The 230,686-nt window shown below is 36.0% G+C and carries 184 protein-coding genes, 8 tRNA genes and 1 pseudogene (2 of these 193 only partly in view); 102 read left to right on the forward strand and 91 right to left on the reverse strand.

Going from position 1 to position 230,686, the window contains the following annotated elements; genetic code table 11:
• The 6 genes from ACF3OB_RS09250 to uvrA all read left to right on the forward strand — a co-directional run.
• Nucleotides 1-949, forward strand: partial view of a hypothetical protein gene (locus ACF3OB_RS09250; RefSeq protein ID WP_392447524.1) — the 3' portion only. Its footprint begins 5 nt before the window's first position; the window shows 949 of its 954 coding nt (coding positions 6-954); its start codon lies beyond the left edge, outside the window; it ends in the stop codon at nucleotides 947-949.
• Nucleotides 950-1,113: 164 nt separating this feature from the next.
• A tRNA-Arg gene (locus tag ACF3OB_RS09255) sits at nucleotides 1,114-1,206 on the forward strand.
• Nucleotides 1,207-1,259: 53 nt separating this feature from the next.
• Nucleotides 1,260-2,258, forward strand: coding sequence for a hypothetical protein (locus tag ACF3OB_RS09260; RefSeq protein ID WP_013996238.1), 999 nt, complete (start codon nucleotides 1,260-1,262; stop codon nucleotides 2,256-2,258).
• Nucleotides 2,259-2,358: 100 nt separating this feature from the next.
• Nucleotides 2,359-2,715: a DUF6787 family protein gene (locus ACF3OB_RS09265; protein WP_042348603.1), complete on the forward strand. Its 357-nt coding sequence runs from the start codon at nucleotides 2,359-2,361 to the stop codon at nucleotides 2,713-2,715.
• 155 nt (nucleotides 2,716-2,870) lie between these two features.
• The gene (locus ACF3OB_RS09270; protein WP_392447526.1) at nucleotides 2,871-5,051 is read left to right on the forward strand and encodes a DPP IV N-terminal domain-containing protein; all 2,181 of its coding nucleotides are present in this window, start codon (nucleotides 2,871-2,873) and stop codon (nucleotides 5,049-5,051) included.
• 119 nt (nucleotides 5,052-5,170) lie between these two features.
• Complete coding sequence (gene uvrA / locus ACF3OB_RS09275) at nucleotides 5,171-7,930, forward strand: excinuclease ABC subunit UvrA (RefSeq protein WP_172920022.1); 2,760 nt, start codon at nucleotides 5,171-5,173, stop codon at nucleotides 7,928-7,930.
• Between the two features lie 72 nt (nucleotides 7,931-8,002).
• Here uvrA and ACF3OB_RS09280 read toward each other — a convergent pair whose 3' ends face one another.
• Nucleotides 8,003-8,611, reverse strand: coding sequence for a DUF417 family protein (locus ACF3OB_RS09280; protein ID WP_042348597.1), 609 nt, complete (start codon nucleotides 8,609-8,611; stop codon nucleotides 8,003-8,005).
• 91 nt (nucleotides 8,612-8,702) lie between these two features.
• On the reverse strand, nucleotides 8,703-9,518 hold the full coding sequence (locus tag ACF3OB_RS09285) for a helix-turn-helix domain-containing protein (RefSeq protein WP_042344151.1): 816 nt from the start codon (nucleotides 9,516-9,518) through the stop codon (nucleotides 8,703-8,705).
• 314 nt (nucleotides 9,519-9,832) lie between these two features.
• On the opposite strand from ACF3OB_RS09285, the gene ACF3OB_RS09290 reads away from it, so the two are divergent.
• On the forward strand, nucleotides 9,833-11,449 hold the full coding sequence (locus tag ACF3OB_RS09290; protein WP_392447530.1) for a S8 family peptidase: 1,617 nt from the start codon (nucleotides 9,833-9,835) through the stop codon (nucleotides 11,447-11,449).
• A 67-nt stretch (nucleotides 11,450-11,516) separates the two neighbouring features.
• Here ACF3OB_RS09290 and ACF3OB_RS09295 read toward each other — a convergent pair whose 3' ends face one another.
• Complete coding sequence (locus ACF3OB_RS09295; protein WP_042005426.1) at nucleotides 11,517-12,176, reverse strand: DUF4294 domain-containing protein; 660 nt, start codon at nucleotides 12,174-12,176, stop codon at nucleotides 11,517-11,519.
• A 195-nt stretch (nucleotides 12,177-12,371) separates the two neighbouring features.
• On the opposite strand from ACF3OB_RS09295, the gene ACF3OB_RS09300 reads away from it, so the two are divergent.
• The 4 genes from ACF3OB_RS09300 to infB all read left to right on the forward strand — a co-directional run bounded on the left by ACF3OB_RS09300 (nucleotide 12,372) and on the right by infB (nucleotide 19,130).
• Nucleotides 12,372-14,201 (forward strand): SLC13 family permease, encoded by a 1,830-nt coding sequence (locus tag ACF3OB_RS09300; protein ID WP_042344130.1) that lies wholly within the window; start codon nucleotides 12,372-12,374, stop codon nucleotides 14,199-14,201.
• Between the two features lie 196 nt (nucleotides 14,202-14,397).
• Nucleotides 14,398-14,865, forward strand: a complete 468-nt coding sequence (rimP, locus tag ACF3OB_RS09305) for a ribosome assembly cofactor RimP (RefSeq protein WP_042005424.1) — start codon at nucleotides 14,398-14,400, stop codon at nucleotides 14,863-14,865.
• An 11-nt stretch (nucleotides 14,866-14,876) separates the two neighbouring features.
• Nucleotides 14,877-16,112, forward strand: coding sequence for a transcription termination factor NusA (gene nusA, locus ACF3OB_RS09310; protein WP_042344132.1), 1,236 nt, complete (start codon nucleotides 14,877-14,879; stop codon nucleotides 16,110-16,112).
• Between the two features lie 123 nt (nucleotides 16,113-16,235).
• Nucleotides 16,236-19,130, forward strand: coding sequence for a translation initiation factor IF-2 (gene infB, locus ACF3OB_RS09315; RefSeq protein WP_095893386.1), 2,895 nt, complete (start codon nucleotides 16,236-16,238; stop codon nucleotides 19,128-19,130).
• Nucleotides 19,131-19,433: 303 nt separating this feature from the next.
• Here the strand turns inward: infB and rsmA are convergent, their stop codons facing one another.
• From rsmA to ACF3OB_RS09330, 3 genes are read right to left on the reverse strand one after another with little or no spacing between them, the layout of a single operon-like run.
• Nucleotides 19,434-20,201, reverse strand: a complete 768-nt coding sequence (rsmA, locus tag ACF3OB_RS09320; protein WP_172918393.1) for a 16S rRNA (adenine(1518)-N(6)/adenine(1519)-N(6))-dimethyltransferase RsmA — start codon at nucleotides 20,199-20,201, stop codon at nucleotides 19,434-19,436.
• 45 nt (nucleotides 20,202-20,246) lie between these two features.
• Entirely contained in the window at nucleotides 20,247-20,945 is a 699-nt protein-coding gene (locus ACF3OB_RS09325; protein WP_042007328.1) for an ABC transporter ATP-binding protein, read from the reverse strand.
• A 6-nt stretch (nucleotides 20,946-20,951) separates the two neighbouring features.
• Entirely contained in the window at nucleotides 20,952-22,433 is a 1,482-nt protein-coding gene (locus tag ACF3OB_RS09330; protein WP_392447533.1) for a DUF5687 family protein, read from the reverse strand.
• Between the two features lie 217 nt (nucleotides 22,434-22,650).
• Between ACF3OB_RS09330 and ACF3OB_RS09335 the strand changes: the two genes are divergently transcribed.
• Nucleotides 22,651-23,673 carry an endonuclease/exonuclease/phosphatase family protein gene (locus ACF3OB_RS09335; RefSeq protein ID WP_392447534.1) on the forward strand — a complete coding sequence of 341 codons (1,023 nt, stop codon included), beginning with the start codon at nucleotides 22,651-22,653 and terminating at the stop codon, nucleotides 23,671-23,673.
• A gap of 45 nt (nucleotides 23,674-23,718) precedes the next feature.
• Here the strand turns inward: ACF3OB_RS09335 and lipB are convergent, their stop codons facing one another.
• Nucleotides 23,719-24,417 carry a lipoyl(octanoyl) transferase LipB gene (lipB, locus tag ACF3OB_RS09340; RefSeq protein WP_095893382.1) on the reverse strand — a complete coding sequence of 233 codons (699 nt, stop codon included), beginning with the start codon at nucleotides 24,415-24,417 and terminating at the stop codon, nucleotides 23,719-23,721.
• Between the two features lie 106 nt (nucleotides 24,418-24,523).
• Nucleotides 24,524-27,664, reverse strand: coding sequence for a cytochrome c biogenesis protein CcsA (gene ccsA, locus ACF3OB_RS09345; RefSeq protein WP_392447537.1), 3,141 nt, complete (start codon nucleotides 27,662-27,664; stop codon nucleotides 24,524-24,526).
• A 130-nt stretch (nucleotides 27,665-27,794) separates the two neighbouring features.
• Here ccsA and ACF3OB_RS09350 point away from each other — a divergent pair, with 130 nt between their 5' ends.
• Entirely contained in the window at nucleotides 27,795-28,343 is a 549-nt protein-coding gene (locus ACF3OB_RS09350; RefSeq protein WP_042007332.1) for a hypothetical protein, read from the forward strand.
• 79 nt (nucleotides 28,344-28,422) lie between these two features.
• Here ACF3OB_RS09350 and gyrB read toward each other — a convergent pair whose 3' ends face one another.
• The 10 genes from gyrB to ACF3OB_RS09400 all read right to left on the reverse strand — a co-directional run bounded on the left by gyrB (nucleotide 28,423) and on the right by ACF3OB_RS09400 (nucleotide 39,982).
• Nucleotides 28,423-30,381: a DNA topoisomerase (ATP-hydrolyzing) subunit B gene (gyrB, locus tag ACF3OB_RS09355; RefSeq protein WP_042007316.1), complete on the reverse strand. Its 1,959-nt coding sequence runs from the start codon at nucleotides 30,379-30,381 to the stop codon at nucleotides 28,423-28,425.
• Between the two features lie 181 nt (nucleotides 30,382-30,562).
• Nucleotides 30,563-31,660: an OmpA family protein gene (locus tag ACF3OB_RS09360; protein WP_042007312.1), complete on the reverse strand. Its 1,098-nt coding sequence runs from the start codon at nucleotides 31,658-31,660 to the stop codon at nucleotides 30,563-30,565.
• Nucleotides 31,661-31,957: 297 nt separating this feature from the next.
• Nucleotides 31,958-33,310 carry a UDP-N-acetylmuramate--L-alanine ligase gene (murC, locus tag ACF3OB_RS09365; protein ID WP_392447539.1) on the reverse strand — a complete coding sequence of 451 codons (1,353 nt, stop codon included), beginning with the start codon at nucleotides 33,308-33,310 and terminating at the stop codon, nucleotides 31,958-31,960.
• A 68-nt stretch (nucleotides 33,311-33,378) separates the two neighbouring features.
• Nucleotides 33,379-33,696: a nucleotidyltransferase domain-containing protein gene (locus ACF3OB_RS09370; RefSeq protein ID WP_095893379.1), complete on the reverse strand. Its 318-nt coding sequence runs from the start codon at nucleotides 33,694-33,696 to the stop codon at nucleotides 33,379-33,381.
• Entirely contained in the window at nucleotides 33,693-34,127 is a 435-nt protein-coding gene (locus ACF3OB_RS09375; RefSeq protein ID WP_095893378.1) for an HI0074 family nucleotidyltransferase substrate-binding subunit, read from the reverse strand. The genes ACF3OB_RS09370 and ACF3OB_RS09375 overlap by 4 nt, the downstream gene beginning before the upstream one ends.
• Nucleotides 34,128-34,181: 54 nt before the next feature.
• Entirely contained in the window at nucleotides 34,182-34,634 is a 453-nt protein-coding gene (locus ACF3OB_RS09380) for a GNAT family N-acetyltransferase (RefSeq protein WP_095893377.1), read from the reverse strand.
• Between the two features lie 59 nt (nucleotides 34,635-34,693).
• Nucleotides 34,694-35,782, reverse strand: a complete 1,089-nt coding sequence (gene murG, locus ACF3OB_RS09385; RefSeq protein WP_392447544.1) for an undecaprenyldiphospho-muramoylpentapeptide beta-N-acetylglucosaminyltransferase — start codon at nucleotides 35,780-35,782, stop codon at nucleotides 34,694-34,696.
• Nucleotides 35,782-37,653, reverse strand: a complete 1,872-nt coding sequence (locus ACF3OB_RS09390; protein ID WP_042348582.1) for a sodium:solute symporter family protein — start codon at nucleotides 37,651-37,653, stop codon at nucleotides 35,782-35,784. The genes murG and ACF3OB_RS09390 overlap by 1 nt, the downstream gene beginning before the upstream one ends.
• Before the next feature lie 64 nt (nucleotides 37,654-37,717).
• Complete coding sequence (locus ACF3OB_RS09395; protein WP_172914379.1) at nucleotides 37,718-38,788, reverse strand: trypsin-like peptidase domain-containing protein; 1,071 nt, start codon at nucleotides 38,786-38,788, stop codon at nucleotides 37,718-37,720.
• Nucleotides 38,789-38,803: 15 nt separating this feature from the next.
• Nucleotides 38,804-39,982 carry a hypothetical protein gene (locus tag ACF3OB_RS09400; protein ID WP_157908985.1) on the reverse strand — a complete coding sequence of 393 codons (1,179 nt, stop codon included), beginning with the start codon at nucleotides 39,980-39,982 and terminating at the stop codon, nucleotides 38,804-38,806.
• A 507-nt stretch (nucleotides 39,983-40,489) separates the two neighbouring features.
• Here ACF3OB_RS09400 and ACF3OB_RS09405 point away from each other — a divergent pair.
• From ACF3OB_RS09405 to ACF3OB_RS09415, 3 genes are all read left to right on the forward strand, one after another.
• Nucleotides 40,490-41,230, forward strand: coding sequence for a hypothetical protein (locus ACF3OB_RS09405; RefSeq protein ID WP_172919376.1), 741 nt, complete (start codon nucleotides 40,490-40,492; stop codon nucleotides 41,228-41,230).
• Between the two features lie 132 nt (nucleotides 41,231-41,362).
• The gene (locus ACF3OB_RS09410; RefSeq protein ID WP_095894317.1) at nucleotides 41,363-42,613 is read left to right on the forward strand and encodes an IS4 family transposase; all 1,251 of its coding nucleotides are present in this window, start codon (nucleotides 41,363-41,365) and stop codon (nucleotides 42,611-42,613) included.
• Nucleotides 42,614-42,740: 127 nt separating this feature from the next.
• Nucleotides 42,741-43,418, forward strand: coding sequence for a hypothetical protein (locus ACF3OB_RS09415; RefSeq protein ID WP_095893371.1), 678 nt, complete (start codon nucleotides 42,741-42,743; stop codon nucleotides 43,416-43,418).
• Nucleotides 43,419-43,426: 8 nt separating this feature from the next.
• On the opposite strand, the gene ACF3OB_RS09420 is transcribed toward ACF3OB_RS09415, so the two are convergent.
• From ACF3OB_RS09420 to ACF3OB_RS09430, 3 genes are all read right to left on the reverse strand, one after another.
• Nucleotides 43,427-44,017 (reverse strand): DUF502 domain-containing protein, encoded by a 591-nt coding sequence (locus ACF3OB_RS09420; protein WP_392447546.1) that lies wholly within the window; start codon nucleotides 44,015-44,017, stop codon nucleotides 43,427-43,429.
• 136 nt (nucleotides 44,018-44,153) lie between these two features.
• Complete coding sequence (locus ACF3OB_RS09425; RefSeq protein WP_392447548.1) at nucleotides 44,154-48,764, reverse strand: DUF5689 domain-containing protein; 4,611 nt, start codon at nucleotides 48,762-48,764, stop codon at nucleotides 44,154-44,156.
• A 13-nt stretch (nucleotides 48,765-48,777) separates the two neighbouring features.
• Nucleotides 48,778-51,492, reverse strand: a complete 2,715-nt coding sequence (locus tag ACF3OB_RS09430) for a carboxypeptidase-like regulatory domain-containing protein (protein WP_392447551.1) — start codon at nucleotides 51,490-51,492, stop codon at nucleotides 48,778-48,780.
• Between the two features lie 299 nt (nucleotides 51,493-51,791).
• Between ACF3OB_RS09430 and ACF3OB_RS09435 the strand changes: the two genes are divergently transcribed.
• On the forward strand, nucleotides 51,792-52,556 hold the full coding sequence (locus ACF3OB_RS09435) for a superoxide dismutase (protein WP_095911799.1): 765 nt from the start codon (nucleotides 51,792-51,794) through the stop codon (nucleotides 52,554-52,556).
• Between the two features lie 384 nt (nucleotides 52,557-52,940).
• Nucleotides 52,941-53,105 (forward strand): annotated as a pseudogene (locus ACF3OB_RS11455) (IS1 family transposase); the annotation flags it as partial.
• A 296-nt stretch (nucleotides 53,106-53,401) separates the two neighbouring features.
• Here ACF3OB_RS11455 and ACF3OB_RS09445 read toward each other — a convergent pair.
• Nucleotides 53,402-53,475 (reverse strand) — tRNA-Met (locus ACF3OB_RS09445).
• Between the two features lie 135 nt (nucleotides 53,476-53,610).
• Here ACF3OB_RS09445 and ACF3OB_RS09450 point away from each other — a divergent pair.
• On the forward strand, nucleotides 53,611-54,852 hold the full coding sequence (locus ACF3OB_RS09450) for a sulfate adenylyltransferase subunit 1 (protein WP_392447553.1): 1,242 nt from the start codon (nucleotides 53,611-53,613) through the stop codon (nucleotides 54,850-54,852).
• A 276-nt stretch (nucleotides 54,853-55,128) separates the two neighbouring features.
• On the opposite strand, the gene ACF3OB_RS09455 is transcribed toward ACF3OB_RS09450, so the two are convergent.
• The 4 genes from ACF3OB_RS09455 to ACF3OB_RS09470 all read right to left on the reverse strand — a co-directional run bounded on the left by ACF3OB_RS09455 (nucleotide 55,129) and on the right by ACF3OB_RS09470 (nucleotide 58,995).
• Nucleotides 55,129-56,103, reverse strand: coding sequence for a transposase (locus ACF3OB_RS09455; protein WP_002664213.1), 975 nt, complete (start codon nucleotides 56,101-56,103; stop codon nucleotides 55,129-55,131).
• A 118-nt stretch (nucleotides 56,104-56,221) separates the two neighbouring features.
• Nucleotides 56,222-56,830, reverse strand: a complete 609-nt coding sequence (locus tag ACF3OB_RS09460; RefSeq protein WP_392447554.1) for a superoxide dismutase — start codon at nucleotides 56,828-56,830, stop codon at nucleotides 56,222-56,224.
• A gap of 84 nt (nucleotides 56,831-56,914) precedes the next feature.
• Nucleotides 56,915-57,505: a peptidylprolyl isomerase gene (locus ACF3OB_RS09465; protein WP_042344884.1), complete on the reverse strand. Its 591-nt coding sequence runs from the start codon at nucleotides 57,503-57,505 to the stop codon at nucleotides 56,915-56,917.
• A 2-nt stretch (nucleotides 57,506-57,507) separates the two neighbouring features.
• Entirely contained in the window at nucleotides 57,508-58,995 is a 1,488-nt protein-coding gene (locus ACF3OB_RS09470) for a sulfatase (RefSeq protein WP_232745192.1), read from the reverse strand.
• A 211-nt stretch (nucleotides 58,996-59,206) separates the two neighbouring features.
• On the opposite strand from ACF3OB_RS09470, the gene ACF3OB_RS09475 reads away from it, so the two are divergent.
• From ACF3OB_RS09475 to ACF3OB_RS09560, 18 genes are all read left to right on the forward strand, one after another.
• Entirely contained in the window at nucleotides 59,207-59,767 is a 561-nt protein-coding gene (locus tag ACF3OB_RS09475) for a LemA family protein (protein ID WP_042005293.1), read from the forward strand.
• A gap of 10 nt (nucleotides 59,768-59,777) precedes the next feature.
• On the forward strand, nucleotides 59,778-60,698 hold the full coding sequence (locus ACF3OB_RS09480) for a M48 family metallopeptidase (RefSeq protein ID WP_042005294.1): 921 nt from the start codon (nucleotides 59,778-59,780) through the stop codon (nucleotides 60,696-60,698).
• A 271-nt stretch (nucleotides 60,699-60,969) separates the two neighbouring features.
• Nucleotides 60,970-61,043, forward strand: a tRNA-Thr gene (locus tag ACF3OB_RS09485).
• A 32-nt stretch (nucleotides 61,044-61,075) separates the two neighbouring features.
• Nucleotides 61,076-61,160 (forward strand) — tRNA-Tyr (locus tag ACF3OB_RS09490).
• A gap of 8 nt (nucleotides 61,161-61,168) precedes the next feature.
• Nucleotides 61,169-61,241 (forward strand) — tRNA-Gly (locus ACF3OB_RS09495).
• Between the two features lie 15 nt (nucleotides 61,242-61,256).
• Nucleotides 61,257-61,328: transfer RNA gene (locus ACF3OB_RS09500), tRNA-Thr, on the forward strand.
• Between the two features lie 62 nt (nucleotides 61,329-61,390).
• Complete coding sequence (gene tuf, locus ACF3OB_RS09505) at nucleotides 61,391-62,578, forward strand: elongation factor Tu (RefSeq protein ID WP_042344887.1); 1,188 nt, start codon at nucleotides 61,391-61,393, stop codon at nucleotides 62,576-62,578.
• A gap of 73 nt (nucleotides 62,579-62,651) precedes the next feature.
• Nucleotides 62,652-62,722: transfer RNA gene (locus tag ACF3OB_RS09510), tRNA-Trp, on the forward strand.
• A gap of 16 nt (nucleotides 62,723-62,738) precedes the next feature.
• Nucleotides 62,739-62,924, forward strand: coding sequence for a preprotein translocase subunit SecE (secE, locus tag ACF3OB_RS09515; RefSeq protein WP_042005296.1), 186 nt, complete (start codon nucleotides 62,739-62,741; stop codon nucleotides 62,922-62,924).
• Between the two features lie 12 nt (nucleotides 62,925-62,936).
• Nucleotides 62,937-63,488: a transcription termination/antitermination protein NusG gene (gene nusG, locus ACF3OB_RS09520; RefSeq protein WP_042005297.1), complete on the forward strand. Its 552-nt coding sequence runs from the start codon at nucleotides 62,937-62,939 to the stop codon at nucleotides 63,486-63,488.
• A 54-nt stretch (nucleotides 63,489-63,542) separates the two neighbouring features.
• Entirely contained in the window at nucleotides 63,543-63,980 is a 438-nt protein-coding gene (rplK, locus tag ACF3OB_RS09525; protein WP_042005298.1) for a 50S ribosomal protein L11, read from the forward strand.
• An 11-nt stretch (nucleotides 63,981-63,991) separates the two neighbouring features.
• Complete coding sequence (rplA, locus tag ACF3OB_RS09530) at nucleotides 63,992-64,681, forward strand: 50S ribosomal protein L1 (protein ID WP_042005299.1); 690 nt, start codon at nucleotides 63,992-63,994, stop codon at nucleotides 64,679-64,681.
• Nucleotides 64,682-64,703: 22 nt separating this feature from the next.
• Complete coding sequence (gene rplJ / locus ACF3OB_RS09535) at nucleotides 64,704-65,219, forward strand: 50S ribosomal protein L10 (protein WP_042005300.1); 516 nt, start codon at nucleotides 64,704-64,706, stop codon at nucleotides 65,217-65,219.
• Between the two features lie 53 nt (nucleotides 65,220-65,272).
• On the forward strand, nucleotides 65,273-65,647 hold the full coding sequence (rplL, locus tag ACF3OB_RS09540; protein ID WP_095893361.1) for a 50S ribosomal protein L7/L12: 375 nt from the start codon (nucleotides 65,273-65,275) through the stop codon (nucleotides 65,645-65,647).
• 265 nt (nucleotides 65,648-65,912) lie between these two features.
• Complete coding sequence (gene rpoB, locus ACF3OB_RS09545; RefSeq protein WP_042009083.1) at nucleotides 65,913-69,722, forward strand: DNA-directed RNA polymerase subunit beta; 3,810 nt, start codon at nucleotides 65,913-65,915, stop codon at nucleotides 69,720-69,722.
• Between the two features lie 87 nt (nucleotides 69,723-69,809).
• A complete protein-coding gene (locus ACF3OB_RS09550; protein WP_392420180.1) occupies nucleotides 69,810-70,157 on the forward strand; it encodes an MmcQ/YjbR family DNA-binding protein in 348 nt (115 codons plus the stop codon).
• 106 nt (nucleotides 70,158-70,263) lie between these two features.
• Nucleotides 70,264-74,556, forward strand: coding sequence for a DNA-directed RNA polymerase subunit beta' (gene rpoC / locus ACF3OB_RS09555; protein ID WP_095911784.1), 4,293 nt, complete (start codon nucleotides 70,264-70,266; stop codon nucleotides 74,554-74,556).
• 4 nt (nucleotides 74,557-74,560) lie between these two features.
• A complete protein-coding gene (locus ACF3OB_RS09560; RefSeq protein WP_042009077.1) occupies nucleotides 74,561-74,872 on the forward strand; it encodes a DUF3467 domain-containing protein in 312 nt (103 codons plus the stop codon).
• A 154-nt stretch (nucleotides 74,873-75,026) separates the two neighbouring features.
• On the opposite strand, the gene ACF3OB_RS09565 is transcribed toward ACF3OB_RS09560, so the two are convergent.
• Genes ACF3OB_RS09565 through ACF3OB_RS09585 form a run of 5 tightly spaced genes read right to left on the reverse strand, consistent with a single transcriptional unit; the run spans nucleotide 75,027 to nucleotide 79,942 of the window.
• Nucleotides 75,027-76,211: a PNGase F N-terminal domain-containing protein gene (locus ACF3OB_RS09565; RefSeq protein WP_042009074.1), complete on the reverse strand. Its 1,185-nt coding sequence runs from the start codon at nucleotides 76,209-76,211 to the stop codon at nucleotides 75,027-75,029.
• A gap of 53 nt (nucleotides 76,212-76,264) precedes the next feature.
• Nucleotides 76,265-77,572, reverse strand: a complete 1,308-nt coding sequence (locus ACF3OB_RS09570) for an NAD-dependent succinate-semialdehyde dehydrogenase (protein ID WP_392447557.1) — start codon at nucleotides 77,570-77,572, stop codon at nucleotides 76,265-76,267.
• A gap of 31 nt (nucleotides 77,573-77,603) precedes the next feature.
• A complete protein-coding gene (locus ACF3OB_RS09575; RefSeq protein ID WP_095893357.1) occupies nucleotides 77,604-78,941 on the reverse strand; it encodes an alpha-L-fucosidase in 1,338 nt (445 codons plus the stop codon).
• Between the two features lie 30 nt (nucleotides 78,942-78,971).
• On the reverse strand, nucleotides 78,972-79,175 hold the full coding sequence (locus ACF3OB_RS09580) for a hypothetical protein (RefSeq protein WP_095911781.1): 204 nt from the start codon (nucleotides 79,173-79,175) through the stop codon (nucleotides 78,972-78,974).
• Nucleotides 79,172-79,942 carry an enoyl-CoA hydratase/isomerase family protein gene (locus ACF3OB_RS09585; RefSeq protein WP_172914864.1) on the reverse strand — a complete coding sequence of 257 codons (771 nt, stop codon included), beginning with the start codon at nucleotides 79,940-79,942 and terminating at the stop codon, nucleotides 79,172-79,174. The genes ACF3OB_RS09580 and ACF3OB_RS09585 overlap by 4 nt, the downstream gene beginning before the upstream one ends.
• Before the next feature lie 81 nt (nucleotides 79,943-80,023).
• Here ACF3OB_RS09585 and ACF3OB_RS09590 point away from each other — a divergent pair.
• From ACF3OB_RS09590 to ACF3OB_RS09620, 7 genes are all read left to right on the forward strand, one after another.
• Nucleotides 80,024-80,097: transfer RNA gene (locus ACF3OB_RS09590), tRNA-Ala, on the forward strand.
• A 160-nt stretch (nucleotides 80,098-80,257) separates the two neighbouring features.
• Nucleotides 80,258-81,679 (forward strand): lipopolysaccharide biosynthesis protein, encoded by a 1,422-nt coding sequence (locus tag ACF3OB_RS09595; RefSeq protein ID WP_392447559.1) that lies wholly within the window; start codon nucleotides 80,258-80,260, stop codon nucleotides 81,677-81,679.
• Nucleotides 81,680-81,750: 71 nt separating this feature from the next.
• Nucleotides 81,751-82,512, forward strand: coding sequence for a pyruvate formate-lyase-activating protein (pflA, locus tag ACF3OB_RS09600; RefSeq protein WP_042010352.1), 762 nt, complete (start codon nucleotides 81,751-81,753; stop codon nucleotides 82,510-82,512).
• 353 nt (nucleotides 82,513-82,865) lie between these two features.
• Nucleotides 82,866-85,967 carry a SusC/RagA family TonB-linked outer membrane protein gene (locus ACF3OB_RS09605; protein WP_392447561.1) on the forward strand — a complete coding sequence of 1,034 codons (3,102 nt, stop codon included), beginning with the start codon at nucleotides 82,866-82,868 and terminating at the stop codon, nucleotides 85,965-85,967.
• Between the two features lie 13 nt (nucleotides 85,968-85,980).
• On the forward strand, nucleotides 85,981-87,933 hold the full coding sequence (locus ACF3OB_RS09610; RefSeq protein ID WP_392447563.1) for a SusD/RagB family nutrient-binding outer membrane lipoprotein: 1,953 nt from the start codon (nucleotides 85,981-85,983) through the stop codon (nucleotides 87,931-87,933).
• Nucleotides 87,934-88,162: 229 nt separating this feature from the next.
• Nucleotides 88,163-89,857 (forward strand): putative transporter, encoded by a 1,695-nt coding sequence (locus tag ACF3OB_RS09615; protein WP_042342843.1) that lies wholly within the window; start codon nucleotides 88,163-88,165, stop codon nucleotides 89,855-89,857.
• Nucleotides 89,858-90,039: 182 nt separating this feature from the next.
• Nucleotides 90,040-91,512 (forward strand): lipopolysaccharide biosynthesis protein, encoded by a 1,473-nt coding sequence (locus tag ACF3OB_RS09620; RefSeq protein WP_172919389.1) that lies wholly within the window; start codon nucleotides 90,040-90,042, stop codon nucleotides 91,510-91,512.
• A gap of 5 nt (nucleotides 91,513-91,517) precedes the next feature.
• Here ACF3OB_RS09620 and ACF3OB_RS09625 read toward each other — a convergent pair whose 3' ends face one another.
• Together ACF3OB_RS09625 and speB are read right to left on the reverse strand one after the other, a co-directional pair.
• Complete coding sequence (locus ACF3OB_RS09625) at nucleotides 91,518-92,660, reverse strand: cysteine desulfurase family protein (RefSeq protein ID WP_392447565.1); 1,143 nt, start codon at nucleotides 92,658-92,660, stop codon at nucleotides 91,518-91,520.
• Nucleotides 92,661-92,917: 257 nt separating this feature from the next.
• Nucleotides 92,918-93,781: an agmatinase gene (gene speB, locus ACF3OB_RS09630; protein WP_042008689.1), complete on the reverse strand. Its 864-nt coding sequence runs from the start codon at nucleotides 93,779-93,781 to the stop codon at nucleotides 92,918-92,920.
• A gap of 187 nt (nucleotides 93,782-93,968) precedes the next feature.
• On the opposite strand from speB, the gene ACF3OB_RS09635 reads away from it, so the two are divergent.
• Entirely contained in the window at nucleotides 93,969-94,379 is a 411-nt protein-coding gene (locus ACF3OB_RS09635) for a PaaI family thioesterase (RefSeq protein WP_042008692.1), read from the forward strand.
• Nucleotides 94,376-95,419, forward strand: a complete 1,044-nt coding sequence (locus tag ACF3OB_RS09640) for an isochorismate synthase (protein WP_392447566.1) — start codon at nucleotides 94,376-94,378, stop codon at nucleotides 95,417-95,419. The genes ACF3OB_RS09635 and ACF3OB_RS09640 overlap by 4 nt, the downstream gene beginning before the upstream one ends.
• A 182-nt stretch (nucleotides 95,420-95,601) precedes the next feature.
• Here the strand turns inward: ACF3OB_RS09640 and ACF3OB_RS09645 are convergent, their stop codons facing one another.
• The 7 genes from ACF3OB_RS09645 to pyrH form a co-directional block, all read right to left on the reverse strand.
• Nucleotides 95,602-96,204 carry a thioredoxin family protein gene (locus ACF3OB_RS09645; protein WP_392447568.1) on the reverse strand — a complete coding sequence of 201 codons (603 nt, stop codon included), beginning with the start codon at nucleotides 96,202-96,204 and terminating at the stop codon, nucleotides 95,602-95,604.
• 157 nt (nucleotides 96,205-96,361) lie between these two features.
• Nucleotides 96,362-97,606, reverse strand: coding sequence for a DUF445 domain-containing protein (locus tag ACF3OB_RS09650; RefSeq protein WP_392447570.1), 1,245 nt, complete (start codon nucleotides 97,604-97,606; stop codon nucleotides 96,362-96,364).
• 80 nt (nucleotides 97,607-97,686) lie between these two features.
• Nucleotides 97,687-98,973, reverse strand: a complete 1,287-nt coding sequence (locus ACF3OB_RS09655; protein WP_042008698.1) for a dicarboxylate/amino acid:cation symporter — start codon at nucleotides 98,971-98,973, stop codon at nucleotides 97,687-97,689.
• Between the two features lie 178 nt (nucleotides 98,974-99,151).
• Entirely contained in the window at nucleotides 99,152-100,252 is a 1,101-nt protein-coding gene (gene dprA, locus ACF3OB_RS09660; RefSeq protein ID WP_392447572.1) for a DNA-processing protein DprA, read from the reverse strand.
• A gap of 80 nt (nucleotides 100,253-100,332) precedes the next feature.
• Nucleotides 100,333-102,255 carry a DUF294 nucleotidyltransferase-like domain-containing protein gene (locus ACF3OB_RS09665; RefSeq protein WP_172914739.1) on the reverse strand — a complete coding sequence of 641 codons (1,923 nt, stop codon included), beginning with the start codon at nucleotides 102,253-102,255 and terminating at the stop codon, nucleotides 100,333-100,335.
• A 222-nt stretch (nucleotides 102,256-102,477) separates the two neighbouring features.
• Nucleotides 102,478-103,032, reverse strand: a complete 555-nt coding sequence (gene frr / locus ACF3OB_RS09670) for a ribosome recycling factor (RefSeq protein WP_042008706.1) — start codon at nucleotides 103,030-103,032, stop codon at nucleotides 102,478-102,480.
• A gap of 83 nt (nucleotides 103,033-103,115) precedes the next feature.
• The gene (gene pyrH, locus ACF3OB_RS09675; RefSeq protein ID WP_042008709.1) at nucleotides 103,116-103,826 is read right to left on the reverse strand and encodes a UMP kinase; all 711 of its coding nucleotides are present in this window, start codon (nucleotides 103,824-103,826) and stop codon (nucleotides 103,116-103,118) included.
• A 343-nt stretch (nucleotides 103,827-104,169) separates the two neighbouring features.
• Between pyrH and ACF3OB_RS09680 the strand changes: the two genes are divergently transcribed.
• From ACF3OB_RS09680 to ACF3OB_RS09695, 4 genes are all read left to right on the forward strand, one after another.
• Complete coding sequence (locus tag ACF3OB_RS09680; RefSeq protein ID WP_042008711.1) at nucleotides 104,170-104,694, forward strand: hypothetical protein; 525 nt, start codon at nucleotides 104,170-104,172, stop codon at nucleotides 104,692-104,694.
• A 149-nt stretch (nucleotides 104,695-104,843) separates the two neighbouring features.
• The gene (ruvC, locus tag ACF3OB_RS09685) at nucleotides 104,844-105,389 is read left to right on the forward strand and encodes a crossover junction endodeoxyribonuclease RuvC (RefSeq protein WP_082021472.1); all 546 of its coding nucleotides are present in this window, start codon (nucleotides 104,844-104,846) and stop codon (nucleotides 105,387-105,389) included.
• Nucleotides 105,390-105,400: 11 nt separating this feature from the next.
• Nucleotides 105,401-106,546 (forward strand): radical SAM family heme chaperone HemW, encoded by a 1,146-nt coding sequence (gene hemW, locus ACF3OB_RS09690; protein ID WP_172919393.1) that lies wholly within the window; start codon nucleotides 105,401-105,403, stop codon nucleotides 106,544-106,546.
• A 355-nt stretch (nucleotides 106,547-106,901) separates the two neighbouring features.
• The gene (locus tag ACF3OB_RS09695; protein ID WP_172919394.1) at nucleotides 106,902-107,927 is read left to right on the forward strand and encodes a cytochrome-c peroxidase; all 1,026 of its coding nucleotides are present in this window, start codon (nucleotides 106,902-106,904) and stop codon (nucleotides 107,925-107,927) included.
• 416 nt (nucleotides 107,928-108,343) lie between these two features.
• Here the strand turns inward: ACF3OB_RS09695 and ACF3OB_RS09700 are convergent, their stop codons facing one another.
• Nucleotides 108,344-109,546 (reverse strand): IS256 family transposase, encoded by a 1,203-nt coding sequence (locus ACF3OB_RS09700; RefSeq protein WP_095893597.1) that lies wholly within the window; start codon nucleotides 109,544-109,546, stop codon nucleotides 108,344-108,346.
• Between the two features lie 137 nt (nucleotides 109,547-109,683).
• Nucleotides 109,684-111,375, reverse strand: coding sequence for an energy-dependent translational throttle protein EttA (ettA, locus tag ACF3OB_RS09705; RefSeq protein WP_042008721.1), 1,692 nt, complete (start codon nucleotides 111,373-111,375; stop codon nucleotides 109,684-109,686).
• Between the two features lie 178 nt (nucleotides 111,376-111,553).
• On the opposite strand from ettA, the gene ACF3OB_RS09710 reads away from it, so the two are divergent.
• The 8 genes from ACF3OB_RS09710 (at nucleotide 111,554) to ACF3OB_RS09745 (ending at nucleotide 125,487) form a co-directional block, all read left to right on the forward strand.
• On the forward strand, nucleotides 111,554-112,414 hold the full coding sequence (locus tag ACF3OB_RS09710; RefSeq protein WP_042008726.1) for a neutral zinc metallopeptidase: 861 nt from the start codon (nucleotides 111,554-111,556) through the stop codon (nucleotides 112,412-112,414).
• 121 nt (nucleotides 112,415-112,535) lie between these two features.
• Nucleotides 112,536-114,161, forward strand: a complete 1,626-nt coding sequence (gene pruA / locus ACF3OB_RS09715; protein ID WP_392447574.1) for an L-glutamate gamma-semialdehyde dehydrogenase — start codon at nucleotides 112,536-112,538, stop codon at nucleotides 114,159-114,161.
• Nucleotides 114,162-114,368: 207 nt separating this feature from the next.
• Nucleotides 114,369-116,468 carry a M3 family metallopeptidase gene (locus ACF3OB_RS09720; protein WP_392447576.1) on the forward strand — a complete coding sequence of 700 codons (2,100 nt, stop codon included), beginning with the start codon at nucleotides 114,369-114,371 and terminating at the stop codon, nucleotides 116,466-116,468.
• Between the two features lie 145 nt (nucleotides 116,469-116,613).
• A complete protein-coding gene (locus ACF3OB_RS09725) occupies nucleotides 116,614-116,964 on the forward strand; it encodes a CidA/LrgA family protein (protein WP_042008733.1) in 351 nt (116 codons plus the stop codon).
• Nucleotides 116,961-117,662: an LrgB family protein gene (locus ACF3OB_RS09730; protein WP_172919065.1), complete on the forward strand. Its 702-nt coding sequence runs from the start codon at nucleotides 116,961-116,963 to the stop codon at nucleotides 117,660-117,662. Before ACF3OB_RS09725 ends, ACF3OB_RS09730 begins: the two co-directional genes overlap by 4 nt.
• A 312-nt stretch (nucleotides 117,663-117,974) precedes the next feature.
• A complete protein-coding gene (locus ACF3OB_RS09735; protein WP_392447578.1) occupies nucleotides 117,975-121,091 on the forward strand; it encodes a SusC/RagA family TonB-linked outer membrane protein in 3,117 nt (1,038 codons plus the stop codon).
• Nucleotides 121,092-121,102: 11 nt separating this feature from the next.
• Entirely contained in the window at nucleotides 121,103-122,734 is a 1,632-nt protein-coding gene (locus tag ACF3OB_RS09740; protein WP_172919067.1) for a RagB/SusD family nutrient uptake outer membrane protein, read from the forward strand.
• Nucleotides 122,735-122,853: 119 nt separating this feature from the next.
• On the forward strand, nucleotides 122,854-125,487 hold the full coding sequence (locus ACF3OB_RS09745; RefSeq protein WP_392447580.1) for a sodium:solute symporter family transporter: 2,634 nt from the start codon (nucleotides 122,854-122,856) through the stop codon (nucleotides 125,485-125,487).
• 88 nt (nucleotides 125,488-125,575) lie between these two features.
• Here the strand turns inward: ACF3OB_RS09745 and ACF3OB_RS09750 are convergent, their stop codons facing one another.
• Nucleotides 125,576-126,358 carry a DUF4476 domain-containing protein gene (locus ACF3OB_RS09750; RefSeq protein ID WP_392447581.1) on the reverse strand — a complete coding sequence of 261 codons (783 nt, stop codon included), beginning with the start codon at nucleotides 126,356-126,358 and terminating at the stop codon, nucleotides 125,576-125,578.
• Nucleotides 126,359-126,404: 46 nt separating this feature from the next.
• Nucleotides 126,405-127,049: a ribulose-phosphate 3-epimerase gene (gene rpe, locus ACF3OB_RS09755; RefSeq protein WP_392447583.1), complete on the reverse strand. Its 645-nt coding sequence runs from the start codon at nucleotides 127,047-127,049 to the stop codon at nucleotides 126,405-126,407.
• A 378-nt stretch (nucleotides 127,050-127,427) separates the two neighbouring features.
• Between rpe and ACF3OB_RS09760 the strand changes: the two genes are divergently transcribed.
• The 8 genes from ACF3OB_RS09760 to lpdA all read left to right on the forward strand — a co-directional run bounded on the left by ACF3OB_RS09760 (nucleotide 127,428) and on the right by lpdA (nucleotide 136,929).
• The gene (locus tag ACF3OB_RS09760; RefSeq protein ID WP_042008747.1) at nucleotides 127,428-128,123 is read left to right on the forward strand and encodes a DUF6089 family protein; all 696 of its coding nucleotides are present in this window, start codon (nucleotides 127,428-127,430) and stop codon (nucleotides 128,121-128,123) included.
• Between the two features lie 4 nt (nucleotides 128,124-128,127).
• The gene (locus tag ACF3OB_RS09765; RefSeq protein ID WP_042008751.1) at nucleotides 128,128-128,856 is read left to right on the forward strand and encodes an isoprenyl transferase; all 729 of its coding nucleotides are present in this window, start codon (nucleotides 128,128-128,130) and stop codon (nucleotides 128,854-128,856) included.
• Between the two features lies 1 nt (nucleotide 128,857).
• Complete coding sequence (locus ACF3OB_RS09770) at nucleotides 128,858-131,401, forward strand: outer membrane protein assembly factor (RefSeq protein WP_095912668.1); 2,544 nt, start codon at nucleotides 128,858-128,860, stop codon at nucleotides 131,399-131,401.
• Between the two features lie 96 nt (nucleotides 131,402-131,497).
• Nucleotides 131,498-132,316, forward strand: a complete 819-nt coding sequence (locus tag ACF3OB_RS09775) for an OmpH family outer membrane protein (RefSeq protein WP_172917416.1) — start codon at nucleotides 131,498-131,500, stop codon at nucleotides 132,314-132,316.
• A 57-nt stretch (nucleotides 132,317-132,373) separates the two neighbouring features.
• The gene (locus tag ACF3OB_RS09780) at nucleotides 132,374-132,907 is read left to right on the forward strand and encodes an OmpH family outer membrane protein (RefSeq protein WP_095893339.1); all 534 of its coding nucleotides are present in this window, start codon (nucleotides 132,374-132,376) and stop codon (nucleotides 132,905-132,907) included.
• A 115-nt stretch (nucleotides 132,908-133,022) separates the two neighbouring features.
• Complete coding sequence (locus tag ACF3OB_RS09785) at nucleotides 133,023-133,271, forward strand: ferrous iron transport protein A (protein ID WP_042345664.1); 249 nt, start codon at nucleotides 133,023-133,025, stop codon at nucleotides 133,269-133,271.
• Nucleotides 133,268-135,388, forward strand: coding sequence for a ferrous iron transport protein B (gene feoB / locus ACF3OB_RS09790; RefSeq protein ID WP_042008764.1), 2,121 nt, complete (start codon nucleotides 133,268-133,270; stop codon nucleotides 135,386-135,388). Before ACF3OB_RS09785 ends, feoB begins: the two co-directional genes overlap by 4 nt.
• A 137-nt stretch (nucleotides 135,389-135,525) precedes the next feature.
• Nucleotides 135,526-136,929: a dihydrolipoyl dehydrogenase gene (lpdA, locus tag ACF3OB_RS09795; protein WP_095893338.1), complete on the forward strand. Its 1,404-nt coding sequence runs from the start codon at nucleotides 135,526-135,528 to the stop codon at nucleotides 136,927-136,929.
• Between the two features lie 90 nt (nucleotides 136,930-137,019).
• Here the strand turns inward: lpdA and ACF3OB_RS09800 are convergent, their stop codons facing one another.
• From ACF3OB_RS09800 to pdxH, 4 genes are all read right to left on the reverse strand, one after another.
• Nucleotides 137,020-137,544, reverse strand: coding sequence for a methylated-DNA--[protein]-cysteine S-methyltransferase (locus tag ACF3OB_RS09800; RefSeq protein WP_172914158.1), 525 nt, complete (start codon nucleotides 137,542-137,544; stop codon nucleotides 137,020-137,022).
• Nucleotides 137,544-138,113 (reverse strand): hypothetical protein, encoded by a 570-nt coding sequence (locus tag ACF3OB_RS09805; RefSeq protein WP_172914159.1) that lies wholly within the window; start codon nucleotides 138,111-138,113, stop codon nucleotides 137,544-137,546. The genes ACF3OB_RS09800 and ACF3OB_RS09805 overlap by 1 nt, the downstream gene beginning before the upstream one ends.
• Entirely contained in the window at nucleotides 138,113-139,261 is a 1,149-nt protein-coding gene (locus ACF3OB_RS09810; protein ID WP_172914160.1) for a hypothetical protein, read from the reverse strand. The genes ACF3OB_RS09805 and ACF3OB_RS09810 overlap by 1 nt, the downstream gene beginning before the upstream one ends.
• A gap of 82 nt (nucleotides 139,262-139,343) precedes the next feature.
• Nucleotides 139,344-139,991 (reverse strand): pyridoxamine 5'-phosphate oxidase, encoded by a 648-nt coding sequence (gene pdxH / locus ACF3OB_RS09815; protein WP_095893335.1) that lies wholly within the window; start codon nucleotides 139,989-139,991, stop codon nucleotides 139,344-139,346.
• 97 nt (nucleotides 139,992-140,088) lie between these two features.
• On the opposite strand from pdxH, the gene purB reads away from it, so the two are divergent.
• The gene (gene purB, locus ACF3OB_RS09820) at nucleotides 140,089-141,423 is read left to right on the forward strand and encodes an adenylosuccinate lyase (RefSeq protein ID WP_042008781.1); all 1,335 of its coding nucleotides are present in this window, start codon (nucleotides 140,089-140,091) and stop codon (nucleotides 141,421-141,423) included.
• Between the two features lie 66 nt (nucleotides 141,424-141,489).
• Here the strand turns inward: purB and rmuC are convergent, their stop codons facing one another.
• The 10 genes from rmuC to ACF3OB_RS09870 form a co-directional block, all read right to left on the reverse strand.
• Nucleotides 141,490-142,818, reverse strand: coding sequence for a DNA recombination protein RmuC (rmuC, locus tag ACF3OB_RS09825; RefSeq protein ID WP_172914161.1), 1,329 nt, complete (start codon nucleotides 142,816-142,818; stop codon nucleotides 141,490-141,492).
• Between the two features lie 197 nt (nucleotides 142,819-143,015).
• Nucleotides 143,016-144,380 carry an oxygen-independent coproporphyrinogen III oxidase gene (gene hemN, locus ACF3OB_RS09830; protein WP_042008786.1) on the reverse strand — a complete coding sequence of 455 codons (1,365 nt, stop codon included), beginning with the start codon at nucleotides 144,378-144,380 and terminating at the stop codon, nucleotides 143,016-143,018.
• Nucleotides 144,381-145,096: 716 nt separating this feature from the next.
• Complete coding sequence (gene accC, locus ACF3OB_RS09835; RefSeq protein WP_042008789.1) at nucleotides 145,097-146,446, reverse strand: acetyl-CoA carboxylase biotin carboxylase subunit; 1,350 nt, start codon at nucleotides 146,444-146,446, stop codon at nucleotides 145,097-145,099.
• 93 nt (nucleotides 146,447-146,539) lie between these two features.
• Complete coding sequence (gene accB / locus ACF3OB_RS09840) at nucleotides 146,540-147,034, reverse strand: acetyl-CoA carboxylase biotin carboxyl carrier protein (protein ID WP_095893332.1); 495 nt, start codon at nucleotides 147,032-147,034, stop codon at nucleotides 146,540-146,542.
• 50 nt (nucleotides 147,035-147,084) lie between these two features.
• Nucleotides 147,085-148,074 (reverse strand): beta-ketoacyl-ACP synthase III, encoded by a 990-nt coding sequence (locus tag ACF3OB_RS09845; RefSeq protein ID WP_172919075.1) that lies wholly within the window; start codon nucleotides 148,072-148,074, stop codon nucleotides 147,085-147,087.
• A 191-nt stretch (nucleotides 148,075-148,265) separates the two neighbouring features.
• Complete coding sequence (locus ACF3OB_RS09850) at nucleotides 148,266-148,880, reverse strand: deoxynucleoside kinase (protein ID WP_095893330.1); 615 nt, start codon at nucleotides 148,878-148,880, stop codon at nucleotides 148,266-148,268.
• A 2-nt stretch (nucleotides 148,881-148,882) separates the two neighbouring features.
• Entirely contained in the window at nucleotides 148,883-149,380 is a 498-nt protein-coding gene (locus ACF3OB_RS09855; RefSeq protein ID WP_095911762.1) for an Lrp/AsnC family transcriptional regulator, read from the reverse strand.
• A gap of 90 nt (nucleotides 149,381-149,470) precedes the next feature.
• On the reverse strand, nucleotides 149,471-150,550 hold the full coding sequence (locus ACF3OB_RS09860; protein WP_172914164.1) for a mannose-1-phosphate guanylyltransferase: 1,080 nt from the start codon (nucleotides 150,548-150,550) through the stop codon (nucleotides 149,471-149,473).
• 155 nt (nucleotides 150,551-150,705) lie between these two features.
• Complete coding sequence (locus tag ACF3OB_RS09865) at nucleotides 150,706-151,227, reverse strand: porin family protein (RefSeq protein ID WP_172914165.1); 522 nt, start codon at nucleotides 151,225-151,227, stop codon at nucleotides 150,706-150,708.
• 429 nt (nucleotides 151,228-151,656) lie between these two features.
• The gene (locus tag ACF3OB_RS09870; protein ID WP_369800737.1) at nucleotides 151,657-152,586 is read right to left on the reverse strand and encodes an SPFH domain-containing protein; all 930 of its coding nucleotides are present in this window, start codon (nucleotides 152,584-152,586) and stop codon (nucleotides 151,657-151,659) included.
• Nucleotides 152,587-152,940: 354 nt separating this feature from the next.
• Between ACF3OB_RS09870 and fabG the strand changes: the two genes are divergently transcribed.
• From fabG to coaBC, 4 genes are all read left to right on the forward strand, one after another.
• Nucleotides 152,941-153,687 carry a 3-oxoacyl-[acyl-carrier-protein] reductase gene (gene fabG / locus ACF3OB_RS09875; protein ID WP_095893328.1) on the forward strand — a complete coding sequence of 249 codons (747 nt, stop codon included), beginning with the start codon at nucleotides 152,941-152,943 and terminating at the stop codon, nucleotides 153,685-153,687.
• Between the two features lie 28 nt (nucleotides 153,688-153,715).
• Nucleotides 153,716-154,513 carry an outer membrane protein assembly factor BamD gene (locus ACF3OB_RS09880; RefSeq protein WP_095893327.1) on the forward strand — a complete coding sequence of 266 codons (798 nt, stop codon included), beginning with the start codon at nucleotides 153,716-153,718 and terminating at the stop codon, nucleotides 154,511-154,513.
• 25 nt (nucleotides 154,514-154,538) lie between these two features.
• A complete protein-coding gene (locus ACF3OB_RS09885; protein WP_042008807.1) occupies nucleotides 154,539-154,853 on the forward strand; it encodes a DNA-directed RNA polymerase subunit omega in 315 nt (104 codons plus the stop codon).
• A 305-nt stretch (nucleotides 154,854-155,158) separates the two neighbouring features.
• Nucleotides 155,159-156,385 carry a bifunctional phosphopantothenoylcysteine decarboxylase/phosphopantothenate--cysteine ligase CoaBC gene (coaBC, locus tag ACF3OB_RS09890; protein ID WP_369800736.1) on the forward strand — a complete coding sequence of 409 codons (1,227 nt, stop codon included), beginning with the start codon at nucleotides 155,159-155,161 and terminating at the stop codon, nucleotides 156,383-156,385.
• Between the two features lie 85 nt (nucleotides 156,386-156,470).
• Here coaBC and sucC read toward each other — a convergent pair whose 3' ends face one another.
• From sucC to ACF3OB_RS09905, 3 genes are all read right to left on the reverse strand, one after another.
• The gene (sucC, locus tag ACF3OB_RS09895; RefSeq protein WP_042008084.1) at nucleotides 156,471-157,664 is read right to left on the reverse strand and encodes an ADP-forming succinate--CoA ligase subunit beta; all 1,194 of its coding nucleotides are present in this window, start codon (nucleotides 157,662-157,664) and stop codon (nucleotides 156,471-156,473) included.
• Nucleotides 157,665-157,783: 119 nt separating this feature from the next.
• Nucleotides 157,784-158,494, reverse strand: coding sequence for a phosphatidylcholine/phosphatidylserine synthase (locus tag ACF3OB_RS09900; protein WP_095893325.1), 711 nt, complete (start codon nucleotides 158,492-158,494; stop codon nucleotides 157,784-157,786).
• Between the two features lie 106 nt (nucleotides 158,495-158,600).
• Nucleotides 158,601-159,416: an FKBP-type peptidyl-prolyl cis-trans isomerase gene (locus tag ACF3OB_RS09905; protein WP_042008080.1), complete on the reverse strand. Its 816-nt coding sequence runs from the start codon at nucleotides 159,414-159,416 to the stop codon at nucleotides 158,601-158,603.
• Between the two features lie 84 nt (nucleotides 159,417-159,500).
• Between ACF3OB_RS09905 and ACF3OB_RS09910 the strand changes: the two genes are divergently transcribed.
• Nucleotides 159,501-159,890: an RNA-binding S4 domain-containing protein gene (locus tag ACF3OB_RS09910; RefSeq protein WP_042008077.1), complete on the forward strand. Its 390-nt coding sequence runs from the start codon at nucleotides 159,501-159,503 to the stop codon at nucleotides 159,888-159,890.
• Between the two features lie 151 nt (nucleotides 159,891-160,041).
• Here ACF3OB_RS09910 and ACF3OB_RS09915 read toward each other — a convergent pair whose 3' ends face one another.
• The 15 genes from ACF3OB_RS09915 to ACF3OB_RS09985 all read right to left on the reverse strand — a co-directional run bounded on the left by ACF3OB_RS09915 (nucleotide 160,042) and on the right by ACF3OB_RS09985 (nucleotide 177,039).
• Nucleotides 160,042-160,641, reverse strand: coding sequence for a DUF4254 domain-containing protein (locus ACF3OB_RS09915; RefSeq protein WP_392447588.1), 600 nt, complete (start codon nucleotides 160,639-160,641; stop codon nucleotides 160,042-160,044).
• A 78-nt stretch (nucleotides 160,642-160,719) separates the two neighbouring features.
• Nucleotides 160,720-161,499, reverse strand: coding sequence for an ABC transporter ATP-binding protein (locus tag ACF3OB_RS09920; protein ID WP_392447589.1), 780 nt, complete (start codon nucleotides 161,497-161,499; stop codon nucleotides 160,720-160,722).
• A gap of 39 nt (nucleotides 161,500-161,538) precedes the next feature.
• The gene (locus ACF3OB_RS09925) at nucleotides 161,539-162,276 is read right to left on the reverse strand and encodes an MlaE family ABC transporter permease (protein ID WP_392447591.1); all 738 of its coding nucleotides are present in this window, start codon (nucleotides 162,274-162,276) and stop codon (nucleotides 161,539-161,541) included.
• Nucleotides 162,277-162,387: 111 nt separating this feature from the next.
• On the reverse strand, nucleotides 162,388-163,950 hold the full coding sequence (locus ACF3OB_RS09930) for an OmpP1/FadL family transporter (RefSeq protein WP_172919079.1): 1,563 nt from the start codon (nucleotides 163,948-163,950) through the stop codon (nucleotides 162,388-162,390).
• A gap of 36 nt (nucleotides 163,951-163,986) precedes the next feature.
• Nucleotides 163,987-165,096: a hypothetical protein gene (locus ACF3OB_RS09935; RefSeq protein ID WP_392447594.1), complete on the reverse strand. Its 1,110-nt coding sequence runs from the start codon at nucleotides 165,094-165,096 to the stop codon at nucleotides 163,987-163,989.
• 261 nt (nucleotides 165,097-165,357) lie between these two features.
• Nucleotides 165,358-166,581 (reverse strand): peptidase T, encoded by a 1,224-nt coding sequence (pepT, locus tag ACF3OB_RS09940; protein WP_392447596.1) that lies wholly within the window; start codon nucleotides 166,579-166,581, stop codon nucleotides 165,358-165,360.
• Nucleotides 166,582-166,590: 9 nt separating this feature from the next.
• A complete protein-coding gene (locus tag ACF3OB_RS09945) occupies nucleotides 166,591-169,020 on the reverse strand; it encodes a glycosyl hydrolase family 95 catalytic domain-containing protein (RefSeq protein ID WP_392447598.1) in 2,430 nt (809 codons plus the stop codon).
• Between the two features lie 110 nt (nucleotides 169,021-169,130).
• A complete protein-coding gene (locus ACF3OB_RS09950) occupies nucleotides 169,131-170,318 on the reverse strand; it encodes an OmpA family protein (protein ID WP_172914172.1) in 1,188 nt (395 codons plus the stop codon).
• Between the two features lie 94 nt (nucleotides 170,319-170,412).
• Nucleotides 170,413-170,703, reverse strand: a complete 291-nt coding sequence (gene hpf, locus ACF3OB_RS09955; protein ID WP_042008057.1) for a ribosome hibernation-promoting factor, HPF/YfiA family — start codon at nucleotides 170,701-170,703, stop codon at nucleotides 170,413-170,415.
• 37 nt (nucleotides 170,704-170,740) lie between these two features.
• Nucleotides 170,741-171,646 (reverse strand): tyrosine-type recombinase/integrase, encoded by a 906-nt coding sequence (locus ACF3OB_RS09960; RefSeq protein WP_042008055.1) that lies wholly within the window; start codon nucleotides 171,644-171,646, stop codon nucleotides 170,741-170,743.
• 67 nt (nucleotides 171,647-171,713) lie between these two features.
• The gene (gene ggt / locus ACF3OB_RS09965; RefSeq protein ID WP_392447600.1) at nucleotides 171,714-173,414 is read right to left on the reverse strand and encodes a gamma-glutamyltransferase; all 1,701 of its coding nucleotides are present in this window, start codon (nucleotides 173,412-173,414) and stop codon (nucleotides 171,714-171,716) included.
• Nucleotides 173,415-173,419: 5 nt separating this feature from the next.
• Nucleotides 173,420-174,424 carry a M28 family metallopeptidase gene (locus ACF3OB_RS09970; RefSeq protein ID WP_095893319.1) on the reverse strand — a complete coding sequence of 335 codons (1,005 nt, stop codon included), beginning with the start codon at nucleotides 174,422-174,424 and terminating at the stop codon, nucleotides 173,420-173,422.
• A gap of 111 nt (nucleotides 174,425-174,535) precedes the next feature.
• Nucleotides 174,536-175,483 (reverse strand): methionyl-tRNA formyltransferase, encoded by a 948-nt coding sequence (gene fmt, locus ACF3OB_RS09975; RefSeq protein WP_172919081.1) that lies wholly within the window; start codon nucleotides 175,481-175,483, stop codon nucleotides 174,536-174,538.
• A 164-nt stretch (nucleotides 175,484-175,647) separates the two neighbouring features.
• Nucleotides 175,648-176,517, reverse strand: coding sequence for a 4-hydroxy-tetrahydrodipicolinate synthase (gene dapA / locus ACF3OB_RS09980; protein WP_042345694.1), 870 nt, complete (start codon nucleotides 176,515-176,517; stop codon nucleotides 175,648-175,650).
• 6 nt (nucleotides 176,518-176,523) lie between these two features.
• Entirely contained in the window at nucleotides 176,524-177,039 is a 516-nt protein-coding gene (locus ACF3OB_RS09985; protein WP_231549978.1) for a DUF6913 domain-containing protein, read from the reverse strand.
• Nucleotides 177,040-177,088: 49 nt separating this feature from the next.
• Between ACF3OB_RS09985 and ACF3OB_RS09990 the strand changes: the two genes are divergently transcribed.
• Nucleotides 177,089-177,892, forward strand: coding sequence for a 5'-nucleotidase C-terminal domain-containing protein (locus ACF3OB_RS09990; RefSeq protein WP_231559940.1), 804 nt, complete (start codon nucleotides 177,089-177,091; stop codon nucleotides 177,890-177,892).
• A 36-nt stretch (nucleotides 177,893-177,928) separates the two neighbouring features.
• Here ACF3OB_RS09990 and ACF3OB_RS09995 read toward each other — a convergent pair whose 3' ends face one another.
• From ACF3OB_RS09995 to ACF3OB_RS10015, 5 genes are read right to left on the reverse strand one after another with little or no spacing between them, the layout of a single operon-like run.
• On the reverse strand, nucleotides 177,929-178,543 hold the full coding sequence (locus ACF3OB_RS09995) for an IMPACT family protein (protein ID WP_392447602.1): 615 nt from the start codon (nucleotides 178,541-178,543) through the stop codon (nucleotides 177,929-177,931).
• Nucleotides 178,540-179,589 carry a bifunctional diaminohydroxyphosphoribosylaminopyrimidine deaminase/5-amino-6-(5-phosphoribosylamino)uracil reductase RibD gene (gene ribD / locus ACF3OB_RS10000; protein WP_042008111.1) on the reverse strand — a complete coding sequence of 350 codons (1,050 nt, stop codon included), beginning with the start codon at nucleotides 179,587-179,589 and terminating at the stop codon, nucleotides 178,540-178,542. The genes ACF3OB_RS09995 and ribD overlap by 4 nt, the downstream gene beginning before the upstream one ends.
• A gap of 16 nt (nucleotides 179,590-179,605) precedes the next feature.
• Nucleotides 179,606-180,964, reverse strand: coding sequence for a DNA repair protein RadA (gene radA / locus ACF3OB_RS10005; RefSeq protein WP_392447604.1), 1,359 nt, complete (start codon nucleotides 180,962-180,964; stop codon nucleotides 179,606-179,608).
• Nucleotides 180,961-182,085: an alpha/beta hydrolase gene (locus ACF3OB_RS10010; RefSeq protein ID WP_042008037.1), complete on the reverse strand. Its 1,125-nt coding sequence runs from the start codon at nucleotides 182,083-182,085 to the stop codon at nucleotides 180,961-180,963. The genes radA and ACF3OB_RS10010 overlap by 4 nt, the downstream gene beginning before the upstream one ends.
• 22 nt (nucleotides 182,086-182,107) lie before the next feature.
• Nucleotides 182,108-183,406, reverse strand: coding sequence for a hydroxymethylglutaryl-CoA reductase, degradative (locus ACF3OB_RS10015; RefSeq protein ID WP_392447605.1), 1,299 nt, complete (start codon nucleotides 183,404-183,406; stop codon nucleotides 182,108-182,110).
• Nucleotides 183,407-183,578: 172 nt separating this feature from the next.
• Between ACF3OB_RS10015 and ACF3OB_RS10020 the strand changes: the two genes are divergently transcribed.
• From ACF3OB_RS10020 to ACF3OB_RS10160, 29 genes are all read left to right on the forward strand, one after another.
• Nucleotides 183,579-184,283, forward strand: coding sequence for a phosphoadenylyl-sulfate reductase (locus ACF3OB_RS10020; RefSeq protein WP_119652220.1), 705 nt, complete (start codon nucleotides 183,579-183,581; stop codon nucleotides 184,281-184,283).
• A gap of 224 nt (nucleotides 184,284-184,507) precedes the next feature.
• Complete coding sequence (cysD, locus tag ACF3OB_RS10025; protein ID WP_338121104.1) at nucleotides 184,508-185,416, forward strand: sulfate adenylyltransferase subunit CysD; 909 nt, start codon at nucleotides 184,508-184,510, stop codon at nucleotides 185,414-185,416.
• Between the two features lie 206 nt (nucleotides 185,417-185,622).
• The gene (locus tag ACF3OB_RS10030; protein WP_392447606.1) at nucleotides 185,623-186,678 is read left to right on the forward strand and encodes an acyl-CoA reductase; all 1,056 of its coding nucleotides are present in this window, start codon (nucleotides 185,623-185,625) and stop codon (nucleotides 186,676-186,678) included.
• Nucleotides 186,679-186,684: 6 nt separating this feature from the next.
• Nucleotides 186,685-187,746 (forward strand): 3-phosphoserine/phosphohydroxythreonine transaminase, encoded by a 1,062-nt coding sequence (gene serC, locus ACF3OB_RS10035; protein ID WP_172914181.1) that lies wholly within the window; start codon nucleotides 186,685-186,687, stop codon nucleotides 187,744-187,746.
• 158 nt (nucleotides 187,747-187,904) lie between these two features.
• Nucleotides 187,905-188,285, forward strand: a complete 381-nt coding sequence (locus ACF3OB_RS10040; protein WP_042008106.1) for a helix-turn-helix domain-containing protein — start codon at nucleotides 187,905-187,907, stop codon at nucleotides 188,283-188,285.
• 80 nt (nucleotides 188,286-188,365) lie between these two features.
• The gene (locus tag ACF3OB_RS10045) at nucleotides 188,366-190,660 is read left to right on the forward strand and encodes a GH92 family glycosyl hydrolase (protein ID WP_392447608.1); all 2,295 of its coding nucleotides are present in this window, start codon (nucleotides 188,366-188,368) and stop codon (nucleotides 190,658-190,660) included.
• A 104-nt stretch (nucleotides 190,661-190,764) separates the two neighbouring features.
• A complete protein-coding gene (locus ACF3OB_RS10050; RefSeq protein ID WP_392447610.1) occupies nucleotides 190,765-191,454 on the forward strand; it encodes a GLPGLI family protein in 690 nt (229 codons plus the stop codon).
• Between the two features lie 14 nt (nucleotides 191,455-191,468).
• Complete coding sequence (locus ACF3OB_RS10055; protein ID WP_392447612.1) at nucleotides 191,469-194,126, forward strand: carboxypeptidase-like regulatory domain-containing protein; 2,658 nt, start codon at nucleotides 191,469-191,471, stop codon at nucleotides 194,124-194,126.
• A gap of 366 nt (nucleotides 194,127-194,492) precedes the next feature.
• Complete coding sequence (locus ACF3OB_RS10060) at nucleotides 194,493-196,865, forward strand: TonB-dependent receptor (RefSeq protein ID WP_392447614.1); 2,373 nt, start codon at nucleotides 194,493-194,495, stop codon at nucleotides 196,863-196,865.
• 1 nt (nucleotide 196,866) lies between these two features.
• On the forward strand, nucleotides 196,867-197,769 hold the full coding sequence (locus tag ACF3OB_RS10065; RefSeq protein WP_042342941.1) for a DUF4249 family protein: 903 nt from the start codon (nucleotides 196,867-196,869) through the stop codon (nucleotides 197,767-197,769).
• A 123-nt stretch (nucleotides 197,770-197,892) separates the two neighbouring features.
• Entirely contained in the window at nucleotides 197,893-198,882 is a 990-nt protein-coding gene (locus ACF3OB_RS10070) for a glycosyltransferase family 2 protein (protein ID WP_042342947.1), read from the forward strand.
• Nucleotides 198,883-198,920: 38 nt separating this feature from the next.
• Nucleotides 198,921-199,787, forward strand: a complete 867-nt coding sequence (locus tag ACF3OB_RS10075; protein WP_042008015.1) for an OmpA family protein — start codon at nucleotides 198,921-198,923, stop codon at nucleotides 199,785-199,787.
• Nucleotides 199,788-200,051: 264 nt separating this feature from the next.
• Nucleotides 200,052-200,993: an energy transducer TonB gene (locus tag ACF3OB_RS10080; protein WP_392447616.1), complete on the forward strand. Its 942-nt coding sequence runs from the start codon at nucleotides 200,052-200,054 to the stop codon at nucleotides 200,991-200,993.
• 6 nt (nucleotides 200,994-200,999) lie between these two features.
• Nucleotides 201,000-202,043: a glutaminyl-peptide cyclotransferase gene (locus tag ACF3OB_RS10085; protein ID WP_392447617.1), complete on the forward strand. Its 1,044-nt coding sequence runs from the start codon at nucleotides 201,000-201,002 to the stop codon at nucleotides 202,041-202,043.
• 245 nt (nucleotides 202,044-202,288) lie between these two features.
• Nucleotides 202,289-204,376, forward strand: a complete 2,088-nt coding sequence (locus tag ACF3OB_RS10090) for a carboxy terminal-processing peptidase (protein WP_392447619.1) — start codon at nucleotides 202,289-202,291, stop codon at nucleotides 204,374-204,376.
• A 226-nt stretch (nucleotides 204,377-204,602) separates the two neighbouring features.
• The gene (cmk, locus tag ACF3OB_RS10095; RefSeq protein WP_095894424.1) at nucleotides 204,603-205,343 is read left to right on the forward strand and encodes a (d)CMP kinase; all 741 of its coding nucleotides are present in this window, start codon (nucleotides 204,603-204,605) and stop codon (nucleotides 205,341-205,343) included.
• A gap of 141 nt (nucleotides 205,344-205,484) precedes the next feature.
• Nucleotides 205,485-206,144, forward strand: a complete 660-nt coding sequence (locus ACF3OB_RS10100) for an ABC transporter ATP-binding protein (protein WP_042008007.1) — start codon at nucleotides 205,485-205,487, stop codon at nucleotides 206,142-206,144.
• Nucleotides 206,141-206,908: a TIGR02757 family protein gene (locus ACF3OB_RS10105; protein WP_392447621.1), complete on the forward strand. Its 768-nt coding sequence runs from the start codon at nucleotides 206,141-206,143 to the stop codon at nucleotides 206,906-206,908. The genes ACF3OB_RS10100 and ACF3OB_RS10105 overlap by 4 nt, the downstream gene beginning before the upstream one ends.
• A gap of 85 nt (nucleotides 206,909-206,993) precedes the next feature.
• Entirely contained in the window at nucleotides 206,994-207,542 is a 549-nt protein-coding gene (locus ACF3OB_RS10110; protein WP_392447623.1) for a glutathione peroxidase, read from the forward strand.
• A gap of 12 nt (nucleotides 207,543-207,554) precedes the next feature.
• Nucleotides 207,555-208,271 carry a bacillithiol biosynthesis deacetylase BshB1 gene (gene bshB1 / locus ACF3OB_RS10115; RefSeq protein ID WP_042008001.1) on the forward strand — a complete coding sequence of 239 codons (717 nt, stop codon included), beginning with the start codon at nucleotides 207,555-207,557 and terminating at the stop codon, nucleotides 208,269-208,271.
• 14 nt (nucleotides 208,272-208,285) lie between these two features.
• Complete coding sequence (locus tag ACF3OB_RS10120) at nucleotides 208,286-208,477, forward strand: hypothetical protein (RefSeq protein WP_042007999.1); 192 nt, start codon at nucleotides 208,286-208,288, stop codon at nucleotides 208,475-208,477.
• Between the two features lie 27 nt (nucleotides 208,478-208,504).
• Entirely contained in the window at nucleotides 208,505-209,038 is a 534-nt protein-coding gene (locus ACF3OB_RS10125; RefSeq protein ID WP_042007997.1) for an RNA methyltransferase, read from the forward strand.
• A 232-nt stretch (nucleotides 209,039-209,270) separates the two neighbouring features.
• Entirely contained in the window at nucleotides 209,271-211,010 is a 1,740-nt protein-coding gene (locus ACF3OB_RS10130) for an ABC transporter ATP-binding protein (protein ID WP_392447625.1), read from the forward strand.
• Between the two features lie 57 nt (nucleotides 211,011-211,067).
• Nucleotides 211,068-211,787, forward strand: coding sequence for a dipeptidase PepE (pepE, locus tag ACF3OB_RS10135; protein WP_392447627.1), 720 nt, complete (start codon nucleotides 211,068-211,070; stop codon nucleotides 211,785-211,787).
• Between the two features lie 254 nt (nucleotides 211,788-212,041).
• Nucleotides 212,042-212,533 carry a phosphoribosyltransferase family protein gene (locus ACF3OB_RS10140; RefSeq protein ID WP_172917444.1) on the forward strand — a complete coding sequence of 164 codons (492 nt, stop codon included), beginning with the start codon at nucleotides 212,042-212,044 and terminating at the stop codon, nucleotides 212,531-212,533.
• 222 nt (nucleotides 212,534-212,755) lie between these two features.
• The gene (locus ACF3OB_RS10145) at nucleotides 212,756-213,295 is read left to right on the forward strand and encodes a nucleotide exchange factor GrpE (protein ID WP_172914192.1); all 540 of its coding nucleotides are present in this window, start codon (nucleotides 212,756-212,758) and stop codon (nucleotides 213,293-213,295) included.
• A gap of 11 nt (nucleotides 213,296-213,306) precedes the next feature.
• Entirely contained in the window at nucleotides 213,307-214,419 is a 1,113-nt protein-coding gene (gene dnaJ / locus ACF3OB_RS10150; RefSeq protein ID WP_095893301.1) for a molecular chaperone DnaJ, read from the forward strand.
• A 312-nt stretch (nucleotides 214,420-214,731) separates the two neighbouring features.
• Complete coding sequence (locus tag ACF3OB_RS10155) at nucleotides 214,732-215,490, forward strand: carboxypeptidase-like regulatory domain-containing protein (protein ID WP_042008098.1); 759 nt, start codon at nucleotides 214,732-214,734, stop codon at nucleotides 215,488-215,490.
• Between the two features lie 471 nt (nucleotides 215,491-215,961).
• Nucleotides 215,962-218,667 (forward strand): TonB-dependent receptor, encoded by a 2,706-nt coding sequence (locus ACF3OB_RS10160; RefSeq protein WP_392447629.1) that lies wholly within the window; start codon nucleotides 215,962-215,964, stop codon nucleotides 218,665-218,667.
• Between the two features lie 621 nt (nucleotides 218,668-219,288).
• On the opposite strand, the gene ACF3OB_RS10165 is transcribed toward ACF3OB_RS10160, so the two are convergent.
• The 10 genes from ACF3OB_RS10165 to fucP form a co-directional block, all read right to left on the reverse strand.
• The gene (locus ACF3OB_RS10165) at nucleotides 219,289-220,023 is read right to left on the reverse strand and encodes a carboxypeptidase-like regulatory domain-containing protein (RefSeq protein WP_392447631.1); all 735 of its coding nucleotides are present in this window, start codon (nucleotides 220,021-220,023) and stop codon (nucleotides 219,289-219,291) included.
• A complete protein-coding gene (locus tag ACF3OB_RS10170) occupies nucleotides 220,016-220,735 on the reverse strand; it encodes a carboxypeptidase-like regulatory domain-containing protein (protein WP_119652204.1) in 720 nt (239 codons plus the stop codon). Before ACF3OB_RS10170 ends, ACF3OB_RS10165 begins: the two co-directional genes overlap by 8 nt.
• Nucleotides 220,736-220,821: 86 nt before the next feature.
• Nucleotides 220,822-222,036, reverse strand: coding sequence for a metallophosphoesterase (locus ACF3OB_RS10175; RefSeq protein WP_392447633.1), 1,215 nt, complete (start codon nucleotides 222,034-222,036; stop codon nucleotides 220,822-220,824).
• Nucleotides 222,037-222,117: 81 nt separating this feature from the next.
• A complete protein-coding gene (locus tag ACF3OB_RS10180; RefSeq protein WP_095893295.1) occupies nucleotides 222,118-222,900 on the reverse strand; it encodes a glycoside hydrolase family 16 protein in 783 nt (260 codons plus the stop codon).
• Nucleotides 222,901-223,026: 126 nt separating this feature from the next.
• Nucleotides 223,027-223,749 carry a copper homeostasis protein CutC gene (locus ACF3OB_RS10185; RefSeq protein WP_095911735.1) on the reverse strand — a complete coding sequence of 241 codons (723 nt, stop codon included), beginning with the start codon at nucleotides 223,747-223,749 and terminating at the stop codon, nucleotides 223,027-223,029.
• A gap of 5 nt (nucleotides 223,750-223,754) precedes the next feature.
• Nucleotides 223,755-226,115: a 3-hydroxyacyl-CoA dehydrogenase/enoyl-CoA hydratase family protein gene (locus tag ACF3OB_RS10190; protein WP_392447636.1), complete on the reverse strand. Its 2,361-nt coding sequence runs from the start codon at nucleotides 226,113-226,115 to the stop codon at nucleotides 223,755-223,757.
• 259 nt (nucleotides 226,116-226,374) lie between these two features.
• Entirely contained in the window at nucleotides 226,375-226,998 is a 624-nt protein-coding gene (locus tag ACF3OB_RS10195) for a PolC-type DNA polymerase III (protein WP_392420245.1), read from the reverse strand.
• A gap of 205 nt (nucleotides 226,999-227,203) precedes the next feature.
• Nucleotides 227,204-227,794 carry a non-canonical purine NTP diphosphatase gene (locus tag ACF3OB_RS10200; protein WP_392447637.1) on the reverse strand — a complete coding sequence of 197 codons (591 nt, stop codon included), beginning with the start codon at nucleotides 227,792-227,794 and terminating at the stop codon, nucleotides 227,204-227,206.
• A gap of 114 nt (nucleotides 227,795-227,908) precedes the next feature.
• Complete coding sequence (locus ACF3OB_RS10205) at nucleotides 227,909-229,660, reverse strand: DUF349 domain-containing protein (RefSeq protein WP_392448781.1); 1,752 nt, start codon at nucleotides 229,658-229,660, stop codon at nucleotides 227,909-227,911.
• Nucleotides 229,661-230,002: 342 nt separating this feature from the next.
• On the reverse strand, nucleotides 230,003-230,686 hold the 3' portion of the coding sequence (gene fucP / locus ACF3OB_RS10210) for an L-fucose:H+ symporter permease (RefSeq protein WP_392447639.1). 606 nt of this gene lie beyond the right edge of the window; the window shows 684 of its 1,290 coding nt (coding positions 607-1,290); its start codon lies off the right edge, out of view; its stop codon occupies nucleotides 230,003-230,005.

The following is a 230,686-nucleotide window of genomic DNA, read 5'->3' on the forward strand; positions in this document are numbered from 1 at the left end:
AGTTCAAGGTACAAAACTCTTAAATGCGATTTTGTTCTTTGTGATGGTAGCCATTTCTTTACCTGCTAGTGCTCAGTCCAGAGACAAAGCTAATACACTCACTGAGCAGAGAGACAACGAAAAAGAAATGGACAACTACCTCAAAGAGACCCAATCCCTCCAACAACAATACTATCCAAACCATAACAACTATTTTATTCCAATTTTTGAGAGAGCAAAATCCGCAGGACCAGAAATAGTCGCTATAGTAAAGCAAAAAATTCAAGAAGCCTTAGACAAATATGCAGAAGTCATCACCACTCCAAAAGACCAACTCACCGTGCACCTTATGGCAATGGAACTTATGATGCCAGCTACCGAATTTACCAATCATAAGGAGGTCGTAGTCATCGATCCAGAGCGAGATCTCGACATGAGACAACTGGCAGCCAATGAAGCAGTACAGGGAGTAACTAAACATTTCAAAGACGCTAAAGAAAGAGCAACGAAAGAAAACGAAAGAGCAACGAAAGAAAACGAAAGAGCAACGAAAGAACGAGAAAAATCAGTCCAAGAACGTGAAAGAGCAACGAAAGAAAACGAAAGAGCAACGAAAGAAAACGAAAGAGCAACGAAAGAACGAGAAAAATCAGTCCAAGAACGTGAAAGAGCAACGAAAGAAAACGAAATAGCAACGAAAGAAAACGAAGCTATGCAAAAGCGTGTTGCCGAAGCAAAAGCAAATCTGGCAAAAATTGAGGCAAGGGGAAAAGAGGTACACAAACAGGTCAATACCACCATTGATGGTATTGAAGAATATATGATTCAACTTGATATCACTCTCCTACCCAAAATTCCCCAAATGCAAGATTTCGTTAAACAATATATGCTCCTTTGCAAAGAAATAGAAAGAAAACCCAATGCTGTAGGTCAAAAATTTATAGATGCTTATCAAAAATTGCAAAAATAGTTGCTTGTGGTTTGTTTTGTTTATTTTTCGGGAATTGTGATTCTTTTTTTTTTGCTTTAAAAAACGCAACGTTGGTGTAAGGGTAGCACACAAGCCTTCAAAGCTTGGTAGCGTATCTCCAGTACGCAGGAGTGGGTTCGAGTCCCATACGTTGCTCAAGTCATACGCCCGTAGTGTAAAGGCAGCACAACGGCTTTCGGTGCCGTACTGGGGCTTCCAACCCCTCGGTTCAGGTTCGATTCCTGACGGGCGTGCCAATAACTGCCAAGCGAACCCCTTAGGGTTGGTTTTGCCTTAAAGAAAGGAAGGAATGAAGCAATTCTTAAAAACGCTTTTGGAGCGTTTTGATATCGGTTATCAAGAGCAGGAACTTAACTGTGTGCTTACTCATAGTAGTTTTTCGCCGGTGAATAACCATTCTCGGTATGTTTTTTTGGGACAGTTTGCTTTTCGTGGCGAGGTGGCTCGTTGGGCATATGAGCATGTGGGCGGAACAGGCACACAATTGCAACATTATTTGGGGAATATGTTTCGGCAGTCCTTTTTGGAATCTTTTTTTGATAAATACCATTTTAGTAGTACTCGCATCAATCCGGAAATAAATATAGCAAGTCAAAAGCATATATTCGTATACGCCTTTTTAGGATTGGTGTACGCCAATGCTACCCCCGAACAGTTAGAAATGTTTATTTTCAAACTCTTTGTGACCCCCAATGAGCATCTGCTACCGCAAAACCACAAAAGCCTTACCCATTGGGAGCAACTTGTGGTGATTTGCAAACAGCACTTTGACCAAAAGCCGAAACTCATCATCGAAAGCCATCAGGGGCAACCGCTCTTGCGGGTAACCTTAGGTAATACGACCATCGGTAGCCACACCTCGGTAAGTTTCAAATATGCCAAAAAGAAAGCTATCGCCTTGGCACTGAAGTACGTAAGTTCACAAATAGAAGAGCGTGTGAGCCAAATGCCTGTTTATGTTGAAAATCAGCGCAAACTTGCCGAAAAACAAGAAGCCGAAAAGCTACAACGCAAAACGGAGAAGCAGGAAAAACACCGCCAACGTATTGACTTGCATTCCGAAAAAATGCGCATCCGCCGTGAAGAGCGTAAAAAATTAGCTCGTCTTCTCGACCAAAAGCGTCGCCAAACAAAACAACAAGAGAAAGAGAGAAAAACATCTCGAAAGGGACGAAACACGATTTATAGAGAATACACCCGCGAGGAAATTGCTGCAATGAGCAACTCCAAACGTCGTAACCTACAAGATAGAGGAATCATCCCCAAAGGCACGGATTGGATGAAGTAGTGAATGTAAATTAATAAAAAAACGTATTTGATATATTGCTAACAATTACATACCTTTGCGTCTTGGTACGTCGCTACAGCAATAATAAAAACATACATAAATGCTCCGAAAACTAAAACAACGTTGGAACGTAACTTCCAATACGCAATTTTGGCTTATTTTAATAACTTTTACAATAACAGGTTCGTTGTCTGCGAGAATATCTCGCCCTTTTTGTGATTACATAGGGTTGGATTTCAATAATTTACATCCTATTCTAGCATGGACACTTCGGTTAATCGTGATTCTGCCAATATACCAAATTACATTGTTAATAGTAGGAACTCTTTTGGGACAATTCCGTTTTTTTTGGGCATTCGAGAAGAAAATGCTCGGCATCAGGCCCAAAAAAATAGAGAACCCTCAGGAGCAAATTGAGGAAAAAGATTCGAAAAAAACAACACAAATACATAATTAATCTATTAAATTTTACAAATTTCATTTTATTACGGAAGTTCTAAGATTTGTCTTGCGATAGTCTACTCTTTTCGAATTTATGAATCGGTTAAATTATAACAAGATTTAATTTTTTAGGTTTTGCGTTTGAAATGAGAAAAATAAAAATGTTTACAAATGAAAAAGCACTTACTTTTATGGCTCTTCGTGAGTTCTTTAACGACTTTTGCTCAGCAAGGAATCACAAATCAATCGAATGTTGGTTTAAAAAAAATCACGATTGAAGACGCAATTTTCGGATACTACAAAAATCCAGATGCACCACAAGGATACAGTTTGCTATATCCAGAAAATTATTATGATTTGCAATGGATAAAAAATACGAACCAATGGATTCATAGTTCTAACGGAAAGTTTAACATCATCGATGCTAATGGTAAAACAATTAGAACCTTGGGAGATGAACTGATGAAAAACTATCCACAGTTAAAGCGTTTACCTTCAATCGGGTATATTGACGAAAAAGAGTTCATCTTTGAAGCTGACAACACGTACCATATCTATGACTATCAAAGCGATAAGAAAACTGGGAGCATTCGCATCCCACAAGAAGCTGATAACAAAGATTTAAATAGAGAAAGGAATGCGGTAGCCTATACCATCGGAAATAATTTATACCTCGCGATAGCTAATAATGAAAAAATTGTGATTACCAATCACTCTGATAAAAATATCGTTTCAGGGCAGTCTATCCATAGACAAGAGTTTGGTATCAAAAAAGGTACATTTTGGTCACCAAAAGGTAATTTTTTGGCTTTCTATCAGAAAAATGAGAGTAACGTAACCGATTATCCGCTCGTAGATATCAATACGCATCCAGCAGTTCCTAAAATTATAAAATATCCGATGGTAGGACAAAAAAGCGAACAGGCATCAATCGGAATTTTTAACGTTGATACACAGAAAACGATATATTTGGATATTGACACCACCGATGAGCATTACCTGACTAACCTATCGTGGTCTCCTGATGAAAAATATGTACTCATCGCTGAAATCAATAGAGATCAGAACCACTATTGGTTAAATAGATACGATGTTGCTACTGGAAAAAAGGTAAATACGCTTTTTGAGGAGAAAAACGATAAATGGGTGGAACCAGAAAATCCCGCTGTATTCCTGCCAAATAAGAATAATGAATTCTTGTGGATGAGTGAACGTGACGGATTTATGAATCTCTACCACTACAACACGGAAGGAAAACTGATCAAAAAATTAACAAGCTTCAGATGGGTAGTGCAAGATATTTTAGGGTTCGACAGCAAAGGGAAATACGTATACATCTCTGGAACAGGAACTGACCCTCGAGAGAAACATACGTTTAGAATAGATTTGACCAATCCGAAGAAAATTCAACAATTAACAAAGGTAAATGGGACGCATAAAACCCAACTCAGTTCGGATGGAAAATATTTGATAGACGTGTACAGCAGTATTTCCATTCCAAATAAAATTGACATAATTAACACAGAATCAACTAAAAGCATCACTATTTTAGAGGCTAAAAATCCGCTAGAAGGCGTAGCTGTGGGCAGTACCGAATTTGTAGAAATAAAAGCCAACGACGGTACAATACTGTATGGAAAGATGCACAAACCAAGGGATTTTGACGTAACAAAGAAGTATCCTGTCTTGTTGTATGTTTATGGAGGCCCTCACGCTCAGTTAGTTACTAATTCATGGGGAGTTGGTTCTTATCTTTGGATGCCTTTTTTCGCTGAAAATGAACAATATATCATATTTACCATAGACAACAGAGGAAGTGCCAATAGAGGTTTTGCTTTTGAAAGTGTAATTCATCGCCGATTGGGCGATATTGAAATTCAGGATCAGCTTACAGGAGTGGAATATTTGAAATCATTGCCCTACGTTGACGATTCGCGGATTGCTGTTCACGGATGGAGTTTTGGGGGATTTATGGCTTCAAGTTTAATGCTTCGTCACCCCAATGTTTTTACGACTTCCATAGCAGGAGGAGCTGTTACCGATTGGAAGTTTTACGAAGTAATGTATGGCGAACGCTACATGGACACACCCATTTCAAACCCCGAGGGATACGAAAAAAGTCGTGTGGGGAAATATTTGGATAACCTAAATGGAAAATTACTCTTCGTTCACGGGAGTGTGGATGATGTTGTTGTACCTCAACATGTAATGTCTATCATACAAGAATCAATCAGCAAAAGAAAAATGGTTGATTTATCGATTTATCCAATGCATGGACACGGGGTTAGAGGAGTTGATAATGCAAATTTGGTTATCCGAATGTTGGAGTATATCAAACAGCACAACAAGTAGTTTACATAACAAAAAGTATTGAGAATTTTTTATTCATTAAACTCAGACTATGGCATACATCACTGTTTTTTACGGGTATTGCCATAGTCTTTTGTAGCTAAATAACAAAACTAATCCGAATGAAAACCCAAGAAATCATCATAAAAGGGGCAAAGCTCCATAATTTAAAAAATGTAACGGTTGGCATCCCTCGCAATAAATTAGTGGTTGTCACAGGGCTTTCGGGATCAGGAAAGTCAAGTTTGGCGTTCGATACGCTCTATGCAGAGGGACAAAGACGTTACGTAGAGAGTCTGTCTTCCTATGCAAGGCAATTTTTAGGGCGATTGGACAAACCTAAGGTCGACAACATTGTAGGCATCGCTCCTGCAATTGCCATTGAACAGAAGGTGAATACCTCTAATCCACGTTCCACCGTAGGGACTTCTACTGAAATATATGACTATCTGAAACTGCTTTTTGCTCGTATTGGAAAAACTTTTTCGCCCATTTCAGGACAAGAAGTTAAAAAACATACCGTTACGGATGTTGTTAATGCCGTTCTGGCATATCGCGAAAGAGAAAAATTATTACTGCTGGCTCCTATCCATATTCCGAGCGAACGAACGATTTATCAGGTATTGCAAATGCTACTGCAACAAGGATTTCTGCGGATTTTGTACCAAAATGAAATCCTTCGGATTGACGAAATTCAAGAAGGTCAAGTGACTTCTGATTTTTCGTTAGTTGTGGATAGGGTAATCGTACAACACAATGAGGATTTTCAACATCGACTGGCCGATGCCGTTGAAGTAGCTTTTTTTGAAGGTAAAGGAGAATGTTTTATACAAGAAATTGAAAGTGGTAAACGAATTAGTTTTAGTAATAAATTTGAATTGGATGGGATTGATTTTTTAGAATCAAACGTTCATTTATTCAGTTTTAACAATCCGTATGGAGCATGTCCCAAATGTGATGGTTATGGAGATGTGATTGGTCTGGATGAAGATTTGATTATCCCTAACACGAGTCTTTCGGTCTACGATAATTGTATTTTTCCATGGCGAGGCGAAACAATGAGTTGGTTTAGAGATCAACTGGTTAATAATTCCTATAAATTTGATTTTCCAATACATAAACCGTGGTTTGAACTTACGAAGGAAGAAAAAAAATTAGTCTGGAAAGGCAATAAGTATTTTACGGGGTTGGATGACTTTTTTAAAGAACTTGAAGAAAAAAGTTACAAAATCCAAAATCGGGTGTTGTTGGCTCGTTATCGGGGAAAAACGAAATGTTCAGAGTGCGAAGGAAAACGTCTACGCAAAGAAGCTGAATATGTAAAAATCCAAGGTAAGAGTATCTCTGACTTGGTTGATATTTCGATTGAGGAATTACAGATTTTTTTCAAAAATTTACAACTTACTGGATATGAGAAAAATGTAGCTAAGCGTTTACTTATTGAAATTGAAAATCGATTGCAATTTTTATCGGATGTTGGCCTGAACTATTTGACTTTAAACCGAAAATCGAACAGCCTTTCGGGTGGTGAAAGTCAGCGGATTAATTTAGCTACTTCACTGGGGAGTAGTTTAGTAGGCTCCATGTACATCTTGGATGAACCCAGCATCGGTTTACATCCCAAAGACACGGAAAAACTAATCGGCGTACTAAAATCATTGCGTGACTTAGGAAATACGGTAATCGTAGTGGAACACGATGAAGAGATTATGAAAGCCGCCGACCATATCATCGATATCGGCCCAAAAGCAGGTACACACGGTGGTGAGGTAGTGGCTCAAGGTTCATATGAACAGATACTTACAGCCGATTCACTTACAGGGAAATATCTCAGTAAGAAGATGAGTATTGAATTGCCAAAGCGAAGGCGTACCTCTCCGCACTATATAAAATTGATTGGTTGCCGTGAAAATAATCTAAAAAACATCGATGTAACTCTTCCTTTGGATATGCTCACAGTAGTTACGGGAGTTTCAGGAAGTGGAAAATCGACTTTGATAAAGAAGATTTTATATCCGGCTATGTTGCGAGAATTGAATATAAACGGAGATAAAGCAGGGCAATTCACTAAACTCGAAGGAAAATACAAACACATTCAGTCGGTGGAGTTCGTTGATCAAAATCCGATTGGCAAATCGTCGCGTTCCAATCCGATTACCTACTTGAAAGTGTATGACGACATACGGAATCTGTATGCTTCTCAAAAACTATCAAAATTGCGAAATTTCCAAGCAAAACACTTCTCATTTAATGTAGATGGTGGACGTTGTGAAGTGTGTAAAGGAGAAGGCGAAGTTACTATCGAAATGCAATTCATGGCAGATGTACATTTACCGTGTGAAGCATGTGGTGGAAAACGTTTCAAAAAAGAGGTGTTGGAAGTTTCGTTCGAAGGCAAAACTATTGATGATTTGCTCAATACTACCATTGACGATGCTATCATTTTCTTTGACCAACATAAACAACATAAAATTAGTGCAAAAATAAAACCTCTGCAAGATGTTGGACTAGGATACGTAACTTTGGGACAATCATCCTCAACGCTTTCGGGTGGAGAAGCTCAACGTATTAAATTGGCCTCATTTTTGGTAAAATCGGAAAGCAAAGAGAAGGTGTTGTTTATTTTTGATGAACCTACCACTGGTTTACATTTCCACGATATACATAAATTGCTTTCCTCTTTTCAAGCTCTTATCGAAAAAGGACATTCGATAGTAGTTATCGAACACAATTTAGAAATGATAAAGTCAGCTGATTATGTGATTGATTTAGGGTTAGATGGAGGTGATAAAGGGGGTACGGTTATTGCCGAAGGAACTCCTGAAGAATTGATTAAAAACAAAATAAGCTACACAGCAACGTATTTGAAACAGGTGATGTAAGAGAATGAAAAAAGAGGGTACTGATTCTTTCCAGTAACCTCTTTTTTATTTTCATAAATAAAACTAAGAATTTTATTTTTCTTTTTTCAACAGACGTTGAGCCGCATCGGAAGCAGCTATCAAACCTCCCGCTGACATGATTATGTCTTTCAATACTAAGCGACCAGCACCTGAAAGATAAGGAAATCCATGTTGTGGTGTTGGCATATCACCTCCTAAATTTGGCACATATACTTCAGGAGTTGTGATTAAAAATGAGAGTGTGACAATTGACATTCCAAAAGTTAACAATCCTCCCCAAAGTCCGATTTTTGGAGACCATATTCCTAATAAGGTCAATAACCCGATGAGGCAAATCATAGCTCCCAGCCCATAGGAAAAAGTATATGTCCCGTTTTGTTTGTGCCATTCAATATTTTTAGCTACCATTTTTCCTTCTGGATTTTTGTGTAAAACATATTCAGGAACAGTTTCTCCTTTGTCATTTACGGCTGTCTTGTCTGTATTGTTATAAAAGAAACTCATAAAAGGGCTGTTTGTTACAAACGGAACAATGCCGTCAGCCTCATATTGATAGACTTTCAATCCTCCAATCCAAGCCATCACGATAAAGATTGCTACTCGGATGTAATTTACAAAATTACGCTGACTACCAGCTAAAAACGTAAGTAATTGCTTCATTGTATTATAAATTTATATGTTACTAATTTGGTTTGCAAAAGTAGTTATATCGCTAAACATACCTAATGGACAAAAAAGGGTTTTACATAGATTATTTTGCTACAACAGAAATTCCTACCGTTTCCCGAAAATGCTTTGGAGACAATCCAACGGCTTTCTTGAAAAACCGACTGAAATAAAATTCATCTTCAAAATTCATTTCAAAAGCAATTTCTTTGATTGACTTACAGGTCAAGTGCAATTGTTTTTTAGCCTCTAAAACAATGCGTTCTTGAATGAGTTTGGCAGGAGATTTTTCAAATAATTGTTTAATTTTTTTACTGAAAGTATCCACCGAAAGATGAGCTTTATCGGCATAGAAAGCTACACTACGTTCGGTCAGAAAATAAGTTTCTAAGTTTTTTTGAAAATCCAACCCTATACTGTTATTTACTTTCAGCATTAAATCTTTCAAAATTAAACTTTTATCTTTACTTGAAAGTGCCAAAATCAGCTGTAAATATGATCGTAACACCGCCTGAGAATACGTCGTTTTCTCTCCTAATTCGGTTTTTATCCGTTTAAAAATTGACTTTATTTCGCTGAAATGTTCTTCCGATAGTTGAATGTGAGGTTGCATATAAATATTATTGAATAACAGTCCGTTACACGCCACCTCTTCCTTATGGTATTCAATACAATAAAAATCGCCATGGAACTGCAACACTTCAACTTCTCCGGGTATTTCTTTCAAAAATTGTATTTTTTGATAGGGTGATAAGAACAAAATCGTATGTCCATCATATTCAAAATCAACTGAATTTACAGAAAAAGCACCGCTACCTACAAACAAAAAAATACAATAATTTTCTACGCTAAACCCTTCTCTGAGTTGTTGTGTGATATTATTTTTTATTGATATATTCATACGCAATAAAATTTCGTTGAACAAAAATAGTTTTTTTTAGGATTTTGGCAAAATTTTTGAGTGGGAAATGTCTAGATTTTGAAAGTAAACTTATTTTTGATTTTTTTCTATATATTAGGAATATAATACTGAAAATCAATATTCAACGCATAAATATTAAATCACTTTTGAACTTTAAAAAACAAATTTCAACAAAAAGAATTTGATACAGATTTTCCTGAAAACGATTGAATTATATTACTAAAAATAGTCATAGAACTAAAAAAATATATACCTTTGCAAAAATATTTTAATTATATCAATAAAAAAATACAATGAATACTCAAAAATCTTTATTAATGATTGCAACAGCTTTTGTTTTAGCGAGTTGCAGTTCTGTGTCTAAGGTGAGCAAATCTTCCCTTGATGTGGCTCCAAGTTCCTATACATCTGTAGGGAAACTAGCTGATGACAATTTAAAAACATGGCCTCATGAAAGTTATTCGGCCAACTTACCGGGGATGAACTTGGGCGGGGCTTATGATTTGTTGAAAAAAATGAAGCCAAAGCAAAAAGTGATTGTTGGGGTGATTGATTCTGGAATTGACATTAATCACGAAGATTTGAGAAATGTGGTATGGACAAATCCAAATGAAATTGCAAACAATGGCATTGACGACGACAAGAATGGCTACGTAGACGATATCCATGGATGGAACTTCTTGGGAGATGTTAACCATGAAAATTTAGAGTATGTTCGTATCTATAAAACCAAGGACAAAAACAATCCTTTGTTCGAAAAGGCAAAGAAAATGTACGAAAAAGAACATAACGAGACATTAGAAGAAAAAGCTTACATGGAACAATTGTATCAGATGATTTTATCAGCTGATGAAGTGTTAGCTAAGGAGTTGAAAAAAACGAACTATACCAAATCTGACCTTGCTCAACTAAAAACATCGGACGATACTATTGCTCAATATGTTGAATTTATGCAACAAATGTTTAATCGTGTAGATGATGTAAATGTTTTAAAATCAGATTTTAATAATGCTGCTAAATACTACGACTCAAAGTTAAAGCATCATTTGAATTTGAATTTTCATCCTCGTAAAACGATTTTAAAAGATGATGAAAATGATTTTTCCAAAAAAGGCTACGGAAATAACAACGTAATAGGGCCTGATTTGGAGGAGTCATTACATGGAACACACGTAGCAGGAATCATTGCAGCTGAACGTGGCAATGGTATTGGAATTGATGGAGTAGCAAATAATGTACAGATTATGGTTTTGCGTGCCGTTCCTGATGGAGACGAATACGATAAAGATATTGCTTTTGCCATTCGTTATGCAGCTGATAATGGAGCTAAAGTAATCAATACAAGTTTTGGAAAGGGACTTTCTCCTCACAAGGATAAAGTGTATGAAGCTATAAAATATGCCGCTTCAAAAGATGTATTGATTGTAAATGCAGCAGGAAATGATAGCAAAGATATTGATGTAGAAGATACTTATCCGAACGATGAAATAAATGGTAAAGAAATTTCAGATAACTTCTTGACTGTAGGAGCTTTGAACTATATGTTCAACGAAAATCTAGTAGCTTCATTCTCAAACTTCGGAAAAAGAAATGTGGATGTTTTTGCTCCAGGAGTGAAAATTTACGCACCTGCACCTGACAATAATTACAAATTTTTACAAGGAACTTCTATGGCTTCGCCTGAGGTGGCTGGAATTGCAGCTTTGATCAGAGTTTACTTTCCAAACTTAACAGCAGCTCAGGTAAAACAAGTAATTATGCAATCGGGAGTTAAACCAAATTTAGAAGTAAAAGTAGGTGAGGGAGAGAATAAAAAGAAAGTTCCTTTCTCTGAACTTTCAACCTCCGGTACTATTGTTAACGCTCGTAATGCTATCATCTTAGCAGCGAAAATGAGTTTACGAAAATAGGTATAAAAAAATAGAAAGAGGCTGAAATCTAAAAAATCAGCCTCTTTCTTTGTTTTTGTGATAAGAATCACTTACGTCGATTCCTTCGCTCCTGTGATATTTTTTCAAAATCAATAAGGAAAGCGGGATCTTGCTCCTCCAATTCCTCTCGAGCAAAAGCTCTAAGCAAAATTTCCTCGATCCAATAATCCTCTTCAACTTCGGCAGGATTATATTCACTTTTTAGTGAAATATCATACAGCCATGCAGTGTTGTTATACCAAAAGGCATTCCAACCGTTTCGAAGTTCTTTTACTAAATTAAAGGCGGTTCTTCCCGTTTGCCGATGAATCAGTTTTACTAAAATACGCCCCTGTGAACGAGAAAGTTGCTTCAATTCGTCCGTAAATCGGTCTTCAATATATTTTTGGGTACGCTTAACATACGTTTTTTTTGTGCGATTATTTTTCATCGTATCCATCGTTTGCTCCATAACATACAACCGATCGGCAGCCATTTTCGCATACGGATACACCTTTCTAACTCGATTTCGTAAAATTAAATATTGCTTTCGAGCCTCTTCATTGGGAAATGTGCGTTCTGCTCGCTCAAAAACATACACATCACTCAAACGGATTGTATCAATAAGTTGATAATGTGGTTTTCCAATCGTATCATGCTGTGCGTAAGCATGACTAAAGAAGACAAACCCCAATCCATATATCGTCAAAAGTATTTTTTCTCTCATATAAAATTATTTCAGCCAACAAAAATACAAACTATAATGCGAAGTACCAAAAATCACACCATATCCATTTTTCTGTTACAAAATTCATTTTTTTTCAAATGTTTTTTCGAAATAAAATTGTATATTTGTTGTCGGGATCTTACAAAAAAATGTTTACGAAAATGTATTTTGCTTATGGATAGTTTATTTTCACCGATGTATCTCACGTTATTCATTTTGGCTTTAGCCTCTTTCTTTTTTATGCAAGGAAAAGTACGTTCTGATTTAGTAGCAGTTTGTGCTTTGCTGTGTTTGATGTTTTTTAAGATACTTTCTCCAGAGGAGGCTCTGGCAGGATTTTCAAATTCAGTAGTCATAATGATGGTGGGGCTTTTTGTGGTTGGAGCAGGTATTTTTCGCACTGGATTAGCAAAAATGATAAGTAGCCGTATTCTTCGTTTGGCAGGTAATAACGAGAATTTGTTGTTCTTTTTGGTAATGTTAGTAACAGCTTCTATTGGAGCTTTCGTGAGTAATACAGGTACAGTAGCGGTGATGATGCCTATTGTTGTGAGTATGGCTGCGAGTGCTAACTTGAATCCCTCTCGCTATTTAATGCCACTGGCATTCGCTAGTAGTATGGGATTATTCACACTAATCAGTACCCCACCAAACTTAGTTATCCAAGATGTACTCACCCATGGAGGTTACAAGCCGCTTTCTTTCTTTTCTTTTGCCCCTGTGGGACTTATTTGTCTGGTAGTGGGTGGAATAGGAATGTTTTTCTTGAGTAAATATTTAGTAGATACTAAAACAGATGGAGCTACAAACTCTACGAAAAAAGGAAAAACATTACAAGAATTGGTCGATGAATACCGATTGAATCATCAGGCTTTCCGATTCAAAATTCCAAAGGATACGCCATTACTAAACCAATCATTGGCAGAGTTGAAAATTGCCACGAATTACGGAATCACTGTTACAAAAATCACTCGCAAAACCAGTGCTTCGGGCTTCGGTAAGAAATATTTAGAAATAATGGCAACTCCCAACTCCTTGATTTTGCATGGAGATGTTGTCTATTGCAATGGGAGTGAGGAGAATATTCATCGTTTTGCAACAGAAAATGGACTTACGATCGAAGAAGATAAAGAGGGAACTTTTTCTGATTTCCAAGAATCCGGTATCGCTGAAGTGTTTGTAATGCCGAACTCAAAACTGATAAATCATACCATTCGTGAAGCTCGTTTTCGTGAGGAATATAACGTTAGTGTGTTAGGCATAAAAAGGCAAACAACATATCAGCGCGATGATTTTCAAAACATAAAACTTCATTCAGGTGATGCTTTACTGATTCAAGGTACTTGGAAAGACATTGCGGAAATAGGCAACTTACAGGATGATTTGGTTTTGTTAGGGCAACCATTAAAAGAGGCTGCTAAAGTAACCCTTGACCAAAAAGCTCCAATTGCTGCACTGATAATGTTGGCAATGGTCGTAGCAATGGTAACTAACGTTATCCCTACTGTCACTGCAGTTTTAGTAGCATCGGTATTGATGGTCGTCACGGGCTGTTTACGAAATATGGAAGAGGCTTACAACAGTATCAATTGGGAGACCGTTGTACTGATAGCAGCAATGTTACCGATGGCAACTGCTTTTAAAAACACTGGAGCTGCTTCCCTAATTTCAAATGGATTGATTCATCAACTGGGATCTTTCGGGCCTTATGCTTTGTTGGCAGGTGTATACTTCAGCACATCTTTACTTACTCTTTTTATCAGCAACACAGCCACAGCTGTTTTATTTGCTCCAATTGCTTTAAACGCCGCGCAAGGTATGGGAGTCAGTCCCTATCCGTTTCTGTTTGCAGTTGCCATAGCAGCTAGCTTATGCTTTGCCTCCCCCTTCTCAACTCCTCCAAATGCGTTGGTAATGCAGGCAGGACGATATAGCTTTATGGACTACGTTCGCATAGGAACTCCATTACAAATTATTATGGGAATCGTTTTTGTGTTTCTGTTACCATTGTTGTTCCCTTTTTAATGAGGTTTCAACAACAATTTATTTAGTTGGTTTTATTTTAGTTTCCGAAAACTGTACACTTAGCTAATTTTAGCACATACAGTTCTCAATTTTTAAAAATATTTCAACTTTATTTTTTGTTTTTTAGAAAAAAACGTATCTTTGCACCTATAAACGAGGATGGGAGGGGACATAAAGTCCCCTCTTTTTATACAAAATGAAATTAATAGAAAAGGTTAAAGAGTTAGTAGACAATGCTTTAAGTGAAAACCCAGCATTGTTTTTGATAGATTTATCAGTGTCGAACGACAATGCCGTTCGAATTGTGATTGACGGTGATAACGGCGTAGGAATTGACGATTGCATAACCTTAAGTCGTTCTGTGGAACACAATTTAGATCGTGAAGAGATTGATTTTTCAATCGAAGTGACTTCATTCGGAGCTACGGAACCTTTCCATTTGGAGAGGCAATATCAAAAAAACATTGGTCGCACTGTGGAAGTGTTGAAAAATGATGGTAAAAAACATGAAGCTCTGCTTAAAGGTATTGTTGATGGGAATGTAATTTTAGAAACCGAAACACGTGAGCCTAAACCTGTGGGGAAAGGGAAAATAACTGTAAAAAGAGAGCTTCAGATAGCTCTAAGTGATATAAAAGAAACGAAAGTAATCATTAAATTTTAATCGAAATTATTATGGACAATCTTGAATTAATAGAGTCTTTTTCAGAGTTTAAGGATAATAAACTTATCAACCGTGAGACTTTAATGGCGATTTTGGAAGAGGTATTTCGCAATACTTTGAAAAAGAAATATGGTTCAGATGACAATTTTGACATAATCATTAACCCAGATAAGGGGGATTTACAGATTTTTAGAAATCGTGTGGTTGTGGAAGATGGAGAAGTGAAAGACCCTAATCAAGAAATCGAATTATCGGCAGCTCAAAAAATTGAGCCTGATTTTGAGGTGGGAGAGGATGTATCAGAGGAAATTAAAATCAACGACTTGGGTCGCCGTGCTATCTTAGCATTGCGTCAGAATTTGATTTCAAAAATTCACGAGTATGACAGTACTACCATCTATCGTAAATTTAAAGATTTAATTGGTCAAATTTATATCGCTGAAGTTCATCATATTAGACATAAAGCTATTATCCTTTTGGACGACGAAGGCAACGAAATCGTTTTACCAAAAGAGAAACAAATCCCATCGGATTTTTTCAAAAAAGGTGAACACGTACGTGGAGTGATTGAAGGAGTGGAACTAAAAGGTAACAAACCGTCAATCATTATGTCGAGAACATCACCAGTGTTTTTGGAGCGTTTGTTTGAACAAGAAATTCCTGAAGTAGCCGATGGACTCATTACTATTAGCAAGGTGGTTCGGATTCCTGGTGACAAGGCTAAAGTAGCTGTAGACTCATATGACGACCGTATTGACGCGGTGGGTGCATGTGTTGGTGTTCGTGGAGCTAGAATACATGGAATAGTTCGTGAGTTAGGAAACGAAAACATTGATGTTATCAACTATACAAGTAATCCAAATTTGTTGATTGCTAGATCACTGGCTCCTGCAAAAGTAAATTCAGTTACGGTGGATGAAGAAAATAAAACGGCTCAAGTGTTTTTATCACCCGAAGAGGTGTCAAAAGCGATTGGGAAAGCGGGTTACAATATCCGTTTGGCTGGTCAATTGACAGGATACGATATTGACGTATACAGAGATGGCATAGATGACGAAGAGGATATTGAGTTAGAAGAATTTGATGACGAAATCGAAGGATGGGTGATCGAAGAATTCAAAAAAGCAGGATTAGACACCGCTAAAAGTATTTTGGAGTTAGACATCACTGAGTTAATGAAACGTACTGATTTAGAGGAAGAAACCATCCGTGAAGTTATCAGCGTCTTACAAGACGAGTTTGAATAGACCGTGCAGAGAAAGCGAAGTTATATGGCACATAAGGAGTGCTTAAAACATAAAATTAAAAGTAAGCCATAGGTTCAAATCCTAAGCCTATCGCTTATAGCGTAAAGCAAATAAATATAATATATGAGTGAGGGAAAAAATATACGATTAAGTAAGGTTCTAAGGGAATTTAATATTTCTTTAGAGACAGCTGTGGATTATCTTAAAAAGGATAAGGGAATTGAAGTGGAGTCGAATCCGAATACAAAGATTTCGGAAGACGCATACAAAATGCTTTCTGACAAGTTCAACGCTGATAAAAATAAGCGCGAGGCTTCCAAAGAAATCGTTCAAGACCAACGAAAAGAAAGGGAAGCTATCCGAATTGAGCAAGAAAAAGAACATGAGGAAAAACGCAAACAACAAGAACAGGAGGTTATCAAAGCCCGAGGTACAGTTGTGGGAATCAAAACGGTAGGAAAGATTGATTTAGAGCCTAAAAAAGAAAATAAGTCATCCGAAAAAGTTGTTGATAAAATTAAACAATCTACTGAAAAAGAAACTGTTGCACAGATAGAAAATACACCTCAACCTGTTGAGAAAAAAGAAGAAAAGCCTCAAGAAATAGTAGCTACTCAAGAGGAAACTGTTATAGAGGTTACTGAAAAAGAGTCAGTTACGTTTGAAAAAAACAAAAATAAACAAGATAGCAAAAAAGAATTCCCTCAAAAAAACAAATCCCAAAACACTCAAAATGATAAGTATCAATCACTTAATCAACATATTATAAAAGATTCAAAACCCCAAAACGATACTGCCAAAAATCAGGAAAAGGAAGAGCCTGAAGTAGGTGTAATCGAAACACAATATCAAAAATTGACAGGGCCGAAGGTTGTAGGAGAAAAAATCGACCTAAGTCAATTCGATAAGAAAAAGAAGAAAAAGAAAAAAGACAAAGCTAGTAAAGACAAGGAAAAAGTCAATACAGATGCTCCTAAAGAGGATGAAAGTGGCGACAAAAAACGCAAACGTAAGCGTATCAAAAAAGATGATGTAGCCTCATCATCACCTCACAAAGACAAAAAAGACGGTAAAGGAAAGGATAAAAAACAGAAAACTTTTGCAAAAGTAGAACCTACCGAAGAGGAAGTACAAAAACAAGTACGTGAAACTTTAGAAAAATTACAAGGAAAAGCTACTAAGTCGAAAGGAGCCAAATACCGAAAAGAAAAACGCGACTTACACCGTCAGAAAACCGAAAGTGAGTTAGCTCAATTAGAACAAGAAGAAAAAATCTTAAAAGTAACAGAATTTGTTACTGTAAATGAGATAGCTACGATGATGAACGTACCTATCAATAAGGTTATTGGAGCGTGTATGTCACTGGGAATTATGGTAACGATGAACCAGCGTTTGGATGCTGAAACGTTGACCATTGTAGCAGATGAATTTGGCTATGAGGTTGAATTTGTAACCGCTGATATTGAGGAATCTATCCCTGTGGAAGAAGATGAGGAAACGGATTTGATTCCAAGAGCTCCAATCGTAACTGTTATGGGACACGTGGATCACGGAAAAACATCACTTTTGGACTACATTCGTAAGGAAAACGTGATTGCAGGAGAAAGTGGGGGAATTACGCAACACATTGGTGCTTACAGCGTAAAACTTGAAAGTGGGGAAAGAATTACGTTCTTGGATACCCCAGGACACGAAGCCTTTACAGCGATGCGTGCCCGTGGAACAAAAGTTACGGACATTGCTATTATCGTAGTAGCTGCCGACGATGATGTAATGCCACAAACCAAAGAAGCTATCAGTCACGCACAAGCAGCGGGAGTTCCTATTATATTTGCTATCAATAAGATAGATAAACCTACAGCAAATCCTGAGAAGATTAAAGAACGTTTGGCTGGAATGAATCTCTTGGTGGAAGATTGGGGAGGAAAAATTCAATCGCAAGACATTTCTGCTAAACAAGGAATTGGCGTTCAAGAACTATTAGAAAAAGTACTACTTGAAGCTGAATTACTGGAGTTAAAAGCCAATCCAAACAAACGAGCTTTAGGAACTGTTGTAGAAGCATCATTGGACAAAGGTCGTGGATATGTTTCGACAGTATTAGTTGAAACAGGAACTCTACGGGTTGGAGATTATGTATTGGCAGGAACAAACTCTGGAAAAATCAGAGCGATGCACGACGAACGCGGTAAAAAAGTAAAAACTGCAGGTCCTTCAACTCCGATTTCGGTTTTAGGTTTAGATGGTGCCCCACAGGCAGGAGATAAATTCTATGTATTTGAAGATGAACGTGAAGCAAAACAAATCGTAGCTAAACGAGCTCAATTACAGCGCGAACAATCAGTACGTACACAACGTCATATCACTTTGGACGAGATTGGAAGACGTATTGCTTTGGGAGATTTCAAGCAGTTGAATATCATCTTAAAAGGAGACGTAGACGGTTCGGTAGAAGCCTTGACGGATTCATTCCAAAAACTTTCAACAGAAGAAATTCAAGTGTCAATTATTCATAAAGGAGTAGGAGCAATTACCGAATCAGATGTATTATTAGCATCAGCTTCGGATGCGATTATTATCGGATTTAATGTCCGACCAATGGCGAACGCTCGTGCATTAGCTGACAAAGAAGAGATAGATATCCGCACTTACTCAATTATATATGATGCAATTAATGACCTCAAAGATGCTATGGAAGGAATGCTTTCGCCTGTATTCAAAGAGGAAGTTACCGGTACGGTCGAGATTCGTGAGTTATTCAAAATTTCGAAAGTTGGAACTATTGCAGGATGTATGGTTACCGATGGAAAAATCTATCGCAATTCAAAAATACGTATTATCCGCGAAGGCGTGGTTATTTACACTGGAGAACTGTCTTCGTTAAAACGTTTCAAAGATGATGTGAAAGAGGTTTCTAAAGGATATGATTGCGGGTTACAAGTGAAAAACTATAATGACATCAAAGAAAACGATGTATTAGAAGCATTCCAAGAAGTCGCTGTGAAAAAGAAATTGTAAGATTTTTGTGACCAAAAAAAGACTTTCCAAGACATTTGAAAGATGTCTTTATTCTCACGAATAGAAAAGTATGGAGTATAAAACTATGATGAAGTAATCTTTACATTATTGATATATTCATAATTAGAGATTACTTCTCTTCAACTCCTTTATGTAGAATCTGTTACAAATTGGTTCTAACGAAATTTTGATTCTTCTGTATGAATACAGAACTTATCTAAAAAATGTCATTTTTAATAGAGTACACACTTCTATCTTTAAGTTTTTCTTTAACATTAAAGATAACATATTAAATATCCTTTTTTACGTTAATATTTGGGTTACATATACGAAATCTTCCCATGACAACTGTTCTGGACGTTTATCAAAAATAGGATTATTTTTTATTGATTCATCTCTGAGAAAGGATTTAAGGCTATTGCGAAGAGTTTTACGCCGTTGTTGAAATCCTGTCTTAACAATAGTAAAAAATAACTTCTCATCGCAATCCAAATGAAATTTCTGTTTGCGAACTAATCGCAGTACCCCACTTTTTACTTTTGGGGGAGGATTGAAAACCTGCTCTGACACCGTGAATAAATATTCGGCTTCGTAAAAGGCTTGTACAAATACTGACAAAATACCGTAGGTTTTTGTTCCCGCCTTTTGGCAAATACGTTCAGCAACTTCCTTTTGAAACATTCCACTAAATTCGGGTATTAACTCTCTTAATTCTAATGTTTTAAAGACAATTTGTGAAGAAATATTATATGGAAAATTTCCTATAATGGCAAAAGGCTTATGCTTGAAATAAGAAGCAATATCATAGCTTAAAAAGTCGGCAGCGATAATTTTATTCTCCAATTCGGGGAAATGTTTTTGAAGGTAAGCTACCGATTCACGATCGATTTCTACCACGTGTGTATCAATGTTTTTTTGCAATAGAAATTGAGTTAAAACTCCCATACCTGCTCCTATTTCCAGTACCTTTTCGTACCCCGAAAGGGATAAGGTATCTGCTATTTTTTGAGCGATATTTAAATCCTTTAAAAAGTGCTGTCCAAAGTGTTTCTTTGCCTTAACGGTATCCATATATTTTTGTCTTTCTGGTAATAAAATACGAAGATTACTTTTAAATCACTCTACTCCAAAGAAGTTTTCTAATTCTTTCAAGGTTTGGTCAGAGGTTTGTATATCTTTAACTACTATTCCTTTGTTTAGAGCTACAATACGAGAAGTTACTTCAACCGTATGAAGCAAATCATGGCTTGAAATAAGTATTGTAATATTCTTATTTTCAGATAGTTCTTTAATAATACGTTTGAGGCGTATTTGAGTTGTTGGGTCAAGATTAGCAAATGGTTCATCAAGGATCACAACTTCAGGGTTGCCGATAAGTGCAGCAATAATACCCACTTTTTTCTGATTTCCCTTGGAAAGGTCGCGTAAATATTTTCGTGAACCTAAAATCTCATCATTGAAAAACTCTTTATATTGCGTCAAAAAATCATTAACGTCAGCTTTGTTTTGTCCGCGAAGTTCTCCAACAAAATAGAAATACTCCTCAGGGGTCAAATATCCGATAAGAAAACTCTCATCAATGAAAGCAGTAGTAAACGGTTTCCATTCTTCATTAAGATTTACTTGAATACCACGATTAGTGATACTTCCCGTCGAAGGTTCAATAAGATCGAGTAGTAGATTAAAAAAAGTAGTTTTTCCTGCTCCGTTGTTACCTACAAGCCCGAAACTTTCTCCTTTGTTAATAGTCAGTTCGGGAATATTCAAAACAGTTATTCCGTTATACGTTTTGCTGAGGTTATGTACTTGTATCATAAAGGTTTATGCTTGTTGTTTAAATCCGTTAATGGTAATGTATTTTCTTGATTTGTACTTGTTTGCAATAAATTCAAAAAAGTATTCTCTACATAAGAAACCTATGAATCCTAATACTGCAAGAATCATGATTGCCCATGTTTCATCGAAGATTGATTTACATAGCCAACCTATCAATATAGGAAAGACGAGAAAAGGAATCGCTAACAACCATTGAACGATTCCCATTCCTTGGTAGTTCATCATGGTAGATTTGTCCAGATCAATTCGTTTTTTGTTAAATGCACCCATGTAAAGTAGTATGGGCACGTTTACACCAAGGTTGTACAAGGCTGTAGCTAAATTCACCAGCAGAATATGTTTTCCAAAATATACGTAGGGAATAGTAAGTAGTGTGAGCAACAATATAGAGCCATAAATCAAGTATGCTTTGGACTTAACATACTGTTTCATAGGGATATTCTGAGCCATCAGCATTGTATAATAAGTACTGTCCCATGCAGGAATAAACTGCCCGAAATTGATTAAGAAGACTCCTGATAAGAAAATTCCAATAAAAATTGAAAACAAAAAAGACTTACCTATCTCAGGATTTGGATAAAAAAGAAGTCCGTAAAAAACGAAAAACATCATCGTCCAAATAACAGATTTACTACGCTTATTCCGCCAAATAAGCTTCAAATCAAGCTGTAAAAACGGAGCTATATCCCCAAAAAGTCTCACCCAACCGAAATCGGCAGTACTTACGGTTTTGTTCTTTGATTTTAATACGTTATCTAAGTAAAAACTTTTACGTAAGTGATTGAAAATTAATTTGTATGTAAGAAAACATAAGGCTATTGGAATAACAACAAAATAAAATTGTTCTAGCAATATATCCATTAAATTTCCTATAAAATGAGATGTTTTAAATATATCAAAACGCTCTAATCCTACTAGAATTAGGACAATTGCAACGTATGGGACCAATTTTTTGATATTGTCAGAGAAATATCTATTCAACAGAAAGTTCAGAAAATTAGCACTAAACATCAATGACAAAATGGCTATCCACCAGCACAAGATGCTGACCAAAGAATAATCTCCTACATAAATGTTCCACACCCCAAAAGGGAATATTAACAAAGGAGTAAAAAAATTAAACGGTGAAAAGAGAGTTTTTGTCAGTAAAAATCGAATGATTCTTTTTTTATTTATATTATTGATCAATAATGGTTTAACGTTTATAATAGGAAGTGATTGCCACATGAACCTAACGAAAAATTCTGCTAAGAACCAATAAACTACGAACATATTGACAATTAGCATCGGTTTTTGTTCAGGAAATGCTTCTTTCAAGAGTGGATACAGTCCTATTCCTAAGGAAAAAAATATGATAATAAAATAAATAGCTGAAAAAGCCAATAAAATCTTTACTGCCAAGTTTTTACTGAAACTAGCTGAACGCAAAAATGATTTCCATTCGAGAAATAAAAAACGTTTAAACATATTTTAAATGTAAAGGTGTAAAGGTTATTATTCGTGTATTGGTATTTCATTAAAGCACTATTTTTATGCTTATAAATTAAACTTTTAGGAGTTTAAAAAATTCGGTTGGATTCTGAAAAATAGACTACTGTTCGGCAAAAGTAGTTTTTTTCTCTAACAAAATCAATTCTTTTACAAATATTTTGGTATCTTTGTGGGATGCTTATAAAATACGGAAATGTACAAAAAACTAAACTTTTTTGAGAAAATACTTTTTTTAACCAACGTATTTTTTGTGCTATGGCTGTTGGTGTCATACCTCATTCCGTACCTGCCTCCAAAGCGATTTTCAATCATTTCAGTATTAGCCTTGTTAACTCCTATTGTGTTGATTGTAAACGTTTTATTTTCTATATATTGGTTAGTAAGAAGAAAGAAAATATTTCTTCTTTCAACCGTAATTTTGTTGTTTGGTTACGAGTCTCTCACACGATTATTTCAGATATTCAACACTTCAACCGAGGCAGGAAATGGTCTTTCTTTAATGTCGTTCAATGTACGATTATTCAACCACTATCGTTGGCATCCCGACCGAAATCTAAAAGATAAAATTATTGAATTTGTTCAAAAACAATCGGCTGATATAATTGTTTTTCAAGAGTTTTATAACCATAAAAAATATGACATCGCAGGATATCCACATAAAAAAATCATTACTAAAACTCCAAAAGATAATATTGGTCACGCTATCTTTAGCCGGTTTCCAATAATCAATGCAGGATCATTGAACTTTCCGAACACGAGCAATAATGGTGTTTTTGTGGACATCAGGGTACAAAAAGACACTCTACGTATTTATAGCTTACATTTAGAATCGCTACATATAAAACCTGAAAATGAGCTGATTAATCAAGATAAAGAACGTCTTATCAAAAATATTAGTCGTAGGTTTGTACTGCAGCAAGAGCAAATGGAACTTTTCAAAACCCATCAGAACACATCTCCCTACAAGACTATTGTTTGTGGAGATTTTAACAACACTGCTTATTCTTATATTTATCGAAATATCAGAGGCGAAAACCTAAATGACGCTTTTGAAGAGAAAGGTGTGGGATTTGGAAAATCGTTTAATTTTAACTTTTTCCCTTTTCGGATTGACTATATTTTGTTAGATAAATCATTGAATATTCAAGATTTTAACACATTTAGCGAAGTGTTATCAGACCACCGTCCAATGTTAGTAAAATTTTCTATGGAGTAATAAAAGGCGTAAAGACGCAAAATTTTGCGTCTTTACGATGATATTTTAAATCATTTCTGCTTCAAAAAGCTCTTGGAAATATTTGATAATCTTCTCTTTAACCTCTTCTATAGCTACTTCTTTTTGACCCAATTCCAAGTTGAGCGAGGTCACTGCCTTACCACGTATTCCACAAGGGATAATATTATCGAAATAGCCCAAATCTGCATTTACATTAAATGCAAATCCATGCATAGTTACCCAGCGTGAACTGCGAACCCCCATAGCACATATCTTACGAGCAAAAGGCGTACCTACATCTATCCAAACTCCCGTTTCACCTTCGCTCCGAGTTCCTTTAATGCCATAGTCTTTCAGAACTAAGATGATGGTTTCCTCTAACAAACGTAGGTACTTGTGAATATCTGTAAAAAAATTATCTAAATCTAAAATAGGATAACCTACAATTTGCCCAGGTCCATGATAGGTAATGTCTCCACCACGATTAATTTTATAAAAGGTAGCTCCCTTTTTTTTGAGCGTAGCCTCATCAATTAGTAAGTTTGAAATATCTCCACTTTTTCCTAAAGTGTACACATGCGGATGCTCTACAAAAAGGAAGTAATTCGATGTAGGTTCATTGGTATTATTTGCTCTGTTTTTCCGTTTCTTTTCAATGATAGATTCAAAAAGAGACTCTTGATAATCCCAAGTTTCCTTATAATCTTTCGTTCCTAAGTCTTTGAATATGATTTGTTTATTCATTTTTAATGCGTTTATATTCAAACATATAATCTAAAATACAGCAGGATTTCATGTCAACCCTAATTATTTCAGACACTTACATATGTTGCTTGAAATACAAAAAGTGTTATTTTTTATAATATTGTCGGTATTTCCAAAATGAAATCGCCCCTGAAATCAGTACAAACGCTACCGAATAGTAAACAAAGGAAGGCGTAATGATTTTGTCTCCACTTGCATAACTATGCAGTCCTGAAAGGTAAAAATTAACCCCGAAATAAGTCATAAGAATACTAAAAAGAGCTATCGTGCTTGCAAAACTGAACGCCCAACGCCCACGAAGTCCTGGAACCAAACGCATATGGATTACAAAGGCATATACCATGATGCTTACCAAAGCCCATGTTTCTTTTGGATCCCAGCCCCAGTAACGTCCCCAGCTCTCATTTGCCCACATGCCTCCTAAAAAGTTTCCGATAGTAAGCATGACTAATCCTACGGTTAGTGATAGTTCATTGACAATCACTAACTCCTGAGTGGCTAATGACATACGTTCTTTATTTTTATCGGTCGTAAATATCATCAGGTACATGGAAATAATTCCCAGAATAGCTCCCAATACAAAAGGTCCGTAACTTCCGACAATGATTGCCACGTGAATCATTAACCAATAACTGTTCAACACAGGTTGCAACGTACCTATAGAAGGATCCATCCAATTCCAATGTGCGATCATCAGAATCATCGATGTAACGAAAGCAGTGGCAGCTAATGACAACAGTGAACGTTTGGCAAATAGTAATCCCATACCCATAGTTGCCCAAGCTACGTAGATCATACTTTCATAAGCATCACTCCAAGGTGCATGTCCTGAAATATACCAACGACATATCAAACCAAGCGTATGAAGTAAGAATAAAATTAAAATCAAGTATTTACATATACGAACCGCGATATTCAAGAAAGGTTTTTTTGAAAATATATCCACAACTAAGAGAATAAACATCACTCCTCCTACGTATAAGTACCACTGAAACAATAGGTTAAAAACATCTATTTTATTATAGAGAATCTCGGCTTTTATCTTACTTTCCGATGGAAGTACCTCCGCTCCGTGATTTTGTTGGTTTTTCTTAAGAGCTTCTAACAATTTATCAGGATTTGAATAATCTCCCGTTTGAATGGATTCACGAAGCATACTCAAATACATCGGCACTGCATTGCTTATAAAATTGGCGTACAATGAATCTTTTTCCAAATTTCTGTCACTACGAAATTCAACACCTGAAACCCAACGGTTATTAGGGTCGTTCAACAAGGGAAATATTTTTAACATTTCACCCGATAAAGCTCTATTTATCAAACCTATGCGTTGATCAGCGTTCTTAAAATCTTTTTGAAACTGATTTGGAGTGTTCGTTGAATAAATTTCATGTAAATAGGGACTTAATTTATAGCTCATGTTTTCGTCAAAGAAATCTGCAAAACGAACGTACTTTGTACCTTTTTCTACACCTAAAAATGAGTGTAAACTGTCATTTTGTTTCTTTACGAAAATAAAATCGACCTGTGTCCAAACTCCAGGGTGCAACATCATAGATAGCAGGGCTTGGTTAGGATTCATCCCCCTAAAATCATCAAATTTGGTCATCTTACGCATTAACTCCGAAGCGAAAGTATGTACGGGTTTCATACGCCCTGAATCTTGGATTACCAACTCACCGAATTTTTCAGCGTGTTCTTTGCTTACGGTTGTAGCTTTCAAAATCGAATCAATTTCAGCATCCGATGGTCTTACGGAATGTTGCCCAAACATTACAGAACTTCCTAAAAGAAATAATAGAACACTTAATTTTTGTCGTTTCAATTGCACATCTCTAAGTTGTTTTGCTAATTTTATGAATCGTGATTTACCTACAAACATAAAAGCAATTAACCCTCCGTAGAGTAAAAAATAGCCTATGTAAGTAATCAGTGTACCCCAATAATCGTGGTTAACAGACAATACAGTACCTTTCTCATCGGGGTGAAATTGTGCTTGGAATAATCGGTATCCTTTATAATTCAGAATGTTATTCATGAAAATATCGTAGTTAAATCTTTCGTTTCCATTGGTTACCGTAACTTTACTTTTGAAAGCGGCGTAGCTATTTTCTGTTCCCGGATACTTATCTGCAATAAAGTCATCAAGTTTTACCGAAAAAGGAACCTCTACACGACGTGAGCCATAGCTTAGATGGAAGTCTAATCCATTTACACTAATGCTTTTTGGTGGATGTATAATTCCTTTACTTCCCATGACAGTAACCTCTTTGCTTTCGTCCCCCGAATTGATTTCGAATACTACCGCATTCGAACTTTCTTTAGTAATTTCTTTTTCATCCAAGGCAACCACACCTTCATAGCCTCTTACCATAAACTCTGGAACTACAAATTGAATACCTTCCAGTGAATAGAGTGAACGCATCATGAAAGGTTGCAAACTGTCCTTAGCAACAGGCGTAAACTCTTGAGTAGACATTGTCATATATTTCCCTTCAAAAGGAGTGCGAATCAATTGTTGTTTATCGTTAATGGTGAGATTTATAGCTCCTTCGGTCGGTCGATTTAATGCAAAAAGTATGTTGTGAACATTAGTTACTTCACCATCTTTCAAAAAATGTTCGTGACGTGTTCCTCCTGAAGATTCCACTAACTTTAGGTATAGCGCCCCTTCAGGTGATTCTACGAATCCTTCCTTAGCTCCACGGATAAATTTTTTGTATTTAACATCAAATCTTTTTCCTTTGAAATCATCATTCCAATGATATGAATTCCGAGTATAGGGTGAAAAAAGAACTTCAGTTTGGTTACTTTTACGGAGGGGTTGTCCATCATGTTGTCCATCGACAAATACAGATATGTAAGTTCGATCAGATACATAAAAATTGGCTGTATCCCCTTCACGTATTGACATCAATCCCTCGTCACTCATATAGCGGGTAATACCTGCACCAACAATAATAAAGACCCATGAAAGGTGCAATACCAATACCGCCCAGTTTTCTCTTTTCAAAAGATTGTAGCGTTTGATATTACCAATGAAGTTAATTGCAAAAATAAGCATGATTAATTCGAACCACCACGCGTTGTATATCCAGATACGAGCCGTGTCGATACCATAGTCGTTCTCAATAAATGTCCCTAACCCTAAAGCAATCCCAAATACGATGAAAAGAATCGCCATCAAACGAGTTGAAAAAACGAAGTTTACGAATGATTTTAACATAAATTTATTGATAAGTAGTGTTTCGCGCAAAGATACGATTTTAAACCATAAAAAGCAGGAAAATACAGAAAATATTTCCAGTTCTAAAAAATATTATTACTTTTGCCTTTCAATTAAAATTATCATAGACATGAAAAGACTTATTATTGTATGTTTGGCTCTTTTTTCAGGGAAAGCATTTTCACAGGATTACCCAAAGAATCAAATAAACTTGAATGCCTTAAACGCTATTGCTATCGCTTCGGTTGAGTTGGGTTATGAACGCTATGTCGACTTCAATCAGTCAATTGAAGTTGAAATGTTTTTTAACGACCGTTTTTCCTACTTTCCAAAAGGAGATAACAGAAAATACAGTGCAACGAGTATCAAAGTAGGATATAACTACTATTTTGATTTAGATAACTTATCAGGCCCCTATATCAATCCGTTTATCAAGCAGCGTTTTGGTAGTTTTAAAGAAACTGTATTGAATGCTGACAAAAAGGAGGTTGTAGAAACGACTAAGCTGGACAGTTTTATTTTTGGAATCGGAATTGGGTATATTTGGAATTATAATGATACGTTTGTTGTGGCTCCATACGTAAACATAGGACGTAATTTCGGTAAAAAAATTGTTGAAAACAAGTATTTTTGGGCTATTGAACCAAACGCAGGTATCAAGATAGGGTATAAATTTTAGGATCATTCCCTTTAATAAAAGTAAAAAAGGCTGTTTAGTAAATTACTGAACAGCCTTTTTTATAAGTACACTTTTATGACTAAGCATCGATTTTTGCATATTTTGCATTCTTCTCAATAAACTCTCTGCGGGGAGGTACTTCATCTCCCATTAACATAGAGAAAATTCGATCAGCCTCACTAGCGTTGTCGATAGTTACTTGACGGAGTGTTCGCTGAGCAGGATTCATAGTTGTTTCCCACAGTTGTGGAGCATCCATCTCTCCCAAACCTTTGTATCGAGTAATGTGAGCCCCTCCTCCAAGTTCCTCACTCACACGGTCACGCTCTTTCTCGTTCCATGCGTAAACTTCTTTCTTGCCCTTTTTCAATGAATAAAGCGGAGGTGTAGCAATATAAACATACCCTTTTTCAATTAACTCACGCATATAGCGGAAGAAAAATGTCAAAATCAGAGTTGTAATATGTGACCCATCGACATCGGCATCACACATGATAACCACTTTGTGATAGCGTAACTTCTGTAAATTCAAGGCTTTAGCATCTTCTTCTGTGCCAATGGTTACACCCAATGCTGTGTATATATTTTTGATTTCATCATTATCAAAAATTTTATGCTGCATTGTTTTTTCTACATTCAATATCTTACCTTTTAGAGGAAGAATCGCTTGATAGTTTCTGTCACGTCCTAACTTAGCTGTTCCCCCTGCGGAGTCTCCCTCCACCAAGAATATCTCACACTTTTCAGGATCTTGTTCTGAGCAATCGGACAACTTTCCTGGAAGCCCACCACCACTCATCGCGGTTTTACGTTGCACCATTTCACGAGCCTTCTTTGCTGCCTGACGTGCTTGTGCAGCTAAAATTACTTTCTCAACAATGGTTTTAGCATCGTTCGGATTTTCCTCTAAATAAGATTCCAGCATATCGGATACCGCTTGTGAAACAGCCGATGTAACTTCGCGGTTCCCTAACTTAGTTTTTGTTTGCCCTTCAAACTGAGGTTCAGCTACTTTCACCGAAATGATCGCTGTTAAGCCTTCACGGAAATCATCTCCTACAATTTCAATAGGATTCTTTTTATCTTTACTTGCTTTTTCCAACAAACCTGATTTATCCGCATAGTTTTTAAGCGTACGTGTCAATCCCATACGGAATCCTTGTAAGTGAGTTCCTCCTTCAGTAGTATTGATATTGTTTACATAAGAGTGTAAATTCTCGTTGAACGAATCGTTATAAATCATCGCTACTTCCACAGGAATCTCATTTTTTTCTCCTTCCATAGAGATTACGCGATTGATGATAGAAACCCTGTTTCCGTCCAAATATTTAATAAACTCAGATAATCCATTTTCGGAATGAAAGGTTTCAGAGATATATTCTCCTTTTTCATCCTTATTGCGGAAATCCGTTAAGGTAATGGTAATACCTTTGTTTAAATATGACAATTCACGAATACGAGTAGCTAAGGTGTCGTATTTATATTCCGTTGTTTGTTGGAAAATTTCCTCATCGGGATGAAACGTTACACGTGTCCCTCGTTTGTCCGTATTGCCTATCTGTTTCACGGGAAAGAGTGCTTTCCCTCTTGAGTATTCCTGTTCCCAAACTTTTCCATCACGGAAAACAGTTGCTATCAGATGCGTAGAAAGTGCATTCACACACGAAACTCCCACACCGTGTAAACCTCCTGAAACTTTGTATGAGCCTTTGTCAAATTTACCTCCAGCTCCAATTTTAGTCATAACCACTTGTAAAGCGGAAACACCCTCTTTTTTATGAATATCCACAGGAATCCCGCGACCATTATCTTCAACAGTAATGGAATTATCCTCATTAATAGATACAGTGATTCTATCGCAGTGTCCTGCTAATGCCTCGTCGATAGAGTTATCCAAAACCTCATATACCAAATGGTGCAAACCCCGTGTACCCACGTCTCCAATATACATCGAAGGACGCATACGCACGTGTTCCATTCCTTCCAAAGACTGAATATTATCCGCCGAATATTGACTTTTGTTTAGTTCTTCGCTCATAAGTTATTTTTGTATTCTATAAGTAATAATAGTCTACAAAGGTACAACTTTTTTCGAAATTAGACAATACGTTCTCAAAAATGTAACCCTAAGAGATGTGAGTCGAAAAAAAGAATATAATAACAAAAAAACTGCCTGAAAAGTTTCAAGCAGTTTTTATTATTTACGACCATATGGAGAACTATTCTCCTAAAATTCTGAATTCTGTACGACGGTTTTTATGATGTTCTTGCTCTGAACACTGAACTCCGTTAGCACATCTGTTGATCAAACGAGTCTCTCCGTATCCTTTTGCAATCATTCTTGAACGTTGTATACCTTTAGAAGCCAAGTAGTTAACAACTGCATTAGCTCTTTGCTGAGATAACGACATGTTGTAATCGTCGTTTCCTCTTGAGTCAGTGTGAGACATGATTTCAACACTTGTGTTTTTGCCATTCAATAGAGGGAATAACATCTCATCAATGATTTTTTCAGAGGCTTTTGTTAATTTAGCACTATTGTATTCGTATAAAATAGGCAACATTGTAGGCTCTAATAATTTACAATCAACTTCTTCCCAAACGGTAACTCCTCCTTTTTTTACCAATACTTGTCTGGTAATAGTTTTGTACTCAGCAGGAACTTCCACTTTACGAGTTGTTGCCTCTCTATCAACTACTTCACGCTTGATGGTAGCATATTCAGCAGGGATTTCAATTTCCTCAACACGAGCAGGGGTTTTAACAACCTGACGTTTGAAAGTAGCCTCAATGCTTGGAATTTCTCTTTCTGTAGTATGAGCGTCTTTCACCAAAGTAACAACATCTACGCTCTCGAAACGAGCAGGTCTTTCAACGAAACATGCAGTAACACAGGCATCTTTATTGATTGAAGGGCAGTTGTCTAGATGTTTGTACTCCCAACCTGAAGTTTTAGGATACACTTCCAAAGTTTTAACATCTTTACCAAAAGCAGCAGGAACTACAGTTAATATATTACCAGCTTCTTTTTTCTCATAAGGAACTTGAACCGTCTCATAAACAGCTGGTACGTAGACCAATTTTTTACTTGCTTCTTTTACTAAAACACGCTCTTCAATCGTTTTGAACGTACCAGGAATTACCTCCAGTTTGCTGTAAGCGGGTGCAATCTGGATTCTCTCTGTCTCTTCACGAAATTCATCTTTCGTGATACATTTTACATAACACTTACCTGGAGCCGGATTTGCTGGTAAATCTTGTGCAGACACATAGCCCACAAATGAAAGTGCAACTAAACTTAAAGTTGTTTTTTTCATACTCTAAATATAAATTATTTTGTTTAAAATCTGTGGCAAATTTCGGGATTAAAATCGTATTAAAAAAAAAATTAACAGGACTTTATGCTTTTCAACGAAAACTCCTACTATTACTCAATATTTCAAGGTATACTAAAAATTACATACATATCGTGTTTGCTTTTTAAATACCTAAAAATCAACATTAATCATATAATACTAATCATTAAAAACAAGCCTATTTGTTGTTTTTCAATTGTTTAATTTTTATTTAATACTTAATTTAATGTAAGTTTTGAGTAGATATTGATATCTGCTCTACATCTTGAAACTGCTCTTAATTCTCTCAACTTCCGCCCCGATGTCACCTGCTCCAACAGTAAGCAATAACTTGGGCTGTTTTTTGGTCAGTAACGGAATTAAGTCCGATTTTGAGACCAAAACTTTCTGTTTACTTTGAATTTTTTCTAACAACACTTCTGACGTGATTCCTTCAATGGGCAATTCTCTTGCAGGATAAATATCCAACAATACCACATCGTCAAATTTGGATAAACTCTCTGCAAATTCGTCCATAAAATCGCGAGTTCGAGTAAACAAATGAGGCTGAAAAACAATGGTTTTTTCAATTTTTGGATACATTTCGTCCACCGCTTGGAAAAGTGCATTGATTTCCGATGGGTGATGTGCATAGTCGTCAATGAAAACGAAATCTTTTTCTTTGATAATGTATGAAAATCTACGTTTTACCCCTTTGAAAGTTGCCAATGCCGACAATAATTTTTCAGCAGGAAATCCCGCTTGTACACCCATCGCCACCGCTGCCAAAGCGTTCGACAAATTGTGTCTGCCCGGTTTTGGAAACACATAGTTTTTAAGAACGTTGTTTGCATAATGGAAATCAAAGTGATACAAACCATTTTCAATACGAATATTTTGAAAGCTGAAATCAGAATGATTTTCCAATCCGTATGTTTTTCCGTTTATTTTCAGTCCGTTACATATAATCCGATTTTCATCAGATTTAATTTTGTCGGCAAAATCACGAAACCCTTTTTCAAATTCCTCTTTACTTCCGTAGATGTCCAAATGGTCGGCATCCATTGAAGTAATACACGCAATATCAGGATATAACCTTAAGAAAGAGCGGTCGAATTCGTCGGCTTCAACAACGGTAAATTTACTTCCGTTAAGAACTAAATTGCTGTTGAAATTTTCAGTAATTCCACCTAAAAAAGCACTTACCGAAGCTCCACTTTCCACTAAAATATGAGCCAAAATGCTTGATGTTGTGGTTTTTCCGTGCGTTCCTGCCACCGCTAAACAAAAGCTATTTTCGGTAATCATTCCCAAAATTTCGGAACGCTTAAAAACTTGATAACCATTCTTTTGGAAGAAAACAAGTTCAACGTGCATTTTCGGGACGGCAGGTGTGTACACCACAAGAGTATTTTCTACGTTCTTGAAATCTGATGGAATATTTGCTTCATCTTCCGTAAAGTGGACTTTAATTCCTTCGTTTTCAAGTGTGTCGGTAATTTCTGTTGGTGTTCGGTCGTATCCGCAGACATTCTTTCTGATGGCTTTGAAATAACGAGCCAATGCCGACATTCCGATTCCACCAATCCCGATGAAATATACGTTTTTTATGTTATTGAAATTGACTTTCATTGCGTTTTTGTTTAAGGTTTTGAAAGATTAAAAGATTTAAAAATTAAATGATTAAAAGATTAAAAAAACTATTTGTTGTTTTTCTTGTATAAAACTATTCCAACTCGCTCAATATGAGCTTTCAATTCACTATTATCTATATTGTTAAAAACCGATAAATCTACTTTGTATGGTAGTAGTAATTCGTCAATCAAAAGTTCTATTTTAAGTAAATCATCATACGAAACTTCTCCGATGATGCTTAAATCAATATCCGAATTGTATCTAAAATTTCCTTTCGCTCTTGACCCATATACAATCACTTTTTCAATATTTTCAAATTTTTCAAAAATATTTTGGAACGATGTTAAAACGGCAGCTTCTAATCCAAATTGTTTCGTTTTCATTGTGAAAGTGGCTTCATTTTTTCTTCAAAATCTTGAAAAGCAAATAGATAATCTTCTTTGATTTTTTTTAAAATATCCGTTGCCGTACTTTGGTTATAGGTATGGCTACTTTGATTACGGCTGATAATCATCTCTCGCCAAACCATCTGATTTTTTTCATTGATTAACCCCATTGCAAAGGCTTCACGAATGGCATCGCGTGAACCTGCCACGTTTGTAATCCCTTGATATATCGCGTAGTCTTTCATTAAATTCCACGCTAACTCAAAAGAAAATTCGAACGATTTGATTACCGATATTCCGATTATTTCCAAAAAATCATTCTTCTCATTTTTTGCGTTTTCCTCAAAATAGTATAGGGCTTTTTTGAGTTGCTCCAAAGCCTTAGTATAATTGGCAAATCGCTGTTTATATCTGATGTCAAGCTCCATTTCGTTTAATAATTTAAAAAATTAAAAATATTGAAAGATTTAAAAATTAAATGATTAGTTATTGTTTTTGTATTCCATCAAAACAGAGGTTAATCCATTTTTTGTAACTCGTTCTCTTATAATGTTAAATCCTAATTTTTTGTATACTTCAACTGCACTCGTTGATGAGTTAACGATGATGTGATTTGCTTTTGTGTCATTTTGAGCAAATGCAAACAATTTACGTCCAATCTTCAAGCCTTGATATTTTTTATCTACAAAAAATAAGGAAATGTGCTGACCATTTTCTTTAACTCCGATAATCCCCACAAGGTTTTCATTGATAAATGCTCCGTACATTGATAATAAAGAGACTTGTTCCTTATTTTCAATATAACTATTAAAATGGCGATAGCCCTCATCGTTATAGTCCATTTTGTTGCATTTGGTAAAGACTTCTAAGGATAATCTCAAGCCTTTTGCTATCAAATTTTCCGAATTTAATTTCTTAATGATTACCTCTTTCATTTCAATTTTTTTGATTTTTTCAATCTTTTAATCTTTAAATCATTTAATCTTTAAATCATTTAATCTTTGAATAATTTAAAAATAATATCTACGATGTCCTTAGTTGCGTTGGGTTGAGCTAATTTTTTGATGTTTTCAGAGAGATTTTTCTGCTGATTTTCGTCAAGAATTAGCTGTGAAAGTATTGTTTCAAATTGGCTATCTAACTCGCTTTCACGGATTAAAATACAACCTTGTTTTTTCGCCACCGCCTGTGCATTTTTAGTCTGATGGTCTTCCGCAACATTGGGTGACGGAATGAAAATCACAGGTTTGCCCACAATGCAAAGTTCACTTACGGAACTTGCTCCTGCTCGGGAAATAATTACATCGGCTGAGGCGTACGCAAAATCCATTTGGTCAATGAATTGCAATACTTTAATATTTTCAGAGTCGTACTTTTTATATTCTTCAAAATAGAGTTTCCCACACTGCCAAAGTACTTGGATATCAAGTTTTTCAAAAAGAGGCAAATTGCTTTCAATAAGCTGATTGATACGCCTTGCTCCGAGACTTCCTCCCAAAACCAAAAGCGTTTTTTTATTTGGATTCAGAGAGAAAAAAGTTTGAGCTTCCTTTCTTTTTTCGGAAATGTTGAGCAAATCTGCCCGAACAGGATTTCCCGTTTTCACGATTTTTTCTTTTGGGAAGAATTTTTCCATATCATCATAAGCCACGCATATTTTTTCCGCTTTTTGGCATACCCATTTGTTGGTCACTCCGGCATAGGAATTTTGCTCTTGAATTATCGTAGGAATGCCGAGCCATTGAGCCGCTTTAAGGGTTGGGGCAGAGGCATATCCGCCTGTTCCGATAACCACATCAGGACGAAACTTCTTGATGATTTTCCGAGCCTTCCACAGGCTACTGACAAGTTTCAGCGGAAACATCAAGTTGTCAAGCGTTAGTTTGCGTTGTAACCCCGAAATCCACAATCCTTCGATGGGATACCCCGACTGAGGCACTTTTTGCATTTCCATTCGGTTTTCAGCTCCCACAAACAGAATTTCGGCATCAGGCAAACGATTCTTTATTTCATTTGCAATAGCAATGGCAGGATAAATATGTCCGCCTGTACCGCCGCCTGATATGATGAATTTAGGTTTCATTAATCTTTATATTTTTTTACGACATCTAACCATGTAAATTTCAATATAGCTGTGGTTAAGGCAAAAACGGCAATTGACCACCACATTTTGGGATAATCTCTGATTAACAGGAAAATAGGAATCAAAATTTGGCTCGATTGCCACACTATTCCAATAACACAATTGCCCATATCTTTCCAAAAGTCAGTATTTTTGACAGCTGTGCTATCCTCTTGCTTTAACTGCACATACACGGGATGCCACAAGCCCCACGGACGAATGTTTTTGTAAAAGTTTACCAATACACTCATCTCTGTTGGTTTTGATAGATAAGTGCCTAAAAAACAGCCTAATAACGAAAACACAAAGAAAATAGGAAATAAATAAATAGGAGGAATATGTGCTAAGCTATATAACCAAGTTCCTTCTGTGAAATTGGCCTTATTGATATCTAAAATGAATTGAGCAGTAGCGATGAGTAAACCAGCTAACATACCCCAGAAATAGCCCCAACCATTGAAACGCCACCACACCCATTTGAGAAAGTTAGCAGCTACATACCCTCCATACAAAGCACTTGTAATCCATAGGGTTATACCGTTTATCGAATCGGCAAAAAAGCCCATAATTACTCCAAGAATCACAATCGCAAATGACGCCCAATAAGAAGCATGAATGTAATGTTTCATCGAGGCTTCAGGTTTGAAATATTTTTTGTAAATATCATTTACGATATATGCAGGACCTGAATTTACGAACGCTGAAAAGGTAGACATAAACGCCGCCAACAACCCAGCCAACAACAGCCCTTTGATTCCTACAGGTACGTGGAAATTCACTACTTTTGGTAATATAGTTTCTAAATCGTTGTTGGTAATACCTGTTAACATTTGAGGAGCAATATGTACCAATGCAATCACTACAATTCCTCCGATAAGTAAATATCTCGGTATGAATAAAATAATATTGGTAAATCCACTCATGTAGGAAGCCTCTTTCACATTGCGTGTTGAAAGGATTCGCTGCATATCGTAGCTCGGCGTAGGCCCTGCTACACTAGCAAAAAATCCTTTTAATAGGGACATCCCTATAAAAGCTCCAAACATTTTATACCCTTGAGTATCAATAAAATCATTGAATGCTTGATACTTCGAATCCCAAAATGGTGTGAGTTCTGTGCCGAAGAAAATATTTTTCCATTCTTCGGGAATAATGGCTGTGATTTGCGCATCCGAAATAGTAAAGAAAGCATATCCTGCGACCAAGATTCCTGCTAATACCATAATTCCGTATTGTAGAACTTCAGTAGCAACCACAGAAAACATACCTCCTTTAATGGTGTAAATAGTTGTAAGAAAGATGATTAACAAAGAATAGCTTTGTTCTGAAGTAAGGAGTACCGAGTTTCCAAAAGCGAGAGTCATATCCCACGGAAGGATGATGGACATAAACTTTCCAACCCCTTCGAAAAAATAGGCTATGAACCCAACCGAAGTAATGATAGCAAAAATAGCGATAATCAAATGCGAGGCTCGTCCTGCTTTATCATTACCAAATCGAGTTAAAATCCATTCGGAACCTGTCATAATATTTGATCTACGAATCCAAGCTGCTAAGAAAACCATTACAAAAATTTGATTCCATATTGGCCAAATCCACATAAACATAAAACTTTTCACACCATAGAGAAATAAAATCCCTACCATCCAGGCTGTTCCTGCCACATCAAACATCCCAGAACCGTTACTCAGCCCTAAATAATACCATTTTATGGAATTTCCGCCTAAAAAATAGGAATCCAATCCTTTTGATGCTCGTTTTGAAATCCAAACACCTACCCCAATGGTTAAAAGAATGTACAAAACAACGATTAAAACGTCAATAATACTCATAATACCAATGTTTTTATTTTAAATTTTAACTCATTACAAGCACAAATTCCCTATTTGTACTCTTTTATGCTAATTTCGAATCGATTGAATACTCACAGTGATATTGTTCAACTAAAATATTGTCCAAATCATCCGCTAATTTTGGAATGTCGCGTACATGATTTTTAATTTTTTCACTATCTTCCGAGAATAAGTCGGAAAGATGTACGCGATAAGATAAATAAATAATGTTTTCGGAAATCCCAAAATGGTAGGGACTGTAAGGATGTGAAAGCATATACTCGTATAACGGAGCTAAATTCTGTTTCGGTAGCTTCACTAATGGCGAAGTAACAATCAAGTAGTTACTTCTGAAAATAAACATCCGTATCAATGCACTACCCTGATGAAACTCCCATACATCACGTCCTGCACGACACAAAATAGGATTTGCTCCCATGTCAGCGATTGCCGACTCGATGAATGTGGCAAAATTGGACAGTTCAAATTCCTCAAAAACAGAAGCATTCACTTTATTTCCACACTGTGGGCAAAATTTGGTTTCTGTTTCAATAAAATGATCACATGAATTGCACTTCACCCTAAAAACATTATCCGAAAAGGTGAAATCACGTAATTCCTTGATTACTTCATTGAAGTGAATAGCAAACCCTACATTGTCCGCCTCTGTAAATTTTGAAGTTGTAACCCCTACCAACATTCCGTCTTGATTCAGCATTGGACCTCCTGAATTACCAGGATTTACGGCAGCATCGGTTTGCACGTAATGGCGATTGTTCATCGGCTGATTCGTCGACGAAATAATTCCTTCCGTGATGGTAAAAGGCATTCCGAAAGGAAATCCATTGATAAACACTTTCTGCGTATTATGTATTTGTAAATCAGGGTTTATGGTGATTGAAGTATCTGCTAATGAAATTCCCTCAACGTGCAAAAAAGCTAGATCTAATTCAGGGTTTGCCATTACCACACGTGCAAAGTAACGATTTCGCTCTTGGTCTTCTACTGCCAACGTTTTTGCTCCTTCCACCACGTGATAGTTTGTAATTAAAAAATCATAACCCTTAACTGCAAAACCACTACCTGTTCCTCCTGAGGTAATGATTTTAAAGATATATTTTTTATGTTGTTCCATGTTCAATTCTTGATTTTATCCAAACAACCGAGCCAAAAAGCCTTTTTTGGTTGTTGTTCCGTTTTTGATGTTTTTCGGTAAGGTTTCATTGAGCAAATGATCAAAAGTTTCCAAGTAAATAGTGGCTGCCTTTTCGTAGGCTTCACCCGAGGCACGTTCAAGTGTTCCGATAATAAAGTCCTTGTAATTTTGATCTAAATTATAGAAATACATCAATCGTAAGTAGATGTAATTCAGGTAATAAGCTACGTTGAAGTGATCGTTCGAATTTTTATACTTGCGTATCTGCTCTTCGAAGTCGGTTACATATTCTTGGATGATTTTTGAAGAAGATCGCCATTTGAGTCCCATCAAGGCTTTTGTGTAATAGATGTCCTTCATAAGATCTTCTTGCGATTTCTCCATCAATTTTTTAAAGAAATTTCTTCCTCGGTCAATGCGGTAATGAAAGTCGATTCGATTATTGCTTATATTTTGTATATATTCCTGTAAATCAACACGCAGAACTCCTTGTATACACGGCATATTTCCTAATTGTAGCAGACTAATCATCAAAATATCCCACTGACTTTCCGACCAGCGTTTCTCTTGAAAATAGTCCATGAAGAGTTTGTATTCATCTAAAATACTTTGGATTTTCTCCCACGCTTGTTGTTTTTCTTCTTCATTAAGATGTTCAATAACAGGAGATTGCACATATTCTACATTGTATTTTTCGATAAATTCATCATCAAAATCATCAGCGGTTTCACAAATTTCACGCAATGCTTCATAGATTTTATTGGGCTGACACACATAGAGTGGAGCTTCGAATTTAAACCACAGCATTTGGTTTTCGAGATGAATCTGAGGGATGGTCAAGTGCGTAAAATTCAGTTCATTAACTTCACGAAGTAAAGCGATTTTGTTTGATTTTTCTGTAATTTTAACGAAAGGTGATTCGATATAAAAATAATCGTTTCGCACACCAAAGGTAACACGAGAAGACCCTTGTGGATACTCAACAGAAAAATCGCCCGAGGCAGGTACTTGCTTTGCTACCTCTGGATTGATGTAGTCCAATAACTTTCGTAAAGATTCTGCATAACGTTTTTCTTCAAAAGCATCGACCGCAGCATACCAACTATCCACTTGAGCGATAGGGTCATTGATGTTTTTTATAGGCCTGTGATACTTCGGGATTCTATTTCTCATATATATATGTTTTCGAAGCAACAAAAGTACTATTTTTTTAGGTTTTGCAAAAATTATGCACCCACGATTTTCAGAAAATATTTCGTTTACTGAGTATGGGCATTGAGGAAAAAACATCAAATGAGAAAAATATCAAAAAAAAATCTTTTTATCTGTATTTTAACAATAAAAATTTGAACCACGTAATTAAAATGTTAAAAAAATATCATATTAATAAAATTATTTTATTTTTATTATGTTATTTATGTCATTATTTTCTTATTATTTGAATGATTGTAAAAAAACTCTAAAAATATTTTGTTATTTTAAATGTTAATTCTACTTTCGTACCGTTGAATATGCATAATCAATAACATTTAATTAGGTAGCGTATTATTAATTGAAGACCATAAAAATCCAATAACTGTCTTCAAGTTTGGTAAGCATTTAGGATGTTACAAGTAGATTTTAATTGAATTTAAAACAGCTTTTATTTTAATTAAACTCTTAACAACATATATTTATTTTATGAAAACACGTTTTTTACTAATCCTCGGATTGTCATTTTTGTTATCGTCGTGTCAATGTGCTTTGGTACGATTAGTACTTGTTAAAAAATCTGCTGTTAAACATAAAAGAGTACTTGTAAAAGGTGATCAGGAATTTATTTTTATTCCCATGGTTCATTTAGGTAAGCAACAGTACTATGACGAAGTTAAGGAATATATAACAAAAAAACGCTCGGAGGGATATAAAATCTATTATGAAGGTGTTGGGATAAGTCGTGATTCTATCAGTGATGAAAAAAAAGATACTTTAGAACGAAAACAACGAAAAATATTAGGATTTCACCTTACGGTATATAATGATAAAGACAACCAATCGTTGCCTCGATGTGTGAAAAAATACGTGGGGCAAACATTGACGAACACAGGAATCATTCCCGAAATAGATACGAATGCTGACTTAAGCACCGAAGAACTTATAGAAAGATTTGAGACTAAATATGGTAAAATTTTATTAAACGAATGTGATTTTACTACTCCACTGAAAGCCCCGTACGAGTGTAATAAAGAAATGAGTAGGAGAGAATTCTCAAATATAAATTTTACATACACTCACTTGCTACGTGATTCTCATTTGGCAGAGCTTCTTAAAACAACAAAAGACAAAAAGGTGGTCATCGTTTTTGGAAAAAAACATTGGATTATGGGGGTTTACCCTACTCTAAGAGATGAAGGTTTTGAGCTTATTGAAGGGAAAATTTAAGCGACATTCCCCCAAAAAGTATATTATGGGATACTCACAAAGTATATGTTATTTCACAACTATCCGAAACTTTTAAAATAAAAGTTGCCTGAGAATGTTGTATATTTGAAAAATTCCCATTTTTTTTCAATTATGGCACTCTTCAGGCGAAGCAAAAATACAAATAAACCCGTAATCAGACAAATTTTAGATCTCATTCCTGCGCATATTTTAAGAGCGGAAATCGCTAAACATCAGTCCGATAAGGGAAAGTCTACCTATAAAACTCGCGACCAATTGGTGGCACTAACTTTCGGACAGCTGAATAAATGCTATACGCTATCCGACATAAGTTGCGGATTATCAGTAAGTAGCACTTTCCTAAGCGATCTCCAACTCAAACAAAGTCCCGCAAAATCAACAATGAGTGATGGAAACAAAGTAAGACATTATGCAGTATTTAAAGATTTGTATTCTAGTCTTTTAAAGTATTACAAACACTCTTTAAAAGCCAAACATCAAAGTCATATCATCGATGAAATCCAAAACCACAAAATAAAAATCATTGACAGTACTACCATTAGCCTGTGTTTAAGTCTTTTCAACTGGGCAAAATTTCGGACAGCTAAAGGCGGACTCAAAATTCACACCGTTTGGGACGATCAACTTGGATTGCCTGAAATGGTCAATATCACCGAAGCTAAAACACACGATAGCAAAGGATTACAACAAAATATCTATCCGAAAAACACCATCATTGTTGAGGATAGAGGCTATTTTGATTTTAGTTTGATGCTCGGCAGAATCCATTGCCAAAATACTTTTGTTACGCGAATTAAGTCCAACACGCTCTACCAAAGTTTTGAAGAACGAGACCTGCCTGATGAAAAAGACCACGACATCCTCAAAGATGAAATCATCGTTTTGACCTCAAAAAAGGCGGTAGAAAGTGGTATTGATCAAGAGAAATTACGTTTGGTAACGGTTTATAAGCAAGACGGCAACAAAACCATAGAAATCATCACCAATAATATGGATTGGACGGCGAGAACCATTGCGGATTTGTACAAAAAACGATGGGATATTGAGTTGTTTTTCAAGGCGATGAAGCAAAATTTACAGATAAAAACTTTTCTTGGCACGAGTGAAAATGCGGTGAAATCACAGATTTATGTATCTTTGATTTGCTATCTTCTGTTGGAGTTGATAAAGCGATTTTATAGCGATAAAAAGACGGCATTTAGTAATTTTTGCGAGAAAATAAGGGTGTGTCTTATGCACTATCTGACGCTGAATTATGTTTGCAACGAACTGAAACCTATCGTAAAAAAAGTGAAAAAACCACCTGAAAACACACTCTTTGACAGAGATAATTCCGCACAACAAACAAGTCTGCCCTTATAAATAAAGGGTTGACAAGGAATTTTATGAGTTTTCAAAAAACTTTCGGACGGCTGTGATGTTATTTATGAAAAAACGTTTTTTACTAATTCTCGGATTGTCATTTTTGTTATCGTCATGTCAATGTACTTTGATTAAGTTATTTAACGTACAAAGGTCAGCTCTCAAACATAAAAAAGTATTTGTACGAGGAGATCAAAGTTTTATTTATATTCCGATGAATCATTTGGGTCGCCAGCAGTATTATGATGAAATCAAAGCCTATTTAGAAATAAAACGTTCAGAAGGCTATACAATTTATTACGAAGGAATGTATCTAAGTAGAGATACCATAAATCAACAGCGGAAAGATACTTTACTATTAAAAAGAAGAAAACTTATGGGATTTCACCTCACACCTTCCTATAGCGACAAAAACAATCATTCGCTGCCAAAATGTTACAAAAAATATGTTGGGCAAACGATGGAAAACACAGGAATCATTTATGGAACAGACGTGAATATTGACATGACTACGGAAGAAGTCATTGAGGCATATGAGGCTAAATATGGAGAAATTCCGTTGAATGAATGTGATTTTACCACACCTTTGAATACTCCTTACAAATGTGAGCAAATAAAAGGGGTGCACCCAACAAATTTGCTTTATAGATACTCTCATACATTCCGCGATGAACATCTTGAAAACTTTATAAAAACCGTAAAGGACAAAAAGGTAATTTTAATTTTTGGAAGAGCCCATTGGCATCACGGTATTCGCTCTACTTTAATAGATGAAAACTTTGAAATGATTGAAGGGAAAATCTAAAAATCCTTTTAGTGGTTTTTTGTATTTGTCATGCCACTCATCCCTCCACTGAGGGCAAATTCCATAGCCTTATGAGCGGAAAAGCCTTCAGCTGGTTTTATATTGTTAGCATTGGTGACAATCACCCAACCCGAAATCGCATAGGAATGGGGTAGGTAAACGCTAACCATATCAGGCATATTTGCCAAGTCCATGTTTTTTTGAGTTAAAAAGCCAATACGCCAAGTTTCGGGTTTTTCTTGTACTTTAACCCACACAGGATTATTGAATTTCCGTTTATCACCTACAAATGAAGTCAGTACATCTTTGATAGAGGAATAGATAAACTTGATACCTGGGGTATGCTCCAACAAATAATCTAAACTATTGACAAGCAAGCGTCCTAAAAGGAATTTATTTCCGATAAATCCAACCAACGTAGTCCCGATGATAATCATAAAAAACACCAATCCGGGGTATTTTTTTGAGACATCGGGCAGTAAGTTGTCGATACTCGAAAAAATAGACCATATAATCCATATGGTGGCACTCAAAGGCCCTAAAATTAAAATCCCTTGTAGGAAATAGCGAATGAATGTGGCAAAATGATTGTTTTTCATCTTTTTTTGAGGCAAAAATAAAACAAAAATCACTACGGATATGTTTTCCGTAGTGATTTTTTAGTTTTTATCTTTGGAGGCGGGGTTATTCTTTCAAGTAAATAACACTTTCCAAAATCACTTCTTACGAGAGAAACTACGGACACACTTGGTAGGCTCCCGTAAAGTTTACATCGCTTACATTTCTCATTATAAGCTGAACACCCGAAGTATGAACCCCCATAACTCCCGTAATCGTACCTTTTTTATCGCTTACAGTCTCATTTACAAACACAGCATTATTTCTCGTATAAACATTCAAAGCATTGTTACAATCCGTTGTGATGGCTTGTGTCCCTTTGTAAGTTTTTGAAACATCTTTAAACTGAGCGTTTTCAATGCGTACCAACTGGCTTTCGTAGTTCCCTGTTATGGCTTCTGCAATGGTAATTGTTTTTGGTGTAATAGGCGTTGCACTGTTGTTTACACTAAGCACATTAACACTGGCTTTGAGTCCCTCAATTTGTAGTAACCCATTGAACCTTTTCAGTTTAGTACCTTTCAAATTCAATTCTAACTCCGTACCCAACGCATAGGAATGAGTCGAAGCAAATCGCAAGGCAATTCCCGCTGTGTTATCTTGGGCAAAGGCATTCGCACCTGCTATATTTTTCCCGTCTTTGTCAGAAGTAATAATTACTTTGATTTTGAGGTCTTCCGTAATATCAACATCTCCTAAAGTATGCATTGCTCGAACTTCACTTACGGTTTTCTCAGCATTCGTAGGAGGAGTACTTGGGTCTCCACAATCTTGATAGGCTTCGGTAAAGTTTACGTCACTTACATTTCTCATTATAAGTTGAGCACCCGAAGTGTGAACGCCCATAACTCCTGTAATCGTACCTTTTTTATCGCTTACAATCTCATTTACAAACACTGCCTGACTTCTCGTATAAACATTTAAAGCATTGCTACAATCCGTAGTGATAGTTTGAGTTCCCTTGTAGATCACCGAAACATCTTTAAACTGAGCGTTTTCTATGCGTACTAACTGGCTTTCGTAATTCCCTGTTACAGCTTCTGCAATGGTAATTGTTTTTGGGGTAATAGGTGTCGCACTATTGTTTTTGCTGAGTACGTTACTGGCTTTGAGTCCCTCGATTTGTAATAACCCATTATACCTTTTCAATTTAGTACCTTTCAAATTTAATTCTAATTCCGTACCCAACGCATGGGAATGTTCCGAAGCAAATCGCAAGGTAATTCCCGCTGTATTGTCTTGAGCAAAAGCGTTTGTCTGTGGCACATTTTTCCCGTCTTTATCAGATGTTATTACTACTTTGATTTTGAGGTCTTCCGCTATATCAACATCCGCTGAGGTATGCATATCACGGATTTGTTTCACGGTTTTCTCCTCATACGTAGGCGTACTCGGGTCTCCTGAGTCGCCACAATCTTGATAGGCTTGCGTAAAGTTTACATCGCCTATGTTTCTCATTATGAGTTGAACACCTGACGTATGAATGCCCATAACTCCCGTAATCGTACCTTTTTTATTACTCACATCTTGATTTGCAAAGGTTGCTTGGCTTCGGGTGAAAACATTCAAAGCATTATTACAATCCGTAGTGATAACTTGTGTCCTGTTGTAAACGTTTAAAACATCTTTAAACTGAGCGTTTTCTATACGTACTAACTGGCTTTCGTAGTTCCCTGTTAAAGCTTCCGCAATAGTAATTGTTTTGGGGGTAGGCACTCCTGCATCTACTTTTTTATTAATAAGGTTGCTGGCTTTGAGTCCCTCAATTTGTAGCAAACCACTATATTTTTTCAGTTTAGTACCTTTCAAATTCAATTCCAATTCCGTACCCAACGCATAGGAATGCTCCGAAGCAAATCGCAAAGCAATACCCGCTGTGTTATCTTGAGCAAAGGCATTCGCACCTGGCACGTTTTTCGCATCTTTATCAGATGTTACTACAACTTTGATTTTTACATTTTCCTCAAAAACAAAAGTTTCTGCCTTAAGTAATTCACGTATTTCTTTTACAGTTTTCAGAGTTGCCTCTGTATCAGGATTATCGGGAGTATCTCCTTCACATTTAGTATAATCATTTTCAAATTTCACATCAGTTACATTTCTCATTATGAGTTGAATAGTAGAGTTATGGACAGCCATTACCCCGGTGATTGTACCTTTTTTATCGCTAACGTCTTTTCCTGCAAAAGATGCTTCTTTTCGAGTGTATACAACCAAATGATTGGTACAATCCGTAGTGATAGTTTGAGTTCCGCTGTAGATTTTTAAAACATCCGTAAACTGAGCATTTTCAATACGCACCAATTGGCTCTCGTAGTTTTCTGTCAAAGCCTCTGCAATGGTAACTGTCTTAGGAGTAGGCACCCCTGCATCCGCTTTCTTATTAATAACGTTGCTGGCTTTAAGTCCTTCAATTTGTAATAATCCATTATATTTTTTCAGTTTAGTACCTTTTAGATTCAACTCTAATTCAGTACCCAATGCATAGGAATGAGCCGAAGCAAATCGCAAAGCAATACCTGCTGTGTCGTCTTGAGCAAATGCATTTGCACCTGCTACGTTTTTCGCATCTTTATCAGATGTTACTACAACTTTGATTTTTACATTTTCCTCAAAAACAAAAGTTTCTGCTTTAAGTAATTCACGTATTTCTTTTACAGTTTTGAGAGTTGCCTCTGTATCAGGATTATCGGGAGTATCTCCTTCACATTTAGTGTAATCATTTTCAAATTTCACATCATTTATATTTCTCATTATGAGTTGAATGCCACTGGAATGAACTCCCATTACCCCAGTGATTGTACCTTTTTTATCGCTAACGTCTTTTCCTGCAAAAGATGCTTCTTTTCGAGTGTATACAGCCAAATGATTGGTACAATCCGTAGTGATAGTTTGAGTTCCGCTGTAGATTTTTAAAACATCCGTAAACTGAGCATTTTCAATACGCACCAATTGGCTCTCGTAGTTTCCTGTCAAAGCCTCTGCAATAGTAATTGTTTTCGGAGTAGGCACTCCCGCATCTGCTTTTTGATTGATAACGTTACTAACTTTGAGTCCTTCGATTTGTAATAATCCATTATATTTTTTCAGTTTAGTACCTTTTAGATTCAATTCTAATTCAGTACCCAACGCATAGGAATGAGCAGAAGCGAATCGTAAGGCAATACCCGCTGTATTATCCTGAGCAAATGCATTTGCACCTGCCACGTTTTTCGCCTCTTTGTCAGATGTTATTACGACTTTGATTTTTACATTTTCCTCAAAAACAAAAGTTTCTGATGCAAGTAACTCACGAATTTCTTTTACGGTTTTCAGAGTTGCGTCTGTGTCAGGATTATCGGGAGTTTCTCCCTGATTTTGACCTATGTGTACATTTTGCAGTTGGACAGTTGTACTTATTTTTCCTCCACTTTCGTATACAAAAGCAATATAAATTTCTTCTTTTGGAAGTGGAATAGCCGCAGATTCTTCATAGTTGTTATCATATTTTCCACTGTTGTTTATCAACGCATCAATTGCTGACTTACCGAGTTCCTTCCATGTAGCCCCATTAACATCATTGCTTCCGTTGTAATCACTACTGTAATATATTTTTAGCGGATTCCCATTTTGATGAGCATCTGCTAATTTAATTTTTAGAGCCAGATCTTCAGTTGTAATGTTAAATTTTGGCGTAATTAGCCATGTAGTTACATCAATCACAGCATTTTGCTTAAATGCCGACATTTGTACATAATTAACTTTATTGAAAGTTTTTATTTCCCACAGTCTATCTCCCTTGGTAGCAATAGTTTTCCATCCTTTAGGCATTCCTGAAGAGAAGGATTCATCAAAAGGGAATTGCGAAATGGTAATTTGTTCTGTTTCCTCCTCATTATTTCCTTCTCCAATAACCTTAATATCACTGGTTGAACTTACCATAAATTGATAGGATGAGCCATATTTTGTTAATACTCCTGTGACATCTAAAATACCTGCAGGTACTTTCTCATCAATAAAATTAGCATATCGGCTGGTTCTAAATGTAATTTTTTGACCTTGTTTGTCTATCAAATTATAGTTTGTTCCTTGCTGTGCATCATTGGCTTTTAAGTGATAGGTTTTTCCGATTGCAGCGGTTTGGAAAGATACATTTTTTAATGTAATTAATTGATTTACATTAGAATTTACTTTTAAAGTCTCAATAGAAGCATCTGCTTTTGCTAACTCTTCAACGGTTTTACTCTGATCCTTTAGAACAAAAAGATGAGATGAATAAACGGCAGGGGGAATACTTCCCACACTCACTCTTCCACTGCTACTTGTATAAGTTTTGTAGCCAATTTCCAATCCTCCGTTGTTGATCTGAGTGCTAAGTCCTTTCAAACGAAGTTGTACTTTACTTCCAACAGGGAACTCAGTGTACAAAGCAGTTTTATCAATACTTACTGCTACTCCAGCTGTTTTTTCTTCGTTCTGGATATACAACTTCTTATAAAAGTTACCTCCTTCATCACTTGAAACGATATATCCTTCAATAGCCTCATCTTTGGCATAGTCAGTAACTTCGGCTGTAGCTGAGCTATTTGCTTTTGTGAAACTCACAATCTCTCCATTAAAAGGAGTTAGTTGTCCTTTGTCATAATCTGGAAGTTCGTAATCTGTATCTTTTACACAGGCAACAATTGCAACCAATGATAGTAAAAGCATACTAAAAATAGAAATTATTTTTCGAGATTTCATAATCATTTTCTTTAAAGGTTTATATACTTATAGCTAAATTAATCATATAGGTTCGTCCGTAGCCCAAAAAGTAACGAGGGCCAAACGATGGTACGCCGTGAGCATTGTCTCTGAGCATACTTCCGTAGTTAGCAGTGCGTGACTGTTCGAAGCCTCCTGAGACAAAATTTTGACCGAATAAATTGTTAACGCTACCAATTAGGCTCACGTACGTTTTTTTAATACGCCATGATTTTCCTCCTACAACATTTACCAAAAAAACATCTTGTAAACGTTCCTGTTTTAGTAGTTTGCGAGCGAGTTCTTCATCAATATCTGTAAATGTTTTTCTAGTATCTGGATTGATAAAAAAACCGCGTGTTCTATTAATAGCAGATATAGATACGTAATTATCAGTCAATAGATTAGCAGTAGCAGATACCCACCAATATTTTTTATTTCGATGCTCGATCCCTATGGAATAAGCCTGTTGCGGCCCACTTGGAACACGGTAGTTCTTCAACGATACTTTATCTACTTCAATTACTCCTATTTCTCCCGATGACACATACATTTTAGGATTATTGATATATGTATGTTGTCCGATAGCTGCGGCTGCTGTAACCTTCCACGTAGGAAAAATCTGAGCCTCCGCACCAAATTCCAAACCAAAATGTCGTTTTTGAATGTTGTCAACCGTTTGTGAAATAAAATCACTTGAAATTTCATCGGTCAAAGCCATTTCTGTAAAGAAAAAGTTGGTTTCAGAAGTATTTTCAACATGAGTGTAGTATCCTGTCAAGCGTGATTTGAAGTAAGGTACTCGGAGAATATAGCTTCCATCAAAAGTGTAGGCCGTTTCATTTTTTAAGTTCGGCAGTATTCTGTTGGAATAACGAATATTAGCAAAACTATTTCGTATGGATTGTGGAGTATTAAAATAGCCGGTATTCAGCTGGAAAATATGTCTTCCTGTGAGAGCATAAGTCAGTCCAGCTTTGGTACTCACGCCTCTAAATATTTTTCGGTCACCCTTGCCAAAAGAATCCGCAAAAAGAGCATAGTTATATTTTCCTTCGCGTTGATATTCAGCATGATGTAGCCTACCTGTAACAAAAAAATCAACCTTATGAAACTTAAAATCCACCTGCGAAAAGAATTCTCCTAAAGAACTTTTCAATCCGTATTCATAATTCCATTTATCTCCTTTGACTTTTTGTAAATTAGTATCATTCTCATCATACGGTTTATTCGCAAAATAGTCGTAATTCATAAAGAAAGAACCTCCCAACAAATCATCTATCTGTGCATAATTTTCAGAAGTTATATTTCGGTAGACTAATCCTGATGTCCATTGAATGTTTTCCTGTAGAGGAGTTGAAAAGTTTACATTAGCAGAAAACGTACGTTCATCATTCACATCATTACTGATAATGAAAGCGCTACGATCATTACGAGTATTCATATTGGCACGGTACAACGATGACCAATCCAATTGTTGATGCTTCAAAAAATAATCCTTTTGCAAATTTGCCATTTCCCAATTTGGCCCCGTACGTTGGTTTATATAGTAACTGGGTAAATTTCGGTAATAATTTGGTTCAGGATTAGACGCATTACCATAGCTAATACGTGTGTTCCCCATATTTCCAAACTGATAACCCAAATCAACATTCAAGCGAGTATTATTCTTATGAAAATCATACGACAATATAAAAATAGGTTCGTCAATTATTCGATTTCTTGAATTTCGTATGTCTCCTGCTTGATTTCCCCAGTAAGGGTTGTATTTATATCCTGCCAAATCAATTACCTCACGAGTCAATGGAGCTGTTTTTCCTCTTCGAGTAAGTGAATACATTCCGAGGAGCGTAAAATTATGGTGTTGATTTAGGTGATATTCAACCGCACCAAATGAGGCATATGAATTATAGAGCGTTCCATCAATGTACGACCCATTTCCTGCCCATCGACGCGATGTGGAAAAAGAATAGGCGAATCCTTTTTTAGATAATCCCGAGTTGTAGGTGTACATAATCCGCCCAGCATAGCTTCGATTTCCTGCGGAAGTTGTAAATCGGAATCCTGGACGATTCAATGATGGTCGTATGTTGATATAATTTGACCCTGCTATTCCTCCGAAAGTATAATCTGATTTGGCTATACCGTGCTGTGACTCTTGGGTTCTTGTGACATCGTTAAGCCCCCCCCAATTACTCCATTGAGCCCTTCCATTTTCTATACGATTCATCGGGATTCCATTCATTAAAACTGTAACATCTTTAGAATCATATCCTCGAGGCTTAAAAAAAACAGCACTAAAATCAAAAGCTGCCCGACGCATAAAAATGTCCTGTGAACTATGTAAAAGTCCAGACATAGAATCAGCACCGCTTTCATCATCTTCCAATTCACTTTCGGTGATAACTGCCATTTGTTCAGATTCATGGACAAAATCGGCATCCATAAAAACTACCGGCAAGGTAACTTTCAATCCAGAGAGTTCTATCAACATGCGTTTTTCAACATAAGATTCCTTTGAAAAACGCAATACATAAGATCCTTCCGGAAGTTCAATACTAAAAAAACCGTTGATGTCCGTAACCCCAACAATGGTAGTACCCTCAACACGAACCTTTACATCTTGTAATGCATTTTTCATTTGATAATCAGACACATATCCCTCAATAACTGATTGAGAAAATATAGGTACTGACACCAAACACAACAAATAAAAACAGAGTGTTTTATACATGATTTTATTTTTTTAAGTTTGTAAAAATCTGAAATAAATTACTCCCACAAAGGTAACATAAAAATAACAAATAACAAATTATTGAAGTTTGTTTAGCCTAAAAATTACCAAATTTAGAAGCTCTCTTTCTATTCTAATGGAAAATAAAATTTAGAAGCTAATGTACTAAAAAATCTCTTTTAAGGTAAAACTTATTGATAATAAGGCGTTAATATCATCCGATAGTACAGAAAAAATGAAAAATAATTTTTATATCTATATTTTTTTTCTATTTTTGGCGAGAAAAAATATGTCACATTATGAAATTACGTAAATTAATCCCTATGACAGCTCTGATATTTTCAGGAGCTGTTTTCTCATCAGGAGAGCTATATGCTCAGAAAAAGAAAAAAGAAACCCGAGAAGCTAAAACAGAAAAAGTAAATTACGGAAGTCCCAGTGAAGTTAAAGCCAATGAAGGAGCCTTTAAAATCGTACCTCTAAACTATGGTTACGATGCGGTTAGTTCTTACATTGACCAGGAAACTATGTTCATACACTTTTCGAAACATTACGTAGGATACTTGAACAATCTAAACAAAGCTGTTGAAGGCAAAGCTCAAGCAAATCAATCCATTGAACAAGTGCTTAAAACTTTGGATATGAATAACGCGACCTTACGAAACAATGCTGGAGGCTATTATAACCACAATCTCTATTTTGATGTAATTTCTCCAAAAGGAGGAGGTATGCCAACAGGAACTTTGGCAACAGCTATCAACAATGAGTTCGGAAGTTTTGAAAATTTTAAAAAACTTTTTGCAGAGGCAGGAGGTAAACGCTTCGGATCAGGATGGGCGTGGCTAGTTGTAAATAATGGTAAATTACAAATCGGAAGTACAGCTAACCAAGATAATCCTTTGATGCCAGGATTGGAAATTTCTGGAACACCTATCTTAGGAATGGATGTGTGGGAACATGCGTACTACCTAAAATATCAAAATAAAAGAGGAGATTACATTCAAAATTTCTTTAACGTAATTGATTGGAATAAAGTAGCAGAATTATATAATAAGGCTAAATAAAGATATTTCATCCGTAAAAAACAACACCTCTGGATTTGATTCTTACCAAATTTTCAGAGGTGTTGTTTTTTATGACATATCTTTCTTTTCGAAACCTCCTAAAAAATGGTATTTTAAATTTGGTATATTTCATATAATTTAGCCGAATGAAATGTACCAGATGCGAATCGTTAAATAAGATTAAGGCAGGTTTTGTTGGAGGAAGACAGTAATATAAATGTAAAGAGTGTGGTTATTTTTTCAGTGTTGAGAAAAAAATCTGATGTAAAACGCCAGAACAAAAGCGTCTTGCTTTGCAAATGTATTTGGAAGGATATTGAATATTGTGGCAAGCAGTATACAGAAACTTTCTTGAAACTTTGACAACAATTGAAAAGCAGAGATATCAATGGTTTTTGTAGCGATTATTGCAAGAGTTATTCAGAGGTAATTCCAAGTGAAAAGCATATGGAATCCAAAACAGAAACCTTTACAGAGGAGGGATATAATAGCAGAATAAGACATCATTTGGCGAGATTTAAAAGAAAAGGAAAATGCTACTCGAAGTCAAAAAACAATGTTAGAAAACTCCTTGAAACTTTTATTTTTGAAGCTGAATAATCAATTAAATATATAATAATTCAAAAAAACTTTACTCTCCACTCTTTGCCTTTGTGAAGCTCGGCAGGTTTACAATCTACGAATATTTTTGCCCTATTGAGGGCTTGAAGATTTTTTGAGTGATTTTTAGGCATTTTTTATTAAGGCATTGAAAAATCAACCTCAATAATTGTCCCAATTTTGACACAGTTGCTTAAAACAAATAAGCGTAACAAATTGTTTATCAATTTATTACGCTTAAAAAGTAGCGAAGACGGGATTTGAACCCGTGACCTTTGGGTTATGAATCCAACGCTCTAACCAACTGAGCTACCTCGCCAATTCATATCACTCCATCCGAGTTTGCGGGTGCAAATATAGGATTTTTTTTTATTATGACAAACTTTTTTAAAAGATTTTTTAGTTATACAATTATTTATTACCTTTGCGGACATAAGTTAATGAATAAAAAGCAATGGATATACTTAGGTTTTTAACAGCAGGAAGTGTTGATGACGGAAAAAGTACATTAATCGGAAGGCTTCTTTACGACAGTAAAAATATATTGATAGACCAAATGGAGGCCTTGGAACGTAGTTCAAAAAACCGGGAAGACGGAAGTGTCGATTTAGCACTACTGACTGATGGGCTTCGTGCCGAGCGTGAGCAAGGTATCACCATTGATGTGGCATATAAATATTTTTCAACACCTAAGCGTAAATTCATTATCGCTGATGCACCAGGACATATTCAGTACACTCGAAACATGGTCACAGGAGCTTCAAATGCTGATCTGATAATTATCCTAATTGATGCTCGAAATGGAGTTATTGAACAGACAAAACGCCACTCCATCATAGCATCTTTGTTAAATATTCCTCATGTGATTGTTGCCATCAACAAGATGGATTTAGTAGATTTTGCACAAAATCGTTTCGAAGAAATTAAACAAGAATATGAGAAAGTAGCCAAAGCATTAGAGCTTAACGGAGTAGAATTCATTCCCATTAGTGCTTTAAATGGTGATAACATTGTTGAGAAATCAACAAAGATGGACTGGTACGAGGGAACTTCATTACTAAATCGATTAGAAACTATTGAATTAGCTACGTCCACTAACTTGACAAATGCTCGTTTTCCCGTGCAATTGGTGTTAAGACCACAAACGGAAGAACTTCATGATTATCGGGGATATGCAGGGAAAATTGAAAGTGGCATATTTAAAAAAGGAGATAAGGTAGTGGTTTATCCTTCCAAAATAGAGGCGACCATTTCCGCTGTCGAAGTTAATAATCAAGAAGTTGTAGAAGCATTTGCTCCCCAAAGTGCTGTACTTCACTTGGAGGAAGATGTAGATGTCAGTCGGGGTTCATTAATTGCTAAAGATGATGAACTTATCAAAGTTTCCAATGAGTTGGAGGCCACCATCTGCTGGATGGATGAACGTCCATTGCATGTTGGCGGGCGCTATTTATTGCAACATAACACCCAAGTAGTGAACGCCATTGTTAAGGAAATTAAAGAGCGAATTGATGTAAATACTTTGGAGCGTTTTGGAGGCGTTTCGTCCGTTTCGTTGAATGAGGTAGTAACTGTAAAAATCAAAACGTCAAGTCCTTTGGCATATGACAGCTACAAGAAAATACGAGAAACAGGAAGTGCAATTCTGATTGATACTACAAGCTACGTAACTGTGGCAGCTGTCCTTTTGAAGTAGGAGTAAAACATCTGATAAAATTCAAAAAAAGAGGTTGTCTTGAAAAAAGAACAACCTCTTTTACGTATAATTATGGGGCAATGTGGTAAAAAATGGTGCTTTTTTAATTGATAAAAAATGCTTATATTTCGCACATTGATTGGAAGAGGAAACAAGCTCTGCTGAGGAGCAACTTGTCAGCAATACAATCAATGTTCAAAACGATAGTTTTAGGGGTGAGTTTTTCTCACCCTTTTTTATTAAAACTATCGGATGAACCCTATGGCTAAAAAAACCTTATCCCCCTTGATTTTTAAAATATAAATACCATTTTATAAAGTTCTTTTTAGCCTCAAAACGAAGTCCTCTATGCAAGGTTAATTTCTCTTTCAAATGCGTAAAATAGGCTTCTAAACGATTGGTAGTATAAGGGATTTCACTATCTTGCAGATATGCAAACATATTGGGTAAGGCATTGATAATATGATAAGTAGCTAAGTGTAGATTTTTATGTTTAAACCACTGAAATCCAGTTTCTTCATTCATTGATTTTTCTTCTATAAAATATTGATTTTCAACATACCACTGGTAAAATCTATTTACCCAGTCGTTAGCCTGTTCATTGGTTTTTAGATGCGTAATTTCTTTGGATAAACACAAAAGCTGTTGGCTAATAAAATGTTTTGGGCTACCACTTAAATAGTTCTTAATCTGTCGTTTAATATGCACTAAACATCTTTGGATAATCACCTCTGGAAACACCTTTTTTACCGCTCCTAAAATAGATTTATGCCCATCGCAGGTTACACTGTAAACTGCCACATTCAGCTTCTTTAAGTTTTCCAAATCTTGCTTTATATCACGAAGTTTTTCCTTGTTGGTTTGGCGGTAAAGTTGCACATATCGAATGTCATAATCGTAGTAGAGTATCAGGCATAATCCATTGGAAAAGTAGGTGCCATCAATCAAGAGATGAACCTTTGTCTTGCTTTTGATGCTGAGGGTAGGAACTTGTGAAAGGTAATGTTTAAAGAGGTTTTGAAGGGTAGATTGGCTCATTGAGCTATCCCTCGAAAGGGTTTTATAGACTTGCCTTTCCATTATCCATTTTCTGAACCAAATGAATTGATTTTTTCTTTTTACACCAATGTTTTTAATCGTAAAATTTGCCTGACAATCTCCACATTGAAAGCGTTGTTTTCCATTTCTTTTTCCTTTTTTGATGATGTGATTAGAATCACAAACTGGACATTTTTTATTCGTTTTGGACATAAAATAAGAGTTATAATGAAACCACTTTCATTATAACTCTTATAAGTCTATAAAAGACAATGCTTTACAAGGTTTTTAAGCACCATTTTTTGTTATATTGTCAATTATGGAAACAAATTTATTTTCCTTTAGCGTAAAGTTCCGCTACTTTTTCCCAATTGATAACATTGAAAAATGCTTGAATGTAATCAGGACGACGGTTTTGGTAATTTAGGTAATAGGCATGCTCCCAAACATCTAACCCTAAGATTGGCATTCCTCCACAGCCTACATTAGGCATTAGAGGATTGTCTTGATTCGCTGAAGAACATACTTCCACTTTACCTCCTTTGTGAACGCAAAGCCAAGCCCATCCTGAACCGAAACGTGTAGCTGCTGCTTTTGCGAACGCTTCCTTGAAAGCTTCAAAACTTCCAAAAGCCTCGTTAATAGCGTTAGCCAATTCGCCCGTAGGTTGTCCGCCTCCTTTTGAAGACATCACTTCCCAAAATAGGTTGTGATTGTAGAAACCACCTCCGTTATTGCGAACAGCTCCGTTGTTCATATCTAAGTTTTTCAAAATTTCTTCGATAGACTTTCCTTCTAAATCCGTACCAGCAATGGCTGTATTTAGATTAGTAGTGTAAGCATTGTGATGTTTCGTATGGTGAATTTCCATAGTACGTGCATCAATATGAGGCTCTAAGGCATCATAAGCATAAGGTAATTTTGGTAATGTAAATGACATAGTGTAATGTTTTTTTATGTGTTAAAACGCAAATATAAGTATAAAAAATGAAAAATCAAAGAAGAATTTTCAAAAGTACTGGATTTAGTTTATTAGTCTTCGGATGGAAATAATCCTGACAGGTTCTTTTAATAGTTGTTCCTGTCCGTATCCCTCCCATAGAACGGTTTTGCCTTTTTGGATTTCTTTGACAATCTTCATCCCTTTGACTACTTTTCCGAATACAGCAAATCCGTATCCGTCAGAATTTCGTTTGCCACCATAATCTAACTGTGGCTGACGCTGGTTAAGTACGATAAAAAATTCTGTTGTAGCACTATCGGGAGCGTTTCGAGCCATTGAAACAGCTCCTATTTTATGTGATAGTCCCGTCTGTTCGGTGGTTTCAATTTTGATAGGGGGATAAACATTGAGCGTATCGTTGTAAAATCCACCTTGGATTACCTCAATTGGAGTTGTACTTTGTCCCTGATTATTAAGCCTCACAACTCGATAAAAACTTCTTTCGTCATATCGCTCCTCATCAACGTATCTGAGAAAGTTAGCTACCGTTTTAGGAGCTTTTTTAGGGAATAATTTTACAATAATATCGCCTTTCGAGGTTTTTATAACCACCTTTTGGGCGAATGATATTCCCGAAATCAGCAACAGAAAAGTAATAATAAGAGTTCTCATATCTACGGTTTTTTATTTATAACTTCATCAGGATAAGGTACTTGCTTTCCAGTAATTTGAACAGTTGGCATTTGAGCTTTTGCCTCTCGTAAATAATTTGCTAAATCATGAGCTAATTCCTCTGTTTTAGTCTGATTCTCAGTAGCTATATTATGTTTTTCACTAATATCTGTTGTTATGTTATAAAGTTCAAAATCTTGAGAGTCATGGTAATATATGAGTTTGTAATTACCTTTACGAATAGCACTTGATGCTCCCAACCCTAATGTGCGATTGTAACCAAACCAATTATTAGGCAAATGCCAGTAAAGATTTCTTTCAGGAATGTTTTTAGTTGGGGTAAAAAGTTGATTTACAAAGCTTTTTCCGTCAATAGTTTGTATGATATTTTCTTTTTCCATATTGCAAATTTCTAATAATGAAGGGAAAATATCTTCGATACTTACAATATTATTATTTGTTTGATTTCCAATGATTTTTCCTTTCCAAGACACCAAAAATGGAATGCGGATGCCTCCTTCTTTTAACGAACCCTTGCCGCTTGCCAATGGATGGTTAGCACTGTTCTTTGACAAGCCTCTTGCCCAAGCGTCTAATCCACCGTTATCGGAGATAAAAATAATGATTGTATTTTCACTTAACTCTTCCTGTTCTAAAAAATTCATCAAATCTCCTAAACTTTTGTCCATACCTTCAATTAGGGAGGCATATTTAGCTTCAACAGGATGCATTCCTTTGTCTAAATATTTGTTAACAAAACGTTTGTCCCCCATTATTGGAACATGAATGGCATAGTGTGACATATACAAAAAGAAAGGTTTCTCTTTCGGGCGTTTCTGAAGTTTCTCAATGGCTTTTTGAGTCAAGGCTTCTGTAACGAAAATATCTTTTCCATGAAATTCTTCTAGATGTGGGACGGCAAAAATGTTTTTTTGTATCGTGTCGTTCCCAAAGTTGTCTACTCCTTCATAAGATTTCAATCCACCTGCTGCATGTCCACCCACATTCACGTGGAATCCCATGTTAATAGGATCTTCGCAGGGAGTGTCTTTGGCAGCAAAATGAGCCTTTCCTATATGAATGTTATGATATCCCGATTTTTGTAGTAGCTGAGGTAGGGTAGTGGAAACAAACGTACGCGGAATGCCATTTTCGGTAGCAATGCCATTAACGTTCCATTCCGGATAGGTAAGTAAAGTGTCTTTTTGATCCGTAGAAGTGTCTCTAAACAGAGTCCAGTTCGTTACTCGATGTCTTGCAGCGTTTGTTCCCGTGAAAAGACTTACTCTCGAAGGGGAACAAATTGGGGTAGCGTAAGCCTGGGTGAATTTCATTCCTTGTCTCGCTAGCCGTTCCATATTAGGAGTTTCGTACATGTGATTGAAATCCGTAGTTTGTTCAAAAAAATCAACCGAAGTATCCTGCCACCCCATGTCATCAACTACAAACAAAACAATATTGGGAGGTGTTTCAGTTTTATTGCACCTCAAAAAAAGAATTGGTAAAAAGGCGATAATTGATAAAATGTATAGCTTTTTCATAAAAAATAAGAGAAGACAAAGGTACATTTTTTTTGGTGAGAATACAAAGAATGGGGAGCCGTAAGGAGACGTATTTTTCGGAACAATAAATTTCAAAACATTTTGGATAAAATAAAAAAAAATAGTAACTTTGTCCCAGTTAACTTAAAAAAATAAAAATATGATAGGATTAATCATTTTAGGGGTTGTTGTAATATTGATAATTTGGTACGTGATGACCAACAATAGATTGGTTGCTTTGTCAAACAATCGAGAAAATGCCTTTGCCGATATTGACGTTCAGTTAAAGCAACGTCACGATTTAATTCCTCAGTTGTTAGGAGCGGTTAAAGGATATATGCAACACGAAGCCGATGTTTTGACTCGAGTGACGCAAGCCCGAAGTAAGGCCATGAATGCTACAGACGTCAATTCAAAAATAGCAGCTGAAAAAGAATTGGGAATGGCAATGTCGGCATTTAATATTCAGGTAGAAGCATATCCCGATTTGAAAGCGAATACTAATTTCATGCACTTACAGCAAGAGATAGCTGATATAGAAAACAAATTAGCTTCGGTGCGAAGATATTTCAATTCAACGACCAGAGAATTGAATACAGCCATTCAGTCAATTCCTACCAATATTGTAGCGGGAATGAAGAAAATGACTGTACAGCCATTCTTCGATTTAGGAACAGAGCAACGAGCAACCCTCGACAAAGCTCCAGAGATTTCATTCTAAAGCGAACGAAATGCAGTACGTCGGAATACAGTCTCAGATATCCCGAAATAATTTTAAATCCATACTTTTAATAATTGCCTTTCCGCTATTGGTGTTATTGGAAGTGTACGCTTTCTTGTATTTTACAAACGAGCAAAATGTTACTACTACCAATAGCTTATTTGTAGGAGCGACACCTGTCGTCTTGGTTGTTGTTGGAGTTTGGTTTCTAATATCTTACTTTTTTCATACACAAATGATTCAATTCGCTACTAATTCCAAACCTTTGGAACGTAGGAATAATATGAGGGTTTACAACTTGACCGAAAATTTGTGTATGTCGGTTGGTATGCAGATGCCCAAACTGTACATCATAGAAAGCGAAGTTTTGAACGCATATGCCTCAGGGATCAATGAAAAAACATATGCAGTAACCCTTACCCGAGGACTTATAAATACACTAGATGATGCGGAATTAGAGGGGGTTATAGCACACGAGCTGATGCATATACGTAATCGAGATGTACGCTTGTTAATAGTTACTATTGTTTTTGTAGGTATTTTTGCTGTTTTGGCAGATTTAGCTTTTCGTATGCTCCTGAGCAATGGACTTTCTTCAAGGAAAAAAAGCAGTAATGATAAAGGTGGAGGTGGAATGATCATATTAATCTTTTTGATAATAGCTTTTGTCGTATACATACTATCTATGGTCTTTAAATTTGCTCTATCTCGAAAACGAGAATATATGGCAGATGCAGGAGCCGCTGAAATGACTCGAAACCCTTTAGGTTTAGCCAGTGCTTTACGTAAAATTTCAGGAAACTCAGAGCTGGATATCAAAAATGACGAAGTAAAAGAGATGTTCATAGAACATAAAAGCAAAGGGATAATGTCATTATTTGCTACACATCCACCCATTGAAAAACGCATTCAGGTGTTGGAGCAATTCTAGAATCAGATACAACAGAGGGTAAAGTTTCATTTTTCTAGTAGCTTTGGTAGGCAGAGAATTAATAGAAATATGTAGGGGTGATTAATTCATTCTCTTTCAAATGATGATTTTTATAATACTCTGTATTCAAATCTTTTTTTTTGTAAAACATTTCTTTTCAGTGTTTTATGTAAAATGATGGATAATTATGAGTAAAAAAAACGTAAAAAATTTTGCTAACAAAAAAAATATATATACATTTGCACTCCGTTAGAAATAACGAAAAAGTTATGCCGATATAGCTCAGTTGGCCAGAGCACGTGATTTGTAATCTCGGGGTCGTGGGTTCGAATCCCTCTATCGGCTCGAAAGTTCATACTTTTAATAATTGTGGCAAAGGGAAGATACTCAAGCGGCCAACGAGGGCAGACTGTAAATCTGCTGACTATGTCTTCGCAGGTTCGAATCCTGCTCTTCCCACCAAAAAAAATGCGGGAGTAGCTCAGTTGGTAGAGCGTCAGCCTTCCAAGCTGAATGTCGCGAGTTCGAACCTCGTCTCCCGCTCACAGAAGGCTATAAGCCGGTGTAGCTCAGGGGTAGAGCGCTTCCTTGGTAAGGAAGAGGTCACGAGTTCAAATCTCGTCATTGGCTCTTGAATTGCACACATTTAACACTGAATTATATAACTAAGATTTAAAAAAAAATTATTAATCATGGCAAAAGAAACATTTGATCGTTCCAAACCCCACTTGAATATTGGTACTATCGGACACGTGGATCACGGTAAGACAACTTTGACAGCTGCTATCACTAAAGTATTATCTGATGCAGGTCTTTCTGAAGCAAGAAGTTTCGATTCAATCGATAACGCTCCTGAGGAAAAAGAAAGAGGTATTACCATCAACACTTCACACGTTGAATATCAAACAGCAAACCGTCACTACGCACACGTTGACTGTCCTGGTCACGCGGATTACGTTAAAAACATGATTACTGGTGCTGCTCAGATGGACGGAGCTATTCTTGTAGTTGCTGCTACGGATGGTCCAATGCCACAAACTCGTGAGCACATCCTTTTAGGACGTCAGGTGGGTATTCCTCGTATCGTTGTTTTCATGAACAAAGTGGATATGGTAGACGACCCAGAATTGTTAGAGCTTGTTGAGCTTGAAATGAGAGAGTTGTTGAGCTCTTATGACTATGATGGAGATAACGGACCTATCGTTCAAGGTTCTGCTTTAGGAGCTTTGAATGGTGAGCCAAAATGGGTTGATACAGTTATGAAACTAATGGAAGCTGTTGATAACTGGATTGAATTGCCAACTCGTGATATTGATAAGCCATTCTTGATGCCAGTTGAAGACGTGTTCACTATTACAGGACGTGGAACTGTAGCAACAGGACGTATTGAAACAGGGGTTGCTAAAACAGGTGAGGCTGTTGAAATCATCGGTATGGGAGCTGAGAAATTGACTTCTACAATCACGGGGGTAGAGATGTTCCGTAAAATCCTTGACAGAGGAGAGGCTGGTGATAACGTAGGTCTATTACTTCGTGGTATTGATAAAAAAGATATCAAACGTGGTATGGTTATTTGTAAACCAGGTTCTGTTAAGCCTCACGCTAAATTCAAAGCAGAGGTGTATATCTTGAGCAAAGAAGAGGGTGGACGTCATACTCCATTTAAAGATAAATATCGTCCTCAGTTCTATGTACGTACAACTGACGTAACAGGTACTATCTCATTACCTGAAGGAGTTGAGATGGTTATGCCAGGAGATAACGTAACAATTACAGTAGAGTTGTTACAAGCTATCGCTCTTAATGTAGGACTTCGTTTCGCTATCCGTGAAGGAGGACGTACAGTAGGTGCAGGTCAAGTAACTGAAATTCTTGACTAATAAGAATTGATATTTCAATTTAATAATATTAAAGAGGTTTTGAACTTTATGGTTCAAAACTTCTTTATGAAAGACGGGTGTAGTTCAAGGGTAGAATAGCGGTCTCCAAAACCGTTGATGGGGGTTCGAATCCCTCCACCCGTGCAAAAACGATAAGATAATGGTAAATTATATTAAAGAATCTTATGAGGAATTAAAAAATCACGTTACGTGGCCAACCTTAGCTCAGGCTCAAAAGGAAATGGTTATCGTAGTGGTTTTTTCAGTTTTGTTTTCACTCCTAATTTGGGGAATGGATTCTTTCTTTGAGTGGCTAATGGCTTGGTATTTTAACTTTATGAAGTAAAAAAATAACGGGATGTCTGGAATATTAGAGAAAAAATGGTACGTTGTTAAAGCTGTTACTGGACAAGAAAATAAGGTTAAGAACTACATAGAAAATGAAACTACTCGTTTAGGGTACGCTGATTATGTGGAGGAGGTTTTGGTGCCTACCGAGAAAGTTGTTCAGATTCGCAACGGAAAGAAAATAAATAAAGAGAAAGTGCATATGCCGGGCTATGTTATGGTAAAAGCAAACTTAGCAGGTGAAGTTATCCACATAATCAAATCAATTCCAGGAGTTGTTAGTTTTTTAAGTGAAACTAAAGGAGGAGATCCGCTTCCACTGAGAAAATCAGATGTGAACCGCATGTTGGGACAGGTCGATGATCTTGCCGAAAATGTAGAAGCTGTTGCGATTCCGTATACGGTTGGAGAAACAATTAAAGTAATTGATGGGCCGTTCAATGGTTTTAATGGAACAGTTGAAAAAGTAAATGAGGAAAAACGTAAACTTGAGGTAATGGTTAAAATTTTTGGACGAAAAACGCCACTTGAGTTGAGTTATATGCAAGTAGAAAAAGTATAAGACAAAAAAGTGTAATTTTATTTACACTTTAAATTTTTTAATTAATAATAAACAATGGCAAAAGAAATTAGTAAAGTAGTTAAGCTACAAGCTCGGGGAGGTCAAGCGAATCCGTCGCCACCAATTGGACCCGCATTAGGTGCTGCCGGTGTTAACATTATGGAGTTCTGTAAGCAGTTCAATGCTCGTACACAGGACAAACAAGGGAAAATTATCCCAGTTGTTATCACTGTTTATAAAGACAAGTCATTTGACTTTGTTACTAAAACCGCACCTGCTGCAGTTCAGCTATTGGAAGCCGCGAAGATTAAAGGAGGTTCAGGGCAACCTAACCGTAAAAAAGTAGGAAGCATTACTTGGGATCAAGTAAGAGCTATTGCAGAGGATAAAATGGCGGATTTGAATGCGTTTACTATTGAGTCTGCAATGAGTATGGTTGCTGGTACAGCACGTTCTATGGGTATAACAGTAACTGGTGATAAACCTTTTTAATCTGAAAAATTATGGCAAAATTGACAAAGAAACACAAAGAGGCTTTATCAAAGGTTGATTACAATAAATTGTACTCGTTGGCTGAGGCTTCTGCACTATTGAAACAAATCACATATACAAAGTTCGATGCTTCGGTTGATATTGCAGTTCGTTTGGGTGTTGATCCTCGTAAAGCAAATCAAATGGTTCGTGGTGTGGTTACGCTTCCACACGGAACAGGTAAGGACGTGAAAGTACTTGCGTTGGTAACTCCAGACAAAGAGGCTGAGGCCAAAGCTGCTGGTGCTGATTATGTTGGATTGGATGAATATCTGCAAAAAATTAAAGACGGTTGGACTGATGTTGACGTAATTGTTACAATGCCAAGTGTTATGGGTAAATTAGGTCCTCTTGGGCGCGTTTTAGGTCCTCGTGGTTTGATGCCTAATCCAAAAACAGGAACAGTAACAATGGAAATCGGGAAAGCAGTTCAAGAAGTGAAAGCAGGTAAGATTGACTTCCGTGTTGATAAAACAGGTATCGTTCACGCTGCTATTGGTAAGGTATCTTTCTCAGCGGAGCAAATTATTGACAACGCTCATGAGTTGATTCAGACATTAATAAAATTGAAACCTACTGCAGCAAAAGGAACTTATGTGAAGTCTATCTATTTGTCTTCAACAATGAGCCCAAGTGTGCCAGTAGATACGAAATCAGTTTAATTGGTAGTTAAAAAAGGAAATTATGACAAGAGAAGAAAAATCATTAGTAATAGAGGATTTGACTGCACGGTTAGCTGAGAATAACGTAATCTATGTTGCTGACCTAACTGGTTTGAATGCAGATGAAACAACAAACTTACGTAAGGCTTGTTTCAAGGCGAATATCAAATTGGCAGTTGTTAAAAATACGTTGCTTGCAAAGGCAATGGAGGCTTCTGAAAAAGAATTTGGTGAATTGCCGTCAGTTCTTAAAGGAAATAGTACTTTGATGTTTTCAGAGGTAGGAAATGCCCCTGCGAAACTTATCAAAGAATTCAGAAAAAAATCAGATAAATTGGTTTTAAAAGGTGCTTTTATTGAGGAAGCTATCTTCGTTGGAGCAGACCAATTAGAGACTTTGGTTGCAATCAAGTCGAGAGAGGAGCTTATTGGCGATATTATCGGATTGTTGCAATCACCTGCTAAAAATGTTGTTTCAGCTCTTAAATCAGGAGGTGGAAAATTGGCAGGTATTATTAAAACTTTGTCTGAAAAATAGTAGATTGAACGCACAAAATTAAATTTTATAACAAACTTAAAAAACGATAGAAAATGGCAGATTTAAAAAATTTCGCAGAACAATTAGTAAACTTAACAGTTAAAGAAGTAAACGAACTTGCTCAAATTTTAAAAGATGAGTACGGAATTGAGCCAGCAGCTGCAGCGGTTGCAGTAGCAGCAGGTCCAGCAGCAGCAGGTGAGGCTGTAGCTGAAAAAACAGAATTTGATGTATTCTTGAAATCAGCAGGTGCTAACAAATTAGCTGTTGTTAAATTGGTTAAAGAATTAACAGGTCTTGGACTTAAAGAAGCTAAAGAAGTAGTTGATGGAGCTCCTTCAAAAATCAAAGAAGGTGTATCTAAAGACGAAGCAGAAGGTCTTAAAAAGTCTTTAGAAGAAGCTGGAGCTGAAGTAGAATTGAAATAATTTTACGAAGTTTAACATATAAGGTTTAGGTCTTTTCTTGTACAGAATAGGCCTAAACCATTTTGCGTATTATATCGGTAATAAACTATTAGTTACAAAAACTTAGCTTTAATAGCTTGATAATTAATATGTTATTTCGTTGATTTATAGAAATCAATATTTGGGTTTTGAACAAAAAGTTTTAAAATCTGATTTTTTTTAATAAGGTTGCATATTGTTGTAACTTTAAAACGTTAGGCTTAAAGAATTAAATTTATAAAAATAGATGCTTACGAATCAAACTGCAAGAATCAATTTTGCTTCTGTAAAACACACACCAGACTATCCCGATTTTTTGGATATTCAGATTAAATCGTTCCAAGATTTTTTCCAATTGGAAACTAAATCGGAGGAGAGAGGCAATGAAGGGTTATATAACACATTTAAAGAGAATTTCCCAATAACAGACACGCGTAATCAGTTTGTGTTGGAGTTTTTAGACTATTTTATTGACCCACCTCGCTACACTATTCAGGAGTGTATCGAAAGAGGTTTAACTTATAGTGTGCCGTTAAAAGCAAGATTGAAACTATATTGTACAGATCCTGAACACGAAGATTTTGAAACTATTGTACAAGATGTCTATTTGGGAACTGTTCCTTATATGACTGCCAGTGGTACGTTCGTTATCAATGGAGCTGAGCGTGTAATCGTTTCACAATTGCACCGTTCACCAGGAGTTTTCTTCGGGCAGTCGTTCCACGCAAATGGAACAAAATTATATTCAGCCAGAATTATTCCTTTTAAAGGTTCTTGGATTGAATTCGCTACAGACATTAACAATGTGATGTATGCGTACATTGATAGAAAGAAAAAATTACCTGTAACAACTTTGTTCCGTGCTATTGGTTTTGAGCGGGATAAGGATATTTTAGAGATATTTGATTTGGCTGAAGAGATCAAAGTTTCTAAGACAGGTTTGAAGAAATATATTGGTCGTCGTTTAGCTGCTCGTGTGTTGAATACGTGGCACGAAGACTTTGTTGATGAAGATACAGGAGAGGTGGTATCTATTGAGCGTAATGAAATTATTCTCGACCGAGATACTGTTTTAGATAAAGATAATATAGAGGAAATTGTTGAAGCTGACGTGAAAACTATTCTTCTTCATAAAGAGGACAGCCAAGCAACAGATTATACAATTATTCATAATACTCTACAAAAAGACCCTACAAACTCTGAAAAAGAGGCTGTAGAACATATTTATCGTCAGTTGCGTAACGCTGAACCACCTGATGAAGAGACAGCCCGTGGCATTATCGATAAATTATTCTTCTCTGACCAACGTTATAATTTAGGAGATGTAGGGCGTTACAGAATTAATAAAAAATTAGGAATAGATATTCCAGAAGATAAGCAAGTTTTAACAAAAGAAGATATCATAACAATTGTTAAGTACTTAATTGAGCTTATCAATTCAAAAGCGGAAGTTGATGATATTGATCACTTGTCAAATCGTCGTGTGCGTACGGTTGGTGAGCAACTTTCGGCTCAGTTTGGTGTTGGACTTTCTCGTATGGCTCGTACGATTCGTGAACGTATGAATGTTCGTGATAATGAGGTGTTTACTCCTATTGACTTGATTAATGCTAAAACACTTTCATCGGTAATCAATTCGTTTTTTGGAACGAATCAGCTTTCTCAGTTTATGGATCAAACCAATCCACTCGCTGAGATTACGCACAAACGAAGATTGTCAGCTTTGGGGCCAGGAGGACTTTCACGTGAACGTGCAGGTTTTGAGGTGCGTGACGTTCATTACACACATTACGGACGCCTGTGTCCTATTGAAACTCCTGAGGGACCAAACATCGGTTTGATTTCATCTTTGGCTGTGTTCTCAAAAGTAAATTCAATGGGATTCATTGAAACTCCTTACCACAAGGTTACTAACGGGAAGGTAGACTTGAAAGACATGACCTATTTGAGTGCTGAAGAGGAAGAAGGACTTAAGATCGGTATGGCAAACATCAGTTTGGATAAAGAGGGTAATATTACAGAAGAGAGAGTTGTTGTAAAAGAAGATGGGGATTTTCCTGTAATTGAACCTAATCAAGTGGAGTTTATTGACGTTGCTCCTAATCAGATTGCTTCTATTTCGGCTTCGTTGATTCCTTTCTTGGAGCATGATGATGCTAACCGTGCTTTGATGGGATCGAATATGATGCGCCAAGCGGTACCTTTATTGAAACCAGAGGCTCCAATTGTTGGGACAGGTTTGGAGCGTCGCGTGGCATCCGATGCACGTGTTCTGATGAACGCAGAGGGTGATGGTGTAGTAGAATATGTTGATGCTGAGAAAATTATAATTACATATGACCGTACTGAGAATCAAAAATTAGTGAGTTTTGAGGAAGAACAAACGGTTTATGATCTTATTAAATTCCAAAAAACAAATCAAGGAACTTGTATCAACTTGAAGCCTATCGTTCGAAAAGGAGATAGAGTGACTAAAGGTCAGGTACTTTGTGATGGATATGCTACTGAACAAGGGGAGTTAGCCTTAGGGCGAAATATGAAAGTAGCGTTTATGCCTTGGAAAGGATATAACTTCGAGGATGCTATTGTTATTTCAGAACGTGTGGTTCGTGAGGATATTTTTACGTCTATCCACATCGACGAGTATTCGTTGGAAGTTCGTGATACTAAGTTAGGTGCAGAAGAGTTGACCAACGACATTCCAAACGTTTCAGAAGAAGCTACCAAAGATTTGGATGAAAATGGTATGATTCGTATCGGTGCAGAGGTGCGACCTGGAGATATTCTTATTGGGAAAATTACTCCTAAAGGAGAGTCAGATCCTACACCCGAAGAGAAATTGCTTCGTGCGATTTTTGGAGATAAAGCAGGAGATGTAAAAGATGCGTCGTTGAAAGCATCGCCTTCGCTTTACGGGGTTGTTGTAGATAAGAAATTGTTCTCACGCGTTGTTAAAGATAAGAGAAAGCGTGGAAAAGAAAAAGAAGATGTTGCAGTGGTTGAGGCTTCTTACAATTCTAAATTCCAGGCTCTAAAAGATAAATTAATCACTAAATTGTTTACACTGGTTGAAGGAAAAACATCACAAGGTGTAACCAATGATTTGGGAGAAGAAATTATCCCGAAAGGTAAAAAATATTCGGTAAAGGCTTTAGAAGCAGTTGACGATTATGCTCATATAGTTTCTGGTGGTTGGACGGATGACAAAGAGGTAAATACGTTGATTGATGACTTGTTGCATAACTACAAAATTAAGTTGAACGACTTGCAGGGAGCATTGCGTCGTGAGAAGTTTACTATCTCAGTGGGGGATGAGTTACCAGCAGGAATTTTGAAATTGGCGAAAGTGTATATAGCCAAAAAACGTAAGCTGAAAGTAGGAGATAAAATGGCAGGTCGTCACGGAAATAAGGGTATTGTAGCTCGTATTGTTCGTGATGAAGATATGCCTTTCTTGGAAGATGGAACTCCTGTGGATATAGTATTGAACCCTCTTGGGGTACCTTCTCGTATGAATATTGGACAGATTTATGAAACCGTTCTCGGTTGGGCAGGTCAAAAATTAGGTCAGAAGTACGCTACGCCAATTTTTGATGGAGCATCGTTGGAGCAAATCAATGCACTGACTGACGAGGCAGGTATCCCACGTTTTGGACATACTTATCTGTATGATGGAGGAACTGGAGAGCGTTTTGATCAACCTGCAACTGTTGGGGTTATCTATATGATTAAACTCGGGCACATGATCGACGATAAGATGCACGCACGTTCTATCGGGCCTTATTCGCTTATTACCCAACAACCACTTGGAGGTAAGGCTCAGTTTGGAGGTCAGCGTTTTGGAGAGATGGAGGTTTGGGCATTGGAAGCATATGGAGCTTCAAGCACATTGCGTGAAATCTTAACCGTGAAGTCCGACGACGTAATCGGTAGAGCTAAAACGTATGAGGCAATCGTTAAAGGAGAAACAATGCCAGAACCAGGGCTTCCTGAATCGTTCAACGTATTGATGCACGAACTTAAAGGTCTTGGACTTGATATAAGATTAGAAGAATAAAAAAAAAACAAAATTCAGAAACTTTGCCAAAGTATTCCTTTGGCAGAGTTTTAAGTGTTTCTAAGATTATTAAAATACTCATTTTTGATGAATATCGAAGAATTGCGTGAATTTTGTCTGTCGCTTAAAGCTTCTGAAGAAAGTTTTCCTTTTGATGGTAATATTCTGGTTTTTTCAATTAAAGGAAAAATGTTCTGCTTGGTAAACATTACAAAATATGAGTTTATAAATATCAAGTGTGATCCTGAAGAAGCGGTTGAGCTTCGTGAACAATATGCAGAAGTTACTCCAGGTTGGCATATGAATAAAAAACATTGGAACAGTGTCCAAATTAATGGAAAAATTTCCGATAAATTACTTAGAAAATGGATTTTCAATTCATATGAGCTTGTAGTAAAGAGGTTACCAAAGAAAGTTCAAGAAGAATTATTTTAAAATTGAATATTTTTTTAATAAATCCTCTAAAATTAAAAGTTTTAAAAACCTTTTAAAGGTTTTGCAAAAAATAAAAAAAAATAAAATTCATACCGCATAATATATTATGGCAAGAGTAAAAGACAAAGTTACAACGACGAAGTTTGACAAAATTTCTATTGGGTTGGCATCGCCTGAATCTATTTTGGCAGTTTCGCGTGGTGAGGTTATTAAACCTGAAACGATTAACTATCGTACGCACAAACCTGAGCGAGATGGGTTGTTCTGTGAGCGTATTTTTGGGCCTGTTAAGGACTATGAATGTGCTTGTGGAAAATATAAACGTATTCGTTACAAAGGGATTGTTTGCGACCGTTGTGGGGTAGAAGTAACAGAGAAAAAAGTGCGTCGTGATAGAGTAGGGCATATCAACTTAGTGGTACCGATTGCACACATTTGGTATTTCCGATCATTACCGAATAAAATCGGATATTTGTTGGGATTGCCGTCCAAAAAATTGGATATGATTATCTACTATGAGAGATATGTGGTTATCCAACCAGGAATTGCAAAAGGACCAGATGGCGAGGATATCCAACCGATGGATTTTTTGACGGAGGAAGAATATCTAAATATTATGGAAACTCTTCCTGTTGAGAATCAGTATTTAGAAGATACTGACCCGAATAAATTCGTTGCCAAAATGGGAGCTGAATGTCTTTTAGATTTGTTGCAACGTTTGGATTTAGACGAACTTTCGTATGATTTACGCCATAAAGCTAACAGTGAAAGTTCTAAACAACGTAAAACAGAGGCTTTGAAGCGTTTGCAAGTGGTTGAAGCGTTTCGTGAGGCAAAAAATAATCGTGAAAATAAACCTGAATGGATGATAATGAAGGTAATTCCTGTGATTCCGCCTGAGTTGCGTCCGTTGGTGCCGTTGGATGGAGGGCGTTTTGCAACTTCTGATTTGAATGATTTGTATCGTCGTGTGATTATTCGTAATAATCGTTTGAAGCGATTGATGGAAATCAAAGCACCCGAGGTAATTTTGCGTAACGAAAAACGTATGTTACAAGAATCTGTGGATTCATTGTTTGATAACACACGTAAATCATCAGCAGTAAAAACGGAATCAAATCGTCCGTTGAAGTCATTGTCTGATTCATTGAAAGGTAAGCAAGGTCGTTTCCGTCAGAATTTACTTGGAAAACGTGTGGATTACTCAGCACGTTCTGTAATTGTGGTAGGGCCTGAACTTAAATTATACGAGTGTGGTTTGCCTAAAAATATGGCAGCAGAACTTTACAAACCGTTTGTTATCCGTAAGTTAATTGAGCGCGGAATTGTAAAAACAGTTAAGTCAGCCAAGAAAATTATTGATAAGAAAGAGCCTGTAGTTTGGGATATTTTAGATAACGTGATTAAAGGGCATCCAGTGCTTCTGAACCGTGCTCCTACGTTGCACCGTTTGGGTATCCAAGCATTCCAGCCGAAGTTGATTGAAGGTAAAGCGATCCAGTTGCACCCATTGGTGTGTACGGCGTTTAATGCTGACTTCGACGGTGACCAAATGGCGGTACACTTGCCGTTGGGGCCTGAAGCTATTTTGGAAGCTCAATTGTTGATGTTAGCATCACATAATATCTTGAATCCTGCGAACGGTTCCCCAATTACAGTACCTTCTCAAGACATGGTTCTTGGCTTGTATTATATGACCAAAGGAAGACGTTCAACACCTGAGTATCCAATTAAAGGAGAAGGCTTGACATTCTATTCTGCGGAAGAGGTAAATATCGCCTACAATGAAAGAAAGTTGAATTTGAATGCCTTTATCAAAGTACGTGTAAGAGATTTAGGAGAAAATGGTGAAGAAGTTTACAAGGTAATTGAAACTACCACAGGTCGTGTATTGTTCAACGAAGTGGTGCCACGTGAAGCAGGATATATCAACGAGGTATTGACCAAAAAATCGTTGCGAGACATTATTGGACATATTTTGAAATCAACAAGTATTCCAACGACAGCGGAATTCTTAGATAAAATTAAAAATATGGGTTACAAATTCGCTTTCCAAGGTGGATTGTCATTCAGTTTAGGGGATATTATTATTCCACAAGAAAAAGAAAAGATGATTGCCGAGGCAAACGGATTGGTTGAAGGTATTGTAGCCAACTATAATATGGGACTTATCACCAATAACGAGCGTTATAATCAGGTAATTGATGTGTGGACATCTACTAATGCTCAGTTAACAGAATTGGCTATGAAGCGAATCAGTAGTGATCAACAAGGGTTCAATTCTGTATATATGATGTTGGATTCAGGAGCGAGGGGTTCAAAAGAGCAGATTCGTCAGTTGACAGGTATGCGTGGATTGATGGCAAAACCTAAAAAGTCGACTGTAGGAGGAGGTGAGATTATCGAAAACCCAATCTTGTCGAACTTTAAAGAGGGATTATCAATCTTAGAATACTTTATTTCAACGCACGGAGCTCGTAAAGGTCTTGCCGATACGGCTTTGAAAACAGCGGATGCTGGTTACTTGACCCGTCGTCTGGTGGATGTATCGCAAGATGTAATTATTAATACAGATGATTGTGGTACATTACGAGGAGTCGAAGTTCGTGCTTTGAAGAAAAACGAAGAGGTTGTAGAAACTTTAGGAGAGCGTATTTTAGGACGTGTTTCATTGCACGATGTTTACAATCCATTAACCGAGGAATTGCTTGTTAAAGCAGGAGATGAAATTACTGAAAAAGCTGTAGCTAAGATTACAGAAGCTCCAATTGAAATGGTGGAAGTACGTTCAGCACTTACGTGTGAAGCAAAACACGGAATTTGTGCAAAATGCTACGGACGAAACCTTTCAACAGGTAAAATGGTACAAACGGGAGAGGCTGTCGGAGTTGTTGCTGCACAATCTATCGGTGAGCCAGGTACACAGCTTACGCTTCGAACATTCCACGCAGGGGGTACAGCAGGAAACATCTCTGAGGAGAGCAAGTTAGAAGCTCGTTTCGATGGAGTCGTTGAAATTGATGATTTGCGAACAGTAAAAGGACAAGATTATGAAGGAAATCCAGTGAACGTTGTCATTTCACGTACTTCGGAGTTGAAAGTGGTTGAACCAAAGTCAGGTTTGGTACTACATACTCATAATATTCCATATGGGGCACACATTTTTGTTAAAGACAAGCAAGAAGTTAATAAAGGCGATGTTCTTTGCCAGTGGGATCCATATAATGCCGTGATTATCTCAGAGTTTTCAGGGAAAATTGCTTATGAAGGTATCGAACAAGGGGTCACTTACCAAATCGAAATTGATGAGCAAACAGGATTCCAAGAAAAAGTGATTGTTGAATCAAGAAATAAACGTTTGATCCCAACGTTATTAATTCAAGATAAAGACGGAGAGACCTTCCGTTCCTACACTTTGCCAGTTGGTGCACACTTGATGGTGGACGATGGAAGTAAGATTAAAGAAGGTAAGGTATTGGTGAAAATCCCACGTAGATCAGCGAAATCGGGTGATATTACCGGAGGTTTGCCACGTGTTACTGAATTGTTCGAGGCACGTAATCCTTCCAATCCAGCAATCGTTTCGGAAATTGACGGGGTAGTTTCTTTCGGAAAAATAAAACGAGGTAACCGAGAAATTGTTATTGAATCCAAAACAGGTGAAGTTCGCAAATATTTGGTGAAGTTGTCTAACCAAATTTTGGTACAAGAGAATGACTTTGTACGTGCGGGTATGCCTCTTTCTGATGGTTCTGTAACTCCTGATGATATTTTGAATATTAAAGGACCTTCTGCCGTTCAGCAGTATTTAGTAAATGAAGTTCAAGAGGTATATCGTTTGCAAGGGGTGAAAATCAACGACAAACATTTTGAGGTGATTGTACGTCAGATGATGCGTAAGGTTGAAATTCAAGATCCAGGTGACACCCTATTCCTAGAAGGACAATTAGTTCACAAAGATGATTTTATTGAGGAGAACGACAAATTATTCGGGCAGAAAATAGTTGAAGATGCGGGAGATTCTGAAAACCTTAAGGCAGGACAAATCGTTTCTTTACGTCAGTTGCGTGATGAAAATTCCTTGCTAAAACGAGCTGATAAAAATTTAGTAGAGGCCCGTGATGTGATTCCTGCAACGGCAACGCCTGTACTACAGGGAATTACAAGAGCTTCGCTACAAACAAAATCGTTCATTTCAGCAGCATCATTCCAAGAAACAACTAAAGTCTTGAATGAAGCAGCAGTAAACGGAAAAGTGGATTTCCTTGACGGATTGAAAGAGAATGTAATCGTTGGGCATAGAATTCCAGCGGGTACAGGTCTGAAACGTTACGAGAAAATTATCGTAGGTTCAAAAGCAGAGGAAGAAGTGGTTGTTGAGAAGAAAAAATCAAGATAGGACAATGAGTAGCATAAACGAAAATGCAGAAAATCAGTTGAGTATTGAATTGGATGAAAAGGTAGCTGATGGGGTTTATTCAAACTTGGCGGTCATCAATCATTCATCGACTGAATTTGTTGTGGATTTTATCAATGTGATGCCAGGAATGCCAAAAGCACGGGTGAAAAGCCGTATTATATTGACTCCACAACATGCCAAACGTTTGTTAAACGCTTTGTCAGAAAATATCCAACGTTTTGAGCAATCACATGGTTCAATTCACGAGAATGAACATCATCCTGTACCTCTTTTCGGATTGAAAGGGGAAGCATAGATAAAATGTAAATAGGCTATTCAAAGAGTATTGGATAGCCTATTTTATTTTTACTACATAGCCTTAAATATGAAGAGTGAAGTTTATCTGTTACAGACTAATCCCCCATAAAAAGATTTTGCTACTTTTTAAGGGGGATTATTTAGTATTAGTGCTACTTATCTGATACTAAGTAACTTGATACAAGCCAATGGTTTTGTTGGTCTCCAGTATTGGCGGTAGCAGGAATTACAATTTCGATAGTATGTTTTCCTTTTTTGAGCGTACCAAGTGATACGTTCTCAGGAACTACTGCTGAGCCAGGGCACCAATTGGAACGTGATAAATCGGATGAAGCTAATCGTTCTTCAACGGCTTTCTTTACGCGTTCGTAGTTTTCGTTATATGCAAAAGCAGTGTCCTTGCGCGTCCATACACCTGATGAAGGATTGAATCTTCTGAAAGCAGCACAATCATCACGCCAAGGAATGAAGTCAATCACTTTTTTACTATTAAAAAAAACAGAATTTTTAATTTTGATGAACTCATCTCCACCGCTATGTCCTCCATGTCCAGTAGTGATGTAGTATAATTCAGCATTTTTTACATCTTTTTTAAGGGTTATGTCATGTTTTAGTGTAGTTTTAGCAAATAAATCGGGGATTTTTTGTCCATTTACATAGTAAATAGTGTTCACCAACGGAGTAACCACTTTTTTTGGTCGTGGTCTACCAGAGTAAGTTAGCGAAACATCTGCCAAATATCCTTTGTCAGTCCACGTGTCGATCCAAATGCCGATGTAAAAAGTGCCCGTTAGGAGAGATTCTAACTGAGAAACGTCCTGTTGCCAAACAACTTTATCTTCCCATTTTGGTACAGATACAGGGCGACCATATTTCATGTTTGGATATTTTTGCTCATCGCTGAAATGTCCCACTCCGAAAGGAGTCATAAATCGGAGAATTTCTACTGGCAGGTCATACGATGAAACTGCTTTGATTCCGTGGTAGTTATTGTCAGTTCCACTTTCATTAGGCAATTGTTTCGAACCCTGAGCCACGTTGATAACGTTAATCAAGTCTTCGTTTTTAAAGACGAAACAAGAACCTGATTTGTCCCAAGGATCGCCGTTGGAACGAATGGTTATTTCTACAGAAACATCAGTTCCTTTACGATATTCAGGGATGTGTATTTTTTTTACCAGTAAACGTCCGCTTTGCAAACGAATAACATCTGCAGGAGCTTCCCCTTTCTCTGAAAAATTAACCAAGGCATTCTCAAAGACTTTTACAGTCTTTGCATTTTGCCCGAATGAATAAATACTCGAAAATAAAAATAAAGCTACTAATATTTGTTTCATATATCCGTTATTTTAAATTCTAAAACTACAAAAAATCAATTTACCAAAACTATTTACTTTACGACCACTGTTTTGATATTTGCAAACTCATACATTCCAAAGGAAGAGAGTTCCCTGCCGTAACCAGATTTTTTAATACCTCCGAAAGGTAAATTCGGATCACTAATGAGCATTTCGTTGATGTACACAGCTCCTTCTTCAAATCGATAAGCCTGTGATTTTACGAACTCTGTATTCTTTGAAAAAATAGATACACCTAATCCAAATTCAGACTGATTGCTAAGTTCTACAGCTTCGTCAAAAGTACTGAACGTGGTGATAGCTGCCACAGGGCCAAAAGTTTCTTCTTTAAAAATTGCCATTGATGGAGTCACCTCAGTGATAATTGTAGGTTCATAGAACGCACCTTTACGGTTTCCTCCACAGATAAGTTTTGCTCCTTCTTGAATACTCTCTGTGACCATTTTCTCTAATTCTATAGCCAAATCTTCACGTGCCATTGCTCCAATTTGCGTTGTTGGATCAAATTTATCTCCCGTTTTTAGCGCTTGAATCTTGCTTCTATATTGATTTATAAAAGTTTCAGCGATATTTTCGTCTACCAAAAAACGTTTGGCGGCAATGCAACTCTGTCCTGTATTTTGCATACGAGCCATTACAGCTACCGATGTAGCTAACTCTAAATCAGCATCTTTACACACAATAAAAGCCGCACTTCCGCCCAATTCCAAGACTGATTTTTTGAGATGTTTTCCCGCGTTTTCGGCTACAGCTTTTCCTGCATTTTCGCTTCCTGTGAGTGATACACCCTTAATGTGTGGATGAGCGATAATATCGGCTACGTATCTGCTGTCTAAGAATAAGTTTTTATACAACGGAAAATCAATTTTGTCTGAATTGAAAATCGTTTCCAGTAAATTTGCCGATTTCGGTACATTCGAAGCGTGTTTAATAACAAACAAATTCCCTAAAATCATATTTGGAATTACAAAACGAAACACTTGCCAAAACGGAAAATTCCAAGGCATTACCCCCAATAGAACTCCTATCGGTTCAAAATTTACCCGACTTTCCGACCACTGTGTTTTTACCAATCTTGGAGCAATAAAATTTTCTGCATTGGTGATGTAATAATCACACAAATAGGCACACTTATTTACCTCAGCAATGGCTTGAGTGATTGGTTTGTTCATGTCTTCAGTAATGGCATGTGCGTATAACGATGTGTTGGAGAGCAATTTATCTCGTATTTCCTGAACGATTGTTAGGCGCTTTTTTAAATCAAACTCTTTCCACCGTTTGTAAGATGACTGTAAAGTCTCGATTCTTGAAAAAGCGTTTTCCAAAGTTGTGTGTGTCATTACAAATTTATTTTGTATATTCTTTAATAATTTATTGATTTTCAGTTAATTTATTTTCAAAAGTTAATTCTATGACATAGTCAGGAGCGGTTGGCACCTTCGGAAATTTAAGCCAAATTCCGTCTTTATCCTGCGAGAACTGTATATTTTTTTTGCTATCGAATTCTATTGCTTTTTTTAGTTTATTTCCTGCGTATGGCAAAAATAAAGCTTTATCTTTCCAATCAAGTACGTGAACGTAGAGCGTTTTGTTTCGTTGGGTGGTTACTCCCCAATCGCGTGGTGTTATAACGCCTCCTCGTGTACCCTGAATGGTAGGAGCATATTTTTTCATCCATTCTCCCATTTCTTTAAGACGTTGCACAGCCACAGCAGGGAGCATTCCATCGGGTTGAGGTCCAACATTCATTAGTAAATTTGCATTTTTACCTGCGGCTTTTACTAAATATTGAATGAGTGTTTCAGTCGATTTGTAATTCTGATCGATGATTTTGTATCCCCACATTCCATTCATAGTTTCGCAGGTTTCGAGAGGTAATTTGCTGATATCTTGTCCTGAAAGTCCTGCTTTATTTTCTCCGGGGAGGTCTCGTTCAAATATTTGTATGTCTTCACCAGCAAAAGGTATCAGATGATGGTTATTACCGATTAAACAAGCTGGTTGTAGGCTATGGATGAGTTGATATTGCTCATGCAAATTCCAAGTTTCAGGTGTCATACCGTCAGGATAGATGTCTTTATCCCACATTCCATCAAACCAAATGGCTCCAATCTCACCATAATTAGTGAGTAGTTCTGTTAGTTGGTTATTCATAAATTTATGGTAATCTTCCCATTTCCCGTGTGTGGTTCTGCCTGTACCTTTACCCGTTCTTCCCAGAGGATAATAGTCGTTGCGTCTCCAATCCAAATGAGAGTAGTACAAATGCAATCGGATTCCTTGCTTTTTACATTCATCGGCAATTTCTTTGATTATGTCGCGTTTGAAAGGTGTGGCTTTCACTATGTTATAGTCACAATATTTTGTGTTGAACATGGAGAACCCATCGTGGTGTCGAGTAGTGATCGTAATATATTTAGCTCCAGAGGCTTTAATCGCTGAGACCCATTCTGCAGCGTTGAACTTAGCAGGGTAAAATCCACCTGCAAGTTTTTCATATTCTTGCCAATGTAAGTTTTTGTTGTGCATAACCCACTCACCGTCAGCAAGCATTGAGTAAAGCCCCCAATGGATAAATATGCCGAATTTATCGTCCTGAAAATTGCTTCGAGCCTTTAAATTTTCGGCCGATGGTTTGTAATTCGGCTGTGTCCAAACAGACAGGCTACCCATTATTAATGCAACTAAAAGGATATTTTTTGTTTTCATAATATATTTATAATTAGTTGGTTATAAAATTTAATCGTCTAAAAGGTTTTCATCACCATTTGATTTGTTTTTCATATAGGAATACATCAAATATGCTAAGATTACAAGCACCACGAAAGGAAGCATATTCCCGATGAAAATCCCGATGCCGTATTGTTCATCAGGGGCTTCAGCTAGTTTTTGTTTTATGATGTCGATATTATCTTGTTGTTGTAATAGTAATGGTATTCTCATTGATTTTTAAATTTAGAGAGCATTGATTTGGTTTGTTCAGAAAGGACTAATTTCCCAGATATTTCAGCATTTTTTGGTAACTCTTCGAGCCAATGTTCGGTGTGTTGCCATGTGATTCGTTTCATTTCGGTAAGTGCCATAGGATTTGCCTGTAGTAAACGATCTAAGAAGTGACCTAAAGCTTCGTCCATTTCTTTGATATTTTCAAACACTCGTGCATAAAGTCCTTTTTGTTGAGCCCAGTAGGCATTTTTCCATTGGTCAGGAGCCATAAAAAGCTCATTCAAAGTAGCCTGTCCTGTTTTTCGTAAAATTACGGGAGCAATAACAAAAGGCCCTATCCCAAGTGAAAGTTCTGAAAGTTTGATAGTTGCGGCTTCCGTTGCGAACACATAGTCCATAGCAGCCACAAGCCCGACTCCTCCGCCAACGGTTTTTCCTTGCACCCGACCTATAATCAATTTTTTACATCGGCGTATGGCTAAAAATACGTTTGCGAATCCGTTGAAAAATCGAGTGCCTTCGGTTTCATTATCAATGGTCAAAAGTTCGTCAAAAGAAGCTCCAGCACAAAAAGTTTTATCACCTTCGCTTTTGACTACAATCAGACTGACATCTTTGTTTTCAGATAATAAATCAAATTCTTTAGCCAAGCGTTCTAATAACTCAAGCGGAAAAGAATTCGCATGAGGATGTCCAAATTCGATGGTTGCTACGCGATTTTCTATTTTAGTGTATAACGAACCGTTTATTCTATTAGTTCCCATAATTTTAATTTTCCCCAAAAGTAAAAAAAAATATCGAAAATAGATTATTTATCCAAAAAAATATTTTACCTTTGCCCCAAAGGGGATGTAGCTCAGTTGGCTAGAGCGTTTGGCTGGCAGCCAAAAGGTCGTGGGTTCGAGCCCCATCTTCTCCACAACAAGTGTTGAAAATCAAGAAAATGTACTAATTAAGGACTAATACTGAGGCTACTCGGTTTTAGTCTTTGTTTTTTTCTAAAATAAGCAATTAACCTGAATAGGAAAGCGGGAATATCTTAGGCTATTCTCGGATAGTAAAAATATTCAATTATAATCATGAGTAAACTGAAAAAACTATTCAAACATACGTTCGTCTATGGACTGGCTACCGTACTGCCACGTGTTTTAACTCTTCTGTTGACAAATTTTTATACACATAAACTTGAAAAACAAGATTTTGGTATTTATTCGGGGTTGTTCGTATATTTGATTTTAGGGAATGTATTGCTTTCTTATGGGATGGAAACCGCTTTTTTCCGTTTTGTGAATAAGGAAACCGATAAAAAGAAAGTACAATCTACGGCGCTTACCTCAGTAACAGTTAGTTCTTTTCTGTTTTTAGTGGGAGCTATCCTTTTGCAAAATCATATTGCCGAGTGGTTGAATTACAAGGTAGAGTATATCCGATTGGCGATCTACATATTGGTATTGGATGCGTTGGTTGTAATTCCGTTTGCGTGGCTTCGCAATGAGGGGAAATCGGTGATTTATGCTTTGATTAAGATTGGAAATGTAGTGGTAAATTTACTACTTAATCTGTATTTTTTCTTGGTGTTAAGCAATCATATTGATAAAACAGATGAAGGGGTTGTTTTTATTTTTATGTCTAATTTCATAGCGAGTTTAGTTACTTTTTTGGTGCTTCTTCCCCTTTATTTCCGAATTAAATTCAGTTTTTCTGTTGCTTTATGGAAACAGATGATGCGTTATGGCTTCCCTGTACTCATTGCGGGAATCGCTTTTGCTGTAAATGAAGGTTTTGACCGTGTTTTTTTGCGGATGCTTCTTCCCGTTGATACTGCTGATGCTACTATCGGTGTTTATTCCGCGTGTTACAAGATGGGGATGTTTATGACACTTTTTGTAACAGCGTACAAATTAGGTGTTGAACCTTTCTTTTTCAGTAACGCACAAGACAAAAATGCACCAAAGACCTACGCTTTGGTAACGGAATATTTTATTCTCTTTGGAGCTTTCATATTGTTATTTATTACTGTTTTTATAGATGTATTAAAGTATATAATTGTATCAAATTCAGAGTATTGGGAGGCTTTGTGGATAGTTCCTGTCATTTTGTTGGCAAATCTTTGTTTGGGGATTTATCACAGTCTTTCGGTGTGGTACAAGGTCACTGATAGAACCAATTTCGGAGCATATGTATCTGTTTTAGGGATGTTTATTACCGTGATTGTTAATTTCCTGTTGATTCCTTTAATAAGTTACAAAGGTTCGGCATTAGCTACCCTTGCTACCTATTTTGTTATGATGTCGGTATCTTTTTGGGTTGGACAAAAAAAATATCCAATACCCTATAATATTAAAAAAATAGGAGTATATTTGGGATTTAGCATAATGTCTTCATTTATAGTATTCTATGTTTTTGATAAAAACATGTATATAGGGACTGTCTTTTTATTGCTTTATGTTCTATTAGTTGTAAAACAGGAAAAACAGCTAATTAGGCATTTAAAGCGTTGATTTTGTTTTTTAGGTTAGAAAGATGTACATTTGTGACTAAAATATGTTAAAGTAAATATAGGCACCTTTTTATGGAAACACATCCGTTGCGAGCAGCTATTCATTCGGTTGAATCTTTTGGAAATATTGATGGGCCAGGCATACGCTATGTTGTTTTTTTTCAGGGGTGTATGTTGCGTTGTAAGTATTGTCACAATCCTGACACTTGGGAATTGCATAATGACGATGCAAAGATGATGACCACGGATGAATTGGTTAGCGATATTGTTAAGTATAAAACTTTCTTTCAAGCTAGTGGAGGAGGAGTGACTCTCAGTGGTGGTGAGCCTTTATTGCAGTTAGATTTTGTTTTAGAACTTTTTACAAAATTAAAGTCATTAGGAATAAGTACTTGCGTAGATACCTGTGGTGGGTTTTATGCTAATACCCCGATTATCAATGAAAAAATTCTTAAGTTAATATCTCTTACCGATTTGTTTTTGGTGGACATCAAACATATTGATGATACACAACACCAACGTCTTACCAAACGACATAATAAAAATATTATCACTTTCATTGATTTTTTAAGCCAAAATGGAGCTAAAATGTGGGTTCGCCATGTGTTAGTACCTAAATGGACCGATGATGATGTATACTTACAAAAACTTCGCGATTATATCGACACTTTACAAGGAGTAGAGCGTGTTGAGGTTCTTCCCTACCACGATATGGCTAAATTCAAATATGATGAATTGGGAATTGATTATCCGTTGAAGGATATTGAGCGTCCGTCGAAAGAGCGCATTGAAAATGCTATTAAAATTTTAGGCGCCAGGTATGATTTGGATTGATTTTCTGCCCACAACTCATCATTCCCACATATCGGATATTTTTCTTCATAGCTAATAAACGTTTTCCTCTAAATTTATATTGAAATCCCAAACAATCTGTTAACTAAAATTTGCATATATTTTTATACTAGGTTGATCAATTTTATATAGGGTTCAAGAATTTTTACGGAGGAAAAACATTTGTATTTTTTAAAAGTGCTGATTTTCAGATAAATGTAATGTTTAAAAAATCACATTAAAATCTTTTTGTTATATTTATGCAGAAAAATAGTTAAAAAAGTTTTTTGTTAACATAAATTTCTTTATTTTTGTAGAGAAGATATTTTAATTACTTAACCAAAAACATGTACAATATGAAAAGAAAGTTTTTAGTAACATTTGTGCTAACGATGGTTTTTTGTTTCCATTGGTTGTATGCACAAAATCGTACGGTTAGTGGTGTAGTTACCGATGAATCAGGGATTCCACTTTCAGGGGTGAGCGTTTTAGTTAAAGGAACAACCCGAGGAGTGTCTACCGATTTTGATGGTAAGTACAACATTCAAGCTCAAGCAGAAGAAATCCTTATTTTCAGTTCCATGGGATTTGTTACGCAAGAGAAAAAAGCTAACGTGACCAAACTCAATGTTATGTTGAAAGAAGACGCTGAAGAGTTGGAAGAGGTTGTTGTAACGGCATTAGGTATCAAACGAAGTGAAAAAGCTCTTGGGTATGCTTTACAGGAAATTGACGGAACAAAGTTACTTGAGGCTCGTGATGCTAACGTAACAAATGCTCTTTCAGGGAAAGTATCTGGTTTGCAGATTGTTAAAGGAGCGGGAGGTATGGCTGGTTCTTCAAAAATTGTGTTGAGAGGGCAAAATTCACTCACAGGAGATAATCAGCCACTGATTGTTGTAGATGGTGTGCCAATAGACAATAAAGCCAGTGGAGCTGCCGATATTTGGGGAAATTCCGGAATGGATATGGGGAACGGACTTTCCGATATCAATCCGGAAGACATAGAAAGCCTTACTGTTTTGAAAGGAGCTTCGGCAGCAGCACTTTACGGTTCTCGTGCTGGAAATGGAGTTATTCTGATTACCACCAAATCAGGAAAGGAAAAGAAAGGACTTGGAATTACATTTTCAACGACTCTTGCCACTGAAGATATTTTTGTTAAACCAGCATTGCAAAATACTTATGCACAAGGGGTTGATAATTTATACGATCCTAAAACAGCTCGAAACTGGGGGCCAAGAATTGAAGGACAAACAGTAACTAATTGGAATAACAAGCAAGTGAAATTGGAGGCGTATGATAATATGAATAATTTCTTTCGTACAGGAATTACAGCCACACAAGCTCTTTCTTTCCAGCAACAAATAAATAAAACTTCGGTATACGGTTCTGTTAACTATATGGATAATACCAGTATGGTGCCTGAAACGGATATGAATCGTACATCAATGGCATTGCGAACTACAACTAATTTAGGAGCAAGTGATCGTTGGAAAGTAGATTTTAAAATCAATTATGTGAACACTCAGGCTCATAATCGTCCAATTCAAGGTTTGAACCAGTCAAATGTATTTAAAACCTTGACCATATTCCCTCGTACATTGGATATTCGTGAATTCAATCCACCGATAGTTAACGGACAACAAGTGTGGTATGACACGCAAACATTGCCCGACGACAACCCTTGGTGGACTCTTAAGTACAATACAAACAACGACGTGCGTAATCGTTATATCAGTTTTGGAGCGGTAACCTACGAATTTACAAATTGGTTACGAGGAGAAGTAAAAGGAGGATTGGACTACTACAACACAAAAATGTATCAACGCAAACATTCGGGAAGTTTATCAGTGCCAAAAAACGGACAATATGCAGAGGCTTCCAAAGAATTTTCTGAAAAGAATCTTAGCTTTCTGTTGATTGCTGAAAAAAGTGATTTACTGAAAGATCTTAACGGAACGTTGACCTTTGGAGGAAATCTAATGTCACAGCATATTTCAGAGATGAATGCTAAATCAGGAGATTTATTGATTCCTAACATATTCTCATTGAACAATGGTAAAGAAAAACCAACTGTAACCTCATTGATTACACAGCGAAAAATGAATTCATTATACGGTTCAGCACAAATCGGATGGAAAAATAGTTTGTATTTGGACGCAACTTTTCGTAACGATTGGTCTTCAACCATGAGTAAAGTAAATCGTTCCTATTTCTATCCGTCTTTGAGTTTTTCTGGGGTGATTTCAGAATTGATAGAATTACCTGAATGGGTAACATTTGCCAAAGTAAGAGCTTCCTATGCTGAGGTGGGGAACGATTTAGAGCCTTATATGTTGTATAACAGTTACTCAGTTGCGAAAGACTATTGGGGTGTGCCAACAATTTCAACTAATGAAATTTTGTATGACCATTCAGTGCGTAGTGAGTTAGTAAAATCATATGAAGCTGGGCTCGATTTAAGACTTTTTAATAACCGAGTGCGATTAGATGCAGCTGTATATAAGACCAATGCCATGCGTCAATTATTACGTTTACCGATGGATGAAACTAGCGGATATAAATTCAAGATAATCAACGCAGGAAATATTGAAAATAAAGGAGTTGAACTTTCGTTAGGAGTAGGTATTTTACAAAATCCTGAAGGATTAAATTGGGATACAACGGTAAACTTTTCTAAGAATGAAAATCAAATTATCGACCTTTACCCAGGGGTAGCTTCCTATGAATTGCTTACAGTTGATGAGATTATGGTACTTGCTGAAGTAGGTAAAGAATATGGAGCAATTTATGGCTCGGCTATCCGTAGGGTCAATGATGCGAACAGTCCTCACAACGGAAAGATGATTCTTACTGCGGAAGGATTGCCTCAGCGAGATGCTGTAGCATTACATTATCTTGGAAATCAGCAACCTGATTACTTGTTAGGTTTTAGCAATAGTTTCTCATGGAAAGGAATTAATTTAGACTTTCTTGTAGATGCTCGTGTAGGAGGAAAAATGTTCTCTATGACACGTAATTTGCTTACAGGCTATGGAATGGCAGCAGAAACAGCTGTTGATGGTAAGCGAGATTCATTTGTTGTAGAAGGTGTAATAGCCAATAGCTCAGGAGGATATGATATAAACACAAAACAAGTAACACCTCAACGTTATTGGGGAGCATTGGCCCAAAACAACATCGGAATCACTGAAGCTAACATGTATGATGCTACATCGGTACGTTTAAGAACCCTGTCATTAGGGTATACGTTTGGTAAAAAACACTTGGAAAGCATTGGAATCCAAAATCTCAAGTGTTCCTTCACGGCGAATAATCTTTGGTTGATTCACACCAACATTCCAGGAATTGATCCAGAATCAGTTTCAGGAACAGGCACAAACGTAACAGCATTGGAGTTTGGAGCGCCACCTACAAGCCGTACGTTTACGTTTAATATTACTATCGGACTTTAAAACAATGTGTGTTATGAGAAAATATATATTAAAATTCGCTATTATATCTATAGTTGCATTTTCATCGTACGCTTGTTCGGACTTTGAGGAAATCAACAAAGATCCCAATGCAGCTGATCGCAATTCGGTACTGGTTGAAGGGTTGTTTAATGCTTCGGTCGCTGATGCACAGCTTAGCTGGTGGAATCGGGATATTCTTTTTCACCGTACTTGGCTTTGGGGAGCTCGGTACACGTATCGCCCTATTCACGGGCCACAGGTGTTGCAAGATCAAAATAATTACATGTCAGACTATTGGAATTCTGCTGCAAAATGGATTACCAATGTTAGCCAGGCCATTGAAATAGGAGAGGAACGCATCAGAACAGGAAAGGCAGATGTCAAAACCAATAATTATGTGCAAATGGCAAGAGTTTATCGAGCGTATTTGCTTTCAGAGATTACAGATATGTTTGGCCCCTATCCAGCTCGAAAAGGATTCAAAGGGGAAGTAGCTGAGTATGATAGTGTTGAAGATATTTACGCCTATATAGAAGAGGAACTAAAATTGGCAGTGAGCAAATTTGATGAAAGTACTGAGGCTTCAAATGATGCTTTTGATGCGTTTTACGCAGGGAAAATTGGTGCTTGGAAAAAATATGCCAATTCGTTACGGTTGCGTTGTGCAATGCGTTTTTCAAATGTAGGTACAGTGGGTAAAACTCGTTTTGAAAACATCTTACAAGAAGTAGGAGATATTTCGGGATTCATTATCAATAATGTAGATAATGCTTCCGTTGCACAATCAAGTATTGCTGACTTAGAGGATCCTGCAGGTTCTATCTTTGCCCTTAGCTATATTGGAATGGAAATTACTTCCACATTGACTAACATTTCTTTTGGATTGGGAGGAATTTCAGTTGCAGAAATGGCACAATATCCTGGAACATCAGCCTATGGTTTGCCACAAGAAGCACTAACCAATCATTTACGTTCACCTAATGAATACTTAGGAGTTTATATGCCGGATTATTTGCCAACAAAAACAAATATTCAGTCAGCAGGATATCTGTATGATTATATTCCTAAAGAAATAGATCCTCGTATTTTAGTAAATTATCATATACCTGGGCATCATGATGGATTGGTAAATTTTTATGTACAGCGCGATTTAAATGCTGAAAAGAATAATACTAATTATCAAGAAATTGAACTTCCTGCAGATTCTGGGCAAAAATTCAGTACTAAATATACCTTTTCATCATTCACTTGCGGAGAAAATGCAGGGAAAAATGATTTGATTCTGAGAGGTTTCCGTAGGAATTTAGGTCGTTTGCCGGCTATCGGTAAGCAATATCGTGGAGGAGATTTACGGCGCGTCTATTTCGGATGTTGGGAAACCTACTTTTTATTGGCAGAGGCAGCTCACTACGGATGGGAAACAGGACGTACAGCTAAGGAGTGGTATGAATTAGGTGTAAAAGCTAGTTTTGATTACCACAAAATAGGTCGCTATGCAGATGCTTATTTGGAAAGTGAAAGTTATAATCGTATCGGAACTTCGGTAAAGTTTGACCATACAACCGAAATTACTTCAAAACAGCTGACGCGAAAAATTTACCCATCAGGAACGGAAGAAACCGTGACCTATAATTATCCGAAGGGAGTACATCCAACTAATAACGATGTACTATCTAAGATTATGACACAGAAGTATATCGCTCAGAATCCTTGGCAACCGTTCGAGGCAACCAATGATTACCGCCGAACGGGATTGCCGTTTTTTGAAAATCCGTATTTGGAAGGATTATTGCCATTTATGCCATTCTACACTGATCATTCGGCTGCAGACATTAAAAATGTGTATCGCAGAGTTCGTTATCCAATCAGTTTGAAAACAAAAAACCAAGCTGGTTATGACCGAGCTTTACAATTGTTAGGAGGAGAGGATAAACCCGAAACTCCACTGATTTGGCATAAACGATAGGTATAGCGTTTCATAAGTTGGAAATCACCCCAAGTCGAAAGACATAAGGGTGATTTCTTTTTAAATACGCATAAAAATCTAAAATAGAGAAACTAATAGCTAAATCATTAATTATTAATCAAATTCATAAAAAAAGACTTTTATAGATGAGAATTTACTAAATTTTTTGTTTATATGTAAAAGAAAAATAGTACTTTTGCGTTCGGAAAATTTTAAAATATTTTACGATATGGATTGGATAGTAAATCTATTTTCAAATCACGAAAGTGTGGCATATACAGTCATTGTTTACAGTTTTGTGATAGCCTTAGGGGTAGCCTTAGGGAAGGTTCGTATTTGGGGAATTTCATTCGGAATTGCTTGTGTGCTTTTCGCAGGAATTGGAGTGGCTCATTTTGGTTTTACTGTTGATGGACACATCCAGCACTTTATCAAGGAGTTTGGTCTGATTTTGTTCGTTTACACCATTGGGTTGCAGGTTGGTCCAGGTTTTTTTGCTTCTTTTCAACAAGGAGGTTTAAAACTTAATAGTTTAGCAATACTCTCAGTTCTCACATGTGTGCTGACAGTGATAGTGTTGTTTTATGCTACTGATACTAGCATGGCTGATCTTGTGGGGATTATGTCAGGAGCAGTGACTAACACACCAGGTCTGGGAGCCGCTCAACAAGCTATTGTGGACATTTTCAGAGCAGAAGGTCAATCACAAGAGACTATCAACGGAGCATTATCCAACGTTTCTAACGGATACGCAGTGGCATATCCATTTGGAGTATTAGGTATTATTTTAGTGATGATGATTCTCAAGTCAGCCCTGAAAGTGAATTTAGATGCCGAGAAACGACTGAATCAATGGAAAGTTAATAAAAACAACTCAAGTGTTGACAAAGTAGCTGTTCGTGTCGAAAATCCAGTGTTATTTGAAAAACACGTAGCAATTATAAAAGAAACTTTAGGAATGGACTTCGTTATTTCACGCGTTTATCATACAGGTAAAATACATATGGTGGATAAGGATACCATCTTAAAGCAGGGAGATATATTACTTTTGGTGGCGAATCCAAAAGATTTTGATAAATTGTCAACTCTTATAGGAAAGAAAGAAAGTATAGCTCTGTTTGAAGGAGAGGCAAATGACATTGTTTCACGCCGAATGAATGTTACTAACAAACTGGCATATTCGAAAAAATTAGGAGAGATTAACGTACGTGAACAGTATGGCGTAACCGTAAGTCGTGTATATCGTGCGGGGATTGAATTTGTTCCTACCAAAGACACTAAATTACAATTTGGGGATGCTATCACTGTGGTTGGAGATGAAGAGCATATCAAATTGGTTGAAAAAGTATTCGGAAATTCTAAAAAACGTATGCAACATCCACACATAGCGGAGCTTTTTTTTGGTATTGTTCTTGGGGTTATTTTAGGGTCTATTCCGATTGCTATTCCAGGAATGTCGTCGCCTGTGAAGCTTGGTTTGGCAGGAGGGCCACTTATTGTTGCCATTTTAATAAGCCGTTACGGAGGTCGCTTCTCGGTTACACACTATGTGTCGCATAGTGCTAATTTGATGGTTAGAGAGATTGGAATAGTATTGTTTTTAGCCAGTGTGGGCTTAGGAGCAGGGCAAAATTTCATCAAAACCCTATCAGAAGGGGCAGGTTTGCAATGGATGTTGATGGGAGTTGCTATCACTTTGGTGCCACTTATTGTGGTAGCGTTGGTAGCTCGTTTTTACTATAAATTGAACTTTTTAGAAATCTGTGGATTACTATCTGGGTCGCAAACCGATCCTCCTGCTTTGGCGTTTGCCCATGACGTAACAGGATCCGATGCTCCAGCGGTTACGTATGCTGCTGTTTATCCACTCACAACCTTTATGCGAATTATGGTAGCACAGCTACTCATAGTGATGTTTTTGTAGTTAATAAATTTTTATAAATTAGACTGTCCTAAGATGTCATTTCCAGTCCCCAATAACTTTGAATGAGGGGTTCCTCCTCTTCAGGGATTTGGAATAAAAGTTTTCAAAAAGAAACATGCATCTTAGGGCAGTCTCTTTTATTTCCTGAAAAAATATTACTTTTGTACTATAATTTATTTAAAATGGGTATTGTATTTCGCCAATCGCTAAAGAATATTTTAACTACTTATCTGGGTTTCGGATTTGGAGCAGTAAATACCTTATTTTTATTTGTTTACTTCCTTTCGAAAGAAGAATATGGATTGGTTAGCTATATAACTTCCACAGCTACAATACTTTCTCCACTGATTGCTTTTGGAGTGCACAACACTTTCATTCGATATTATTTTTCCTATACCGATTCTAAAGAATTATCGAAGTTCAATACAATGTTGTTCGTTTTACCACTTTTGATAATTTTTCCGTTGGGTTTGATAGGTGTTTTTACTTATGAGTATATGGTACAATGGCTTTCAGGTGAAAATGAGGTTGTGAGGGATTACGTCTTTTTGATTTTCATTACAGCCATTGCTATGGGCTATTTCGAGATTTTCTATTCGTGGGCAAGAGTACAACTCAAAACTGTCTTTGGAAATTTTTTGAAAGAGGTTTTTCATCGTATTTGCATTACTTTATTGTTGTTAGGTGTTTATTATAAAGTTTTTGATTTTCACGAATTTGTGTGGGGAGTGTTTGTTGCATATGCACTTCGTACTTTGCTCATGCTCATATCTTCCTTTTCCATAAAGCTACCCACATTTAGCTGGGGGCTTCCGAAAAATAAGCGAGAAATTTTTTATTACAGTCTGTTTATAGTTGTTTCGGGATCGGTAGCAAACCTACTGATGGATATTGATAAGTTTATGATTAATCAATATTTACCCATTTCTGAGATAGCAATTTACAACGTAGCTATATTTACAGCTACAGTTATTGCTATTCCTTATAGATCAATGTATCAGGTGGTTAGTCCTCTTGTGGCTAAGTTTATCAGCACTAATCAGACAGTTGGGTTGCATGAACTTTATAAAAAAAGTACTATTAACATTTATTTGGTAAGCATAATCGTTTTTGTCTTAATTATCGTCAACGCAAACCAATTTTACAATCTACTACCCGATAAAGAATACGCATTAGGAATTAAGGTTTTGGTTTTTATTTCATTAGTAAAACTTTCGGATTCTTTGGTAGGGGTTAACAATGCTATCTTATTCAATTCTAAATATTATAGGACAGTCCTTTATCTTGGTATATTGTTGATTATATGTACAATAGTATTAAATATGTGGCTCATTCCATTATATGGGATTGATGGAGCTGGATTATCAACCTTATGTGCTTTTTTGATTTATAACGCTCTGAAAATCAGTTTTGTTTATCGAAAATTTCACTTGTCTCCTTTTTTTAAAGAAACTCAAAGAATAACCATATTCGGAGTTGTATCAACTTTAATTTTCTACTTTTGGGATTTTTCCATTTCACCCTTATCGAATATCGTTTTAAAATCCATAATACTTCTGATTTTCAGTTGTTTTGTTTTGATAAGATACAAACTTTCAGAAGAAGCCATAATCTTGATTAAGCAAATAGGCAGTATGAAAAATCGAAAGAGATGACAAAGCTATTTTTGAATTTCTTGCAGAATATTAATGACCTTATCGACCTCATCTTTGGTGTTATATACTGAAAAAGAGAATCGTAGTGAAGGCATTTTTAGTTGTTCTTCCGATAGAAAAGCCGATAAAACATGAGAGTTTTGTACGCTACCACTTTGACAGGCACTGCCTTTGGAACAGGCTACACCCTTCAAATCCAAAGTAAAAAGTAGGGTTACACCTTTGTCTGCTGAAAAAGGAAAGGCTACGTTTAAGATAGTGTATGAGCTACTTTCCATATTTCCAGAATTACCATTGAACTTCGCTTCGGGGAAATACTTACGAACGGATTCTATAAAGTGTTTTTTGATACTTTTAATATGTTCAGTAGAGGTTGTTAAGTTTTTATATGACTCATTTAAAGCGGTTTCCATAGCTACAATGTTATGTAAATTTTCTGTACCACTTCGCATTCCTTTTTCTTGCTCACCACCGAAAATTAATCCTCGTAACGGGATGCCTTTTCGGACGTAAGCAAAACCAATTCCTTTGGTTCCGTGGAATTTATGAGCCGAAGCGGTGATAAAATCTATATGAAAAGCCTTCAAGTCTAACGGAAAATGTCCAATCGATTGTACTGTATCAGAATGAAAATAAGCGTTGTAAGTTTTGCAGAGTTCTCCCACTTTGGTAATTGGCAACATATTCCCAATCTCATTATTCACATGCATTAAACTTACTAAAACTTTTTGATTTTCAGTTCTTTGTAGTAAATATTCTAAATCGTGTAAATCTACATCTCCTACTTCGGACAACTGAACGTACAGAATGTCGATACCGTATTCTCTTTGTAAATGCTCAACGCAATGTAATACAGCGTGGTGTTCAATTTTTGAAGTAATGATGGTTTTTACCCCCAAATCACGTACTGCACTTCTGAGAATCATGTTGTTAGCTTCTGTGCCTCCAGAAGTGAAAATCAACTCAGAAGCATTTACGTTTAACCATTTAGCGATGTTTTTCCGTGCGTTTTCAATGAGTGATTTTGCTGAACGTCCCAGACTGTGGGTCGATGACGGATTTCCGTAGTGTGAAGTGAGTGTTTGTTGAATCTTTTCAACTACTTCGGGAAAAGGACGGGTTGTAGAAGCGTTGTCGAAGTAAATCATTTCGGTTGATGTTTCATTCGGAAATAGAATATTTAAAAAGAGACTGTTCCAAAATCCAAGTATTCGTTTAACTAAGGATTATTATTTAACTCAAAGTTATGTGATAAAGTAGTTAAATACAAAAAAAAACTGACTATCAATAGATGTTTTTTATTAGTTTGATTTATTCCTTTAATCTTAACAATAAAATTCAATTCTGCAACAGTCTCATTTTATAGATTTTCTAAAAATCTAAATAGAGAAATATTTGTGAAAAATTATTTTTTACGACTGTATTTCATGTTGTATGCCAACATTTTATAGTATAATTTTGCTGCTAAAAACGCCGTTGGTTTTGCCATAGGGCTATCCATAAGTTCTACAATGTCGAAAGCAACAACGTTACATTTCTTGAAAACTTTACGGAGTAATTTTAAGGTTGGATACCATTGTAATCCACCTGGTTCTGGGGTTCCAGTTGAAGGTGCTATGGCAGGGTCAAAAGCGTCCAAGTCAATTGTAATGTATACATTTCCAGATACTTTATCTAGTACATCATCAATCCATTTTTTGTTTTTAGCGATTTCGTGAGCAAAGAAAACACGACCTTTTGGGAGGTATTTTTTTTCTTCAGCGTCCATAGAGCGGATACCCACCTGTACGAGTTTATGTTTTTCGTTTGCTTCAAATACAGCACAAGCATGGTTCGATGTAGACCCGTGAAATTCAGGGCGTAGGTCGGTGTGAGCATCTAACTGTAAAACAGTTAATTTCTCGTACTTCTCACCTACAGCACGAATCGCTCCAATAGATACTGAATGCTCCCCCCCGAAAAGCGTAAACAATTTATCGTCGTGTTTCAGCAATTCTTTAGTTTTTTGATATACAGCTTCGGTCATTGCCTCAGGTGAACTGTTTTCTGATACTTCACCTGCCAGATATACTCCTTGCAGGAAGGGCTCAGAGTCGGTTTCAATGTCATAAAGTTCCATGTTTTCAGAGGCATTCAAGAAAAGCTCAGGCCCTTTATCGGCACCTTTTCCCCACGTGGATGTTCCATCATAAGGAACGGTTACTAACATCACCTTTGAGTTTTCAAAAGTAGCATTTTCATCGGGAATTCCAGCGTATGTTCTACACATAATATATTCTTTTTTAGATATTTATCGTTGTTATCATATTTTGAGCAACAACTCATACAATATGTTATTGTCTAATGAAAGTTGATATGTCAAAATTTTTGGCAAACTTACGTATTTTTTTTGTTTTATATTTATCTATATGATATTTTTTATATCTTTACAAATTTAATATTAGAAACATCAAGTTATGGATAAAGAAGTACTACAAAAAATATGGAGTGAATTGCCTGAAAATGAGCTTATTTCTTATTTAGGCATAGAGCCTGTTGAATTGGGGAAGGATTTTATTACTTTGAAAATGCCCGTAACTTCCAGAGTTACACAAATTGATGGTATTTTACACGGAGGAATCACCTTTGCATTAGCCGAAACCGTTGGCAGTGTGGGAGCTTACGTACTTTATCGAAAGCAAGGAGAAAGTATTCGAGGGATTGAACTAAGTGGTAATCATCTGCGGGCAGGTAAAGTAGGAGATACTATTTTTGCCAAAGCTACCTGCATTCATAATGGAGGAACTTTGCAATTATGGGATATAAAAGCCACCAATCAACATGATAAACTAATTTCTTCATTTAAATTTACTACAATAAAAATATGATTTCCTATTCAGAAATACTAAAAAAAGCTATTTTACTACAAGAATCGGAAGTTCCTTTTGTGATATTTAGACGTCCGAATGAAAAGCAAATAAATTTATACAATCAAATAGATAATCAAGTATATATATTTGAAGATTCATTCGCAAATGAAGGATTTGTCTTGGCTCCTTTTCAGAATATAACACATAAAAAAATACTTTTAAAATCCGAAGAAAAATATGTAGCAAATGTAGAGGATTTTCATTTTCAGTTTTCCGACCGAAAACTTCCCTTTGACGAAGGACAGAAGCAAAATCATATCAAATTAATCAAAAAAGCTGTCCAAACCATGCAAAACAGTGAGCTTCATAAGGTAGTTTTATCACGAAAAATAGCTGCACCTTATCAGAAAAATCCTGTGGAAATATTCCAGAAAATGATAGAAAACTATCCTACGGCATTTTGCTACTTATTTTCACATCCAAAAGTGGGGGTGTGGTTGGCAGCAACACCTGAAACCTTGTTGAAATTTTCAGAAAATCAGCTGTATACTATGGCTTTAGCAGGTACACAACCTTTTAAAGAAGGAATAATTACTTGGCAACAGAAAGAACGTGAAGAACAACAAATTGTTACGGATGACATTCTTGATAAAATAAAATTCTATACAGAAAATAAAAAAGTTAGTGAACCAAAAACAGTCAGAGCGGGAGGAGTGGTTCATTTATGTACGCACATTACAGCCGACTTACAAGCCGATAAAAACCCGTTTGATGTGGTTACTCAATTACATCCTACACCTGCTGTTTGTGGGTTTCCGTTTGAGGCAGCACAACGGTTTATATTAGAAAATGAATCGTATGATCGTATTTTTTACACTGGTTATTGCGGAGTAGTTGAGCAGCAGAAATTTGATTTCTACGTAAATCTACGTTGTATGCAACTCGAAGAAAATCAAGCATATATATATGTAGGTGGAGGTGTTTTGAAAGAATCTATTCCAGAATCAGAATGGGACGAGACTCAGAACAAAGCCCAAACAATGTTTAGAATTTTGTAAAAACTGTCCGAAAAGTCGATTTCTTGTTGCAATTTTGCAAGTTTGAACGAAAATTACGCTCCACCGAACAAAATTATGTGAAATTCGGATTTTCGGACAGATATATTGCTATTACGAATGTCTATTTTCTTGTTTTTCTCTTGAAATTTTGTATTTCTATCTTTAATTTCAGTTTTTTTGAACTAAATTTTAGAAAAAATCTTTATAAAATCATCAATAATATTATTTCCTTTGTCTTGGTTATACCATTTTTGTAGATTTTCTTTAAACTCGGCATCCAATGCTCCATGGGTTGCTTTGTAATCTTCCACCATTTTAGTCGCCTCAGAAGGTCTTGAACCCCAGTGTGTTAGTACGTTGTTTTCCAAATCTAACACTATAGCTATCGGAATCGCCTTTCCTCCGTTGGTTAAAAATAGGTTCATTAATGCTTCATTTTCATCTCGAAAAACGAGTTTCAGCATGATTTTGGGATTCAATTCTGAAATTTTGTTGATAACGGGAATAATTTGAGCCGCATCGCCACACCAAAACTCAGTGATTACCAACAAGGTAATTTGTTTGTCATAATTCTTAAAAAAGGTAGCTTTTTCCTCTGGAATTGTAATTGTTTTGTCCAATCGTTTGTAGCGACTTTCGTTGATGGCACTGTGTTTCACATATTCTTCACTTTGGTTTGAACCGCTGGTTCGTTTTTCACCGACATATTGCTGATGTAGGCTTCGATATGTGGGATACGTAATGCTGTTTAGCAGACTTTGCTCGATAATTTGTTTGGTATTCATATGTACTTATTTTTAGAGGTTAGTATTTGTCAAAAAAAAGGTTACGATTTTTTCATCAGAAATCATGTTTATTGTCGCTGTATGAACTTTTGAATACGTGTTTAGTTGAAATCTATTGTTTTTCAGTTGTTTATATACTTTTGAAACGTGTTGGTTTCTATAAAAATTGTGTAATAGCGTAAATCAGTAACCCTGCTAATCCCCCAACAATTGTGCCATTAATTCGGATGAATTGTAAATCTTTGCCAACTTCCAATTCGAGCTTTCGGCTGAGTTCTTTACCCTGCCAATTGCCCACAGTTCGGCTGATAAGTGTCCCCACTTCATGCCGATTTTTGAGTATGAACTGATACGCTGTTTTTTGTATTTGTCGGTCGATTTTTTGCTGTAATTCTATGTCAGTATGTAGCTGTAAACTAATCTTTTGGATGTATCTATGGAAGTGTTGCTTTAATGTGGAATCTGTTGTGGGTTTCACTAAGTCGTTATTGATGTAATCTTTTAAGTATTTCCATATTTGCAAAGCGTATTTATGAATAGACTCTGAGTTAATTAGTTGATTTTTAATGGATTCTATTTTTGTTTCCCACTTGGAAGATGTTTGAATGTCTTTGCCAAACATTATCAATTGATTATCGACTTCTTTGCGTACGGAATGCTCTGGGTTTTTGATGATTTCTGCCACGTAGTTTGCCAATCCTTCGGTGATTTTATCTGCCAAAATGTCATCAACGAATTTGGGGATAAAAAAAGCACTTTTTGAGGAGACTTTTTCTTGGACTAAGGATTTATTTTCCCAAATATAGGTCTCAATTTTTTGTAATATAAAACTCAATAATTTTTGATGCTCTTTCTCCTCCATAATATAATCTAAAGATTTGCTTATCAATGTTTTTAGCTCTATTTCATGGAGTAGTTCCTTGCTTTTTTGAGTGATAAAATCGGTAGCGTTTTCTTCATCAATCCCATTGACTAACTGTACTATTTTTTCAGATATTTCATTAGTTAATGTATTGATATTTTTTTCTTTACTTAGCCACTCGGCAAGGAAAGGAGTGATTTTCACTTCCTCAACATACGGACGTATACCTTCGGGCTTCAAAAAATTGTCTACTACAAATCCACCCAAGTTGTCACCTATGCTTTTTTTGCGATTTTCAATCAAATTTGTATGCGGGATAGGCAAACCTAATGGTTTGTGAAAAAGTGCTGTAACAGCAAACCAATCAGCCAATGCTCCCACCATCGCAGCTTCGGAAAAGGCTTTTATATATCCGATCAGGGAGGTGTCGGGATATTTTTTCTGTAGGAAGACCATCGTTATATAAAGTACTACCATTATCAAAAATAAGGTAGTTGCCATTCTTTTATGATACCGTAATTTACGTTCTTTATCTTTCATATTTTTTTGAATAGTAATTGGTAAATAATGGCTATTAGCTATAAAATTAAAATAGCGATATCTCTAATTTAAATTTACAGTTATTCTTCGGGTTCGTGTAATTTTCCAACTGATTTTCCGACAATCATTGTTACACAGGCATCACCCGTTACATTGGCAACGGTTCTTAGCATATCCAAAGGGCGATCAACAGCTAAAATCAATGCTAAACCACTTTCTGGGATACCCGCCTGTTCTAAAATGATCACCAACATTGCAATACTGGCTCCTGGCACTCCCGCAGTTCCAATACTCGCCAAAGTGGCAGTGGCAACAATCCCTAACTGAGCCGAGAAACTCAAATCCATTCCAAAAGCCTGAGCGATGAATAATGCCGCAATACCTAAATAAAGACTTGTTCCGTCCATATTCACAGTTGCTCCTAACGGAATAACAAAACTTGCGACCTCTTCATCAACTCCTAATTTCTTTTCAACAGTTTCCATTGTCAGGGGTAATGTAGCGGAACTTGAACTTGTCGAAAATGCTAATAGTTGTACTGGAGCTAAATTTTTAAAGAAAAATTTTGGCGTTTTTTTTGTGAAAGTCCATACCAAAAGGCCGTACACACCCATCATAATGGTCAATCCGATTACTACAGCCAAGGCATAAACTAAGAGAGCGGAAAGCATTTCCGCATTTGGCACCTCTACAATAAGGGACGCAATCAAAGCAAACACCCCGAAAGGAGCTACTTTCATTATTAAATCTATGATTTTGAGTATGATGTCATTCAAGCTGTCGAAAAAAGCCTTGACAGGTTTGGTCTTCTCTTCCGGAATCATTATCATGGCAAATCCAAAAAGCATAGCACAAAAAATGATTTGCAACATGTTGCTATTGTTGGTCGCTGATAGAAAAAGATTGTCAGGTATTAGGTTCTCAATAGGATCCAAGGGACGGGCTTCGCGTTGTTTGTTGTGTGCGACTTCAATGCTTGTATTCGCCTGAGTTTGGTACTCTCTTGTGAGTTCAGTGCGAGTTTCTTCAGTTAGCATATCTCCAGGCTTGATGATATTTGCAACCATCAACCCGATGGAAACCGCTAAAACAGTGGTTGATAGGTATAAAATAATAGTTCTCATCCCTATAGAGGAAATTTTTGAAATGTCTTTCAAATCAGCAATACCTTTGATCAGAGAAGCTAATATTAATGGTAAAGCAATAATTTTCAATGATTTGATAAACATATTCCCGAAGGGTTTTACAAAATCTAAAACGGCATCTTTTCCCCATGAAAATTGCAACATGAGTAGCCCGAGTAATCCTCCTGCAACCATTCCGATGAAAATTTGCCAATGTAACGCGAGTTTCTTTTTATCTTTCATATACGTATGTTGTTGAAAATAAGGTGATTTGATGTTGTTTTCATTGATATACAAACAAGGCTAAGAAAACCTCAATATATAACAAAGTATTAATAATCGTGCAAGATATGAATTTTTTACAAAACTCAAGTGATTCTGATGAAAAATATAAAATTATTTTCTGTTGTGAGGGTATTGGCTATATCACCTCAAAAAGTTTACCAGGAAACGGACGAACCATTCCTTTCATTTCTAATTGAAATAATAAGGAAGATACTTTGTAAATAGGAAGTTGACAGTCTATAGCTATCGAATCCAATAATTGCTTTCCGTTGTTTTTCAAGTGATTATGTATTTTTTCTTCCTCGGGAGTTAAAGAAACGAATAATTCTTGTTGAATGGTTTTGGCTTTAGGTTTATCCCAATTTAGGTGATATAATAAATCCTGAGCAGAGAGTAAAATTCGAGCTTTTTCATTGCGTATCAGCATATTGCATCCCAAGCTATAAGGGTCGGAAGCTCTTCCAGGAACGGCAAAGACCTCGCGGTTATATGAAAAAGCAATGTCTGCAGTAACTAAACTTCCACCTTTGATTCCCGATTCAATTACGATAGTAGCCTCTGATAAACCAGCAATAATCCGATTACGGCTTAGAAAATTCTTTCGATCGAATTTACTATCAATACCAAAATCAGTAATGAATCCGCCATTAGCTTCCATTTCTGCCATATATTTAGCATGTTGATTAGGGTAGATAGTATTCAATCCATGAGCTAAGCAAGCGATTGTCTGTAAATCGTGCTTCATAGCCGTTTTATGAGCCAGAATGTCTACGCCATAGGCGTATCCACTAACAATAACTATGTCTAAATCAGATAGTTCTTCAATTAGTTTTTCACAAAAAGCAATTCCATACGGAGTTATATTCCGAGTTCCAACAATGCTTAAAATACGTTTGTTAGCCAAATTTATGTTTCCACGTTGGTAGAATATAATCGGGCTATCAACACATTGTTTCAATAGAGTAGGGTAGTCAGTGTCGTTGTAGTGACAAACTTTGATGTTATTTTTCAGGATAAATTCAAGCTCAGTTTCTGCCTGAAGTAGATAGTCAGCAGAGGAGGAAAAATTTTGTAAGAGTTTTTCTCCAATACCGCTAACACGCTCCAAATGATGTTTTTTGATTGAAAATATAGCTTTGGCACTTCCAAAGTGAGCAAGTAGTTTTTTAGCTGTAATGTCGCCTACCATCGGAATTTTTTTCAAAGCTATCGTGTATAATAATTCTTCTTCCTGCATGTTTTTGTTTTTTTAAGCTGTAAGCTATACGCTATATGCTATATGCTATATGCTAACCCCTGATATTATTAACGACTGACCTAAACATACGTTAAATTCAATTTAAATCGCAGTTTTATCAATTCTTGAGCGTTGGAAATCGTTTTGAAACAGCGTTTTAGTTTTGTCTTTTCTTCTTTATTTAAATTTTTGATATTCAGGTATCTACCGCTGTCATCATTTTTTAATCCACTTTTTATACGGAATTTAAGTAAGGCTTTGGCAGCATAGGCACAGGCTAGGAATATTTCTTTATTTTGAGGTTCAAGTTCGGCTAATTTTTCAAAACGTTCAGCAGTGTTAGTTATATTTTTGATTTTGTGTGACAAAGCTAACAATCGTGCAATGTCGCTAATGGTAGTTAAAGCTCTGGCCTTCAGATCGAATTGATCCTTGTATTTTCCATCGTGTTCTACGATAAAATTTCTAAAAAATCCTAATGGAGAAGGGTTTTCCAAAGCACTTTTTGCTAACAATGCCATAAATCGTTCATTGGTTTGTGTAAATTCGAACACTTTATCACTTAATTTATTCACTAATGTAGCCTCTCCAAAGCTAAACGACATATCATAAAAAATTGAAAACATTAGTAAATCAGCATCGTTCGCATTTGATACCCATGATTTGAATTGTTCTTCCCATTTTGATAAACTCAAACACCAGTTCGGATTTTTTGCCATCATATTTGCAGGACAATAGTCATAACCAATCTTGTTTAACATAGTATTTATCTTATTTGCTAATTGCAAAAAATAGGTTTGAGTCTGTTCATAGTGTTCCTCAGAAACATCTTCAAAGACAATGGCATTGTCCTGATCGGTGATGAGAAACTGCTCTTTTCGTGCTAAACTCCCTAAACTAACCCATGCAAAACGTACGGGTGGAGGTGTCGGCATACGTTTGATACACAATTCAATAGCTTTTGAAGTAATTGCCTCGAACAACTGATGAAACAAATCGGTGATCAATCCCAAAGGTATGTTTTGGATTACGTATCCCTTTAATAAATTAATGGATTGTTGGCGGATACTTTTCAGGTGCTTTGACTTTTTGGAGCGTTTCACCGCTTTCATCAACTCAGGGATGCTATCTCCTTTAACAGTTTCGATGTCGTGCTGAGTCATGATACCAATCGTAGGAGTATTATTTGTACCGTCTTCGGTGATAATCAGATGATTAATGTTATTTTTTATCATCTCGAATTGAGCTTTTGCGATAGTCATCTGTTTGGGATAGGTACGCACTGGACTGCTCATTACCTGTGAAACTTGCATGTCCAATGAAAAATAACTGGTAGCAATTTGCTTTCGCAAATCTTTGTCCGTAACAATTCCCAAGGGTTTTTTGTCTGCATCCACAATTACGATGCTACTCACCCTTTTTTCGGTCATCAAAGTTGCTATTTGTTGTATAGATTCTTCGGGACTGGCTTTGACCACTTTTTTGACGTAAACAGCTGGTTGAAGTTCAAAAAAATCCTTTTGAAGCATGTTTCTATCAAAATTCTGATATAAATACTTCGTATGATCTATTGAATATGGGTTCCGAGTTTTTGAAGCGAATATTTCGATCAGATACAATCCGATTTTGGTATCTTTCTCAATCAGAGGTCTGAAATCCTTGGATGGGATGCCATAAATAATAGATTCTTCTTGAGCAATAGCACTCATTTGATAAGGTGTGTTCGTAATTATGGGACGTACCCCAAAAACATCGCCTTCATCACAGATATCGACCATCTCAAAATTGTCATTCACTGTTTGTCGCATTTCAATGGCACCTTCTTTTACGATATAAAAATAATCGTGTGGATGGTCTTGCTCATTGAATACTATTTTCCCTTTTTCCAAATAAATAATGGTAACCTCTTTGGATAAATTAAGTAAGTTTTCTTGATCAATAATATCAAAGGGAGGGAATTTTTTTAGAAAATCATTAACTCTATTGGCGATTGTATTTTTCATTCGGAGAGATCATGTCAAGTTTTCGCTGAGTTTTTTTTATTTCAAAACTTTGTCAAAATATAGGCTATTTGACAAAGTTTTGATTTTTTTATTCTAATCTTGTAGCCAAACATTCAAAGTGTAACTGTCTTGTTTTCATTTAGAAAGAATCCATTACGGTTTCATGCTTCGTGTATGTGTGAGATTAAAAACTATTTTATCTTTACTCGTAAGATAAAGGAATCAGACTTTTAAGATTTCAGATTCTTTAACGGCTAAAACTTCATCTACTTTTTTGATATATTTATCCGTTAGTTTTTGTACCCTTTCCTCAGCATCTTTTTTGATATCTTCTGAAGTCTCTACTTTTTTGATTTCTTTGTTAGCTTCCTGACGGGCGTTGCGTACACTAATTTTAGCATCTTCGCTTTCTCCTTTAGCTTGTTTTACCAAATCTTTACGGCGTTCCTCGGTTAAAGGAGGTACGCTAATGATTACATAATCACCGTTATTCATAGGGTTAAAACCTAAGTTAGCAACCAAAATTGCCTTTTCAATAGGCTGAATCATACTTTTTTCCCACGGTTGGATAGTAATCGTACGAGAATCGGGTGTGCTTACGTTAGCTACTTGGCTTAGAGGAGTTTGTGAACCGTAGTAATCTACAAAAACGCTCCCTAACATTTGTGGACTTGCTTTTCCTGCACGAATATTTACTAAAGCTTTTTCTAAATGAGCTAAGGCATTTTGCATTGCTTCTTCAGTACTTTCTAGAATAATGTTAATTTCTTCGTTCATATTTATAATATAAAAAATTGTTTGTTTTTTTAAGTGTTTTATTTTCTATCAATTCCGATTTTTATGGCTCTGACAAAGAGAAGTTACTTCACATCAACTGTGGTACCCACATTTTCGCCAGTTACAACCTTCATCAAATTTCCTTTTTTGTTCATGTCGAAAACAATAATCGGTAGATTGTTTTCTTGGCTCAGTGTGAAAGCAGTCATATCCATCACTTTCAGACCTTTATCCATCACATCGTCGAATGTAATACGTTCAAATTTGGTTGCGGTTGAATCTTTCTCTGGGTCGGCAGTGTAGATTCCGTCCACCCGAGTACCTTTCAAAATCACATCAGCATTGATTTCAATAGCACGAAGTACTGCTGCTGAGTCGGTTGTGAAATAAGGATTTCCTGTACCCGCACCAAAAATTACGACACGTCCTTTTTCCAAGTGGCGAACCGCACGGCGTTTGATAAAAGGCTCCGCAATAGCTTCCATTTTAATAGCCGTTTGCAAACGCGTATAAATACCCTCATCTTCCAAAGCACTCTGCAATGCCAACGAATTGATTACTGTTGCAAGCATTCCCATATAATCTCCTTGAACTCTGTCCATTCCATTACTTGCTCCAGCAACACCTCTAAAAATGTTTCCGCCACCTATCACAATAGCAACTTCAACGCCTTCTTTCACAACTTGCTTGATTTCAGAAGCATACTCTTTTAAACGGGCAGGGTCAATGCCATACTGACGGCTTCCCATCAGAGCTTCGCCACTTAATTTCAATAATATTCTTTTGTATTTCATAAAATATATATTTTTCAAAATAATAGTGATTAATTTGCTCCCAGTTTTCAATTGCCCATTGAATGACGCAAAACAAACCTGCAGGAAACAAATAAAACGATTTTTATTCACTTACGTTGCCTACCGTTGTTGGAAAATTTGGTGTATACACCTGTATTTTAAATGTTTATGTAGATCGAAAATCGAAAATAATCTTGTAAGAACTACTTCGTATATCGACGATACATTAAATAATCCACAAATATATACATTTTATAAATAAAATAAAAAAACCTGTTTTATTTTTTTGTATCAATTTTTTATATTACTTTTGAAACCTGAATCATGCAGTAAATGTTTATTTATGAAATATAGCTTTTGGTTTTTATATCTATCGCTTACGTTGGTAACAGCCTGTGGAGGTGGTGGAGCTAATTTAACAGAAGAGGAAAAAGAAAAAATAAAACAAGCTAAGTTGGATTCCATTGCCGATCTTAGACTTGCTGAGATTGATATGAATGAGGTTGATACATATCCTATTTTTAAAGGATTATGCTCAGAATCAGCGTCTAAGGAGGAGCAAAAACAGTGCTTTGTACAACATTTTTCTAAGTTTTTGCAAGAACGATTGGAAAACGAAAAAATAGAGGTTACCGAACCTATTTTGGATACTATATTTGTAAATATTAAAATTGATAACAACGGAAAGGCTGTGCTGGAAAATACTGAAGCCAAGGCGAAAACGAAAGAGTTATTGCCTACTCTTGATGAAGATTTAGCAGATAACTTAGATGAGATTGCAACTATAAATCCTATTCAACCCGCTACAAAACACGGAGTTAGTATTAGTGTACAGTTTCGAGTTCCAATTGTGATGAATGTAAAGTAGGAGATGATTCTTTACATAAGAATTCTAAATCTTACAGGGATTTTTTGAACCAGTTCTTTTTTCTTTTGAACAATTGCACTTTGATAATTTCTTCTTCAAGTAATAAAAGGTGCAGTTTAAAGTCTGTGTGAAATAAACAATAGAAATTTGTGGAAAAAATCATTTTAGGAATAGATCCTGGCACAACCATTATGGGTTTTGGTATTATCAAAGTTGAAAATCAGCAGATGGAATTGTTGCAAGTCAATGAGTTACATCTTCAAAAATATGATAATCACTATATCAAACTTCGTGTAATTTTCGACAGAACAATAGAACTTATCGACACGTATCATCCTGATGAATTAGCAATTGAAGCCCCTTTCTTTGGTAAAAATGTCCAATCAATGCTCAAATTAGGTCGAGCTCAAGGAGTAGCAATGGCAGCTGGGCTTTCTCGGCAACTACCTATAACCGAGTATGAACCTAAAAAAGTTAAAATGGCAATCACAGGAAACGGAAATGCTTCTAAGGAACAAGTTGCAAAAATGTTGCAACAGCTACTGAAAATAAAAGAATTACCCAAATATTTTGATGCTACTGACGGACTCGCTGTCGCTGTATGTCACTTTTTTAATAACGGTAAAGTAACTACCCAAAAATCATACAATAGTTGGGCAGCTTTTGTAAAACAAAATGAGAACCGCATCCGATAAAAATAGCAATTTTGCATAGCATTTACATACATATTCCCTTTTGCAAACAGGCATGCCATTACTGTGATTTTCATTTTTCCACGACTCTGAAACGCAGAAGTGAGATGGTAGACTCTTTGTGTAAGGAGTTGATAATTAGAAAAAAAGAAGCTGAAAATTCCGTTATTCAGACCATTTACTTTGGTGGTGGAACTCCCAGTATTCTCTCCGATCAGGAGTTGGAACGTATTCTACAAACCGTTTTTGAAAATTATTGTGTTAGTGATGATGCAGAGATTACCATAGAAGCGAATCCCGACGATTTTTTTAAAGATGGAAAGACCCCCGAACAGCGTTTATGTGTATTTAAATCTCTTAAAATTAATCGATTGAGCGTTGGTGTGCAGTCGTTTTTTGAGGAAGATTTACGCATGATGAACCGAGCTCACTCTACAGAGCAAGTTCACAGATTGCTTTCGGAAGCACCGAATTTTTTTGATAATATTACTCTTGATTTGATTTATGGAATTCCTAATATGAGTGATGAGCGTTGGCTACAAAATCTCGAAAAGGCTTTGTCTTACAATGTTCCACACATATCAGCCTACGCACTGACAGTAGAACCACAAACGGCATTGCATAAATTTATCGCAATAGGGAAAATAACCCAAGTTGATGATAATCAGTCGTTATCCCATTTTCAAAAGATGGTTGAAGTTTTGATAAAAGCAGGTTTTGTACACTACGAATTTTCAAATTTTGGCAAAGAAGGATATTTTAGTAGAAACAATACGGCTTATTGGTTTGGGAAAAAATATATGGGAATTGGGCCATCGGCACATAGTTTTAATGGAAGTGAACGCAGTTGGAACATCGCTCACAATATTAAATACATACAGGCGATTGCAAAGGGTGAACTTCCTGCTGAAAAAGAGGTGCTTTCGCAAAACGATCGATATAATGAATTGATAATCACTCGCATACGTACAATGATTGGTATTTCAATCACTCAAGTGAAGCAAGAGTTTGGGAAAAAATATTATACCTATTTATTGCAACAAGCCCAAAGACATTTTGCTGAGGCTACCTTACGTTTGGAAGGTGATTATCTTCGGGTCACTCCAAAAGGAAAATTTCTATCCGATGGTATAGCATCTGATTTATTTATGGTAGAGTAGTTTTGGCTTTTAAACGATGCCTAAAAATTAAATTTAAGAGGATAAGGTTGTTTTACTCGCGTACAAATGGTTGATTTTAATCTTTTTCTTCAGTAAAAAATATAAGTGTTAAGATGTTTTACCACTTTTTGGTGAAGTTGCAAATTTTCTCGTTGTTTATTTTCGGAAGCAATTACCCTTATTTTTTGTTTAAGCAAGATAATCAATTAGTTATAAGTTAAAAATAAAACGTATTTTTTTTTGGATTTGGTCTAAAATTTTGTTTGTTCATTGAGTAGGAAAAACAATTCGAAATAATAGGAAAATCAAAAAAAAAGGACGAAATTTGTAGCAACTAACAAATCTAACAACAAGTATGCGTAAAATTTATTTTTTATTGTCACTGGGAGTGCTTGTAAGTTGCAACAACGCTCCTAAAAATCAGGCTGTCAATGAGGTACATCCTGAAGAAACAAAATCTGAATTATTAAAAACAGCTGAAACGTTCTTCAAATCCGTTAGCTCTGTTCCTAAATCAGAAATTTCGGAAGAAAAAATCGCTTTAGGTAAGAAGCTGTATTTCGATACACGCTTATCAAAGGATGGGAACATCAGTTGTAATTCTTGCCACAATTTAGAAACTTTTGGTGTGGATAATTTGGCATTTTCACCAGGGGATACCAAAGAGCTTGGAGGTAGAAACTCGCCTACAGTATTTCACGCCAGTCTACACGCGATGCAGTTTTGGGATGGAAGGGCAAAAGATGTGGAGGAACAAGCTGAAGGGCCTATTCTAAACCCTGTGGAACACAATATCCCTAATGCAGAATTTTTAGAAAATAGATTGCGAAAGGTAGCCGAATACCAGACGTTGTTTAAAAAAGTGTATCCTGACCAAGAACAACCAATCACGTTTAAAAATATAGCTAATGCTATTGGGGCATTTGAGCGTACGCTAAATCCTGTATCACGATTCGATAAGTTCTTGGATGGCGACGAACATGCTTTAACTCAGCAAGAGAAAGACGGGCTTCAAGCTTTTGTAGATAATAGTTGTATTACGTGTCATTCAGGGGTAGCCATTGGAGGACAAATGTTCCAAAAATTCGGATTGTTTGGGGATTACTGGGAGCATACCAAAAGTAAAAAAGTTGATGCGGGATTGTTTGACTTGAATAAAAATGAAGGAGAAAAATACTTCTTTAAAGTTCCAGGATTGCGAAACATAGAAAAAACAGCTCCGTATTTCCACGATGGATCGGTAGAAAAATTAGAAGATGCTGTAAGGATAATGGCAAAACTGCAATCAGATAAAGAGCTGACAGATAAGCAAGTGAATGATATAGTAGCTTTTTTGAAAACTCTTACTGCCGATATTGACGATACGCAGAAAAGATTGTAACAAATAAGGAAATCCGATAGACTTCAGTTAACAAATAGTAGAATCGTTTAACCCCCATTTGAATTATTTTGAGGTGATTTTGAAAGGTTTGGTGATAACAGACCGATAATCAATAAAATAATTCAAGTGGGGGTTAGGTTATTACTATGCTTCTATTCGTACAAAGATTTAATTTATAAAGTTTTAGCCTGTTTTTTTAGCTCTACATACTCTAGGAGTAGTGTTAATAACTATTCAAATAAATCCTTTAAATCCTTTTCAACTTACACAGATTATGGGATACTCCTTTATCTCACACCAAGAAAGGGGATCCAGAGCGGGATGTAAAATATTCCGTCACTTCGTATCCCCTTCTTTTTCTTGAAAAAAGACACTATCCCTCTAAGTGTGTAAGTTAAAAAGTTGGGGTTAAGTTTTTATAGTTTGAGTCTTTGTGCAAATATAAGCATAAATTGGTTTAAGACAATCCCCCAATTTTGGATAGGCATACTCCACTTTTTGGTAGCTTCTCTCAAAGCCAAGAAAACGGACTTTTGCACAGCTTCGTCTGTTGGGAAAGACAGCTTGTTTTTGGTGTATTTCCGAATCTTACCATTCAGATTCTCAATAAGATTGGTTGTGTAAATAATTTTTCTTATCTCTAACGGAAAATCGAAAAATACGGTCAATTCGTCCCAATTGTCATACCAAGATTTGATAGCATAGCCGTATTTTGACTCCCATTTTTGGGCAAAATCCTCCAAAGCAACCTTGGCAGCTTCCTTGTTAGGGGCAGTATAAATGTGTTTCATATCGGCTGTAAATTCTTTTCTGTCTTTGTAAACCACATACTTACAAGCATTCCTAATCTGATGAACCACACATATTTGCGTTTGTGATTGGGGAAAAACCGTGCGAATGGTTTGCGTAAATCCGTTTAAATTATCGGTGGCAGTAATGAGAATATCTTCCACTCCACGAGCCTTTAAATCAGTGAGAACGCTCATCCAAAAGGCGGAACTTTCATTCTTTCCGAGCCACATTCCTAAAACTTCCTTTTTTCCCTCTCGATTCAAGCCCACAGCAAGGTAAATGGTTTTGTTGACAACTTTTGAGTTCTCACGAACTTTAAAAACGATGCCGTCCATCCAAACAATCAGATACAGCTCGTCCAACGGGCGGTTCTGCCAAGCGACCATTTCATTGGTAACCGCATTGGTAATCCTTGATATTGTGGAAGTTGATACTTCAAAGCCGTACATTTCTTGGATTTGTTCTTCGATGTCGCTCACGCTCATTCCTTTGGCATAGAACGATACGATGATGTTTTCCAAACCATCGATAACGTTCTTGCGTTTAGGGACTAACATTGGGTTAAAACTACCGTCTCTATCCCTAGGAACTTGGATTTGTTCTTCGCCAAAGGAAGTTTTTATCTTCTTGGAAGTGTGTCCGTTACGATAATTTCCATCTTTAGTTTTGTCGTGTTTTTCGTTGTCCAAGTGAACGTCGAGTTCGGCATTGAGCATATGTTCCACCGCTTTTTTGTGGAGCTCTTTAAAGAAACCTGTCAAGTCCTCAGCAGTCTTAAATGACTTGTAAAATTCTTTGCTGTTGAGCAATTCTTCCTTGTTAATCATATCTGTTTAAATTATGGGTCAAAAATAGTTAAAAAGTTATTCTGAAATTTTTTGAGCTTTTAAGGGCTCAAAAAATTTCAGAATAACTTTTCAACTTACACAGATTATGGGATACTCCCTGAAAATGAATATCTTGACTACCTAACCAATTTTTTATACTTAATACGTGTTGGGGTAACTTCTTTTCCAAGGCGTTTACGTTTGTTTTCCTCATATTCAGAGAAACTTCCTTCAAAGAAATATACCTGTGAATCGCCTTCGAAAGCTAAGATATGCGTACAAATTCTATCTAAGAACCAACGGTCGTGCGAGATGACTACTGCACAACCTGCGAAGTTTTCCAAACCTTCCTCCAAAGCACGTAATGTATTAACATCTAAGTCATTAGTAGGCTCATCAAGTAAAAGTACGTTTCCTTCTTCTTTTAAGGTCATTGCCAAATGCAAACGGTTGCGTTCTCCACCTGAAAGCGTAGCTACTTTTTTGTTTTGCTCACTTCCACTGAAATTAAATCTACTGAGGTAGGCACGGGAGTTAACTTGCCGTCCGCCCATCATAATAAGGTCTTGTCCATCAGAAAAATTTTCCCAAATGGATTTTTCAGGGTCAATATTCTTATGGGATTGGTCAACATAAGCAATTTTTACTGTATCACCCACTATAAATTCTCCTGAATCAGGAGTTTCTTCACCCATAATCATTCTGAAAATTGTGGATTTTCCTGCCCCGTTAGGACCAATTACTCCAACAATCCCAGCTTGTGGAAGCACAAAATTAAGGTTATCATACAAAAGTTTATCCCCGAAGGCTTTAGCAACTCCTTTTGCTTCAATGACATTAGTGCCTAAACGAGGTCCGTTCGGAATGTAGATTTCGAGTTTTTCTTCTAGTTGCTTTTGGTCCTCGTTGAGTAATCGGTCATAATTTTGCAAACGGGCTTTCTGCTTGGCTTGTCGTCCTTTAGCTCCTTGTCGTACCCATTCCAACTCACGTTCCAATACTTTTTGGCGTTTGGATTCTGTTTTTTGCTCTTGTGCCAAACGTTTTGCTTTTTGGTCAAGCCATGATGAATAGTTTCCTTTCCACGGAATGCCTTCACCTCGGTCAAGTTCCAAGATCCAACCTGCTACATTGTCCAAGAAATAACGGTCGTGCGTTACGGCGATGACCGTTCCTGCATATTGTTGTAGGTGTTGTTCTAGCCAAAGTACCGATTCGGCATCAAGGTGGTTAGTAGGCTCGTCAAGTAACAGAACATCAGGTTGTTGTAACAATAAACGACATAACGCCACACGACGACGTTCTCCTCCCGAAAGCACTTTTATAGGAGTGTCAGGGTCAGGCGTACGAAGGGCATCCATTGCCACTTCTAATTTGTTATCGATTTCCCAACCACCACAAGCGTCGATTTTATCTTGTAGTTCAGCTTGTTTGTCCATCAATTTTTGCATTTTGTCAGGGTCGGAGTAAACCTCTTCCAAGCCAAACATATCATTGATTTTGTTAAACTCGTCCAAAATGGCAATTACATCGGCAGCTCCCTCGCGAACCACTTCAATCACGGTTTTGTTTTCATCTAATTGTGGTTCTTGTTCCAAATATCCAACCGTGTAACCTGGGGCAAACACTACTTCGCCTTGATGGTTTTTATCAACACCTGCTATAATCTTTAAAAGAGATGATTTTCCCGAACCATTCAATCCTAAAATACCGATTTTAGCTCCGTAAAAAAAACTTAAATAGATGTCTTTAAGCACCTGTTTATTAGTCGAAGCGTACGTTTTGCTTACCTTCGACATTGAAAAAATTACTTTCTTATCGTCTGACATTTTATGTTATTTTAAACTTAGAATATGATACTATATTAAGGTTATTTGTTGCAAAGGTAGTATATTTTTTCGTTGAAGCAAATAGAACTACTCAGGTAGAATATTATTCTCAAAAAAATTTGAATATTACCGATGAGAATCGTATTTTTGTCATCTATATTTTAAAATTTATGTATCTATGAAATGGGAAGGCAGACGGCAAAGTGGGAATGTCGAAGACCGCAGAGGCTCAGGAGCAGGTAAAAAGGTCATCGCAGGAGGAGGTATTTTAGGTATCATTATTCTGCTTCTGCAGGTTTTTGGAGGCGAAACAGGACAAACAATAGCCCCTATGTTAGAACAATTCAACCAAAGCCAACAAGTGCAACAAGCAGATGCAAATGTGGAACTTACGCCAGAACAAAAACAAATTGGAGCTTTTGCGGCAACGGTTTTGGCAGATACGGAAGATGTTTGGGATAAGATATTTAAAGAAAATAGTTTAGGTGAATATCAAAAACCAACTTTGGTGTTGTTTACCGATGTTGTTGAGTCTGCTTGTGGAAGAGCAACGGCTTCTGTAGGGCCTTTTTACTGTCCTGCGGATTACAAGATTTATATGGATATGAGTTTTTTTGAGGAGTTACGTACACGATTTGGAGCGAAAGGAGGCGATTTTGCTATCGCCTACGTAATGGCTCATGAGGTAGGGCACCATATACAAACTTTGCTTGGTACGTCTAAAAAAGTACGACAAGCACAGCAAGGGAAAAGCCAAGCTTATGCTAATAAACTGTCTGTAGCTCAAGAACTTCAAGCTGATTTTTACGCAGGAGTATGGGCTCATCACAATCGGAAATATTTAGAGGAAGGCGATATTGAAGAGGCGATGAGTGCTGCCCATGCCGTAGGAGATGATGCTATTCAGAAACGTGTTCGTGGGCATGTGGAGCCTGATTCTTTTACACATGGCACCTCTGAACAGCGTGTGAAATGGTTTATGAAGGGATACAATACGGGAGATATCCGTCAAGGAAACACCTTTGATGAAATAAATTAGTTTTTTGTATTTACTTACCAAAAGGATTTTGTTTTGTCAAAATTAGGTGAGTAATCTTTAAAACATAATCGAAAAGAAGTAAAGTAAGACATAATAAATAAATTTTCAAAAAAAGTAACTTATGGGAAAAGGATTTTTTAATGTACCAAAGGCTGTAAATGAGCCTGTAAAATCATATGCAAAAGGAACGCCTGAACGTGATGCTGTTTTAAAAGCATACAAAGAGCTTTGGAACAGTCAGGCAGATGTTCCACTATACATCGGTTCGGAGGAAATAAGAACTGGAGACACTAAAAACATGACCGCTCCTCACGATCATCAACATGTGGTAGGAAAGTATCATTTAGCTGAAAAACAACATGTTGAAAAAGCGATCAAAACAGCTTTGGAGGCTCGTGAAAAATGGGCTGCCATGCCGTGGGAAGAACGTGCGGCTATTTTCTTAAAAGCGGCAGAACTCATTGCAGGGCCTTACAGAGCAAAGATGAATGCCGCTACCATGATTGCTCAGTCTAAAACCATTCATCAAGCGGAAATTGACTCGGCTTGTGAATTGATTGACTTTTTGCGTTTCAATGTAGAGTTTATGGCAAATATCTACAATGACCAACCAATTTCTTCTGAAGGTATTTGGAATCGTGTGGAATACAGACCTTTGGAAGGATTTATTTATGCTGTAACTCCGTTTAATTTCACTGCAATTTCAGGAAATTTACCAGCGAGTGCCGCTCTGATGGGCAACGTAGTAGTATGGAAACCGAGTAATGCACAGGTGTTTTCAGCTAACGTAATTATGGAAGTTTTCAAAGAAGCGGGACTTCCTGACGGAGTTATCAATTTCATCAACGGAGATGCAGCGATGATTACAGAAACTTTATTGGCAAGTCCTGATTTTGCGGGAATTCACTTCACAGGTTCTACAGGTGTTTTCCAAGATATCTGGAGAAAAATAGGTACGAATATTCACAATTACAAAACTTACCCGAAAATTGTAGGAGAAACAGGAGGTAAAGATTTTATCGTGGCTCATCCTTCAGCTATCTCAAAACAAGTGGCAACGGCAATCACTCGTGGAGCTTTTGAATACCAAGGACAAAAATGTAGTGCTGCTTCACGTGTATATCTGCCAAAATCAAAAGCTACTGAAATCCTTAATTTTGTAAAAGAAGATGTACTTTCGTTCAAAATGGGTTCACCCGAAAATATGGAAAACTTTATTACAGCTGTTATCCACGAAAGTTCTTTTAATAAATTAGCAAAATATATCGATCAAGCTAAACAAGATTCTGATGCAGAGGTGTTTGTAGGTGGGAATTATGATAAATCGAAGGGGTATTTCATTGAGCCAACAGTAATCGTAACTACCAATCCTAAATATACAACTATGGAAACTGAACTTTTCGGCCCTGTGGTTACGGTATATGTTTATGAGGATGAAAAATGGACTGAAACCCTCAAATTGGTAGATGAAACATCCGAGTACGCATTAACAGGAGCTGTGTTTTCACAAGATAGATACGCTTTAAATGAGGCAATTAAAGCTTTAGAAGATGCGGCAGGAAACTTCTACATTAACGACAAGCCAACGGGAGCTGTGGTAGGGCAACAGCCTTTTGGTGGAGCAAGAGCTTCTGGAACAAACGACAAAGCTGGTTCAGCTCAAAATCTATTGCGTTGGGTATCACCGCGATTGATTAAAGAAACATTTGTTCCGCCAGTGGATTACAGATATCCTTTTTTAGGATAGCGTTTTAGTTTACCACATAAATACGCCATTTTGGTAGAATTATTAAGAATGGTTACGCTCCTGCTTAATCAAAAAGCATGGAAACGATTTTTTTAGACCTTTTTAAATAACTATTTCTGTCGTAATTGTGTATTTATGTGGTTAAAGTATAAATGTGTTTTTTCGTTAATATTTAATGTGTTACTTACTCAAAAATAATATATCACAATGAAAAAAAATCATCTGTTGACAACAGCTTTGGTACTTGCCTTAGTAAGTTGTGATGACTCCAAAAAACAGACAATTCCTATGGAAGAAAACCCTTTGTTGGTGGAGAGTAAATTAGAATATTTTGCTCCCGACTTTTCGAAAATTAAAGATGAACACTTTCGTCCTGCCTTGTTAAAAGGTATGGAATTGCAGGTCGAACGTGTTGAAAAAATCGCTAATAGTACCGAAGCACCTACTTTTGAAAACACCATTATCGCTTTGGAGCAAAGTGGTCAGGAACTCAGTAGAGCTCGACGTGTGTTTTCCGCATTAGCATCGGCTCACACCAACGATACCATTAAAGCTATTCAAAAAGATTTATCAGCAAAATTCGCAGCACATTCCGATGCTATATTCCTGAATGATAATTTATTCCAGCGTATTAAGGAGTTGCATGGAAAACGTGAATCACTAAATTTGGATGCTGAATCTAAGAAGTTACTTGAGTATTACTATGAAAATTTTGAAATTTCAGGGGCTAATTTGTCAAAAGAAAGCAAAGAAATTTTGAAACAATACAATGCTGAGTTGGCTTCGCTACAAACTGAATTCAATCAAACTTTGTTAGAAGGAAATTTAGCATCAGCTCAAACCTTTGACAACAAAGATGCTTTGGATGGATTAAGTAATGAAACTTTAGAAAGCATTGCAAACGACGGGAAATGGAAAGTACCTACTTTTAACACTACCCAACAGCCGTCCCTTGTTGATTTGAAAAACCGAGTAACTCGTAGACAAATCTTTGAAGCTGCTTGGAGCAGAACCGATGGAGGAAAGCATAATACTAATGAAATTGTTAAAAAAATAGCTGTTTTACGAGCTAAAAAAGCAAATTTGTTAGGGTTCAAAAACTACGCAGAATGGTCGTTACAGCAAACCATGGTCAAAACTCCTGAAAATATATATCAGTTTTTCAAAGATTTAGTACCAGCTTCGGTAGGTAAAGTGAAAGACGAAGCTAAAGAGATTCAAGCTCAGATTAAGGCTACTGGCGGAGATTTTGTTTTAACACCCTACGACTGGAATTTTTATGCTGAGCAAGTCCGTAAAGCAAAATATGATTTGGATGAAAATGAACTAAAACCCTATTTTGAATTAAAAAATGCATTAGAAAAAGGAGTTTTCTATGCTGCTGAGCGTCTGTATGGGATTAAATTCAAAGAGCGTAAGGACATCCCCGTATATCATCCAGATGTACTTGTTTATGAGCTATTTGAGGAAGATGGCTCCAAATTGGGATTGTTCTATGGTGATTTCTTTGCACGAGAGAGCAAACGAGGCGGTGCATGGATGGGCAACTTTGTAGAACAGTCGAAATTATTGGGTAAAAAACCTGTGATTTACAATGTTTGTAACTATCCGAAACCTGCTGACGGACTTCCTGCATTGCTTACTTTCGATGAATTGACGACTCTGTACCATGAATTTGGACATGCTCTCCACGGATTTTTTGCTAATCAGCAATATGCATCGCTTTCAGGAACTGCTGTAGCTCGTGATTTTGTAGAGCTACCTTCGCAATTCCATGAGAACTGGGCTTTGCATCCTGAAATTTTAAGTAACTATGCAGTTCATTATGAAACTAAACAGCCAATTCCACAAGCATTAGTTGATAAGATAATGAAAGCCAGTACTTTCAATCAAGGATATTCTTTTACTGAAGTGTTGGCAGCCGCTAATTTAGATTTGCAATGGCATACCATTTCAGCGGATACTCATATTGAAGATGTAACTGCTTTTGAAATAGAAGCATTGAAAAAAACAGGTTTGTTTCTCAATGAAGTACCTCCTCGCTATCGTTCATCTTATTTTGCTCATATTTTTGGTGGAGGATATGGAGCTGGTTACTATTCATATCAATGGACAGAGATGTTACACCATGATGCGTACATGTGGTTTCTCGAAAATGGAGGCTTAACCCGTTCTAACGGGCAACGTTTTAGAGATATGATTCTTTCTCGAGGAAATACCTTAGACTACGAAAAAATGTATTTAGATTTTAGAGGAAAACAACCTTCTATTGAGCCTATGTTAAAGGCAAGAGGATTCAAGAAATAGGTTGTAGTTTTAAATAATTAAGTAATGAGTATCAAAATCCAAGTTTCAAGTATAGATTTAATCCTTACTTGTAGCTTGGGTTTTGTTCCCTTTAGGATGACCACATAAATTATTTTTTAAATTTAATCACATAACCTTATAAACAATGTTAATTCGTTATTGTGCAATTATTTTTGGCTGTTTGGCGTTGGGTGAGTTGGTAGTCTATTTGACCGACATTCCCTTTCCTTCGAGCATTATCGGAATGCTTCTGCTCACGCTTTTCTTGCATTTGGGATGGGTAAAAATTCATTGGGTTAAAGCTATTTCAGACCTTTTATTAGCAAACTTAGGATTGTTTTTTGTACCTCCCAGTGTCGCTATTTTGGTTTATTTCGATCTTATCCGCAATAGTTTTTGGCCAATCACTATTGCAGTTGTTGTTAGTACATTGATTGTTATTGTCGGCACAGGACATGTATATCAATTTTTGAGAAAAAAAATTAAGCAACAATGAAAAACTTCTTAGAAAATCCATTATGGTTGTTAGCCCTCACTTTTGCTATCTATTACGGTGGGCAAATGTTACAAAGGAAATATAGAAGTCCACTGTTGAGTCCAGTAGTCATTACGGTTTCGGTGTTGATAGGTTATTTGTTGGTCTTTAATATTTCGTATGAAACTTATTCAGCGTCGGGCGGTTTTATCGAATTTTGGTTAAAACCTTCAATTGTAGCTTTGGGCGTTCCTTTGTACTTACAAACTTCAAAAATCAAAAATCAATTAGTGCCATTACTGATTTCTCAATTGGTAGGCAGTGTGTTGGGTTTGCTTTCTGTTTGTTTTTTTGCTAAAATTTTAGGAGCTGATAAAGAGGTTATTTTATCATTAGCTCCAAAATCAGTAACGACCCCTATTGCCATAGAGGTATCACATACGCTCGGAGGAATTCCAGCTTTGACCGTAGCTTCTGTAATCATCACAGGGATTTTAGGCAGTCTTTTTGGATTTAAAATTTTGCAGTGGTTTGGTGTTAAAAGTCCAATGGGGCGAGGCATAGCCTTAGGGACGGCTTCCCATGGACTGGGAGTTATGGCAGCTTTTGATGTTAGTGAAAAACACGCTACGTATGCCAGTTTGGGTATGATTTTCAACGGGATTTTTACAGCAATATTGGCATATCCTATTATTTTACTTATTGAACCTTGGTTATAGTTTTGATATTCAATATTTTAATTCTTTTTTTCAAGACTCTTCTCTTTAATTCCTGTTTTACATTCAGTTTATTTGGAATTTTATTATTTTATTTCGTTAAGTATTTTTTTTGTTTAACTTTTCGTTTTTTTATTTCTTTTTGTTTTCGAATTTAGAGGCTTCTATACTATTGTGTTATAGCATGTTAAAATTTAATGATGTGTTTTTTTAAGCCTGTTTTGTTAATGATATATTAAAAAAATAGCATGAAAATTTTTATATTCTCAAAAAAAGATGTAATTTTGTGCTATTATTAACAAACAGAGTAATTTTATGAAAGTAAAAATTTTAACATTGTTTATCTTTGTGTTAGGCTGGTGTTCCAGTTCGTTATTAGCACAAACTGTATCAGTAAAAGGAGTCGTTACTGATGAAAATAAAATTCCGTTAGCGGGAGTGAGTGTTTCAGTCAAAAATACTTCTCGTGGAGTTTCCACAGACTTCGATGGAAACTATGAAATCAAAGTCAATTCGGGTGATGTTTTGGTTTTTAGTTCCTTAGGTTTTACCTCTCAAGAGAAGATTGTGACAGGGGGGGGTAAAGATTTGATAATCAACGTTTTACTAAAAGAAGAGGCAGAGCAATTGGAAGAAGTGGTGGTTACGGCCTTGGGTATCAAGCGACAAGAAAAAAGTTTGTCGTATGCTACACAAACTGTTTCAGGTAAGGAATTGACGGATGTCCCTTCGAGCAACGTTTTGAACACTTTGGCAGGAAAAACGGCAGGTATGTCTGTTTCAGGTTCAGGTTCAGGAGTAGGTAGCTCTGTAAAAATAGTGTTGCGTGGTAATCGTTCTATTCAAGGGAACAACCAACCTCTTTACGTAGTGGATGGAACGCCTATTAGCAGTGGAGCTTTTTCAGGTTCTGCTATTGGTGATGGCTACGGTGGAAGTGTTGATGCTGGAGATGGTATGGCAGGTATTAACCCAGAAGATATTGAGAGTATCAACGTTTTAAAAGGTGCTACAGCTGCGGCCTTGTACGGTAGCCAAGCAGCTAACGGTGTAATTTTGATTACCACTAAAAGAGGTAATTCTGAAAAGATAGCAGTGTCAGTTACTTCTTCTGTTCAAGCAGACGTTCCTTATTTGACTTATAAATTCCAAGATCGTTATACAATGGGAGTTGATGGTGTGAGTCAATCATCAATGGATGCTTGGGGAGCGCCACGTACCAATCAAGATTTGAGCAATGATTTTGTGAAAAATTTCTTCAACACAGGATTCATGTCACAAAATGGGGTTTCTGTTAGCGGAGGGAATAAAGTGACTAAAAATTTTCTTTCCTATCAAAATACTACCGCAACAGGTATTATGCCTAATAATACGTTCGATAAACATAATTTGAGTTTGCGTTCTACAACTTCTCTTTTTGATGATTTTATTGAAGTAGACGGAAGTGTTGCACTTACGCATCAAGATACAGGAAATGCACCTGCTGCTCCAGGACAGTATTTTAACCCTATCTTAGGATTATATCTTTTCCCTGCAGGAACAACAGCATTTAATTCATATAGAGATGTTTATGAAGTGCCTGATCCTTCACGGAATGGCTTAATGACCATGAACTGGGCAAACCAAACCGATGTTTATAAAAACCCATACTGGTTAATCAATCGTCATAATTATTCATACAACGTAGAGAAAGCGATTGTAAAATTAAATACTAAATTTAATTTTACAAGTTGGTTAAATCTTCAATTGCGAGGAAGTTATGATAAAACAGCTACTTTAGGAGAACGAAAAGTACATGCAGGAATGACTACCCTAACAGGAAAAGGAGGTCGTTATGATCACAAAACCCAAAATTATGCTTTGATGTATGCGGACGCTCTTTTGACTGCAAACAAATCATATGAAAAATTCTCAATAAGTGCCACATTGGGGACAAGTATTTCTGATACAAAAGAGACTACTAATGAAATCCAAATTCACAACTTGGCAATAGCAAATCTTTTTGACTTGAGAAACTACATTGGAATAGAAGGAGGTTCGGATAATAAGAGAACACATAGACAATTGCAATCTGTATTCGGAACCGTGTCATTAGGTTATAATGAAATGCTTTATTTAGATGTGACAGGACGTAATGACTGGTCTTCTACTTTACCTGCCAACAATAGAAGCTATTTCTATCCATCAGTAGGTACATCTTTCGTTTTTACAGAAATGTTGGACCAAAATGAAGCAAAACCAGAGTGGCTTGATTTCGGTAAACTTCGTTTCTCTTGGACACAAGTAGGTAACGATATGCCATGGGGATTAACAGAGCCTTATGACAAATTGCAAAAAGGAGGGGTTATCGAAGCTAATACCGTGAAACCTTTCGATGATTTAAAACCAGAACGCTCTAATTCTCTTGAGGCAGGGGTCAATCTAAGATTTTTGGGTGGACGCTTTACTTTTGATGCCGCTGTATATAAAACAATTACTGAAAATCAGTACTTTAAGGTAGATAACACCTCTGGTTCGGGGTATTCACAATACTACATCAATGCTGGAGAAGTTGAAAATAAAGGATTTGAACTTACTTTAGGTTTCACTCCAATCAAAACAAATGATTTCCAATGGAACGGGTATTTAAACTATTCAACCAACAAAAATACTGTACTTTCATTGCCATCTCAATATTTGGATAAAGGATTTGAAATATCATCTGTTGGGTATAAATTCCGTCTTAAAGAAGGAGAGGAATGGGGACGTATGTACGAAAAACGTCTTAAACGAGACAATCAAGGAAATATTCTTCTTACGCAGACTATCGAAAATGGTGTAGATAAAGGAATTCAATTGCAACAAAGCGATGATTTTGAGTATATCGGAAACGTTAATCCAAAATTCTTGATAGGATTTAAAAATGAGTTTTCATATAAAAACTTTTCATTAGGATTGTTAATTGATGGACGTTTTGGAGGAAATGTCATTTCATCAACACAAAACATCCTTGACCGTTTCGGACGTAGCCAACGTTCAGCAGAAGCTCGTGATAACGGAGGTATTCCTTTAACAGGAACACTTGTAACTACAACAAAAGTAACAGGAAGCCCAGACGTAGTAACACAAACAGCTTTCAATCAAAAAATAGACGCTCAAACTTACTACAAAGTAGCACCTGCGGGAGAAACTTCAGTTTATTCAGCAACTAATGTTCGTTTAAGAGAGCTTTCACTGTCTTACACTCTTCCAAAATCACTTGTAGAGCGTGTGAAATACGTAGAAAGTGTTAGATTGTCTCTTATAGGACGTAATTTAGGTTTCTTCTACAATGAGGCTCCTTACGACCCTGAAATTACACTATCAACAAGTAGTAACGGATTGTCTAATGCAGACTTATTCACTATGCCAGCTTCACGAAGTGTAGGATTTAGTATTAATATTAACTTTTAATTAGAAACACTATGAAAAAACATATAATATCCGTAAAATCATTGGCGTTTTTAGCTTTAGCAACTGCATTAGGAGGTTGTACAGATAAATTTGAAGACTACAATCGTGATACGTTCGCGCTCACTGAGGAGTTAAAAAAAGCCGATTGGATGCACTTAAAGGCTTTCTTCCCGCAAATGGAACAGTCTATTTACTACAATAACAGTAAGGGAAACTGGGAATTCCAAATAGCACAAAACTTAAATGCTGATATGTTCGGCGGTTATTTAACCCCTCCAACACCTTTTAATGGAGATAAGAATAATATCAACTACCATATGATGGAGGGATGGAATCAGTTTGCTTTTGGTATGTATAATAATAACATCATGAAGCCTTGGTTCAATGTGAAGGCTGAGACCTTGGATAAGAAAGAGTCGTTGAACGTATATGCCATCTCATTGATTCTCAAAGTGGCAGGTATGCATAAGTCAACAGACCTTTACGGGCCGATTCCATATTCAAAATATGGTTTGGGAGGAACTACGACTCCTTATGATTCACAAGAGGCAATCTACAACCAATTTTTCACTGAATTGGATGAAGCCGTTTCTTATTTGGAAACTCACTTAGCAGGGCCAAATAAAGATGTGAATAGTTTGGGTGATTCGGATTTGATTTACGGAGGTGTACACACAAAATGGCTCAAATGGGCGAACTCTTTGCGTTTGCGTCTTGCAATGAGGGTGTCAAAAGTTAATCCTTCATTAGCACAAAAAGAGGCTGAAAAAGCAATCAACAATGCGTATGGAGTTTTTACAACGAATGCAGATAACGTTTTAGTTCCTACAATCAATATAGGACATCCACTTATCGTTGTTGCTAATGATTATAATGATTCACGTATGAGTGCTGATATGGAATCTATTTTAACAGGATTGAAAGACCCTCGTTTGTCCGAATATTTTTCAAAAGCTACTGATAAAGACGAAAACGTGAATGGAAAATATAAAGGTATTCGTCAAGGTATCAATATGAAAGCTAAAGATTTACGTTCAGGTTATTCCACTTTGGGAGCTCGTTTCGATATGTCAAAAAGAAACATCACTCCTATTACCTTAATGACCGCTGCGGAAGTGTATTTTTTACGTGCAGAAGGAGTTCTAAGAGGTTGGAACATGGGAGATACGGCTGAAAATCTTTATAAGAAAGGTATTGAACTTTCCATTGAACAATGGGGCGTTTCTGGAGCAAATGCTTATATTGAAAACGATACAAACAAACCAGCGGATTATACAGATCCTAAAGAAAAATTGTATGATAAACCTGCTGTTTCAACTGTAACTGTAAAATGGGATGAGAGTGCTTCCAACGAAGAAAAATTGGAGAAAATTATCACTCAAAAATGGATTGCTATGTTCCCTGACGGAGCAGAAGCTTGGGCTGAATTCCGTAGAACGGGTTATCCAAAACTTTTCCCTATTGAGGTGAATAATAGTGGTGGTGAAATTGACTCTAACGTTATGATTCGTCGTTTGCGTTTTCCTGAAAATGAACGCACAGGAACTAATAAAGAAGAAGTGGCCAAAGCAGTTCAGTTCTTGAAAGGAAAAGACTCTCCTGGTACACGTTTGTGGTGGGATACAGGAACTCCTAATTTTTAAGTGATGTAATTATAATTCAATAATTGGCTGTCTGAGAAATTAGGCAGCCTTTTTATTTCTAAAACCTTTGTTTTTCAATTAAAATAGTGTATTTTTGTTCGTTTCCAAAATGATTTTTTATGATAAACAAGTTTCAATTATGTTTAGTGCTGCTCTTTTTGCATTGCAGTAGTGCCATTTTTTCGCAAGAAAATAAGAAAACAGTCACACAATTTCATCAAACTACTATTTTTGATACACAAAGTTTAGAAAAACTACCACAACTTCATGAAGGCTTAGCAGGAACCTATTTTGGTAAACATGCCTCATACTTCATTTTAGCTGGAGGGTCTCACTTTCCTACTGAAAAACCTTGGCAAGGAGGGAAAAAGCAATTTTCAAAAACAGTTTTTGTGTTTCAGGTTGAATCAGATGGTAATTTAACCTCTATTTATCAAGCCGAAGACCTCCCCGAAGCCATTGCAGAAGGAGCATATGTCACTATTTCAGATGGTTTGCTTTGTCTTGGAGGACAAACTTCCGAAGGATTGTCGTCCAAAGTTTTTTCTATTTCATATAACAACGGGAAAATAATCCTAAAACATTATGCCGATTTGCCAATCCCTGTAAAAAGTGCTGTAGCTGAGGTTGTTGGAAATAGTGTTTATCTTTTAGGAGGGCAAACTGCTGATAACGGTTCGTTAAACCAATTCTTGAGATTAGATTTACAAAAAACAGACGCAACATGGGAAACTTTACCTGCTTATCCTCAAAAAGTATCAGGAGCAGCTATGGTAGCACAACAGAATGGTACAGAAATCGCTTTATTTGCTTTTGGAGGAAGAAATCAAAATGGGAGAAATCTTACAGAATTTTACCATCAGGCATATACTTTTAAACCTTCTTTAAACAAGTGGTTTCCAATTAAAGATATTCAAAAAAATAAAGAAGTTTTACCATTGGCCGTTGCGAATGCTTCAAAAATTGGAGCATCGAGTATTTTACTTTTTGGAGGTGACACAGGAGTTATTTTTAATCAAGTGGAACAAGCTATTTATGATGAAAATATAGAACTTCGTAATCAACTTTGGAAAGCCCACAAGGGTTTTGAAACTGACGTTTTGGTCTATAACACCATTACTGATGAGTGGTTTAATTTAGGTAGTACAGATAAAGCGGTTGCTGTAGCTTCTGTTTTTTATGATGCTCAAAAACAGGAAGTTTATGTTGCAGGAGGAGAGCAGAAACCAGGAATTCGTTCACCTTATATTACCAAACTATCGTTCTCCAAGGATAGTGAATTTGGTTGGTTAAACTACGCCGTTTTAGCATTGTATTTGATCGGCATGTTAATGTTAGGATTTTTCTTCATGAAAAATAATAAAAATACGGATGATTACTTCAAAGGTGGAGGACGCATTCCGTGGTGGGCTGCTGGGATTAGTATTTTTGCTACGATGCTCAGTGCCATTACTTTCATCTCGATTCCTGCGAAAACCTATGCTACTGACTGGCGTATGTTAATGTTTAATATGACCATTATTTTGGCAGTACCTTTCATTATTCGCTTTTTTTTACCTTTCTTTTTGAGATTTAAATTGGATACAGCTTATGAATATTTGGAAAAACGTTTCAATCGACCAGTTCGCTGGGTGGCTTCAGCACTGTTTAGTTTTTTCATGATCAGTCGTATTGCTATTGTATTGTTTTTACCATCTTTAGCTCTTAATGCAGTAACAGGGTTCAATATTTATTATGCTATTTTGATAATGAGTATTGTAACAATTATCTATTCCACCAGTGGCGGTATGGAGGCTGTGGTTTGGGGCGATGTGATCCAAGGGTTTATATTGGTAGGAGGAGCTATAGTTGCTTTTATTGTGATGGTAGTAGGTGTTGATGGTGGGTTTGGTGAATTTTGGAATACAACTGTTACTTTCAATAAACTAGACACGTTTGATTTTCGATTTGATTTCTCACAGCCTGTATTTTGGGTAGTTGTTTTCGGAGGCCTTGCAAACACTTTAATATCTTATACCAGTGACCAATCGGTGGTACAGCGTTACATGTCTACTGTTAATGAAAAGGCGACGGCAAAAAGCATATGGCTTAATGGAATTGTGAGTGTTCCCGTGAGTATATTGTTTTTCTTGCTTGGAACAGGTTTGTTTGCATTCTACAAATCGAACCCGGAGCAGATGTCGATTACTGACCCAAATATTGACTCTATTTTTCCTCAGTTTATTGTTTCTCAGATGCCTGTTGGAATGTCGGGATTGTTAATAGCTTCGATTTTTGCAGCAGCGATGAGTACGCTTTCTTCCAATATAAATTCGGTTTCAGCTGTCATTACGTCTGATTTTTACAAAACAATTTTTAAAAATACTTCATTTAAAGGGCAGATGAATGTAGCTCGTTGGTCAGGAGTCGTTATTGGTTTGTTAGGGACAGCAATGGCAATTGTGTTAGCTACTTGGAATATTGCTTCGTTGTGGGATCAGTTCAATACCTTTTTAGGGTTGTTGACCAGTGGTTTGGGAGCGTTGTTTATTTTAGGAATTTTCTTTCCAAGAGTTAATGGTACCGTAGCTCTCATTGGACTCATCTCTGGAGTTTTGATTCTCTACGGAGTCAAATCATACACCAGTCTTTCGTTTCTTCTTTATGGGCTTATAGGAATGGTATCGTCTATCATTGTAGCGTTCATTATCAGTATGTTAATTCCGAATAAGAAAGAAGTAAATGGTATTACATGGAAATACAGAAATAAGTAGTACGAAATTTGTTGCTGTTTTTGTTAAAACCAATATAGACTGACCTAAATTTAGGTTAGCCTATATTGGTTTCTTCCATTCTTTGTTATTATCTCCTTAAAGAACGTCTATTCGTTAAAAAGTCAGAAAATTCATTAGCCGTTCTTCGGAATTGAAACATATCATACAATTGGTAGTAAAGTTCTCTGTCAATTACACAATCATATGCCTCTTTGGCCAAAATTAGCCGATTCTCATCAAAACTTAATCTCTTCATCAATTCTCCAACTTGAGCTGTTGTAAATGACGAATTTCCGTTTTCCATACGGAAGAATTTTAATTTATCATTGTCAAACAATTGCCGTTCGTACATTCTTAAAAAATGGTCGAAATCCAAGGTGTTACTTCGTCTTCCGTAGGAATGATTCCATACATCGTTCCAGCGTTTTCCATAGTGTATCTCTCTTACGTTGTTCAAATTCACTTCCTCCAAAAGGAACAATCCTCGGCGAGAGAAAAAGTCCAACACCATACGCGTATTATCACGAGGGGAAATGGTTACACGGTATATCAACTGTCTGCCGTAGTACACGCTAAGTTCTTGTCTTTCAGCAGGAACATCGAAAAACCGAAACATTCCATTGCTATTAGTAATTTCCTGTTCTCCCAATTGTAGTGTGAAACGTCCCGATTCAGGAATGCGTATAAAAACTTCTGCATATCCAAAATCGTATGTCATTTCCCATCGATAACTCAGGTTTGAGGGTATGTATCTATCAGTAGCTTCACTTCTTCGGTTTTCATTCTGTAACCAGCGACCAGCTGAACCGATTTCCTGTGCTTTTATCACAAAAGGAAGAAGGATTATAGTGGCATAAAAAATCTTTCTCATGATGATTCTTTTTTTATACGCCATCTAAATTCGTGCCAAAATGAGCCTAAAGTTTTTTCATTCCCTCAATCGTTTGCATTGGATTCGATGAGTTAAAAACAAAACTACCTGCTACTAAAGCATCTGCACCAGCGTCCATTAATTGACGAGCATTTTTGTTGGTTACGCCACCGTCCACTTCAATCAGCGCTTTTGATTTGTTTCTGAGTATGAGTTCTTTTAATTGATGAATCTTTTTATAGGTGTTTTCGATGAATGATTGTCCGCCAAATCCGGGGTTTACACTCATAATTAGTACTAAATCAACTTCTTGGATAATGTCTTCCAGAACATTGACAGGTGTGTGTGGATTCAACGCCACTCCCGCTTTCATTCCTTCATTCTTAATAGCTTGGACACTGCGGTGTAAATGTGTACATGCTTCGTAATGAACTGTTAAAATATGACTTCCTAACTTCTTAAATGTTGAGATGTATCTGTCAGGATCAACAATCATCAAATGCACGTCTAAAGGTTTGGTAGCGTGTTTATTAATAGTTTCAAGTACAGGCATTCCGTAAGAAATATTTGGAACAAAAACGCCGTCCATAATGTCGATATGGAACCAATCCGCTAAACTTTGATTGACCATTTCAACATCTCGTTGTAAATTGCCAAAATCGGCTGCTAAAATTGAAGGTGCTAAAATCATTTTTGGTAACTAAATTAATTTTGGGGCTAAAATACAATATAAAAACATATCGACATCTCTTTTTTAAAATTTTTAGCATTTTATTCGCGTGATTTCTTTACGAATTGTGGGAGTAAAGTTTTTTTGTTTCATGTAATAGATACTTGTGAAAATGCCAAAAATCTTAGATTCAAAAAATGTTAATATGTAATAAAACTAAAAATAAACGTTCTAAATTACAATGTAATTCTATATGTATGAAAATCAAAACTTTAAATGATTATTGACGCGTTGTTTTTTTATATATTATCAAAAGTGAAATAGTTAAATAAAAATTATATCGAAAAAAAAGGGTAGATTTTCTATAAAACTCATATATTTGCACTTTGTCATTAATGTATGTATAAGTATCTATGTAGTTTGTTAGCTTTCTTAGGGATTCAGTTAATGAATGCTCAGGGACACGAAATAGGTGTTTTTTTAGGAGGCAGTAACCCTATTAGCGATGTAGGTAGGACTTACTATGTGTTTCCCAATAAGTTGGCTTATGGAGGTATATATAAATGGAATTTTCATGACCGAGTATCGTTGCGTTTTCAAGTAACCAAAACAAATTTGAGAGCCAATGATATACAGTCTGATATTGCTGCGAAGGTTAAAAGACAGTTTGCTTTTTCCAATAATTTGACGGAGACTATGTTAGGATTGGAATATAACTTCTTCAAATTCAATATGGATAATTTGTTGGAGATGCCAATGACTCCTTATTTTTTTACAGGTGCATCTTATGTTGATGGAGACGAATTATATTTTCAGAATCTAACCACACGTCCGTTAGAAGCACAGAAAATGCCTAATAGGCATCGTGCTTGGGCGATTCCTGTGGTAATGGGCTTTAAAATGAAAATAGCAATTCGATGGATTTTAGCCGCTGAAATTGGCACTCGCTTTACGTTTACCAATAATTTGGATGGAAGTCTTCCATCAGGAGGTAATTTGTCATTTGGAAATAAAACAAGCAACGACTGGTATACTTTTTCTGGGTTTACACTAACGTACACATTCGGTAGAAAACCTTGCTATTGTAGAGAATAACAAAATGGAAAATAAGCAAATCATAAATTATCCAAAACACTTAGCCATTATTATGGATGGCAATGGGCGTTGGGCGAAAAAGAAAGGTATGATGCGTATTTTTGGTCATCAAAATGCGGTCGATGCCGTTCGTGATTCAGTGGAATATTGTGTTGAACATCGAATAGAATTTCTGACGCTATATGCATTTTCAACTGAAAATTGGAATCGTCCGAAAGAAGAGATCAATGGTTTGATGGAGTTGTTAGTCAAGTTTTTGAAAAAAGAATTTGAAAAATTGAATAAAAATAATGTCCGTCTGAACGCCATTGGGAATTTAGACCGTTTTCCTACCAAAGTCAAAGAAGAATTATTAACCACTATTGCTAAGTTGGAACATAACACAGGTTTGACACTCACTTTAGCTTTAGGCTATGGCTCGCGCGAGGAGTTGCAGACTGCCATAAAAAACATAGCAAGCGATGTGAAAAAAGGTGCCATTTTGGTTGAAAATATTGATGAGAAAACAATTCAGAAATATCTCTACACACATGATTTGCCTGATGTAGATTTACTTATAAGAACCAGTGGAGAATGTCGTATAAGTAACTTTTTGCTATGGCAAATTGCGTATGCAGAACTGTATTTTACCGATGTCCTTTGGCCAGATTTTTCAAAAAAACATCTGAACGAGGCCGTTTTAAATTATCAACAGAGAGAGAGAAGATTTGGAAAAACAAGTGAACAACTTTAATATGTCGTTAAAAAAATATATATTCATAGCACTGTCAGCTATCGTTGGGTTAGTAAACGCACAAGAAGAAGAGCGTTTGACGTTGAAAGAAGGGAAAAAATATATTATCGGAGGTGTCGAAGTGATTGGTTCACAGCGGTATAATCCTCAGACTATTTTAGTGTCCTCGGGGTTGAAAGTAGGGGAGGAAATAGTTATCCCTAGCGAGAAATTCAGTGCAATTATCCATAAATTATGGGGATATAAATTATTTAGTGATATTGATATCTATATCCAACGTGTGGAAGGTGATAAGGCTTTTTTAGAGTTGGTAATCAAGGAAATACCATCTTTAGTTACAGCTAAGGTTACGGGAGTACGAACCAAAAAAGGCGAAACTTTGTTGGAAGATGCTAAAATCAAACCAGGAGTTAAAGTGACCGAAAGTTTAATTGCTGATACTAAAAACTACATTATTACCAAGTATAGAAAGGAGGGATATTTTGATACTAAGGTGACTATTGATACCAAGGTTGATACCACTGATGCTAACGGAGTGAATATGCTCATCCATGTTGACAGAGGGAACAAGGTGAAAATAGCAAACGTTAATTTTGAAGGAAATGAAAAATTCTCGGATGCAACTCTCCGAAGAAAAATGAAAAAAACAAAACAACGCTTATTTGGACGCTTTTGGAAACGCTCTAAATACGTAGCTAAGGAATACGATCAAGATTTGGTGTCGCTTATTGATTTCTATAAAGAAAACGGATATCGTGATGCACGAATCACCAAGGATACCGTCGGATACGATGCTGATGGAAAACTTCAAGTAAATATTGCATTGGAAGAAGGTCGTAGATATTATTTTGGAGATATTCGTTTTCTCGGAAACTCAATTTATAGTGATCACGCTTTACATCAGGTTTTAGGTGTAAAAAAAGGAGATGTTTATAATGGAGTGGTGCTAAAAAAACGGGTTAGAGATAATTCAAAACCTGATTCTGATGATATTTACAATTTATATCAAAACAGCGGTTATCTGTTTGCTGATGTTTTTCCAGTCGAAACTTCTGTAGTAAATGACACCATTGATTTTGAGCTAAGAATTAAAGAGGGTAAACCCGCTTATTTTGACAAGGTAACCATCAAAGGTAACTTAAGAACCAACGATCACGTAGTTTATCGAGAACTTCGTACGCGTCCGGGCTACTTATATAACAAAGATGCTGTTATCCGAACTGTAAGAGAATTAGGTCAATTGGGTATCTTTGATGCTCAAAATATTTCGCCAAACATCAAAAATCCCGATGAAATTCAAGGGACTGTTGATTTAGAGTATGACCTAACAGAATCAGGCGGAAGCCAGGTGCAGTTGCAAGGAGGATATGGAGGAGGTTCATTCATCGGAACTTTGATTCTTTCATTCAATAACTTTTCCGTAAGAAAATTATTTGATAAAGATGCCTATATGCAAAAAATGCCTCTTCCTATGGGAGATGGGCAATCTCTATCAATTAATTTACAAGCAAGTAGATTTTACAGAACTTATGGATTTTCCTTTATGGAGCCGTGGTTAGGAGGTAAACAACCTGTGCAGTTTTCACTGTCATTTAACAGAACTGAGCAGTTTGGATACGACTATCGAACCTACGATGTGGATAAGAGTAGACGAGTTTATATTACGGGAATTAACTTAGGAATAGCGAAACGTTTGCGAGTGCCAGATGATTATTTTCAAATTTCACATTTGTTCAGTTTCAACAACTATGATTTGAAGAATTACTCATTAGGATTGTTCTCTTTCCAAGAAGGAAACTCGAATGCGTTTTCGTACACTATCTCCCTTTCAAGAAACTCAAGTGGCCCTAATCCAATCTACCCAATGACGGGAAGCAATTTCTCAGTGAGTGCCAAAATAACACCTCCTTATTCAATCTTCAATGGAGTTGATTATGCAGCCTTGGCATCTCAAAGAGTTAATGCGTTCGCAAATGGTGATATGGCAGCCGTTGCAGCTATCGACCAAGAGCGTTTTCGTTGGTTGGAGTACTACAAATTGAAAGCCTCAGGAACGTGGTATACCAATATTGTTGATAAGTTCGTGGTGAAATTAGGTACAGAATTCGGATACTTAGGAGCGTATAATAAAGATAGAGGAATTGTTCCTTTTGAAAGATTCTTTATGGGAGGAGATGGTTTAGGGTATTACAACATGGACGGACGTGAAAATATCCAAATGCGTGGATATACTAATTATTCGCTTTCGTCCGATGGAGGAGATAACATATACAATAAATTCTCTTTGGAGTTACGTTATCCAATCACGTTAAAACCGATGGCTTCTATTTATGGATTGGCATTTGCCGAAGGAGGGAACACCTATACAGGATTCTCGAACTTTAACCCATTCCAACTGAAGCGTTCAGCAGGATTAGGATTACGTTTGTTTATGCCGATGTTCGGTATGTTGGGGATTGATTTTGGATATGGATTTGACAAACCATTAGGCTCAAATACCGTGGGGGGATGGCAAACGCATTTTATTTTTGGACAGCAATTCTAATTTGGCATGATATTTTCTGTAGTAGAAAAGGTTATGTGTAATAAATGTATAATCCAAAACTATTAGCTTGATTATCACATTCCTATTTTGTAAGTGATGAATAAAATTGTAAAAAATATAATCAGTTTAGGTTTGCTCATCGCAACAACGATGCTTTATGCACAAAAAAGTTCACGTATAGGGTATGTCGATATGGATTATGTGCTGTCCAACTTGGAAGAATATCAAGTCGCAAGTGAGCAATTTGCACTTCAAGTAGCTCAGTGGCAGGTTGAAATTGAAAAGCGGGAAGCCGATATTCAGAAAGAGAAACAGAAACTTGACGCTGAAAAATCGTTGTTGACGCCTGAACTCATTAAGGATAAAGAGCAAGAAATCGCCTTATTGGAATATCAGTTAAATGCCTACAAGGAACAGAAGTTTGGAAAGGAAGGAGAGTACTTTACTCAAAAGTTTATGTTAGCTAAACCAATTCAAGATCAGGTGTTTAATATAGTTCAAGAGATAGGAAAGCTCAGAAATTACGACATGGTTTTTGAAAAAAGTGAAGTGTCGATGCTCTACTCTGCCAATCAACACAATTTGAGTAACGTAGTGTTGCGGGTCTTAAAACGTAAAGATAATGCAGAGGATAGGAATCGGGATTTTACGGAGTTATTAAAAGAAAGTTACGATTTTGAGTTTGTCGATGAACGAACCAAACGCCAACGTGAAATAGAAAAAGAACGTGCAAAGCTACAGGCTGAACGGCAAAAGGCGTACGAACAAGAACGAAAACGTAAGGCAGAAGAAAAAGCACAGCGAGATCGTGAACGAGAAGCCAAGGTGAAGCAACAACAGCAAGAACGGGAGGAGCGAATCAAAAAGCAACAAGAGGAACGAGAAACCCGAAGGAAACAGCAAGTAACGAAATAAATAATAAAAACGATTTAAAATAAACAAGACTAATTATTAATTTAACAATTATTAAGGATGATGAGAAACATTAGAACAATTATGGTAGTGTTAGCTCTTATTTTTGGAGCAACATCAATGGCAACTGCGCAAGTGAAAGTAGCACACATTGACGTACAAAAACTTCTTGAAGAAATGCCTGAGAGAAAAGCAGCAGAGGCTCAATTGAAAAAATTGGAGCAAAATTATACCGCTGATATTCAAGCGTCTATCAAAGAACTTCAAACCAAAGCTCAGACCTACCAAAATGAGGCAGCTTCTCTATCTGAAGCTCAGTTAAAAGCAAGACAAGCTGAGTTTGAGAAAAAAGGAGAAGAAATCCAAACGATGGAAAACAATATTCGTCAAGCTGAGCAAAACGCAAGACAAACGTTATTGAAAAAACAACAAGAATTAGTAGAGCCAATTTTGAAAAAAGTGAAAGCTGCTATTGAAAAAGTTGCTAAAGCACAAGGTATCCACTATGTACTTGATTCGAGTGCAGGTTCAGGGGTAATCGTAGCTTCTGGAACAGATTTGTACGAATCAGTGAAAAAGGAGTTGAAATTCTAACACTTAAAAATAATCTAATATGAGGTTGTCTGAAACATTCAGGCAACCTTTTTTTGTATGTATATATTTATTACTATATTTGCCTCAAAAAATAAGTCTAAATAAAAGATAAGTTATGGAAAATATTTCCACAGCACATAGAACGACAATTTCAGACCTAAAAAAAGGGGAACGAGGTGTTATTAAACATATTGATATTGAGAATGTTCCATTAAAATTGATTGAATTGGGGTGCTTTGTTGGAAGTGAAGTTATGGTTATTGAGAAATCGTTGTTTGGAAATCCTATCTACGTAAACATGAATAACTCCTATCTTTCTATCCGTAAAGAAATGGCTTCATTAATTGAAATTGAAAAAATATGACAAAAGACAGCATACGAGTGGCTCTTATTGGGAATCCTAATACGGGAAAGACCTCTATTTTTAATGCTCTGACAGGGTTAAATCAGAAAGTGGGGAACTATCCGGGTATTACAGTGGAGAAAAAAATTGGATATTGTAAGCTTTCGGATGGAACAAAAGCAGAAATTATAGATTTACCTGGAACCTATAGTTTGAATGCTAACTCAATGGATGAACGCGTTGCTGTGAATATTCTGTTGAATAAAAAAGGGGAATTGTATCCCGATGTGGTAGCTGTTGTCACCGATGTTGAAAATCTGAAACAAAATATGTTGATTTTCACACAGATAAAGGATCTGAATTTGCCTACAATTTTGATTGTTAATATGGCCGACCGGATGGAAAAACGTGGCATCAGTATTGACATTCAAGCCTTGGAGAAGGAGTTACGAACAAAAGTAGTTTTAGTGAGTACGCGAACAAAAAAAGGATTGAATGAACTAAAAGATGTTATTACTAATTATGCTGAACTTTCAACCGATAAGTTTTTTAATATCAATAGCTTAGATGAAGGGTATTTCACAAGGATAGCAGATTTATTTCCCAAAGAAAATCCATATAAATTGTGGCTGATAATATCTCACAACGTAGATATTATCGACCAATACAAAGAAATTGATCTCAGTGGTGTAAAAAGTTCAAAATCAGAGAGCGAAATTAAGCGATTGAAACAACGTGAGACCATTTTGCGTTACAAACATATTAATGAAATCTTAAAAAAGACTTATTCCGTTAATCTGGCTGATGCCCGAGGACTTCGTGCTTCACTTGATAAAATTTTGATTCATAAAGTATTTGGATATCTAATTTTTGCACTTATCTTACTGCTTGTTTTTCAGGCCGTTTACGATTGGAGTTCTTACCCAATGGATTGGATTGAAAAGGGATTCGATTGGCTTTCAAGAAAGGCTGAGCAAATCTTGCCCGAGGGAGCTTTGACAAATCTGCTGACTCAAGGAATCCTTCCTGGAATTTCAGGGATAGTTGTGTTTGTACCTCAGATTTCTATTTTATTTTTCTTTATCTCTCTATTGGAAGAAAGTGGCTATATGAGTAGGGTAGTGTTCTTAATGGATAACCTGATGAAACGCTTCGGACTTAACGGGAAAAGTGTTGTACCTCTCATTTCAGGGGTTGCTTGTGCTATTCCTGCCGTAATGGTTGCTAGAAATATCGAGAGTTGGAAGGAGCGACTTATAACTGTGTTAGTTACTCCTTTTATGACTTGTTCCGCTCGTTTGCCTGTCTATCTGATAATCATTGCATTAGTAATTCCTGATGGTAGTGTTGGCTTTATCAGTTATAAAGCTCTTACTTTATTAGCTCTCTATGTTTTGGGATTTGTGGTGGCATTGTTATCAGCTTTTATTTTGGATAAGATACTGAAAATTAATAAAAATAAAAGTTTTTTCATTGTAGAAATGCCTGATTATAAGATGCCTTTACTACGGAATGTGGGGACTACGGTTTATGAAAAAACCAAAAGTTTTGTGTTGGGAGCAGGAAAAATTATTTTGGCAATCTCTATAATTCTTTGGTTTTTAGGCTCTCACGGTGTTGGCGAAAAATATGAGAATATTGAGGCAGAAGCCGAAGTACTAGCACAGCAAAATCAATGGGACAAAACAGAAAAGGCTCATTTTGTAGAATCTATGCAGTTGGAATATTCTTATTTGGGATATATCGGGAAAGCCATAGAACCTGTTTTCAAACCTTTGGGATATGATTGGAAGATTAGTATTGGAGTTTTGTCATCATTTGCTGCACGTGAGGTGTTTGTTAGTACCTTGTCATCGATTTACAGTTTAGGAGCCGATTTAGATACGGAAGAGGAGGAGGGAGAACGCACTATTTTGAATAAATTACGAAGCGAAGTTCGTCCCGATGGAACGCCTGTCTACACCTTCGCCACTGGTATTTCGTTATTATTATTCTATGCCTTTGCCATGCAATGTCTCAGTACTATGGCCATTGTTAAACGAGAAACCAACAGTTGGAAATGGACAGTAATACAGTGGTCTTTTATGACAGGCATAGCCTACTTGAGTGCGATGATTGCATTTGTATGGTTGAGTTAGAGAATGCTATGGTAATTAGCTGTTTTTTTCACATACAGTTATTTCGAGAAAAATAACAATGATTGATTCTAAATCCTTGTAATCTTTCTTTTTTATTCGTAAGTTTGTGGTTCTAATACAAAAAATAAAGAAAATATATGAAAAAATATGATGTTGTAGTCATCGGTTCAGGGCCTGGAGGATACGTAGCTGCGATTCGTTCGGCTCAGTTGGGATTTAAAACTGCAATTGTTGAAAAATACAACACCTTAGGAGGTACCTGTTTGAATGTAGGATGTATCCCTTCAAAAGCTTTGTTAGATTCATCACATCACTACGAAGATGCCCTAAAACATTTTGCGGCTCACGGAATTGAAATCACTGGTGAGGTAAAAATCAGTTTAGAAAAAATGATTGATCGTAAAAAGGCCGTAGTAGAGCAAACGTGTGCAGGTATCAATTTTTTGATGGATAAAAATAAAATTGATGTATTCCATGGAGTAGGGAGTTTCGTGAGTAATACCCAACTTAAGATTACGAATGAAAACCAAGTTGAGGAAATTGAGGCAAAATATATCATCATTGCTACAGGTTCAAAACCTTCGACCTTACCATTCATAACCGTTGATAAAGAGAGAATCATAACTTCAACAGAAGCTTTAAAACTTAAAGAAATCCCTAAACATTTGATAGTTATAGGAGGAGGAGTTATTGGATTAGAATTAGGTCAAGTGTATAGACGTTTGGGCGCAGAAGTTTCCGTAGTGGAATATATGGATAGTATTATTCCTACGATGGATAAAGGTTTAGGAAAAGAACTCACAAAGGTACTTAAAAAACAAGGTTTTAAGTTTTACACAAGTCACCAAGTTAAAGAAGTTTCACGTTCAGGTGAGGTAGTAAATGTTAAGGCTACTAATAGCAAAGGCGAAGAAGTTAGTTTGCAAGGGGATTACTGTTTAGTAGCTGTTGGTCGTCGTCCCTATACCGAAGGATTAAATCTTGAAGCGGTAGGAGTGAAAAAAGATGAGCGAGGTAGGGTAGAGGTAAATAGTCATTTGCAAACCTCGGTACCTAATATTTATGCCATAGGAGATGTGGTTCGAGGGGCGATGCTTGCCCACAAAGCAGAAGAAGAAGGGGTTTTGGTGGCTGAGCAATTGGCAGGACAAAAACCACACATTGACTATAATCTCATTCCAGGAGTGGTTTATACATGGCCAGAGGTGGCAGCTGTCGGAAAAACGGAAGAACAGTTGAAAGCTGAAGGAGTTGCCTTCAAAGTGGGTCAATTCCCAATGCGTGCCTTGGGACGTGCCCGAGCGAGCATGGATATTGATGGCTTCGTCAAAATTTTAGCTGATGCAACAACGGATGAAATTTTGGGAGTGCATATGATTGGAGCTCGTGCTGCCGATATGATTGCAGAAGCCGTGACCGCAATGGAATTCAAAGCAAGTGCCGAGGATATCTCTCGTATCAGTCATGCTCACCCAACTTTTACAGAAGCTATTAAAGAAGCTGCTTTAGCAGCAACCGATAATAGAGCGTTACACGTTTGATAAGGGTTCATAAAGTTTATAATCCAAAAAGAGATTGTCTTTTGGAACAATCTCTTTTTGGATTTGTAAAATTAGCTTGTTTTCCGGTTTTTAATACAATATCAGTTGGTTGCTTTCCAATTCAAGTAAAAACTTCTTACGCCAGAGCCCTCCTGCATAGCCTATGAGGGAGCCATTTTGACCAATTACTCGATGGCATGGAACAATAATCGCAACTGGATTCATTCCGTTGGCGGAGGCAACTGCCCGAATCCCCTTGATGTTACCTAAAGTGATAGCTTGTTCTTTATATGAAATCGTTTTTCCGTAAGGAATGTTGAGAAGTGATTCCCACACTCGTTGTTGAAAATCCGTACCGCGAAGATCCAAAGGTAAATTAAACTCGGTGATTTGCTTTGAAAAGTAGGCTTTTATTTGCTTTTCTAACTCTAAAAATAGAGGAGTTTTTTCTTCAACAATAGAGGCTTGAAAGCATTTTTTTAACTTATCTAATTCTATTTCGGTTTGTTCATTGTCATAAAAATCTAACATACAAACTCCATGGGAAGAAACACATGCTAACAATTCCCCGATGGGTGTGGTTATGTAGCTCTTATAAATGGTGTTTTCTATCATCAGAAATGAAAATTAAATTGAATGTAGCCTATTTTTGCTAACCGACTTTCAAACCATTCTGAAGTTTTTTTCAAGTCGAAAGTATTGTTATCCTTTGTAACACTGTATTTTATAAAAAATCCAGGTTCCGTACATATAGAAAAGTGCTTACTAATTCTATATAAAATTCCAAAAAAAGGATTGATTGCTAGTGTTTTAGTTCGCTGCTTTCGCGAAGTATAATCAATATGCCTTCCCCATAGGTCGATTCCATAGTAGAACGACCAATTTCCACTTTGTTTAAATATTGTTTCTACCCCAATTTTTAGACCAATATCGTAAATGGCATCATCTGTAGTTTCTATTCGATAATCTCCAGCCAAGCGATAACCGAGTTTTTCCTTAGGAGAGTATTTGTATTCAAACAAAAAAGCATTAGCGTCACTCGGAAAGGCCATATTCACGAATTTAGATATACCAATTCCAACCTGATGCTTTTGTGTTGTAACAAAAGAAACATTGCTCTCCTGTTGAGCGAGAGCAATGTTTGCTATAAATAATATTGTAAAAAAAATGATTATTTTATTCATTATTTTCTTCCTTCAAAAAATCTTTTGAAAATCTTTTCTACTCTTTCAGGAAAGTCTGAAACGAAATTCTCAGCTTTCTCTTTTGAACCATCTTCAAAAATCAAATAAGGAATTAATTTTTCAGTATTGTCTTTTTCAAGTTTTAAATCAGCTATCTTTTTTGAGTTTTTGAACACCTCTGATTTGATGAATGAGTTAATTTCTTCAGCTGACATATCATCGATGTCCTTTTTGGAACCATAAAGTCCTTTTAAATCAGCTAAACTTCTGATTATTAATTCATTATGAGTTATTTCTAAAGTAATTTTTTCGATATCTGATTCTGGATTGATATTTTCAATGTCGGTGTGAGTTAGCTTTACTTCTCCTTTCAATGATGTAGAACACGCGTTTGGAGAACTGAAAACAAAGTCTAATCTGAATATATTTTCACTGGTTTTATTCCATTTTAGATTTGCAGTAAATGGGTTTGCATATGCTTCAATATCTGCTTTTTCAATCATGATTGATTCTCCTGTCTGCATGTATGCGACATCATTTACCTTTATGCTGAAAATTTTAGAAGAATCAACGGTAACTGAAATATTCCCCCTTTTAGGCAACTTAACTTCTTTGCCTTCAATTGTGAATGTTTGGTCTGTATAGCCATCTAAAATCAGTGTGGCGTTGTTAGTAGTTGCGTCTTTTTTTGAAGGGAAATGCAAAGTTATGTTATTTCCGTTGCTTTTCTTCCATTTTTTAGATGTATTGTCCCAAGTGTAGACTCCTTTCATTAATTGATAATTAAAAGAGTCATCAAACACATCACCATACTGATCTTCAAAAGCATCAGATAAGATACTCATCCAAGAGTGATTTTCTACTTGAGTATAAACATATTCATAAGGAGGATTTCCGTATGTATGAGTTGTTGTTACTGTTTCGGCAATGGTAAAAAAACTCTCGTAGAAGAAATTAGAAAAGCCTCCATCGTTTAAATCTTTAAGACAATTGTAAAAATTATCAGTTGTTTGCTCAATGAATTGTTTTGCTTCTTCTCGAGATAGCGGAGTTGTGTCATCTTCTTTTCCGTCTTTAGAACAACTCACAAACGTGATTGCAACTAAAAAAGCAATCGTAATTTTTTGTGTCAATCTTGTAAAATTCATAATATATTTTTGTCTGCAAAGGTATTTTTTTTTCTGTAGAGCATGATGTTTTTGTACTTTTTTTAACATTTTTTTTCTGTTATTATGGTGCTAATCGTTCTATTCTCCAATCATAATCGTCCGTTAGTGTATATCGTATTCGGTCGTGTAAACGATTAGGACGACCCTGCCAAAACTCAATGGATTGTGGACGAACTAAATATCCCCCCCAGTATGATGGACGTAGCACTTCTTTGTTGATGTATTCTTTTTCAAGATTTTCTAGTGTTTCTTCCAAATAGTGACGACTTGAAATCACCTCACTTTGAGGCGAAACTAAAGCTCCTAATTTACTTCCGAGAGGTCGCGATTCAAAATAACCATCAGATAAATTTTCAGGTAATTTTTCAGCTATTCCCTTGATAATTACTTGTCGTTCCATATTAGCCCAAAAAAATGAAAGACATACATTTGGGTGAACTTCAATGGCTTTGCCTTTTTCACTTGAGTAGTTGGTAAAGAAAATAAATCCTTCGTGAGTGTATTTTTTTAGCAATACCACTCGGGCTTTGGGAAAACCGTCCAAGCCTATGGTTGAAACCGTCATTGCATTAGGTTCGTCCACTCCGCCACTTTCTTCTACTTCGTAAAACCACGTTTGAAACAATTGCAATGGATTTTCAGGGATATCATTCTCAACAAGAACTTTTTTATCATAAATTTTTCGGTAATTTCCTAAATCTTTCTCCATAGAATAGTTGTTTTGAGATCACAAAAGTACGTAAAAACCATGAGAGGTAACAAATATTTTTCTATATTTGTACCTTATTTTTAAAACATAAAGCACAATGTCATTACAAGCTATATCTCCTATTGACGGTCGTTATGCCGATAAAACAACTTCCTTGATTCCTTATTTTTCGGAAGAAGCTCTTATTAGATATCGAGTTTTGGTTGAAATTGAATATTTCATTGCTCTTTGTGAGTTGCCATTGCCACAGTTGGAAGGATTCCCTACTGAATTATTTCCTGAATTGAGAAATTTGTATATAAATTTTGATCAAGAGGCAGCAAAGGAGGTTAAAAATATTGAAAAAACTACTAATCACGATGTTAAAGCGGTTGAATATTTTATCAAAGCCGCATTTGACAGATTGAATATTTCCCAGTTTAAAGAATTTATTCACTTTGGCTTAACTTCACAAGATATTAATAATACAGCTGTTCCGCTTTCGCTAAAAGAAGCTACTTCAAATGTTTATTATGTTGAATTACAAGGTGTGATAGATAAATTGGCTCAGTTGATTGATGAATGGAAAGATATTCCACTATTGGCACGCACTCACGGACAACCTGCATCACCCACTCGTTTAGGGAAAGAATTTGAGGTTTTTAAAAAACGTATTGAAGAACAAATAAAACAATTAAAGGCTGTTCCGTTTGCTGCAAAATTCGGAGGAGCCACAGGGAATTATAACGCTCATAAGGTTGCATATCCAGCTATTGATTGGAAGGCTTTTGGAACTCAATTTGTAGAACAAAAATTAGGGCTACACCATTCATTTCCAACCACGCAAATTGAGCATTATGATCATTTAGCAGCAATGTTTGATGCTTTCAAACGTATTAATACCATACTGATAGACTTCAACCGTGATGTATGGACGTATATTTCAATGGATTATTTTAAACAGAAAATCAAAGCAGGTGAAGTAGGATCATCAGCGATGCCACATAAAGTCAATCCTATCGATTTCGAAAATTCAGAAGGAAATTTAGGAATTGCAAATGCCATTTTTGAACATTTGTCTGCAAAATTACCCATTTCTCGCTTACAGCGTGATTTGACCGATAGTACCGTACTCAGAAATATAGGAGTTCCTTTTGGACACACGCTCATTGGACTTAAAGCAACCCTCAAAGGGCTGAACAAATTGCTATTGAATGAAGAAAAAATTCGTTGGGATTTGGAGCAAAATTGGTCAGTAGTGGCAGAAGCTATTCAAACGATCCTGCGTCGTGAAGGTTATCCAAATCCGTATGAATCCCTCAAAGGATTAACACGTACGAACGAAAAAATTAATCAACAAACCATTGCAGCGTTCATCGAAACCTTGGAAGTTTCTGACGTTATAAAAGCCGAGTTAAAAGCCATCAAGCCAGAAAATTATACTGGAATTTAGATAAATAATTCAAAAAGAGCTATTTGAGGAACCTAAAACTTTTTTTGATTCCTCGAATAGCATTTTTTATTCCTCATTCCATTCATCTGTAGGTAAAGCTCTTTTTAAAATAGCTTCGGGTAAGGATTTTTTAGATTTTACCCCCATAGCTCTTAGTCGTTCAACGCTACGTACCAGATTTCCTTTTCCTTCTACAAGTTTATTCATAGCGTTGCTATATTCCCCTTTCGCTTCATCCATTTTTTTACCTATTTTAATCAAATCAGAGACGAAGCCTTCAAATTTGTCATACAAAGCCCCTGCCTGACGCGAAATTTCATAGGCGTTTTCTTGTTGTTTTTGATTTGTCCACATAGAGTCAATGGTGCGAAGAGTAGCCAATAAGGTCGTTGGAGTCACGATTACAATGTTTTGAGCAAAGGCTTTGGTGTAGAGCGATTCATCTTCTTGTAGAGCTACCGCAAAAGCAGGTTCAATGGGAATAAACATCAACACAAAATCAGGGCTTTGAGTATATAAGTCCTCGTATTTTTTACTAGAAAGTTGTTCAATATGCCTACGTATGGAATTAGTATGTTGCTTTAAAAATATAGGTCTTTCTTCCTCTGAAGCATTTACAAAACGTTCATAATCAGTAAGTGAAACTTTTGAATCCACAATTATTTTCTTTCCATCTGGTAAGTGAATAACCACATCGGGAATTGCTCGAGTGCCATCTTCACGTACAAATGACTCCTGAACAGTATATTCCCGCCCCTTTTCCAAATTGGATTTTTCGAGTACTTTTTCCAGCACCAACTCACCCCAGTTCCCTTGAATTTTACTGTCACCCTTCAGTGCTTTCGTCAGATTTTCAGCCTCTTTCGTAATTCGTAGATTTTGGTTTTGCAGGTCAATAAGTTGCTGTTTCAAAGCCGAGTGAATACTGATATTTTCCTTTTGGCTGTGTTCTACTTTTTGCTCGAAATCTTTGATTTTTTCTTGCAGTGGATTCAGAATATTCTTTAAATTTTCACGGTTTTGTTCTGTGAATTTGGATGATTTTTCTTCCAAAATTCGGTTAGCTAAATTTTCAAATTCTTTGGTAAACCTTTCTTGAAGCTGTTCAGATTCTTTATCTTTTTCTCTGAGTTTAGTTATCAAGTGATCTTTTTCAACATCCGATTTTGCCAAATAAAGACTTAACTCTTCTTTTTCTTTTCGGATTTCTTCCTTTTCACTTTTTTCGATTGCTAAACGATTTTCTAACTCTTGAATCGTTCGTTGTTGCAACTCCTCTCGTTCCAAAGTTGTGGAAAGTAAAGAGTTTGTTTTTAATTTATTGATGTAATTTCCGATGAAAAATCCGACAAGTAAACAGAAGAAAATCAGTAATATATATATGATTGCATCCATAAAGAGTGATGTTTTTGTTAAAATTATTTCTACGAAGAGCAAATATACTTTAATCTTTATATAAAACAAAAAGAAAAGGGATAGATTTCACAACCATCCCTTCTCAAATCACTAACTAAAAAACTCAATCACTATGATTACTTTATAACATTCAACGAAGTTTCTTAAAAAGAAGCTAACATTTTTATTTATATCTGTTATACAGTCATACTAAAAATTTTTGTATTCGGTATATTCCGCTGTAAACGTAGATCAAACGCCATACACAAATTCCTCACAAAAGGTCTTCCCTCATTGGTTACTCGTATGCTTTTCTCCCTCAGCTCAATAAGACCGTCACTGACCATTTCATTTAATTTTGACTTAATAGACTCTATTTCAGAGGTGTACATTTTGTCTTCCTCCCATGAAGTATTGAAATGACACATCAAATTTAGGATATGTTGACGGATAATTAGATCCTCTTCATTTAAGATATGTCCCCTAAAAACAGGGATCTCATTCCGCTGGATCCGTGCGTAATAATCCTCCAAATCTTTCTCATTTTGAGCAAATCCGTACCAGCTATCACTGATAGAGGACATTCCTAAACCAATCATTACCTGGGTTTTTGAGGCTGTGTACCCCATAAAATTTCGGTGTAAGCTGTTGGTTTCAAATGATTTGTACATTGAATCAGTTGGTAAAGCAAAATGATCCATACCTATTTCAACATATCCTGCATCTATCAAATGTTTCTTGCCAGTTTCGTAGAGTAACCGCTTTTCCTCCCCCGAAGGCAGGTTGCTCTCATCAAATCCCCGCTGTCCACTACCTTTAATCCAAGGAACATGAGCATAGCTATAAAACGCAATTCTATCAGGGTGTAAGCTATTGGTTTTATCAATAGTAAACAGCACGTCGTCAAGAGTCTGGAAAGGCAATCCGAATACTAAATCATGGCTCACGGACTTATATCCTATTTTTCTTGCCCATTCTGTAACTTTTTTTACGTTTTCGAACGGTTGTATGCGATGAATTGCCTTTTGAACTTTTAAAGAATAGTCTTGAACTCCAAAACTTACTCGTTCGAATCCTAAACTGTACAAAACTCTTAAATGAGTCTCTGTAGTGTTGTTAGGATGTCCTTCAAAGCTAAATTCTTTATCCTTAGCAATGTCAGCATATTCAAAAATGCCCTCAAGCAAACGTTTTAACTCTTCTGGTTTAAAGAACGTTGGTGTGCCTCCTCCCAAATGAATCTCTTTAATGAGAGGTTTTTCTTGCAACACATCTAAATATAATTTCCATTCTTTCAAAACAGCATCAATATAAGGACTCTCCATTTCGTGTCGTTTGGTGATGCGTTTGTGACATCCGCAGAAAGTGCATAAACTTTCGCAAAATGGCAAATGGATATAAAGGCTGATTCCCTCTGTTTTGTTGCTTTCGTGAAATGATCTTTTTAGACTATTTAGCCATTTATCATTCGAAAAAGATTCATTATCCCAATATGGAACCGTTGGATAACTCGTGTAACGCGGCCCCGCAACGTTGTATTTTTGTATAAGTGAAACAGTCATACTTATCAAGTACCCCGCAAAAATAGGGGAGTTTATGTTAATAAAAAATGATATATATCAGTTAGTTATAAAAAAAGATTTTTTGTACTCTTTTTTGGTTGATAATTTTGATTTTTATCACATCCAATGATGGAATTTTACAATTTTTAAAAAAAATGATGAAATTGTATTCGTAATATTTTGATTTTCAATTGTTAATTTATGACTTAATATTATATCTCTAACTTACGTATTAAAAAATAACAATATTATTTTATCAATCTAGCAATGTTTTAAATTTATTGAGTTCAGTACTTAATTGTATATATTTTTTAATGGTTCAACACTGGTTTTTCAGTATTTTGACCGCTTTTCATCGGCATTGGAGATTTGGCGTTAAGAAAATCAGTGAATAAAGCGTGAAAATTTTCCGTTGTTCGAATCGACCGCAGGAAGCAAGTTTCGAAAATTTGTCGGAAGCCGACTGCTTATTTTTTAATGCTCGTGCGGCTCGCACTTTTGATTCTTTTCGTCTAAGGAAAAGAACAGTGTATGAAAATAAATAATGAACTCAATAAATTTATATTTTTTACTTAATACGAATTTTAGTTGATTTTTGTGTTGATTACAAAGGTAAATAAAAATATTGAATAAAAAAATCGACCACACGCCTGAGTTAAAGTTTTTTATCAGAGGTGTAGCCGAAGTTTTATTTGAGCGATATCTAATTAACAACCTTATTCTCTTGGAGTTTTCATCTTGAAAGTTTCCATAAATTTGGTAGTGTAATTACCTGCGATATAATCAGGGTCGTCCATCAATTGTAAGTGGAATGGAATGGTTGTTTTAACGCCCTCTACCACAAATTCATCCAATGCACGTTTCATTTTAGCAATGGCCTCTTCACGCGTTTGTGCCGTAGTGATTAATTTAGCGATCATTGAATCATAATTTGAAGGAATCACATATCCGCTGTAAACGTGTGTGTCCAAACGGACTCCATGTCCGCCTGGAGCATGTAAGGTAGTGATTTTTCCAGGGGAAGGACGGAAATCGTTATATGGATCTTCAGCATTAATACGACATTCAATAGAGTGTAATTTAGGTAGATAATTTTTACCCGAAATAGGTACACCTGCGGCAACTAATATTTGTTCTCGAATCAAGTCGTAGTCGATAACTTGCTCAGTAATAGGGTGTTCTACTTGAATACGAGTATTCATCTCCATGAAGTAGAAATTACGATGTTTGTCTACGAGAAATTCTACAGTACCTGCTCCTTCATATTTGATATATTCAGCAGCTTTTACGGCAGCTTCCCCCATTCGTTTACGTAGGTCGTCTGTCATAAAAGGCGATGGGGTTTCTTCGGTTAGTTTTTGGTGACGACGTTGCACCGAGCAATCTCTTTCAGAAAGGTGACAAGCTTTACCATATTGATCTCCAACAATCTGAATTTCAATATGACGAGGTTCTTCGATGAGTTTTTCCATGTACATGCCATCATTTCCGAAAGCTGCTCCTGCCTCTTGTTTAGCGCTGTCGAGGGCTTTTTCCAAATCTTCTTCTTTCCAAACTGCACGCATTCCACGTCCACCACCTCCAGCAGTAGCTTTTAACATTACAGGATATCCCATTTCCTTAGCTACTTTTTTAGCATGGTCGAGCGATTCAATGAGCCCATCAGAGCCTGGAACCGTAGGTACACCTGCTGCTTTCATGGTTGCTTTTGCAGTAGCCTTATCACCCATTTTTTCAATCATCTCAGGGGAGGCACCAATGAATTTAATTCCGTGTTCTGCACAAATTTTTGAAAATTTTGCATTTTCCGATAAAAATCCATACCCTGGGTGAATAGCATCAGCATTTGTAATTTCTGCAGCAGCGATTATATTAGGTATTTTTAAGTAAGAATCTTTGCTGGCGGGAGGTCCGATACAAACGGCTTCGTCAGCAAAACGAACATGCAAACTATCAGCATCAGCAGTGGAATAGACAGCCACCGATTTGATACCCATTTCACGACACGTACGAATGATACGCAAAGCGATTTCTCCTCGGTTTGCAATTAATATTTTTTTAAACATAGTATTCAAATTTACGAGTTATTTAAACTATAATCATTTAAGTTGTTACTAATTAAATCGTTATAGTTCAAAAAGGTGAAATGCTTATCTTAATTAAGAAGGATCTACTAAGAACAATGGTTGGTCAAATTCAACAGGTGATGAATCGTCTACTAAGATTTTCACTACTTTTCCAGAAACTTCTGATTCGATTTCGTTGAATAATTTCATAGCCTCAATGATACAAAGTACATCACCCTTGGCTATAGTGGAACCTACCTCAACGAATAATGGTTTGTCTGGACCTGGTCGTCTGTAAAAAGTTCCAATCATTGGTGATTTTACAACGATATATTTGTCATTATCAGTATTTGCAGTTGGTTTTGATTCAGCAGGATCAGCAGAGGTTGTAGGTGTTACTACAGCTTGTTGTACAGGTATCTGAGGCACTGCAGATATAGGCATTTGTTGAACAAATACTTGCTCTCTAGCACTTTCATCAGGGTTGGTTTTGATAGTGATTTTAATATCCTCCATTTCAAGTTTCACTTCACTTGCCCCCGATTTGGCAACAAATTTGATTAGGTTTTGAATGTCTCTTAAATCCATAAGTATTCGTTATTAGATTATTGTCGTAATTATTTATGTTCTTAAATCATTTAGTAAGCCCATTTGAGGTAAACAGCTCCCCAAGTGAATCCTCCACCAAAAGCTGCTAACACAATGTTATCCCCTTTTTTGAGTTGTTTTTCGTAATCATTTAGCACTAATGGGAGTGTTCCAGAGGTTGTATTTCCATATTTCTGGATGTTTACCATCACTTTATTTTCCTCCAAACCAATGCGTTGTGCAGTAGCGTCAATGATACGTTTGTTTGCTTGATGAGGAGCTAACCATTGTACGTCGTCTTTTGTCAGGTTGTTGCGTTTCAGAATTTCCTCTGCCACTCCTGACATCCCAGAAACGGCATACTTGAAAACTGTTTTTCCGTCTTGGAAAACAAAATGTTCTTTGTTTTTTAGTCGTTCCTCGGTTATGGGATAAAGTGAACCACCTGCTTTAGTGTACAGGTAATTTCGCCCGATGCCATCACTTTTTAGAATTTCATCTTGTACACCGAATCCTTCAAAATTAGGCTCAAAAAGAGCTGCTCCAGCTCCATCTCCAAAGATGATACACGTGGCACGGTCTGTATAGTCAATTATAGACGACATTTTGTCGGCTCCAATTAGTAATACTTTTTTGTATCTTCCTGATTCAATGTATCTTGCAGCTACTGATGTTCCGTACAAAAAACTTGAACAAGCAGCTTGTAAATCAAAAGCAAATGCATTAGTAGCCCCAATTTCAGTAGCTACATAAGGCGCCGTTAACGCTACAGGCATATCTGGCGTTGCAGTAGCTAAAATAACTAAGTCAATCTCTCTAGGGTCTACACCTTTTTTATTGATTAAATCTTCTGCAGCTTTTATGGCCAAATAGGATGTTCCTTTATCAGGGTCTTTTAAAATGCGCCTTTCCTTAATTCCTGTTCGAGTAAAAATCCATTCATCGTTGGTTTCAACCATTTGTTCTAACATTTCGTTAGACAACACATAATCAGGAACATATCCTCCAATAGCTGTGATAGCAGCATTTATCTTTGTCATAGTAATTACAATACGTTTGAAATATTTTTACTTGAGATTGTTATGAAAACATTCGCAAAGATACATATTTTCTTAGATAATACGGTAAAAAAGATAGTTTTTTTCGAGTACTTAGATTCAACCTCAGCTGTATACTATCGAAATATACCATGCCAATCAAGCATAAAGATTTGCTTATAGAAAGGGGGCATTTAAAACAATCCGTACAATACTGCGTCTATTTTATTAATAATCACACCCAAATCTTCGGGATTATCTACAAAATCAACGTTATCCACATCAATTATAAGTAATTTGCCCTTGTCGTATCCTTTTATCCATTGCTCGTAGCGTTCGTTCAGTCGGTTTAAATAGTCGATTGAAATAGAGCTTTCATAGTCTCGTCCTCGCTTGTGAATTTGTTTCACTAAGTTAGAAATGGAACTTCTTAGATAGATTAATAAATCAGGAGCAGATACCAGTTTTTCCATCAGTTGAAAAAGAGAACTATAATTGTCAAAATCACGTCCGCTCATCAATCCCATTTCGTGTAAATTGGGTGCAAAGATGTGAGCATCTTCGTAGATAGTGCGATCCTGAATAATGTCGTTGCCTTTCTCACGAAAATCTAAGATTTGCCGAAAGCGACTATTCAAAAAATAAATTTGCAGATTGAAACTCCATCGCTCCATTTGATTGTAAAAGTCATCTAAATATGGATTGTCAACAACGTCTTCATAATGAGCTTCCCAATGGTAATGTTTTGCCAAAAGAGTTGTTAAGGTCGTTTTCCCTGCACCGATATTTCCTGCAATAGCGATATGCATCTTTATTGATTTTTTAGATTAAACTCCGATTCATCACGCAAACACTTAATCATTGATGTGTTTTTAATTTCCTTAATTACAAAGGAACTTTGGATGTTTGAAATGATTTCTAATTTTGATATTTTATGTACGACAAACCGCTGATATTCTTCCATGTCATTTAATACTAATTTTAACAAGAAATCGTAGCCTCCCGCCATATAGGAAGCCTCCAACACTTCGTCAAGGGTACTGATGTATTGTTCAAACTCTTCAAAAAGTTCGCCTTGATGTCTAAGTAATTTTACCTGACAATAGGCTATTAGTTTCTTGCCTAAGAGTTTTCCATTAACAACAGCAACGTAGTTGGAAATGTAGCCCAGTGATTCTAATTTTTTGATTCGTTCATGGACTGGTGTGATGGAAAGTCCTACTTTTTCAGCTAACTTCTTGATGGATTGCTTACTGTCCTGTTGCAATTCATCTAAAAGCATTAAGTCGGTATAATCTAATGTGTACATAATGTAAAGGTTTTTTAATTAGGTTTCGTGAAAAAAATAAAACATCAAATGAGAGAAAATGTCTTGTAATACAACATAAATTGAGTATAATTACCCCCAATGTTCTCCAAAATTATTTTTTACTTTTGCTACGATTTCTTTGATATTTTGTTCCTTTTCTTTTGGATATATTAAAAGAATGTCTTTTTTGTCTACAATTATGTAATCGTCAAGCCCTTCAATGATAACCATTTTATCAGTTTCCGTACGAACAATATTTTTTTCTGAATTAGAAAACAATACTTTAGCATTGACTGCCACGTTCTGTTGATTATCCTTAGGGAGCTTTTCATAGAGTGATCCCCATGTCCCCAAATCATTCCAATCAAAACGGGCAGGTAATACGAAAATATTCGTTGAAGGCTCTAAAATAGCATAATCTACCGAAATATTGGTTGCTTTTGGATAGTTTACCTTAATAAAATCAAATTCTTTTTCTGTATTATAGAATTTTTCCCCCTCTTTAAATAGCTCGTAAAGTGTGGGTTGGTAGGTTTCAAAAGCTTTTAAAACACTGCCTACATTCCATATGAAAATTCCTGCATTCCAAAGAAAATTGCCTTGAGTCAAAAAATCTTTAGCTGTTTCGTAATTAGGTTTTTCTCTGAATTTACAAACTTTTTTGATGTTGTTATTATCACTTTTGTCATACTGTATGTAGCCATAACCCGTATTCGGAAAGGTAGGAACAATTCCTAGAGTCATGAGTATATCTTGACTTTGTGAATTTCCAAAACATTCCAGAACATTTTCTGTAAATTCAGCCTCATCTTCAATCCAGTGGTCACTCGGAGCAACAATCATTACTGCATTAGGATTCCTTGTTTTTATTTTCATAGCCGCATAGAGTATGCAAGGAGCAGTATTTCGCATAGCTGGTTCTAAAACAATGTTTTGTGTGGCGATATCTGGAATTTGGTCTTTTATCAACTCTTCGTATCGTTCGTTAGTTAAGATGAGAATATTTTCTTTGGGAATAAACTTACTCAATCGAGAAAATGTTCTCTGTAGTAAGGTTTCTCCTGTTCCCAGCATATCGTGGAATTGTTTTGGATAATTTTCTGTACTCACAGGCCAAAAACGAGAACCTACTCCCCCTGCCATAATAACCCCATAACGATTCTGTTGCATAGCTAATATTCTTGATATAGTTAATTAAATTACTCAGCAAAGATATATATTTTTTTCTAACGAAAGTAGATTCATTAGAAAAATATTAATAAAAAATCCAAAAAAGAAAAGTTTATTTCTTTCTTGGATTTAGTATGTTGGTGTAAAAACAGGACTTATAAAAGTTTAAATCCAGCTCCTATTTGAATAACATTGCTACGTCCTCCTGCTATGGTTATATCGGAAAGCCCCATCACATAACGTGCGTAAAATACGAACGCAGGAATGTTAATCTCAATTCCCAAAGCTAAATCAATAGGAGATTTTTTCAAGAGATCTTGGTATTTTTCGTTTGAGTTTGCAAGGAAACTAAATTGAGGTCCCGCTTGAATGTAAAGTGTTTTTAAAGGAGTTACCTCAAATAGGACAGGAACACTGATATAGTCCAAATTCGATTTTTTAAATGATAATCGGTTGTAGAGTACCTCTCCTTGTACCTGTAATTGATCCAGAATGCCTATTCCTAAGAAGGCTCCTGCGTGGAATCCAGTATTTAAATCGTTTTTGATATCTTTTACATCTGAAATTTTCTGCAGATTGAGCCCTGCTTTCACTCCTAAATCAATGCTCTGAGCATACATCTGTACTGTGCTAAGTGTTCCGAAAAACACTGAAGCGATCATAATAAATCTTTTCATAGTATTCTTTTTTATTTTGAATTATATTTTGAGCAAAATTAAAAAATAAAATAATAAAATCAAAATAATAGTTAAAGAAAAAGTTTTAAATTTTAGTTGTAAAGCATTGAACTTTCTTCTCATCTATAGGCTATTATGGATACATATCAAAAGAATTTCTATGAAAAAGATTATTTTCAAGTGTTTACACTGTCAAATGATGTTTTTTTTTAATGGGAGAGAAAATAATTTTGAGTATAATATGCTTAAATTCAAAATAATATACTCGGTCACGCTAATGTTTTTAATTGAAAAGTTTGGTTTTTCTTGAAAATGAGTGTCGTTGACGTAATTTATAGATGTTTAAAAATCAGTTTAATTTATTCACACTCCGACTCTGAAACTATGGTATAGTTATTCGAGTCGAAGTGTTATTTGTGTCTTGATTTCCTACGATTTTGATTTACTATCTTGATTCTTCATTTTTTCGGCTATTTGATTTGATGCCGTGAATGAAGTAATCATATTGTTCAGCATATCGCTTCCTGCTTGTGGAGAATTTGGCAATAAAATCAGATTGCTATTTGTTTGTTGTCCAACGGCTTGAAGTGTGTCATAGTGCTGTGTGACAACAATCAAAGCTGAAGCTTCCTGTGAACTAATTCCAACTTTGTTTAGTACGTCCACACTTTCCACCAAACCACGAGCAATTTCGCGTCGCTGATCAGCGATTCCTTGTCCTTGCAAACGTTTACTTTCCGCTTCGGCTTTTGCTTTTTCTACAATTAGAATCCGTTGAGCATCTCCCTCATATTGAGCAGCAACTTTCTCACGTTCGGCAGCATTGATTCGGTTCATTGCCGATTTTACCTGTGCATCAGGGTCAATGTCTGTGACTAAAGTTTTGATGATGTCATAACCATAGGTTTCCATCGCTTCTTGTACCTCTCGTTTTACAGCAATAGCAATGTCATCTTTTTTAACAAAAACATCGTCCAAACGCATTTTTGGTACTTCAGCACGAACCACGTCAAACACATAACTCGTAATTTGGTCGTGAGGATATTCTAATTTGTAAATCGCATCATACACCTTATCTTTAATAACCACATACTGTACCGAAACTTTTATTTTAACGAATACATCATCTAAAGTTTTAGTTTCAACAATGACATCTAATTGTTGTATTTTTAGACTAATACGAGCTGATATTTTGTCGATAATTGGAATTTTGATTTGCAAACCCGAATGACGAATACTTTGGAATTTGCCAAAACGTTCAATCGCAACTGCAGTTTGTTGTCTTACTGTAAAGAACATTCCAAAAAAAACGATTAGTATCCCTATTATTAAGGGAAGCGAAGAGAATAGATTTTCCATAAAAAATAAATTGTTTAATAAAATTGTTGGCTAATATACAACTTTTTTCGAGAGTTACAATAGTCTACAAAATATTTTATGCTTGCATTTTTGTCTTTTTTAGGTTGTTTCGCATTCTTTATTAAGGCGTAGCTACAACAGAGATAAGACTGAAATTAGACGGTGAAAAGTTCAAAAACTTTATTCTATTCCTGTTAACATTGTAAGTTAGGCTTTTTACCAAAGCCAAATTCATCTTATAGAAAGGATTTCTCTTGAAAAAAGATGTCAAAACTTCATTTAATAAAAAAATATTCGTAATTTTGCCGATTGAAAATACTTTTCTTTAATTGTAACAATTTTAAATATCACAAAATGAGATTATTAGAAGGAAAAACTGCGATTATCACAGGAGCAAGTCGAGGTATAGGAAAAGGCATTGCAGAAGTGTTTGCATCACAAGGGGCGAATGTTGTGTTTACTTACAGTGCATCGGTTGAGGCAGCACAACAACTAGAAGAAGAATTGAAAGCCAAAGGAGTGAAAGCCAAAGGTTTTCAAAGTAATGCTGCCGATTTTGAAAGTGCTCAGCAATTGGCAGATGCCGTACTTGCCGAATTTGGAAGTATAGACATTTTAGTGAATAACGCAGGAATTACAAAAGACAATCTTTTGTTGCGTATGCCAGAAGAGGACTTCGACAAAGTCATTGAAGTGAATTTAAAATCAGTCTTTAACATGACCAAGGCAGTACAACGAGCAATGTTAAAACAACGCAGAGGGTCAATCATCAATATCAGTAGTGTTGTTGGAGTTAAAGGAAACGCAGGACAAGCCAATTATGCAGCTTCCAAAGCAGGAATGTTAGGGTTTACCAAGTCGGTTGCCTTGGAGTTGGGTTCAAGAAACATCCGTTGTAATGCAATTGCTCCCGGCTTTATTGAGACAGAAATGACTGCTGTTTTGGATCCAAAAGTAGTGGAAGGATGGCGTGAAGCTATTCCGTTAAAACGAGGCGGAACAACAGTAGATGTAGCAAACGCTTGTCTTTTCTTAGCATCAGATATGTCTGCTTACGTCACAGGACAAGTCCTGAATGTAGACGGAGGAATGCTAACGTAATTAAAACCAATGTATTATATCTATCAAAATGCAATTTAAAAAATATATTATCATAGGATTATTGAGTGTTGGATTTAGCTCATGTGGTGAATATCACAAGGTGTTGAAATCCGATGATTCAGCACGTAAATATGCTATGGCGGAAGAATTGTATAAGACAGGGAAATACCGCAGAGCCACAGAATTGTTTAAGCAGATTGCCAATGAATATGCTGGACGACCACAGGGGGAACGTATTTTCTATATGTATGGAGATGCTTACTATAAATTGAAGCAGTACACCTTAGCAGCATATCCTTTTCAGCGTTTCCAAAATCTATATCCTCGTAGTGAAAAAGTGGCAGAAGTGGCATTTTTGGAAGCCAAAATGTTTTATATTGATACTCCTGAATACAGTGTTGATCAGCAACCAACAAATGAGGCATTGGAGAAATTGCAATTATTTTTAGACAAATATCCGAATTCTGAATATGCTAAGGAAGCGAGTGATATGGTTGTTGACCTATTGACACGTCTTCAAAAAAAAGAGTTTGAAATTGCGAAACAGTATAATACCATTCGTGACTATCAGGCATCTATGACCTCGCTGGACAATTTTCTAGCAAATAATCCAGGGAGTGTTTTCCGTGAAGAAGCTTTGTATGTGCGATTGAACTCAGCATATGAATGGGCCATCAACAGTGTTGAACACAAGAAAAAAGAACGATTGAACACAGCCAAAGAAGCGTATGAAATCTTGTTGAGATCATTTCCTGAAACAAAGTACAGAAAAGAGGCGGATAAAATGCTCGAAAAAATTGAATCAACGTTAAAAAATTTTTCATAAGAACATCAATAAAACACTGAATACTATGGATTTAAAAAAAATAGACGCTCCTATTTCAACGATTACTTATAGTCGTGCCGATATTGAGGCTGAAACAGGAAATATTTATGAAGCTATATCAATCATTGCAAAAAGAGCCGTGCAAATTAACGCGGAAATTAAGAAAGAATTGATTGATAAATTAGAGGAATTTGCAACTAATAATGATAATTTGGAAGAAATATTTGAAAATAAAGAACAAATAGAGGTTTCTAAATTTTATGAAAGATTACCAAAACCACAAGCAATTGCTGTGAAAGAATGGTTAGACAAAAAGGTATATCACAGAGAAACTACTTAAAATTTTTCGTTTTCATAGTAAAGGGGAAAGCAATTGAAATAAGAAGTTGCTGTCCCTTTTTTTGTCTACATATATTTATTCATGCTTAATTCTTTAACTCCGTTATTTATGCAGTCACAGGTAATTTGCTAAATATTAGCAGATTGAGCAAATTCGTTTCTGTAGCTAATTTTGTTTTATATTTAGAAATTGCTCTAAACTAAAGAAAAATATCGGTACATGTATCGTCAAAGTTCTTACATTTTCTAAAAATTAGGGTAAAGGCACACCAGAAGAATTTGTATGTATTTGTGATGAACATCTATATGAGACAAGCGATAAGAAAATCAAAAGATATGTCACTACAAGGGAAAAATATCGTTTTAGGAATTACGGGGGGCATTGCCGCTTACAAAACGGCTCATTTGGTACGCCTTTTTGTAAAAAAAGGAGCAAATGTTAAGGTAATTTTGACTCAAAGTGCTACAGAATTTATAACTCCATTGACTCTTTCTACCTTGTCGAAAAATGAGGTATATACTTCATTTTCAACGACAAATGCACGCTGGAATAACCACGTAGAATTAGCCTCTTGGGCTGATTTCATGATCATAGCTCCTGCTACAGCTAACACTTTAGCAAAGATGGCTACGGGGTTATGCGATAATTTTTTATTAGCAACTTACTTATCAGCTAACGTTCCAGTGTTCGTAGCTCCTGCTATGGATTTAGATATGTATGCTCATCCTACACTCAGTAAAAATTTATCTCAAATTGCAGAGCATGGAAATCATGTTATTCCTGCTACTTTTGGTGAATTAGCAAGTGGGTTGGTTGGACAAGGTCGCATGGCAGAACCTGAGGATATTGTTTCTTTCATCGAAAATACGTTTGATAATAATTTACCGATGAAAGGCAAACGATTACTCATAACTGCAGGGCCAACTTACGAAGCTATTGATCCTGTGAGATTTATAGGCAATTTTTCGACAGGAAAAATGGGCATAGCTTTAGCAAATGAGGCTTTACAACAAGGAGCTATCGTTGATTTGGTATTAGGGCCTTCTGCGGAGAAAAATATACATAAAAACATACGGCTACATCGAGTAATAACTGCTGATGAAATGTATGAAAAGGTAGCCTCATTATTTGAAAACACGGACGTGGCTATTCTTTCGGCAGCTGTTGCAGATTATAAACCTAAGAATCCTGCTTCTGAAAAAATTAAGAAAAATGACAATGAGCTTCATTTAGAATTGGTTAAGAATAGAGATATACTTGCTTCATTAGGTGCTAACAAAAAACATCAGTTGCTTATAGGATTCGCTTTAGAAACAGAAAATGAACTTGCCAACGCCAAGTCAAAGTTGAAGCGTAAAAATTTAGACGCTATTGTACTCAACTCACTCAAAGACAAGGGGGCAGGATTTGGCACGGAAACCAATAAAGTTACTTTTATCACTCATGATGCAGAAGTTTCTTTTCCCTTGAAAGATAAGAATGAGGTAGCAAAAGACATTCTCCGCGAAATCTCGGATCGATTCTACAAATAATAGTGTTGATTTAAAGTACAAACACACAGATAAGAACTTAACTTCTTGTCTGTGTGTTTATAAACTTAAAAATTGTATTACTACATTATCCTAAAACTTCTTTCACTTTATCAGCAGCTTCTTGGAACATAATAGCAGAATGTACTGCCAATCCTGAATTGTCAATGATTTCTTTTGCTAATTCAGCATTTGTGCCTTGTAAACGTACAATGATTGGAACTGCTATATCTCCTCCCATATTTTTGTAAGCATCAACGATTCCCTGTGCTACGCGATCACAACGTACTATTCCACCGAAAATATTTACTAAAATAGCTTTCACTTGTGGGTCTTTTAAGATAATACGGAAAGCCGTTTCCACACGTTTAGCGTCAGCTGTTCCTCCAACATCCAAAAAGTTTGCAGGTGAACCTCCTGCTTGTTTTATCAAGTCCATCGTTGCCATTGCAAGTCCTGCCCCGTTTACCATACACCCAACATTTCCATCCAAAGCTACGTAGTTCAGTCCTACAGCTTTAGCTTCAACTTCAATTGGGTTTTCTTCACGTAAATCACGTAAATCAACATAGTTTTTATGACGGTATAAAGCGTTGTCATCAAGAACAACTTTGGCGTCTACTGCAAGAATTTTATTGTCTGAAGTTTTTAATACGGGGTTGATTTCAAACAGACTTGCATCGGATGATACATAGCAATTGTACAAAGCGGTAACGAATTTGACCATTTCTTTGAAAGCATCGCCTGTAACTCCTAAATTAAACGCCACTTGACGAGCTTGGAAAGGTAATAAACCAACAGCAGGATCGATTTCTTCTGTAAAAATCAAATGAGGGGTTTTTTCAGCTACCGTTTCAATGTCCATTCCTCCTTCAGTCGAGTACATAATCATATTTTTCCCTTTTGAACGATCTAGTAGTACAGACATATAGAACTCTTCAGGTTGGCTTTCTCCTGGATAGTATACATCCTCCGCGATAAGGACTTGATGAACCTTTTTACCTTCAGGAGGGGTTTGTGGAGTCACCAAATTCATTCCTATGATTTGTTCAGCAAGAGGCTCAACATCTTGCAGTCCTTTAGCTAATTTTACTCCTCCACCTTTGCCACGACCACCCGCGTGAATTTGTGCTTTTACTACATACCACTGGGTTCCTGTTTCTGCGGTTAGTTGTTTAGCAGCATCTACTGCTTCTTTTGGACTTTGAGCCACAATACCACGTTGTACGCGTACGCCAAAACTCGAAAGTATTTCTTTTCCTTGATATTCGTGTAAATTCATTTTTTAGATTTATTTATAATTCACAAAGATAGAAAACAATTTTTATAAAAAAAAATATTCTGTTTTTTTTGATTAATTATTTTTGTGAAACTTGTACAAAAAACAAATGATATTTTGTGCTAATTCTTCCTTTTTTGTAGTAATGAAATGAATACATAGGCAACAATGATCAAAGGAATTGCTACAAATTGCAGAATAATCAATGAAAGGACACATATTCCTAAGAAGATATATTTAATTTTATTGTTCTTGAAACTAAAATCTTTGAATTTCAAGGCGAAAAGAGGAATTTCAGCATTGAGCATATACGAACTTAATAGCGTAATACATACTAAAAACCAAGTATTTTGAAGGATGATTTCAAAAAAATCCGCTGGTTGGAATTGTAAAATAACAGGCAATGATAGAATAAATAGAGCGTTTGCAGGAGTTGGTAATCCAATGAATCCCGTTGACTGTCGAGTATCTATATTAAATTTAGCCAATCGATAAGCGGAAGCTAAAGTTATTAATAGTCCGAAGTAGGGAAAAATATCAGTTAGTAGAGTTTTATTTTCGTTTACAAAATCACTTTTAGCGATGAGTTGAAACATTACAATTCCTGGGACTACACCTGCTGTAACCATATCTGCTAAGGAATCCAGTTGTAGACCTAATTCAGATTTTACGTTCAACAAACGAGCAAAAAAACCATCAAAAAAGTCAAAGAATATCCCTAATGAAACAAAAAGTCCTGTCATGGCAAAATTGCCTTTTACGGCATAAATCACCGCAATACTTCCGCATAATAAATTCAGTAGAGTTATCAGATTTGGGATGTGCTTTTTCATAAAAATTGTGCTTTGTTTTCGACAAAAAAAGGCTGTCCGATAGTTTTGGAAAGCCTTTATTTTGAGTTTGTTAAATTTTGTGTTGTGTCAAGTGATTAATTTATAATTATTTACAAGTGTCTGCATCCAAGTAGTCGGGATGGGAGTCGTTATCACAATTGGTATATGTAATTATTCCATAGTCATCTACTTGAATTTCTTCCAATGAAGGTTTGCCATCTCTGTCGTGGTCAGCCCGTTTGGTTTTTATCAAATGTATTGTAAACATCAAAGGGGAGTAGGCAGGAATACTTTGTTTTGATGTGTTGAAATATGCTAAACGTGAGGGCATAAAAAATACACCAACCCCGCCATCAGTTGGAGTTTGAATAGTTCCATCAACATTGACCGTGATTTCAGAAGCTGAATCTTTCAACTCAGCGATGCTGTGTCTGAATCCTCGAATTACATTTATGGCATTTGGATTTGTCACATCACCTAGCAAATCAAACCAATTCGACTGTGTGTATCCTACTGACCTGTCAAATTCTATTCCTTTTAATAACTGTCCTCTGTAAGCTATGTAAACCGAATCGGCTATACTTGATTTCATTCCTGTTCCCTCTTGTACAGGCAGGTAGTAGAGTTTATGACGTACTTTTTTGTTATTAGCATCATAAGCATCAATTTCTATGGTTTTTACCAAATCCATGAGAGATGTTTGGTTTGCATTTGCCCCAGCAATGGTGTCTAAAACTACCTCGTTATTTTTAAAAGTATGGAAGTGTGTTTTTAAGTAGTTGGTAATAGCTGCGTCGTTCTCATCACGTACTTCAGTTACATCACGAGGAGGCGTTATAGGCTTTGATTCTTCCTCTTTTTTACAGGAAATAATCGATAAAATAGCTAATAGGCTGATACTTAGTGTTATTTTTCGCAACATATATTTTTTTTGTTTTTTCAAGGGTGCAAGATACGAAATTATATTATTTTTGCCATATACTTTCATTGTTAATATTCAGATTTTATGAGAATTGATAAATTTCTTTGGTGTGTACGCTACTACAAAACTCGGAATATGGCTACGGAGGCCTGTAAAAAAGGACATGTACGGATTAATGGTGACATTGCCAAGCCTTCACGAGAGGTTTTTAATGCCGATAAAATAGCTCTTCGCAAAAACCAAATTACCTACGAATTGAAAGTGCTGGATATTCCTCCATCACGCGTAGGAGCTAAGCTACTGGATTTATATCGACAAGATCTGACGCCTCCTGAAGCTTTTGAACATGCTGAATTGATGAAATTATCACAAGAGTACTACCGAAAAAAAGGCGAGGGTCGTCCTACTAAAAAAGATCGACGTGCCATAGATAGCTTACTCAACGATGCCGATGACGACGATTGGGATATTTAATTAAATCCTAAACTATTTATTAAAAATTGAAAGCATTTTCAAAAGGTGTTTTTTTACAAAATCTTGTTTTTAAGGTCTTTGTAAAGAAACAAGCTATGCTTAAAAAAGAAACGTGGCATCACGAACGAATATTTCAGAGTAATCTTCTATGCTATTTCCCTCTCAAAATCGGATTCAGTTCCTCGTCGTTGTACATTTTCATCTGTTTGTAAACTTTCATGTACTTCCTACCAGCTTCAATATCAGCTAATAATTGATCAAGAGCATCAGAAAGATCTTTGCGTTGTTCAATTAGTACGTTGAGTTTTTCTTGACATTTGGCTCTATGTTTGTCTGAAGCATCAGGTCGATTTACTTCCTCTTGCATGTGATAAATTTTCAATGCCAAAATCGACAGTCTGTCCACTGCCCATGCTGGGCTTTCGGTGTTAATTGTTGCATTTTCAATAGGTTTTACATTTTTATAGGTGTGTAAAAAGTAATTGTCTATATACTCTACCGTATCGGTACGGTCTTGATTTGAAGCGTCAATTTTCCGTTTTAAATCTAAGGCTTCGACAGGGTCGATATTCGGATCACGAATAATGTCCTCGTAGTGCCATTGTACAGTGTCTATCCAATTTTTACGATAGAGTAAATGCTCCATCGAAGATGAAGGATATGGATTGCTAAATGGCTGATACACATCATCTAAGATATGATATTTTTGAATGCTTTCTTCAAAAATCGCTAAGGCTTTTTCACTAAACATATGTATATATTTTAGAGGTGTTTAAAATTCTAATGGTATATAATTATAATTTAAAACTTTGATTGTTAAATGCTTACGTTATTTGAGTGTGGTGGAATGTTCATCCAAATAAGCTCTTCGTACTTTTTTAAATAGTTCCGAGGAGTATACAAAATCCGTAACAGCTTCATTGTCAGTTATAAAAATTGTATCTTTTGAACCTTCCCATTCTTTATATCCATTTTTGAGGAATATGATTTTTGCTCCAATTTCCATTACGGAGTTCATATCATGGGTGTTAATAATAGTGGTAATATTAAATTCTTCGGTGATTTCCTGAATCAAATTGTCGATAACGATAGCCGTTTTTGGATCAAGACCTGAGTTAGGTTCATCACAAAATAAAAAATTCGGACGATTGACGATTGCACGGGCGATGGCAACTCTTTTTTGCATACCTCCAGAAATTTCTGATGGCAATTTATGCTCAGCATTCACCAATTTCACACGATTGAGTACCATATCAGCTCTTTCGCGAATTTCTTCTGGAGTTTTTGAAGAAAACATCTGTAATGGAAATGTTACATTTTCAAGTACAGTCATAGAATCAAATAAAGCACTTCCTTGAAAAACCATTCCCATTTTTTGGCGTAGCTTTGTGCGTTCGTTGCGCTTCATTTCAGTATAGCTAACCCCGTCATAGATAATATCACCCTCATCGGGTGTGAATAATCCTAATAAAGATTTTAAAAAAACAGTTTTTCCAGAACCACTTTGACCGATGATTAGGTTAGTTTTTCCTTTTTCAAAAGTTGTTGATATACCTTTCAGTACAGGTACTCCGTTAAATGATTTATGTAGGTTTTTAACTTGAATCATAGTTTTGCTTGTTCCTTTTTTTTAATGAGTGAAGTAATTTTAGGCGTAGAACAACTGTGTCAATACCGAATTAACTATAATAATCACAATACTCGTCCATACGAACGATGTTGTACTTGCCTTTCCAACATCTAAAGCTCCACCTTTCATGTAGTAACCGTGATATGCAGGGACTGTAGCTAAGAAAAAGGAAAATACCAATGTTTTGGTAAAGGCATAAACTAAATCGTATGTTTTGAACTGCATTTGTACCCCTTCTATAAACTCGCCTGAAAAAGCAGCTCCACTTGTCACAGTTGAGACCCAACCACCTACAATACCTACGAACATGCCAATCGCAACCAGAAAAGGAAAGAAAAGCAGTGCAATGATTTTCGGAAAAACCAAATAGTTTAGTGAATTTACTCCCATAACATCTAAAGCGTCAATCTGTTCTGTAACTCGCATTGTTCCGATGCTTGAAGTTATGAATGATCCTACCTTTCCTGCTAAAATTACTGATGTAAATGTCGGTGCAAATTCCAAAATGATGGATTGACGTGTAGCAAAACCTATTAGTGATTTCATTACCAAAGGAGAGTCTAAGTTCAATGCTGTTTGAATAGCAACGACTCCCCCTATGAAAAATGAAACGAATAGGATGATTCCTAATGAGTTGACTATCAGATCATCAATTTCTTTGATGATTAGCTTTTTTGTGATTGACCATCGCGTCCTTTTTCTGAATATATCGTAGAGCATTATAAAGTAACGCCCAATAGCTTCAATGTGTTTCATAGTGAAAAATAAGAGCAAAAATACAAAAAAATATTGGTTTACAAAAAAGTAAGGCTATCCTTTTTACGAATAGCCTATCCTTATTTATTAAATAACAAATTGTATAGATTTTTAGAATAATTTTATTGACATTGTCAATAGAATGTTACTTCTTGTCGATGTCATTTTTGCAGGTGTAGTTAAGACCGATTCATAGATACGATGGTAATTATCTTGCTTTGCAACGTCATACGACAAATCGAAACGCACACCACCAAGAGCGTATCCTAAGCCTAATGAATATCCCGTCAAATCACCTATGTATTTAATTCCTGTTTTGTAAGGACTTTGTTCATGACGGATTCCTGCTCGTAAACTCAATGCTTTGATTCGGTATTCTCCACCTAAACGAATAGCCGAGGTGTCTCCTAATTCATTTTGAATGACGGTGTTTTCCGATTTTAAATTTTCTGTTCTGAAATATGTTTTCCCATATCCTTTGTAGATATAATCAAAGCTAATTAAGCCGTTTTTTCCAAATATATAAGCAGCACTTGCAGTCCATGAACCTGGCGTGCGGAATTTGTACTCATCGTATACAACTACTACTCGTGGGTCTGCAAAAAACGCTCGGTTGTTTGTTTCTATGTACTGAGTTGTTTCATCTTGTAATGTGTACCAAGTAGGCGAAGTATACGAAACTCCTAAACGTAAATCTTTCGTAGCTTTAGCTATAGCCCCCAACTGAAAGGAAATTCCATTCCCTAAAGTTTTCAATTCGTTTCTGAAATATGCATTTTTGATATCTCCGGAATGATCATATCCTTCATAGTGGCGTGTAACACTCGAATAATCAACAGTATGGGCATTGAATCCTAAACCTAAATAAATATCATCACCATACTGGGTAGCGAAACTAAAGTTGTACTTATGTATTCCTCCTTTGGTCGCAACATCGAAATTCTGCTTGGTTGAAACTCCTGCCACCTTGTTTATGTAGTTAGTCTCTGCTAAAATATTATCTGCTAATTGGTCAGAGTCGGAAGGTTGAATTTCTCGAAATCCAATTTGAGGATCTACCAAGCCTACTGTATATCCCAATAGAGCATTACGTAGGGTAAATGCTCTTGGTGATCGTCCCATAGCATCATAAATATCAGTCAAACTATTTCTTCTCACAATAACCTTATTTTCGTAATCATCTAACATCAAGTCTTGCTGGGCGATACCATTGGCAAAGTGTTGAAAATAGTCTCCTAAATTTTTCCCTGTTGTAGAGCCTCCATAAATAAAATCTCGGTTGAAATCGGCTGAGGTTTGGTAGTTGAACGACAGTGCGAATTTTTTCCAATCTGAATCATCCGTATTCGGAATACTGAAAACTACTCCAAACTGATCGAAAGTGAAGTTTGAGTATTTGTTAGTCACAGTAGTATTGTGTAATGTATTTTTGGAGTTGAAACTTTCCCCTCCCAAAGTGAAAGTTATTTCGCCTGTTGAAAAAATAGCACTACCTGCAGGATTCACACTGATAGCGGATAAATCTCCTCCCAGTGCACCAAAAGCCCCACTCATAGCTCGGTAACGAGCCGTTCCGTTCAAATCTTCAACAGAATAACGCAATGCATCTGTTAAATTTTGAGCTGAAGTAACACCAACTATGGATGAGCATATTAATAATAACGTTTTTCTCATTTTCTATTCGTTTAAATTCAAATGTATATTCTAGGACTAGTAACTTCTTCGGGTAGTTCCGCTACTACTGCGGTTTGAGTTTCCGCTACTGCTTCCTCCTGAGTCGTAAGAACCAGATGTATTCCTACTATTATCGTAACCTCTGTTTGTGTTCGAAGGTGTGTAGCTTCTTGACGAATTGTTATAGCGTTCTTGATTTGAGTTGTAGTTAGAACTTCTTTCTCTACTTTGGTAGGATCTAGAATCTGAGTTTACTCGATTTTGGGTAGAATTGCTTGGTGAGTAACTTCTTGACGAAGTACCTCTATTATTATTACTGTTGCCATAATTTGAATTTCGTTCAGTTCGATATGTTCTTGAGTCTGAGTTGCTTCTATTAGGCACATGTCCTCTTGAAGAGTTACCCCTATTGTAGTCATCGTAATAACCGCTTGAATCGCCTCTACGTCCTACAGTTGGTGAATATCTTCTACCATCATATCGGTAGTAGTTTCCATTGCTGTAATACCCTCCATTGTTGTAGTATCTATCACGGTAATAATATCTATCGCCGTAATAGTATGGATATCCATAGTAATGTCCTCTGTAATACGGATAATATCCATAGTGATAAGGGTGGTAATAGCGTTCATAATATCCCCAACCCCAGCCTATTGAAAATCCCCAAGTTCCTCTGTTTCTGTAATATGGGTAGTAACTTCCATAATAAGGTGTCGGATACCAAGCTCCATATCCCCAATAAGAATTGTAGCGATAATAAGGATCGTACCAATAGCTATTATAATCATAAATATTTACAGTCACTTGTGAAGGATTGTCTCCCCAACCAGCGTACGCTTGTCTTCCATTTTCTGTATAAGTGTTTGATGAATAGTTATCTACATCAGTAAACACGGTATAATTGTCATCAGGGGTAAACTGTTGAGCCTTATCTCGGAAGTAATTACTGTATTTATTCTCGCGTACAACTATTGTTTGCTGTGCAGGACGATGCTCCACAACTTCTACATATCGTACCGATGGACGCTCTCCATAGATTCCGTCATCGTAATATGTGTAATAAGAACCACAGGAAGCCAAAAGCAACGGTAACATCACTAAAAAACTTCTCACCGCAAGAACTCTGATTTTGTTATACTTTTTCATAATACTGAATTTAAAAATTTCACTTCATGTTGAAATCATAGACTTCACTAATAAATCAACAATATCTGTGCCAAATTTTGAACAAAAGCAATCCATAGTTTTTTGGAATAAAGAAGAAGCTTTCTGAAAAGTTAATACGACGTACCTCCGAGCAGTAAGCAATATCCTAAGCTGTTGATATTTAAACGCTCTTAAATAGCGGTACAGTAAGAAAAACTTTTCGGAAAGCCTTTATAATTAATATGTTGGAAATTAGCTGTTTTACTTTTTAGCTACTAATTTTGCAATATTTACAATCACTTGTGTAGCTTTTTCCAAACTTTCTACAGGAACATATTCAAATTTCCCGTGGAAATTATGTCCTCCGGCAAAAATATTTGGACAAGGTAACCCCATAAAGCTCAGTTGCGAACCATCTGTTCCGCCACGAATAGGCTTGATAATAGGGGTGATTCCCAGTTCTTTCATCGCTTTTTCGGCTACTTCTACAATATGAAAAACAGGTTCAATTTTTTCACGCATGTTGAAATATTGGTCTTTGATTTCTACCGTAACAGCATCTTTATGAGTTTTGTTTAATTCCTCAACAATTTGTTTTATAGTTTCTTTTCGTTTTTCGAATAACTGACGGTCGTGGTCACGGATGATAAGTTGCACAGTCGTGTTTTCAATGTCGCCTGTTATATCCATTACGTGAAAAAATCCTTCTCTGCCTGAAGTTTCTTGTGGGATTTCATTTTCAGGCAACATTGACATAAACTTGTTGGCAATCAACAAGGAATTGACCATTTTGTTTTTCGCATAACCAGGATGTACGCTTTTCCCTTTGAAATACACTTTTGCCATCGCAGCATTAAAGCTTTCGTATTCCAATTCTCCGATTTGACTTCCATCCATGGTATAAGCCCAGTCGGCACCAAATTTTTCCACATCAAACTTGTGGGCTCCACGTCCAATTTCTTCGTCAGGGGTGAAACCAACACGGATTTTACCATGCTTAATTTCAGGATGTTGTATCAAATATTCCATAGCGGTAACAATTTCTGCAACTCCTGCTTTGTCGTCAGCCCCTAATAAGGTAGTTCCGTCTGTAGTGATAATTGTTTGTCCTTTGTAAAGCAATAGGTCTTCAAAATATGAAGGGGAAAGTACTATGTTTTTTTCTTTGTTCAGTACGATGTCGCTTCCATCATAATTTTCAATAAATTGAGGATTTACGTTTTCTCCCGAGAAGTCAGGCGAAGTGTCGAAATGAGCAATAAATCCAATGGTTGGTACTTCATAATCAACGTTTGATGGTAAAGTTGCCATTACATACGAATTTTCATCAATTGTAACCTCTTCCATGCCAATTTGTTTTAGTTCTTCGGCTAAGAATCGAGCTAAGTTCCATTGTTTTTCTGTACTTGGAGTAGTTTGACTTTCAGGGTCAGATTGTGTGTCTGTTTTTATGTACGTAATGAAACGTTCTACTAATTTTTGCATATGGATTAACTATTTTATTATATAAATCTGATTTTTCTTAGTTTTAAAACCTATTTTTTTGTTTGTTTTAGAAGATTTAACGACTCTTTTAAGTTTATTATTCGTTTTTAGATATATACTTTTACCAGCAGGAAGCATCACATAGCATGTACTTCCGCTTAAGGAGATGATTTCCGCCTCTTTAAGATTGTGATCTTCCCAAGAAAAGCTAACTTCAAAGTTATTTCTTGCCTTCATTCCTTTCATTTCTCCATTTTTCCAGTCAGGATGGCTTGGCAGAGCAGGTAAAATTCGGATAACATTGTCTTTTCCGTGACTTTGTAAAAGCATTTCTGAAATTCCAGCCGTTCCTCCAAAGTTTCCATCAATTTGAAACGGAGGATGAGCACAAAATAGATTAGCGTACGTTCCACCATCTCTCCAGTTATTTGAACTAATTTCAGTAGGTTTTAATAGCTGCCGAATCAGTGTAAGGGCATGATCACCATCTTGTAATCTTGCCCAGAAATTTATTTTCCAAGCCTTGGACCAACCTGTTCCAGCATCACCACGTATGTTTAAAGTTTTGCGAGAAGCTTCAGCGAGTTCAGGCGTGTCCCAAGGGGTTATTTCATCATACGGATATAGTCCGTAGAGATGTGATACATGACGGTGTTTAGGGTCAGAGTCCTCCCAATCGTCCAACCATTCGTTCAAATCACCATCTTTTCCGATAGTGTTTGGTGCTGTGTTTTTAATTATATCTCGCCATTGAGAGTGTTTTTCTTTGTCGACACCCAATAATTGGGACGCTTTTAAGGTGTTGGAAAATAATTCTCTAAGAATTTGCATGTCCATTGTAGGCCCCATGCAAGTGAATCCAACTTGTTTTTTTCCATCTTTTAATTCTGGAAGTACATATCCGTGTTCAGGAGAATTTGAAGGAGAAGTAACCCAAAAATTTGTTTGAGGATCTTTCACTAAAATATCTTCAAAAAAACGAGCTGATTCTTTTAAAGTTGGATAGTATTCTCGTAAGAAGTTAATATCCTGAGTGAATTTGTAATGCTCCCAGATATGTTCACAAAGCCAAGCTCCTCCCGTAAGTGTCGAACCCCAACTTGCTCCTTCGCCTGGAGAGGTGAAAAACCAAGGATTGCTAATCACGTGAGCTACCCATCCGTTAGCATTGTAATAAGCCTTAGCCGTTTTTTTCCCATTCTCCATTAGGTTTTTAGTGAAACGATGCAAAGGCTCAGCTAAATCGGATAAATTAGTTTGCTCAGCTAACCAATAATTCATCTGTACGTTGATATTTAAATGATAATCACCATTCCAAGGCGTTTGATACTCCTCAGCCCACAACCCTTGCAGATTCGCTGGTAACAATCCAGGTCGTGACGAGCAAATCAGTAGATAACGCCCAAAATTGTAGTACAAAACAGGTAATAAAGGATCATTTTCGCCTTTATAAAAGCGGTGTAATCGTTCATGTGTAGTGAAATTTTCAGTAAGAATGCTACTTGGCATATACCAACGATTGCGATTGAAAACTTCCTGATATTTTTTTTGACTATCAGATAAGGCAGCCTCAAATGATGCACTTTTATGTAGGTATGAATGTGCTTTTTCTACCACGTTTTCTGAAGATAATTTCCCTGTATTATGATCGTAATTTGTTGAAGCACTTATTTTTAAAATAATATTTTTTGAATTGTTGACAACTAAACAATCATTATTTTGTTCTAAAACTCCATCTGCTTCCACCTCTACGACTGAAGCAAACCTCATTCCCTTTTCAGTTTCATTAGGCAACGTTCCACTCATAATGATTTGGTTCCCTTGATATGAAACGGAAGCATTTTCCTTACGCGAAAGAGCTACGTTAAGTTGTAAGGGATTCGATGCAGAAATTTTAATCCATAAAATGTCGTTTTTAAAATCAGCGAAAGCAATTTGTTGAATTTGGTTATTATCACGTTCAAAGGAGGTGGTGGCAATAGCTTTCTCAAGATCTAAAATTCGTTTATAATTTTTTACCGGAGAAGAGTTTTGCCAATCCAAGGTAAGATCTGCCAATATTTGATAACAACCGTAGTGACATTTCATGCCATTCCCATGACAAGACCCACGTCCTTCAGATACAAAATGCTTTTGAAGTAATTCTTGTGCCTGGAGATTTTTTCCTTCAAAAAGTAATTGTTGGATTTCTTTCAGATAGGCATTGGCATTTGGGTTATCAGACTCCTGATGTCCTCCTGACCAAAGTGAGATTTCGTTTAAAACGATGCGTTCCACATCAGTTTTTCCGAAAATCATTGCTCCTAAGCGTCCGTTTCCGATAGGAAGGCTTTCGGTGAAATGCTTAGCCGATTCGTTGAATACCACCGAAACGTCTTGTTTTTGAGCGTTTACCACATAACAGATGAAAAACGCTAAACATACAAATGATTTTTTCATTGTTACTTAATTAGAAAATTAGCACCCAAATTTATGACTTTTTACCACAAATAGCAAAAAAACCGATTAGAAATTTCTAATCGGTTTTTCAATTTATTCTTTCATATGAACTATTTCAATTCGAAAGTGGCTTTGCGAACAATTTGACGTGCCTGAGCAGAGTTTTTGTTAACACTTTTGTCTTCCCCTCTTCCTTCAGAGGTAATTCTTGAAGCATTAATTCCAGAGTCAATCAACAATTGTTTAACAGTGTCAGCTCTTTTCTTAGATAAACTTTGGTTGTAATTTGTTCCTCCTAACTCATCTGCAAAACCTACAACATTTACCCTTGAACTTGGGTTTTCTTTCAAGAATTTAGCAACAAAATCAGCAGCCCAAATTGAATAAGACTGAGGTTTGCTTGAGTTGAAATCAAAGTAAACGTTGATATATCCTTTTCGTATTAAATCACTAGCTGTGTCGCTATTGATTTCACCCGAGTGAGATACACTGTTCTTTGTAGCGTAGTTTTGATTCAAGTAGTTTTCGATTTCATCAGGAATATTATTTCCGTTAGCATCGTTCATTTTATTTTCTTTTTTAGCCACTTCTTTCTGTAAACCAGCTACATCTTTCTCTAACGCTGCTATACGGTCATTCAAATCTGATTTTTCAGTTGCAATACTATGCCAATCAGCGTGTTTTCCATGTTTCCCGATAGCAAACTGTAGGCCGACAGTAGTTACAAAGTTAATTCCCTGAATTGCTTTATTTTGAGTTGCTGTAAAGCCATCAAACGTTCTGTCTTGTTTTCCGTTAAAGTAAAAAGAACCGTCAACAACTAACGTAATTCTGTTAGAAATACGCAACTGAGGGGTTAAACCAACAACGCCGAAAGCTACTTGATCCTTACCTGAGAAAGCATCTGCCTTTAGCTGACCATATCCAACACCTGCATGAGCCAACAATCCTAAATCACTCGTCCATTCTTCAAAGCCTAAAACACGACCTATGTTCGCAATTCCTTGTAAATTAACATTCCATAGGTTTGATTCAAACTTTGGTGTATTGTCCTCATTCTTGAAAGAATCGTATCCTCCACCTAAGCGAAGACCAAACTTATTGTTGAACATATAGCGAACACCACCGCTCACGTTCCATGGGCTAAGTGTTGAAGTTGAATAGCCTTCAGACATTTCAACCAAAGGGCTGTTAACACCCCCTTGTAAGTCAATTGACCATTTGTTGTAATCTTCTTGAGCTTTTACAGAAACTATTGCTAAGGCAAATATTCCTAAAGTAAAAATCTTTTTTTTCATTTTTCTCGTTTTTTATATAAATTAATACTGCTTTTTGTTGTGGGGCAACAAAAATAATACTAATTTGAAAATTAGAGAAAAAATTTTGTCATATTTAACGTTTTTCTTTGTATTTTAACAACATTCGCTCCAAGGGAACTACAGATGCATCTACTCCTTCCTCAAAAGACTTAAATTGTTTCTTTACGACCAAACTTTCACCCGGAACATGAACCTTAATTTCTACAATTTTATTTTCTTTAGCGCTTGTGTTTTCTAATTTTAGATGGACATCTGCTTCGATTATTTTATCATAGAAGAGGTCTAACTTATCTAACTTTTTTTGGATAAAATCAACCAATTTTTGGTCAATAGTAAAATCTACTGGATGTACGTGTACTTTCATAACTTTAATTTTATAAAAGGTTAAACAACTTTTTTATTTATTCATTTTTTATTGCTCGAGGATGAGCTCCGTTGTACTGCTTTTTCAATTCTGCTAAACTACTATTAGTATAAACTTGGGTACTCGCCAAACTCGAATGTCCTAACAGCTCTTTAACAGTGTTCAAATCGGCTCCTCCGTCCAATAAATGACTTGCAAATGAGTGCCTCAATACATGAGGGCTTACGTTTTTCTTTGTTGTTATTGTGCTAAAGTACGAATTAATTATGCGATAAACAAGTGTTTCGTAAATTTTTTTTCCATTTTTTAGTAAAAATAAATAATTTTCACTTTCTGAATTTGCAACTTCTTGTCGTACAAATAGATATTCTTTCAATGATTTTTCTAACTCAGGAAGCATTGGTATGAGGCGCTCTTTGTTGCGTTTTCCTAATACTTTTAGTTGATGCGAACCAAAATCAATGTCTTTCAATTGCAAATTGATTAATTCGAAACGACGTATACCCGTGCTGTAAAGCGTTTCTATAATGGCATGATTTCGAATAGCCTCAAAACAATTTTTGTCTTCACATAGCGACAGTACTTTTTTTACTTCATCTTCAGAAAAGGGAAGTTTTATGTTTTTTTCTGTCTTCAACGAGGGAATTCCTTTTTCAAAAGGGCTTACTTCAATTTGACTTGATTTTTTCAGAAAAGAAAAGTAAGTTCTCAAGGCAGCCAATTTCCGATTGACGGTTTTAAAAGTGATGTTTTGCTCAGTTAAATGGATAATCCATTTTTTTAAGTCTTCTTGTTGGGCATTTTCGATATTTTGGTTTTCTTTAGGATTTAGTTCGTTTAGAAATTTTTCAAATGATATCAGGTCATGTTTGTACGCTTCCACAGTGTTTGTGGAATAATTTCGCTCTATGGTAAGATAGTTTATGAAAGCACTGACAGACATTGTTTTATAGTTATGTAGTGATATATATATTATTATAGAAAGAGTAAATACATTGTTGATTTTTAGGTTAGAAACCGATTGCCGTATCATCCCCTCGAGGATCAGCTCCGCCCTCTAATTCTCCATTCGGATGTACTAAAATGGCATCTACTTTACCTATTATAATGTTATCTTCTTCCTTGATAAGATACCCTTTACCCATAAGTTCTTCGACTGTTTTTCGATCAAATCCTTTAGGTTCTAACTTTACTTCATCGGGTAACCATTGGTGATGAAAACGTGGTTGATTTACAGCTTCTTGCATCGTCATTCCAAATTCAATTACGTTCAGAATATTCTGTAGGACAGAGGTAATAATGGTTGATCCACCTGGAGTACCGATGACCATTTTGAGTTTTCCGTTATGTTCCACAATGGTAGGGGTCATAGAACTTAGCATACGTTTGTTAGGAGCTATTGCATTAGCTTCTGAACCGACTAATCCGTAAACATTAGGGACGCCTGGTTTGATACTGAAATCATCCATTTCATTGTTAAGGAAAAAACCTGCTCCCTTAACATATACTTTGGAGCCGTAATTCGTGTTTAGTGTTGTTGTTACAGCTACGGCATTTCCATAAGAATCTACAATGGAATAATGAGTGGTTTCTTCACTTTCGTAAGATGATAATTTTCCATGACTTATTTCCGATGAACGACTGGCTTTATCCCATGAAAAATCTGACATTCTGTATGTTAGGTAATTTGGATTGAGTAGGCTATCTAATGAAACTCGTACGAAATCTATATCTCCCAGATAGTAGGCTCTATCGGCATAAGCACGGCGTTCGGCTTCGGTTAAAAGTTGGATGTATTCTGTTTGATTGTGAGGATAATTACCAATATCATAAGGTTCTATCATTTTCAATATTTGAGCTAAACAGATTCCTCCACTCGAAGGTAAGGTCATGGAGATGATGTTAAAATCTTTGTATTGAAACGAAATTGGGGTTCGCCACTGAGCTTTGTAGTTTGCCAAATCATCATGGGTGATAATGCCCCCCAATTCCTGTACGTAATCCACTATCCGTTTGGCAGTTTCTCCTTTGTAAAACTCATCTCGTCCATTGTCACGAATCCGTTCTAAAGTCTTTGCCAAATCTTCGTATTTGACTACTTGACCTGCCGTCCATCCATTGTCAAAAGGGGTAGGGTAGTTGTTAGCTTTTTTGATTAGTTCTATATTTTTGTTCATGTATCCATTGGCTTGTAATTCGGTAATAACTACTCCATTACGAGCTAAATCAATAGCAGGTTGTACTAATTCAGCAAAAGGTAATGAACCTAATTTTTGATGAACTTCAAAAAGTCCGTCAATAGTTCCAGGGATGCCTATTGCCAACGCACCAAGTGTGCTTTTGTGTTCAATAACCTCTCCTTTGCTATCCAAATACATATCTTTAGTTGCACCCGCAGGAGCTTTTTCACGATAATCCAGCGCTCCTGTTTTCCCATCAGCTAAGCGGTAAACCATAAATCCGCCTCCGCCAATGTTTCCTGCATTGGGATATGCCACAGCCAAAGCTAGTTCCACAGCTATCATTGCATCGAACGCATTGCCTCCTTTTTGCATTATGGCTACTCCTATTTTTGAAGCCTCTTCCTTGGCGCTTACGACCATTGCATTTTTAGCCAGTAAACCATAGACTTTCTCTTTTTCAGTAATTTGAGGTGAATTGCATTGCAAAAAAAGAAGTAATAAACTTAAAAGAAAGACCGATTTTTTCATCTTTGTTAATATTTATCGTTGGCTAATTTCCACATTATCAAATAAGAAGCACGTGTAATTTCTATGATTTTATCCCAATTTAAGCGATCGGCATGGTCAGTAGGTTTGTGATAATCTGGATGTCCATCGGTATGAAACCATACAATTGGGATTTTATACTTAGCAAATGAACCATTATCACTTCCACCGACAGGATTATCCCAAGCTCGGTAATCAGGTTCTAAATCAAGTTTGTAGCTTTTTAAATCTTGTTTTAACCATGTTTCAAAAATAGGGAATGAAGCCGTATAGAAATACACCACATGTTTTGGTTCGGCAGGACGATTATTACGCCCAATCATGTCATAATTCAAATAGGACTTTATATTATCTCTAAAAGAGCATTTGTCGATGAAATATTGTGAACCAAGAAGCCCTCGCTCCTCTCCATCCCAAAAAGCGAAAATAATGGTTCGCTCAGGTTTTTCTCCCGATTCTTTGAAAGCCTTTGCCAATTGCAGTACGGCTGACACTCCCGAAGCATTGTCGTCTGCACCGTTATATATATTGTCACCAAATAAATTTGCATCCATTCCCAAATGGTCGTAATGAGCACCCACGATAACGTACTCATTTTCCTTTTTACCTCGAATCATTCCTAAAACATTAGCCATTTCCAAACGAACGTGGAAAGTTTTCTGTAAACGTGTGATTATCGAGTCAGTAACCGTGTATCGTTTCGGTTCACGAGCCGAGTTTTCAGGTCGGTAAGCAGTAAAGTGTTGTAGATAGTTATTTGAAGATAATAAGGGTTCTATGCCGTATTGTTTGAGTTGAGCAACGATGTATTCTCGAGCAATTCGTCCCCCTCGAAATCCTGATTCGCGACCTTCTAAAAGGTCATTTGCTAAAAACTCAATATGAGCTTCAGCGTTTTTGCGGTCAATGGCTTGAAATCCTTTTTGTATTGGTTTTTGGGCATTGACATTCAATGCGATAATCAATGTAAAAAATAAAGCAATGTATTTCATAGTTTTTGGTAATTAAGATTTGTCATTATTTATATCTGAAAACTTATTGCGATTCATTGTGTATATTTTATGTTTTAGAAAGTGTGGTAGATTTATATAAGTCAATATAAATCAATGAAATATAGCCTCTTCGTTGAAAGAAAATCCGTTAAGTAAATCAGAGGCTTTCATTCGTTTTTTTCCGGGGATTTGGAGTTCAAGCACATTAATATATCCTTTTTTTACGGCTATATGAATTTCTTTCTTCTCGGTGGTAACTTTTCCAAACGGAAGGTCGTGAGCCTTTTCCATAAAAATGGCATCATAGATTTTGATGTTCATTTCTATTTCGTTTTGACGCAAGAGCGTCCAAGCTGTTGGATACGGGCTCATTCCTCGGATGAGTCTTTCTATGGCGATTCCTTCGGTTTGCCAGTTAATTTTACAAGTTTCTTTGAAAATTTTTGGAGCTTCAGTAAAAGTTTCATTCATAGGTTGTTGCTTCGGGAGGCAGTTTCCTTTTTGTATAGCATCGACCGTTTTTAATACCAAAGTAGCTCCCTGTACCATCAGTTTATCGTGTAATGAACCTGCGGTTTCTCGGTCTGATATGGGAGTTTCTGTTTGCATGATTATAGCCCCTGTATCAATCTTTTCATCAATAAAAAAGGTAGTCACCCCCGTTTTTTGTTCTCCGTTGATGATTGCCCAGTTGATAGGAGCTGAACCTCTGTAATGAGGTAATAATGAAGCATGTAAATTAAACGTTCCGTATTTTGGAAGTTGCCAAACTACCTTCGGAAGCATCCGAAAAGCAACCACTATTTGCAAATCGGGCTCCAAATCTTTGAGTGATTTTATGAAATTCTCATCTTTCAAATTTGTCGGTTGCAAAACCGGAATTTGTTGACTTTCTGCATATATTTTTACGGGAGATGCGTGTAATTTTTGTCCACGACCAGCAGGTTTGTCAGCAATGGTGACAACACCTACGACATTGTATTGATTTTCAACTAACTGTTTTAAAGTCTCCAGAGCAAAGTCTGGCGTACCCATAAATACGATTCTTAAATTTTTCATGTTTTGATATTAAAAGAAGAACTATTAGGAGGTTGTGTCAAAAAACTGTTTTCATCTCCCTATAAGTTCATAATGAGAGCATTATGAAAGTTTTTCTCTCGGATAAGTTTATCAGTTATGGCAAATGTAGCTTATTGTTTGTTAAGTAGATATAATCTATAAAATTACTGTAAAGAAGCCTGAATTTCAGCCTTTAAACTATCAGAAGCCTCAACTAAAGGTAAGCGAACATGAGGTTTACACAATCCCTTAGATGCTAAATAGGCTTTTATACCTGCAGGATTTCCTTCTTTGAATGTTAAATGTATTTTTTCAATTAGTTTGTACTGCAACTCATTGGCTTTTTGAATGTTACCCGTTCTTCCGAAGCGAACCATATCTGAAAATTCTTTTGGAAATGCAATAGCTACCACCGAAATTACTCCGCTTCCTCCCATGTACACCGATGGTAACGTAGTCATGTCATCTCCCGATAGGAAAGTAAAATTGGTAAGTTTTTCGCGTAATATTTTCATACATAGCACTAAATCGCCTGAGGCTTCTTTCACAGCTACGATATTTTTAAACTCTTTTGCTAAACGAACAGTAACCTCCGCCGACATTGAAACACCTGTGCGTCCTGGAACATTATAGAGAATCAATGGGAGTGGAGCATTTTTTGCAATTTCAGCAAAGTGAGCGTACAGTCCATTCTGTGAGGGTTTGTTGTAATATGGCGTAACAGACAAAATAGCTACAAAATCGGAGAGGTCAGTTTCCTTTATTTGTTGTATAACCTCTTGGGTGTTATTTCCTCCGATACCAATTACCAAAGGAACTCGTTTTTTATTTGCCTCAATGATTGTTTTGCATACCAATTTTTTCTCTTCTTTGGTTAAAGTAGGAGCTTCACTGGTAGTTCCTAATGCCACGATGAACTCTACACCTCCATCAATTACATAGTCCACAATGTTAGCTAATGCTTCAGTATCTACTTTATTATCGGCTGTAAATGGAGTAATTAGAGCCACTCCTGTTCCTTTTAGTTGTTCCATGTCTGTTTATTTTAATATCGTTTCCAAAACTTTTTTAGTCTCTTCAATGAAGATATTTTCCTCTTCAAGTTTACAATTGATGATGATGTCATTGTAAGTCATATCAATACCTTGAAAACCAATTCGTAATTTTGCTTTGATAGATGACGAAAGCAATAACAGTGCGAGTTTAGGTTCATTGAAATAGTTTATCAGTACATCATACTCCTGCTCAGCAAGTCTGTCAGCATGATAGTTACGTATTTTCCCTTGCCAATTAATTTCTCTGTCCGTTAAAAAAGGAACTCCATTAGCATGGGTTTCGTCTGATTTTCGTTTATATCCTAAAAAAATATAATTTTCAGGGCGTACTCCATAGAATTTTGTCAATTGTAAAAGAGGGTCGATGTCCTTAATCACATCCATATCAATGAGGCATCCTATTTTCACGATTCCATTGTCAAACCTTGAAGAAAAGGATTTTAGCTCTTCTATGTTTCGCTGGATGCGTTTTTTTACGTAATATGTTTTTAGAAATTCCAAAATTATTTTATCTTTACGGTCTGAATGCAAATATAAAAAATAAAATATTATGAAAATATCATTTATGAAAAACTTATTCCAATATCAACGACTTTTTTTTGTTGGTTTTGCAACATTTTGTTTTTTATCGTCATGTGGTGATAAAAAACAGCAACTCACACACATTGAAGCAAAAAGCATTGAAATTGATAACCAAATTTCAGAAGATACTGAAATAGATAGTTTTATAAGTCCTTTTCGTAAACATATCCAAAAGGAAATGGCTGTTAAATTAGCTTATAACTTAGTTGCATTGGAGAAAGGAAAGGAAGAAAACGATGCCAATGCGGCGATTGCTAATTTTATGGCAGATGTTTCGTATGAAATGTTAAATCCAACTTATTTTAAAAGAACAGGCAAAAATATTGATTTTGTTCTTTTGAACTGGGGAGGTATTCGTTCCGATTTGCCTCAAGGGGAAGTTACCATTGGAACAGCTTATAGGTTGATGCCTTTTGAAAATAAGTTCGTGTGTTTGGAAATAAAAGGTAATAAGGTGCTTGAAATTGCAGAATATCTCCATAAAGGTAAACGACCACATCCTATTTCAAAGCAAGTGAATTTAAAAATGACTGATAAAGGCGATGTTAAGTTGTTTACTATCAATGGAAAACCTCTTGATTTGAACGCTACTTACATTGTTGCTACATCAGACTATCTGATGCATATGGGTGATGGGATGCTTTTTTTTCAAGATCCGGTGAGCGTTTACGAAACGGATTATGCAATCCGTAACGTACTTATTGACTATTTCACCAAAGTAGATACGCTTCATTTCACAAAAGACAATCGAGTAGAGCGAATTAAAGAATAGGGAAGAAGAGGAGATAAGAAAAGTTGAATTTTAAAATCATTTTCCTTCATTTTCAATAACTTGAACGCCATAAATGCTTTCAAAAATTGCTTTAATGTGATCCCATTCGCTGTCGCGTACTTCTATGAAAAGTCTGCAATCTAATCCAAGTTTTTGGTCAATTACTTCCAGATTTTTTTCTTTGACCACACGCATCACTTTGTTTATGTCTTTGTAATCAAAGACAATTTGAAGGGTTTGGGTCACGATTTTTTCGATGATTTCAGCTTCTTGTAAGGTCAATTGGGCTGATGTTTTGTAAGCCTGTACCAAGCCACCAACTCCCAATTTAATACCACCAAAGTAGCGTACCACAATGATGAGTACATTGGTAAGGTCAAAGGATTGTATTTGTCCATAGATAGGAATCCCAGCTGAGTTGTTGGGCTCACCGTCATCATTCGCTCGGTAGTGCTGTTGCGCTCCGTGTCCCAATTGCCATGCGTAGCACCAGTGTCGAGCAGAATGGTGTAGTTTCTTTACGGCTTCCAAATGACCCTTGACATCTTCTTCCGTTTGTATGGGAAAGGCATACCCTAAAAATTTACTACTTTTTTCCTTAAAAATTACTTCTTCTACAGGAGAAGCAATAGTTTTAAACACATCATTCATTGTTGTGAATTTTTGTAAATAAACAAGTGATCTTCTCCAAAGAGCATTGTTTTTTGCAGTGAAGCATCTTTCAACGCAGGAGCTTTGATACCATTTTTGAAAGTCGATTTTCCAATAAAAACAAAGGCTTCATCCCATAGTTTTGCATCTATAAACTGCTGCAGAACATTTCTACCACCCTCTACGATAAGACTTTGTATGCCTTTTTTGTAAAGTATTCTGCAAATTTGTTCAGCAATATTCTCCGAAAAACAGATATTTTCAAAAAACGTATTCTTAAATTTAGCGTTTTCTCTTTTTTCTGTAATGAAAATGGTGTCGGTTGATTCGTCCCAAACAGAAAATTTTTTGGGTGTTTTTAGTTCTCGGTCAATAATCACTCTAAGCGGATTTTTACCTTGCCAATGGCGAGTGTCTAGTTTTGGATTGTCGTGAAGAACAGTATTTGTTCCTACTAAAATAGCTTCCTCTTCACTGCGAATTTTGTGTGTGTATTGTCTTGAAAATAAGTTAGTTATCCAATGAGGGTTTACTTCCTTTTTTTGCTCAGGTGCAATGAACTTGTTAGAAGTTTCGGCCCATTTTAAAAAGATGTATGGGCGTTTTTTCTGATGGAAAGTGAAAAAACGTTTGTTAAGTTCTTGACATTCATCTTCTAAAACCCCTACAATAACTTCACAACCGGCTTCTTTCAGTTTTTTTATGCCATTACCACACACTTTAGCGAAGGGGTCAGTTGTTCCGATGACCACTTTGGGAATCCCGTGTTTAATAATAAGATCAGCACACGGAGGGGTTTTTCCAAAATGGCTACAAGGTTCCAAACTTACAAAAATGGTACTTTTTGAAAGTAGGTTCTTATTTTTGACTGAATCAATAGCATTTACTTCAGCGTGTGGTTTACCAGCTTTTTGATGCCATCCTTCGCCTAGGATGCTATCTTCAAAAACAACGACACTCCCTACCATTGGATTGGGGTAGGTAGCTCCTAATCCATTGTTAGCTAGTTGGATACATCGTTTCATGTACTTTTCGTAGTAGGTCATTTTTATTCTATGATTTTTATCCGAATAATTCTTGGATTGCATCTTCTATTTTGGCTACTTTTACGATGTTGATAGCCGTATTTTTCAAAGCCACTTTGCTATATTTTGATACAAAAATGGTGGTGAAACCTAATTTTTCCGCTTCGGTAATGCGTTGCTCCACACGCTGTACAGGTCGTATTTCCCCACCTAAGCCTACCTCTCCAGCAAAACAAATGTTTTTTTCAATAGCAATGTCTTCGTTGGAGGATAGAATCGCCATGGCTACTCCCAAGTCAGTAGCAGGGTCGTCAATATTAATCCCTCCAGTGATATTTAAAAACACGTCCTTAGCTCCCAATCGGAAACCTGCTCGTTTTTCTAGTACAGCCAGTAACATATTGAGGCGTTTAGCATTGAATCCTGTAGCACTTCGCTGTGGTGTTCCATAAACAGCAGTACTTACAAGTGCTTGAATTTCAATCATCAATGGACGCATTCCTTCCAAAGTAGCCGCAATTGCTGTTCCGCTAATGGTTTCCTCAGTTTTTGAAATCAAAATTTCTGAGGGATTGCTAACTTCTCGCAATCCGTTGCTCAACATTTCGTAAATTCCAAGTTCAGAGGTAGAACCAAAGCGGTTTTTCAGTGATCGCAGTATGCGATAAACATGATTTCGGTCGCCTTCGAATTGTAATACGGTGTCGACCATGTGTTCCAAAATTTTAGGACCTGCAATTTGCCCATCTTTGGTGATATGCCCGATAAGGATAACAGGTGTATGTGTAGTTTTTGCAAATTTTATCAACTCGGAAGCACATTCTCTGACTTGTGAGACACTCCCTGCCGAAGCCTCAATATAATCCGATTGCAAGGTTTGTATGGAGTCAATAATAACAATTTCAGGTTGTAACTCTTTGATTTGTTGGAATATATTCTGTGTTTTTGTTTCTGTGAGTATAAAACAATTATCCAATTTATGTACAATGCGATCGGCTCGCATTTTGATCTGTCTTTCGCTTTCTTCTCCCGAAACATAAAGCGTTTTGTAAGGCAGATTTAAGGCGGTTTGCAGTAGAAGTGTACTTTTTCCGATGCCAGGTTCGCCGCCCAATAAAGTTACGGATCCGGGAACAATGCCACCGCCCAGTACGTTGTTCAGTTCGTTATTATTGCTGTTGAGCCGAGTTTCTTCTTGCGTACTTATTTCAGAAATGGGAACATATTTAGGTGCTTTTTTGGATTTCGGAGTATCGTCCTGCCATGCTTTTTTTGTTTCTTTTTGGATGATTTCTTCAACAATAGTGTTCCACTGTTTACAAGCATAACACTGCCCCTGCCATTTGCTGTACTGAGTACCACAATTCTGACAAAAGTATGATGTTTTTATTTTCATTTTCTTAGCTTTACGATACGTTGGTCGATAATGTCCTTTTTTATGAAATCAATAGGAAGTTCAGTATATGCTTTTTGATAGGCACGTAATGCTCTCTTGTTATCCCCAGTATGCTCGTAGTATTCTCCTAAGAAGAAATTTGGCATAGCTGTTTTCTCATATCCATTATCTTTCACATAATCAGATAGTTTTATTAATGAATCCCAGTCTTCTTTTTCTATAATTACATCATAAGTTGCCATAATATCATTCAAAACAGGTGTTTTTTTGAACCCTAATTCCGATTCTATTTTTTTGTATTTATCCTCTAAATAGTAAAAAATATCTTCAGATAAAGGTTGTAAGTTTTCCTTGAACTCTTTAGCATCAATTGGTTTATAGGAGCTGAAAATCAGGTCGAAAGCTCTTGGTATTCCTGATAAAGCTACCGAGTGTAATGAAGTTTTTGGAAAATCGTCGAAAAATAATTTTACATCTTCAGTTGTTAGGTTATTAACAATTTGGCTATTCAAACTTTTTGTGTTAGTGTAGGCTGTTTCATGATCGTAGTTTGTTGTAGCAATGTAGTAGAAAACAGTTCTTTTAACAGCGTTGAGTTTATCCGAAATGGTTTCCGAAATAGCCGGTAATGTCTTGGGATTTAGACTGATAACGACGTTAAATAAAGGTTCTTTTCCTAAAAAGAAATAATTACTTACATAAGCACCTTCATCCTTGGCAATAATTCCTTTGAAGTTATTTACGCTATATTTTCCATGAATATAAGGAATGAGTTCTCCGCCCATAAAATCCAAAAAATTAGCTGATTGGCGAGTCAGTTCCCCGTTTTTTCCAGTTTTTACGTCCTCAAGAGTGTTGTAAACTCCAACGATGATGCATTTAGGCATATTTTCAAAATACTCATAGTAACGAGCGTTTGCAAGTACAGGCTCCATCAAAGAACCGGCGTTTAGCACTACTAATAGTGGATAAGCCTCTTTATCAGAATATTTTTCAGGTAGATAAATGGCTAATTTTCGTTTTTCACCCAATTTTCGTGACGAAAATTCTTCTGAAATAATTTGAGCATAGGCAGTTCCTAAAAAGAGAAATAGAAAGCCAAGAGAAAAGATTTTTTTCATATGTATTTACGTGTGTATAATATCATTTTGTTTGTTCAAAAATACGAACTACTTCGCTGTGTGTAACCGTTTTATCTTTGAAGTATTCGGTGATTTGTTCTTTTTGTCTGTCACTTGCTCCCAATTGGTTTAAAATGTTCATTAGATGCATCTTCATATGTCCTTTCTGAATTCCCAAAGTAATCAAAGAACTTACAGCTGCAAAATTTTGAGCCAAGCCAACGGTGGCTACAATTTGCATTAGTTCAGAGGCAGAGGGTTTTTCTAAAATTTGTAAGGCTGTTTTTACCAAAGGATGTAAGTTTGTTAGTCCACCTACTGTGCCCAAAGCCAACGGTACTTCGATTTCGAAATGAAAAATTTCATCTTTGATATGCGCTTTTGTCAAACTTTGGTATTTTCCTGAACGAGCGGCATAGGCATGAACTCCTGCCTCCACAGCCCTGAAATCATTCCCTGTGGCTAAAATGACAGCATCCATTCCGTTCATGATACCCTTGTTATGCGTAGTTGCTCGTCGTACTTCGGAATTAGCTATCGCGATGGCTCGTACAAATTTCTCAGCAAATTCCTTACCGCTCAATCCTGCAACAGCCAAATTCTCCACAGGCGAGGATGTACTTACTTTTACCAAACATTCGGGTACATAATTCGATAAAATTGACATTACGATTTCGTATTTCCCATCAATTTCAGGATGTTTTAAAGCTTCTTGACGAAATGTTTCTGCAAATTGTTCTAAGCACGAATTGATGAAATTTGCACCCATAGCATCCAGCGTTTCAAAGGAAGCAAACAATTGGTAGTAATTGGCTAATTCTGAGGTTTTATCCACCAAGCGAAGTGTTGAAATGCCTCCTCCTCTTTTTTCCATATTAGAGGTAATGTGTTTTGCATCAGTAAGCATTTTTGAGTGAATTTTCTCAAAAAAACACTCTAAATCAGCTTTTTTACCATAAAACATGAGATGTACTTGTCCATTTTTTTCTGTGGAAATGACTTCGGCTTTAAATCCTCCACGTGTTTCCCAGTATTTTGCAGCTCTACTTGCAGCCGCTACAATAGAGCTTTCTTCAATTGCCATTGGAATGGTGTAAGTTTTTCCATTGATAACAAAATTTGGAGCTACGGCAAACGGTAGGTAGAAATTCGTTACCGTATTCTCAATAAATTCATCGTGTAATTTTTGGAGAGTTTCATCGGCGTTGTGGTATTTTTTAAAATTAGAGAAAGCATCCTTATCATCAGGGAAATAAGTGTCGCAAAGCCATTGTATTTTTTGCTGTTTAGTCAGTTTGGAAAATCCTGAAATGTTTTTCATCGTTGTTTTAATTGTTAAATAAGCATAGGGTACAAAGATATGAATTTTTTTGTGTTTAAAATCAACATCTCACCAACATATTTTGAATGTTATTCAGATACAGTCTGTATAAGAAAATCATGTTTTTATTTTGGTAATAAATGTGTACTTTTGCTTCCGTTATACTATGTTTATGAAAGAACAAATAGATTTATATCTGAAAGAAATTGCTGATAAAAGCGAGATAGAAACCCTGCGTTATTTTGCTGGACAATTTCCTAATCAGGTCGTTTTCTCGACGAGTTTTGGTATGGAAGATCAAGTCATTACCGATTTGATACTCAAAAACCGCATACCTATCAATATTTTTACTCTTGACACAGGGCGTATGTTTGCAGAAACGTATGCCACTTGGGACAAAACAGCGATGGCTTACGACACAAAGATAACTCCTTATTATCCAAAAGCAGAATTTATTGAGAACTATGTAAAAACAAATGGTATAAACGCTTTTTATGAATCTGCTGAACTTCGAAAAGAATGCTGTTACATTCGCAAGGTGGAACCCTTAAAACGAGCATTAACAGGAAATAAAGTATGGATTACAGGGCTGAGGGCTGAACAATCTTCAAATCGAGAGCAAATGCCTATGGTTGAATGGGATGAAGGCAACCAGATTATCAAATTCCACCCAATTTTGCATTGGAAAACTACCGAAGTTTTGGATTTTTTAAGAGCTAACGGAGTGCCATACAATCCATTACACGATAGAGGTTTTATAAGCATAGGTTGCCAGCCTTGTACACGAGCTGTTAAGGACGGAGAAGACTTTCGTGCAGGTAGATGGTGGTGGGAGGACAAAAGTAAAAAAGAGTGTGGGTTGCATTCTACAAAGTAAAAGGATGACATCACAATACCTTTTTTTACAACCTCTTGTTTCTATGAAAAATGTAATGAAAAATGTATATTTGCAAAATATTTCAATTTGAAGTATGCGAATATGCTAACTAATCTCGAAATAGGTATTTTGATTTTTTTTGCTCGTATTCACCTGATGGAAGCATAAAAATTAATAATGTGTTTGTTTCCTCAGTTTGGTAAATTAAAAAAATAACAAATAATATTGAACATTCAGATATGGATTATTTAGAACAATTGGAGGCAGAAGCCATACATATATTCCGCGAGGTTGGTGGTCAGTTCGAGAAACCGGCGTTGCTTTTCAGTGGTGGGAAAGACTCCATCGTGTTGGTACACTTGGCTTTGAAGGCGTTTCGTCCGTGTAAGTTTCCGTTTCCGCTTGTGCATATCGATACGGGGCATAATTTCCAAGAAGCGTTGGATTTTCGTGATAATTTAGTGAAGAAACTCGGTGAGCGACTTATCGTCCGCAAGGTAGAAGACACCATTAAAGCAAAGGGCTTGACCGAACCTAAAGGAAAGTTTGCAAGTCGTAATGCCTTACAATCTTACACTTTGTTGGATACCATCGAAGAATTTGAGTTTGATGCTTGTATCGGTGGAGCAAGACGCGATGAGGAGAAAGCTCGTGCCAAGGAACGAATTTTTTCCGTGCGTGACGACTTTGGCGGTTGGGACCCGAAATTACAACGCCCCGAGCTTTGGCACACCTATAACGGAAAGATACACAAAGGCGAAAACGTGCGTGTGTTTCCTATTAGCAATTGGACGGAGTTGGACGTTTGGAACTACATTCGTCGTGAAAAAATAGAGCTACCGAGTGTGTATTTCTCGCACGAACGCGAAGTAATTGACCACAACGGACAGCTAATTGCTGTTTCGCCATATATTCAGATTGACGAAAATGACGTGATAGTAAAACGCAAAGTACGTTACCGAACCGTTGGGGATATGACCTGTACGGCAGCGGTAGAGTCCGAAGCCTATCAGATTGATGATATTATCAACGAAATTACCGCCACCCGAACCAGTGAGCGAGGAGAAACCCGAATTGACGACCGCATCTCCGAAGCTGCAATGGAAGACAGAAAAAAAAGCGGATATTTTTAAGATAAAATCAGAAAGTTGTATTCTTAAAAAAATATATCGCAGAGATAAAAGAATTATTCTTTTTACATAAATTAAAACATTTCATTCAAAAAGGAAAAATTAAGTATTAAGAAAAAAAGCGTGTATATTTTAAAAATATTAAATTCTTTTACTTTTATAGAGTAAATGTAATAAAAATGTCCGAAAAGGAATGTTAAAACCACTTTATGAAAAATAAAATAGATAGTTTTGTTGTTTTAGGGCAGTTTTTGGAGCAGTTTTCGGTTTTTCCGTATGTAAAAAACGTTTCTTTGCCTCAGAATGAAGTCTTTTTTGATGGTTTTGTTGAGGTTTTAGGATTGGCTGAGCAACAAAACGGTTGGTTTACTTCTGAAAATTTGCGTTTTGCTTGTAAATCTTGGGCGGAAGCCTTGCAACGGAACAATATAGAACGTTGGCTATCAAACTACACCTTTGATGGAATTACTCCTAAAGATATAGCCATCATTATGGCGGGAAACATTCCTTTGGTGGGGTTTCATGATTTTTTATGTGTACTAATTTCAGGACATCGTGCTGTGGTCAAACTATCTTCGGATGACCAAGTGCTACTTCCTTTTTTAGCGAATTACCTTCAACATATAGAACCGAGTTGGCGTGGAAAATTTGAGTTCACAAATGAACGAATGACCCACTTTGATGCTGTCATTGCTACAGGAAGTGATAATTCTGCTCGATATTTTGAGTATTATTTCGGAAATAAGCCTCATATTATTCGAAAAAATAGAAATTCGATAGCTGTTTTAACAGGAAAAGAGACTCAGGAGCAGCTTTTTCAGTTAGGAAAGGATATTTTTACGTATTTTGGATTGGGCTGTAGAAGTGTTTCTAAGATTTTTATTCCTGAAAATTATGATTTAGATATCTTTTTCAAGGCAATTTTCCCTTATAGTGACATCATCAATGGGCAGAAATATGCTAACAATTATGACTATAACAAGGCTGTTTATTTGATGAGTTTGTACAAACTTCGTGAAAACGGCTTTTTGATTTTGAAAGAAGATGAGCGATATGCTTCTCCTATAGCAACACTTTTTTACGAATACTATACCGATATTAACAATTTGAAAAATAAATTGCTAACCGAATTTGATAAAATTCAATGTGTTGTCTCAGATGGATTCTTGCACAATGAAATTCATTTTGGAGAAACCCAACAACCAGCATTGTGGGATTATGCTGATGGAGTGGACACGGTTGCATTTTTAACGAATATACCATAGAAACGAATGAAAAAACATAATTTTAGTGCTGGGCCTTCTATCTTGCCTCAAACTGTTTTTGAAAAGGCTTCACAAGCAGTAATTGATTTCGAAAATACGGGACTCTCTATCTTAGAGATTTCCCACCGAAGTTCTGAATTTCTGAATGTTATTGAACGAGCCAGAGCTTTGGCTTTGGAATTGGCCGGATTGGATGATTCGTATGAAGCGTTGTTTTTGCACGGAGGAGCGAGTACTCAATTTTTGTCAGTTCCGTATAATTTGTTAGAAAATAAAGCTGCTTATATTGACACAGGAACGTGGGCAAATAAAGCTTTAAAAGAAGCTCAATTGTTTGGAAAAGTAGAGGTTATTGCTTCCTCTAAAGATACTGGTTATCGACATATTCCAAAGGAATATTCAATTCCTAAAGATATTGATTATTTACATATTACAACCAATAATACCATTTACGGGACGCAGTACCACAGTTTGCCTACAACGGAAGTCCCCTTAGTGGCAGACGCAAGTTCGGATATTTTTTCAAGAACAATGGATTACTCAAAGTTCAGTGTCATTTACGCTGGTTCTCAGAAAAATATAGGTCCATCAGGTAGTACACTTGTGTTAATCAAGAAAGACGTTTTAGGCAAAGTATCTCGAAAAATTCCGTCAATTTTGAGTTATGAAAATCAAATTGGAAATGAGAGTATGTTCAATACCCCAACTACGTTCTCAATATACGTGAATTTGTTGGTTTTAGAGTGGATTCAGGCAAAGGGTGGACTACAAGGAATGGAAAAATTGAATCAAGTTAAGGCTGAATTGATTTATAATGAGATAGATAGAAATCCTTTGGTGTTAGGGTACGCTAATACAGAGGATCGTTCTTTGATGAATGTTGTGTTTAATTTGAAAGATACATCTGCAGAAATATTATTTGATGCACTTTGTGAAGAAGCAGGAATTAGCGGGATTAAAGGACACCGAAGTGTGGGAGGTTATCGAGCATCTATCTACAACGCAATGCCTTTAGAGAGTGTACAACTGTTAGTGGAAGTCCTCCAGTTACTTGAAAGAAAAAGCTGAAGGTAAAGGATTACATTAACTTTATCATCTCTCTCTATATAGTATCATTAATCCTTAGTCCTATCAGCTTTTCGAGGGTGCAAAAATAAATATTTTTTTGGAATGCCCAAAAATGTTTTTATATTTGTATGTTTAAAACGTATAATAATATGCAAAATATGTATAAAATAGGGGTAAACATTCGTAAAGTAAGAGAACTACGGGGGTATTCACAAGAATATGTGGCAAATAAACTAAATATCAGTCAAGCGTCCTATGCACGAATGGAAAGTGAAGATACTAAGATTACAGTGGATAGGTTATTTCAGATAGCCAAAATTTTAGAAACAAATGTGAGTGATTTCTTTGATAACAGCGGAATAAACATTCATTCACAGGTCTATAACGGTGAAGCCTATTGCAATGGATATATACAAAATTTGGTTGTAGAAAATAAAGATACGGTTAATAAATTAATTGAACTATATAAAGCACAGCTACAGGATAAAGATAATCAAATTCAGTATTTAAAAAGTCTTTTGGCTCAATTTACCCCCTGAAATATTGCTATTTTTTTGACAGTTTTCGAGCCAAAAGAAGTCAAAAAATATATCAACCGACCTAAAAAATATATAAATCTATGAAAATCAGACTTTTATTTTTGTTATCTTCTTTTTTTCTCTATGGATGTCACCACCAAGAGAAACCTATTTTGGAGGAGCAGACTCCACTGATTGACTATGTGAATCCTTTGATGGGAACAGATTCAAAGTTCGAGCTTTCCAATGGAAATACGTATCCAGCCATAGCTTTACCTTGGGGAATGAATTTTTGGACACCTCAAACCAATAAAATGGGTGACGGATGGACGTATCAGTACCAAGCCAACAAAATTCGAGGATTTAAACAAACCCATCAGCCCAGTCCGTGGATTAACGATTATGGGGCTTTTGCGTTGATGCCCATAGTAGGCGATTTAAAAATTGAAGAAAATGAGCGAGCTTCTTGGTTTTCGCATAAGGCAGAGATCGTTAAACCGCATTGCTATAAGGTGTATTTAGCTGATTATGACACTACTGTTGAAATCACCCCAACCGAAAGGGCTGCTCAATTTCGATTTACATTCCCTGAAACGCAACAGGCTTACGTACTTTTAGATGCTTATTTCAAGGGGTCGATGGTGAAAATTATCCCCGAAGAACGAAAAATTATCGGTTATGCCCGCAATCATAACGGAGGCGTTCCTGATAATTTTCATAATTATTTCGTAGCAGAGTTTGATACTGATTTTGAAGATGTTAGTGTTTGGGGTGACCAATGGAAATTCTTAGAAAACAGCACGGAAAGTAAAGGAAATCACGTGGGAGCCATCGTGAAATTTGCTACCAAACGCGGACAAGAAGTGCGAGTGAAAGTGGCCTCATCGTTTATCAGTTGGGAGCAGGCTGAGCACAATTTGAAAACCGAAATAGGCACTGATTCCTTTGAGCAAACCAAAAATAAAGCACTCAATCGTTGGGAAGAAGAGCTTGCAAAAATACGTGTCAAAGATAGCAATATTGATAATATACGAACATTCTATTCATGCCTCTATCGTGTGTTACTTTTTCCCCGAACGTTCTATGAATTGGACGAAAAAGGCGAAATTGTACATTACAGTCCCTACAACGGAAAGATCGAGAAGGGTTATATGTTCACTGACAATGGTTTTTGGGATACATTTCGAGCTGTTTTTCCGTTCTTTAATCTGATGTATCCAGAGATGAATCAGAAATTTATGAAGGGATTGGTAAATACCTATTTAGAGTCAGGTTGGTTACCCGAATGGGCGAGTCCGGGGCATCGTGATTGCATGATTGGGTCAAATTCAGCTCCTATCATAGCTGATGCTTTTCTAAAAGGAAATATTTCCAATGAAGATGCCGAAATTTTGCTTGAAGCCATGTTGAAAAACGCTACTCAAAACGAAGGACGACCTGTCAAATCCGTGGGGCGTGAGGGTGTTGATTTCTATAATAAATTAGGATATGTTCCTTACAATGTGGGTATTAATGAAAATGTAGCTCGTACTTTGGAGTATGCCTATGCTGATTTTACCATTTACCAAATGGCTAAAGCGATGGGTAAAAACGACATCGCTCAGACTTACAAACAAAAATCGTTGAATTATCACCATATGTTTGACAAAGAAAGTGGTTGGATGCGAGGAAAAAACGAAGATGGGACATTTCAATCACCTTTCAATCCACTGAAATGGGGTGATGCTTTCACCGAGGGTAATAGTTTGCACTACACTTGGTCAGTTTTCCATGACATTCAAGGATTAGCCAATTTGATGGGTGGAGATGTTGCCTTTGAGAAAAAATTAGATAAGGTTTTTGAAATGCCACCTCTGTTCGATCACTCGTATTATGGATTTACTATTCACGAAATCAGAGAGATGCAGATTATGGATATGGGCAATTATGCACATGGTAACCAACCGATTCAACATATGATTTATTTGTACAACTACGTTGGTAAGCCTCATAAAACCCAAGAGAAAATTCGTGAGGTAATGACCAAACTTTATGCTCCTACCCCCGATGGATATTGCGGAGATGAGGATAATGGACAAACATCGGCTTGGTATGTGTTCAGTGCGTTAGGATTCTATCCTGTGACTCCTGCCACTGATGAGTATATTATCGGAAGTCCAATTTTTGAGAAAGTAACAGTACAACTTCCAAATGATAAAAAGCTCATCATCAATGGTGTTAAAAACTCTTTGGAAAACAAATATATTGACCATGTCGTATTAAATGGAAAAACTTGGGATAAACCTTACATTCCTTTTGAGTTTTTCAAATCCAATGGACGTATTGATTTCCATATGACCCATATGCCGTCAGATAGTGGTATTGCAGGAGAAAAACCGTATTCAATTAGCAAGTGAAAATTGATAATTATTTTGAAAATTAGGTACTTTTATGATGAGATATCTATTTTAAAAATCATGTGAATATCTAAAAAGAAAGGAATCGCAAAAAAAAATAAATTATGAACCGAAATCTATTATCTCTGTTGTTTTTTATCATAAGTCTTTCCGCTTTTTCTCAGAATTACCAAGTGATTTATAAAACGGAAGTCAATATCGATAATCTCAAAAACATCAAAGACCCTATAATCAAAAATAATGTTGAGAGCAAATTAAAAGCAAAACGAAGCCACAGATTTCAGCTATTAGTTGCAGGGGACAAAGCGGTGTATTCATTTTATGAGCAAATGCTCCCTGAAGGAATACAACTTCCTAAGGTCGAAAGATTCTATTACAAAGGAAATCAGGTTGTTGCAGAAAGAGAAGGCGTATTTGTGAAATATGATTTGAATCATCATCAATGGACAATTACCGATGATTCGGTTACTATAAATGGTTATGTGTGTTATCGTGCTTTTACCAAACGGCCTCACCTGATAGAAGCCTTGGGAGATGAGGAACAGGAAATGGAAGCGTGGTTTTGTCCTGATTTTCCTGTCAAATACGGCCCTGAAGATTTTTTTGGACTTCCTGGGTTGGTACTTGTTGCGAGAACGAAGGGAGCGACAAGCAGTTTGGTAGTCGAGAAAATCATACCCCTAAAATCTGCTCCCCAATTGAAATTCCCAAAAATAGATAAAACGTTTACTCCTGAAGAATATAAAGTCTTTGTAAATAAAGAAGTTAATGAGTTTCTTGAAAAATTGAAATAAACTTCCCTTTTTGAATGCGTTTATTTTTCTTTCTGCTTATATTGTGTTATTTTTCAGGTTATTCCCAAGAAAGCGTGTTTGAAGGAACGGTCAGAGATAGCCTTGCTCCGTTGGAAAATGCAAACTTGTTGGCACGTCCTGCCCAAAAAGGAGGTCGAATATTGTTTGCTACGACCGACAAACAGGGGAGGTACAAATTCAACTTGCTTCGTGATGTCGAATATGTGATTTCAGTGTCCTATTTGGGATATACTCCTCAAAATATTACGATTACGGCAACGAGCGAACGTTCAGAACATCATTTTGTACTCAAAAGTACAGGAATTGAACTTACCGAAGTAGTCATTTCTGCTGAGAGGCTTCCTATCACTGTTAAAAAAGATACGACCGTTTATAAAGTTGATGCTTTTGTGTTGGGTAACGAACGCAAAATGAAGGAAGTACTGGAAAAACTCCCAGGTGTGGAGGTGGACGATGATGGCATAATCAAGGTACAGGGCAAACAAGTAACTCAAATGTTAGTAGAGGGACGTTCCTTTTTCGGAGGGAGTTCAAAATTGGCTGTTGAAAACATTCCTGCCGATGCGTTGGACAAAATTGAAGTAATTGACAATTTTAACGAGGTCAGTTTTTTGAAAAATGTATCAAGTTCTAATGAGTTGGCAATGAATGTTTTACTGAAAGAAGACAAAAAGAAATTCGTTTTTGGTGACCTCGAAGCTGGGGCGGGAAATGATAGTCACCACTTAGCACATACCGCCTTGTTCTATTACCATCCCGAATTGAATTTGAACCTTATAGGCGATGTTAACGATTTTGGAAAATCGGCGTTTTCTTTCCAAGATTTGATGCGTTTTCAAGGAGGACGCAGTCGGTTCACCAAGCAACGAGGTTTGTCAGTGAATCTTTCTACGTACAGCCAAAATAACCAAAATATGTACCGCCACAATGCACGTTTTTTAGCGTTTAATTACGGGTATATGCCTACCTCCAAACTCTATCTGTCGGGGTTTAGTATTTTTTCAAAATTGCTAACTAACTATAAAAAAGATACTTCCATTGAATATCTTACCAATCAGAAACCTCTTTTGGAATGGCAGCAGCTTACTAACGAGCAACAGAATCTGTTGGGAATGGGGAACATCAAGGTGGATTATTCTCCTTCGTCTGATGAAAAATGGTTTTATAATGCTCAGTTTGATGCTAATAATAATCACATTTCTAATGATTTAGTTTCCAAATCGCCTCTCAGAATTCAGAAGATACATTCATTGACCGATGCGGATAACATTTCATTTAAGCAATATGTGGAATGGCATAAGGTTTATAACCCTAAGGAAACGACTACCTTTGTCATAAATCATAGTTATGATAAGATAACTATTGATAATCAATGGTTTGTGAATAAGTTGGCTTCCTTGCCGTCTTTATTGCCATTGCTAACCGACACGGAATATCATTTGTTACAAACCCAACAGACCAAAAAGTACCAAATAGATGCTATTTTTAAGCACTATTGGACGATTAATGATTTGAATCATTTATATACCAATATAGGTAGTAATTTGGAAATGAGTTCATTAGATGTTCGTGAAGGACAATTACTGACCAATGGAAATTTCAATGATTTTGCTTCGGAAGGTTTTGGAAATATGCATAACTATACTTTGGCAGATGCTTTTTTAGGGTTGGAATATCGGTTTAAAATTCGTAAATTAGTTTCAAAATTTTCTGCTTTTTTACGGTATTATAGGCTTAAAAACAATCAATCAGTCAATAAAAGAACGTCTGATTTGTTGGCTTTTGAACCTGCTTTTGAAACTACCTATGAGTTTAGTAATTCAGAAGAAATTAAATTTCATTATGCCAAACGAAATATATTTCCTAAAGAAGAAATGCTATTAGAAAAATTTTCGTTACTGTCCTATAATGCCATTACGAAAGGAAATCCAATGTTGGATAATGAATTATTTCATTCATTTTCATTGAATTATAGGCGAAACAGTTTTTTCAAACGAATCACATTATCAGCTCATTTGTCATTTAATAGAAAAACGAAAACCATAGGTAGTGAGTATATTTTTGAAGATATTAACCGTTTTTCGACTTGGTTTTTGACTCATAAACCTGAAACTTCGTGGAATTTCATGACGACCTTTGAAAGGAAAATTTTGGGTATGCGATGGGGATTGATGTATTCAGGTTTATGGAGCGATTATACACAAAAAATGAATCGTATTATCACAGAAAATCATCGAATGAATCATAGTGTAAAGGCTTATACAAGAGTTACTTACAAGAAAGCAAATTTAGATGTTTCTTATACAAAAAGTTGGAATGAACATCGGGGAATTTCTTTGTCAAAACTCACGTCTGATTATTGGCTCGCTACGGCAGATTATCGTTTTACAAACGATTTTTCGACAAAATTGCAATATGCTTATTTTAAGAATGAGCAACTTAATTTAAATCAATCAGCTGATTTTCAGTATTTAAATATCTCGTTGGATTATCAGAAATCCAAAAGTTCGTGGGGGTTTCATTTGGCGGGGAATAATATTTTGGGAACAGAGACCAAGGTAAATAGCAGTATGTCAAATTATTATGTGGTGATACAAACTACCCACGTGATGCCTCGAACACTTGTTTTTTCAATCCGATATAAGCTATAAATGATTTACAGAGAGATGGTTATATTGTTCTAAAAATTCGTAAAAGAATACAGTTTTTAGAAAACCACATGGAAACACAGATATACGATGTCTTTATGTGATTTTGGGTCGTGTTATAAAAAGTATGATGTAGTTCTGATTGTCAGGCTGAGCTTAGTCGAAGTCCTGTAATTACGAGGCTTCGACTAAGCTCAGCCTGACAAAAAAACTTCTTTTTTAAGGCATCATACTTTTTACATTACCTTCTGATTTTAATTGTCACAGCTCCAAAAATAGTATTTTATGCGTTTAGTTTGAAATTTTTGTAAAACAAAATTGAGAGTTTGATAAAAAACGTATCTTTGCCGAAAATATTCATATTTTGGTATGACGAGGAAATTTTTATTATTATTTTTGGGGATATTCCTAAGTGTTTCGGTGTATGCTCAAAAAAAATATACTTTCAGTGGACATTTTGTTGATGCCTCAAATGGAGAGTTGTTGTTGGGAGTTAATTGTATTATCAAAGAATTAGGTACGGGAACAACTTCCAACGAGTATGGTTTTTTTTCCATTACACTTCCCGAAGGAAAATATACCATATCTATTGAGTCTATGGGATTTATGACCATTACGGAGGAATTGGTATTGGATAAAAATATCCGTAAAGATTACAAATTATCTGCCGAAGCAATTGAATTGGATGGAGTAGAGGTGTTTGCCAACACTTCCTCAAAGGTGGATATCCGAAAACCTGAGATGAGTACAGTTTCCATCCCTATTTCGACTATTAAAAAGCTACCCGTACTCATCGGTGAAGTAGATATTATAAAAACTTTGTTACAGATGCCTGGAGTGAGTAACGCAGGAGAAGTGTCATCAGGCTTCAATGTGCGGGGTGGTGGAGCTGACCAAAATTTAGTACTTTTGGATGAGGCTACCATTTTTAATTCATCACATTTGTTTGGTTTTTTAAGTGTGTTCAATGCCGATGCAGTTCGTGATATGAAACTTTACAAAGGAGGAATTCCAGCGCGTTATGGAGGTAGAACTTCTTCGGTTTTAGATATTTACCAAAAAGATGGAAATCGGAATGATTTCGGAATGACAGGTGGTCTGGGGATTTTGTCCTCAAGGTTGTTAGCTGAAGGCCCTATCGTTAAGGAAAAGAGTTCTTTTCTCATAGGCGGACGCGCTTCGTATGCTCATTTGTTTTTGAAGTTTACAGATAATAAAAATTCGGCTTATTTCTACGATCTAAACACAAAATTATCCTATAAACTGAATGATAACAATACACTCTATTTATCCGGTTATTTCGGTCGTGATTTTTTTGATTTGAGCGATAATTTGAGAAATGTCTATGGTAATGCTTTGTTTAATTTACGCTGGAATCATTTGTTCAACGACAAGCTTTTTTCTAATTTATCGTTGATTTTTAGTGATTATTATTACGGTTTTATGTTTAATTACATTGGATTTCAGTGGGATTCAGGTATCAAAAACTTCAATTTGAAATATGATTTTAAAAATTATATATCTGAAAAATTCAAACTTTCCTATGGAGTTCAAGGTTTGTACTACGTTTTTATACAAGGAAAATTATCCCCAAGTTCTCCCGACTCGAATATCAAAGAGCAATATCTACCTAATAAATATGCCTTTGAAAATGGGTTCTACATTGATGCAGAACATAGTATAACCTCTTCGTTGAATTTGTCTTACGGACTTCGATTAAATTCCTTCTACCATTTGGGAAGTCGAGAAATAAACCGTTATGCTAACGATCAACCAGTTACGTTCAATCCTAATCGAGGTGTATATCAAAAAGGAGTTCCTATCGGTACTGATTATTACCCTAATAATAAGATAATAGATTTGTTCAGTCACCTTGAGCCACGTTTGACCTTATCGTATGCTCTGAATGATAATCGTTCGTTTAAAGCAAGTTATGGTAGAAATGCTCAATATTTGCATCTCATTTCAAACACTTCATCACCAAGCCCATTAGATGTTTGGACGCCAAGTGACCAATATTTAAAGCCACAAGTTAGCGATCAGTATGCTGTCGGATTTGCTACTAACTTTGCTGAAGACAGGTATAGTTTTGAGGCTGAAACCTATTACAAAACTACCCGAAATAGGTTGGATTATATTGATGGAGCTGATTTGATTGCGAATAAAGCCATAGAACAAGTGGTGTTGAACGGGCATAGTCGTGCTTATGGTTTGGAGTTGTTGTTGCGTAAAAATACGGGAAAATTAACAGGATGGATAGCCTACACCTTGTCTAAATCCGAGCAACAAACCCCAGGTCGCACACCTCAAGAAACAGGAATTAACAACGGAGAATGGTATAGTACACCGTATGACAAACCTCATGATTTGTCCATTACGGCAACCTATGCTTTGAGTCCTAAATGGACTTTTGGGGCTATTTTTAATTTACAAACGGGACTTCCAGCCAATTTTCCTGTGGGAACGTACCAATATCTAAATATGATTGTTCCAAATTACAGCAAACGCAATGAATATCGCTTGCCAACGTACCACCGATTAGATATTTCAGCAACTTACACGCCTCAAAAACAACATAAGCGCTGGAAAAGCGAATGGAATTTTGGAATTTATAACCTTTATAACCGAAAAAACGCTGTTTCTATTTCCTTTCGTGAAAATTCAGATACTCACTTGAATGAAGCTGTCAAGTTGTCGATTTTTGGGATTATTCCAAGTGTAACCTATAACTTTACTTTTTAAAATGAGAAAAATTTATACCATAATATGTATGCTTTCGTTCGCACTGAGTTCGTGTGAAGAAGTCATTACTTTAGACATAGATAATGAAAAACCTCAATTGGTGGTAGATGCCTATATTGATTGGAAGAAAGGAGATACTCAAGCCATTCCCGTAGTGCATTTGAGTTACACAACCGATTATTACAGCAATCTTCCTTCGCCAAAAGCCACTGGAGCAGCTGTTAAAATTACTACTTACCATAGTGAAGAATATATTTTGCAAGAGATTAGTCATCAGCAATTTGCAAATATTTTTCCACCGACAGAATACCCAACAGTATCCAACCATCTAGGAGGAACTATTTACGCCTTTCCTGACGGAATTACTCCTGTTTTGGGGCGGGATTATATCTTGCATATTGAGTATGAAGGGGAAAAATACGTAGCTAAAGCTCGTATGAAGGAAACAGCTATTGTTGATCCCTCACGAACACAACAAAATGACAACGGAGGAATTTTTGGAAATAAAACCGAAGCTCGATTCTTCTTTAATGGATTTGCTAATGAAGAAAATGCTTATTTGGTGCGAATGAAACACAAACAGAAAGAAGATAGATATACTTTGGATGATAAATTCATCGCTGATCAAAAGTTCTTTTTCACAACCAATGGTTTCCAAGAGGAGTTGAAAAAAGGTGATCAAATTTATGTCTCTTTATATCGTATATCATATGAATATAAACAAATCATAGACTTTTTGGCGGACGTAGCCATTAACGACCAAGGTAGGGGAGCAGGACCTCCATCCAATAACATTCCTGCTCGTATTTTAGGAAATGTAACACATGAAACCAATCCAAAGAAAAATCCGTTAGGAGCTTTTCGTGTAGGGCAGTATTCTGAATTTCAATATATTGTTAAGTAGAAGTGCAATGTTTTGATTATTGTTCTGAGATTAAAAACATAAGTTTAATTTCATATTGGTTTTCTTGATATTTTCGAACTTTCGCCTTTATTTAAGTTCTGCTAAGTCGCACAAACATAAAAAATGAAAATAGCTGTTGTAGTTCTAAATTGGAATGGAAAGCATCTTTTGGAAAAGTTTTTACCTTCATTGGTAAAATATTCGCCTCAAGCATCTCTTTATTTGGTTGACAATGCCTCGACAGATACCTCTGTGGAATACGTTAAAAATACGTTTTCGGATGTTCATATTGTTAGTTTACCTACTAACGAGGGCTATGCTCGAGGGTACAATCAAGGGTTACAGCAGATTGAAGCAGATGTATATTGTTTATTAAATTCAGATATTGAAGTAACTGAAAATTGGTTGATTCCGATTGAAAAATTGTTCAAAAACCCTGAAATAGGGGTTGTACAGCCCAAAATATTAGATTATAAGGATAAAAACCACTTTGAATACGCTGGAGCTGCGGGTGGTTTTATTGATAAATATGGTTTTCCTTTTTGTAGGGGACGTATTTTTGATGTTGTAGAGCAAGATTTAGGACAGTACGATACTGAAATGGATGTGTTTTGGGCATCGGGAGCCTGTTTTTTTATTCGTTCAGATGTTTTTAAACAGATGAATGGATTCGATGAGGATTTCTTTGCTCATCAAGAAGAAATAGACCTTTGTTGGCGGATACATAGATTTGGAAAACGGGTTGTTTATACCCCACAGAGTAAGGTTTTTCACGTAGGAGCAGCCACCCTGCCCACCGATAATCCTAAAAAGACCTATTTGAATTTCAGGAATGGATTGTTCATGCTACTTAAAAATTTGCCACAGAAGAGAAAATATCGAATTTTATTTTTACGAATGTTGTTGGATGGAATTGCAGGAGGACGTTTTCTTTTCCAAGGAAAAATAAGCTTTACATGGGCAATTTTCAAGGCTCATATGAGTTTTTACAGATATTTTTTTAAATTTAAAAACAAAAGAAAAGGAACTGATTTTCTGTTATATTATGAAGTAGAATCTATTGTTTGGGAATATTTTATTAAAAATAAAAGAACTTTTAACAAATTAAAATAGTATTTTTGCCTTTATATAAACCTTTAAAATTAAATATAATGAGAAAGATTTTTGTAGCTATTTCATTAGTGAGTTTGGTAACAGTTTCGTGCGTATCGAACAAGAAATATGCAGAGCTAGAACAAAAGTACAAACAAACAGATGAATTACTAAACACGGCAACTGTCAAATTGAATGCTTGTTTGAAAGATTATGAAAAATTGCAGTATCAAGTGTCAAGCCTAAAAAATGAAAATGATTTGTTGCGTGAAAACAATCAGCAATTGATTAATAATATGGGTAATTTGACAACCTTAACCCAAAAAGGAGCTGAAAATCTTGAAAAATCATTGGAAAGTCTTCGTGAGAAAGATTTGACAATCAGAAACTTAAGAGATGCAGTAACTCGTCGTGATTCTATCAACTTAGCCTTAGTGCAAAGTTTAAAGGGAGCCATTGGTAACTTAGACGACCAAGATATTGAAGTGAAAGTTGAAAAAGGAGTTGTTTTTGTAAATATTTCTGATAAGTTGCTGTTCAGCAGCGGAAGCTATGCAGTTACTAACCGTGCTAAAGAGGTGTTAGGTAAAGTGGCTTTGGTTGTGAAAAATAAGCCTGATTTTGAGTTTATGGTTGAAGGACATACTGACAATGTACCGTATAAAGCTAATACAGTTATTAAAGATAATTGGGATTTGAGCGTACTTCGTGCAACTGCAATCGTTCGTATATTACAAAAAGATTTTGGTGTAAGTCCAGAGCGTATGACGGCAGCAGGACGTAGCGAATACATACCAGTTACAACTAATGACACCAAAGAAGGAAAAGCTCAAAACCGTAGAACACGCATCGTAGTACTTCCTAAACTTGATCAATTCTATAATATGATAGAAGAAGGAATGAAAGATCCGGCTATTAATAAATAATTAAATAGTTTAAAGAAGCTGTCCAAAAAGTAATTTGTTGTTTTGTTATTTTAGTTTGTTGAGCTCTTGTTCAATTGTAGACATAAATCTTGCAAGTACAGATTTTCTAATTTCAACACGAGAATATTGCTCAACAGAATCTAAATCAATTGCAAGAGAAGAAAAAAAATACTTTTATGACAGCTTCTTTTTTATTGAAAGTTATTCCAATTTAATTATATTCAGTATCTTTGTCATTGGATTTGTTTAAGAATCCGATAGATAATGAAGAAAAAAAAGAGAAAATATAATAAAAAACCATCGGTTCAACCTCGAAAGTCTGATGTTACCACACCTCAATTACCGAAACCCAAAGAGGATGTTTCTGAGGAATCTAAACCTAAGGTAGACACTTCTCAAATTCCTATTGTAACAGATATAAACCCTAAAATACATAATTCAAGACCGCGTTCAAAGAAAAAAAGTAGAAGAGGGGATTGGCAAACTTTCTTGCGAGAGGTCAGGAGGTTTATTGACATGCTCTCGCCTATAGAAAAATCTGTAATTATTACGCTTTCTTTCATAATATGTATTTTGGTCTTAATGTTGCGTGTTCAGCTTAAAGCTAAGGAAGCTGAAATTATGTTGGAAATGAATTTTACTCCAGAAGTTGCTCAATTTGATATTCCTCCTGAAGAAAGCAAGGCTGAACAAGGCATAACGGAACAAACAAGGATTACTATAAAAACTTATAATGAAGCAGATAGAGCTTTAAAACACGCTGATGAGCCTTTCAAAACCTTAGATGAAATTTTAGCAGAACGCGAAATGAAAGAGGCTAGTGAGTCATTGCTAACGGATAAAATTTCCGATGTTGTAGTTACAACAGATGTCGGGATAGAACAAAACCAGCAAGGCGTCAAAAGAGAAGAAGTTGTCAATAAAAACACTTTAATAAAGTATGCTTTAGTCGATAGAGAAGTCAGGGGCGATTTGCCTAATCCTGTATTTACGTGTGAGGAAGAAGGCAAGGTCGTTGTTGACATAAAGGTCAATGAAGAAGGCAAAGTAGTAACAGCTTCCATAAATCGAGAGCATTCAACTACCACTAATGGTTGCTTAGTTGAGAATGCTCTGGCGTATGCTCGTCAAGCACGATTTAATGTCTATTTGGACAGAAAAATGCAAAGCGGTACAATCACCTATTTTTTTCAATCTAAACGATAAAATCTTATGATAAAAAATGTAATTGTTTTTTTTACAATAGTTTGTGCGTTTTTCTCATGCAATGGTTTGGGATCACAAAAAACACGCAATTACAATCTCAAAGTTCAACCACAAAAAAAGGAATATCATCTAAACGATACCGTTCAACTCTCTGTTTCTGATAATGATTTTGGAGAAGCGGTGGCTTCGGTAAGTTATAAAATCAATGGAGAGGAGCTTACGTCCATGGAGGGATCTTATCTTTTAAAAAATATAAAATTAGGTAAGCAAATTATTGAAATTGAGGTGGTAACAGAGAGTGGGAAAGAATATACGTTCCAAAAAGAATTGACAATTTTGGCAGATAAAGCCCCCAAACTCTACACTTACAGAATTATAAATCAATACGATCATGATAAAACTGCTTATACCCAAGGGCTTGAATTTGTGGGAGATACTCTTATAGAAAGTACGGGGCAATATGGAAAATCAACTCTACGAAAGTGGAATGTTTTTACAGGACAAGAGTATAAAAAAATCAATTTAGCGTCTCAGTACTTTGGGGAAGGAGTTACTGTTTTTGATAATAAAATTTTGCAACTGACATGGCAAGAAAACTTAGGTATTGTCTATGATTTGGATTTGAATCAGCAGCAAACATTTGCCTACGGGAAAAGTAAAGAGGGTTGGGGTTTGTGCTACGATGGAAAAAAAATCTATAAAAGTGATGGTACGGAGAAAATATGGATATTAAATCCGAATACGTATCAAGAGGAAGATTTTATACAAATTTCTACTGATAAATCCTTATTTTCAAATGCAAACGAGTTGGAATGGGTGAACGGGAAAATTTACGCCAATACCTACCAGAAAGATGGAATAATGATTATCAATCCCCAGAATGGGGCTATTGAAGGTATTGTGGATATGCGTGGGTTGAAAGAAAAAGTGGAACAAATACCTGAATTAGATGTGTTAAATGGGATTGCTTATCACCATAATAGAAAAACGTTTTTTATAACAGGAAAAAATTGGAATAAAATTTTCGAAGTAGTTTTTGAAGAAAAGTAGGGACTTAGTTTTCTACGTTTTTTCTCTATCATCACATACACGACCTGATTTTTAAAATCGTGAATAAATTCAACTTGAGGTTTAATTGGTTGGTATGTAGATAGTTAATAGGATAAAACTGATAAACCTTTTTGATAATACGTCATAAATCATTTTTTTTATGTAAGTTTGCCAAGTTACAAGTATATTTTGGCACTTATTTTGCCCTTTCACAGAGAATTAATTAATATAGAAAACCTGTAGTAATGAAAAAAATTTCAGCATCTTTACTTTTATTTTTCATATCCTTTGCATCCTGTAGTTTTGCAAAAAAGTTTGAAAATCCTGACAAAGACAAACTATTGTTGGAGATTGTACAGTACGTGCTTAGTAATGGACATTTCAGTCCTATGCAAATCAACGACGAGTTTTCTAAAAAAATGTACAAAAGCTATATCGAGCAATTGGATAGCCAAAAACGTTATTTTCTACAATCGGATATCAACGAGTTTAAAAAATACGAAACTCGTTTGGATGATGATTTGAAACGAGGCGATATTTCATTTTTTAATCTCACATACAGCCGTTTGATGCAACGAATGAAAGAATCGCAAGAAATTGCAAAGCAGATATTTAAAAAACCGATTGATTTTAATTCTAAAAAAACAATAAGCACTGATTTTGAAGAAATTCAATATGTTAAAACAAAAACCGAAATGCAAAATCGATGGAATCAGATCATCACTTTTTCGGCTATTTCCAATTATTTAACCAAAGAAAAGGAAGAAAATACAAAGTTGGAGAAAGATAGCACCTACAAAGTGAAGTCTGCTGAGGAATTAAAAAAAGAATCGGTGGAGAATGCTGAAAAAACACTCACAGAAATTTTTTCGATTTATGACGATATGCTCGAAGAAGAATGGTTTTCCATATATGTGAATGCTTTTGCTGAGACCTTTGATCCACACACCAACTATATGGCTCCCGACATCAAAAAAAGTTTTGATCAAGGAATGTCAGGAAAATTTGAAGGTATTGGAGCTCAATTACAGAAAAAAATTGACGGTATTCGAGTTACAACAATCATTCTAGGAGGGCCTGTTTGGAAAGCTAAAGCATTGGAAGTGGGAGATTTAATTCTCAAAGTAGCTCAGGGCAAAGAAGAACCTGTTGATGTTGTTGGAATGCGTTTGGATGAGGCTATTAAACTCATAAAAGGGCCAAAAGGGACTGAGGTGCGTTTGACTGTTAAACGTGTGGATGGAACTATCGAAACGGTGGGTGTGATTCGGGACATTGTTGAAATGGAAGAAACCTATGCAAAATCAGTGATAGTGGATCATAACGGCAAAAAATATGGAATTATAGACTTACCCAAGTTTTATATGGATGTGGAGAACTACAATTCCAAAAATGCCGCAACCGATATGGCAATTGAGGTTGAGAAGTTAAAAAAGCAAGGTGTTGCTGGAATCATTGTTGATTTGCGAAACAACGGTGGTGGCTCGTTACGTTCAGTGGTCGATATCGCAGGGTTGTTTATCAAATCAGGGCCTGTGGTGCAGGTCAAATCTTCCCAAGGGCGTGTTGATAATCTCGCTGACACCGATTCACGTACGCAATGGGATGGTCCCTTGGTAATTATGACTAATGAATTGTCAGCTTCAGCATCCGAAATTTTAGCGGCTGCAATGCAAGATTATAAACGTGCTATTGTTATGGGGGGTAAACAAACTTTTGGGAAAGGAACGGTACAAACTTTTGCTGATTTGAATCAGTATGTTCGACAAAATTCATTCGGCGATTTGGGAGCTTTGAAGATTACGATTCAAAAATTCTATCGTATTAACGGGGGGTCAACTCAGCTCGAAGGAGTGAAAAGCGATATTGTTATGCCCGATAAATACAAGTATATTGATGTGGGAGAACGCGATATGTCTAATGCTATGGTTTGGGATAAAATTAAAAGTCAGCAGTACGTACCTCTGAAAAACGATGAGTTGTTTGCACGTGTAATAGCTAATAGCCAAAAGAGAATACAAGAAAATCCAAATTTCAAATTGATAGACGAAAATGCGAAATGGATTAAGCAACAACAAGATGAGAATATATTTCCATTAAACTATGAGGCGTACAAAAAACTCATGGAAAAAAATGAAGAAGAATCAAAGCGTTTCAAAGCTATTTCCGAATATAAATCAAACTTAAAGTTCTCTTCTTTGCCAAGTGATGAAGCTAAAATTGGTAAAAACGAAGATTTAAAGTTTCGTAGAGACCGTTGGCATGAAAACTTACAAAAAGACATTTATTTGGAAGAAGCCGTGAATGTTTTGGAAGATTTGGCTCAAAAATAACAAATGAAATATTGAGATTTAGAGTTTCTGAATCTCAATGTTTTTTTTAATCGATGTTTTCAGTTCCAATCTACGAAGTACTTTTATCAGACGACTAAGTGAATCTACACAAAAAGCGTTCTTTTGTACTCAAATTGAAATTAAGATTGTTGAGGTAAACATAGCGTTTAATATAAAAGATATTGAAACTAAAATTGTATATTTGCCGACAATAAAAGAAAGGGAAATGCAGAAAATAATTATCGCTATAGACGGATATTCATCCACGGGGAAAAGTAGTACGGCTAAGGTTGTTGCCAAGAAATTAGGGTATGTTTATGTGGATACTGGAGCAATGTACCGAGCTGTAACTTATTTGGCAATGCAAAAAGGATTTGTTGAAAAAAAAACAGTAGAAAACACTGATAAACAGCAAGATGAACAGACAGTTTATCTTAAAGAGCAAGAATTACTGACGGCTTTAAAAAATTCAGATATTAAGTTTAAATATAATCCCGAGTTACAGTTTTCTGAAATCTACTTGAATGATGTTAATATAGAGAAAGAAATCCGATCAATTGAAGTGGCTAATTTGGTGAGTGAAGTAGCGAAAGTAGCGAGTGTACGTGCTTATTTAGTTGATTTACAAAGGAAATTTTCAGAAGAGAAAGGCATTGTAATGGACGGAAGGGACATTGGTTCAGTAGTGTTCCCCAATGCAGAGCTGAAGATTTTCATGACAGCTTCCGAACAAATTCGAGCTGAGCGTCGCTACAAAGAATTGCTAGAAAAAGGCGAAGAAGTATCGTTTGAAGAAGTTTTAAAAAACGTTCAATATCGAGATTTTTTAGATACCACACGCAAGGAGTCTCCTTTGTTGAAAGCTAAAGATGCTGTTGAAATCGATAATTCCAATTTGACGTTTGACCAGCAAGTACAGAAAATACTCGACTTAGCAAACCAGCGAATTTCAGACGAAACAGTTTAATTCCTTTAACCAAAAAAATCAAAAGTTTCGTTTTGGAGCATATTCGAATTATTTAAATTAATTATCACTGAATTAATTATTAAATTCGTATTTATTCAAAAAATATAGCAATTTAAAGCTATAAAATCACTTTCTATATAAATGATAAAAGCAACTAATATACATAAAACATACAGCGGTTTAGAAGTACTCAAAGGAGTTGATATTCACGTACATAAGGGAGAAATTGTTTCGATTGTTGGAGCTTCAGGAGCTGGGAAAACTACGCTTTTACATATTTTAGGTACACTTGATTTAGCAAATCAACAGCAAGATAGTTCATTGGTAATCAATGACGTAAATGTTAATGAACTATCATCGAAGTCCTTGTCGAAATTCCGTAATGAGCATATTGGGTTTATTTTCCAATTTCATCAGCTACTACCCGAATTTACAGCACTTGAAAACGTGTGTATTCCCGCTTTTATTAAAGGAACAGCAAAGAAAGAGGCGGAAAACAGAGCTAAGGAACTGTTATCATTTTTAAATTTATCAGACCGTATTCATCATAAACCCAGTGCTTTATCAGGTGGAGAGCAACAACGTGTTTCGGTAGCAAGAGCTTTGATGAATCATCCAGCAGTAGTACTTGCTGATGAACCCAGTGGCAACTTAGATTCGGAAAGTGCCGAGAATTTGCATCACTTGTTCTTTGAGTTGCGAAAAACTTTTAATCAGACTTTTGTGATAGTTACACATAATGAGGATTTAGCGAATATGGCAGACCGAAAATTAACAATGCTTGATGGTAAATTCATATGATAATTAGTGATTTAAAAGATTTTTTAGACGAGAAAGTACTGAAATATAATCGACCAGAATTTGTTGAGACCGATCCCTTACAGATTCCTAAAAGGTATTCCGCTAAGGAAGATGTAGAAATATCAGGTTTTTTAGTTTCGGTTATTGCGTGGGGATTGCGAAAGTCTATTATAAATAACGGATTGAAAATGATGGACTTAATGGGGAATGCACCTTACGATTTTGTGATGTCGCATACTCAAAATGATTTGAAGCGTCTGCAAAATTTTGTCCATAGAACGTTTAACGGACAAGATTTCGAGCAATTTATTATCAGTTTAAAACATATTTATACGCATTATGATGGATTGGAAAACGCTTTGGCTGATAGTGTTGAAAACAACGATTTACAGTTAGGAATTTCAAATTTTAAAAGTTTGTTTTTCAAGGATTTAAAATATAATCGTTCTCTCAAACACTTGCCTGACCCTCGTAAAGGTTCCGTAGCAAAACGTATCAATATGTATCTGCGTTGGATGGTTCGCAATGACAATTCAGGGGTCGATTTGGGTATTTGGAAGCGTATTTCCCCTGCGATGTTATCCTGCCCGTTAGATGTACATTCAGGTAATGTGGCACGTTCTTTGGGGCTGATTACGCGTCCGCAAAATGATATAAAGGCTTTAACGGAATTGAACGATCATTTACTACGATTCGACCCTAACGATCCCGCTAAATACGACTTTGCTTTGTTTGGATTAGGAATCTTTGAAGGTTTTGCATGATGGTAACTATTTATCTTATGGAAGTCTTATAAAATTTATAAATAATAAATCTTATTGAAGTTTAATTTAAAAAATAATTGTAAAAATGAAAAAAATATTCACTATTTTAGCTTTATTGATGTTTGTATTGGTAAAAGCACAAACAGGAACGGAAAAAAATACTATTTATCAATTTACTGTTAAAGATATTAGTGGCAAAAAGTTTGATTTTTCGAAACTCAAAGGGAAAAAAATAATGATTGTCAATACAGCTTCCAAATGTGGGCTTACTCCTCAGTATGAGGGATTGGAGGCTTTGTATAAAAAATATAAAGATAAGAATTTTATAATTATTGGATTCCCTGCTAATGATTTCAAATCGCAAGAACCAGGTACAAATTTTGAAATTGCACAGTTTTGTAAAGTGAATTACGGCGTAACTTTTCCTTTGATGGAAAAAATTACAGTAAAAGGAGATGACATTCATCCCATATATCAATTTTTGACTCAAAAGAGTAAAAACGGAGTGCAAGATTCTGAAGTACAATGGAATTTCCAGAAATATTTAATCGGAACAAACGGAAAATTAGAAAAAGTAATTTCACCACGCACCCAACCGGATGATCAGGAGATTATCAATTGGATTGAAAATTAAGTTATTACATAGATGAAATTAGATATATTAGCTTTTGGAGCACATCCCGATGATGTAGAATTAGGTTGCTCAGGAACGATTGCTAAAGAAGTGTCTCTTGGTCGGAAAGTAGGAATTGTAGACCTTACACAAGGTGAGTTAGGTACACGTGGTAACGCGCAAATCCGTAAGCAAGAGGCTAGGGAAGGAGCAAGGATTTTAGGAGTGGAGATACGTGAAAATTTAAAATTTGCTGATGGATTTTTTGTTAATGATCAAGCTCATCAGTTGGAAGTTATCAAAATGTTGCGTAAATATCGTCCTGAAATTGTACTTTGTAATGCTATTGATGACCGGCATATAGACCATGGCAGAGGTAGCAAATTGGTAAGTGATGCTTGTTTTTTGAGTGGGCTTCGGAAGATAGAAACTGTACACGAGGGAGTTACACAAGAAGCATGGAGACCCAAGGTTGTTTATCATTATATTCAATGGAAAAATATTGAACCAGATTTTGTAGTTGACATTTCAGGGTTTATGGATAAAAAATTAGCATCGGTTTTGGCATATAAAACTCAATTCTATGATGCAAATAACAATGAACCTAATACCCCGATTTCTGATAAAAACTTTTTGGATAGCGTAACCTATCGAGCCAGAGATTTAGGTCGGTTGATTGGTGTGGATTTTGCTGAGGGATTTACAATGGAACGCGTGGTAGCTGTAAATACGTTATATGATTTAAAATAAAAATAGAAAGAAAAATGAAACTTATTTTATTGACAATAGGGATTTTAGCACTTTGTATAGCAGGAATAGCTATCAAAATATGGGCAAAAAAAGGTGGAAAATTTTCAGGTACGTGTGCCAGTCAAAATCCGCATTTAAACAAAACGGGAGAACCTTGTGGTTTCTGCGGAAAGATGCCTGAGCAACAAGAATGTGGTAAGGAGTAAATTCTCGAAAATTAGGATATTCACAAAATGCGAAAATTAGCAAATAGCGAATTGATTCGATTGGATGTTGATGCGTTTAAAAAAGCTCCAAAAACTCCATTAATAGTTATTTTGGATAACGTTCGGAGTCTAAATAACATAGGTTCTGTTTTTAGAACAGCAGATGCTTTTTTGGTCGAAAAAATATACCTTTGTGGCATCACGGCAACTCCTCCAAATAAAGAAATTCACAAAACAGCATTGGGAGCTACAGAAAGCGTCTGTTGGGAATATGCCGAAGATACACTTTCAGTAGTGAATAGTTTAAAGACTCAAAATGTGAAAGTTATCAGTATTGAACAAACTGAAAATGCTGTAATGCTCAATGAGTTTCAGCCTCAAAAGGAACAAAAATACGCTTTAATCTTTGGAAATGAAGTCAAAGGAGTGGAGCAAGAAGTGGTTTCGGCTTCTGATGGGGTCATTGAAATTCCTCAATATGGAACGAAGCATTCACTCAACATCTCAGTAAGTGCAGGAATTGTTATTTGGGATTTATGGCAGAAGATTTATGGTAATTAAATTTATCAAAAAACAAATGAATCGACAAAATGATATATACATTTGATTTATCATTTATCTGTAAAAATGTAACGACACGGCTAAAAGGCCGTGTTTTTTATTCCAAGTTTATGTATTAAGATTTAATCAATCGTTTTGAGAAGTTTGTATACTTATTGAGCTGAGGTAGCCGAATGAATCAATTTGTCATTTGCCAATTAATACGTACCTTTGCGGTCTAAATATACGAACAATGGCACATTTACGATATGTACGAAAATATTTTTTTAAATACCGATACCATCTGATTTTAGGGATATTCATCACGATTTTAGCACGTATTTTTTCGCTATTTATGCCTGAATATGTTCAAAATTCGATTATAGCCATTGAGGAATATGCTAAATCATCGGATAAAAATGGAAACATTGTTCAACTTTTGATACAATATGCTTTAATAATTATCGGAGCAACTATAATTTCGGCTATTCTTACGTTTTTTATGCGTCAATTAATCATAAATGTATCTCGATATATTGAATTTGATCTAAAAAATGATATTTTTGTTAAATATGAAGAGCTTTCATTGAGTTTTTACAAAAGAAATCGTACAGGTGATTTGATGAATCGCATCAGTGAGGATGTAAGTAAGGTACGCATGTATGTTGGTCCAGCTATCATGTACAGTGTTCAAACCATTACTTTATTTGCATGTGTTATTCCGTTGATGCTTTACACTTCGGTGGAATTGACGCTTTATACTTTAATTCCTTTACCGATTCTTTCAGCTTTGATTTATGTGATGAGTAGGAAAATAAACCGCGAAACTTTGGTTGTTCAGCAGTTTCTTTCCGATTTATCAACATTTTCGCAGGAATCTTTTTCAGGAATAAACGTCATTAAGGCCTACAATAATGAGCCTTTGGTTAATCAGCAACTTTCCGACCTAGCGGAACGAGGACGTCAGAAGAATATCAAATTAGCTAAAATTCAAGCTATTTTCTTTCCTACTATGATTCTAATGATCGGGTTGAGTTTGATTTTTGTGATTTTTATGGGAGGTCGGTTGTACTACTTAGGAGAGATTACCTCTATTGGAGTGATAGCCAAATTTAGTATTTATGTGATGATGCTCACGTGGCCAGTAGCTACGGTAGGGTGGGTAAGTTCGATAGTTCAACAAGCCGAAGCGTCGCAAAAACGAATTAATGAATTTTTGGCAGAAATTCCTGATATTCGTAATCATAATCCTAATATTGAAAAAATTAATGGGAATATTCGCTTTGAAAATGTGAGCTTTACATATGCAGATACAGGTATTGAAGCGTTGAAAAATGTATCATTTGATATTCCTAAAGGACAAACTGTAGCTATTATTGGAAAAACAGGTAGTGGGAAAACTACAATCATCGATCTAATTGCTCGGATGTATGATGTGTCGAAAGGAGAAATTTATATAGATAGTAAGCCTATTAGAGAGGTAAATTTGCACAGTTTGCGAGAAGCCATTGCTGTGGTGCCACAAGAATCATTTCTGTTTTCCGATACCATAAAAAATAATTTGTTATTTGCTAATAAACAAGCAACTGATACTCAAATCGTAAAAGCCACTCAAGAAGCAGCCGTACACGATAATATAATGGATTTCACCCATCAGTATGATTCTATTTTGGGTGAGCGTGGTGTTTCGCTTAGTGGGGGACAAAAACAACGGATTTCCATTGCACGAGCTTTACTTAAAGATGCAGAAATTTATTTATTAGATGATTCACTTTCAGCTGTGGACACAGAAACGGAGGAAAAAATATTACAGAATTTACACGCCACATTAAAAAACAAAACAGTGGTTATTGTCAGCCATCGAGTATCGGTGGCTAAAAATGCAGATAAAATTTTTATGCTCAATGAAGGAGAATTGGTAGAAAGTGGTACGCACGAATCCTTGTTGCAACAAAATGGATTCTACAAGGCGTTTTATGATTCTCAAGTGTGATTTTGATATTTCCGGATTTATTGCTACCTTGCGACGTTGTTTTTCTCAAATGATTCTATGAAAAAAATATTATTAGCCAGTACATCAACTATTTATGGAGGTACCTACTTGTCATATTTGCAGGAAGAGTTAGCCGTTTTTTTTGCAAATGTTGATGAAATTTTGTTTGTACCCTACGCACAGCCTAGTGGTGTGTCATATGATGAATATACGCAAATTGCTCAAAAAGGATTTGAGAGTATAGGTAAGAAAATTGTGGGATTGCATACTTTTGAAAATCCCAAAGAAGCAATTTATCGAGCCAAAGCCATTTTCACAGGCGGAGGCAACACCTTCCTATTAGTTACTCGGCTTTATCAGTTTGATTTGATGGGAACGCTACGAGAGGTTATTGAAAGCGGAATACCCTACTTTGGTACCAGTGCCGGTAGTAATATTGCAGGACTAACGATGCAAACAACCAATGATATGCCTATAATTTATCCCCCAAGTTTTGATACTTTGGGAGTAGTACCTTTTAATTTGAATCCACATTATCTTGATCCTGATCCCGACAGTAAACACAAGGGTGAAACTCGGGAAACACGGATTAAAGAGTTTCATAAGCTTAATCATACTCCTGTGGTTGGGTTGCGTGAAGGTAGCAGTATTCTTTTCGAAAGTAATAGATTTATTTTAAAAGGGACATTAACTGCTCGTATATTTCTTAAAGATAAAGAGCCTTTTGAAGCGACCAAAGAAGATTTTTCATCGTTATTTAAAGATATAAAGCAGTAATTTTAGAGTAAATCACAGTGTAATTTATTTCGCGTGATGAATAAGTCATAAGCGAAAAACTGCATTATAAGATTATTTGGTTGTGTTATAAAAAGTATGATGTTAGTTTTGATTGTCAGGCTGAGCGTAGTCGAAGCCTCGTAATTACAGGGCTTCGACTACGCTCAGCCTGACAGAAATATCCACTTTATTAAAAGTATCATACTTTTTACAACACTTCCGATTATTTGAACCATTCAATAAGAAATAATAAAATGACAACAATACTAAATCACCAAGATATAGAGAACAAAATCAGACGTATTGCATATCAGATTTACGAAAAACACTTGAACGAATCGGAAATCATTTTAGCAGGAATCGAAGGCAATGGGTATCTGTTTGCGGAGAAGTTAAATGCTTGTCTTTCAGAAATATGCCCGTTGAAAATAGTGCTTTGCAAAGTGAAAATGAACAAGCGAAATCCTTTAGAAGGAACTTCAACATCCGTAGAATCAATGGATTACAAAAATAAATCCGTTGTATTGGTTGATGACGTACTGAATTCGGGTATGACTCTGATTTACGGTGTCAAACATTTTTTAGAAGTTCCGCTAAAACGACTTACTACCGCTGTTTTGGTCAATCGTAATCATAAAAATTTCCCTATTAAGGCAGATTTTAAGGGTATTTCCCTATCCACCAGTTTGCAAGAGCATATTTCTGTGGATTTTACAGAAGGGAATTATGTTGCTTGTTTGAACTAGTTTAGTAGCTACAGAAGAGATTGGAAGAGTTTCATTTTTAGGGTGATGTTGTACAAATTATTTCATCCGTGTAGGGAAGTAAAGCGTTTTCTTTTATAAGTTTGCGATAAGCTTAGTTATAGAAAAATCAAATTTTTATATCACAATGCCAAATTGACATATAAGACGTCATTGGCATACTTTTTTATATATGATGGAGTAGTAAAATTAAATGAATAGATAATGAGTACAGAAAAACACGTTCAAGAAGAGCCTTTATCAAACGAAGAAGTTAAAAATGAAGGTATTACGAATGAAGCAATAGAGAATATAGAAGATAAAAGTTCCATTGAAGAAGAGTTAGCAAAGGAAAAAGATAAATTTTTGCGTTTATTTGCTGAGTTTGAGAATTATAAAAAACGTACAACTCGAGAGCGTGTTGAGTTATTCAAAACCGCAGGACAAGACATTTTGTCATCGATGTTGCCTGTGATTGATGATTTTGACAGGGCGTTGGTTGAAATTTCAAAATCAGAGGATAAAAACATGTTGAAAGGAGTGGAGCTTATTTATAATAAACTTATAAACACCTTAAAATCAAAAGGTTTAGAAAAGGTAGAGGTTGCTCCTAATGATGTTTTTGATAGCGAAATTCACGATGCCATTACGCAAATTCCAGCTTTGACCGAAGATATGAAAGGGAAAATTATTGATGTGGTTGAAAAAGGATATAAATTGGGAGATAAAATTATAAGATACCCGAAAGTAGTTGTAGGACAATAACTTATCATTAAATGAAAAAAGATTACTATGAAATATTAGAAGTTGAAAAAACGGCAAATGCCGCTGAAATAAAGAAAGCATACCGCAAACAAGCCTTGAAGTATCATCCGGATAAAAATCCTGGAGACAAGGATGCAGAAGAGAAATTCAAGTTAGCAGCGGAGGCATATGAAGTGTTGAGTGATGATACCAAAAGAGCTCAGTACGACCGTTTTGGACACGCTGCTTTTGAAGGAGCAGGAGGTGGATATCATTCCTCAATGGAGGATATTTTCAGCCATTTCGGGGATATTTTCGGAGGTCATTTTTCTGGATTTTCTGGTTTTGGTGGATTTGGAGGTGGAAGTCAAACGCGTTTGCGAGGTGAAAACTTGCGAGTTCGTTTGAAAGTTACCTTAGAAGATATCGTTAAGGGAGCCGAGAAAAAAATTAAAGTTAAAAGAAAAGTGAAGGCTGAGGGAGTTACCTATAAAACTTGTCCCTCTTGTAATGGTTCAGGTCAAGTAGTTCGCCAAATGCAAACCATGCTTGGAATGATGCAAACCTCAGCACCATGTTCGTCATGTCAAGGAAGTGGTCAGATTATTGAAAATCGACCTCCTGAATCTGATAGTCAAGGGCTTAAAATATTTGAAGAAACTATTAGTGTGAAAATTCCTGCAGGTGTAATGGAGGGTGTACAGCTTAAGGTTAGTGGCAAAGGAAATGAAGCGATGGGGAAAAATAGCGTTCCAGGGGATTTATTAGTTCTCATTGAAGAACAGGAACACGAGACCCTCAAACGAGAAGGAGAAAACTTACATTACGACCTATATATCAGCTTCCCAGAAGCTGTTTTAGGAGCTTCAAAAGAAATTGAAACGGTCACAGGAAAAGTGCGATTTAAGCTGGATGAAGGAGTGCAATCTGGAAAGATATTGCGATTGAAAGGCAAAGGGATTCCCAGTCTAAATGGTTATGGGACAGGTGATTTGATTATTCACGTGAATGTTTGGACACCTAAAAATTTGACTGAAAAACAAAAAGAATTTTTTAGAGAAATGCGAGATAATGAAAATTTCACACCAAAAGTAGAAAAAACGGATAAATCGTTTTTTGAAAAAGTGAAAGATATGTTTTCATAGAGAGATTGATTATGTTGTTTTATTAGGCTTCGACTATGTCCGTTTTATGAGCGATGTAGTCGAAGTTTGTTTTTTTTGAATAGCGAATCAACCTTTTGATTTACTTATATATCTTGTCTAAAAACAAGTACATTTGGTTAATGTTTATTAATCCTATATAACAAATTGAATAAAACGATGGGATATGCAATAAATGTTAAATAAATACAAAAAACAATATTTTTGAATAGTAATTTATTTTAGTTTACTATCTTTATCCGTCAGATAATTAGTATGACCAAAAAGGATATATTTGTTGAATTAAAAAAACGTATGAAAAAAGTTTTATTTGTAATGATAACCTTGTTTACAGGGATGTTATCAGCTCAATCCACCGAAGTAAAAGGAACTGTGTATAGCGTTCAAGATAACAAAGGGATAGCTAACGTACATGTGTTGAATTTGAATAACGTTAAAGGTACTACTACCAATGAGCAGGGTGATTTTTCTATAAAGGCAGCTGTTAACGATACCTTGTATTTATCTTTTTTAGGGTATAAATCTATTAAAGTTTTGGTAACCAATGATATGATTCGCTTTCCTGATACTAAAATAGGGATGACTGAGTTGGCGTACGCTTTGGAAGAAGTGGTTATAACTCCTTATAAATTAACAGGTTATTTAGATATTGATGCTAAGAATGCGCCTGTTAATGAGAATAAAAGGTATAGTATTTCAGGATTGGAGATTGGATATGAGAGTAGAGCCAATGCAAGTATGGTTGGTCGTATATTGAGTTCTGTGATGAATCCTGCTGATATGCTGTATAGGTTGTTTAGTTCTAAAGGTCAAGAAGTCAGGAAGTTACAGAAATTGAAGGATGATAACAAGTTGAGTGATGCACTTTCGCAGCGTTACGATCGAGAAACTTTACTCGAATTACTACAAGTTGATAGAGCTGAATTAGAGAATATTATACGTTCGTGTAATTACTCTAATGAGTTTATTATGTCAGCCAATGATCTACAAATTTTGGATGCAATTAGCAATTGCTATGAAGAGTATCGTGTTTTGAACAGAAAGAAAAAATAGTTTTTGCAATTATAATTTAGTTTGCAAAAGAAATCTTTTATAAACTGTGTTGCAATTCCGTTTAGTTTCGAGTTGATTTTATTGAAGAGCTACATACTCCATAAAATAAAAAAGTGTGTTGGTATAAGTGGAGTAAAAAGTAATAAAAGTAGCTCAAAATGTTATCTTTTCAGTTATTAACAGTTCATTGTTGAAAAAAAATAACGAAATGAAGTGAAAAAAATAAAAATAAAACAGATTGAAAGAATCACATGTTTTCTTTTTGTTTAACAAATAAATGATATTAGAAATTGTTATTTAAAAGATAAAGTTGTCCTTTATTAACAAAAACGTTCAGAAAAACATTTTGTTATAAAATAAAAAAGTTTGTTTTTTTTTCTGGCTACGTACAAAAGTCATTTGCATATTTCGATTAAAAAGCTATCTTTGTAGTGTTCGGATGGCAAATTTGAATTTTTAGAGAGTATAAATATGATAAAGAAATGGACGTTGACAATAGTATGTTTACTGTTGGGAGTTGTTGCTTATGGGCAATACGAAGTGAGAGGGGAAGTAGTCGATGCTAAGACTAAGAAGCCGTTGGTGGGAGCTAACGTGATTGTGCGAGGTAAACTTGTAGGTACAGCGACAGATATCAAAGGAGAGTTTATTTTACCAGTTTCTTCAAAGTCAGGAGAATTGGTGATCTCTTATATGGGGTATATTTCCAGAAGATCTTCGTATCGAATTTTGACTAATAAAAGAGGAAAGGTAAAGGTAGCACTACAATGGGACGAGAAAGGACAGACCTTAGCTGGGGTTATGGTTTCTGCACACTATAATATGTTTGATATTGCTGAAGAAAGGAAAACTCCAACTGCAGCGACTACTATTGATAGAATTGAAATCAAACGCCGTTTAGGAAACCGTGATTTTCCGGAGCTTCTTCGGCGAGTTCCATCAACGTATACAGTAAGAGGGGGAGGTTATGGAGATTCAAGTGTTAATATTCGAGGTTTCTCTAACGAAAACATCGCAGTGATGATTAATGGAATGCCAGTCAATGACATGGAGAACGGGCGTGTGTATTGGAGTAACTGGACAGGATTGTCCGACGTAACCACGGCTATGCAAGTACAACGAGGTCTTGGTGCATCCAAATTAGCCATACCTTCAGTGGGAGGAACCGTTAACATTGTGATGCGTTCTGCTTTCATGAAGCAGGGAGGAATGGTCAATGCCTATGTAGCAAATGGAGGTGAGTACAAAACTTCGGTGACGTACAATACAGGAAAAAACGAAAAAGGATTTTCATCTTCTTTCCTTTTTGGAAATGTAGGAGGCTCTAAATATGTAGATGGGACACAATTTAAGGGATACAATTATTTCTTAGCATTGGGGTATAACCCAGTAGAAAAACACGAATTCCAATTAATGCTTACAGGATCGCCTTTACAACATGATCAGAGTTCGTCATTAGTTTCCATTGCAGATGCCTTGAAATATAGTACAAATGGAAAACCAAATCGAAGATACAATGCAGATTGGGGATATTTGGATGGTAAGGAATTTAGTATCCGGAAAAATGTTTTCCACAAGCCTGTGTTCAGTTTTAATTGGGATTGGAAAGCAACAGATAGAGCCGAGGTCAATACTACTGCTTATGCTTCTTTTGGTCGTGGTTATGGAACAAGCGATTATGGGGCAAGTAGAGGATTGAAAATCAATTCATTCCGAGATTTAGAGACAGGATTATACGACTTTGATAGAATTGTTCGAAACAATCAAGAGGCTACATCTCCAGATGATGTGTTGCTTCGTTATGCAAGGGTAAATTCACACGATTGGTTTGGAATTTTAACCAATTATAAACAAAAAATTTGGGATACAGTTACCTTGGATGTTGGGTTTGATGGTAGATACTATCAGGGATATCACTATGGAATTGTTGAGAATTTCTTAGGAGCAAAGAGTATTCGTGATAATTCAAACAAAAATATAGGTGAGAATAACGTCTCTACAGTCGTAAATAATTCAAGTATTTACAATGTTTTTAAGAGTATAGATCCGATAGAAAACTCGATAATATATAACAACATAGGTAGGGTATACTGGTTAGGAGTTTTCGGGCAATTTGAGTATGAAGAGGATGATATTTGTATGTTCGTCCAAGGTTCCATTTCTGAAAAAGGTTATCAACGCGTAGATAACTTTATGAAGGAAGGTACACATGTTCCTGGAACAACTATCGAGATGCCACGAACTACCGATTACGAAAGAATGTTGGGATTCAATGGAAAGGCAGGAATCAACAAAAATATTGACGAACGTCATAACGTGTTTGTAAACATAGGCTTCTACAGCCGACAACCTATTTTTGATGCAGTATATCGAGGTAATTTGAACTATGCAAGTCCAGACAATGTGAATGAAAAAGTTTTGGGTATTGAATTAGGATATGGCTACAAAACTGATTTTTTTAATGCTAAAGCAAATTTTTACCGAACGACTTGGACGGATCGATTCCTACGACGTGTGAACCTAAGAGATGTTGATATAAATCAGACTTCTTATTTTGCGGATATTTCTAATTTGAGTGAGGTTCATCAAGGAATTGAGTTAGAAGCTTCCTATATTGTGAATGAATATCTGAAAGTACGTGGCATGTTATCAGTTGGTGATTGGTTCTATAATGGAAATGCAGATGCAAAAACTTTTCGAACTGAAGACAGTCAGCCTTACATTTTGACAAATTCAATATCTGATAGAACTTCTCTATTGTTGGACAAATCAAAAATTGGAGGTACAGCTCAAACCACATTCGTACTCGGAGCAGAAGTTACCCCTATTGATAGGATTATAGTTAATCTGGATTGGCGATATGTGGATCGTTTGTATTCCAATATTGATATATATGCCTTTACGGATAGAAGTTTGGCAGAAAAAGGAGCTCTCCGTTTGCCTAGTTATAATTTGGTTGATTTTGGAGTTTCGTACAGGTTGCCATTATTTAAAAGTCATGTTATGAATTTTAGATTCAATGTTGATAATATATTTGATGCAACTTATATTACCGAGTCAAGCGATAGCGTTCACGCAACTGAACATAGTCAAGTTTATAAAGGAATTGATGTAAAAAACCGAGTTCACTTTGGTTTCGGTCGAACTTGGAACTTCTCAATGCGATATTCGTTCTAAGAGGGTATGGAGATATAAAAAAGAGAGAGGCTGTCCGACTTTTCGGATAGCTTCTTTTCTTTTTTAGACACTTTTGTACAAATATCTCGAATGATTATTGTGATATAACATATGAATATTTGTGTTTTTCAGACAAACTTGAAACTCGGTAAAATGCCAAAAATTGGATTTTGTATAAAAAGTTCGATTGCGATGACACAAAAATTTGTGGCTTACAAACTATTTTTGAAGAAAAGTAGTTTTTTTTGCAGAATTTATCTTCGTTTTTAAAGGATTACAGACTTTAAATCGTGGGTACACACAGATGGTCGGAGGTAAAGAAATCAAATAAGTTGAATTTGGCAAGGCAAACAAAAATCTAAATAGACGATATTAGACTTGAGAGTATCTGATTTTCAGTTAATTTAACAAGAAATAAGATTAAAAAATATGTTTACAAGATAAAATTTTGCCCTAATTCTAAAAATAGGAGGGTTGTACCTTGTTTGGGGCAGGGGGAGGTCCTATTTTTATACTTCAAAGTTGATCCGAAGCATCTCAAACAGTAAAAATCGAACAGTAGGGATAAAAACTGATAGATTTTTTACATATGCTACATTCAACTCGAAGAAGAGGAACAGACTATTTTCCTTTATTTTTTAACTTTTCAGATAAATCTGTAACCCAAATGTCCGTCAGCATAAACTCTAATTGTTTGTCATTTTTTGATTTTACAAGATTATGAATATCAGGATTTTCCATTACGTAATATGCCAATACACTTATTTTTTCGTCATCTAAGCCAAGGTCTTTTTTCAAAAACCTATTCATATTATCAATAATGTAGTTAGCCACAGCTAAATTTGTCTCATTTTTTAAAGCTTGTTTGTAATATTTTCTTTTCCCTGAAATGGCATTCAATATAGCTAAAATATTAATGGGAGGGAATCCTGAACCTGCCCAAAAATTGTTATTAGCATAGCTACGTTTCTCTTCTAAAGTTCGTTTTTTGGGCGTATATCCTAAAAAATCTTTTGCTGTAACAGTTGTTTCTTTAACTTCAACCTCTTCTAATTCAACAACTTGCTCTTTCAGTTCTATAATAAGTAACTCGTTTTCTAAATCTTCCTTATTAACACTTCGATATAAGTCTTTTTTACCCACATGGGTAAATTTAAGTACGTTCCCTACTTCTCCATGAATTAAAAATAATCCTTCAGTATCCGTAGTTACAAATTTTTTCTTATCGACATTTTGGATATGTACTCCCGGCAAAGGTTGGTTATTATGAATAACTTTACCTTTGATAACAAGATCATTTTGAGCTATTAAAGGTAAGCTAACACAAAAACACAACCACAAAAAAAAATTATTCACTTTCATTGTTCGCTTCTTGTTGTATTTGTAGCCATGAATCTATCAACATAAATTGTAAAGTCTTCGATTCTTTATTTTGCGTTACTCGATGATATTCTGGATTTTCCATTAAATAATACGCTAAATAACGTATTTCTTCTTCATCTAAATTAAGTTCTTTTTTGAGAAATTCACTCATATTATCAATGATATAGTTTGCTACTTTTAAATTTTGTTCATTCATCAGTACCTTACGCAACATCTTGGTTCGACCCGAAATTTTGTTAAGTAAGGCAATAAAACCAAATCCTCCTGCTCTACTGGTGTAAAGTTGTTTTTCGTTATAAGTACGTTGATTCGGAGTATGTTGCAAAATACCTAAGCTTTGAGCAGTAATATCAGGAGCTTTCTGAACCTCAACACCTTCCAATTCGTGAATGAGAGTACGCATTTTGATAACTACAACTGTACCGAAATCCGTCGCTTTCAGCAGACGATGTGTAGTCTGTAAACTTACATGGGTGAATTGCAAAGCATTATTTTCCGATGCAGATATGGTAAAATAACCTTCCTTATCAGTCGTTGTAAACTTTTCATTATGAAGATTTTGCACATGAACATCAGATACAGGAATGGAATCATTCATCACAATACGTCCTTGAAATATATCTTTATTCTGAGCGAAAAGCTGTACAAAAGACAAGATAAAAATAAGTATATAAAGTTTACGCATAATGTATTAAAATAATAAGCAAAACTCAGTGAAGGATTATTAATTTTACAAAGATAACTTAAGTAAAAACTATTTTTGTTTAACATTTATTGTTTTTTCCTCAATTCAATTACGGTAATTTCTGGCCAAATTCCTACACGTCCTGGAAATGCGTGATAGCCAAATCCGCGATTAACATTCAGTTTTTTTCCTGCTTCCTCATACATTCCTGCCCAATATTTATAAGTCCATTTTGAAGGACTCCATTTCACAAGTCCCTCTATTTCAATACCTACTTGCATTCCGTGTGTATGTCCGCTGAGTGTTAATTGAATGTTTTTGTTTTCAGGTAACACTTCGTACTCCCAATGCGTTGGGTCGTGGCTTAAAAGAATCTTGAAATCTTCATCTGCAACATTTTGCATTGCTTTTTCCAAATCACCATACTTTGAAAATCGTCCGTGCCCCCAATTTTCAACTCCCAAAATGGCAATTTTTTCTCCATTTTTTTCAATATAACGATGGTCGTTCAAAATCAAATCGAATCCCATTTCACGTTGTATTTCTTTTAAATCTTCAAGGTTTTTTGCCTTTGCTTCGGGAGTTTCCCAAGAGGAATAATCTCCATAATCGTGGTTTCCTAAAACGGAAAAGACACCATCTTTAGCCTTTAATTGCTTCAAAATATTTTTCCAAGGAAGCAACTCACTAGCCAAATTATTTACGATATCACCCGTAATCATAATGGCATCACTCTGCTGTTGGTTAATCAAATCAATTCCATATCGGATTTTATCTTCACTATCAAGACTTCCTGCGTGAATATCAGATATTTGCGTTATCCTATATCCATCAAAAGCCTCTGGCAAATCGTCAAAATAAAGTGTGTATTTCCAAATTTTGTAATTATATTTTCCTTTTGTAACTCCGTAAACCACTGATAAAAAAGGAACTGAAGCCACCCCCAATGCCAACAAACTGACAAATTTTCTTCTTGAAGGAATTGACTTATTACCTGCTGATTTATACCGAAATATCGCAACACCAATCCGTTGTATATCTTCCAAAAATAAAATAAAAGATGACACAACAAGTATGATAAACCAAGTAATTAACGCCCCCATTGAGTACTGCTGAAAGATAGTCCATACGGCTTTGGTACGAAAGAGCCACTGCAAAACTACATTTACAATAACCAAAACAGAAACCGCTCCAAAAACATACCTACCCTTTTGAGAAATTTTCAGCGTTTTCAGAGCTTGATTAGCATAACGTGCCAATAAAAGATAAACAACTATAAATAAAATGAGTATTATGTACATATTTTCAAATAAAATTCTTCTTCATTTTCGTAAGAAGCACAAAAACCATTCCTAAAATTTTCAATTTTCACCTTATACAAATTATTTTTGATAATATCTAACCCAATCAACATACATACGGATTGGTTTTTCAAAATCAGGAACATCTCCAACCCAAGAGCCTCCTAACTGCATATCAATCAATAAATAAAAAGGTTTTCCAAAAGGGAATTGTTCTGGATTTCCTTCAATACGAGGATATGAAAACGTAAATTGGTCATTGACGTAAAAACGTAGTTCATTAGGCTGAATTTCTACTGCATAGGTATTATAATCGTCTGGATTTATGGGAAAAGTAGTGTAATGCTTAGGATTTTCCTTATTCTTTTGTGTGTATTGCGTATGTATGGTTTGATATACAAAATTATCAAAATTCAATCGCTCTAAAATATCAATTTCACCACCATAAGGCCATTTTCCTACCTTTGGAAGCATCCAAATTGCTGGCCAAGAGCCTTGTGTAGCCTCAAGTTTACAACGAATTTCCACCTTTCCGTATTCAAAATATTTCCCGTTTTTGGTAAAAACACCTCCTGTTACAAATTTAGAAGAATCATCTGGAGCGATGTCGTTTTTCTTCCCAATGAGTATCAGATTTCCATTTTTGATTTCAAAAAGTGATTCGTCCAAGCTCATTGTGTTATTCCAATCAGATTTACCACGCGGAATTTTTGACCAAACGCCTGTGGAAAAAATATCATCTCTTTCAAAATCATCTTCCCAAACCAATCGCCACTTCTTTTCTTTTTTGCTACCAATTTCAGAAGAAGTTTTACATCCCACCATCAGGGATACAGAACAAAGAAGCATCAAAATTTTTCTCATTTTCAAATAATTTTAGTTGAAGAATTTCCTTTCAAATAAACAACTGAAAATAAATCATTTAAAAGTAAAAAATATAAGGTTTTACTTGTAATTGTGTAAAACTTTCAGAAAAATAAACACAGAAGTTTACTTCAAGGCGTTCATAATAGTTTTTATCTGTTCGATTCCTGAAATTGGACGCACCGATTCATCTAAAAAACTTGCCGTATTGAAAGAAAAAGGCATTTCGTTAGCTGATTTCTCAAAAACGGTGCCTGAAAAATGTACTTCGTTAAATCCTGCTTCTTTAATCTTTAATATGGTTTGTGGATTAATTCCTCCTCCTGGCATAATGGTAATTTTTCCTTCAGCTTTTTGATTAAGTTTTTTAAGTACTTCCAACCCTTCCACAGCTGATTTTTTTCCTCCTGAAGTTAAAATCCGTTTTACTCCCAAAGTTTTTAATAAATTTAAGGCTTCTTCTGGATTAGGAACACAATCAAAAGCTCGATGATAGATGAAATCAATATCTCCCGCAGCCTCAATCAATTGTTGTGTACGCTCTTTATCTATGGTGTTATCGGTATTCAAAACCCCTGTAACCACACCTTTACAACCCAATTCTCTACAAAAAGTAATATCACGGAGCATCACATCAAATTCCTCATCTGTATAGGTAAAATTTCCACTTCTTGGACGTATCAAAACACAATTTTCAATAGAAAGTTCGTCCATAACTTTTTTTATAAGTCCATAACTTGGAGTAACTCCTCCTACTCCTAATTCACTACACAATTCAATGCGATTTGCTCCTGCCAATTGAGCGTTCCTTGCTGATTCAAAGGAACTTGCACATATTTCGTAAATCATATCTTTTATTTTAAAATTTTTGCTATTCGTTCTAATGTTTGTGGTTCAGTACACAGAGACAAAAATGCTTCACGTTCCAAATCTAACAAATATTGTTCCGAAACGAGGGTAGGTTCGGAAAGATCACCTCCTGACATTACATATGCCAATTTATCGGCTATTCTTTTGTCATAATCGGTTATATATTTTCCTTCTCGCATCGAATCCGTACCTACCAGGAAAGCTCCCAATGATTGTCTTCCAAACACTTTAATATCGTCACGTTCAATAGGACGAGTGTATCCTGCTTCAGCAAGTAACAGAGCATGTTTTTTAGCTTCGGCAATAAGTCGTAAACGATTAACCACTACTATATCCTTCCCTTTTTGCAAAATATCCCAATCAAAGGCCTCATAAGCTGATTTTGAAACTTTTGCCATTGCGATAGTCAGAAAATAATCCTGCAAACGATTCAATATTACATCTCCTTTTCGTAAACCATCTGAAGCCCTGACTGTCAATTCTTTAGAACCTCCTCCACCTGGAATTAACCCTACCCCAAACTCTACCAAACCAATGTAGGTTTCTGCAGCAGCAACCACCTTATCGGTGTGTAGACTCAACTCACAACCTCCCCCTAAGGTCATCCCATGGATTGCAGCTACCGTAGGAATTGACGAATAACGGAGTCGCATCATCGTATTTTGGAAATAAGCTATTGTTTGGTTCAATTTTTCGTATTCTTTTGCTGTAGCCATTGCATAGATCATCGCAATATTAGCTCCTACGGAAAAGTTTTCTGCTTGATTTCCAATAACTATTCCTTGGAATTTCTCTTCAGCAAAATCAATCGCTCGATGGATTCCCTCCAAAATTCCTCCACCAATGGTATTCATTTTAGAATGAAATTCTAAATTCAAAATACCATCACCCAAATTAATGATACTCGCTTCATCATTTTTCCAAAGGGTTTCCGAACGAAAATTATCAAGGATGATAAATCCTTCTTGTCCTACTTTTTTTCGATATTTCTTTGTTTTTATATCGTAAAAATATGTTGCCTCCTTAGTTAGCTTGTAGAATGATAGCTGATTGTTACGCAACATATCCTGAATCCAATCGGCTGTTTCATAACCCATTGATTGCATCAACTCAACTCCTTTGGCAAGTCCAATAGCATCCCAAATTTCAAAAGGTGCTATTTGCCAACCAAAACCTGCTCTAACAGCATCATCAATCTGATAAAGCGTATCTGAAATCTCTGGAATACGATTTTGGATGTAGGCAAACAATGCCGCAAAAGTCCGTTTATAGAACAACGACACATTATCATCCCCCTGAATTAGGAGTAAAAAACGGTCTTTCAGCTCCTCTTTTTTAACTTCATTCAACAACGGAAATACAACTTGCTGACAAGGAACATACTCCATAGCACGTAAATCCAACTCAAAAATTTCTTTATCTATTTTTTTGTAGAACCCTTGTCCTGATTTAGCTCCTAACCAATTGTTTTTTAACATGTTCAACACATAATCAGGAATTTGAAATAGGTGTTTATCTTGATTGTCTGTGGAGTTCTTTTCAACTCCTTTTGCTACATGTACCAAGGTATCTAACCCTACAACATCACCTGTTCGAAAAGTTGCTGATTTCGGACGTCCAATAATAGTTCCCGTCAAAGCATCAATTTCCGAAATTTTTAAATTTAACCATTTGATCTGATGCAAAGTATGCATCATAACAAAAATACCGATTCTATTACCTATGAACGCAGGTGTATTTTTAGCTAAAACAGGCGTCTTTCCTAAAAATTTATCAGAATAAAAAAACAAAAAATCAACCACATCCGACTGACAATCAGCGCTTGGGATGATTTCTAACAACTGTAAGTAGCGAGGTGGATTGAAAAAATGCGTAATTGCGAAATGTTTACGAAAATCCTCACTACGCCCCTCACTTAAAAAATGGACAGGCAATCCTGAAGTATTTGAAGTAATGAGTGTTCCCTGTTTTCGATATTGCTCCAGTTTTTCAAAGACTGATTTTTTGATTTCCAAATTCTCGGTCACAGCCTCAATAATCCAATCAACATCAGCTATTTTAGGTAAATCATCAGCTAAATTTCCGATTTCTATACGTTTAGCAAACTGTGGATGATATATGGGGGAAGGATTTGATTTTAGAATTTTTTCCAGATTTTCACTCGTTATTCGGTTTCTCACCACTTTGTCGGACAATGAAAATCCTTTTTTTTGTTCTATATGGTTGAGTTGTGTTGGTACAATGTCCAATAGCAAAACTTTCACACCAATATTCGCAAAATGACATGCAATGCTACTACCCATCACTCCTGAACCAATAACCGCTATTTTTTTTATTCGTCGCATAACCCTAAATACGTATGGGAATACCTATTATTTCTGATTTTCAAATCTCTTTTCCCGCTATATACATACACTTTTTACCTGAAAAAAAATTATATACGAAGATAATTGAGACCTCTCTTTCATTCCCCATATGCTCAAAACGCTTTAAATCTTATTGAATTAAATAAGGAAGCTATCGTTTTTTAAGTTCCATACAAGTGACAAATGTAATGATTTTTCGTATGTCAAACAATGCGTAAATCGACAAACTAAGAAAATTTTACAATTTTAATAATCTGCTTAGAGTTGTAATTTTCTTTGATTCAGCGAGTTTATGAAGTATCTTTAAGAAAGCAATCGCTGTTAGGAAAGCATCACCAGCTGCGTTATGTCGATCATGAGTGGTTATGTTCAACTCTTGACAAACTTCATCTAAGCTATAATTTTTATCATTTTTAAGAAGATAATTGATTACTTTGGTCTTTTTAAATAGATAGTTTGTGTCGATAAACTCATTTTTGAGAGTTGGTAGTTGATGTCGTTCGAGAGCTGTATTAATCATTTTAATGTCATATCCTACATGGTGTCCTACTAAAACGGCATCTTTAGCATAGTCTGAAAAAATGGTGACAGCCATTTTTTCTGGAACTTTGTTGTACTTATGCTCCTTGATAATTCCATGAATAGGAATACTTTCGGGGTTTGATTTTTCTTGTTGCAGAAAAATTTCGAAACTTTCTTTCACGTACATTTGATTATCCAAAATCGTGATTGCTCCAATAGATAAAATTCTATCCGTTGCCAAATTAAACCCCGTAGTTTCAGTATCGAACACCACAAATTTTACTTTATTGAGAGGTAAATCATCTTTTTGTCTTTTCGAAAATATATTGAATATTGACATTTTATGTTTTGTCTTTGATTGTTTTAGCCTTTTTGTTAGACTACCGAAAATTACTCTTAAATTCACTTAACAATTGGGAATGGTTATAAATACTCTAAATATCTTGATTGTATTCATTTTAGAAGAATTTTCACCAATTCATTAGGATTAAAGTGAGAATATCATACGATTTTTGTCAAAAACACACAAAAAAAAAGCGAATGTTCTAACTTTTTTTATTTCTAAAAGACAAAAACTCTACTAACTGTTTAACCGCTTTTCCTCGGTGACTAATACCATTCTTTTCAGAAGCTGACAACTCTGCAAAAGTCTGATCATAGCCTTCTGGTTTAAAAATAGGGTCATAACCGAAACCATTCGTCCCCTTTGGTATTTGGGTAATTTCTCCTTCGGCAATGCCAATAAAAGTGTGTACTTCAGTTCCTATACACAAGGCTATCACCGTTTTAAACCTTGCTTTTCGGTTAGTTTGTCCTTGCATATTTTTCAATAAAAGAGCTATATTATCAGTGTCACTCCTATGGTTTCCAGCGTATCGAGCTGAAAAAACACCTGGTTGATTGTCTAATGTAACCACTTCTAACCCTGAATCATCTGCAAAAACGTCATATCCATAGTGCTTTTTGATATATTGAGCTTTTAATACTGCATTTCCTTCGATGGTGCTTTCGGTTTCTTCGATATCATCATTAAAATTGATATCTTTTAAACTTAAAACCTGTATACTATCAGGCATCAAAGCTTGAATTTCGTTGAGTTTATTGAGGTTATTGGTTGCAAAAACAATTTTTAACATATTTTAATCTATTAAATAAAAAAAACGTAAAACAGTCAATAGTGAATATAATTAGAAAAGAGGCACACTATTTTAGTTGCCTCTTTTCAATCTTAACATCATGAAAACAACTATCTATTCTTCTGTTGATTTCTCTTCTTTAGATTGTGCATTTTGCAAAGTTCTGAGTTCTCGCAATTTTGCTTTCCATGTTTCAAGAGTTTCCTTTTGGTGATTAATGTTTCTGATTACATCACGAACCAACGGATTTTTATCATCTACATTACTGAAAAATTGAAGATTATTCTCTAATTGAAGCACTTCAGCCTTGATTTCGTCAATTTTTCGACGGACAAACATCATTTCATTGGTTAATAAATCCTCATTATCATCGTTTGCTAAACGTTCTAATTTGTTATTGTATTTAATCAACTCAATCTCTTGTTTGTCGAAATCTAACTTTTTGTAGAAGGAATCAATGATTTTATGGAACTTCAAATCAATACCTTTTTTAGCGTGTGGCACTTTCCCAAAGCTATCCCATTGCTCCACAAAACCTTGTAAAGTTTCAAGTTCTTTTTCTCGATTATCTCCCAGTTGGTATTCTTTTATCTTATCCAAGAACTCTTTTTTCTTTTCTAAAGCTTCAAACTCTTTGTTTTGATTGTTTCTTACAGCTTTATGATATTGATCAAAATAGTCGTTACATGCTTTTCGAAATTCTTTCCAAATTTTGTCCGTATTCTTTTTCGGAACGTTACCTATAGCTTTCCAATCCTCTTGGATTTTCTTCATAACTGGCGTTACGGCTTCCCAATCTTGACTGTCTTTGTTGTTTTTTGCTATTTCTAATAAGGCTAATTTTTTCTCAAGGTTTTCTTGTTGTTCTTTTTTGAGATTTTTATAGTAACTATTTTTCTTACGGTTAAATTCACGAACTACCTCCTTGAACTTATGCCATATTTCCTCGGTAAGCGTGTTAGGGACTCTACCTGTGTTTAAGAATTGCTCTCGCAAATTCTCAACCTCTTTAATACCTTTTTGCCAAGCTCCGTGGGTGGTAATTTTACGTTCTGCAACAGTTTTGAGTTTCTCTATTATTTCGTTTTTCTTGACGGCATTAGCCTCATACATTTTGTCTAAATTGTCGAAATAGTACTGCCTTTTCTCATGAACAGCTTTGGTGGCATTACTAAATCGATGCCAAATTTCCTCTCGGTATTCACGAGCCACAGGGCCAATATCCTCTTTCCACACTTTATGTAACAACTGTAGCTCATGAAAAGCTTTTATTGGATCCACATCACTTTCAGCTAAAGCTTCCGCCTTTTCTACAATTTTCTGCTTTTCTTCTAAATTACGTTTAAAATCAATATCACGCAAATCACGGCTTAAATCTATAAAATCATAGAAATTCTCAACATGATGATAATAATTATTCCACAAATCATTGTACTCGGAATGAGAAACAGCCCCTGCCTTACGCCAACGATCTTGAAGTTGTTGAAAATGCTTGAAAGTAGTGTTGATATTCTCTTCTACGTTGATTAGGTTCTTTATTTCTTCAATAATTTCACGACGTTTTATTAGATTTTCCTGATGAACAACCTCTAAATCCTTATAATACTGATTTCTCTTGTCGCGATATTCGTTGATCAGAGTATAAAACTCCCGATGTAGCGGATGTTCATATTTAAAATCGTATTCCTCGCCTCCGTCAGCAATGTATTCCTCTTTCTTCTCCTCCAGTAACTCCTCATATTTTTTATCAAATTCATTTTTGATAGCATCGACATGTTTTTTAATTGCCTGTACCTTTTCAGTATGAAGCAATTTTTTGAACTCTTGTTTTAGAGCATCTAACGACATTGCCTCATAATGGAGCATGGGAATCTCATGCCGCTTCTTATTGTCTAAATCCTCGGCATCTTCGGCATTCTCTCGGTTGATTTCATTTAATATATGTTGCGTTGCATCACTGTTGTGAGTGACATTAACCTCTTGATTAGTACTATGAGGTGTTTTCGTTACATCTGGCAGTTGTTCATTGTTAAGTTCTGACATAAGCTAATGATTTATGTTACTATTTTCACAATTTTTACGTAAACTCGCTACTAAGGTACAATAAAATATTTAATAAATAGCTGATTTTTAGTTATTTTTTCATTTTTCAGTATAAAAAGTATTTCAAAAAACTGAAAATCAACAATATAAATAGTTTCATTTTTTTTAAGATTTTGCTAACTTTTTATACACACGGTAGCCATATATAGCAATCACTACAAAGCAGACAAATGGCAATATGAACGAAAAGTTTATTGCTGGTAACGCTCCAACATTTCCTAAATCAATAATCGCTCCTTGTAGAGGAGGCATCAACGCTCCTCCAACGATTGCCATTACTAAACCTGCGGCTCCCATCGTAGCGTCTTTCCCAGTGTTCTCCAAAGCAATTCCATAGATAGTAGGAAACATCAATGACATAAATCCAGAGGTTAAAATCAAACAATAGAGTCCGAACATTCCTCCAACAAAAATGACAATGGATGTGGTCAACATCCCTCCGATAGCAAAGGTTGTAAGCAATACGCTTGGTTTAACATATTTCATCAAAAAAGTAGTTACAAAACGGCTTGACAGAAAAATTACCATAGCTAATATATTGTAATTCTGTGCCGTAGATTTGTTGATTCCAATGCTTTCAGCGTATTGAATGATGAACGTCCAACACATAATTTGAACAGCAACATAGAAACCTTGCGTAATCACACCTTCGCGATATGCTACATTTTTCGACAAACGCTTAAACGATCCTATTACATCTAATTTACTATTATTCTGTGTGTTAGGCATTTTTGATAAGGCGATGATAATAAAGAATAACAATACTACAAAGCCCAATATAATATATGG

The sequence above is a fragment of the Capnocytophaga canis genome (assembly GCF_043187445.1).
Classification (GTDB): Bacteria; Bacteroidota; Bacteroidia; order Flavobacteriales; family Flavobacteriaceae; genus Capnocytophaga; species Capnocytophaga canis.

Excerpts from the sequence above, each read along its gene's own strand:
- ACF3OB_RS09260 (WP_013996238.1), top strand. The coding sequence starts at position 1,260 with ATGAAGCAATTCTTAAAAACGCTTTTGGAGCGTTTTGATATCGGTTAT.
- ACF3OB_RS09265 (WP_042348603.1), top strand. The coding sequence starts at position 2,359 with ATGCTCCGAAAACTAAAACAACGTTGGAACGTAACTTCCAATACGCAA.
- ACF3OB_RS09270 (WP_392447526.1), top strand. The coding sequence starts at position 2,871 with ATGAAAAAGCACTTACTTTTATGGCTCTTCGTGAGTTCTTTAACGACT.
- uvrA (WP_172920022.1), top strand. The coding sequence starts at position 5,171 with ATGAAAACCCAAGAAATCATCATAAAAGGGGCAAAGCTCCATAATTTA.
- ACF3OB_RS09280 (WP_042348597.1), bottom strand. The coding sequence starts at position 8,611 with ATGAAGCAATTACTTACGTTTTTAGCTGGTAGTCAGCGTAATTTTGTA.
- ACF3OB_RS09285 (WP_042344151.1), bottom strand. The coding sequence starts at position 9,518 with ATGAATATATCAATAAAAAATAATATCACACAACAACTCAGAGAAGGG.
- ACF3OB_RS09290 (WP_392447530.1), top strand. The coding sequence starts at position 9,833 with ATGAATACTCAAAAATCTTTATTAATGATTGCAACAGCTTTTGTTTTA.
- ACF3OB_RS09295 (WP_042005426.1), bottom strand. The coding sequence starts at position 12,176 with ATGAGAGAAAAAATACTTTTGACGATATATGGATTGGGGTTTGTCTTC.
- ACF3OB_RS09300 (WP_042344130.1), top strand. The coding sequence starts at position 12,372 with ATGTATCTCACGTTATTCATTTTGGCTTTAGCCTCTTTCTTTTTTATG.
- rimP (WP_042005424.1), top strand. The coding sequence starts at position 14,398 with ATGAAATTAATAGAAAAGGTTAAAGAGTTAGTAGACAATGCTTTAAGT.
- nusA (WP_042344132.1), top strand. The coding sequence starts at position 14,877 with ATGGACAATCTTGAATTAATAGAGTCTTTTTCAGAGTTTAAGGATAAT.
- infB (WP_095893386.1), top strand. The coding sequence starts at position 16,236 with ATGAGTGAGGGAAAAAATATACGATTAAGTAAGGTTCTAAGGGAATTT.
- rsmA (WP_172918393.1), bottom strand. The coding sequence starts at position 20,201 with ATGGATACCGTTAAGGCAAAGAAACACTTTGGACAGCACTTTTTAAAG.
- ACF3OB_RS09325 (WP_042007328.1), bottom strand. The coding sequence starts at position 20,945 with ATGATACAAGTACATAACCTCAGCAAAACGTATAACGGAATAACTGTT.
- ACF3OB_RS09330 (WP_392447533.1), bottom strand. The coding sequence starts at position 22,433 with ATGTTTAAACGTTTTTTATTTCTCGAATGGAAATCATTTTTGCGTTCA.
- ACF3OB_RS09335 (WP_392447534.1), top strand. The coding sequence starts at position 22,651 with ATGTACAAAAAACTAAACTTTTTTGAGAAAATACTTTTTTTAACCAAC.
- lipB (WP_095893382.1), bottom strand. The coding sequence starts at position 24,417 with ATGAATAAACAAATCATATTCAAAGACTTAGGAACGAAAGATTATAAG.
- ccsA (WP_392447537.1), bottom strand. The coding sequence starts at position 27,664 with ATGTTAAAATCATTCGTAAACTTCGTTTTTTCAACTCGTTTGATGGCG.
- ACF3OB_RS09350 (WP_042007332.1), top strand. The coding sequence starts at position 27,795 with ATGAAAAGACTTATTATTGTATGTTTGGCTCTTTTTTCAGGGAAAGCA.
- gyrB (WP_042007316.1), bottom strand. The coding sequence starts at position 30,381 with ATGAGCGAAGAACTAAACAAAAGTCAATATTCGGCGGATAATATTCAG.
- ACF3OB_RS09360 (WP_042007312.1), bottom strand. The coding sequence starts at position 31,660 with ATGAAAAAAACAACTTTAAGTTTAGTTGCACTTTCATTTGTGGGCTAT.
- murC (WP_392447539.1), bottom strand. The coding sequence starts at position 33,310 with ATGAAAGTCAATTTCAATAACATAAAAAACGTATATTTCATCGGGATT.
- ACF3OB_RS09370 (WP_095893379.1), bottom strand. The coding sequence starts at position 33,696 with ATGAAAACGAAACAATTTGGATTAGAAGCTGCCGTTTTAACATCGTTC.
- ACF3OB_RS09375 (WP_095893378.1), bottom strand. The coding sequence starts at position 34,127 with ATGGAGCTTGACATCAGATATAAACAGCGATTTGCCAATTATACTAAG.
- ACF3OB_RS09380 (WP_095893377.1), bottom strand. The coding sequence starts at position 34,634 with ATGAAAGAGGTAATCATTAAGAAATTAAATTCGGAAAATTTGATAGCA.
- murG (WP_392447544.1), bottom strand. The coding sequence starts at position 35,782 with ATGAAACCTAAATTCATCATATCAGGCGGCGGTACAGGCGGACATATT.
- ACF3OB_RS09390 (WP_042348582.1), bottom strand. The coding sequence starts at position 37,653 with ATGAGTATTATTGACGTTTTAATCGTTGTTTTGTACATTCTTTTAACC.
- ACF3OB_RS09395 (WP_172914379.1), bottom strand. The coding sequence starts at position 38,788 with ATGGAACAACATAAAAAATATATCTTTAAAATCATTACCTCAGGAGGA.
- ACF3OB_RS09400 (WP_157908985.1), bottom strand. The coding sequence starts at position 39,982 with ATGAGAAATAGAATCCCGAAGTATCACAGGCCTATAAAAAACATCAAT.
- ACF3OB_RS09405 (WP_172919376.1), top strand. The coding sequence starts at position 40,490 with ATGAAAACACGTTTTTTACTAATCCTCGGATTGTCATTTTTGTTATCG.
- ACF3OB_RS09410 (WP_095894317.1), top strand. The coding sequence starts at position 41,363 with ATGGCACTCTTCAGGCGAAGCAAAAATACAAATAAACCCGTAATCAGA.
- ACF3OB_RS09420 (WP_392447546.1), bottom strand. The coding sequence starts at position 44,017 with ATGAAAAACAATCATTTTGCCACATTCATTCGCTATTTCCTACAAGGG.
- ACF3OB_RS09425 (WP_392447548.1), bottom strand. The coding sequence starts at position 48,764 with ATGATTATGAAATCTCGAAAAATAATTTCTATTTTTAGTATGCTTTTA.
- ACF3OB_RS09430 (WP_392447551.1), bottom strand. The coding sequence starts at position 51,492 with ATGTATAAAACACTCTGTTTTTATTTGTTGTGTTTGGTGTCAGTACCT.
- ACF3OB_RS09435 (WP_095911799.1), top strand. The coding sequence starts at position 51,792 with ATGAAATTACGTAAATTAATCCCTATGACAGCTCTGATATTTTCAGGA.
- ACF3OB_RS09450 (WP_392447553.1), top strand. The coding sequence starts at position 53,611 with ATGGATATACTTAGGTTTTTAACAGCAGGAAGTGTTGATGACGGAAAA.
- ACF3OB_RS09455 (WP_002664213.1), bottom strand. The coding sequence starts at position 56,103 with ATGTCCAAAACGAATAAAAAATGTCCAGTTTGTGATTCTAATCACATC.
- ACF3OB_RS09460 (WP_392447554.1), bottom strand. The coding sequence starts at position 56,830 with ATGTCATTTACATTACCAAAATTACCTTATGCTTATGATGCCTTAGAG.
- ACF3OB_RS09465 (WP_042344884.1), bottom strand. The coding sequence starts at position 57,505 with ATGAGAACTCTTATTATTACTTTTCTGTTGCTGATTTCGGGAATATCA.
- ACF3OB_RS09475 (WP_042005293.1), top strand. The coding sequence starts at position 59,207 with ATGATAGGATTAATCATTTTAGGGGTTGTTGTAATATTGATAATTTGG.
- ACF3OB_RS09480 (WP_042005294.1), top strand. The coding sequence starts at position 59,778 with ATGCAGTACGTCGGAATACAGTCTCAGATATCCCGAAATAATTTTAAA.
- tuf (WP_042344887.1), top strand. The coding sequence starts at position 61,391 with ATGGCAAAAGAAACATTTGATCGTTCCAAACCCCACTTGAATATTGGT.
- secE (WP_042005296.1), top strand. The coding sequence starts at position 62,739 with ATGGTAAATTATATTAAAGAATCTTATGAGGAATTAAAAAATCACGTT.
- nusG (WP_042005297.1), top strand. The coding sequence starts at position 62,937 with ATGTCTGGAATATTAGAGAAAAAATGGTACGTTGTTAAAGCTGTTACT.
- rplK (WP_042005298.1), top strand. The coding sequence starts at position 63,543 with ATGGCAAAAGAAATTAGTAAAGTAGTTAAGCTACAAGCTCGGGGAGGT.
- rplA (WP_042005299.1), top strand. The coding sequence starts at position 63,992 with ATGGCAAAATTGACAAAGAAACACAAAGAGGCTTTATCAAAGGTTGAT.
- rplJ (WP_042005300.1), top strand. The coding sequence starts at position 64,704 with ATGACAAGAGAAGAAAAATCATTAGTAATAGAGGATTTGACTGCACGG.
- rplL (WP_095893361.1), top strand. The coding sequence starts at position 65,273 with ATGGCAGATTTAAAAAATTTCGCAGAACAATTAGTAAACTTAACAGTT.
- rpoB (WP_042009083.1), top strand. The coding sequence starts at position 65,913 with ATGCTTACGAATCAAACTGCAAGAATCAATTTTGCTTCTGTAAAACAC.
- ACF3OB_RS09550 (WP_392420180.1), top strand. The coding sequence starts at position 69,810 with ATGAATATCGAAGAATTGCGTGAATTTTGTCTGTCGCTTAAAGCTTCT.
- rpoC (WP_095911784.1), top strand. The coding sequence starts at position 70,264 with ATGGCAAGAGTAAAAGACAAAGTTACAACGACGAAGTTTGACAAAATT.
- ACF3OB_RS09560 (WP_042009077.1), top strand. The coding sequence starts at position 74,561 with ATGAGTAGCATAAACGAAAATGCAGAAAATCAGTTGAGTATTGAATTG.
- ACF3OB_RS09565 (WP_042009074.1), bottom strand. The coding sequence starts at position 76,211 with ATGAAACAAATATTAGTAGCTTTATTTTTATTTTCGAGTATTTATTCA.
- ACF3OB_RS09570 (WP_392447557.1), bottom strand. The coding sequence starts at position 77,572 with ATGACACACACAACTTTGGAAAACGCTTTTTCAAGAATCGAGACTTTA.
- ACF3OB_RS09575 (WP_095893357.1), bottom strand. The coding sequence starts at position 78,941 with ATGAAAACAAAAAATATCCTTTTAGTTGCATTAATAATGGGTAGCCTG.
- ACF3OB_RS09580 (WP_095911781.1), bottom strand. The coding sequence starts at position 79,175 with ATGAGAATACCATTACTATTACAACAACAAGATAATATCGACATCATA.
- ACF3OB_RS09585 (WP_172914864.1), bottom strand. The coding sequence starts at position 79,942 with ATGGGAACTAATAGAATAAACGGTTCGTTATACACTAAAATAGAAAAT.
- ACF3OB_RS09595 (WP_392447559.1), top strand. The coding sequence starts at position 80,258 with ATGAGTAAACTGAAAAAACTATTCAAACATACGTTCGTCTATGGACTG.
- pflA (WP_042010352.1), top strand. The coding sequence starts at position 81,751 with ATGGAAACACATCCGTTGCGAGCAGCTATTCATTCGGTTGAATCTTTT.
- ACF3OB_RS09605 (WP_392447561.1), top strand. The coding sequence starts at position 82,866 with ATGAAAAGAAAGTTTTTAGTAACATTTGTGCTAACGATGGTTTTTTGT.
- ACF3OB_RS09610 (WP_392447563.1), top strand. The coding sequence starts at position 85,981 with ATGAGAAAATATATATTAAAATTCGCTATTATATCTATAGTTGCATTT.
- ACF3OB_RS09615 (WP_042342843.1), top strand. The coding sequence starts at position 88,163 with ATGGATTGGATAGTAAATCTATTTTCAAATCACGAAAGTGTGGCATAT.
- ACF3OB_RS09620 (WP_172919389.1), top strand. The coding sequence starts at position 90,040 with ATGGGTATTGTATTTCGCCAATCGCTAAAGAATATTTTAACTACTTAT.
- ACF3OB_RS09625 (WP_392447565.1), bottom strand. The coding sequence starts at position 92,660 with ATGATTTACTTCGACAACGCTTCTACAACCCGTCCTTTTCCCGAAGTA.
- speB (WP_042008689.1), bottom strand. The coding sequence starts at position 93,781 with ATGTGTAGAACATACGCTGGAATTCCCGATGAAAATGCTACTTTTGAA.
- ACF3OB_RS09635 (WP_042008692.1), top strand. The coding sequence starts at position 93,969 with ATGGATAAAGAAGTACTACAAAAAATATGGAGTGAATTGCCTGAAAAT.
- ACF3OB_RS09640 (WP_392447566.1), top strand. The coding sequence starts at position 94,376 with ATGATTTCCTATTCAGAAATACTAAAAAAAGCTATTTTACTACAAGAA.
- ACF3OB_RS09645 (WP_392447568.1), bottom strand. The coding sequence starts at position 96,204 with ATGAATACCAAACAAATTATCGAGCAAAGTCTGCTAAACAGCATTACG.
- ACF3OB_RS09650 (WP_392447570.1), bottom strand. The coding sequence starts at position 97,606 with ATGAAAGATAAAGAACGTAAATTACGGTATCATAAAAGAATGGCAACT.
- ACF3OB_RS09655 (WP_042008698.1), bottom strand. The coding sequence starts at position 98,973 with ATGAAAGATAAAAAGAAACTCGCGTTACATTGGCAAATTTTCATCGGA.
- dprA (WP_392447572.1), bottom strand. The coding sequence starts at position 100,252 with ATGCAGGAAGAAGAATTATTATACACGATAGCTTTGAAAAAAATTCCG.
- ACF3OB_RS09665 (WP_172914739.1), bottom strand. The coding sequence starts at position 102,255 with ATGAAAAATACAATCGCCAATAGAGTTAATGATTTTCTAAAAAAATTC.
- frr (WP_042008706.1), bottom strand. The coding sequence starts at position 103,032 with ATGAACGAAGAAATTAACATTATTCTAGAAAGTACTGAAGAAGCAATG.
- pyrH (WP_042008709.1), bottom strand. The coding sequence starts at position 103,826 with ATGAAATACAAAAGAATATTATTGAAATTAAGTGGCGAAGCTCTGATG.
- ACF3OB_RS09680 (WP_042008711.1), top strand. The coding sequence starts at position 104,170 with ATGAAATATAGCTTTTGGTTTTTATATCTATCGCTTACGTTGGTAACA.
- ACF3OB_RS09695 (WP_172919394.1), top strand. The coding sequence starts at position 106,902 with ATGCGTAAAATTTATTTTTTATTGTCACTGGGAGTGCTTGTAAGTTGC.
- ACF3OB_RS09700 (WP_095893597.1), bottom strand. The coding sequence starts at position 109,546 with ATGATTAACAAGGAAGAATTGCTCAACAGCAAAGAATTTTACAAGTCA.
- ettA (WP_042008721.1), bottom strand. The coding sequence starts at position 111,375 with ATGTCAGACGATAAGAAAGTAATTTTTTCAATGTCGAAGGTAAGCAAA.
- ACF3OB_RS09710 (WP_042008726.1), top strand. The coding sequence starts at position 111,554 with ATGAAATGGGAAGGCAGACGGCAAAGTGGGAATGTCGAAGACCGCAGA.
- pruA (WP_392447574.1), top strand. The coding sequence starts at position 112,536 with ATGGGAAAAGGATTTTTTAATGTACCAAAGGCTGTAAATGAGCCTGTA.
- ACF3OB_RS09720 (WP_392447576.1), top strand. The coding sequence starts at position 114,369 with ATGAAAAAAAATCATCTGTTGACAACAGCTTTGGTACTTGCCTTAGTA.
- ACF3OB_RS09725 (WP_042008733.1), top strand. The coding sequence starts at position 116,614 with ATGTTAATTCGTTATTGTGCAATTATTTTTGGCTGTTTGGCGTTGGGT.
- ACF3OB_RS09730 (WP_172919065.1), top strand. The coding sequence starts at position 116,961 with ATGAAAAACTTCTTAGAAAATCCATTATGGTTGTTAGCCCTCACTTTT.
- ACF3OB_RS09735 (WP_392447578.1), top strand. The coding sequence starts at position 117,975 with ATGAAAGTAAAAATTTTAACATTGTTTATCTTTGTGTTAGGCTGGTGT.
- ACF3OB_RS09740 (WP_172919067.1), top strand. The coding sequence starts at position 121,103 with ATGAAAAAACATATAATATCCGTAAAATCATTGGCGTTTTTAGCTTTA.
- ACF3OB_RS09745 (WP_392447580.1), top strand. The coding sequence starts at position 122,854 with ATGATAAACAAGTTTCAATTATGTTTAGTGCTGCTCTTTTTGCATTGC.
- ACF3OB_RS09750 (WP_392447581.1), bottom strand. The coding sequence starts at position 126,358 with ATGAGAAAGATTTTTTATGCCACTATAATCCTTCTTCCTTTTGTGATA.
- rpe (WP_392447583.1), bottom strand. The coding sequence starts at position 127,049 with ATGATTTTAGCACCTTCAATTTTAGCAGCCGATTTTGGCAATTTACAA.
- ACF3OB_RS09760 (WP_042008747.1), top strand. The coding sequence starts at position 127,428 with ATGTATAAGTATCTATGTAGTTTGTTAGCTTTCTTAGGGATTCAGTTA.
- ACF3OB_RS09765 (WP_042008751.1), top strand. The coding sequence starts at position 128,128 with ATGGAAAATAAGCAAATCATAAATTATCCAAAACACTTAGCCATTATT.
- ACF3OB_RS09770 (WP_095912668.1), top strand. The coding sequence starts at position 128,858 with ATGTCGTTAAAAAAATATATATTCATAGCACTGTCAGCTATCGTTGGG.
- ACF3OB_RS09775 (WP_172917416.1), top strand. The coding sequence starts at position 131,498 with ATGAATAAAATTGTAAAAAATATAATCAGTTTAGGTTTGCTCATCGCA.
- ACF3OB_RS09780 (WP_095893339.1), top strand. The coding sequence starts at position 132,374 with ATGATGAGAAACATTAGAACAATTATGGTAGTGTTAGCTCTTATTTTT.
- ACF3OB_RS09785 (WP_042345664.1), top strand. The coding sequence starts at position 133,023 with ATGGAAAATATTTCCACAGCACATAGAACGACAATTTCAGACCTAAAA.
- feoB (WP_042008764.1), top strand. The coding sequence starts at position 133,268 with ATGACAAAAGACAGCATACGAGTGGCTCTTATTGGGAATCCTAATACG.
- lpdA (WP_095893338.1), top strand. The coding sequence starts at position 135,526 with ATGAAAAAATATGATGTTGTAGTCATCGGTTCAGGGCCTGGAGGATAC.
- ACF3OB_RS09800 (WP_172914158.1), bottom strand. The coding sequence starts at position 137,544 with ATGATAGAAAACACCATTTATAAGAGCTACATAACCACACCCATCGGG.
- ACF3OB_RS09805 (WP_172914159.1), bottom strand. The coding sequence starts at position 138,113 with ATGAATAAAATAATCATTTTTTTTACAATATTATTTATAGCAAACATT.
- ACF3OB_RS09810 (WP_172914160.1), bottom strand. The coding sequence starts at position 139,261 with ATGAATTTTACAAGATTGACACAAAAAATTACGATTGCTTTTTTAGTT.
- pdxH (WP_095893335.1), bottom strand. The coding sequence starts at position 139,991 with ATGGAGAAAGATTTAGGAAATTACCGAAAAATTTATGATAAAAAAGTT.
- purB (WP_042008781.1), top strand. The coding sequence starts at position 140,089 with ATGTCATTACAAGCTATATCTCCTATTGACGGTCGTTATGCCGATAAA.
- rmuC (WP_172914161.1), bottom strand. The coding sequence starts at position 142,818 with ATGGATGCAATCATATATATATTACTGATTTTCTTCTGTTTACTTGTC.
- hemN (WP_042008786.1), bottom strand. The coding sequence starts at position 144,380 with ATGACTGTTTCACTTATACAAAAATACAACGTTGCGGGGCCGCGTTAC.
- accC (WP_042008789.1), bottom strand. The coding sequence starts at position 146,446 with ATGTTTAAAAAAATATTAATTGCAAACCGAGGAGAAATCGCTTTGCGT.
- accB (WP_095893332.1), bottom strand. The coding sequence starts at position 147,034 with ATGGATTTAAGAGACATTCAAAACCTAATCAAATTTGTTGCCAAATCG.
- ACF3OB_RS09845 (WP_172919075.1), bottom strand. The coding sequence starts at position 148,074 with ATGACAAAGATAAATGCTGCTATCACAGCTATTGGAGGATATGTTCCT.
- ACF3OB_RS09850 (WP_095893330.1), bottom strand. The coding sequence starts at position 148,880 with ATGCATATCGCTATTGCAGGAAATATCGGTGCAGGGAAAACGACCTTA.
- ACF3OB_RS09855 (WP_095911762.1), bottom strand. The coding sequence starts at position 149,380 with ATGTACACATTAGATTATACCGACTTAATGCTTTTAGATGAATTGCAA.
- ACF3OB_RS09860 (WP_172914164.1), bottom strand. The coding sequence starts at position 150,550 with ATGCAACAGAATCGTTATGGGGTTATTATGGCAGGGGGAGTAGGTTCT.
- ACF3OB_RS09865 (WP_172914165.1), bottom strand. The coding sequence starts at position 151,227 with ATGAAAAGATTTATTATGATCGCTTCAGTGTTTTTCGGAACACTTAGC.
- ACF3OB_RS09870 (WP_369800737.1), bottom strand. The coding sequence starts at position 152,586 with ATGGAAAATCTATTCTCTTCGCTTCCCTTAATAATAGGGATACTAATC.
- fabG (WP_095893328.1), top strand. The coding sequence starts at position 152,941 with ATGAGATTATTAGAAGGAAAAACTGCGATTATCACAGGAGCAAGTCGA.
- ACF3OB_RS09880 (WP_095893327.1), top strand. The coding sequence starts at position 153,716 with ATGCAATTTAAAAAATATATTATCATAGGATTATTGAGTGTTGGATTT.
- ACF3OB_RS09885 (WP_042008807.1), top strand. The coding sequence starts at position 154,539 with ATGGATTTAAAAAAAATAGACGCTCCTATTTCAACGATTACTTATAGT.
- coaBC (WP_369800736.1), top strand. The coding sequence starts at position 155,159 with ATGAGACAAGCGATAAGAAAATCAAAAGATATGTCACTACAAGGGAAA.
- sucC (WP_042008084.1), bottom strand. The coding sequence starts at position 157,664 with ATGAATTTACACGAATATCAAGGAAAAGAAATACTTTCGAGTTTTGGC.
- ACF3OB_RS09900 (WP_095893325.1), bottom strand. The coding sequence starts at position 158,494 with ATGAAAAAGCACATCCCAAATCTGATAACTCTACTGAATTTATTATGC.
- ACF3OB_RS09905 (WP_042008080.1), bottom strand. The coding sequence starts at position 159,416 with ATGTTGCGAAAAATAACACTAAGTATCAGCCTATTAGCTATTTTATCG.
- ACF3OB_RS09910 (WP_042008077.1), top strand. The coding sequence starts at position 159,501 with ATGAGAATTGATAAATTTCTTTGGTGTGTACGCTACTACAAAACTCGG.
- ACF3OB_RS09915 (WP_392447588.1), bottom strand. The coding sequence starts at position 160,641 with ATGTTTAGTGAAAAAGCCTTAGCGATTTTTGAAGAAAGCATTCAAAAA.
- ACF3OB_RS09920 (WP_392447589.1), bottom strand. The coding sequence starts at position 161,499 with ATGATTCAAGTTAAAAACCTACATAAATCATTTAACGGAGTACCTGTA.
- ACF3OB_RS09925 (WP_392447591.1), bottom strand. The coding sequence starts at position 162,276 with ATGAAACACATTGAAGCTATTGGGCGTTACTTTATAATGCTCTACGAT.
- ACF3OB_RS09930 (WP_172919079.1), bottom strand. The coding sequence starts at position 163,950 with ATGAGAAAAACGTTATTATTAATATGCTCATCCATAGTTGGTGTTACT.
- ACF3OB_RS09935 (WP_392447594.1), bottom strand. The coding sequence starts at position 165,096 with ATGAAAAAGTATAACAAAATCAGAGTTCTTGCGGTGAGAAGTTTTTTA.
- pepT (WP_392447596.1), bottom strand. The coding sequence starts at position 166,581 with ATGCAAAAATTAGTAGAACGTTTCATTACGTACATAAAAACAGACACA.
- ACF3OB_RS09945 (WP_392447598.1), bottom strand. The coding sequence starts at position 169,020 with ATGAAAAAATCATTTGTATGTTTAGCGTTTTTCATCTGTTATGTGGTA.
- ACF3OB_RS09950 (WP_172914172.1), bottom strand. The coding sequence starts at position 170,318 with ATGAAAAAAAAGATTTTTACTTTAGGAATATTTGCCTTAGCAATAGTT.
- hpf (WP_042008057.1), bottom strand. The coding sequence starts at position 170,703 with ATGAAAGTACACGTACATCCAGTAGATTTTACTATTGACCAAAAATTG.
- ACF3OB_RS09960 (WP_042008055.1), bottom strand. The coding sequence starts at position 171,646 with ATGTCTGTCAGTGCTTTCATAAACTATCTTACCATAGAGCGAAATTAT.
- ggt (WP_392447600.1), bottom strand. The coding sequence starts at position 173,414 with ATGAAAAAATCGGTCTTTCTTTTAAGTTTATTACTTCTTTTTTTGCAA.
- ACF3OB_RS09970 (WP_095893319.1), bottom strand. The coding sequence starts at position 174,424 with ATGAAATACATTGCTTTATTTTTTACATTGATTATCGCATTGAATGTC.
- fmt (WP_172919081.1), bottom strand. The coding sequence starts at position 175,483 with ATGAAAAATTTAAGAATCGTATTTATGGGTACGCCAGACTTTGCTCTG.
- dapA (WP_042345694.1), bottom strand. The coding sequence starts at position 176,517 with ATGGAACAACTAAAAGGAACAGGAGTGGCTCTAATTACTCCATTTACA.
- ACF3OB_RS09990 (WP_231559940.1), top strand. The coding sequence starts at position 177,089 with ATGAAAATATCATTTATGAAAAACTTATTCCAATATCAACGACTTTTT.
- ACF3OB_RS09995 (WP_392447602.1), bottom strand. The coding sequence starts at position 178,543 with ATGAATGATGTGTTTAAAACTATTGCTTCTCCTGTAGAAGAAGTAATT.
- ribD (WP_042008111.1), bottom strand. The coding sequence starts at position 179,589 with ATGACCTACTACGAAAAGTACATGAAACGATGTATCCAACTAGCTAAC.
- radA (WP_392447604.1), bottom strand. The coding sequence starts at position 180,964 with ATGAAAATAAAAACATCATACTTTTGTCAGAATTGTGGTACTCAGTAC.
- ACF3OB_RS10010 (WP_042008037.1), bottom strand. The coding sequence starts at position 182,085 with ATGAAAAAAATCTTTTCTCTTGGCTTTCTATTTCTCTTTTTAGGAACT.
- ACF3OB_RS10015 (WP_392447605.1), bottom strand. The coding sequence starts at position 183,406 with ATGAAAAACATTTCAGGATTTTCCAAACTGACTAAACAGCAAAAAATA.
- ACF3OB_RS10020 (WP_119652220.1), top strand. The coding sequence starts at position 183,579 with ATGAAAGAACAAATAGATTTATATCTGAAAGAAATTGCTGATAAAAGC.
- ACF3OB_RS10030 (WP_392447606.1), top strand. The coding sequence starts at position 185,623 with ATGAAAAATAAAATAGATAGTTTTGTTGTTTTAGGGCAGTTTTTGGAG.
- serC (WP_172914181.1), top strand. The coding sequence starts at position 186,685 with ATGAAAAAACATAATTTTAGTGCTGGGCCTTCTATCTTGCCTCAAACT.
- ACF3OB_RS10040 (WP_042008106.1), top strand. The coding sequence starts at position 187,905 with ATGTATAAAATAGGGGTAAACATTCGTAAAGTAAGAGAACTACGGGGG.
- ACF3OB_RS10045 (WP_392447608.1), top strand. The coding sequence starts at position 188,366 with ATGAAAATCAGACTTTTATTTTTGTTATCTTCTTTTTTTCTCTATGGA.
- ACF3OB_RS10050 (WP_392447610.1), top strand. The coding sequence starts at position 190,765 with ATGAACCGAAATCTATTATCTCTGTTGTTTTTTATCATAAGTCTTTCC.
- ACF3OB_RS10055 (WP_392447612.1), top strand. The coding sequence starts at position 191,469 with ATGCGTTTATTTTTCTTTCTGCTTATATTGTGTTATTTTTCAGGTTAT.
- ACF3OB_RS10060 (WP_392447614.1), top strand. The coding sequence starts at position 194,493 with ATGACGAGGAAATTTTTATTATTATTTTTGGGGATATTCCTAAGTGTT.
- ACF3OB_RS10065 (WP_042342941.1), top strand. The coding sequence starts at position 196,867 with ATGAGAAAAATTTATACCATAATATGTATGCTTTCGTTCGCACTGAGT.
- ACF3OB_RS10070 (WP_042342947.1), top strand. The coding sequence starts at position 197,893 with ATGAAAATAGCTGTTGTAGTTCTAAATTGGAATGGAAAGCATCTTTTG.
- ACF3OB_RS10075 (WP_042008015.1), top strand. The coding sequence starts at position 198,921 with ATGAGAAAGATTTTTGTAGCTATTTCATTAGTGAGTTTGGTAACAGTT.
- ACF3OB_RS10080 (WP_392447616.1), top strand. The coding sequence starts at position 200,052 with ATGAAGAAAAAAAAGAGAAAATATAATAAAAAACCATCGGTTCAACCT.
- ACF3OB_RS10085 (WP_392447617.1), top strand. The coding sequence starts at position 201,000 with ATGATAAAAAATGTAATTGTTTTTTTTACAATAGTTTGTGCGTTTTTC.
- ACF3OB_RS10090 (WP_392447619.1), top strand. The coding sequence starts at position 202,289 with ATGAAAAAAATTTCAGCATCTTTACTTTTATTTTTCATATCCTTTGCA.
- cmk (WP_095894424.1), top strand. The coding sequence starts at position 204,603 with ATGCAGAAAATAATTATCGCTATAGACGGATATTCATCCACGGGGAAA.
- ACF3OB_RS10100 (WP_042008007.1), top strand. The coding sequence starts at position 205,485 with ATGATAAAAGCAACTAATATACATAAAACATACAGCGGTTTAGAAGTA.
- ACF3OB_RS10105 (WP_392447621.1), top strand. The coding sequence starts at position 206,141 with ATGATAATTAGTGATTTAAAAGATTTTTTAGACGAGAAAGTACTGAAA.
- ACF3OB_RS10110 (WP_392447623.1), top strand. The coding sequence starts at position 206,994 with ATGAAAAAAATATTCACTATTTTAGCTTTATTGATGTTTGTATTGGTA.
- bshB1 (WP_042008001.1), top strand. The coding sequence starts at position 207,555 with ATGAAATTAGATATATTAGCTTTTGGAGCACATCCCGATGATGTAGAA.
- ACF3OB_RS10120 (WP_042007999.1), top strand. The coding sequence starts at position 208,286 with ATGAAACTTATTTTATTGACAATAGGGATTTTAGCACTTTGTATAGCA.
- ACF3OB_RS10125 (WP_042007997.1), top strand. The coding sequence starts at position 208,505 with ATGCGAAAATTAGCAAATAGCGAATTGATTCGATTGGATGTTGATGCG.
- ACF3OB_RS10130 (WP_392447625.1), top strand. The coding sequence starts at position 209,271 with ATGGCACATTTACGATATGTACGAAAATATTTTTTTAAATACCGATAC.
- pepE (WP_392447627.1), top strand. The coding sequence starts at position 211,068 with ATGAAAAAAATATTATTAGCCAGTACATCAACTATTTATGGAGGTACC.
- ACF3OB_RS10140 (WP_172917444.1), top strand. The coding sequence starts at position 212,042 with ATGACAACAATACTAAATCACCAAGATATAGAGAACAAAATCAGACGT.
- ACF3OB_RS10145 (WP_172914192.1), top strand. The coding sequence starts at position 212,756 with ATGAGTACAGAAAAACACGTTCAAGAAGAGCCTTTATCAAACGAAGAA.
- dnaJ (WP_095893301.1), top strand. The coding sequence starts at position 213,307 with ATGAAAAAAGATTACTATGAAATATTAGAAGTTGAAAAAACGGCAAAT.
- ACF3OB_RS10155 (WP_042008098.1), top strand. The coding sequence starts at position 214,732 with ATGAAAAAAGTTTTATTTGTAATGATAACCTTGTTTACAGGGATGTTA.
- ACF3OB_RS10160 (WP_392447629.1), top strand. The coding sequence starts at position 215,962 with ATGATAAAGAAATGGACGTTGACAATAGTATGTTTACTGTTGGGAGTT.
- ACF3OB_RS10170 (WP_119652204.1), bottom strand. The coding sequence starts at position 220,735 with ATGCGTAAACTTTATATACTTATTTTTATCTTGTCTTTTGTACAGCTT.
- ACF3OB_RS10175 (WP_392447633.1), bottom strand. The coding sequence starts at position 222,036 with ATGTACATAATACTCATTTTATTTATAGTTGTTTATCTTTTATTGGCA.
- ACF3OB_RS10180 (WP_095893295.1), bottom strand. The coding sequence starts at position 222,900 with ATGAGAAAAATTTTGATGCTTCTTTGTTCTGTATCCCTGATGGTGGGA.
- ACF3OB_RS10185 (WP_095911735.1), bottom strand. The coding sequence starts at position 223,749 with ATGATTTACGAAATATGTGCAAGTTCCTTTGAATCAGCAAGGAACGCT.
- ACF3OB_RS10190 (WP_392447636.1), bottom strand. The coding sequence starts at position 226,115 with ATGCGACGAATAAAAAAAATAGCGGTTATTGGTTCAGGAGTGATGGGT.
- ACF3OB_RS10195 (WP_392420245.1), bottom strand. The coding sequence starts at position 226,998 with ATGTCAATATTCAATATATTTTCGAAAAGACAAAAAGATGATTTACCT.
- ACF3OB_RS10200 (WP_392447637.1), bottom strand. The coding sequence starts at position 227,794 with ATGTTAAAAATTGTTTTTGCAACCAATAACCTCAATAAACTCAACGAA.
- ACF3OB_RS10205 (WP_392448781.1), bottom strand. The coding sequence starts at position 229,660 with ATGCTCCATTATGAGGCAATGTCGTTAGATGCTCTAAAACAAGAGTTC.